The 227,392-nt window shown below is 63.6% G+C and carries 205 protein-coding genes, 1 tRNA gene, 1 other RNA gene and 2 pseudogenes (1 of these 209 cut by a window edge); 122 read left to right on the top strand and 87 right to left on the bottom strand.

Annotation, left to right across the window (positions count from 1 at the left end; translation table 11 throughout):
• Positions 1-219 carry the beginning of a helix-turn-helix domain-containing protein gene (locus CAG00_RS13080; RefSeq protein WP_075046302.1) on the bottom strand. Its footprint begins 657 nt before the window's first position, so the window shows 219 of its 876 coding nt (coding positions 1-219); it begins with the start codon at positions 217-219; its stop codon lies off the left edge, out of view.
• Positions 220-483: 264 nt separating this feature from the next.
• On the opposite strand from CAG00_RS13080, the gene CAG00_RS13075 reads away from it, so the two are divergent.
• The gene (locus CAG00_RS13075; protein ID WP_025340600.1) at positions 484-1,386 is read left to right on the top strand and encodes a DMT family transporter; all 903 of its coding nucleotides are present in this window, start codon (positions 484-486) and stop codon (positions 1,384-1,386) included.
• 134 nt (positions 1,387-1,520) lie between these two features.
• Here the strand turns inward: CAG00_RS13075 and CAG00_RS13070 are convergent, their stop codons facing one another.
• Both CAG00_RS13070 and CAG00_RS13065 read right to left on the bottom strand, forming a co-directional pair.
• Positions 1,521-2,495: a D-glycerate dehydrogenase gene (locus CAG00_RS13070; protein WP_085664426.1), complete on the bottom strand. Its 975-nt coding sequence runs from the start codon at positions 2,493-2,495 to the stop codon at positions 1,521-1,523.
• Positions 2,496-2,674: 179 nt separating this feature from the next.
• Positions 2,675-3,622: a LysR family transcriptional regulator gene (locus CAG00_RS13065; RefSeq protein ID WP_013974172.1), complete on the bottom strand. Its 948-nt coding sequence runs from the start codon at positions 3,620-3,622 to the stop codon at positions 2,675-2,677.
• 191 nt (positions 3,623-3,813) lie between these two features.
• Between CAG00_RS13065 and CAG00_RS13060 the strand changes: the two genes are divergently transcribed.
• Genes CAG00_RS13060 through CAG00_RS13045 form a run of 4 tightly spaced genes read left to right on the top strand, consistent with a single transcriptional unit; the run spans position 3,814 to position 8,593 of the window.
• A complete protein-coding gene (locus CAG00_RS13060; RefSeq protein WP_085664425.1) occupies positions 3,814-5,343 on the top strand; it encodes an efflux transporter outer membrane subunit in 1,530 nt (509 codons plus the stop codon).
• Positions 5,340-7,517: an FUSC family protein gene (locus tag CAG00_RS13055; protein ID WP_025340597.1), complete on the top strand. Its 2,178-nt coding sequence runs from the start codon at positions 5,340-5,342 to the stop codon at positions 7,515-7,517. The genes CAG00_RS13060 and CAG00_RS13055 overlap by 4 nt, the downstream gene beginning before the upstream one ends.
• Positions 7,518-7,521: 4 nt before the next feature.
• Positions 7,522-7,722, top strand: coding sequence for a DUF1656 domain-containing protein (locus tag CAG00_RS13050; RefSeq protein WP_008097766.1), 201 nt, complete (start codon positions 7,522-7,524; stop codon positions 7,720-7,722).
• Between the two features lie 10 nt (positions 7,723-7,732).
• Complete coding sequence (locus tag CAG00_RS13045) at positions 7,733-8,593, top strand: HlyD family secretion protein (RefSeq protein WP_025340596.1); 861 nt, start codon at positions 7,733-7,735, stop codon at positions 8,591-8,593.
• Between the two features lie 105 nt (positions 8,594-8,698).
• Here CAG00_RS13045 and CAG00_RS13040 read toward each other — a convergent pair whose 3' ends face one another.
• Complete coding sequence (locus CAG00_RS13040; RefSeq protein WP_085664424.1) at positions 8,699-9,148, bottom strand: universal stress protein; 450 nt, start codon at positions 9,146-9,148, stop codon at positions 8,699-8,701.
• A 271-nt stretch (positions 9,149-9,419) separates the two neighbouring features.
• On the opposite strand from CAG00_RS13040, the gene CAG00_RS13035 reads away from it, so the two are divergent.
• The 5 genes from CAG00_RS13035 to CAG00_RS13015 all read left to right on the top strand — a co-directional run bounded on the left by CAG00_RS13035 (position 9,420) and on the right by CAG00_RS13015 (position 15,569).
• A complete protein-coding gene (locus CAG00_RS13035; RefSeq protein ID WP_015271755.1) occupies positions 9,420-10,328 on the top strand; it encodes a LysR family transcriptional regulator in 909 nt (302 codons plus the stop codon).
• A gap of 227 nt (positions 10,329-10,555) precedes the next feature.
• Positions 10,556-12,097, top strand: coding sequence for an MFS transporter (locus tag CAG00_RS13030; protein ID WP_085664423.1), 1,542 nt, complete (start codon positions 10,556-10,558; stop codon positions 12,095-12,097).
• Between the two features lie 28 nt (positions 12,098-12,125).
• Complete coding sequence (locus CAG00_RS13025) at positions 12,126-13,187, top strand: HlyD family secretion protein (protein ID WP_075046296.1); 1,062 nt, start codon at positions 12,126-12,128, stop codon at positions 13,185-13,187.
• A complete protein-coding gene (locus CAG00_RS13020) occupies positions 13,184-14,635 on the top strand; it encodes an efflux transporter outer membrane subunit (protein WP_085664422.1) in 1,452 nt (483 codons plus the stop codon). The genes CAG00_RS13025 and CAG00_RS13020 overlap by 4 nt, the downstream gene beginning before the upstream one ends.
• 139 nt (positions 14,636-14,774) lie before the next feature.
• Complete coding sequence (locus CAG00_RS13015) at positions 14,775-15,569, top strand: SDR family NAD(P)-dependent oxidoreductase (RefSeq protein ID WP_031692690.1); 795 nt, start codon at positions 14,775-14,777, stop codon at positions 15,567-15,569.
• Between the two features lie 131 nt (positions 15,570-15,700).
• Here the strand turns inward: CAG00_RS13015 and CAG00_RS13010 are convergent, their stop codons facing one another.
• The 15 genes from CAG00_RS13010 to yaaA all read right to left on the bottom strand — a co-directional run bounded on the left by CAG00_RS13010 (position 15,701) and on the right by yaaA (position 35,130).
• Positions 15,701-16,513, bottom strand: a complete 813-nt coding sequence (locus CAG00_RS13010) for an SDR family oxidoreductase (RefSeq protein WP_061552458.1) — start codon at positions 16,511-16,513, stop codon at positions 15,701-15,703.
• A 151-nt stretch (positions 16,514-16,664) separates the two neighbouring features.
• On the bottom strand, positions 16,665-17,129 hold the full coding sequence (locus CAG00_RS13005; protein WP_085664421.1) for a multidrug transporter: 465 nt from the start codon (positions 17,127-17,129) through the stop codon (positions 16,665-16,667).
• A 98-nt stretch (positions 17,130-17,227) separates the two neighbouring features.
• Entirely contained in the window at positions 17,228-18,682 is a 1,455-nt protein-coding gene (locus tag CAG00_RS13000; RefSeq protein WP_025340588.1) for a mannose-1-phosphate guanylyltransferase/mannose-6-phosphate isomerase, read from the bottom strand.
• Between the two features lie 35 nt (positions 18,683-18,717).
• Complete coding sequence (locus CAG00_RS12995) at positions 18,718-19,365, bottom strand: alginate O-acetyltransferase AlgF (protein ID WP_075046290.1); 648 nt, start codon at positions 19,363-19,365, stop codon at positions 18,718-18,720.
• Positions 19,366-19,381: 16 nt separating this feature from the next.
• Complete coding sequence (locus tag CAG00_RS12990) at positions 19,382-20,539, bottom strand: alginate O-acetyltransferase (protein WP_025340586.1); 1,158 nt, start codon at positions 20,537-20,539, stop codon at positions 19,382-19,384.
• 10 nt (positions 20,540-20,549) lie between these two features.
• Positions 20,550-22,007 (bottom strand): MBOAT family protein, encoded by a 1,458-nt coding sequence (locus CAG00_RS12985; RefSeq protein ID WP_013974157.1) that lies wholly within the window; start codon positions 22,005-22,007, stop codon positions 20,550-20,552.
• A gap of 195 nt (positions 22,008-22,202) precedes the next feature.
• The gene (locus CAG00_RS12975) at positions 22,203-23,306 is read right to left on the bottom strand and encodes a mannuronate-specific alginate lyase (RefSeq protein ID WP_075046288.1); all 1,104 of its coding nucleotides are present in this window, start codon (positions 23,304-23,306) and stop codon (positions 22,203-22,205) included.
• Between the two features lie 7 nt (positions 23,307-23,313).
• Entirely contained in the window at positions 23,314-24,756 is a 1,443-nt protein-coding gene (locus CAG00_RS12970; protein WP_025340584.1) for an alginate O-acetyltransferase, read from the bottom strand.
• 13 nt (positions 24,757-24,769) lie between these two features.
• Entirely contained in the window at positions 24,770-26,329 is a 1,560-nt protein-coding gene (gene algG, locus CAG00_RS12965; RefSeq protein ID WP_085614309.1) for a mannuronan 5-epimerase AlgG, read from the bottom strand.
• 22 nt (positions 26,330-26,351) lie between these two features.
• Complete coding sequence (locus tag CAG00_RS12960; protein WP_075046286.1) at positions 26,352-27,830, bottom strand: alginate export family protein; 1,479 nt, start codon at positions 27,828-27,830, stop codon at positions 26,352-26,354.
• A complete protein-coding gene (gene algK, locus CAG00_RS12955) occupies positions 27,827-29,206 on the bottom strand; it encodes an alginate biosynthesis TPR repeat lipoprotein AlgK (RefSeq protein ID WP_085664419.1) in 1,380 nt (459 codons plus the stop codon). The genes CAG00_RS12960 and algK overlap by 4 nt, the downstream gene beginning before the upstream one ends.
• Before the next feature lie 165 nt (positions 29,207-29,371).
• Complete coding sequence (locus CAG00_RS12950; RefSeq protein WP_025340581.1) at positions 29,372-30,538, bottom strand: alginate biosynthesis protein Alg44; 1,167 nt, start codon at positions 30,536-30,538, stop codon at positions 29,372-29,374.
• A gap of 36 nt (positions 30,539-30,574) precedes the next feature.
• Positions 30,575-32,056, bottom strand: coding sequence for a glycosyltransferase family 2 protein (locus CAG00_RS12945; RefSeq protein WP_003257137.1), 1,482 nt, complete (start codon positions 32,054-32,056; stop codon positions 30,575-30,577).
• 73 nt (positions 32,057-32,129) lie between these two features.
• Positions 32,130-33,446 carry a nucleotide sugar dehydrogenase gene (locus CAG00_RS12940; RefSeq protein ID WP_085592165.1) on the bottom strand — a complete coding sequence of 439 codons (1,317 nt, stop codon included), beginning with the start codon at positions 33,444-33,446 and terminating at the stop codon, positions 32,130-32,132.
• A 904-nt stretch (positions 33,447-34,350) separates the two neighbouring features.
• The gene (gene yaaA, locus CAG00_RS12930; RefSeq protein WP_039613015.1) at positions 34,351-35,130 is read right to left on the bottom strand and encodes a peroxide stress protein YaaA; all 780 of its coding nucleotides are present in this window, start codon (positions 35,128-35,130) and stop codon (positions 34,351-34,353) included.
• A gap of 137 nt (positions 35,131-35,267) precedes the next feature.
• Between yaaA and CAG00_RS12925 the strand changes: the two genes are divergently transcribed.
• The 5 genes from CAG00_RS12925 to moaE all read left to right on the top strand — a co-directional run bounded on the left by CAG00_RS12925 (position 35,268) and on the right by moaE (position 39,462).
• Positions 35,268-36,395 (top strand): polysaccharide deacetylase family protein, encoded by a 1,128-nt coding sequence (locus CAG00_RS12925; RefSeq protein WP_085664417.1) that lies wholly within the window; start codon positions 35,268-35,270, stop codon positions 36,393-36,395.
• Between the two features lie 391 nt (positions 36,396-36,786).
• Positions 36,787-38,181, top strand: a complete 1,395-nt coding sequence (locus CAG00_RS12920) for a PhoH family protein (RefSeq protein WP_013974146.1) — start codon at positions 36,787-36,789, stop codon at positions 38,179-38,181.
• 116 nt (positions 38,182-38,297) lie between these two features.
• A complete protein-coding gene (gene moaC, locus CAG00_RS12915) occupies positions 38,298-38,768 on the top strand; it encodes a cyclic pyranopterin monophosphate synthase MoaC (protein ID WP_003251775.1) in 471 nt (156 codons plus the stop codon).
• Entirely contained in the window at positions 38,768-39,013 is a 246-nt protein-coding gene (locus CAG00_RS12910; RefSeq protein ID WP_085664416.1) for a MoaD/ThiS family protein, read from the top strand. The genes moaC and CAG00_RS12910 overlap by 1 nt, the downstream gene beginning before the upstream one ends.
• A 2-nt stretch (positions 39,014-39,015) precedes the next feature.
• Positions 39,016-39,462 carry a molybdopterin synthase catalytic subunit MoaE gene (gene moaE / locus CAG00_RS12905; protein WP_025340575.1) on the top strand — a complete coding sequence of 149 codons (447 nt, stop codon included), beginning with the start codon at positions 39,016-39,018 and terminating at the stop codon, positions 39,460-39,462.
• A gap of 128 nt (positions 39,463-39,590) precedes the next feature.
• On the opposite strand, the gene rhlB is transcribed toward moaE, so the two are convergent.
• Both rhlB and CAG00_RS12895 read right to left on the bottom strand, forming a co-directional pair.
• Positions 39,591-41,054, bottom strand: coding sequence for an ATP-dependent RNA helicase RhlB (gene rhlB / locus CAG00_RS12900; protein ID WP_025340574.1), 1,464 nt, complete (start codon positions 41,052-41,054; stop codon positions 39,591-39,593).
• A 101-nt stretch (positions 41,055-41,155) separates the two neighbouring features.
• On the bottom strand, positions 41,156-41,812 hold the full coding sequence (locus tag CAG00_RS12895; RefSeq protein WP_025340573.1) for an alpha/beta hydrolase: 657 nt from the start codon (positions 41,810-41,812) through the stop codon (positions 41,156-41,158).
• Between the two features lie 331 nt (positions 41,813-42,143).
• Here CAG00_RS12895 and CAG00_RS12890 point away from each other — a divergent pair, with 331 nt between their 5' ends.
• From CAG00_RS12890 to CAG00_RS12875, 4 genes are all read left to right on the top strand, one after another.
• Positions 42,144-43,172 (top strand): amino acid ABC transporter substrate-binding protein, encoded by a 1,029-nt coding sequence (locus tag CAG00_RS12890; protein ID WP_085614304.1) that lies wholly within the window; start codon positions 42,144-42,146, stop codon positions 43,170-43,172.
• 67 nt (positions 43,173-43,239) lie between these two features.
• Positions 43,240-44,418, top strand: coding sequence for an amino acid ABC transporter permease (locus tag CAG00_RS12885; RefSeq protein ID WP_025340572.1), 1,179 nt, complete (start codon positions 43,240-43,242; stop codon positions 44,416-44,418).
• 10 nt (positions 44,419-44,428) lie between these two features.
• Entirely contained in the window at positions 44,429-45,526 is a 1,098-nt protein-coding gene (locus CAG00_RS12880; RefSeq protein ID WP_025340571.1) for an amino acid ABC transporter permease, read from the top strand.
• A 10-nt stretch (positions 45,527-45,536) separates the two neighbouring features.
• Positions 45,537-46,301 (top strand): amino acid ABC transporter ATP-binding protein, encoded by a 765-nt coding sequence (locus CAG00_RS12875; RefSeq protein WP_003251792.1) that lies wholly within the window; start codon positions 45,537-45,539, stop codon positions 46,299-46,301.
• Positions 46,302-46,421: 120 nt separating this feature from the next.
• Here the strand turns inward: CAG00_RS12875 and algW are convergent, their stop codons facing one another.
• Complete coding sequence (algW, locus tag CAG00_RS12870; protein ID WP_025340570.1) at positions 46,422-47,582, bottom strand: Do family serine endopeptidase AlgW; 1,161 nt, start codon at positions 47,580-47,582, stop codon at positions 46,422-46,424.
• 169 nt (positions 47,583-47,751) lie between these two features.
• On the opposite strand from algW, the gene CAG00_RS12865 reads away from it, so the two are divergent.
• The 3 genes from CAG00_RS12865 to cysN all read left to right on the top strand — a co-directional run bounded on the left by CAG00_RS12865 (position 47,752) and on the right by cysN (position 51,584).
• The gene (locus CAG00_RS12865; RefSeq protein WP_075046277.1) at positions 47,752-48,510 is read left to right on the top strand and encodes a Nif3-like dinuclear metal center hexameric protein; all 759 of its coding nucleotides are present in this window, start codon (positions 47,752-47,754) and stop codon (positions 48,508-48,510) included.
• 239 nt (positions 48,511-48,749) lie between these two features.
• Positions 48,750-49,667, top strand: coding sequence for a sulfate adenylyltransferase subunit CysD (cysD, locus tag CAG00_RS12860; protein WP_013974136.1), 918 nt, complete (start codon positions 48,750-48,752; stop codon positions 49,665-49,667).
• A 15-nt stretch (positions 49,668-49,682) separates the two neighbouring features.
• Positions 49,683-51,584: a sulfate adenylyltransferase subunit CysN gene (gene cysN / locus CAG00_RS12855; protein WP_025340568.1), complete on the top strand. Its 1,902-nt coding sequence runs from the start codon at positions 49,683-49,685 to the stop codon at positions 51,582-51,584.
• A 256-nt stretch (positions 51,585-51,840) separates the two neighbouring features.
• Here the strand turns inward: cysN and CAG00_RS12850 are convergent, their stop codons facing one another.
• A complete protein-coding gene (locus tag CAG00_RS12850) occupies positions 51,841-52,320 on the bottom strand; it encodes an Lrp/AsnC family transcriptional regulator (RefSeq protein ID WP_016498026.1) in 480 nt (159 codons plus the stop codon).
• Positions 52,321-52,447: 127 nt separating this feature from the next.
• Here CAG00_RS12850 and CAG00_RS12845 point away from each other — a divergent pair, with 127 nt between their 5' ends.
• The gene (locus CAG00_RS12845; RefSeq protein ID WP_085664415.1) at positions 52,448-53,641 is read left to right on the top strand and encodes a methionine gamma-lyase; all 1,194 of its coding nucleotides are present in this window, start codon (positions 52,448-52,450) and stop codon (positions 53,639-53,641) included.
• Positions 53,642-53,825: 184 nt separating this feature from the next.
• Here CAG00_RS12845 and CAG00_RS12840 read toward each other — a convergent pair whose 3' ends face one another.
• Entirely contained in the window at positions 53,826-54,263 is a 438-nt protein-coding gene (locus CAG00_RS12840) for a YhcB family protein (RefSeq protein ID WP_025340565.1), read from the bottom strand.
• Between the two features lie 135 nt (positions 54,264-54,398).
• On the opposite strand from CAG00_RS12840, the gene CAG00_RS12835 reads away from it, so the two are divergent.
• From CAG00_RS12835 to zapE, 3 genes are all read left to right on the top strand, one after another.
• Positions 54,399-55,034: an alpha/beta hydrolase gene (locus CAG00_RS12835; protein ID WP_085664414.1), complete on the top strand. Its 636-nt coding sequence runs from the start codon at positions 54,399-54,401 to the stop codon at positions 55,032-55,034.
• 25 nt (positions 55,035-55,059) lie between these two features.
• Positions 55,060-56,409, top strand: a complete 1,350-nt coding sequence (locus CAG00_RS12830) for a tryptophan--tRNA ligase (protein ID WP_025340563.1) — start codon at positions 55,060-55,062, stop codon at positions 56,407-56,409.
• 164 nt (positions 56,410-56,573) lie between these two features.
• Positions 56,574-57,668: a cell division protein ZapE gene (zapE, locus tag CAG00_RS12825; RefSeq protein WP_025340562.1), complete on the top strand. Its 1,095-nt coding sequence runs from the start codon at positions 56,574-56,576 to the stop codon at positions 57,666-57,668.
• A gap of 116 nt (positions 57,669-57,784) precedes the next feature.
• On the opposite strand, the gene CAG00_RS12820 is transcribed toward zapE, so the two are convergent.
• Together CAG00_RS12820 and CAG00_RS12815 are read right to left on the bottom strand one after the other, a co-directional pair.
• A complete protein-coding gene (locus CAG00_RS12820; RefSeq protein WP_176240883.1) occupies positions 57,785-58,705 on the bottom strand; it encodes a GlxA family transcriptional regulator in 921 nt (306 codons plus the stop codon).
• 274 nt (positions 58,706-58,979) lie between these two features.
• Positions 58,980-60,020, bottom strand: coding sequence for an NADP(H)-dependent aldo-keto reductase (locus CAG00_RS12815; protein WP_023662822.1), 1,041 nt, complete (start codon positions 60,018-60,020; stop codon positions 58,980-58,982).
• 257 nt (positions 60,021-60,277) lie between these two features.
• Between CAG00_RS12815 and rplM the strand changes: the two genes are divergently transcribed.
• The 7 genes from rplM to CAG00_RS12780 all read left to right on the top strand — a co-directional run bounded on the left by rplM (position 60,278) and on the right by CAG00_RS12780 (position 65,143).
• Positions 60,278-60,706, top strand: coding sequence for a 50S ribosomal protein L13 (gene rplM, locus CAG00_RS12810; protein WP_003260798.1), 429 nt, complete (start codon positions 60,278-60,280; stop codon positions 60,704-60,706).
• A 14-nt stretch (positions 60,707-60,720) separates the two neighbouring features.
• Positions 60,721-61,113 carry a 30S ribosomal protein S9 gene (rpsI, locus tag CAG00_RS12805; protein ID WP_003260797.1) on the top strand — a complete coding sequence of 131 codons (393 nt, stop codon included), beginning with the start codon at positions 60,721-60,723 and terminating at the stop codon, positions 61,111-61,113.
• Between the two features lie 263 nt (positions 61,114-61,376).
• On the top strand, positions 61,377-61,970 hold the full coding sequence (gene petA, locus CAG00_RS12800) for a ubiquinol-cytochrome c reductase iron-sulfur subunit (protein WP_015271723.1): 594 nt from the start codon (positions 61,377-61,379) through the stop codon (positions 61,968-61,970).
• On the top strand, positions 61,970-63,181 hold the full coding sequence (locus tag CAG00_RS12795) for a cytochrome bc complex cytochrome b subunit (RefSeq protein ID WP_025340560.1): 1,212 nt from the start codon (positions 61,970-61,972) through the stop codon (positions 63,179-63,181). Before petA ends, CAG00_RS12795 begins: the two co-directional genes overlap by 1 nt.
• Complete coding sequence (locus CAG00_RS12790; RefSeq protein ID WP_085614300.1) at positions 63,181-63,960, top strand: cytochrome c1; 780 nt, start codon at positions 63,181-63,183, stop codon at positions 63,958-63,960. The genes CAG00_RS12795 and CAG00_RS12790 overlap by 1 nt, the downstream gene beginning before the upstream one ends.
• 117 nt (positions 63,961-64,077) lie before the next feature.
• A complete protein-coding gene (locus CAG00_RS12785) occupies positions 64,078-64,701 on the top strand; it encodes a glutathione S-transferase N-terminal domain-containing protein (RefSeq protein WP_085664413.1) in 624 nt (207 codons plus the stop codon).
• Positions 64,702-64,711: 10 nt separating this feature from the next.
• Positions 64,712-65,143, top strand: a complete 432-nt coding sequence (locus tag CAG00_RS12780; protein WP_025340557.1) for a ClpXP protease specificity-enhancing factor — start codon at positions 64,712-64,714, stop codon at positions 65,141-65,143.
• A gap of 48 nt (positions 65,144-65,191) precedes the next feature.
• Here the strand turns inward: CAG00_RS12780 and CAG00_RS12775 are convergent, their stop codons facing one another.
• From CAG00_RS12775 to CAG00_RS12755, 5 genes are all read right to left on the bottom strand, one after another.
• Positions 65,192-65,410 (bottom strand): YgdI/YgdR family lipoprotein, encoded by a 219-nt coding sequence (locus CAG00_RS12775; protein WP_085664412.1) that lies wholly within the window; start codon positions 65,408-65,410, stop codon positions 65,192-65,194.
• A 163-nt stretch (positions 65,411-65,573) separates the two neighbouring features.
• Positions 65,574-66,152: a BON domain-containing protein gene (locus CAG00_RS12770; RefSeq protein WP_015271720.1), complete on the bottom strand. Its 579-nt coding sequence runs from the start codon at positions 66,150-66,152 to the stop codon at positions 65,574-65,576.
• Positions 66,149-66,742, bottom strand: a complete 594-nt coding sequence (locus CAG00_RS12765; RefSeq protein WP_012274070.1) for a phosphoheptose isomerase — start codon at positions 66,740-66,742, stop codon at positions 66,149-66,151. The genes CAG00_RS12770 and CAG00_RS12765 overlap by 4 nt, the downstream gene beginning before the upstream one ends.
• A gap of 86 nt (positions 66,743-66,828) precedes the next feature.
• Positions 66,829-67,200, bottom strand: a complete 372-nt coding sequence (locus tag CAG00_RS12760) for a YraN family protein (protein ID WP_085664411.1) — start codon at positions 67,198-67,200, stop codon at positions 66,829-66,831.
• A complete protein-coding gene (locus CAG00_RS12755; RefSeq protein ID WP_025340555.1) occupies positions 67,200-69,017 on the bottom strand; it encodes a penicillin-binding protein activator in 1,818 nt (605 codons plus the stop codon). Before CAG00_RS12755 ends, CAG00_RS12760 begins: the two co-directional genes overlap by 1 nt.
• Before the next feature lie 186 nt (positions 69,018-69,203).
• On the opposite strand from CAG00_RS12755, the gene rsmI reads away from it, so the two are divergent.
• The 18 genes from rsmI to lpxC all read left to right on the top strand — a co-directional run bounded on the left by rsmI (position 69,204) and on the right by lpxC (position 88,624).
• Positions 69,204-70,079, top strand: a complete 876-nt coding sequence (rsmI, locus tag CAG00_RS12750; protein ID WP_043935900.1) for a 16S rRNA (cytidine(1402)-2'-O)-methyltransferase — start codon at positions 69,204-69,206, stop codon at positions 70,077-70,079.
• Positions 70,080-70,146: 67 nt separating this feature from the next.
• Positions 70,147-70,506, top strand: an RNA gene (rnpB, locus tag CAG00_RS12745) — RNase P RNA component class A.
• A 308-nt stretch (positions 70,507-70,814) separates the two neighbouring features.
• Entirely contained in the window at positions 70,815-71,270 is a 456-nt protein-coding gene (gene mraZ / locus CAG00_RS12740; RefSeq protein WP_004575120.1) for a division/cell wall cluster transcriptional repressor MraZ, read from the top strand.
• Positions 71,267-72,214 (top strand): 16S rRNA (cytosine(1402)-N(4))-methyltransferase RsmH, encoded by a 948-nt coding sequence (gene rsmH / locus CAG00_RS12735; RefSeq protein WP_025340553.1) that lies wholly within the window; start codon positions 71,267-71,269, stop codon positions 72,212-72,214. Before mraZ ends, rsmH begins: the two co-directional genes overlap by 4 nt.
• On the top strand, positions 72,211-72,504 hold the full coding sequence (gene ftsL / locus CAG00_RS12730) for a cell division protein FtsL (protein ID WP_025340552.1): 294 nt from the start codon (positions 72,211-72,213) through the stop codon (positions 72,502-72,504). The genes rsmH and ftsL overlap by 4 nt, the downstream gene beginning before the upstream one ends.
• Positions 72,504-74,246: a penicillin-binding protein 2 gene (locus CAG00_RS12725; protein ID WP_162276789.1), complete on the top strand. Its 1,743-nt coding sequence runs from the start codon at positions 72,504-72,506 to the stop codon at positions 74,244-74,246. The genes ftsL and CAG00_RS12725 overlap by 1 nt, the downstream gene beginning before the upstream one ends.
• Positions 74,246-75,733, top strand: coding sequence for a UDP-N-acetylmuramoyl-L-alanyl-D-glutamate--2,6-diaminopimelate ligase (locus CAG00_RS12720; protein WP_085664495.1), 1,488 nt, complete (start codon positions 74,246-74,248; stop codon positions 75,731-75,733). The genes CAG00_RS12725 and CAG00_RS12720 overlap by 1 nt, the downstream gene beginning before the upstream one ends.
• Positions 75,726-77,093 (top strand): UDP-N-acetylmuramoyl-tripeptide--D-alanyl-D-alanine ligase, encoded by a 1,368-nt coding sequence (murF, locus tag CAG00_RS12715; protein WP_075046265.1) that lies wholly within the window; start codon positions 75,726-75,728, stop codon positions 77,091-77,093. Before CAG00_RS12720 ends, murF begins: the two co-directional genes overlap by 8 nt.
• The gene (gene mraY, locus CAG00_RS12710; RefSeq protein ID WP_025340548.1) at positions 77,093-78,175 is read left to right on the top strand and encodes a phospho-N-acetylmuramoyl-pentapeptide-transferase; all 1,083 of its coding nucleotides are present in this window, start codon (positions 77,093-77,095) and stop codon (positions 78,173-78,175) included. The genes murF and mraY overlap by 1 nt, the downstream gene beginning before the upstream one ends.
• Positions 78,176-78,181: 6 nt before the next feature.
• Positions 78,182-79,528: a UDP-N-acetylmuramoyl-L-alanine--D-glutamate ligase gene (gene murD, locus CAG00_RS12705; protein WP_085664494.1), complete on the top strand. Its 1,347-nt coding sequence runs from the start codon at positions 78,182-78,184 to the stop codon at positions 79,526-79,528.
• On the top strand, positions 79,525-80,739 hold the full coding sequence (ftsW, locus tag CAG00_RS12700; RefSeq protein ID WP_075046263.1) for a putative lipid II flippase FtsW: 1,215 nt from the start codon (positions 79,525-79,527) through the stop codon (positions 80,737-80,739). Before murD ends, ftsW begins: the two co-directional genes overlap by 4 nt.
• A complete protein-coding gene (gene murG / locus CAG00_RS12695) occupies positions 80,729-81,808 on the top strand; it encodes an undecaprenyldiphospho-muramoylpentapeptide beta-N-acetylglucosaminyltransferase (protein ID WP_085664410.1) in 1,080 nt (359 codons plus the stop codon). Before ftsW ends, murG begins: the two co-directional genes overlap by 11 nt.
• A complete protein-coding gene (gene murC, locus CAG00_RS12690) occupies positions 81,801-83,249 on the top strand; it encodes a UDP-N-acetylmuramate--L-alanine ligase (protein ID WP_013974110.1) in 1,449 nt (482 codons plus the stop codon). The genes murG and murC overlap by 8 nt, the downstream gene beginning before the upstream one ends.
• Complete coding sequence (locus CAG00_RS12685; RefSeq protein ID WP_015271707.1) at positions 83,246-84,202, top strand: D-alanine--D-alanine ligase; 957 nt, start codon at positions 83,246-83,248, stop codon at positions 84,200-84,202. The genes murC and CAG00_RS12685 overlap by 4 nt, the downstream gene beginning before the upstream one ends.
• A 5-nt stretch (positions 84,203-84,207) precedes the next feature.
• Entirely contained in the window at positions 84,208-85,077 is an 870-nt protein-coding gene (locus CAG00_RS12680; RefSeq protein WP_025340544.1) for a cell division protein FtsQ/DivIB, read from the top strand.
• Positions 85,078-85,091: 14 nt separating this feature from the next.
• Positions 85,092-86,348, top strand: coding sequence for a cell division protein FtsA (gene ftsA, locus CAG00_RS12675; RefSeq protein ID WP_015271706.1), 1,257 nt, complete (start codon positions 85,092-85,094; stop codon positions 86,346-86,348).
• Between the two features lie 55 nt (positions 86,349-86,403).
• Positions 86,404-87,600 carry a cell division protein FtsZ gene (gene ftsZ / locus CAG00_RS12670; protein ID WP_003260772.1) on the top strand — a complete coding sequence of 399 codons (1,197 nt, stop codon included), beginning with the start codon at positions 86,404-86,406 and terminating at the stop codon, positions 87,598-87,600.
• Between the two features lie 112 nt (positions 87,601-87,712).
• Positions 87,713-88,624 (top strand): UDP-3-O-acyl-N-acetylglucosamine deacetylase, encoded by a 912-nt coding sequence (gene lpxC / locus CAG00_RS12665; protein ID WP_003260771.1) that lies wholly within the window; start codon positions 87,713-87,715, stop codon positions 88,622-88,624.
• Positions 88,625-88,813: 189 nt separating this feature from the next.
• On the opposite strand, the gene CAG00_RS12660 is transcribed toward lpxC, so the two are convergent.
• Positions 88,814-89,269, bottom strand: coding sequence for a DUF721 domain-containing protein (locus CAG00_RS12660; protein WP_085614293.1), 456 nt, complete (start codon positions 89,267-89,269; stop codon positions 88,814-88,816).
• Positions 89,270-89,659: 390 nt separating this feature from the next.
• Here CAG00_RS12660 and secA point away from each other — a divergent pair, with 390 nt between their 5' ends.
• The 4 genes from secA (at position 89,660) to CAG00_RS12635 (ending at position 95,480) form a co-directional block, all read left to right on the top strand.
• Positions 89,660-92,395: a preprotein translocase subunit SecA gene (gene secA, locus CAG00_RS12650; RefSeq protein ID WP_025340542.1), complete on the top strand. Its 2,736-nt coding sequence runs from the start codon at positions 89,660-89,662 to the stop codon at positions 92,393-92,395.
• 154 nt (positions 92,396-92,549) lie between these two features.
• On the top strand, positions 92,550-93,767 hold the full coding sequence (gene argJ, locus CAG00_RS12645; RefSeq protein WP_023662147.1) for a bifunctional glutamate N-acetyltransferase/amino-acid acetyltransferase ArgJ: 1,218 nt from the start codon (positions 92,550-92,552) through the stop codon (positions 93,765-93,767).
• Between the two features lie 139 nt (positions 93,768-93,906).
• The gene (locus CAG00_RS12640) at positions 93,907-94,539 is read left to right on the top strand and encodes a glutathione S-transferase family protein (protein ID WP_075046257.1); all 633 of its coding nucleotides are present in this window, start codon (positions 93,907-93,909) and stop codon (positions 94,537-94,539) included.
• Positions 94,536-95,480: a Nudix family hydrolase gene (locus tag CAG00_RS12635; RefSeq protein ID WP_085664409.1), complete on the top strand. Its 945-nt coding sequence runs from the start codon at positions 94,536-94,538 to the stop codon at positions 95,478-95,480. The genes CAG00_RS12640 and CAG00_RS12635 overlap by 4 nt, the downstream gene beginning before the upstream one ends.
• A gap of 143 nt (positions 95,481-95,623) precedes the next feature.
• On the opposite strand, the gene CAG00_RS12630 is transcribed toward CAG00_RS12635, so the two are convergent.
• From CAG00_RS12630 to CAG00_RS12620, 3 genes are read right to left on the bottom strand one after another with little or no spacing between them, the layout of a single operon-like run.
• A complete protein-coding gene (locus tag CAG00_RS12630) occupies positions 95,624-96,190 on the bottom strand; it encodes a cob(I)yrinic acid a,c-diamide adenosyltransferase (RefSeq protein ID WP_085626524.1) in 567 nt (188 codons plus the stop codon).
• 1 nt (position 96,191) lies between these two features.
• A complete protein-coding gene (locus tag CAG00_RS12625; protein ID WP_085592119.1) occupies positions 96,192-98,222 on the bottom strand; it encodes an ATP-binding protein in 2,031 nt (676 codons plus the stop codon).
• Between the two features lie 38 nt (positions 98,223-98,260).
• Positions 98,261-99,178 (bottom strand): putative 2-dehydropantoate 2-reductase, encoded by a 918-nt coding sequence (locus CAG00_RS12620; protein ID WP_085664408.1) that lies wholly within the window; start codon positions 99,176-99,178, stop codon positions 98,261-98,263.
• A gap of 100 nt (positions 99,179-99,278) precedes the next feature.
• Here CAG00_RS12620 and CAG00_RS12615 point away from each other — a divergent pair, with 100 nt between their 5' ends.
• The 3 genes from CAG00_RS12615 (at position 99,279) to CAG00_RS12605 (ending at position 102,170) form a co-directional block, all read left to right on the top strand.
• Positions 99,279-99,764: a YajQ family cyclic di-GMP-binding protein gene (locus tag CAG00_RS12615; protein WP_016713577.1), complete on the top strand. Its 486-nt coding sequence runs from the start codon at positions 99,279-99,281 to the stop codon at positions 99,762-99,764.
• 114 nt (positions 99,765-99,878) lie between these two features.
• Complete coding sequence (locus tag CAG00_RS12610) at positions 99,879-100,721, top strand: mechanosensitive ion channel family protein (protein WP_025340536.1); 843 nt, start codon at positions 99,879-99,881, stop codon at positions 100,719-100,721.
• Between the two features lie 204 nt (positions 100,722-100,925).
• Complete coding sequence (locus tag CAG00_RS12605; protein WP_025340535.1) at positions 100,926-102,170, top strand: MFS transporter; 1,245 nt, start codon at positions 100,926-100,928, stop codon at positions 102,168-102,170.
• A gap of 132 nt (positions 102,171-102,302) precedes the next feature.
• On the opposite strand, the gene CAG00_RS12595 is transcribed toward CAG00_RS12605, so the two are convergent.
• Complete coding sequence (locus CAG00_RS12595; protein WP_025340534.1) at positions 102,303-103,850, bottom strand: AmpG family muropeptide MFS transporter; 1,548 nt, start codon at positions 103,848-103,850, stop codon at positions 102,303-102,305.
• 43 nt (positions 103,851-103,893) lie between these two features.
• A complete protein-coding gene (locus CAG00_RS12590; protein WP_085592113.1) occupies positions 103,894-104,247 on the bottom strand; it encodes an MGMT family protein in 354 nt (117 codons plus the stop codon).
• Positions 104,248-104,413: 166 nt separating this feature from the next.
• On the opposite strand from CAG00_RS12590, the gene CAG00_RS12585 reads away from it, so the two are divergent.
• The 5 genes from CAG00_RS12585 (at position 104,414) to groL (ending at position 109,140) form a co-directional block, all read left to right on the top strand.
• Positions 104,414-105,424 (top strand): DUF481 domain-containing protein, encoded by a 1,011-nt coding sequence (locus CAG00_RS12585; protein WP_085664406.1) that lies wholly within the window; start codon positions 104,414-104,416, stop codon positions 105,422-105,424.
• A 149-nt stretch (positions 105,425-105,573) separates the two neighbouring features.
• Complete coding sequence (locus CAG00_RS12580; protein WP_075046249.1) at positions 105,574-106,305, top strand: HugZ family protein; 732 nt, start codon at positions 105,574-105,576, stop codon at positions 106,303-106,305.
• Positions 106,306-106,372: 67 nt separating this feature from the next.
• Complete coding sequence (locus CAG00_RS12575; protein ID WP_025340530.1) at positions 106,373-106,834, top strand: FxsA family protein; 462 nt, start codon at positions 106,373-106,375, stop codon at positions 106,832-106,834.
• Positions 106,835-107,157: 323 nt separating this feature from the next.
• Entirely contained in the window at positions 107,158-107,451 is a 294-nt protein-coding gene (locus tag CAG00_RS12570) for a co-chaperone GroES (RefSeq protein ID WP_003260750.1), read from the top strand.
• A 48-nt stretch (positions 107,452-107,499) separates the two neighbouring features.
• Positions 107,500-109,140 carry a chaperonin GroEL gene (groL, locus tag CAG00_RS12565; protein WP_085592107.1) on the top strand — a complete coding sequence of 547 codons (1,641 nt, stop codon included), beginning with the start codon at positions 107,500-107,502 and terminating at the stop codon, positions 109,138-109,140.
• 199 nt (positions 109,141-109,339) lie between these two features.
• Here groL and CAG00_RS12560 read toward each other — a convergent pair whose 3' ends face one another.
• Positions 109,340-110,068, bottom strand: a complete 729-nt coding sequence (locus CAG00_RS12560; RefSeq protein ID WP_085664405.1) for a phosphatase PAP2 family protein — start codon at positions 110,066-110,068, stop codon at positions 109,340-109,342.
• A gap of 183 nt (positions 110,069-110,251) precedes the next feature.
• Here CAG00_RS12560 and colR point away from each other — a divergent pair, with 183 nt between their 5' ends.
• From colR to CAG00_RS12535, 5 genes are all read left to right on the top strand, one after another.
• Entirely contained in the window at positions 110,252-110,935 is a 684-nt protein-coding gene (gene colR / locus CAG00_RS12555) for a two-component system response regulator ColR (protein WP_003255215.1), read from the top strand.
• Positions 110,925-112,235 (top strand): HAMP domain-containing sensor histidine kinase, encoded by a 1,311-nt coding sequence (locus tag CAG00_RS12550; RefSeq protein ID WP_025340528.1) that lies wholly within the window; start codon positions 110,925-110,927, stop codon positions 112,233-112,235. The genes colR and CAG00_RS12550 overlap by 11 nt, the downstream gene beginning before the upstream one ends.
• A 107-nt stretch (positions 112,236-112,342) precedes the next feature.
• Positions 112,343-113,026: a class I SAM-dependent methyltransferase gene (locus CAG00_RS12545; RefSeq protein ID WP_025340527.1), complete on the top strand. Its 684-nt coding sequence runs from the start codon at positions 112,343-112,345 to the stop codon at positions 113,024-113,026.
• Positions 113,027-113,032: 6 nt separating this feature from the next.
• Positions 113,033-113,734 (top strand): lipopolysaccharide kinase InaA family protein, encoded by a 702-nt coding sequence (locus tag CAG00_RS12540; RefSeq protein ID WP_025340526.1) that lies wholly within the window; start codon positions 113,033-113,035, stop codon positions 113,732-113,734.
• Positions 113,731-113,964, top strand: a complete 234-nt coding sequence (locus CAG00_RS12535) for a hypothetical protein (protein WP_025340525.1) — start codon at positions 113,731-113,733, stop codon at positions 113,962-113,964. Before CAG00_RS12540 ends, CAG00_RS12535 begins: the two co-directional genes overlap by 4 nt.
• A 169-nt stretch (positions 113,965-114,133) precedes the next feature.
• On the opposite strand, the gene CAG00_RS12530 is transcribed toward CAG00_RS12535, so the two are convergent.
• From CAG00_RS12530 to CAG00_RS12490, 9 genes are all read right to left on the bottom strand, one after another.
• Positions 114,134-117,178: a multidrug efflux RND transporter permease subunit gene (locus CAG00_RS12530; RefSeq protein ID WP_075046246.1), complete on the bottom strand. Its 3,045-nt coding sequence runs from the start codon at positions 117,176-117,178 to the stop codon at positions 114,134-114,136.
• A 12-nt stretch (positions 117,179-117,190) separates the two neighbouring features.
• Complete coding sequence (locus CAG00_RS12525) at positions 117,191-118,339, bottom strand: efflux RND transporter periplasmic adaptor subunit (RefSeq protein WP_075046245.1); 1,149 nt, start codon at positions 118,337-118,339, stop codon at positions 117,191-117,193.
• A 232-nt stretch (positions 118,340-118,571) separates the two neighbouring features.
• Complete coding sequence (locus CAG00_RS12520; protein ID WP_075046244.1) at positions 118,572-119,669, bottom strand: DUF1513 domain-containing protein; 1,098 nt, start codon at positions 119,667-119,669, stop codon at positions 118,572-118,574.
• Between the two features lie 2 nt (positions 119,670-119,671).
• Positions 119,672-120,736, bottom strand: a complete 1,065-nt coding sequence (locus CAG00_RS12515) for an imelysin family protein (protein WP_025340522.1) — start codon at positions 120,734-120,736, stop codon at positions 119,672-119,674.
• Positions 120,737-120,756: 20 nt separating this feature from the next.
• Entirely contained in the window at positions 120,757-122,184 is a 1,428-nt protein-coding gene (locus tag CAG00_RS12510; RefSeq protein WP_085664404.1) for a di-heme oxidoredictase family protein, read from the bottom strand.
• A gap of 317 nt (positions 122,185-122,501) precedes the next feature.
• Positions 122,502-123,839 (bottom strand): imelysin family protein, encoded by a 1,338-nt coding sequence (locus CAG00_RS12505; RefSeq protein WP_025340520.1) that lies wholly within the window; start codon positions 123,837-123,839, stop codon positions 122,502-122,504.
• A 158-nt stretch (positions 123,840-123,997) separates the two neighbouring features.
• On the bottom strand, positions 123,998-126,052 hold the full coding sequence (locus CAG00_RS12500; protein ID WP_085592090.1) for a bifunctional diguanylate cyclase/phosphodiesterase: 2,055 nt from the start codon (positions 126,050-126,052) through the stop codon (positions 123,998-124,000).
• Positions 126,053-126,381: 329 nt separating this feature from the next.
• Entirely contained in the window at positions 126,382-126,978 is a 597-nt protein-coding gene (locus CAG00_RS12495) for a superoxide dismutase (protein WP_085664403.1), read from the bottom strand.
• Between the two features lie 281 nt (positions 126,979-127,259).
• Positions 127,260-127,859: a LysE/ArgO family amino acid transporter gene (locus CAG00_RS12490; protein WP_003258234.1), complete on the bottom strand. Its 600-nt coding sequence runs from the start codon at positions 127,857-127,859 to the stop codon at positions 127,260-127,262.
• 97 nt (positions 127,860-127,956) lie between these two features.
• Between CAG00_RS12490 and CAG00_RS12485 the strand changes: the two genes are divergently transcribed.
• The 3 genes from CAG00_RS12485 (at position 127,957) to CAG00_RS12475 (ending at position 130,849) form a co-directional block, all read left to right on the top strand.
• Positions 127,957-128,847 (top strand): LysR family transcriptional regulator ArgP, encoded by an 891-nt coding sequence (locus CAG00_RS12485; RefSeq protein ID WP_054573319.1) that lies wholly within the window; start codon positions 127,957-127,959, stop codon positions 128,845-128,847.
• 49 nt (positions 128,848-128,896) lie between these two features.
• Complete coding sequence (locus CAG00_RS12480) at positions 128,897-129,892, top strand: NAD(P)-dependent oxidoreductase (protein WP_085664402.1); 996 nt, start codon at positions 128,897-128,899, stop codon at positions 129,890-129,892.
• Positions 129,893-129,979: 87 nt separating this feature from the next.
• A complete protein-coding gene (locus CAG00_RS12475) occupies positions 129,980-130,849 on the top strand; it encodes an ATPase (protein WP_085664401.1) in 870 nt (289 codons plus the stop codon).
• Between the two features lie 123 nt (positions 130,850-130,972).
• Here CAG00_RS12475 and CAG00_RS12470 read toward each other — a convergent pair whose 3' ends face one another.
• Both CAG00_RS12470 and CAG00_RS12465 read right to left on the bottom strand, forming a co-directional pair.
• Complete coding sequence (locus CAG00_RS12470) at positions 130,973-132,022, bottom strand: alkene reductase (protein ID WP_013974072.1); 1,050 nt, start codon at positions 132,020-132,022, stop codon at positions 130,973-130,975.
• 17 nt (positions 132,023-132,039) lie between these two features.
• Entirely contained in the window at positions 132,040-132,342 is a 303-nt protein-coding gene (locus tag CAG00_RS12465; RefSeq protein WP_003258229.1) for a helix-turn-helix transcriptional regulator, read from the bottom strand.
• A 150-nt stretch (positions 132,343-132,492) separates the two neighbouring features.
• On the opposite strand from CAG00_RS12465, the gene CAG00_RS12460 reads away from it, so the two are divergent.
• Positions 132,493-133,077, top strand: coding sequence for an ACP phosphodiesterase (locus CAG00_RS12460; protein WP_085664400.1), 585 nt, complete (start codon positions 132,493-132,495; stop codon positions 133,075-133,077).
• A 323-nt stretch (positions 133,078-133,400) separates the two neighbouring features.
• On the opposite strand, the gene CAG00_RS12455 is transcribed toward CAG00_RS12460, so the two are convergent.
• Both CAG00_RS12455 and olsB read right to left on the bottom strand, forming a co-directional pair.
• Entirely contained in the window at positions 133,401-134,189 is a 789-nt protein-coding gene (locus CAG00_RS12455; protein ID WP_025340514.1) for a lysophospholipid acyltransferase family protein, read from the bottom strand.
• Entirely contained in the window at positions 134,189-134,944 is a 756-nt protein-coding gene (gene olsB, locus CAG00_RS12450) for an L-ornithine N(alpha)-acyltransferase (RefSeq protein ID WP_015271672.1), read from the bottom strand. Before olsB ends, CAG00_RS12455 begins: the two co-directional genes overlap by 1 nt.
• A 160-nt stretch (positions 134,945-135,104) precedes the next feature.
• On the opposite strand from olsB, the gene CAG00_RS12445 reads away from it, so the two are divergent.
• From CAG00_RS12445 to CAG00_RS12420, 6 genes are all read left to right on the top strand, one after another.
• The gene (locus CAG00_RS12445; protein WP_085664399.1) at positions 135,105-135,992 is read left to right on the top strand and encodes an acyl-CoA dehydrogenase; all 888 of its coding nucleotides are present in this window, start codon (positions 135,105-135,107) and stop codon (positions 135,990-135,992) included.
• Between the two features lie 172 nt (positions 135,993-136,164).
• On the top strand, positions 136,165-137,244 hold the full coding sequence (locus tag CAG00_RS12440; protein WP_085664398.1) for a serine hydrolase: 1,080 nt from the start codon (positions 136,165-136,167) through the stop codon (positions 137,242-137,244).
• Positions 137,241-137,537 (top strand): amidase, encoded by a 297-nt coding sequence (locus tag CAG00_RS12435; RefSeq protein WP_085664397.1) that lies wholly within the window; start codon positions 137,241-137,243, stop codon positions 137,535-137,537. Before CAG00_RS12440 ends, CAG00_RS12435 begins: the two co-directional genes overlap by 4 nt.
• A gap of 44 nt (positions 137,538-137,581) precedes the next feature.
• The gene (locus tag CAG00_RS12430) at positions 137,582-138,163 is read left to right on the top strand and encodes a YceI family protein (RefSeq protein ID WP_025340510.1); all 582 of its coding nucleotides are present in this window, start codon (positions 137,582-137,584) and stop codon (positions 138,161-138,163) included.
• Between the two features lies 1 nt (position 138,164).
• Positions 138,165-139,322: a phosphatidylserine/phosphatidylglycerophosphate/cardiolipin synthase family protein gene (locus tag CAG00_RS12425; protein ID WP_085664396.1), complete on the top strand. Its 1,158-nt coding sequence runs from the start codon at positions 138,165-138,167 to the stop codon at positions 139,320-139,322.
• 51 nt (positions 139,323-139,373) lie between these two features.
• Positions 139,374-139,952, top strand: a complete 579-nt coding sequence (locus tag CAG00_RS12420) for a DJ-1/PfpI family protein (RefSeq protein ID WP_085601223.1) — start codon at positions 139,374-139,376, stop codon at positions 139,950-139,952.
• A gap of 118 nt (positions 139,953-140,070) precedes the next feature.
• On the opposite strand, the gene CAG00_RS12415 is transcribed toward CAG00_RS12420, so the two are convergent.
• Positions 140,071-140,469 (bottom strand): nuclear transport factor 2 family protein, encoded by a 399-nt coding sequence (locus tag CAG00_RS12415; RefSeq protein ID WP_025340507.1) that lies wholly within the window; start codon positions 140,467-140,469, stop codon positions 140,071-140,073.
• Between the two features lie 115 nt (positions 140,470-140,584).
• On the opposite strand from CAG00_RS12415, the gene CAG00_RS12410 reads away from it, so the two are divergent.
• Positions 140,585-141,175: a GNAT family N-acetyltransferase gene (locus CAG00_RS12410; protein WP_085664395.1), complete on the top strand. Its 591-nt coding sequence runs from the start codon at positions 140,585-140,587 to the stop codon at positions 141,173-141,175.
• The gene (locus CAG00_RS12405; protein ID WP_085664394.1) at positions 141,172-142,044 is read left to right on the top strand and encodes a carbon-nitrogen hydrolase family protein; all 873 of its coding nucleotides are present in this window, start codon (positions 141,172-141,174) and stop codon (positions 142,042-142,044) included. Before CAG00_RS12410 ends, CAG00_RS12405 begins: the two co-directional genes overlap by 4 nt.
• Positions 142,045-142,163: 119 nt before the next feature.
• Here CAG00_RS12405 and CAG00_RS12400 read toward each other — a convergent pair whose 3' ends face one another.
• The gene (locus CAG00_RS12400) at positions 142,164-143,687 is read right to left on the bottom strand and encodes a fumarate hydratase (RefSeq protein ID WP_025340505.1); all 1,524 of its coding nucleotides are present in this window, start codon (positions 143,685-143,687) and stop codon (positions 142,164-142,166) included.
• 369 nt (positions 143,688-144,056) lie between these two features.
• Here CAG00_RS12400 and CAG00_RS12395 point away from each other — a divergent pair, with 369 nt between their 5' ends.
• The gene (locus tag CAG00_RS12395) at positions 144,057-144,977 is read left to right on the top strand and encodes an iron-sulfur-binding ferredoxin reductase (RefSeq protein WP_085664393.1); all 921 of its coding nucleotides are present in this window, start codon (positions 144,057-144,059) and stop codon (positions 144,975-144,977) included.
• Between the two features lie 125 nt (positions 144,978-145,102).
• On the opposite strand, the gene pyk is transcribed toward CAG00_RS12395, so the two are convergent.
• Entirely contained in the window at positions 145,103-146,557 is a 1,455-nt protein-coding gene (gene pyk, locus CAG00_RS12390) for a pyruvate kinase (protein ID WP_013974057.1), read from the bottom strand.
• 179 nt (positions 146,558-146,736) lie between these two features.
• Between pyk and CAG00_RS12385 the strand changes: the two genes are divergently transcribed.
• From CAG00_RS12385 to sbcB, 3 genes are all read left to right on the top strand, one after another.
• Entirely contained in the window at positions 146,737-147,123 is a 387-nt protein-coding gene (locus CAG00_RS12385) for a hypothetical protein (RefSeq protein WP_084785259.1), read from the top strand.
• A 123-nt stretch (positions 147,124-147,246) separates the two neighbouring features.
• Positions 147,247-147,606, top strand: coding sequence for a PilZ domain-containing protein (locus CAG00_RS12380; RefSeq protein WP_025340502.1), 360 nt, complete (start codon positions 147,247-147,249; stop codon positions 147,604-147,606).
• A gap of 75 nt (positions 147,607-147,681) precedes the next feature.
• The gene (sbcB, locus tag CAG00_RS12375) at positions 147,682-149,115 is read left to right on the top strand and encodes an exodeoxyribonuclease I (protein WP_085664392.1); all 1,434 of its coding nucleotides are present in this window, start codon (positions 147,682-147,684) and stop codon (positions 149,113-149,115) included.
• Between the two features lie 85 nt (positions 149,116-149,200).
• On the opposite strand, the gene mvaT is transcribed toward sbcB, so the two are convergent.
• Complete coding sequence (gene mvaT, locus CAG00_RS12370) at positions 149,201-149,578, bottom strand: histone-like nucleoid-structuring protein MvaT (RefSeq protein ID WP_003259590.1); 378 nt, start codon at positions 149,576-149,578, stop codon at positions 149,201-149,203.
• Positions 149,579-149,862: 284 nt separating this feature from the next.
• Between mvaT and purU the strand changes: the two genes are divergently transcribed.
• Complete coding sequence (gene purU / locus CAG00_RS12365; RefSeq protein WP_023662871.1) at positions 149,863-150,714, top strand: formyltetrahydrofolate deformylase; 852 nt, start codon at positions 149,863-149,865, stop codon at positions 150,712-150,714.
• Between the two features lie 308 nt (positions 150,715-151,022).
• Here the strand turns inward: purU and CAG00_RS12355 are convergent, their stop codons facing one another.
• The 5 genes and pseudogenes from CAG00_RS12355 to CAG00_RS29275 all read right to left on the bottom strand — a co-directional run.
• Complete coding sequence (locus tag CAG00_RS12355; protein ID WP_085592062.1) at positions 151,023-152,015, bottom strand: lysylphosphatidylglycerol synthase transmembrane domain-containing protein; 993 nt, start codon at positions 152,013-152,015, stop codon at positions 151,023-151,025.
• Complete coding sequence (locus tag CAG00_RS12350; RefSeq protein WP_085664390.1) at positions 152,012-152,776, bottom strand: DUF2334 domain-containing protein; 765 nt, start codon at positions 152,774-152,776, stop codon at positions 152,012-152,014. The genes CAG00_RS12355 and CAG00_RS12350 overlap by 4 nt, the downstream gene beginning before the upstream one ends.
• Entirely contained in the window at positions 152,769-153,890 is a 1,122-nt protein-coding gene (locus CAG00_RS12345; protein ID WP_025340498.1) for a glycosyltransferase family 1 protein, read from the bottom strand. Before CAG00_RS12345 ends, CAG00_RS12350 begins: the two co-directional genes overlap by 8 nt.
• Positions 153,891-154,123: 233 nt before the next feature.
• Positions 154,124-154,720 (bottom strand): annotated as a pseudogene (locus tag CAG00_RS29280) (methyl-accepting chemotaxis protein); the annotation flags it as partial.
• A 261-nt stretch (positions 154,721-154,981) separates the two neighbouring features.
• Positions 154,982-155,998: pseudogene (locus tag CAG00_RS29275) on the bottom strand (cache domain-containing protein); the annotation flags it as partial.
• A gap of 169 nt (positions 155,999-156,167) precedes the next feature.
• On the opposite strand from CAG00_RS29275, the gene CAG00_RS12335 reads away from it, so the two are divergent.
• Positions 156,168-157,643: a helicase HerA-like domain-containing protein gene (locus tag CAG00_RS12335; protein WP_085664388.1), complete on the top strand. Its 1,476-nt coding sequence runs from the start codon at positions 156,168-156,170 to the stop codon at positions 157,641-157,643.
• A gap of 224 nt (positions 157,644-157,867) precedes the next feature.
• On the opposite strand, the gene CAG00_RS12330 is transcribed toward CAG00_RS12335, so the two are convergent.
• Positions 157,868-159,340, bottom strand: coding sequence for an inorganic phosphate transporter (locus tag CAG00_RS12330; RefSeq protein WP_085590382.1), 1,473 nt, complete (start codon positions 159,338-159,340; stop codon positions 157,868-157,870).
• Positions 159,341-159,653: 313 nt separating this feature from the next.
• A complete protein-coding gene (locus CAG00_RS28800) occupies positions 159,654-159,854 on the bottom strand; it encodes a hypothetical protein (RefSeq protein ID WP_003259583.1) in 201 nt (66 codons plus the stop codon).
• A 489-nt stretch (positions 159,855-160,343) separates the two neighbouring features.
• On the opposite strand from CAG00_RS28800, the gene pcaR reads away from it, so the two are divergent.
• The 9 genes from pcaR (at position 160,344) to pcaC (ending at position 170,113) form a co-directional block, all read left to right on the top strand.
• Positions 160,344-161,234, top strand: coding sequence for a pca regulon transcriptional regulator PcaR (pcaR, locus tag CAG00_RS12320; protein ID WP_025340494.1), 891 nt, complete (start codon positions 160,344-160,346; stop codon positions 161,232-161,234).
• 411 nt (positions 161,235-161,645) lie between these two features.
• Positions 161,646-162,992: an MFS transporter gene (locus CAG00_RS12315; protein WP_085664387.1), complete on the top strand. Its 1,347-nt coding sequence runs from the start codon at positions 161,646-161,648 to the stop codon at positions 162,990-162,992.
• A 238-nt stretch (positions 162,993-163,230) separates the two neighbouring features.
• On the top strand, positions 163,231-164,091 hold the full coding sequence (locus CAG00_RS12310; protein ID WP_015271654.1) for a CoA transferase subunit A: 861 nt from the start codon (positions 163,231-163,233) through the stop codon (positions 164,089-164,091).
• Positions 164,088-164,867, top strand: a complete 780-nt coding sequence (locus tag CAG00_RS12305; protein ID WP_085664386.1) for a CoA-transferase subunit beta — start codon at positions 164,088-164,090, stop codon at positions 164,865-164,867. The genes CAG00_RS12310 and CAG00_RS12305 overlap by 4 nt, the downstream gene beginning before the upstream one ends.
• The gene (gene pcaF / locus CAG00_RS12300; RefSeq protein WP_176240882.1) at positions 164,864-166,069 is read left to right on the top strand and encodes a 3-oxoadipyl-CoA thiolase; all 1,206 of its coding nucleotides are present in this window, start codon (positions 164,864-164,866) and stop codon (positions 166,067-166,069) included. The genes CAG00_RS12305 and pcaF overlap by 4 nt, the downstream gene beginning before the upstream one ends.
• Positions 166,070-166,254: 185 nt before the next feature.
• The gene (locus CAG00_RS12295) at positions 166,255-167,544 is read left to right on the top strand and encodes an MFS family transporter (protein ID WP_085664384.1); all 1,290 of its coding nucleotides are present in this window, start codon (positions 166,255-166,257) and stop codon (positions 167,542-167,544) included.
• 9 nt (positions 167,545-167,553) lie between these two features.
• A complete protein-coding gene (locus CAG00_RS12290; RefSeq protein ID WP_025340490.1) occupies positions 167,554-168,906 on the top strand; it encodes a 3-carboxy-cis,cis-muconate cycloisomerase in 1,353 nt (450 codons plus the stop codon).
• An 11-nt stretch (positions 168,907-168,917) separates the two neighbouring features.
• Complete coding sequence (gene pcaD, locus CAG00_RS12285) at positions 168,918-169,709, top strand: 3-oxoadipate enol-lactonase (protein ID WP_085664383.1); 792 nt, start codon at positions 168,918-168,920, stop codon at positions 169,707-169,709.
• Between the two features lie 11 nt (positions 169,710-169,720).
• A complete protein-coding gene (pcaC, locus tag CAG00_RS12280) occupies positions 169,721-170,113 on the top strand; it encodes a 4-carboxymuconolactone decarboxylase (RefSeq protein ID WP_013974040.1) in 393 nt (130 codons plus the stop codon).
• Positions 170,114-170,240: 127 nt separating this feature from the next.
• On the opposite strand, the gene CAG00_RS12275 is transcribed toward pcaC, so the two are convergent.
• From CAG00_RS12275 to ttgA, 6 genes are all read right to left on the bottom strand, one after another.
• Entirely contained in the window at positions 170,241-170,753 is a 513-nt protein-coding gene (locus CAG00_RS12275; RefSeq protein WP_025340488.1) for a DUF962 domain-containing protein, read from the bottom strand.
• Positions 170,754-170,947: 194 nt separating this feature from the next.
• Positions 170,948-171,871 carry a LysR family transcriptional regulator gene (locus CAG00_RS12270; RefSeq protein WP_025340487.1) on the bottom strand — a complete coding sequence of 308 codons (924 nt, stop codon included), beginning with the start codon at positions 171,869-171,871 and terminating at the stop codon, positions 170,948-170,950.
• Between the two features lie 181 nt (positions 171,872-172,052).
• On the bottom strand, positions 172,053-173,309 hold the full coding sequence (locus tag CAG00_RS12265; RefSeq protein ID WP_075046220.1) for an OprD family porin: 1,257 nt from the start codon (positions 173,307-173,309) through the stop codon (positions 172,053-172,055).
• A 339-nt stretch (positions 173,310-173,648) separates the two neighbouring features.
• Entirely contained in the window at positions 173,649-175,106 is a 1,458-nt protein-coding gene (locus CAG00_RS12260; protein WP_025340485.1) for an AdeC/AdeK/OprM family multidrug efflux complex outer membrane factor, read from the bottom strand.
• The gene (gene ttgB, locus CAG00_RS12255; protein WP_075046219.1) at positions 175,103-178,255 is read right to left on the bottom strand and encodes a multidrug efflux RND transporter permease subunit TtgB; all 3,153 of its coding nucleotides are present in this window, start codon (positions 178,253-178,255) and stop codon (positions 175,103-175,105) included. Before ttgB ends, CAG00_RS12260 begins: the two co-directional genes overlap by 4 nt.
• Positions 178,256-178,258: 3 nt before the next feature.
• A complete protein-coding gene (gene ttgA / locus CAG00_RS12250; RefSeq protein WP_025340483.1) occupies positions 178,259-179,413 on the bottom strand; it encodes a toluene efflux RND transporter periplasmic adaptor subunit TtgA in 1,155 nt (384 codons plus the stop codon).
• Between the two features lie 258 nt (positions 179,414-179,671).
• On the opposite strand from ttgA, the gene ttgR reads away from it, so the two are divergent.
• A complete protein-coding gene (gene ttgR / locus CAG00_RS12245) occupies positions 179,672-180,304 on the top strand; it encodes an efflux transport transcriptional regulator TtgR (RefSeq protein ID WP_025340482.1) in 633 nt (210 codons plus the stop codon).
• Positions 180,305-180,524: 220 nt separating this feature from the next.
• Here the strand turns inward: ttgR and CAG00_RS12240 are convergent, their stop codons facing one another.
• Positions 180,525-181,976, bottom strand: a complete 1,452-nt coding sequence (locus CAG00_RS12240; protein ID WP_085614266.1) for an MDR family MFS transporter — start codon at positions 181,974-181,976, stop codon at positions 180,525-180,527.
• A gap of 452 nt (positions 181,977-182,428) precedes the next feature.
• On the opposite strand from CAG00_RS12240, the gene CAG00_RS12235 reads away from it, so the two are divergent.
• The gene (locus CAG00_RS12235; RefSeq protein ID WP_025340480.1) at positions 182,429-183,298 is read left to right on the top strand and encodes an oxaloacetate decarboxylase; all 870 of its coding nucleotides are present in this window, start codon (positions 182,429-182,431) and stop codon (positions 183,296-183,298) included.
• Between the two features lie 133 nt (positions 183,299-183,431).
• Here the strand turns inward: CAG00_RS12235 and CAG00_RS12230 are convergent, their stop codons facing one another.
• Positions 183,432-184,337, bottom strand: coding sequence for a LysR family transcriptional regulator (locus tag CAG00_RS12230; RefSeq protein WP_085664382.1), 906 nt, complete (start codon positions 184,335-184,337; stop codon positions 183,432-183,434).
• Positions 184,338-184,440: 103 nt separating this feature from the next.
• Here CAG00_RS12230 and CAG00_RS12225 point away from each other — a divergent pair, with 103 nt between their 5' ends.
• Complete coding sequence (locus CAG00_RS12225; protein WP_085664381.1) at positions 184,441-185,316, top strand: MBL fold metallo-hydrolase; 876 nt, start codon at positions 184,441-184,443, stop codon at positions 185,314-185,316.
• A 27-nt stretch (positions 185,317-185,343) separates the two neighbouring features.
• Positions 185,344-185,958, top strand: a complete 615-nt coding sequence (locus CAG00_RS12220) for an NAD(P)-dependent oxidoreductase (RefSeq protein ID WP_085664380.1) — start codon at positions 185,344-185,346, stop codon at positions 185,956-185,958.
• 200 nt (positions 185,959-186,158) lie between these two features.
• Here the strand turns inward: CAG00_RS12220 and CAG00_RS12215 are convergent, their stop codons facing one another.
• Entirely contained in the window at positions 186,159-187,034 is an 876-nt protein-coding gene (locus CAG00_RS12215; protein ID WP_085664379.1) for a LysR substrate-binding domain-containing protein, read from the bottom strand.
• Positions 187,035-187,148: 114 nt separating this feature from the next.
• Here CAG00_RS12215 and CAG00_RS12210 point away from each other — a divergent pair, with 114 nt between their 5' ends.
• Positions 187,149-188,786 carry a 5-guanidino-2-oxopentanoate decarboxylase gene (locus CAG00_RS12210; protein ID WP_085664378.1) on the top strand — a complete coding sequence of 546 codons (1,638 nt, stop codon included), beginning with the start codon at positions 187,149-187,151 and terminating at the stop codon, positions 188,784-188,786.
• A gap of 134 nt (positions 188,787-188,920) precedes the next feature.
• On the opposite strand, the gene CAG00_RS12205 is transcribed toward CAG00_RS12210, so the two are convergent.
• Positions 188,921-189,841, bottom strand: coding sequence for an AraC family transcriptional regulator (locus tag CAG00_RS12205; protein WP_025340474.1), 921 nt, complete (start codon positions 189,839-189,841; stop codon positions 188,921-188,923).
• 202 nt (positions 189,842-190,043) lie between these two features.
• Between CAG00_RS12205 and CAG00_RS12200 the strand changes: the two genes are divergently transcribed.
• Both CAG00_RS12200 and CAG00_RS12195 read left to right on the top strand, forming a co-directional pair.
• Entirely contained in the window at positions 190,044-190,337 is a 294-nt protein-coding gene (locus CAG00_RS12200) for a putative quinol monooxygenase (RefSeq protein WP_085664377.1), read from the top strand.
• A 130-nt stretch (positions 190,338-190,467) separates the two neighbouring features.
• The gene (locus tag CAG00_RS12195; RefSeq protein WP_085664376.1) at positions 190,468-190,734 is read left to right on the top strand and encodes a hypothetical protein; all 267 of its coding nucleotides are present in this window, start codon (positions 190,468-190,470) and stop codon (positions 190,732-190,734) included.
• Here CAG00_RS12195 and CAG00_RS12190 read toward each other — a convergent pair whose 3' ends face one another.
• Entirely contained in the window at positions 190,735-191,340 is a 606-nt protein-coding gene (locus CAG00_RS12190; RefSeq protein WP_085664375.1) for a flavin reductase family protein, read from the bottom strand.
• Positions 191,341-191,458: 118 nt separating this feature from the next.
• Positions 191,459-191,785, bottom strand: coding sequence for a hypothetical protein (locus CAG00_RS12185; RefSeq protein WP_075046208.1), 327 nt, complete (start codon positions 191,783-191,785; stop codon positions 191,459-191,461).
• A gap of 344 nt (positions 191,786-192,129) precedes the next feature.
• On the opposite strand from CAG00_RS12185, the gene CAG00_RS12180 reads away from it, so the two are divergent.
• Positions 192,130-192,882, top strand: coding sequence for a membrane protein (locus tag CAG00_RS12180; RefSeq protein ID WP_025340470.1), 753 nt, complete (start codon positions 192,130-192,132; stop codon positions 192,880-192,882).
• Here CAG00_RS12180 and CAG00_RS12175 read toward each other — a convergent pair.
• From CAG00_RS12175 to bglX, 5 genes are all read right to left on the bottom strand, one after another.
• Positions 192,861-194,000, bottom strand: a complete 1,140-nt coding sequence (locus CAG00_RS12175; protein WP_085664374.1) for a Fic family protein — start codon at positions 193,998-194,000, stop codon at positions 192,861-192,863. The two genes, CAG00_RS12180 and CAG00_RS12175, sit on opposite strands and share 22 nt — an antisense overlap.
• Before the next feature lie 182 nt (positions 194,001-194,182).
• Positions 194,183-195,502 carry an MFS transporter gene (locus CAG00_RS12170; RefSeq protein ID WP_075046206.1) on the bottom strand — a complete coding sequence of 440 codons (1,320 nt, stop codon included), beginning with the start codon at positions 195,500-195,502 and terminating at the stop codon, positions 194,183-194,185.
• 279 nt (positions 195,503-195,781) lie between these two features.
• Entirely contained in the window at positions 195,782-197,116 is a 1,335-nt protein-coding gene (locus tag CAG00_RS12165) for a sigma-54 dependent transcriptional regulator (protein ID WP_085664373.1), read from the bottom strand.
• Positions 197,110-198,867, bottom strand: a complete 1,758-nt coding sequence (locus CAG00_RS12160; protein WP_085664372.1) for an ATP-binding protein — start codon at positions 198,865-198,867, stop codon at positions 197,110-197,112. Before CAG00_RS12160 ends, CAG00_RS12165 begins: the two co-directional genes overlap by 7 nt.
• 146 nt (positions 198,868-199,013) lie before the next feature.
• Positions 199,014-201,305 carry a beta-glucosidase BglX gene (gene bglX / locus CAG00_RS12155; RefSeq protein WP_085664371.1) on the bottom strand — a complete coding sequence of 764 codons (2,292 nt, stop codon included), beginning with the start codon at positions 201,303-201,305 and terminating at the stop codon, positions 199,014-199,016.
• A gap of 186 nt (positions 201,306-201,491) precedes the next feature.
• Here bglX and CAG00_RS12150 point away from each other — a divergent pair, with 186 nt between their 5' ends.
• Together CAG00_RS12150 and CAG00_RS12145 are read left to right on the top strand one after the other, a co-directional pair.
• Complete coding sequence (locus tag CAG00_RS12150) at positions 201,492-202,109, top strand: TPM domain-containing protein (RefSeq protein ID WP_075046203.1); 618 nt, start codon at positions 201,492-201,494, stop codon at positions 202,107-202,109.
• A gap of 294 nt (positions 202,110-202,403) precedes the next feature.
• Entirely contained in the window at positions 202,404-203,627 is a 1,224-nt protein-coding gene (locus CAG00_RS12145) for an SAM-dependent methyltransferase (RefSeq protein ID WP_085664370.1), read from the top strand.
• 4 nt (positions 203,628-203,631) lie between these two features.
• Here CAG00_RS12145 and CAG00_RS12140 read toward each other — a convergent pair whose 3' ends face one another.
• Entirely contained in the window at positions 203,632-204,510 is an 879-nt protein-coding gene (locus tag CAG00_RS12140) for a DNA-binding response regulator (protein WP_085664369.1), read from the bottom strand.
• Between the two features lie 448 nt (positions 204,511-204,958).
• Here CAG00_RS12140 and CAG00_RS12135 point away from each other — a divergent pair, with 448 nt between their 5' ends.
• The 14 genes from CAG00_RS12135 (at position 204,959) to CAG00_RS12070 (ending at position 217,757) form a co-directional block, all read left to right on the top strand.
• Positions 204,959-205,150: a Flp family type IVb pilin gene (locus CAG00_RS12135; protein WP_085664368.1), complete on the top strand. Its 192-nt coding sequence runs from the start codon at positions 204,959-204,961 to the stop codon at positions 205,148-205,150.
• A gap of 29 nt (positions 205,151-205,179) precedes the next feature.
• Complete coding sequence (locus tag CAG00_RS12130) at positions 205,180-205,698, top strand: prepilin peptidase (RefSeq protein WP_085664367.1); 519 nt, start codon at positions 205,180-205,182, stop codon at positions 205,696-205,698.
• A gap of 15 nt (positions 205,699-205,713) precedes the next feature.
• On the top strand, positions 205,714-207,048 hold the full coding sequence (locus CAG00_RS12125; protein WP_085664366.1) for an AAA family ATPase: 1,335 nt from the start codon (positions 205,714-205,716) through the stop codon (positions 207,046-207,048).
• Between the two features lie 12 nt (positions 207,049-207,060).
• Positions 207,061-207,867 (top strand): Flp pilus assembly protein CpaB, encoded by an 807-nt coding sequence (cpaB, locus tag CAG00_RS12120; RefSeq protein ID WP_085664365.1) that lies wholly within the window; start codon positions 207,061-207,063, stop codon positions 207,865-207,867.
• An 87-nt stretch (positions 207,868-207,954) separates the two neighbouring features.
• Positions 207,955-209,442 (top strand): type II and III secretion system protein family protein, encoded by a 1,488-nt coding sequence (locus CAG00_RS12115; protein ID WP_085664364.1) that lies wholly within the window; start codon positions 207,955-207,957, stop codon positions 209,440-209,442.
• A gap of 15 nt (positions 209,443-209,457) precedes the next feature.
• Positions 209,458-209,739: a hypothetical protein gene (locus CAG00_RS12110; protein WP_085664363.1), complete on the top strand. Its 282-nt coding sequence runs from the start codon at positions 209,458-209,460 to the stop codon at positions 209,737-209,739.
• Positions 209,740-209,750: 11 nt separating this feature from the next.
• Entirely contained in the window at positions 209,751-211,094 is a 1,344-nt protein-coding gene (locus CAG00_RS12105; protein ID WP_085664493.1) for a TadE/TadG family type IV pilus assembly protein, read from the top strand.
• A 9-nt stretch (positions 211,095-211,103) separates the two neighbouring features.
• Complete coding sequence (locus CAG00_RS12100) at positions 211,104-211,574, top strand: TadE/TadG family type IV pilus assembly protein (RefSeq protein WP_085664362.1); 471 nt, start codon at positions 211,104-211,106, stop codon at positions 211,572-211,574.
• Positions 211,574-212,077, top strand: a complete 504-nt coding sequence (locus tag CAG00_RS12095; RefSeq protein ID WP_085664361.1) for a TadE/TadG family type IV pilus assembly protein — start codon at positions 211,574-211,576, stop codon at positions 212,075-212,077. Before CAG00_RS12100 ends, CAG00_RS12095 begins: the two co-directional genes overlap by 1 nt.
• Positions 212,071-213,288, top strand: a complete 1,218-nt coding sequence (locus CAG00_RS12090; RefSeq protein WP_085664360.1) for an AAA family ATPase — start codon at positions 212,071-212,073, stop codon at positions 213,286-213,288. The genes CAG00_RS12095 and CAG00_RS12090 overlap by 7 nt, the downstream gene beginning before the upstream one ends.
• A 3-nt stretch (positions 213,289-213,291) precedes the next feature.
• Entirely contained in the window at positions 213,292-214,734 is a 1,443-nt protein-coding gene (locus tag CAG00_RS12085) for a CpaF family protein (RefSeq protein ID WP_085664359.1), read from the top strand.
• Positions 214,731-215,717, top strand: a complete 987-nt coding sequence (locus CAG00_RS12080; protein ID WP_085664358.1) for a type II secretion system F family protein — start codon at positions 214,731-214,733, stop codon at positions 215,715-215,717. Before CAG00_RS12085 ends, CAG00_RS12080 begins: the two co-directional genes overlap by 4 nt.
• Before the next feature lie 26 nt (positions 215,718-215,743).
• Positions 215,744-216,712 carry a type II secretion system F family protein gene (locus tag CAG00_RS12075; protein ID WP_085664492.1) on the top strand — a complete coding sequence of 323 codons (969 nt, stop codon included), beginning with the start codon at positions 215,744-215,746 and terminating at the stop codon, positions 216,710-216,712.
• A gap of 1 nt (position 216,713) precedes the next feature.
• Positions 216,714-217,757 (top strand): lipopolysaccharide assembly protein LapB, encoded by a 1,044-nt coding sequence (locus CAG00_RS12070; RefSeq protein WP_085664357.1) that lies wholly within the window; start codon positions 216,714-216,716, stop codon positions 217,755-217,757.
• Between the two features lie 151 nt (positions 217,758-217,908).
• Here CAG00_RS12070 and CAG00_RS12065 read toward each other — a convergent pair whose 3' ends face one another.
• Positions 217,909-218,919 carry a DUF4917 family protein gene (locus CAG00_RS12065; protein ID WP_085664356.1) on the bottom strand — a complete coding sequence of 337 codons (1,011 nt, stop codon included), beginning with the start codon at positions 218,917-218,919 and terminating at the stop codon, positions 217,909-217,911.
• A gap of 239 nt (positions 218,920-219,158) precedes the next feature.
• On the opposite strand from CAG00_RS12065, the gene CAG00_RS12060 reads away from it, so the two are divergent.
• Positions 219,159-220,226, top strand: coding sequence for a glycerophosphodiester phosphodiesterase family protein (locus CAG00_RS12060; RefSeq protein WP_085664355.1), 1,068 nt, complete (start codon positions 219,159-219,161; stop codon positions 220,224-220,226).
• A 31-nt stretch (positions 220,227-220,257) separates the two neighbouring features.
• On the opposite strand, the gene CAG00_RS12055 is transcribed toward CAG00_RS12060, so the two are convergent.
• The 5 genes from CAG00_RS12055 to CAG00_RS12035 form a co-directional block, all read right to left on the bottom strand.
• Positions 220,258-221,988: a SulP family inorganic anion transporter gene (locus CAG00_RS12055; RefSeq protein ID WP_025340444.1), complete on the bottom strand. Its 1,731-nt coding sequence runs from the start codon at positions 221,986-221,988 to the stop codon at positions 220,258-220,260.
• 164 nt (positions 221,989-222,152) lie between these two features.
• Positions 222,153-222,226: transfer RNA gene (locus CAG00_RS12050), tRNA-Gly, on the bottom strand.
• 111 nt (positions 222,227-222,337) lie between these two features.
• The gene (phaG, locus tag CAG00_RS12045; protein WP_085614241.1) at positions 222,338-223,225 is read right to left on the bottom strand and encodes a (R)-3-hydroxydecanoyl-ACP:CoA transacylase; all 888 of its coding nucleotides are present in this window, start codon (positions 223,223-223,225) and stop codon (positions 222,338-222,340) included.
• 449 nt (positions 223,226-223,674) lie between these two features.
• Entirely contained in the window at positions 223,675-224,367 is a 693-nt protein-coding gene (locus CAG00_RS12040; RefSeq protein WP_085664354.1) for a pseudouridine synthase, read from the bottom strand.
• Positions 224,368-224,376: 9 nt separating this feature from the next.
• Positions 224,377-224,589 carry a cysteine-rich CWC family protein gene (locus tag CAG00_RS12035; protein ID WP_085664353.1) on the bottom strand — a complete coding sequence of 71 codons (213 nt, stop codon included), beginning with the start codon at positions 224,587-224,589 and terminating at the stop codon, positions 224,377-224,379.
• A 143-nt stretch (positions 224,590-224,732) separates the two neighbouring features.
• On the opposite strand from CAG00_RS12035, the gene CAG00_RS12030 reads away from it, so the two are divergent.
• Positions 224,733-225,185: a hypothetical protein gene (locus tag CAG00_RS12030; RefSeq protein ID WP_025340441.1), complete on the top strand. Its 453-nt coding sequence runs from the start codon at positions 224,733-224,735 to the stop codon at positions 225,183-225,185.
• A gap of 130 nt (positions 225,186-225,315) precedes the next feature.
• Here the strand turns inward: CAG00_RS12030 and CAG00_RS12025 are convergent, their stop codons facing one another.
• Positions 225,316-226,422, bottom strand: coding sequence for an enoyl-CoA hydratase/isomerase family protein (locus CAG00_RS12025; RefSeq protein WP_085614238.1), 1,107 nt, complete (start codon positions 226,420-226,422; stop codon positions 225,316-225,318).
• A 126-nt stretch (positions 226,423-226,548) separates the two neighbouring features.
• Here CAG00_RS12025 and ung point away from each other — a divergent pair, with 126 nt between their 5' ends.
• Positions 226,549-227,241 carry a uracil-DNA glycosylase gene (gene ung, locus CAG00_RS12020; protein ID WP_025340439.1) on the top strand — a complete coding sequence of 231 codons (693 nt, stop codon included), beginning with the start codon at positions 226,549-226,551 and terminating at the stop codon, positions 227,239-227,241.
• Positions 227,242-227,392: the final 151 nt, after the last annotated feature.

The raw sequence follows: 227,392 nt of genomic DNA, 5'->3' as shown, positions 1-227,392 counted from the left end.
CCCTTTGTCGCCGGGGCGCTGGCGGCGAAAGGTGCCGGTGCCGTCGGCGATGTAGCACGACAGGGTGTGATGGCTCGGTGCCTGGTAGTCGCGGGCATCGTCGCGGTTGCTCCACAACGCCGCAGCCAGCCCGTCGCCCAGGTGCGCGCTCAGCTCCAGCCGGGCGTGGGGCGAAGCGTGCATGGCGTTGAACACTTGCAGCTGGGTGAGTGGCGTCATGGGCGGTTCCTCTTGCCAGCCATCCTACTGCGCCTTGGCCAGGCTTACAGCTACCAGCGGGACAAATGCGCAAGTTTGTGCAAGCGCGTGGGTGTTCGACAGGAGAACACTGAAATGCCTCGGCGAGGGCTGCGCCCTCGATTCGCGGGTGAACCCGCTCCCACAGGGACCGCGCCAGCCTCGAGAGCAGCGCGGTCCTTGTGGGAGCGGCTTTAGCCGCGAAGCGCCGGGCACCGATCCTGAAAGGCCCAAGGAACCGCCGCCATGAACCTGTCACTCTACCTGCTAACCGTCCTGATCTGGGGCACCACCTGGATCGCCCTTAAACTCCAGCTGGGTGTGGTCGCCATTCCGGTCTCGATCGTCTACCGCTTCGCCCTGGCCGGGCTGATCCTGTTCGCCTTCCTGCTGCTCACCCGCCGCCTGCAGCCAATGAACCGGCGTGGCCACCAGATCTGTTTGGCCCAGGGCCTGTGCCTGTTCTGCGTCAACTTCATCTGCTTCCTCAGCGCCAGCCAGTGGATTGCCAGCGGCCTGATCGCCGTGGTGTTCTCCACCGCCACCCTGTGGAATGCACTCAACGCGCGGATCTTCTTCGGCCAGAAGATCGCCAGCAACGTGCTCGGCGGCGGCGCCTTGGGGCTACTTGGCCTGGGGCTGCTGTTCTGGCCCGAGCTGTCCCACCACTCGGCCAGCCGCGAAACCCTGTACGGCCTTGGCCTGGCGCTGCTCGGCACGCTGTGCTTCTCGGCCGGCAACATGCTGTCGAGCATGCAGCAGAAGGCCGGGCTCAAACCCATGACCACCAATGCCTGGGGCATGGTCTACGGGGCGGTGATGCTGGCGGTGTTCTGCGTGGTCAGCGGCGTGCCATTCAGCATGGAGTGGAACGTGCGGTACATCGGCTCGTTGCTGTACCTGGTGGTGCCGGGCTCGGTGATTGCCTTTACCGCCTACCTGACCCTGGTCGGGCGCATGGGGCCGGAGCGGGCAGCGTACTGCACGGTGCTGTTCCCGTTGGTGGCGCTGAATGTGTCAGCGGTGGCCGAGGGGTATCAGTGGACAGCGCCGGCCTTGTTGGGGCTGGTGGCGGTGATGGCGGGGAATGTGCTGGTGTTTCGCAAGCCCAAGGCCAGGGTGGCTGAGGGTGTTGTGGTGGCCAAATAGGTAATGGGTTGCCTGCGCCGGCCTCTTCGCGGGTAAACCCGCTCCCACAGGTACCCCACAGCCCTCAGAGCCTTTGCAATACCTGTGGGAGCGGGTTTACCCGCGAAAGGGCCGGTGCAGGCAGTAGAGGGCTATCAGCCCTTCCACACCTGCGGGTTCACCAAGTCTCGCGGCCGCTCACCCAGCAGCGCCGCGCGCAGGTTGTCGATTGCCCGGTTGGCCATGGCCTCGCGGGTTTCGGCAGTGGCCGAGCCAACGTGCGGCAAGGTCAGGGCATTGGGCAGCTTGAACAGCGGCGAATCGCTCAGCGGCTCTTTCTCGTACACGTCCAGGCCCGCACCGCGAATGGTGCCGTTCTGCAGTGCCTCGATCAGCGCCGCCTCGTCCACCACCGGCCCGCGGGCGATGTTGATCAGGAACGCGCTCGGCTTCATCAGTTGCAACTCACGCGCACCGATCAGCTTGCGGGTGGCATCGGACAACGGCACCACGATGCAGACAAAGTCGGCTTCGGCCAGCAGTTGTTCCAGGCTGCGGAACTGCGCGCCCAGCTCTTGCTCCAGCGCGCTCTTGCGGCTGTTGCCGGAATAGATGACCGGCATGTTGAAACCGAACCGGCCGCGACGGGCAATGGCGGCACCGATGTTGCCCATGCCGACGATACCCAGGGTCTTGCCGTGCACATCGCTACCGAAGTGGGCCGGGCCTACGGTGGCCTGCCAGTTGCCGGCCTTGGTCCAGGCATCCAGCTCGGCGGTGCGGCGGGCGCAGCCCATGATCAGCGAGAAGCCCAGGTCGGCGGTGCTTTCGGTCAGCACGTCGGGGGTGTTGGTCAGGGCGATGCCGCGTTCGTTGAAGTAGTCCAGGTCGTAGTTGTCGTAGCCGACCGACACGCTGGATACCACCTCCAGCCTGGCCGCCCCTTCGAGTTGCGCCCGGCCGAGCTTGCGGCCAACGCCGATCAGGCCATGGGCCTCGGGCAGGGCTTCATTGAACTGGGCATTGATGTCGCCGAGCTTGGGGTTCGGCACGATCACGTTGAAGTCTTGCTGCAGGCGTTCGGCCATGGCCGGGGTGATACGGCTGAAGGCCAGGACGGTCTTTTTCATCGGGCAACTTCTCTGCAAGGCGGTGGGGCGGTGGTGGTTTCTTCGCGGGTGAACACGCTCCCACAGGTATTGCACAGGCCTGGAAGGCAGTGGTGTGCCTGTGGGAGCGGGTTTACCCGCGAAGAGGCCGGCGATGGTTAGCAACCTACCATTGTCCGCCCCCGCAATGCAGCAGCTTTTTAGTTGGCGATCATCACCTGATGGGTTTTCAGGTCCGCCTCATGGGCTGCCAGAATCTCCGGCAGCGAGTTGCGCAGGTACTCCACCCAGGTCTTGATCTTGGCATCCAGGTACTGCCGCGACGGGTAGATGGCGTACAGGTTCAGCTCCTGCAGCCGGTACTCGGGCAGCACCCGTACCAGGCTGCCATCGCGCAGGCCGTCGATGGCCGAATAGATCGGCAGCACGCCCACGCCCATGCCGCTGCGGATGGCGGTCTTCATGGCATCGGCAGTATTGACCATGAACGGCGAGCTGGTGATGTTGACCATCTCCTGGCCTTCCGGCCCGTCGAACAGCCATTTCTCCAACGGGATCACCGGGCTGACCATGCGCAGGCAGGCGTGCTTGAGCAGGTCGGCAGGCTTGTGCGCAACGCCGTGGCGGGCGATGTAGGCGGGCGAGGCGCAGACGATGCTGTAGGTGATGCCCAGGCGCTGGGACACGAACCCCGAGTCGGGCAGTTCGGTGGCCAGCACGATGGACACGTCATAGCCCTCGTCGAGCAGGTCGGGCACGCGGTTGGCCATGGTCAGGTCGAAGGTCACATCCGGGTGCGATTCGCGGTAGCGGGCGATGGCGTCGACCACGAAGTGCTGACCGACCCCGGTCATCGAGTGCACCTTCAACTGCCCGGCCGGGCGGGCATGGGCGTCGCTGGCCTCGGCCTCGGCTTCTTCGACATAGGTAAGAATCTGTTCGCAACGCATCAGGTAGCGCTTGCCGGCTTCGGTCAGCGCAATGCGGCGGGTGGTGCGATTGAGCAGCCTTGTTTGCAGATGGGCTTCCAGGTTGGAGACCGCCCGCGACACGTTCGCGGTGGTCGTATCCAGTTGCCCGGCGGCAGCGGTAAAGCTGCCGAGTTGGGCTACGCAACTGAAAGCACGCATGTTTTGCAGGGTGTCCATGGGTCACTCTCGATGTAGAGGACAAAATTGTGTCACGAAGTAACGTAAAAGAGATGAAAAGTTGCCTTCGACCAAAGGCGGATTATCGCTGTTTTGGTAACAAAGATTCGCAGGAATCCACGCTTATCGCCAGTGCTGCCGCCCCCTAGAATTGCCCGGCCCCTTCACCTCTTCCTCGGGAAATCGCAGCTGTGCCGCGTCGCATCATCAGAACGCTCTGTGCGTTCAGTGCCTGTGCCCTTGCCCTCACCTTGAGCGGCTGTATCGGAACCTGGGGCATTGCCCCGCAAAGCAAGACGCTGCAAGCCAACACCCTGACCACCGACGCGGCCATACGCGAAGCCGCGACCGACGCCCACTGGCCCGACCAGCAGTGGTGGCACGCCTATGGCGACCCACAGCTGGACCGCTGGGTTGCCCTGGCCGTGGCCGGCAGCCCGAGCCTGGCCATGGCTGCGGCGCGGGTACGCGAAGCCAAGGCCATGGCTGGCGTGGTCGAGTCGGCGGAAAAACTCCAGGCCAACGGCCAGGCCACGCTCAAGCGCCACAACTGGCCTGAAGACCAGTTCTACGGCCCGGGCGCGCTGTCCGGCGCCAATACCTGGGACAACAACGCCGCCATTGGCTTCAGCTATGCACTCGACCTGTGGGGCCGCGAACGCAACGCCAGCGAGCAGGCCGTGGACCAGGCGCACATGAGCGTGGCCGAAGCCCGCCAGGCGCAACTGGAGCTGCAGAACAACGTGGTGCGCGCCTACATCCAGCTGAGCCTGCACTTCGCCCAGCGCGATATCGTCAAGGCCGAGCTGGAACAGCAGGAGCAGATCCTGGCCCTGGCCAAGCGCCGCCTGGATGCCGGCATCGGCACTCACTTCGAAGTCAGCCAGGCCGAAGCGCCGTTGCCGGAAACCCACCGCCAGCTCGACAGCCTGGACGAAGAAATTGCCCTGGCCCGCAACCAGCTGGCCGCCCTGGCCGGCAAGGGCCCGGGGGAGGGCGCGCAGTTGCAGCGCCCGAGCCTGGCCCTGGCCGCGCCGCTGAAGCTGCCGTCGAACCTGCCGGCCGAACTGGTCGGCCAGCGCCCCGACGTGGTCGCCAGCCGTTGGCAGGTGGCCGCCCAGGCGCGGGGCATCGATGTCGCCCATGCCGGCTTCTTCCCCAACGTCGACCTGGTCGGCAGCCTTGGCTTCATGGCAACCGGTGGTGGCCCGCTGGAATTCCTCACCGGGCGCAAGTTCAACTACAACGTCGGCCCGGCCATCAGCCTGCCGATCTTCGACGGTGGCCGCCTGCGCTCGCAGCTGGGCGTGGCCTCGGCGGGCTATGACGTGGCCGTGGCGCGCTACAACCAGACCGTGGTCGGTGCGCTGAAGAACATCTCCGACCAGCTGATCCGCCGTGAGTCGATGAAGGAGCAGTCGCACTTCGCCGCCGAGTCGGTAGCGGCCGCGCAGAAAACCTACGACATCGCCATGGTCGCCTTCCAGCGTGGCCTTACCGACTACCTCAACGTGCTCAACGCCCAAACCTTGCTGTTCCGCCAGCAGCAGGTGCAACAGCAGGTGCAGGCTGCCCGCCTGATTGCCCATGCCGAGCTGGTCACTGCCCTGGGCGGCGGCTTGCAGGCTGGCCAGGACGTGCCGAAAGAGGAGCGCCAGGCCGCACCGAAAACCCCGGCCACCCTGGCCATTTTCGACAAGAAGCCGGATAACGCCGAATGAGCACTTCCAGTTTGCCCGTGCGCTGGCTGCAGAGCCTGGAATGGCGCCGGGGCTTCTTTGCCTGGGCGCGCACCGACGGGGTGACCTGGGTGTATATCTTCAAGGTGCTGGCCGCTGCGTTCATCACCCTGTGGCTGGCCATGCGCCTGGAGTTGCCGCAACCGCGCACGGCGATGATCACCGTGTTCATCGTCATGCAGCCGCAAAGCGGGCATGTGTTCGCCAAGAGCTTCTACCGGGTGCTCGGCACCCTGGCCGGCTCGGCGATGATGGTGGCGCTGATCGCCATATTCCCGCAGAACACCGAGCTGTTCCTGCCCAGCCTGGCCCTGTGGGTAGGCCTGTGCTCGGCCGGTGCCATGCGCTACCGCACCTTCCGCGCCTATGGCTTCGTGCTGGCCGGCTACACCGCGGCGATGATCGGCCTGCCGGTGCTGGAGCACCCTGACCAGGCGTTCATGGCGGCGGTATGGCGGGTGCTGGAAATCGCCCTGGGCATTCTGGTGTCGACCTTCGTCAGCGCCGCGATCCTGCCGCAGTCGGCCAGTGCCGCCATGCGCAACGCCCTGTATCAGCGCTTTGGCGTGTTCGCCGGGGTGGTGGTCGAGGCCCTGCGCGGCGAAAGCCAGCGGGACCGCTTCGAGAGCAGCAACGTGCGCTTCGTCGCTGAAGCAGTGGGGCTCGAGAGCCTGCGCAACGTCACCGCCTTCGAAGACCCGCACATGCGCCGGCGCTCTGGTCGCCTGGTGCGCATGAACAGCGAGTTCATGGCCATCACCACGCGCTTCAATGCCCTGCACCGGTTGCTGGAGCGCCTGCGCGCCCGCGGCCCGCTGCAGATCGTCGGCGCCATCGAGCCGGGCCTGAACACCCTGGTGGAGCTGTTGCAGCCCTACGTGGGCCGGGCGCTGACCGACGCCGATGCGCTGCGCCTGACCCTGGAGCTGGCCGCCTACAAGGAAGGCTTGCAGGCACAGGTGCGCGGCCTGCGCGCCGAGTACCTGGCAACCGAGCCGAGCGAGTCCGACCTGCTCGACTTCCACACCGCCTTCGAGCTGCTCTACCGCTTCGTCGACGAGATGTACGGCTACGCCGAAACCCACGCCTCGCTGGCCGCGCACCGGCACGAACGCGAGCAGTGGGACGAGCCCTACGTGGCGCAGACCAGCTGGCTGGTATCGTTGGCCGCCGGTGTGCGCGCCTCGGCGGTGCTGTTGCTGCTGGGCAGCTACTGGCTGTTCAGCGACTGGCCCAGCGGCGCCATGATGACCCTGATCGCCACCGTCACCGTGGGCCTGTCGGCAGCCTCGCCGAACCCCAAGCGCATGTCGTTCCAGATGGCCTGCGGCACGGCGATTGGTGCCTTCGTCGGCTTCTTCGAAACCTTCTTCGTGTTCCCCTGGATCGACGGTTTCCCGCTGCTGTGCATGGTCCTGGCACCAGTGTTCGTGCTGGGCGCGTTCCTTTCGTCACGGCCGGCCTATGCCGGCTACGGCATCGGCCTGCTGGTGTTCTTCGCCATCGGCTCGGTGCCGAACAACCTCACCGTGTATGACCCATACACCTTCATCAACGACTACATCGGCATGGTCATCGGCATGTTCGTCTGTGCCGCTGCCGGGGCGATCATCCTGCCGCCCAACAGCCGCTGGCTGTGGAGCCGCCTGGAGCAGGAACTGCGCGAGCAGGTGCTGTTCGCCATCAGCGGCCGCCTGCGCGGCATCGGCACCGCCTTCGAGAGCCGCACCCGTGACCTGCTGCACCAGGCCTATGGCCTGGCAGCCGGCAAGCCGCAGGTACAGAGCCAGTTGATGGGCTGGATGTTCACCGTGCTGGAAATCGGCCACGCCATCATCGAGCTGCGCAAGGAACAGGCCCGTGCGCCGGTGCACCCGGCCTACGCCGAGTCGCAGCCCTGGCGCCAGGCGATCCGCGTGATGGGCCGTGCCCTGGCCCGGCTGTTCCTGCAGCCCAGCGCCAGCAACCACGAACGCGCGCTGGTGGCGGTGGACCATGCCATCGCCCGCGTGCAGGCCACCGACGAGCCCTTCGCCCGCCACTTCGACACCTCGGTGCTGCGCCGCGCGCAAAGCTACCTGCACTTCATCCGTTCTTCCCTGCTCGACCCACAGTCGCCGTTGGCACCGGCGAAAGGACTGCACGATGCTCCGTGAAACCATGCCCCGTGAAATCGCTTTCCATGGCGTGTACATGCCCACCATGACCTTGATGTTCCTGTTCGCCCTGGGCCTGGCCTGGGGCCTGGACCGGTTCATTGCCAGCCATGATGGCTACCGCTTCTTCTGGCACCCGGCGCTGCTGCGCCTGAGCCTGTTCGTCTGCCTGTTCGGCGCTTTGGCGCTGTCGCTCTACTGGTGAGAATCCTTCGATGAAAAAGTTCTTCAGCCTGATCGCCACCCTGTTGGTGCTTGCCGCTGCCGTGGTGATCGGTCGCCAGTTGTGGCTGCACTACATGACCACGCCATGGACCCGCGACGGCCGTGTGCGTGCCGACATCATCAACGTCGCTGCCGACGTGCCTGGCTATGTGGTGGACGTGCCGGTCAAGGACAACCAGCGGGTGAAGAAGGGCGACCTGCTGATCCAGATCGACCCCGAGCACTACCAACTGGCGGTCGACCAGGCCAAGGCGCTGGTCGCTTCGCGCAAGGCCACCTGGGAGATGCGCAAGGTCAACGCCAAGCGCCGTGCCGACATGGACAACCTGGTGATCTCCAAGGAAAACCGCGACGACGCCAGCAACATCGCCAACTCCGCCCAGGCGGACTACCAGCAGGCCCTTGCCGAACTGGCCGCCGCCGAACTGAACCTCAAGCGCACGCATATCGTGGCCACGGTGGACGGCTACGTGACCAACCTGAATATCCACAAGGGTGACTATGCACGTACCGGTGAAGCGGTGATGGCGGTGGTCGACGAGAACTCGTTCTGGGTATACGGGTTCTTCGAGGAGACCAAGCTGCCGCACGTGAAGGTGGGTGACCAGGCCGAGCTGCAGATGATGAGCGGCGAGCGCATCAAGGGCCATGTGGAGAGCATCGCCCGCGGCATCTACGACCGCGACAACCCACAGAGCCGCGAGTTGATCGCCGATGTGAACCCGACTTTCAACTGGGTGCGGCTGGCGCAGCGGGTGCCAGTGCGCATTCATATCGATGAAGTGCCGGACGGGTTTTTGCTGGCGGCGGGGACGACTTGTACGGTGGTGGTGAAGCCGAGCGAGGGCTGAGCCGGGGTGAGGTAGTGCAGCTACTGGCCTCTTCGCGGGCTTGCCCGCTCCCACAAGTGATGCGCTGCTCTTGGGGCTGGCGCAAATCCTGTGGGAGCGGTGCAGTTAGCTCGCTGCCCCTACCAACACTGGCACCTTCACTCGATCAATCACCTTCGCGCTGATCGACGGGTCCAGCATCCGCCCCAGCCGCGACAGGTGGCGGTGGCCCATGATGATCAGTTCACAATTCAGTTCCTGCGCCTTGGCCACGATCGCCTCGACCGGCTGCCCGGCCACCATGCAGCCCCGGCTGGCGAAGCCGGCTTGCTGCAACTCGCGCACCGCCTCGGCCACGGCCTGGTCGGCCTGGTGCTGCTCTTCGCAGGCGGCGGGGTATTCTTCCAGTTCTTCTGCGGTGTAAGGCGCGGGTTGGTCGTGGACGGCGAAGGTAGAGTCGATGGCCAGCAGCACGTGCAGTTCGTGGTCGCCGGGGCGGCAGTAGCGGCGGGCGAGGGTGAGCAGGGCGGTGGATGCAGGGGAGGCGTCGATGGCGATCAGGACGGGGCTGGGCATGTGGAATCCTTGTTTCAGGCTGGCTAAGGGGTTGTCTGTTCTGGCCTCTTCGCGGGTAAACCCGCTCCCACAGGTGCGCCACAGTATTCAAAGCCTGTGCAGTCACTGTGGGAGCGGGTTTACCCGCGAAGAGGCCGAACCTGCCATTCCTCATTCTTGGCTCAATCCACCCTCAGGATAAATGCCCCACCACGCACGAGCGCATTGCGTCTGGTGCAATCCAGCAACCTGCTACCATCGCCGTTCCCCACAGCTGTAACGGAAAACGGCCATGCAACTCCCGGACATGAACCTGCTCGTCGCCCTCGATGCCCTGCTCGACGAGGGCAGCGTGGTCGGCGCGGCGCAGCGCATGAACCTCAGCCCGGCGGCGATGAGCCGGACCCTGGGGCGTATCCGCGATGCGTTGGGTGACCCGATCCTGGTGCGCGCCGGTCGCGGCCTGGTGCCGACACCGCGGGCGCTGGCCCTGCGCGAGCAGGTGGCGGCGTTGGTGGAGCAGGCCGGCGAGGTGTTCCGCAGTGGCGACGAGGTCGACCTGCCCAAGCTTGACCGGGCCTTCAACATCCGCACCAACGACCTGTTCATCGCCCTGTACGGTGCCCAGCTGCTGCGGCGCATGCACGAACAGGCACCGCGCACGGTGCTGCGCTTCGTGCCGGAAAGCCCCGGCGGCGATGATGACAGCGTGCTGCGCGACGGGCGTACCGACCTGATCATCAGCTCGACCGTGGACCTGGGGCCGGAGATCAAGGTGCAGAGCCTGTTCCAGACCTACTACGTGGGCCTGGCACGGCGCGACCACCCGATTTTCGAGCAGCCGATCACGGCGCACAGTTTTGCCAGTTATCCACAGATCAGCGTGTCCCGCCGTGGGCGAGCCAATGGGCCGATCGATGTGGAACTGGCCAACTTCAAGGTGCAGCGGCGGGTGGCGCTGATTACCCCGAGTTTTCACTCGGCGCTGTTCTCGCTGCCGGATTCCGACCTGATCCTGCCGATGCCGGCCAACATCCTCAACAGCGTGCACAAGCTCGGGCTGCCGCTGCGCTCGTTCGAGATCCCGGTGCCGCTGGAGCGAGTGACCGTGCTGCAGGCATGGCACCCACGGTTTCACAATGACCCGGCACATCGGTGGTTGCGGCAGACTTTGAAGGCGTGTTGCAGTGTCGACCCTTGATTACCTGTGAGGGCCTCATCGCCGGCAAGCCAGCTCCCACAGAATTTGTGCACATTTCGAAACCTGCGCAGTACCTGTGGGAGCTGGCTTGCCGGCGATAGGGCCAGACCTGCAAAAGGTGGATTGCGTCCAGCGCAACATAAACCTACCGATAAGTCAGTTTTCGTCAGCATTCGACCTTCTTAGACTTGCTCCAGTCGCAAATTTGTTGCTGGAGATGTCTGCCCATGAGTTCCCTGTCCGCCCCGTCTGCCGCGATTGCCGCCGCCCCCGCGCCGGCCGCGCCAGCGCAGACTGCGTTCGGCCTGCAGGTAGTGGTCGGGCTGTTCGGTGTGCTGCTGGCCGTGTTGTGCGCGGGCCTCAACGAGTCGGTGACCAAGATCTCCCTGGCCGATATCCGTGGGGCCATGGGCATCGGTGCCGACGAAGGCGCCTGGCTGCTGGCGGTCTACAGCGCCGCCTCGGTCTCGGCCATGGCCTTCGCGCCATGGCTGGCCACCACGTTCTCGCTGCGGCGCTTCACCATGAGCGCCATCGGCCTGTTCGCCGTGCTCGGCCTGCTGCAACCGTTCGCCCCCAACCTGCACAGCCTGATGCTGCTGCGTGTGCTCCAGGGCTTCGCCTCTGGCGCCTTGCCGCCGATGTTGATGAGCGTGGCCCTGCGCTTCCTGCCACCGGGCATCAAGGTCTATGGCCTGGCCTGCTATGCCCTCACCGCCACCTTCGGCCCCAACCTCGGCACGCCGCTGGCAGGGCTGTGGACCGAATATGTCGGTTGGCAGTGGGCGTTCTGGCAGATCATCCTGCCCTCGCTGCTGGCCATGTTCTGCGTCGGTTGGGGCCTGCCGCAGGACCCGCTGCGCCTGGAGCGCTTCAAGCAGTTCGACTGGCGCGGCGTGCTGCTCGGCCTGCCCGCCATCAGCTGCATCGTGCTGGGCCTGTCGCTGGGTGACCGCTGGGGCTGGTTCGATTCGCCGCTGATCTGCTGGCTGCTCGGCGGTGGCCTGCTGTTGCTGGTGCTGTTCATGTACAACGAATGGTCCGAGCCGCTGCCGTTCTTCCAGTTGCGCATGCTGTCACGGCGCAACCTGAGTTTCGCCCTGGTGACCCTGGCCGGTGTGCTGATCGTGCTCTCGGGCGTTGGCAGCATTCCGTCGGCCTACCTGGCGCAGATCCAGGGCTACCGCCCGGCGCAGACCAGCCCGCTGATGATGCTGGTGGCCATGCCGCAGTTGATCGCCCTGCCGCTGACGGCGGCGCTGTGCAACATCCGCGCGGTGGATTGCCGTTGGGTGCTTGGCATCGGCCTGGCGATGCTGGCGGTGTCCTGTGTCGGCAGCAGCCTGCTGACCAGCGAGTGGATCCGTGGCGACTTCTACCCGTTCTACCTGCTGCAGGTGTTCGGCCAGCCAATGGCAGTGCTGCCGCTGCTGATGCTGTCCACCAACGGCATGACCCCGCAGGAAGGCCCGTTCGCCTCCAGCTGGTTCAACACCGTCAAGGGCCTGGCCGCGGTGATCGCCGGTGGCCTGCTGGACGCCCTTGGCACCCTGCGTCGGCACTTCCATTCCAACCACCTGGTGGACAGCCTGGGCAACGCCCCGCTGGTCGACGGTAACGCAGCCGGCCTGGCCAGGCGCATCCACGACCAGGCGCTGGTGCTGACCTCGGCCGACCTCTACCTGGTCATGGCCTGCATTGCCGTGGCCCTGATCTGCCTGATTCCTTTCGTGCCTACCCGGGTCTATCCGCCGCGCGCGGTGGCCTGAACCCTGGATGAATTCGAGAACCACTGAAATGACCAACAACCGCAAAACCCTGTTCATCGGCTCGGTGCTTGCCGTGGCCGTCCTGGCCGGCATCGCTGGCCCCTGGATGTTCGGCAGTGACCACCGCCAGAGCACCAATGACGCCTATGTGATCGCCGACTACACCGTGGTCGCGCCCAAGATCGCCGGCTTCATCAAGGAGGTGCTGGTGGAGGACAACCAGCAGGTCAAGGCCGGCCAGTTGCTGGCGACCATCGATGCCCGTGACTACCAGGCCGCGCTGGATGCCGCGCAGGCGCAGTTGCTGGTGGCCCAGGCGCAAAGCGCCGATGCCCGTGCCACCCTCGAGCGCCAGGCGTCGCTGATTGCCCAGGCCGAGGCCGCAGTGAAAGCGGCCCAGGCCGAAGCTGCGTTCGCCGACCATGAGGTCAACCGCTACAGCCGCCTGGCCGAGCAGGGTGCCGGCACCGTGCAGAACGCCCAGCAGGCGCGCAGCGGTGTCGACCAGGCCCGCGCACGCCTGGCCAATGCCCAGGCGGCGCTGGTAGCGGCGCGCAAGCAGGTGGATATCCTTACCGCTCAGGTAGCCAGTGCCGACGGCCAACTGAAGCGGGCCGAGGCAGGGCTGGAAAAGGCCCAGCTCGATCTGTCCTACACCCGCATCACCGCGCCGGTGGACGGCATGGTCGGCGAGCGCGCCTTGCGTGTAGGTGCCTACGTCAACCCGGGCGCCCGCCTGCTGTCGGTGGTGCCGTTGCAGCAGGCCTACGTGGTCGGCAACTTCCAGGAAACCCAGCTGACCCACGTACAGCCTGGCCAGGCCGTGAGCATCAGCGTCGACACCTTTGCCGGTGAGAAGCTGCAAGGCCATGTGGAAAGCATCGCCCCGGCCACCGGCGTGACCTTCGCCGCGGTCAAGCCGGACAACGCTACCGGCAACTTCACCAAGGTGGTGCAGCGCATCCCGGTGAAGATCGTTTTCGATGACGGCCAGCCGCTGCTTGCCCGCCTGCGCGTGGGCATGTCGGTGGAAGCGACCATCGACACCCGTGGCGACAAGCTGGACGGCAAAGAGGTAAGCGCACGATGAAACCGGCATTACGCTTGAGCCCGTTGCTGCTGGCCGTATTGATGGCTGGCTGCACCCTGGGGCCGGACTTCCAGCGCCCTGACAGCCAGGCACCGCAACAGTGGGCGCCGCTGCAAGGTGAGGCGGCGGCCAGCCAGCCGCAGGCCGAACCGCTGGAACTGCGCTGGTGGGAGAGCTTCCACGATGCCCGCCTGAGTGCCTTGATCCAGCGTGTTGCCGAGCGCAACCTCGACCTGCAGATGGCCAGTGCCCGCCTGCTGCAAAGCCGCGCCCTGCGCAGCACCGTGGCTGCCGACGAAGTACCGTCGGTGGACGTGAACGCTGGCTACAGCCGCTCGCGCAACAGTGCCGAAGGCCTGAGTGACCCGTCCGGCAAGGCGGGCAAGGAAGCCTTCAACCTCTGGCAGGGCGACCTGGTGGCCGGTTGGGAGCTGGACCTGTGGGGCCGTGTGCGGCGCCAGGTCGAGGCTGCCGATGCCACGGTCGAAGTGGCCGAGAACGACCGCCGCGGCGTGCTGCTGGCATTGCTTTCGGAAACCGCCGGCAACTACATCCAGCTGCGTGCCGTGCAGCACACCATCGATGTGACCCGCGACAACCTCAAGGTCGCCCAGCACAGTCTGAAGTTGTCCGAAAACCGCCAGGCCGAAGGTGTCGCCACGCGCCTGGACGTGGCCCAGGCCAGTGCCCAGGTCGCCTCGATCGAGTCGCGCCTGCCAAGCCTGGAAGCGCGGCGCGACGACCTGATCAACGCTCTCAGCCTGCTTGCCGCCGAACCACCGCGCAGCCTGCAGGCCGAGTTGCTGCAGGGCGGCGAACTGCCAGCGCCGCAGCAGAAGTTCGCCATTGGCCTGCCGTCCGAACTGGCCGAACGCCGCCCGGACATTCGCCAGGCCGAGGCCCGCCTGCATGCCGCCACTGCCAGCATTGGCGTGGCCAAGGCCGACTTCTACCCCAGCATCCGGCTGTCGGGCAGTGTCGGGTTCCAGGCCATGCAGCTGTCCGATTTCGGCGCCTGGGATTCGCGCCGGTTCGCCTTCGGGCCGCAGCTGTCGCTGCCGATCTTCGAGGGTGGCCGGCTCAAGGGCACCCTGGAACTGCGCGAGGCGCAGCAGCAGGAAGCGGCGCTGAACTACCGCAAGGTGGTGCTGGGTGCCTGGCATGAAATCGACGATGTGCTACGCCTGTACAACGCCAGCCAGCTGCGCCGCGACCACCTGGCCGAGGCGGTGCGGCAGAACCGCATCGCCCTGGAAACTGCCCAGCGCCAGTATGTGGAAGGGGCGGTGGACTTTCTCAATGTGCTGACTGTGCAGGGTGCCCTGCTGGCCAGCGAGGAACAGTGGATCGACAGTTCGGCGGCGGTGTCGCAGGCGTTGGTGGGGCTGTACAAGGCCCTGGGTGGTGGCTGGCAGGCGTTTGATGAGCAGCCTGTGAAGAAAGTGTGATTTTTTGGGGCCGCTTTGCGGCCCATCGCGACACAAGGCCGCTCCTACAGGAGATCGCGTCCGCATGTAGGAGCGGCCTTGTGTCGCGATGGGCTGCAAAGCAGCCCCGGCAATTGTCCTGATTACCGAGGAGGCACAGATGCACATTTCCCTGAACGGCAAGCGCGCCATCGTCAGCGGCTCCACCGCGGGCATCGGCCTGGCCATCGCCATTGGCCTGGCCGAGGCGGGGGCCGAAGTGGTCCTCAACGGTCGCACCCAGGCTCGGGTCGACGAAGCCCTCAAAGTTGTGCGCGAACGCCTGCCGCAGGCGCGCATCATCGGCATCGCTGCCGACCTGGGCACCCAGGCCGGTGCGCAGAAGTTGTTCAACCAGGTGCCGCACACCGACATCCTGGTCAACAACCTGGGCATCTTCGAGCCCAAGCCGTTCTTCGAGATCGCGGATGAGGACTGGCAGCGTTTCTTCGACGTCAATGTGCTCAGCGCCGTTCGCCTGTCGCGCCACTATGCCCAAGGCATGGCCGAGCGCAAATGGGGGCGGGTGGTGTTTCTGTCCAGTGAGTCGGCGCTGCAGATCCCGACCGAGATGATTCATTACGGCATGACCAAGACTGCGTTGCTGGCGGTGTCGCGCGGGCTGGCCGAGACCCTGGCCGGCACCGGGGTGACGGTGAATTCGGTGCTGCCTGGGCCTACGCGTTCGGAAGGTGTGGGCGACTTCTTTGCCAAGCTGGCCGAGGAGCAGGGGGTATCGACTGAAGAGCTGGAAGCCAACTTCCTGGCTGAGCACCGGCCGACCTCGCTGATCAAGCGGCTGGCGACGGTGGAGGAGGTGGCGAACATGGTGGTGTACCTGGCATCGATGCAGGCCAGTGCCACTACTGGGGCTGCCTTGCGAGTGGATGGCGGGGTGCTGCGTTCCATTGCCTGATTCGTTACTGCCTGTACCGGCCTCTTCGCGGGTAAACCCGCTCCCACAGGGATCGCACAGGACTCAAATTCTGTGGGGTACCTGTGGGAGCGGGTTTACCCGCGAAGAGGCCAGCACAGACAACCAATCAATCAGAGCGGGCGCAGCAGGCCAAACCGCTTGCGCAACGCCCAATCCAGCACCCGCCGCGGCAGTAACCGGGCCATCAACGGCAACGCCGTACTGCCGTTCCCCAACCGCACCACCGCTGGCACCGGCGACTTCCCGACCGCTGCCAACACGCCCTGGGCAAACACCGCCGCCGAGGTCGGCTTGTCCTGCGAAGCTCGCGCCCGTGCCTGCACATGCTCGCGCAACGGCCACCACGCCGAATCCGTCGCCAGTACCTGCTCGGCCTGGCGCTGGGCATTGCTGGCGAACTGCGAGGCAATCGCTCCTGGCTGCACTTCCATCACCTGCACACCAAACGGCGCCAGTTCCAGGCGCAAGGCATCGCTCAGGGCATGCACGGCTGCTTTCGAGGCGCAGTAGGCGCCGGCGAACGGCGTGACCAGCACGCCTGATACGCTGCCGATGTTCACCACCAGGCCCCGTGAGCGGCGTAGCTGTGGGAACAATGCGCGGGTAACGCCGACCACGGCGAATACGTTGGTTTCGAACTGCTGGCGCAGGGCATCCACACCGCCATCGAGCAGCGGGCCCATGGCGCCGTAGCCGGCGTTGTTGATCAGGATATCGAGGTTTACCAGTTCCTCGGCCAGGCGGGCCAGCGCCTCGCTGTCGTTCACATCAAGTTGCCGGGCGGTGAAGCCGGCGGCGTTCAGTTGCTCGACATCCTCAGGTTTGCGGGCGGTGGCCCAGACGTGGTGGCCGGCATCGCGGAAGGCATCGGCCAGGGCGCGGCCGATGCCGCTGGAACAACCGGTGATCAGGACGGTGGGCATGGTTGGGGCCTGTTGTCAGGGAGGATTGGTTTTTCCTGTGCCGGCCTCTTCGCGGGTAAACCCGCTCCCACAGGTACCCCACAGAATTTGAGACCTGTGTAGTCCCTGTGGGAGCGGGTTTACCCGCGAAGAGGCCGGCACAGGCGATACATTAGTTGGCAAACGTACCTTGCAGATGCTCTGCCCGAAACTCCAGGGTCTGCGGCCTGTACCCGGAACGCAGTGGCGGCAGTGGCAGGCAGTCTTTCCACTCGACCCCTGGCTGCAGCTCACCCGGCCCACGGTAGCGCGGGGCGTTGTAGGTGTTCTCCGCCAGGTTCACGGTATCGCCCGGAGCGTAAGCCGCCACTCGCCAGCGCAGCTCGGTCAGCGGCACGTCGTTGCCGTTCTTCATGCGCACCTGCAGGGCGCGGTCGGCGGGGCAGTGTTCGGGGGCGTAGGTCAGGCGCAGGTCCAGGCGGGCCAGTTGCGAGGTTTCGCGGGTGTCCTGCCACACGACGAACAGGGCCACCAGGCCCAGGCCACAAACGGCAGCCAGCGAGATCGGCAGGGCCTTGGCCGGGTAGCGCAACAGCAGCACCAGCCAGGTGAGGATGAGAAAGGCACCGATGATCATGGGGCGGGCAGACCTTGATTGCGCGGGGTCTGACCATCGTAGCCCGAAATGGGGAGTGGCTCAAAAAGCGGGGCCGCAAAGCGGCCCCAGGGGTTGCATTACTGCGCGATGGTCTTCACCGAAACACCACGCTCGATCGGTGTAGAGGTACGCCCATACACATCCTCGAAGCGCTCGATGTCATCCTCGCCCAGGTAGCTGCCGGACTGCACTTCGATGATCTCCAGCGGGATCTTGCCCGGGTTGCGCAGGCGGTGCACCGAGGCGATCGGGATGTAGGTGGACTGGTTCTCGGTCAGCAGGAACACGTTCTCGTCACAGGTCACCTCGGCGGTGCCGGACACCACGATCCAGTGCTCGGCACGGTGGTGGTGCATCTGCAGCGACAGGCTGGCGCCCGGCTTGACGGTGATGTGCTTGACCTGGAAGCGGCCACCCATGTCCACCGAGTCGTACGAGCCCCACGGGCGATACACTTCCAGGTGGTTCTGGGTTTCGCTGCGGCCCTGCTCGTCGAGGGTCTTGACCATCTGCTTGACGCCCTGGACCTTGTCCTTGTGGGCAATCATCATGGCGTCCTTGGTCTCGACCACCACGATGTTCTCCAGGCCGATCACCGACACCAGCTTGCCGTTGCCGTGGATCATGCAGTTGTGGCTGTCCTGCACCACCACGTCGCCCTTGGTGACGTTGCCGTTGTCGTCCTTCTCGTGCACTTCCCACAGCGACGACCAGCAGCCCACGTCGCTCCAGCCGGCCGACATCGGCACCACGCAGGCGCGCTGGGTCTTTTCCATCACCGCGTAGTCAATGGAGTTGTCCGGGCAGCAGGCGAAGGTGGCTTCGTCGATGCTCAGCACATCACCGTCTTCCTGGCTACGCTCCAGGGCCAGCACGCAGGTGTCGTAGATGTCGCCGTCGTGCTTTTTCAGTTCTTCGAGGAAGCGGCTGGCACGGAACAGGAACATGCCGCTGTTCCAGAAGTAACCGCCGGCCTGGACGAACTCGGCGGCGCGTTTTTCGTCGGGCTTCTCGACGAACTGCGCCACGCGCGCCACGCCTTCAGGCAGCAGGGCGTCCTGGCTGGAGCGGATATAGCCGTAGCCGGTTTCCGGCTTGGTCGCCGGCACGCCGAACAGCACCATCTCGCCACGCTCGGCAGCCACGGTGGCCAGGGCCAGGGCGCGTTGCAGGGCCTTCTGGTCCTCGATCACGTGGTCGGCGGGCAGCACCAGCATCAGCTCGTCGCGGCCTTCGTTGACCAGTTTCATGGCAGCCATGGCCACGGCCGGCGCGGTGTTGCGGCCGAACGGTTCCATCAGGATGCCTTGGGTTTCCAGCTTCAGCGCGGCCAGTTGCTCCTGGACGATGAACTTGTGGTCCTTGTTGCAGACCACGATCGGTGTGTCCATGCCTTCGAACACCAGGCGCTCGAGGGTTTGCTGGAACAGGGTGTGTTCACTGGTCAGGGCCAGGAACTGCTTGGGGAACTGCTTGCGCGACAGAGGCCACAGACGGGAACCGCTACCACCAGAAAGAATTACCGGGATCATCATGTTTCTCCAATAGTCGTTGAGAGGCAGGGGAATCAGTTGCTAGCCACGGGGCGAGTTACCCACACCGGCGACAAGGCGTTGCCGGAACCCGTTACGTACAGCACTGCGGCTTCGCCGCGCTCCAGGGCGACGGGTTTGACGTCACCCACTTTCTTGTCTCCTTGGTACAGCGCCAGGTTGACCTTGACCGGGTTGATTTCGCGTTCGCCACGGCCGTTGGCGGCCACCGGCTTGACCACTTCGGTCTTGCCGTCGGCGGTCTTCAGGGTCAGTTGCTGGTCACTCAGGTTCTGCACGCGAACCAGGGCTTTCTGCTTGTTCTTGAACGGCGGCTCTTCGATCAGCTGCGGGTTGCCGCTGGCGCTGTTGACCAGGGTGTAGTACTTGTCCGCAGCCAGCTTGACCGGCACGCTCTTGCCGCCGACCTGGGCGGTGTAGTCACCCCCTGGCAGGAAGCTGAAGTCGCTGCTGGCCTGGGCGCCAACCTGCTTGATCTGGGTGTTGCCGACCGAGGCTGCAGCCGGTGCGCCGGAGGCGTTGTACAGGCGTACGAAGGTCGAGCCTTTCGGTGCGCTCGGGCCATACAGCGCGGCGTCGGCACCGGCGAAGGCCTGCATGGAGGCCAGGGACAGGCCGGCTGCGAGGGTGAGGGCTTTGGCAATGGAAGTCTTGGTAGTCATATGCATGTTCCTCTGATTAGTGGTTAGTCCGGGTGGACGACAAAGCCAGGTTTTCTTCGGATTTACGGGTGTTCTTCAGCTGGGCGATCCACTGTGGATCGAAGCTGCTGAGGTCGTTCTTCATTGGCAGATAACGTTCTGGGAATTCCCACACCACCACCTGGGGTGCGGCGTTCTTGAAGGCATCGCTTTGCAGGTACTTGAGCATCGGCAGTAGCGGGCCATGGCCGTCTTCGGCGTAGTTGGCCACGTCGCTGCGCAGGGCCTGCTGCAGCGCACCGAGGAAGTTCCAGTGCGGGTTGGCGCTGTAGCTGGTACCCACCAGCGCAACCGGGATCTGCGTGTCGGCGAACAGTGCGTCACCGGCTTCACCTTCGGCCTCGACCGGGCGAGTGGTGCGTTGCTGCAGGTTGTCCGGGGCCGGCAGCAGGTTGCTGAACAGCGGGTCCAGTGGCAGGAAGTTGGTCAGGTCGCCCTTGTATGGCGCGGTGCTGCCGGCTTCGGTGATGAACGCCTGCGGGTCGCCGTTGAGCAGGCTCTGGCGGTTTACCGCTTCGGCCAGTGCCTGCGCCGCCACTTCGGCGCCCATCGGCGTCCAGTGGGTGTCGGTGCGCAGGAACACCTGGCCGCGGGCCTTGGCCTGCTCCATGGGTGCCATCAGGTCCGGGGCGAACACGTTGGCCTGGCGTGCCTGGGCATGGAACTGGTTGTACAGGTCGTCATGCAGGCTGGTCGGCAGTTCCTTGCCCAGGTACTCGGCATACACCCGCGCCTTGGCCGGCACGATCGCCAGCACCAGCTGGCTGCCGTGCTGCTGCAGGGTGTCGCGCACGCCACGGATCAGCGCCAGGTTTTCCTGCATCAGCTGCTCGGCACCGGCGGTGGGCTTGAACTCTTCGTCACTGAACAGCCACTGGTCGCGGCCCAGCACCACGCCGGGGCGGCCTTCGTTGAACAGCTTGAAGTCCATTGCCGCCCATAGGTTGGTACCCAGGCGCTTGATCGGGAACTGCTCGTCGTAGTGGGTCTCGGCGGCCTTGGCCAGCTTGCCGTTGAGCAGGGTCATCTGCTCGGTACGCTGGAAGCTTTGCAGGCCGCCGGTGGACCAGACGCCCATGCCCACCAGCAGGCCGAGGAACGACAGCGAATAGGTAATGCGTAATGTCCGGGTCATGTCATCAACCTCAGAACTGGAAGTAAAGGAACGGCGAGTAGCTCTGCGCCGAAAGCTTGAGGATCGAGGCCACGAACAGCAGCAGCACCAGGGCGCGGGTCATCACCCGGGTCCAGTCCAGGCCGATCGAACCGTCGCTGTTGACCTCCACCGGGGTGGCCTTGGGCGTTGGCCTGGCGTTGCGGTAGAAGTCGCGCAGGCCGAAGAACGCCAGGGTGATGTAGGCGACCACCAGGGTGGCTACCTGCAGGCCGGTGAGCTGGGCACGGTTGAGTTCCGACAGCTGCCAGTCGCCGAAGCTGAACATGGCGCCGTACATGCGACCGGCCACCTCCAGGTTCTCGGCACGGAAGATCACCCAGCCGACCACCACCAGCAGGAAGGTGAATGCCCACTTCACCGGGTTGAAACGCTGCGGGTTGGTGTCGATGCCCAGCGCGCGCTCGATGGCCAGCCACATGCCGTGCCAGGCACCCCAGATGATGTAGGTGAAGTTGGCGCCATGCCACAGGCCGCCCAGCAGCATGGTCAGGAACAGGTTGCGGTAGGTGTTGAAGGTGCCTTTGCGGTTACCGCCCAGGGTGATGTACAGGTAGTCGCGCAGCCAGGTCGACAGGCTGATGTGCCAGCGCCGCCAGAACTCGGTGATCGACTGGCTGATGTACGGCTGCTTGAAGTTCTCCATGAAGCGGAAGCCCATCATCAGGCCCAGGCCGATGGCCATGTCGCTGTAGCCGCTGAAGTCGAAGTACAGCTGCGCGGTGTAGGCCAGGGCGCCGAGCCAGGCATCGCCGGTGGTCGGGTTCTGCAGGGCGAAGCAGTGGTCGGCCACTACCGCCAGGGTATCGGCGATGAACACTTTCTTGATGAAGCCCTGCATGAAGCGGGTGCAGCCTTCGGAGAACTTGTCCAGGGTGTGGGTGCGGTTGTTGAACTGGTCGACCAGGTCCTTGAAGCGCAGCACGGGGCCGGCGATCAGGTGCGGGAAGATCGCCACGAACGCCGCGAAGTCGATCAGGTTGCGGGTGGCCGGGGTGTCGCCGCGGTACACGTCGATGATGTAGCTGATCGACTCGAAGATGTAGAACGAGATACCGATCGGCAGCAGCACGTGGGTGAGGATGAACGGCTCCAGGCCGAACGAGGAGATGATCGCGTTGAGGCTGTCGACGCCGAAGTTGGCGTACTTGAAGTAGCCGAGGATCGCCAGGTCGACACCGACGCCGAGCAGCAGCCAGCGCTGCGCGGGCTTGGTGCGCACACCGGCGGCGCCGACTTTCAGGCCGATCCAGTAGTTCCACAGGGTGACCCCGGCGAACAGGGCCAGGAAGTCCACCCGCCACCAGGCGTAGAAGATGTAGCTGGCGACCAGCAGCAGCAGGTTGCGATAACGTTGCCCGCTCAAGTAGTACAGGCCGAGGAAGATCGGCAAGAACAGGAACAGGAACACGTTGGACGAGAAGACCATCCCGGTTCTCCTTTTTGTTCACAGCATCCGGGGCAAAGCGCCCCCCAAACCCCCCACTCAAAAAGTGGGGGAAGCCTTGGTACCTGTGGGAGCGGGCATGCCCGCGAACAAGGGCGAAGCCCTTGCCATGCACCGCGGTGCCTTCTTCGCGGGCATGCCCGCTCCCACAGGTTCCGACCCCAAAAGGGGTTCAACTCATTTCTTGCTCTCTGCGCTCGGGTCGTAGACCCGGGTCAGGTCGCCGCCCAGCCGGAAGCTGTTGAACGGCTGCATACCGCGCTTGCGTTGCAGGGTGTCGCCACTGCACGCATACAGGCTGCAGTAGGGCTCCATCCATGAGTACTTGCTGTCGATCTTCAGGTCTTTCATGTCCTGTTTCTCGCCATTGCGGGCCTTGAACTCGCTGGGGTCCTTCGACCCGTTCAGCACCCGCTGCGCCAGGCGCTGCAGGGCGTTGTTGTTCTCGCCGCGCACATCCACGCCATTGACCTGGGCGAAGCTGGCGATCATCGCCAGCGGCGGCAGGGCGTAGTTGTGGTAAGCCAGGGCGCGTTGCTTGCGCTTCAGTTCGTTGGGCAGGAAGCCCTGCTCGTCGACCTGGTTGGCGCCAACCCGGTATTCCTTCACGGCCCAGTCGAACAGGTCGCGACGGTCGGTGGCCACGGCGCTGGCCATTACCGCCCAGGCTGCCCAGTAGCTGTGGTTGTTGATCTTCTCCAGTGGCAGGTCGCTCCAGTCGCGCACGGTCTGCTCAGCCAGGCGGGCGAACCATTTTTCGATCAGCTCGGCCTCGGCCTGGTGCGCGGCCAGCGGCTGCGAATTGGAGAACTTCAGGCGCAGCCACGAACCACTCATGCTGCCCAGCGCCCATTTGCGCATCGACTTGCCGGTGTGGTTGTAGTCGGTGGACATCAGCGCATCGGCGCGGGCCCATTCGCCCAGCCAGGCCAAGGTGCAGTCGAGCTGCGCCGGGCGGCCGTCACGCATGTACTGGCCGATCATCTTGCTCACGCCTTTCTCAAGGGTGGTGATGTCTTCGGTGGACTTGCGAAAGGCCTTTTCCGAGTCGGCATTGAGCGTTGCCCGCGCCTTGTCCGAGCCTTCGTACTTGCTGCGGAACTGCAGGGCACCGGTGTATGGCTTGGGGGCAGCCTCGCAGCGGAAGTTGCCGTCGCCGGTCTTGAGCTTTTCGATCCCCTCGTAGTAACCCTGGGGCGGTACCAGCGCGGCGTGCGCGGCACCGCCGCACAACGCCAGGGCAAGCAGGGCGGGGCGGGAAATTCGCTTGAACGGGATCATGGTCGCCTCACTGGCCGGCCTGCGCGGTCTGCGCGGGCACGGCGAAGTTGTTGCGTTTGCAGAGCTTGGCTTCGACCTTCTGGGTACCGCTTTCCGGCCCCTGCACCTCGAACGCCAGCAGGCTCTGGCTGGCCCAGTCCTCGTCTTCGCGCATCTGGAAGACGAAGCGGCCGTCGGTGTCGGAGGTTTCCGGTTTTTCCAGCTTGATGTCCTCGTGGCGGCCGTTGAGGTACCAGAGGGTGGCCTGCAGCACCTTCACCGACGGGTCTTCGAACTTGACGTCCATCTGCATGTTGCGGTTGATCAGGTCTTTGATCACGCCGCCCTTGCCGTTGACCATCAGCTCGTTCTTGCCGGGCTTGAGGGTGGCGCTGGCGCTCATCAGTGCCGGGCGGTCATCGCAGCCGTCGTCGAGCAGGCCAAGGATTTGCCGCCAGATGGTTTCCTGGTCCAGGCGATACAGCGGGGAGAATTCCCAGATCAGGATCTTCGGCGGGTTCTTCTGGAATTCCTCGCTACCCAGGTACTGGATCATCGAACCTTCCAGGCCACCGCCAGGGAAGGCCACGTTGAGCACGTCGGCGCCGATGTACTGCTCGAGGAAGCCGGAGAAGTTGTAGTTCTTGCCACTGTGGCTGGTGCCGACCAGGGTGATCTGCGCGTTGCCGCCGTCACCGAACAGGTCGTCGCCGCCGCCGGTGGAGCCTTTCGGCTCGGTGGCGAACTGGTCCATGTACTGGACGGCGTAGCTGGTGCCGCACAGCTGGCCGGCCACGTTATGCAGGGTGCCGGTCTTGCCCATGCGCCCGGACTTTTTCGTTTCGAATTCCTTGCGCGGGATGCCTTCGAAGGCCGGCATCTTGTGCACGGTATCGGCCACGATCTTGGCCGCGCGCTCGGCGCCGTAAGGCGTCCAGTGCTGGTCGCCGCGGAAGTAGAAGTCCTTGCCCTGGTCGGCAGCGGCCAGCTGTTCGTTGGTCAGCGGCGACAGGTCGGGCACGTTGTAGCCCATGCTGGCAAAGCGCTTGAGCATGGCCTGGTAGTTGCCCAGGGCCTTCTGGTAGTCGAAGGCAGCCTTTTCCGCCGGGTTGAGCATGTTGCGGTTCACCAGGCCACGGGTCGGTTGGTACACCACCACCAGTTCCACGCCGCGCTTCTTGAACGCGTCGTGCACTTGCTGCAGGCGCTTGTAGCCGGCCGGGGTGGTATTGAACTCGGTGCGCAGGTCTTCGCGGGTACGGAACAGCCAGTCGCCCTGGGCCTGCACCAGCGTGGTGAAGTTCTGCTGGTAACGGGTGGTGTAGCGGCTGGCGTCATGCGCTTCAGGGCACAGCTGGCAGCAAGGCTCGGCGCTGAAGGTGGGGGCCTTGACGTCTTCGGCGCGCACGCCCTGGCTGATCGCCAGGAGGGCGGCGGACAGGCCCAGCAGTTTCATCAGATGTGGAGTCATGGTCTGGGCTTCCTTAATCGATCATTTCGGTCTGGCGTTCGACCGGGTCGATCAGCACAGCCTTTTGCTGGCGTACCAGCAGGTCGAGGATTTCGTCCTGGCGTTCGCCCAGTACGCCGTTGAGGCTGATGCCGCTGGCCTTGCGCGGGGCGAGCATGGACACCTTGTACAGCTCGACCGACAGCGGCGAGTCGATCGACAGTGGCCCGGAGCCGTTGGCCGCCAGTTCGCCACCGACCAGGATCAGCGACACCTTGGTGTCGAACGGGTCGAGGGCGATGTCGCGGTCGGTGTTGGACAGGTCCTTGATGTGGCCGTATACGCCAACCAGGCCGTTGGCCATGGCGACGTTTTCGTACAGGCGGATGTTCACGCTGTTACGCACGCGGATGCCGTGGCGGCGGTTGTTGATCAGCTTGTTGCCCCAGATCAGGTTGTCGCCGCTTTCGTACAGGGTGATGCCGTCGGTGTGGTTGCGGTAGATCTCGTTGTAGGCAATCAGGTTGTTGACGCTGTTACGGTCGATCACCACGCCCGAGAGCTTGTTGTCGAAGCTCTTGTTGTTGATGATCCAGCTGTCGTTTACCTCACGCGAAACGATGATGCCGTGCTTCTTCTTGGTGCCGTACACCGTGTTGCCGGCGATGATCAGCCGGTGCGAGCGGTCGTGCGGGTCGATGCCGTAGACGATGTTGTCGCGGTAGGTGCTGTCCTTGACCACGAAGTCCTGGGTCTCGTAGCAGTAGAAGCCGTACCACATGTCGCTGAACTCAGAGCCGATGATCCAGCCGGTGGGTTCCGGGCGGCCCATGCGCTTGGCCATGTTCGGCGTGTACTGCGAGATGCTCACGCCGTACGACTTGGACTTGGCGTAGCCGAAGCTGGCCATTTTCGTATTGACGATGTAGGTCTCGGTGCCGCCCCACGACAGCAGGAACGGGCGGAATTCCTTGGGCGAGCGGAAGGTCGCCGGGCCGTTTTCCTTTTCCCGCCAGCCGGTCACCTGGGTGTCGGTGACGAACAGCTTGCCGTCGTTGACCAGGAACGAACCGCCTTCCTGGGACAGGCGCAGCTGCTTGACCTTGCCGTCGATCTCGAGGATGCCCTTCTGCCCGACCACGATCGGCAGGCGCGCCAGGTACACACCCGGCTCGACTTCGCTGAGGTACTGCTTGGGTACCTTCTTGCTCAGCTCGACCAGGTCGACATGGCCGTCATCGACGAAGATCGCCTGCGGAATGCCATGCTGGCGCTGGACCCACTCGGCCGCCTTGTTGTCGCCGCCGACGAATTCCTTGAGGGTATCCTCCTGGAACATGCGGCGCAGGCTGACCTTGCCCTTGTGGCGGCGGTCGATTTTCTTCTGCACCGCTTCGGCGGTGTAGCCGGTCAGGTCGGGCAGCTTCGGCGGGTCCATGTGCAGCGGCTCGATCGGCGCGCTGGAGACCGTGTAGGTCTTGGCCTGCTGCAGTTCCTTGGCGATCACCTGGGGCTCTGCGGCAGCCACCAGGCCGCTGGCCAGCAGCAAGGCGCTGGCCAACAGGCTGTGACGTAAGTGCGGGTGAAGGTTCATAACGGTAAGTCCTCTACCGGCCTCAGAAGCGCCAGATCACATCGACGAAGGCGCGGTGCATGTACGAGTCCGCTTCCTTGCCGTAGGCATCGCCCGGCTTGAACACGCCGGCACGCAGGCGCACCAGGGCAGATGGCTCGTCGATTGCCTGGCTCATCGAAGCCGGCAGCAGGCCTTGCTTGAAGTACTTGGTCACGACCACGTCCATTTCCTGGCCAAGGTCTTTTTCGCCATCGACCAGCGGGCGGTTCACACCGTTGTCGTTGACCACCGCGTTGATGCCGCTGGAACCGATGTTCTGGTTGCCATCGACACGCCAGAACTTGTGGTAGATGAAGCTGGCGTCGTAGTCGTCGCGCAGCTGCCAGGAGGCGAACAGGGTGGCCGCCTGCAGGTTGCCCAGCTCGCCACGGAAGGCTTCACCGAAGCGGTGCACGCGCGAACGGGTACCGGTGTAGTTGGAGCGGTTGCTCTCGAGGCCGGTCTGCTCGTAGTTGCTCGAACCGTCGTCGCCACCACCGCCGCTGCCACGGGCGTAGGCCGCACCGACCTGCCATTGCGGGTCGAGGCGCAGGCGGATGCCGAGGTCGGTGGCCCAGGCGTTGACATCACCGCTCTGCTTGCCGGTGGCCACGGTGTCGTCGCCGACCACCTGGCTGCTGAGGGTGTCGCGATCACCGGTCAGCCAGGTGACGCTGCCCCAGTAGTTGACGGTGTGGTCGTTGCGCCAGTTGTAGGCGTCGCTGTTGGCTTCCAGGCCCAGCCAGGTGAGGTCGCCGGTGCGGGTCTTGTCCAGCGCATCGACGGTTTCGCCCGGGTTCTTCAGGCTGCCGCCGTCGTGGGTGTGGTGGGCGCGTACGCCGACCCAGTGGCCAGGGGTCCACTGCGTGGCGACGTTGCCGTAGAGGTGCGTGCGGTCCTTGTCTTCCGGGGCCAGCTCGGTGAGGTCGGTGCGGTATTCGCTGAAGCGCTGGGCCACGCCCAGGTCGGCCTTGAGCAGGGTGGTGTCGAAGGTCCAGTTCAGCGCTTCGATGTTGGTGTCACGCCACATGCCATCGTCGCTGCGCAGGCGCTGGCGACCGAAACGCAGCTGTTCGCCAGGGTAGGCGGTGAGGCCGCTGTAGCCGACCCAGAATTCGCGCATGGCCAGGTAGCTCTTGTCCTGTTCACGGCCGTCGGCAGCGGTGTCGGTGCTGGTGCCGTCGTCGTTCTGGCGCAGGGTGTCGGTTTCGATGGTGTCGGTCGCGGTGACGGCCTGGCCCATGGCATAGGCGCTCCAGTTGCCACGCTCTCCATATACCCAAGGGCGCAGATCAAGACCGAGGCCGTTGACGTCGCCGCCGGAGCGGGTGCCCAGGTCACGGTCGTCTTCCGACTGGCCGGTGATTTTCACATCCAGGCCGAAGTTCTTTTCAGCGGTCATTTCCGCCAGGGTCGGGCAGGACCACAGCAGGGCGAAGCTCAGGCCGATGCCAGCTTTCACGAAGGGATTGAGCGTCATAGCGAGTCCTCACCGGTTACTTCTTTTTCGTCGTCTTGCAGGGCTTCGATGGCCAGGGTGCTGTTGGCACCTTGCGCCATGCTGCCGCGCGCCTGCTTTTCTTGTGCCAGCAGTTGCTGGGCCTGGCTGCGCTGGTCAGGCGTAAGTTGCTGGTCGAGTTGCTGCAGCAATTCCGCGGACTGCGGCGACGGGTTGGCCTGGGCCAGCTGGGCGAATACCCAGGCGTTGCCCGGTTGCGGGCGAATGCCGTGGCCTTCGCTGAACAGCTGGGCCAGGGCATAGTCGGCGCTGTTCTGCCCACCACGGGCGGCGGCCAGCAGGTGGTCGACGGCCTTTTGTGGCTCGACGTTGCCCAGGTAGCCGCGGCGGTACAGCTGGCCCAGGTAGTAATGAGCGCTGACTTCGCCGGCGTCGGCGGCAGCCTGCAGGTGTTGTTCGGCTTTGGCCGCGTCCGCAGGCACGGTCTTGCCTTCGTAGTACAGGCGGCCCAGCAACAGTTCGGCGCGTGGCTGTTCGGCTTCGCGGCCCTTGTCGATGTAGGCCATCAGCTGGTCGGTATCGCCCAGCTCGGGGAAGTCGTACATCAGTTGCGCCAGGCTGACCCAGGACGCCGGGTTGGCCGGGGCTACCTGCTCGAGCAGGTCCTTGGCGGTTTTCTCGTCGGTCTGGCCGAGGCTGCGGTCAGCCAGGACCCGGGCAACGCTGTCGAGCCGGGTGGCCGGTACTGCGCCGCGGGCGTAGGCAGCCTTGAGCTGGCCGAGCAGGGCAGCCTGCTGGTCCGCCTGGCCGCGCTTCTGGTACACGGTGGCCAGTTCGACGTAGCAGATGTCGGTGGTGTTCAGCGCGGCCTTGCAGATTTTCTCCACTTCGCCCAGGTGCTGGTCGTAGGTGCCCTGGGTGCGGTACAGCAGCACCTGGGCCAGGCCCGCTTCCGGGTTGCCGGCGGCGCGCCACTGGTCGATCTGCTGCTGGGCGTTGACCTTGGGGAAGCTCTGCGGGTAGCTCAGGTAGAGCATCGCCAGCGGGATCAGGGTGTTGCTTTCGCCCTGCTTGGCGGCTTGCTTGAGCAGGGTTTCGGCTTCTTCGCGCTCGGCCTGGGTGCTGTCGGGCTTGGCCACCAGCAGGCGACCAAGGCGTGCCTGGGCACGCGGCGAGATGGCGGCCGCGGCACGGTAGGTGGCCTCGGCTTCCTTGATTTTCGCCGGATCGCGGGTGGCGACCTTGATGTCGGCCAGGCCCACTTGCGCTTCGCTGTAGCCCAGGTCGGCCAGCGCCTTGTAGTTGCGCTCGGCCAGTGCCGTGTCACCGCGCTTCATGGCTTCGTTGGCCAGGCGCTGGTCGGGCAGGCCCGCACAGCCGGCCAGGGCGATGGCCATGGCCAGGCCACACAGACCAAGGTTCACACGCACCCTGTGGGAGCTGGCTTGCCGGCGATTGGCCAGTGCAGGCGATACATCTGCTGGGCGAGTGCTGCGCACTCGATCGCCGGCAAGCCAGCTCCCACAGGTATCGGGTTGTCTGCTAGTCATAGGCTTGTCCTCTTACAGCCCACGGGCCATGGCTTTGTCGATCAGCCAGTTCAGCGATGGGCCACGGTCGCTGTTGACCGAAGCCGGGCGACCGGCGAGTTCGGCGGGCAGGGCGCTGTCGGGCTTGATCTGCACGCGGATGTCGGCGGCCAGGTCTTCGCTATTGAGGCTGGCGCTGCTGACGATCTGGCCGGTGCGTACTTCGTCTTCGCCGGCTACCTGGAAGTTGACCCGGGTACCTGGCTTGACCTCGTCGAACTGGCGGTAGGTGAAGCGCGCCTCGATCATCGGGTTGGTGGTGCGCGGGATCAGCTGGAAGATCGGCTGGCCCTTGGCGGCGTACTGGCCGTTGTCCACGAGCTGGCGGGCAACCACGCAATCACACGGGCTGGTGAGGGTGCCGGACAGTTGCTTGCCGAACAGTTCCTCGATCTTCGCCGGCTCCAGCTGCGCGTCTTCCAGGTTGCCCTTGAGCATGTCCAGCATGCTGGTGGTGAAGCTGGCCAGTGGTGCGCCCTTGGCGATCTGCCCACCGCTTTCGACCAGGCTGTTCACGGTGCCGTCGCGCGGCATGGTGACGTTGGTGGTGGGTACCGCGACCACGCCGGCTTCGGCATGGCTGACGAAGTACATGCCGTACAGCGACTTGGCGATGAAACCGAAGGCGGCGACACCGACCACGAACACGCCGAGGGTGACGGTAACCGCCTTGAGGCGGCCGAAGGCGCTCAGGCCGGCACCGCCGTCCTTCTGCTTGCGCGCCTTGGTGAAGTTGTCGCGCTGCAAGGTGCTGAGCACATCGCCGGCAGTGATCAGCTCACCCGACAGGTGCGAGGTGATGATGTGGCGCAGCGTGGCGATATCGCGGGGCTCGAGGTTCTGGAACTGGGCGCCGGTACGGCCACTGCCCGGGTTGTAGGAGCGCACCTGGAACTCGATGTCCATCGACAGGCCGAGGTTGTCGACCGTGAACTGCAGCCGCCCGCGGAGCACGTCGCCAACCGACAGTGGTTGCTTGGTGTGGAAGCTCAGGCCACCGGCGGAGAGGTCGTCGACCTTCACATCGTGGGCCTGGCGCTGAGGGTCGAGGAACCGCAGCTTGGCGGGGATGCGTACCCGGGCATGCTGGCGCTGGGCTTCGGACTCATGCACGACGTTGACGTTCACGGCGGTATTCATGTGGTTTGTTCCTGTTAGTTCCGATCCGGGTTGGGCTCACACGACCATGAACAGCACAGCAACGAAGATGCTGGCAGCCGAGAAGGTCATGGTCCGCGAGGACCAGGTGTTGAACCATTGTTGAAAGCTGGCGAGGTCACGCTTGAGAGCAGTGGGCTGACGCGTCCAGGACTGCTTGTCGAGGCGGAAGAACACGTAGATCTTCATCAGCGCGCCGATGATCTGGTTGTAATAGAGAATCAGCGGGTAGGCCGGGCCTACGTTGTGGCCGGAGCACAGCAGCATGATGGTGAGGATCAGGCGGGTGATGCCGATCCACAGCAGGTACACCAGCAGGAAGCCCAGGCCGAACTTGAGGCTGGCGATCACCGCCACGGTCAGGCCCAGCAGGCTGGTCCACATCGACACGCGCTGGTCGAACAGCACGATGCTGGTGAACAGCCCCAGGCGGCGCAGGCCCAGGCCAAGTGCGCGGGAGTTCTGCCGCAGGTTGTTGCCGTACCAGCGGTACATCAGCTTGCGGCTGGCCTTGAGGAAACTCTTCTCCGGCGGGTGCTCGACCGTGTTGATGGCTGCGTCCGGCACGTAGAAGGTGTCGTAGCCCAGGCGCATCAGGCTGAACCAGCTGGACTTGTCGTCACCGGTGAGGAACTTGAAGCGGCCCAGGCGCCAGTGCATCAGCGAGTCGCTTTCGACGTCGGCGATGAACTCGGGGTTGGTCACCACGCTGGCGCGGAACATCGACATGCGCCCGGTCATGGTCAGCACGCGTTTGGACAGGGCCATCGAGCACATGTTGATGTGGCGCTGGGCAAAGCGCAGCTTGTGCCACTCGCTCATGATGTAGCCGCCACGCACTTCGCAGAACTCGTTGGTGGTCAGGCCGCCGACGTTGGGGAACAGCTTGAACCACGGCACGGTCTTGCGTACCACGCCATCGCCCAGCACGGTGTCGCCGTCGATCACCGCCACCACGGCGTTCTCGTCCGGCAGCATGCGCGAGATCGCACGGAAACCGTAGGCCAGGCCGTCACGCTTGCCGGTACCGGCGATGCGCACGATGTCCAGCTTCACGTGGGCTGGCGGGTTGTATTTGGCCCACAGGCTTTTCACCAGCAGTTCGTCCGACATCTCCACCAGCGAGCAGACCACGGTGGTGGGGAAGCCACAGTTGATCGCCTCGCGGATCACCGAGCTGTACACCTGGGCGGTGGTGAGTGCTTCGATGCGGAAGCTGGTCACCATCAGGTACACGTGGGACGGGTCGGCGTCCTTGCCCATCTTCTGCACCTTGCGGCGCAGGTACGGGTACACGCCGTAGAGGAAGATCATGCCGCGGATGAAATGGGTGGCGCCCATGGAATAGCGCCAGATGCCGACTGCGCCGACCAGGAAGATGAAGTGCTTCGATTGCGAGTCGAAGATATCGGCTGGCAGGGCCAGGGCGATCAGCATGAGCAGACTCATGTAGAGCAGCCAACCGGCGCACTGCAACAGCACTGTCTGGATCCTTTGCATGTTCAGCATCCGTCGAGAATTCGGGAAAAGGTGGGCAGCGGGGGTGGGGAGGCCCCCGCTGCCCGGCCAGCACTTACCAGCAGATGCCTTCGGTACGGCTGGTGGCGCAGGTCGGTTTGCTCATGAAGCCGACCAGGTCGATCACGTGCTTGCCGGCCGGCGCTTGCTGGGCCAGTGCACGGAACTGCTCGTCACGGTTGCCCAGGACGATGATGTCGGCGTTGTCGATCACCTTCTGGAAGTCGGCGTTGAGCAGCGACGACACGTGCGGGATCTTCGACTCGATGTAGTCCTTGTTGGCGCCGTGGACGCGGGCGTACTGGACGTTCTCGTCGTAGATGTCCAGCTGGTAGCCCTTGCCGATCAGGCGTTCGGCCAGTTCCACCAGCGGGCTTTCACGCAGGTCGTCGGTGCCGGCCTTGAAGCTCAGGCCGAGCAGGGCGACCTTGCGCTTGTCGTGGGCTTCGATCAGTTCGAAGGCGTTCTGCACCTGCGATTCGTTGCTGCGCATCAGCGAGTCGAGCAGCGGTGCGCGTACATCGAGGCTGGCGGCGCGATAGGTGAGGGCGCGTACGTCCTTGGGCAGGCACGAGCCGCCGAAGGCGAAGCCAGGGCGCATGTAGTACTGGGACAGGTTCAGCACTTTGTCCTGGCAGACCACGTCCATCACGTCACGGCCATCCACGCCTACGGCCTTGGCAATGTTGCCGATCTCGTTGGCGAAGGTGACCTTGGTGGCGTGCCACACGTTGCAGGTGTACTTGATCATCTCGGCCACTTCGATCGGCTTGCGGATGATCGGTGCGTCGAGCTCTTCGTACAGGGCCTGCAGGATGTCGCCGCTGGCGGTGTCCAGTTCGCCGATGACGGTCATCGGTGGCTGGTCGTAGTCCTTGATCGCGGTGCTTTCACGCAGGAATTCCGGGTTGACCGCAACGCCGAAGTCGACGCCGGCTTTCTTGCCCGAGCAGTCTTCGAGGATCGGGATCACCACGTTCTTCACGGTACCCGGCAGCACGGTGCTGCGTACCACGATGGTGTGGCGGCGCTCGCTGTCACGCAGCACGTAGCCGATTTCGCGGCACACCGACTCGATGTACTCGAGGCCCAGGTCGCCGTTCTTCTTGCTTGGGGTACCCACGCAGATCATCGATACGTCGCTGGCACGGATGGCTTCGGCGAAATCGGTAGTACCGCGCAGGCGGCCGTTGGCGATGCCCTGTTGCAGCAGTGCTTCCAGGCCAGGTTCGACGATGGGCGACTTGCCCTGATTGATCAGGTCGATCTTGGTGCTGGACACGTCCACACCGATCACTTCATGGCCTCGCGCCGTCAGGCAGCCTGCACAGACTGCACCCACATAACCCAAACCAAAGATGCTGATACGCATCGCTATCACCTCATGTGTTTATCACGCCGGCGCCTCCGGAGAGAGCCGGACTGGGTTGATTAACAACAGTTTTCGGGCGCACGGATCCATGGCGAAATGCACACTTCGCCGAGCGCAGGCAAAATAAATCCGGAGCGCAAAAAGTTATGCACTCAAATGTGGCAGTAAAAAGCCATTAATTAAAAAACGTGCCCTGGAATGCAGCCGTCTTTACTGCAAGGCGCTACATGGCGCTTTGCTGTGCTTGTTTTTTCAAGTGGAAAAATCCTTTGAAATCAACCACTAGGACGAATTGAAAGGGACGCGTCTCTCCTGCATGGACAGGGTCTTCGGGGGTTGCCCGTCATACCTGTCGAAGTTGTTGGGGCTGGTAGTGGATACCTGCCGTTGTCATCTGTAAGTCATCTCTCACAGCCCGGGGGCAGGAAAATCGTTACGGCACTATGAGCGATTCGTCGTAGCAGAAGTTCCGGGGTGGGTTCGGCGTGGATGAAAGATTTCTAAATATTTTTTCAGTGGCAGACAATTTCAATCTGATAGCACACGGGTGTTTTGTCCCTATATATAAAGGGCGAAACTGTTGCGAGATATTTTTATGCCAGCATCGAAAAATATTTTGAAAAATTCGTCAAAAAAGCTACGAACGGTCTTATGGCGTTTGGCTATAAGTTGCGCTGTGTCGATTTTTTGGCGTCGGATTTGTGGCGTGATGGCGCTTTGCGTCGTGCCCTGTTGCGGGGCGGAGGGGGTAAGTAGGGGGCGCTTTTTGTAGGAGCGGCCTTGTGTCGCGAAAGGGCCGCGCAGCGGCCCCAGGATTTCAGCATCAAAGCAGAAATTGCCGGGGCCGCTATGCGGCCCTTTCGCGACACAAGGCCGCTCCTACAGGGGATTGTGTATTGCCTGACTATTCGGAAGGATGATCCCGCAGGAACACCAGATGGTCCGGCTTCGACTGTTCGGCACTGTAGTAGTACCCCTGCACATCGAACTGCTTGAGCTGCTCCGGGTCGCTGATGCGCTGCTGGATGACGAAGCGGCTCATCATGCCGCGGGCTTTCTTGGCGTAGAAGCTGATGATCTTGTACTGGCCGTTCTTCAGGTCCTTGAAGTCGACGTTGATCACCCGGGCCTTCAGCGCGCTGCGTTTCACCGCGCTGAAATACTCGTTGCTGGCCAGGTTCAGCAGCACGTCATCGCCCTGTTCGGCCAGGGCCTGGTTCAGCCATTCGCTGATGCGCGTGCCCCAGAAGGCGTACAGGTCCTTGCCGCGGGCGTTGGCCAGCTTGGTGCCCATTTCCAGGCGGTAGGGTTGCATCAGGTCGAGCGGGCGCAGCAGGCCATACAGGCCCGAAAGCATGCGCAAGTGCTGCTGGGCGTAGCTGAAATCGTCCTCGCCCAGGCTTTCGGCGTCGAGGCCGGTATACACGTCACCCTTGAACGCCAGCAGCGCCTGCTTGGCATTGGCCGGGGTGAAGTCCGGGGTCCAGCTGCCGAAGCGCGCGGCATTCAGGCCGGCGAGCTTGTCGGACAGGTGCATCAGTTCGCTGATCTGCGCCGGCGACAGGTCGCGCAGCTGCCGGATCAGCTCCTGGGAGTCGTCCAGGTACTGGGGCAGGGTGAAACGCTCGGTCACCGGCGGGGTGTCGTAGTCGAGGGTCTTGGCGGGGGAAATCACCGTCAGCATCGGGTCGGCTCCTGGCATCGTTGGCCGGGAATTCTACGGGCTGGACGGTGCAAGTCCAAACTATGGCGACGATAGTCACAGACCATGGCCGGTGCAGAGGCTATAGTGCGCGTTTCGCCGTTGCGGAGCCTTCAACCGTGCGTATTGCCTCTGCCTTGCTGGCCGCTCTGCTGAGCCTGGCCGTGCAAGCCGCCCCTTCACCCCAGGTGAGCCTGGACCGCAGCCTGTGGCCCGAAAAGCTGGACAGCCCGGCGTTGTTCGATGTGGCCTCGCGGGCCGAGATCCTCTCGTTCGCCCAGGTGCTGCACGAAAGCGAACTGCTAGACGACGCGGCGCTGGCGGCACGCTTGGGGCTACGGCAGGTCAACCTGCAGAAGGTGCGCCTGGTGCGGGCGCGCATGTGGCAGCGGTTGTGGGAAGGTTATCAACAGGCACAGCGCAGTTGCGAGCAGGATGCGTCGTTCTGCTACCCGGTGACGTCGATGGCGGAGTTGCGTACGCAAGCGGCGACGTTCGCTACCGATGTCGGCACTTTCTACACCGATTGGATCGAGCCGAGCCACCAGTTCCATGTGCGTTACCTGGACGAACAACTGCGCAAGGCGGCGTTGCTGCCGCAGACCAGCAGCGAGGTGGAGCGGCTGTCCTCACGCGAGCGCAATGGGGATGAACTGAACGACCGCATGTTCCTGCTGACCTTCGTCGGCGGGCCCGGGCCGGATGGCGGCAGTACCGACCTGCTGGCTGATTACCTGCGCCGGCAAAAGCTTGAAGGCACGTTCTTCGTGCTCGGCAACCGCCTGCAGCAACGGCGCGACGCCGGGGCGGCAGATGCCTTGCGCCAGCTCTATGGCGGGCAGTGCGTGGGGATCCAGGGGTGGGAGTACCGCTCCCATGCGCAGTGGACAGGCTGGCAGGACTCGCTGCGGCGTAGCCAGGCGCGGGTGCAGGCCGACCTGCCGGAGCAGTATGTGCCGTTGTTCCGGCCGCCTTACGGGCAGCGTCGGGCCGATGGCGAGGCGTTCATGGCCAGCCAGCAGTTGCAGGTATCGTTGTGGGACATCGATGCCCAGGATGATGGCGCACTGAGCGCCGAGGCCTCTGCCCAGCGGGTGCTGACCTTGATGCTGCTATGGCGCAAGGGGGTGATCCAGTTCCATGACAGCCTGCCCAAGGCGCAGCCGGCGGTGGAGTGGTTGTTGCGCAATACGGCGCAGAGCGGGATTGGTTGGGAAGATTGCCAAGCTTATGGCTTGAGGGGGTAGGGGGCCGCTTTGCGGCCCATCGCGACGCAAGGCCGCTCCTACAAGGTCACGCGATGCCTGTAGGAGCGGCCTTGTGTCGCGATCGGGGTGCGAAGCGCCCCTCAGCAATGCCAGCCTGATTTTTGACTGTAGTCCTCACGCGCCCCCTCGCCAACCCCTGTTCGTCATTTGGAAAAATAAACTTCACCTGCACGTAAAAAGACTTTTTTTAGTCATCATTTTTGCGGTATGAAGAAACCAGACAGCCGATACCTGCAGCACAGGTGGCGTCATCCAGGCCCACCTAGCCAGGTTCGCTTCCCGCCCGTAACAACGCGGATACGGGGACAGCGGCAGTCACTCTGCGGCGTAACAGACCACGCCGTGTGGCTTCGACATAAGGTGACCGAGTATGGATGACCAAGGACGCAACCCTTCCTCCAGCAAGCCTATCCTGTATGTGCTCGATACCAACGTCCTGATTCACGACCCCAACGCGTTACTGAACTTCGAGGAGCACCATGTCGCCATCCCGATGACGGTGCTGGAGGAACTCGACAAGCTCAAGACCGGCAAACAGACCATCGCCGCCGAATGCCGCCAGGCCATTCGGCTGATCGACCAGACCCTTGGTGACGCCTCGCCCAGCGATGTCGAGCAGGGCGTGCCGATCCAGCGTGGCAAGAGCGGGCCCAAGGGCTTCCTGTCCATCCTGATGACTCCGCGCAACGAGCCGAACAAGCTGCTGCCGGAAAACCTCAACGACAACATCATCATCAACCAGTTGCTCGAAGTACGGGCCCGGCGCACCGACCTGGACGTTGTGCTGGTCACCAAAGACATCAACATGCGCCTGAAGGCGCGTGCCTGTGGCATCGCGGCCGAGGACTACAGCACCGACCAGCTGGTCGATGACGTGTCCTTGCTGTCCAAGGGCTACCATTCGGTCACCGGCTCGTTCTGGGACCGGGTGAGCAAGGTCGATACCCGCCAGGAGCGTGGCCGCACCTGGCACCGCGTGCAATTGATCGACAATCTGCCGGCGGTTCACGTCAACGAGTTCATCATCGATGAACAGGGCTTCGTCGGCTGGATCAAGGGTATCCGCAACGATGAGCTGCTGTTGCTCGACCTGCACCAGGAACCGCTGCTGCACCAGGAAGCCTGGGGCCTGAAGCCGCGTGACATCCACCAGAGCCTGGCGCTGTTCGCCCTGCTCGACCCGGATATCCACCTGGTCAACCTGACCGGCGCCGCCGGTTCCGGCAAGACCATCCTGGCCCTGGCCGCGGCCATCGAACAGACCATGGTCAGCAAGCGCTACCGGCGCATCATCGCCACCCGCAGCGTGCAGGGGCTGGACCAGGAGATCGGCTTCCTGCCGGGTACCGAGGCCGAGAAGATGGAACCCTGGCTGGGCGCCATCACCGACAACCTCGAAGCCTTGCACATGGATGACGAGAGCACCCATGGCAGCGTCGAGTACATCCTCGAGCGCGTGCCGCTGCAGTTCAAGTCGCTGAACTACATCCGTGGCCGTAGCTTCCAGCAGAGCCTGATCCTGATCGACGAGTGCCAGAACCTGACGCCGCACCAGATGAAAACCATCATCACCCGTGCCGGCTCCGGGTCCAAGGTGGTCTGCCTGGGCAACCTGGCGCAGATCGACACCCCCTACCTGTCCGCGACCAGCTCGGGCCTGACCTACCTGACCGAGCGCTTCAAGGACTTCCCCCATGGCGTGCACATCACCCTGCAGGGCGTGCCACGCTCGGTGCTGGCCGAGTACGCCGAGTCGCATCTGTAACCCTCTTTGCCGGGCGGTTCGCCGCCCGGCCTTTTCGCGGGCACGGTTGACGCACCCCTCTGCTCAAACCTGACTCACAGGTTTACACTGCAAGTTCCCTTCACAGGAGCAGAGCAGTGCTGACACATCTTGATTCCCAGGGGCGGGCCAACATGGTCGACGTCACTGAAAAGGCCGTGACCGAGCGCGAGGCCACCGCCGAGGCGCGGGTGCGCATGTTGCCGCAGACCTTGCAGATGATCGTCGACGGTGAACACCCCAAGGGCGACGTGTTCGCCGTGGCGCGCATTGCCGGGATCCAGGCGGCGAAGAAGACCAGCGACCTGATCCCGCTGTGCCACCCGTTGATGCTGACCAGCGTCAAGGTCGAGCTCAGCGCCGAGGGGCAGGACGCCGTGCGTATCGTCGCCCGCTGCAAGCTGGCCGGGCAGACCGGCGTGGAGATGGAGGCGCTGACCGCCGCCAGCGTTGCCGCGCTGACGATCTATGACATGTGCAAGGCTGTGGATAAAGGTATGGTCATCGAGCAGGTGCGCCTGCTGGAAAAACTCGGCGGCAAGAGCGGCCACTACAAGGTGGAGGCGTGATGAAGGTCAAGGTGATGTACTTCGCCCGTTACCGCGAACTGCTGGGCGTGGATGTCGAGCGGGTGGAGGGTGCGTTCAAGGTGCTCGACGATGTGCGCCAGGCCTTGGTGGCCAAGGGCGGGCAGTACGAAGTGCTGGCCGAGCAGAACCTGATGTGTGCGCGCAACGAAGAACTGTGCAAGCTTGATGAGCCGCTGGAAGAGGGCGATGAAGTGGCGTTCTTCCCGCCGGTGACCGGAGGCTGAACATGGCTGTGCGAGTACAGGAGGGCGCGTTCGACCCGGGGGCCGAGACCAATGCCATGCACGCGGCGAATGTCGGCGTGGGCGCGGTGGTCGGTTTTGTCGGCTACGTGCGGGATTTCAACGACGGCCGCGAAGTGGCGGGGATGTTCCTCGAGCACTATCCGGGCATGACCGAAAAGGCCCTGGCCAAGATCGTGGTCGAGGCCGAGCAGCGCTGGCCGTTGCTCAAGGTGGAGGTGCTGCACCGCATCGGTGCGCTGGAACCGGGCGAGCCGATCGTGTTCGTCGGTGTGGCCAGTGCCCATCGGCAGGCGGCGTTCGATGCCTGCAACTTCATCATGGACTACCTGAAGACCCGGGCGCCGTTCTGGAAGAAGGAAAATACCCAGGAAGGGGCACGGTGGGTGGAAGGGAAGCAGAGTGACCAGGATGCCGCTGGGCGCTGGTAGATCCTTGTTTGATGGCCGGGGCGGAGCCCCGGTTCGCGGGTGAACCCGCTCCCACAGGTACTGCACAGGTTTCGGAAGTTGTGCAGTACCTGTGGGAGCGGGTTTACCCGCGAAGAGGCCGGCATAGGTCAATGGTGCTTGCGCGGCACCGGCTTCAGCAGCTCATCCGGTGGCATTTCACACTTGATCTTGCGCCCCAGCAGCTCTTCGATCGCGGGCAGCTGGTACGAGTCATCCTCACCGGCAAAGCTGATCGACACGCCACTGGTGCCCGCACGGCCTGTCCGGCCAATGCGGTGCACGTAGTCGTCCGGGTCTTCCGGCAGGGTGAAGTTGATCACGTGGCTGATGCCATCGATGTGAATGCCACGCCCCGCCACGTCGGTGGCCACCAGCACGGTGATGCGCCCTTCGCGGAAATTCTCCAGGGTACGGATACGCTTGTGCTGCGGCACGTCGCCCGACAACTGCGCGGCATTGATGCCGTCGCGCACGAGTTTTTCCTCGATGCGCCGCACTTCGTCCTTGCGGTTGGCGAACACCATCACCCGTTCCCACTTGTTCTGGGTCACCAGGTTGTACAGCAGCTTGTACTTGTCGCTGCCGGCCACCGCATAGACGTGCTGCTCCACCGTTTCGCTGGCAACGTTCTCCGGCTCGATCTCGACGATGGCCGGGTTGGTGGTCCATTGCTTGGCCAGGTTCATCACGTCGTCGGTGAAGGTGGCGGAGAACAGCAGGGTCTGGCGCTCGCTTTTCGGCGGCGTCTGGCGAATGATCTGGCGCACCTGGGGGATGAAACCCATGTCGAGCATGCGGTCGGCTTCGTCCAGCACCATCACCTCGACCATGTCCAGGTGCACCTCACCGCGCTGGTTGAAGTCCAGCAGGCGGCCCGGAGTGGCCACCAGGATGTCGCAATGGCGCGCTTCCAGGGCCTTGAGCTGCTTGTCGAAGTCCATGCCGCCGACGAAGCTCATCACGTTCAGGCCGGTGTACTTGGTCAGGGCGATGGCATCCTTGGCGATCTGCACCACCAGCTCGCGGGTGGGCGCGATGATCAGCGCGCGTGGCTCGCCCATGTAGCGTTCCTTCGGCGGCGGCGTCTGCTGCAGCTGGGAAATGATCGAGATCAGGAACGCCGCAGTCTTGCCGGTACCGGTCTGGGCCCGGCCGATGGCGTCCTGGCCACGCAGGGTGTAACCCAGCACCTGTGCCTGGATCGGCGTGCAGTACGGGAAGCCCAGGTCGTGGATGGCGTGCATCACCTCGTTGGACAGCTTGAAGTCGTGAAAGCGGGTCTTGCCTTCCTGCGGCTCGACCACGAAGTCTTCCGGTTTCCACAGGCTGGCCTGCGGCTTGGGCTTGCGCTCGCGACGCGGTTTGTCCTTGGCCGGCTTGTCGGCGGCTGGCGTAACGGCGGCAGGCTGTTCGGCCTGTGGTGCTGGAGTGGCGCGTGGGGCGGCCGGTTTTGCCGCAGGCTGGGCCTCGCTGGCGGGTGCGGGCGCAGGCAGCGTCACGCTGGCAGCAGGAGCGACGGCCTGTGGCGCGGCGTCTCCCTTGCCGAAAATTTTCTTGAGTGCCTTGAGCACGATCGTCTCGTCAACTGGTTAAGGAATGTACGCCGGGCAGTGTAAAGCAAGATTCAGGCGCGGCGTAGTGGAATAGCCTTACAACTACAGGCGGCCCTGGCTTATTGCAATTGCTTGCTCAGCCAGTCGTGGATGTCGCTCAACTCTTCCACCACCACTTCATGTTCCATCGGGTATTCGTGCCAGCGGGCGGCGACGCCCCAGGTATTCAGGTACTCGAAGGCGGTGCGGCCCATGGAAGGGATCACCACCGGGTCGTGCACGCCGTGCAGGCACAGGGCCGGGGTGCGTTGCTGGCAGGCGCTCAACTGATGCTGGTCGTTGAAGGTGGGGGCGTAGGTGGACAGCGCGATCACGCCACCCAGCGCTTCTTGCCACTTTATATAGGCAGTGTGCAGCACCACCGCGCCGCCCTGGGAGAAACCGGCCAGGAAGATCCGCGACAGGCTGATGCCTTTGGCCTGCTCGGCCTTGATCAGGGCAATGAGCTGCTCGGCCGATTCTTCCAGCTGCGCCTCGTCGATGGCACGGGCCGGGGTCATGGCCTTGATGTCGTACCAGCTGGGCATGGCGTAGCCGCCGTTGATGGTTACCGGGCGGGTTGGAGCCTGGGGCATGACGAAACGGGTGCTGAGCAGGCGCTCCTGCATGAATTCGGCCACTGGTAGGAAGTCGTAACGGTCGGCACCCAGGCCGTGCAACCAGATCACACAGGCATCTGCGGTTTTCTGCGGTTCGAGAATCAGCGGGTTGGTCATGACTGCTCCGAAAGTGTGCGGGTCTTGTTATGGCGTGCGTGAAAAGAAGGCGCTGGAAATGATTGTCGGAAAAAGAATGTCGCAACGATACAACTTTCCCTACTTGACGAGCGCTTAATCGCTACAGCCGTAAATTCTGGTACGCGCTTTGCAATTCAACCAATGATGCAAAGGGCAGGCCGTGACGGTAACACCCTTTGCACGCGAAGGCTGTCACAGAACAGTCCATTGCGCCATTGACCCAATAACAAGCCAATACGGGTCGGATACGCCTCAAAAGGGTGCGGTGCAATTCCGGCTCGATACAACAAGAGCGATTTGGAGGTTGTGAATGAAGATGTTGAAAACCACCCTGGCAGTCCTGACCGCTGCCGCCGCGCTGGGCGCCGTGAGCAACGCCCAGGCCGGCGCCACCCTCGATGCGGTAAAGAAGAAGGGCTTCGTCCAGTGTGGCGTGAGCGACGGTCTTCCAGGCTTCTCGGTACCTGATGCGCAGGGCAAGATCGTTGGTATCGACGCCGATGTGTGCCGTGCCGTGGCCGCCGCCGTGTTCGGCGACGCCAGCAAGGTCAAGTTCAGCCAGCTCAACGCCAAGGAACGCTTCACCGCCCTGCAGTCGGGCGAAGTCGATGTGCTGTCGCGCAACACCACCTGGACCAGCTCGCGTGATGCTGGCATGGGCTTGGTATTCGCCGGTGTTACCTACTATGACGGCGTCGGCTTCCTGGTCAACAAGAAGCTGGGTGTTTCCAGCGCCAAGGAGCTCGATGGCGCGACCATCTGCATCCAGGCGGGTACCACCACCGAGCTGAACGTGTCGGACTTCTTCCGCGCCAATGGCCTGAAATATACCCCGATCACCTTCGACACCTCCGACGAAAGCGCCAAGTCGCTGGAGTCCGGTCGTTGCGACGTGCTGACCTCGGACAAGTCGCAGCTGTTCGCCCAGCGCTCCAAGCTGGCCGCGCCGACCGACTACGTGGTACTGCCGGAAACCATCTCCAAGGAACCGCTGGGCCCGGTGGTGCGCAAAGGCGACGAGGAGTGGTTCAGCATCGTCAAGTGGACCCTGTTCGCCATGCTCAACGCCGAAGAGGCGGGCATCACCTCGAAGAACGTCGAGGCCGAGGCCAAAGGCACCAAGAACCCGGACGTCGCCCGCCTGCTGGGTGCGGACGGCGAGTACGGCAAGGACCTCAAGCTGCCCAAGGACTGGGTAGTGCAGATCGTCAAGCAAGTCGGCAACTATGGCGAAGTGTTCGAGAAGAACCTGGGCCAGGGCACCGACCTGAAGATCGACCGTGGCATGAACGCCCTGTGGAACAACGGCGGCATCCAGTACGCGCCACCTGTGCGCTGATGGCTGCACCCTGCGGCGGCATCCCGCCGCCGCAGGCTGTTCGAATCCCTACTGTCCGGGGCACTTCATGCAAAATCAAATCGGCGCACCCAAGGGCTTGTCCCTTAACGATCCGCGTGTGCGCGCGTGGCTGTTCCAGATTCTCACGATAGTCTTCGTGGTCGGTCTGGGCTGGTATCTGTTCCACAACACGCAAACCAACCTGCAACACCGGGGCATCACCTCGGGCTTCGACTTCCTCGACCGCAGTGCCGGCTTCGGCATCGCCCAGCATCTGATCCCCTACGTGGAATCCGACAGCTATGCGCGAGTGTTCGTCATCGGCCTGCTCAACACCCTGCTGGTGACCTTCATCGGCGTGGTGCTGGCGACCATCCTCGGCTTCATCATCGGTGTGGCGCGGTTGTCGCCGAACTGGATGATCAACAAGCTGGCGACCGTGTATGTGGAAACCTTCCGCAACATCCCGCCGTTGTTGCAGATCCTGTTCTGGTACTTTGCCGTGTTCCTGACCCTGCCGGGACCGCGGGGCAGCATCAATATCGATGACACCTTCTTCATCAGCAACCGTGGCCTGAACATGCCCGGCGCGTCCATGGCCGAAGGCTTCTGGCCGTTTGTCGTGGCCCTGGTCCTGGCGCTGCTGGCCATCGTGGCGATGGTGCGCTTTGCCAACAAGCGCTTCGACGAGACCGGCGTGCCGTTCCACAAGTTCTGGGTGGGGCTGGCGCTGTTCATCGCCATTCCGGGTGTTTGTGCACTGCTGTTCGGCAGCCCGGTGCACTGGGAAGTGCCGCAATTGAAAGGATTCAACTTCGTCGGTGGCTGGGTACTGATCCCCGAGCTGCTGGCGCTGACCCTGGCGTTGACCATCTACACCGCTGCGTTCATCGCCGAGATAGTGCGCTCCGGTATCCGTTCGGTCAGCCATGGCCAGACCGAGGCCGCGCGCTCGCTGGGCCTGCGCGAGGGGCCGACCCTGCGCAAGGTGATCATCCCCCAGGCACTGCGGGTGATCATTCCGCCGCTGACCAGCCAGTACCTGAACCTGGCGAAGAACTCGTCGCTGGCGGCCGGTATCGGCTACCCGGAGATGGTCTCGCTGTTCGCCGGTACCGTGCTCAACCAGACCGGCCAGGCCATCGAGGTGATCGCCATCACCATGAGTGTCTATCTCGCCATCAGCATCAGCATTTCGCTGCTGATGAACTGGTACAACAAGCGCATTGCGCTGATCGAGCGGTGAGGATACGCCCGTGAATGCCCATGTTTTCAAACCCGACATGCCGCCACCGGTGAAAACCGTAGGCGTGCTCGCATGGATGCGTGCCAATCTGTTCTCCAGCTGGCTCAACACGCTACTGACCCTGTTCGCCATCTACCTGGTGTGGCTGATCGTGCCACCGTTGCTGCAGTGGGCGTTGCTTGACGCCAACTGGGTCGGCACCACCCGCGCCGACTGCACCAAGGAGGGCGCCTGCTGGGTGTTCGTGCAGCAGCGCTTCGGCCAGTTCATGTATGGCTACTACCCGGCCGAGTTGCGCTGGCGCGTGGACCTGACCGTGTGGCTTGCCGTGCTTGGCGCCGCGCCGCTGTTCATCAAGCGTTTCCCGCGCAAGGCCTTCTACGGCCTGGGCTTCCTGGTGCTGTACCCGCTGCTGGCCTACGCCCTGCTGCACGGGGGCGTGCTGGGCCTGGAAAACGTACCGACCAGCCAGTGGGGCGGGCTGATGCTGACCCTGGTGATCGCCACCGTGGGCATTGTCGGCGCATTGCCGCTGGGCATCCTGCTGGCCCTGGGGCGGCGCTCGAAGATGCCGGCGGTGAAGGTGGTGTGCGTGACCTTCATCGAGTTCTGGCGCGGCGTGCCACTGATCACCGTGCTGTTCATGTCATCGGTGATGCTGCCGTTGTTCCTGCCTGAGGGCATGAGCTTCGACAAGCTGCTACGGGCGATGATCGGCGTGATCCTGTTCCAGTCGGCGTACATCGCCGAGGTGGTGCGTGGTGGCCTGCAGGCCATCCCCAAGGGCCAGTACGAAGCTGCCGCTGCCATGGGCCTGGGCTACTGGCGGGCGATGGGCCTGGTGATTCTGCCGCAGGCGCTCAAGCTGGTGATCCCCGGCATCGTCAACACCTTCATTGCCCTGTTCAAGGACACCAGCCTGGTGATCATCATCGGCCTGTTCGACCTGCTGAACAGCGTCAAGCAAGCCGCCGCCGACCCGGCCTGGCTGGGCATGGCTACCGAGGGCTACGTGTTCGCCGCCCTGGTGTTCTGGATTTTCTGTTTCGGTATGTCCCGCTACTCCATGCACCTGGAGCGCAAGCTGGACACTGGCCACAAGCGTTAGGAGTTTCGAAATGAGTGAAGCGATCAAGCAGCCTGCGGGACCCGAAGGCATCATCCAGATGCAGGGCGTGAACAAGTGGTACGGCCAGTTCCATGTGCTCAAGGACATCAACCTGAACGTGCGCCAGGGCGAGCGCATCGTACTGTGCGGGCCGTCCGGCTCGGGCAAGTCCACTACCATCCGTTGCCTAAACCGCCTGGAGGAGCACCAGCAGGGGCGCATCGTGGTCGATGGTGTGGAGCTGACCAACGACCTCAAGCAGATCGAGGCCATCCGCCGCGAAGTGGGCATGGTGTTCCAGCACTTCAACCTGTTCCCGCACCTGAGCATTCTGGAAAACTGCACCCTGGCGCCGATGTGGGTGCGCAAGATGCCGCGGCGCAAGGCCGAGGAAATCGCCATGCACTACCTGGAGCGGGTGCGTATTCCGGAGCAGGCGCACAAGTACCCGGGGCAGTTGTCCGGTGGCCAGCAGCAGCGTGTGGCGATTGCCCGCGCGTTGTGCATGAAGCCGAAGATCATGCTGTTCGACGAACCGACCTCGGCGCTGGATCCGGAAATGGTCAAGGAAGTGCTCGATACCATGGTGGGCCTGGCCGAGGATGGCATGACCATGCTCTGCGTGACCCACGAGATGGGCTTTGCCCGGACCGTGGCGAACCGGGTGATCTTCATGGACAAGGGCGAGATCGTCGAGCAGGCGGCGCCGGATGACTTCTTCGACCGGCCACGCAGTGACCGGACCAAGTTGTTCCTGAGCCAGATCCTGCATTGATGCTGTAGGGGCCCCTTCGCGGGCACGCCCGCTCCCACAGGTACTGCACAGGGCTTGAGGCCGGTGTTATCACTGTGGGAGCGGGCGTGCCCGCGAAGGGCCGCAAAGCGGCCCCGTTTTTTACTTCTCTTCCTTGGCGACTGCCGGCGCCGGTGGCGGCCGCAGCCCCACCTCGGCGATCAGCTTCAGCTGCTGCCCATTGCGCATCACCTCGATGGTGATCTTCTCGTTGGGCTTGATCCGCGCCACCTGGTTCATCGATTTGCGCCCGTCACCGGCCGGCTCGCCGTTGATGCTCAGGATCACGTCACCCAGCTGCAACCCGGCCTTTGCCGCCGGCCCTTCGCGGAAGATACCCGCCACCACGATGCCCGGGCGGTCCTTCATGCCGTACGATTCGGCCAGTTCCTGGCTCAGAGGCTGTACTTCGATACCCAGCCAGCCACGGATCACCTGGCCGTGCTCGATGATCGACTTCATCACCTCCAGCGCCAGTTTCACCGGGATGGCGAAGCCGATGCCCTGCGAACCGCCGGATTTGGAGAAGATCGCCGTGTTGATGCCGATCAGGTTGCCGTTGGCATCCACCAGCGCACCGCCGGAGTTGCCCGGGTTGATCGCGGCGTCGGTCTGGATGAAGTCTTCGTAGTTGTTCAGGCCCAGCTGGTTGCGGCCAGTGGCGCTGATGATGCCCATGGTCACGGTCTGGCCGACCCCGAACGGGTTACCGATGGCCAGCGACACGTCGCCGATGTGAATGTTGTCGGAGCGGCCGATGGTGATCGCCGGCAGGCTCTTCAGGTCGATCTTCAGCACCGCCAGGTCGGTTTCCGGGTCGCTGCCGATGACCCGGGCCAGGGTCTCGCGGCCATCCTTCAGGGCCACGACGATCTGGTCGGCACCGCTGGTGACGTGGTTGTTGGTCAGCAGGTAGCCCTCGGGGCTCATGATCACCGCCGAGCCCAGGCTCGACTCCCAGCGGCGCTGCTTGGGCAGGTTGTCGCCGAAGAAACGGCGGAACTGCGGGTCTTCGAACAACGGGTGGGCGCTCTTGTTCACCACCTTGGTGGTGTACAGGTTGACCACCGTCGGGGCGGCCAGGGTCACGGCGTCGGCGTAGGAAACCGGGCCCTGCATGATCCGCGAGGTCTGCGGCGCCTGTTGCAGGTTGACGTCCTGACTGGGCAGGCCGACCCATTCCGGGAAGCGCTGGATGATCAGCATGGCGATCAGTACGCCGGTAAGCAGGGGCCAGCCAAAATAACGCAAAGCCTTGAACATGAATGAATCCTGGAAAGAGCCGGGGGACGGTGACCGTGCGGTGGGGCATGAGCGCGCGCGATCATACACCGGTTCCCCCAGTGCCGGCGACGGCCCATAATGGCCGGCATTATACGGGCGTTGCATGGGCGTTGTGCCCGAGAAAAACGCAGATTTCGAGGAGATTTTCATGGCCGTCGCTCTGAACACCCTGGTCGAGGAAGCCGAGCGTTACCTGGGCAGCGCGAAGATCCAGGATTATTGCCCCAACGGCCTGCAGGTCGAAGGCCGGCCGCAGGTCAGCCGCATCGTCAGCGGCGTTACCGCCAGCCAGGCGCTGCTGGATGCGGCGGTCGAGGCCGAGGCCGACCTGGTGCTGGTGCACCATGGCTACTTCTGGAAGGGTGAGAACCCGTGCGTCACCGGTATCCGGCAGCGCCGGCTGAAGACCTTGTTGAACAACGACATCAGCCTGCTGGCGTTCCACCTGCCGCTGGATGTGCACCCGGACGTGGGCAACAACGTGCAACTGGCGCGGCAGCTGGACATTACTGTCGAAGGGCCGCTGGACCCTGAGAACCCCAAGGTAGTCGGCATGGTCGGCTCGCTGGCCGAGCCGATGACCGCCCGCGACTTCGCCCGGCGGGTGCGGGAGGTGCTGGGGCGTGAGCCTTTGCTGGTCGAAGGTGAGCAGATGATCCGCCGGGTCGGCTGGTGCACCGGGGGCGGGCAGGGCTACATCGACACGGCGATCGCGGCCGGGGTGGATCTGTACCTGACCGGCGAGGCGTCGGAGCAGACCTACCATAGTGCCCGCGAGAATGGCGTCAGCTTCATTGCCGCCGGGCACCATGCCACCGAGCGGTATGGGGTACAGGCGCTGGGTGATTACCTGGCGCGGCGCTTTGCCGTGGAGCACCTGTTCATCGATTGCCCGAACCCGATCTGATATCGGCGTCGCCTTCTTCGCGGGCGCGCCCGCTCCCACAAGGACTCCGCTGCACCTGTGGGAGCGGGCGTGCCCGCGAAGGGCCGCAGAGCGGCCCCAATTCCAGCCCAAACCCCCAGTCATATCGTTAGACTTTTTCGATCTAGCCAGCCTCCTAAATAGAAGCAGCCGCTGTGATAAAGTGGCTCGCTCGAACACGGCCCGCAGGCCGTCCATAAGATCGTTTTTCGTGAGTAGCCATGGTCGACAAACTGACGCACTTGAAACAGCTGGAGGCGGAGAGCATCCACATCATCCGCGAGGTGGCCGCCGAGTTCGACAACCCGGTGATGCTGTACTCGATCGGCAAGGATTCCGCCGTGATGCTGCACCTGGCGCGCAAGGCCTTCTTCCCGGGCAAGCTGCCGTTCCCGGTGATGCACGTCGACACCCAGTGGAAATTCCAGGAGATGTACAGCTTCCGCGACAAGATGGTCGAGGAAATGGGCCTGGAGCTGATCACCCACGTCAACCCCGAGGGTGTGGCGCAGGGCATCAACCCGTTCACCCATGGCAGCTCCAAGCACACCGACATCATGAAGACCCAGGGCCTGAAGCAGGCGCTGGACAAGCATGGTTTCGACGCCGCCTTCGGTGGTGCGCGCCGCGACGAAGAGAAATCGCGGGCCAAAGAGCGAGTGTACTCGTTCCGTGACAGCAAGCACCGCTGGGACCCGAAGAACCAGCGCCCGGAACTGTGGAACGTGTACAACGGCAAGGTCAACAAGGGCGAGTCGATCCGCGTCTTCCCGCTGTCGAACTGGACCGAGCTGGACATCTGGCAGTACATCTACCTCGAAGGCATCCCGATCGTGCCGCTGTACTTCGCCGCCGAGCGTGAAGTCATCGAGAAGAACGGCACCCTGATCATGATCGACGACGAACGCATCCTCGAACATCTCACCGATGAAGAGAAAGCGCGCATCGTCAAGAAGAAGGTGCGTTTCCGTACCCTCGGCTGCTACCCGTTGACGGGTGCTGTCGAGTCGGAAGCCGAGACCCTGACGGACATCATCCAGGAAATGCTCCTGACCCGTACGTCCGAACGCCAGGGCCGTGTCATCGACCACGATGGCGCCGGTTCCATGGAAGACAAGAAACGCCAAGGCTACTTCTAATTTCAGGGTTACTCCATGTCGCACCAATCTGATCTGATCAGCGAGGACATCCTCGCCTACCTGGCCCAGCACGAGCGCAAGGAACTGCTGCGCTTTCTGACCTGCGGCAACGTCGACGACGGCAAGAGCACCCTGATCGGGCGCCTGCTGCACGACTCGAAGATGATCTACGAGGACCACCTCGAGGCCATCACCCGTGATTCGAAGAAAGTCGGCACCACCGGCGAGGAAGTCGACCTGGCACTGCTGGTCGACGGCCTGCAGGCCGAGCGCGAGCAGGGCATCACCATCGATGTCGCCTACCGCTACTTCTCCACCGCCAAGCGCAAGTTCATCATTGCCGACACCCCGGGCCACGAGCAGTACACCCGCAACATGGCTACCGGCGCGTCCACCTGCGACCTGGCGATCATCCTGGTCGACGCCCGCTACGGCGTGCAGACCCAGACCCGCCGCCACAGCTACATTGCCTCGTTGCTGGGCATCAAGCACATCGTCGTCGCGGTCAACAAGATGGACCTCAAGGGCTTCGATCAGGGCGTCTTCGAGTCGATCAAGGCCGACTACCTGAAGTTCGCCGAAGCCATCAACCTGACCCCGAGCAGCCTGCACTTCGTGCCGATGTCGGCGCTCAAGGGCGACAACGTGGTCAACCACAGCGAGCGTTCGCCGTGGTACGCCGGCCCGACGCTGATGGAAATCCTCGAAACCGTCGAAGTGTCGGCCGACCGCAACTTCACCGACCTGCGCTTCCCGGTGCAGTACGTCAACCGTCCGAACCTGAACTTCCGTGGCTTCGCCGGCACCATCGCCAGCGGCGTGGTGCACAAGGGCGACGAAATCGTCGTGCTGCCGTCGGGCAAGAGCAGCCGCGTCAAGTCCATCGTCACCTACGAAGGCGAGCTGGAAAACGCAGGCCCTGGCCAGGCCGTGACCCTGACCATGGAAGACGAGATCGACATCTCCCGTGGCGACCTGCTGGTGCATGCCGACAACGTCCCGCCGGTCACCGACCAGTTCGACGCCATGCTGGTGTGGATGGCCGAGGAGCCGATGCTCCCGGGCAAGAAATACGACATCAAGCGCGCCACGAGCTACGTGCCGGGCTCGATTGCCAGCATCACCCACAAGGTCGATGTGAACACCTTGGAGCAGGGCGCTGCCAGCGCGCTGCAGCTGAACGAGATCGGCCGCGTCAAGGTGTCCCTGGACGCTTCGATCGCCCTGGACGGTTACGACAGCAACCGCACCACCGGTGCGTTCATCGTCATCGACCGCCTGACCAACGGCACCGTCGGCGCCGGCATGATCATCGCCCCGCCAGTCCTGCCGCACGGCAGCACCGGTCATCATGGCAAGCTGTGCCATGTGGCCACCGAAGAGCGCGCCCTGCGCTTCGGCCAGCAGCCTGCGACCGTGCTGTTCAGCGGCCTGTCCGGCGCTGGCAAGAGCACCCTGGCCTACGCCGTGGAGCGCAAGCTGTTCGACATGGGCCGTGCGGTGTACGTGCTCGACGGCCAGAACCTGCGCCACGACCTGAACAAGGGCCTGCCACAGGACCGCGCTGGCCGTACCGAAAACTGGCGCCGCGCCGCCCACGTGGCGCGCCAGTTCAACGAAGCCGGCCTGCTGACCCTGGCTGCGTTCGTGGCCCCGGATGCCGAAGGCCGCGAACAGGCCAAGGCGTTGATCGGCAAGGAGCGCCTGGTGACCGTTTACGTCCAGGCCTCGCCGCTGGCCTGCCGTGAGCGTGACCCGCAAGGCTTGTACGCTGCTGGCGGCGACAACATCCCGGGCGAAAGCTTCCCGTACGATGTGCCGCTGGACGCCGACCTTGTGATCGACACCCAGGCCACCAGCGTGGACGAGGGTGTGAAACAGGTGCTGGACGTGCTGCGTCAGCGTGGCGCGATCTAAGCGCCAGGCTGCAAGAAAAACCCCGCTTCGGCGGGGTTTTTTGTTTCTATGCCCGGCATACATGCGCGGGTCTCCTGTGGGAGCGGCCTTGTGTCGCGAAAGGGCTGCACAGCAGCCCCCGGGTCTCAGCACTGATGCACAAATTGCTGGGGCTGCTGCGCAGCCCTTTCGCGACACAAGGCCGCTCCCACAAAGGATTGCGTGAGCTTTGGATTTTGAGCAAGGCAGTTGTTCCCGCATGGGCAGTGCATGTCGTTCAGATGTGTTTTTCCGACACCGGTATCACCCGCCGCTCCTTCACTGCCTTGTAGGAAAAACTCGAGTAAATCTCCTTCACCCCCGGCAACCGCTGCAGCACTTCCCGGGTGAACTCGCCAAACGACTCCAGATCCCGCGCCAGAATCTCCAGCAAGAAGTCGTAGCGCCCGGAGATGTTGTGGCAGGCGACAATCTCGGGAATTTCCATCAGCCGCTGCTCGAACGCCAGCGCCATGTCCTTGGTGTGCGAGTCCATCATGATGCTGACGAACGCGGTCACGCCAAACCCCAGCGACTTGGGCGAGAGGATGGCCTGGTAACCGGTGATGTAGCCGTTGTCCTCCAGCAACTTGACCCGCCGCCAGCACGGCGAAGTGGTCAGGGCTACCTGGTCGGCAAGTTCGGCAACGGTGAGGCGGGCGTTGTCCTGCAGGGCAGCGAGCAGGGCGCGGTCGGTGCGGTCGAGGCTTGAAGGCATGTTTTGCCCTCCTGGTCCGGTAATTATTGTTTTTGTTCCAGCAAGCACTTGGATGCGTGGGCTATTTTGGAAAAAATCGGGCAGCTCGGTGGCATAAGCTTATAGCAAACCACAAGAGGCTGTTGCCATGCGCGACTCCCATAACAACACCGGTTTTTCCACGCGGGCCATTCACCATGGCTACGACCCGCTTTCCCACGGTGGCGCCCTGGTGCCGCCGGTGTACCAGACCGCTACCTATGCCTTCCCCACCGTGGAATACGGCGCTGCCTGCTTCGCCGGGGAGGAGCCGGGGCATTTCTACAGCCGCATCTCCAACCCTACCCTGGCCCTGTTGGAACAGCGCATGGCCTCGCTGGAGGGCGGCGAGGCGGGGTTGGCATTGGCGTCGGGCATGGGGGCCATCACCTCGACGATCTGGACCCTGCTGCGCCCCGGCGATGAGCTGATCGTCGGGCGTACTTTGTACGGCTGCACCTTTGCTTTCCTGCACCATGGCATTGGCGAATTCGGGGTGAAGATCCGCCATGTCGACCTGAACGACGCCAAGGCCCTGAAAGCGGCGATCAACAGCAAAACGCGGATGATCTACTTCGAAACGCCGGCCAACCCCAACATGCAGCTGGTGGATATCGCCGCGGTGGCCGAGGCGGTGCGCGGGCATGATGTGCATGTGGTGGTCGACAACACCTACTGCACGCCCTACCTGCAGCGGCCGCTGGAGCTGGGGGCGGACCTGGTGGTGCATTCGGCGACCAAGTACCTCAGTGGCCACGGTGATATCACTGCCGGGCTGGTGGTGGGGCGCAAGGCGCTCGTCGACCGCATTCGCCTGGAAGGTCTGAAGGACATGACCGGGGCGGTGCTGTCGCCCCACGATGCGGCGCTGCTGATGCGCGGGATCAAGACCCTCGCCCTGCGCATGGACCGCCATTGCGCCAATGCCCTGCAGGTGGCGGAGTTTCTGGCCCGGCAGACGCAGGTGGAGTTGATTCATTACCCGGGGTTGCCGTCGTTTGCCCAGTACGAGCTGGCGCAGCGGCAGATGCGTTTGCCGGGCGGGATGATCGCCTTCGAGCTCAAGGGTGGTATCGAGGCCGGGCGCAGGTTCATGAATGCCCTGCAACTGTTTGCCCGTGCGGTGAGCCTGGGCGATGCCGAGTCGCTGGCGCAGCATCCGGCGAGCATGACGCACTCCAGCTATACCGCGAAGGAACGGGCACATCACGGGATATCGGAGGGGCTGGTGCGCCTGTCGGTGGGGCTGGAGGATGTGGAGGACCTGCTGGCGGATGTCGAGCAGGCATTGGGGCACCTGTAGGAGCGGCCTTGTGTCGCGAAAGGGGCGCGTAGCGGCCCCAGGATTTCAGCCAGCTTGCAAGATCGCCGGGGCTGCTGCGCAGCCCTTTCGCGACACAAGGCCGCTCCTACAAGGGATCGCGCCCAGGCAGGAAGACATGCCCACAAAAAAGGCCTCTTGCGAGGCCTTTTTCATGTTCGTCAGATCAGCGCTTGAGCCCGTAGCTTTCGTCGAGCATGCCCGGCGAGTTCGGCGCTTTCGGCGCGTAGTCGCGCGGTACTTCGGCAGTGTCCTTCGGTGGGGTCAGGCGGTCACGTGGGCCCTGGCTGCCTTCGGAATGCAGGGCGGCCAGCAGGCGCTGACGGGTCACATCGTCGAGGGCCAGGGTATTGGCGCCGTCGGCCAGGTGATCCTGGACGTCCTGATAGCTCTGGGTCAGTTTCTTGACCAGCACGGCGGTGCTGTTGAAGTGGGTGACCACTTCGTTCTGGTAGCTGTCGAAACGCTTCTGGATGTCATCCAGCTGACGCTGGGTGCTGCTCGGCGCGGCATTGGGCAGCAGGCGAGCGACGACGAAACCAACCACCACGCCGATGACCAGGGCCAGGGTCGGCAACAACCAAACAAGGAGCGAGAGTTCCACGAGTCCTTCCTCTATAAACGGCTTTGCTTTACGTTAACGGCTCAGACCTGCGCTGTATACCGCGAGCGATCGCAAATCAGAACAGAATTCCTCACCTAGACGAATCGACCCCTCCCGAGGTCACGGAGTAGTGCCTTGCTTGTCCGCGAAACCCCCTTGTTCATCGATGGCCCCAGCGGCCAGCTGGAAGCCTTGTATCTGGACGTGGCCAATGCACGTGGCGCGGTGCTGATCTGCCACCCCAACCCGGTCCAGGGTGGCACCATGCTCAACAAGGTGGTCTCGACCCTGCAACGCACCGCCCGTGATGCCGGTTACGTTACCTTGCGGTTCAACTACCGTGGCGTCGGGCAGAGCGCCGGCACCCATGACATGGGCGCTGGCGAGGTGGCCGATGCCGAGGCCGTTGCGGCCTGGCTGCGCGAGAAGCATCTGGGCCTGCCGCTGGTGCTGATGGGCTTCTCGTTCGGCGGTTTCGTCGCCACCAGCCTGGCCGGCCGCCTGGAGGCCACTGGAGTAGAGCTGCAGCAGCTGTTCATGATCGCCCCGGCGGTCATGCGCCTGACGGCGGATTTCCCGCTGCCGCAGCGCTGCCCGATCACCGTGGTGCAGCCGGACGCCGACGAAGTCGTCGCCCCGCAGCTGGTTTACGAATGGTCCGACAGCCTGTCGCGCCCCCATGAGCTGCTGAAAGTGGCAGAATGCGGACACTTCTTCCATGGCAAGCTGACCGATCTGAAGGATCTGCTGCTGCCGCGCCTTTCGAACTGAGCCAAGCCTGAATAAGCGAACACCCATGACCACGCGCATTCTTACCGGTATCACCACCACCGGCACTCCGCACCTGGGCAACTACGCCGGCGCCATCCGCCCGGCGATCCGTGCCAGCCAGCAGCCCGGTGTCGACTCGTTCTATTTCCTGGCCGACTACCACGCCCTGATCAAGTGCGACGACCCGCTGCGCATCCAGCGTTCGCGCCTGGAAATCGCCGCCACCTGGCTGGCCGGTGGTCTCGATCCGGACAAGGTGACCTTCTACCGCCAGTCCGATATCCCGGAAATCCCCGAGCTGACCTGGCTGCTGACCTGCGTCAGCGCCAAGGGCCTGCTCAATCGCGCGCACGCCTACAAGGCCTCGGTGGACAAGAACCTGGAAAACGGCGAAGACCCGGATGCCGGCGTGACCATGGGCCTGTACAGCTACCCGGTGCTGATGGCCGCGGACATCCTGATGTTCAACGCCAACAAGGTGCCGGTCGGCCGTGACCAGATCCAGCACGTGGAAATGGCCCGCGATATCGGCCAACGCTTCAACCACCTGTTCGGCCAGGGGAAGGACTTCTTCGCCCTGCCGGAAGCGGTGATCGAAGAGAGCGTGGCGACCCTGCCGGGCCTGGACGGGCGCAAGATGTCCAAGAGCTACGACAACACCATCCCGCTGTTCACCAGCGCCAAGGAGATGAAAGACGCCATCTCGCGCATCGTCACCGACTCGCGTGCGCCTGGCGAAGCGAAAGACCCGGACAACGCTCACCTGTTCACCCTGTTCCAGGCCTTCTCGACGCCGGCGCAGTGCGCCGAGTTCCGCGAAGAACTGCTGCAGGGCCTGGGCTGGGGCGAGGCCAAGCAGCGCCTGTTCCAGCTGCTGGACGGCCAGTTGGCCGAGAAGCGCGAGTACTACCACCAGCTGATCGCCCGCCCGGCGGACCTGGAAGACATCCTGTTGGCCGGTGCCGCCAAGGCTCGCAAGATTGCCACGCCATTCCTCGAGCAACTGCGCGAGGCCGTTGGCCTGCGTTCGTTCCGCAGCAGCGTGCAGGCCAGCACCGAAGTGAAGAAGAAGGCCGCCAAGAGCGCGCGTTTCGTCAGCTTCCGCGATGAAGACGGCAGCTTCCGCTTCCGCCTGCTGGCCGCTGACGGCGAACAACTGCTGCTGTCGCGCAGCTTTGCCGACGGCAAGAGCGCCGGCGCCGTGAGCAAGCAGCTGCAGCAAGGTGGCGAGGCGGATGTGCGCGTCGAAGGCCTGGGCTTCGGCCTGTGGCTGAACGGCGAACAGGTTGCCGACGGGCCGCAGTTCGACAGCGCCGAAGCCCGTGATTCGGCCATTGAAAGCCTGCGTGCAGCGCTTGCTCCTCAACCGGACTGAGGCATTTCGCCTGTAGGAGCGGGTTTACCCGCGAACACCGGCAAAGCCGGTGCCATCCAGCACTTAGTTGGTCTGGATGAGGCATATTGACGCAAGTCGCATTGCCATTAAGCGGGCCTGTCGCTACAGTGACGGCCCGTTTTTTGTTGCCTCGCTAACGAATCATGACGCCCCTAGAACGATATCAAGCAGATCTGAAACGTCCCGACTTCTTCCATGACGCGGCGCAGGAAACTGCGGTGCGTCACCTGCAGCGCCTGTACGACGACCTGGTGCACGCGCAGAACAACAAGCCGGGCGTGTTCGGCAAGCTGTTCGGCAAGAAGGAGCAGACCCCGGTCAAGGGCCTGTACTTCTGGGGTGGGGTAGGGCGCGGCAAGACCTACCTGGTCGATACCTTCTTCGAGGCGCTGCCGTTCAAGCAGAAGATGCGCACGCACTTCCACCGCTTCATGAAGCGTGTGCACGAGGAAATGAAAACCCTCAAGGGCGAGAAGAACCCGCTGACCATCATTGCCAAGCGCTTCAGCGAAGAAGCCAAGGTCATCTGTTTCGACGAGTTCTTCGTATCGGACATTACCGACGCGATGATCCTCGGCACCCTGATGGAAGAGTTGTTCAAGAACGGCGTATCGCTGGTGGCTACTTCCAACATCGTGCCGGACGGCCTGTACAAGGACGGCCTGCAGCGCGCGCGCTTCCTGCCCGCCATCGCCATGATCAAGCAGTACACCGAGGTGGTGAACGTCGACAGCGGGGTCGACTACCGCCTGCGTCACCTGGAGCAGGCCGAGCTGTACCACTACCCGCTCGATGAGGCGGCGCACCAGAGCCTGCGCGCCAGCTTCAAGGCGCTGACCCCTGAATGCACCCAGGCGGTCGAGAACGACGTGCTGATGATCGAGAATCGCCCGATCAATGCCCTGCTTACCTGTGACGACGTGGCCTGGTTCGACTTCCGCGCCCTGTGCGACGGCCCCCGCAGCCAGAACGACTACATCGAACTGGGCAAGATCTTCCATGCCGTGCTGTTGAGCAACGTGGAGCAGATGGGTGTCACCACCGACGACATCGCCCGCCGCTTCATCAACATGGTGGATGAGTTCTACGACCGCAACGTCAAGCTGATCATCTCGGCCGAGGTGGAGCTGAAGGACTTGTATACCGGTGGGCGCTTGGCCTTCGAATTCCAGCGTACCCTGAGCCGCTTGCTGGAGATGCAGTCGCACGAGTTTCTGGCGCGGGCGCACAAGCCCTGAGAATCCGGGGCCGCTTTGCGGCCCTTTCGCGACACAAGGCCGCTCCTACAGGATTACGCGATTCCCTGTAGGAGCGGCCTTGTGTCGCGATGGGCTGCAAGGCAGCCCCATTGGCCTCAAGCCTCCTGCATGAACTGTTGCCGATACTGGTTCGGCGACAACTCGGTGTGCTGACGGAACAGCCGCGCAAAGAAACTGGCATCGTCATATCCGACCTCATAGCTGATGGTCTTGATGCTCTTGCGCGTACTCGACAACAACCCCTTGGCCGTCTCGATCCGTAGCCGTTGCAGGTAGTGCAGCGGCTTGTCACCCGTCGCGCCCTGGAAGCGGCGCATGAAATTGCGAATGCTCATGCCGTGGTTGCGGGCCACGTCCTCGAAGCGGAACTTGTCGGCGAAGTGTTCTTCCAGCCAGTGCTGGATCTGCAGGATGATCAGGTCCTGGTGCAGCTTCTGCCCGCCAAAGCCCATGCGCCCGGGGGTGTAGTTGCGCTGCACTTCGTAGAGGATGTCGCGGGACACGGCGCGGGCCACGTTGGCGCCACAGAAGCGTTCGATCAGGTAGATGTACAGGTCGCAGGCCGAGGTGGTGCCGCCGGCGCAGTACAGGTTGTCGGCGTCGGTCAGGTGCTTGTCCTGGTTCAGCCGGATGTTCGGGAAGCGTTCGGCAAAGCTGTTGAAGAAGCGCCAGTAGGTGGTCGCTTCCTTGCCGTCGAGCAGGCCGGACTCGGCCAGCCAGAACACGCCACTGGCCTCGGCGCACAGCACCGCGCCACGGGCATGCTGTTCACGCAGCCACGGCAGCACCTGTGGATAACGTTGCAGCAGGTTGTCGAAGTCGTCCCAGAAGGCCGGGAGGATGATCACATCGGCGTCGTCCAGGCCGCCTTCGACCGGCAGCTGCACATTGCTGAAGCTGTCCACGGGCTGGCCGTCCGGGCTCACCAGGCGGATCTCGAACATGGGCTGAAGGCCCAGGCCCAGCTGCTTGCTGTAGCGCAAGCTGGCGAGGTGGAAGAAATCCTTGGCCTGCATCAAGGTCGAAGCGAACACCTTGTCAATGGCCAGGATGCTGACGCGCCGCAGCGACGCGGAGGGTTGGGTAAACATCATTGTCATTGTTCTTATAGGGTAGAGTGGTCAATCACCGGCTGGATCGTCTTATTTTTTGGCGATTGTGTCTAGCCTGCTACACCGTGCTGGTTTCTTCGCGGGCTTGCCCGCTCCCACAGGTACCCCGCAGGCCTGAGGGGCAGTGAGGTCCTGTGGGAGCGGGCGAGCCCGCGAAGAACACAGCACAGGGTCCGGCTCAAGGCGCCGGGTTCGGTTGCTCCTGGTGAATCGCCTCGATCGCCGCCAGCAGTTCATCACTCAGGCTCAGCTCGAGGCTGGCAAGGTTGCTGTCCAGTTGCTCGAGGCTGGTCGCGCCAATGATGTTGCTGGTCACGAACGGCTGCCGGGTGACGAATGCCAGGGCCATCTGCGCCGGGTCCAGGCCGTGCTCGCGGGCCAGCTGCACATAGCGGCTGCAGGCCGCCACGGTCTGTGGGTTGGAGTAGCGGGCAAAGCGGCTGAACAGGGTCAGGCGTGCGTTTTCCGGGCGTGCGCCGTTCTCGTATTTGCCGGAAAGCATGCCGAACGCCAGCGGCGAATAGGCCAGCAGGCCGCACTGCTCGCGGATGGCCACTTCCGCCAGGCCCACCTCGAAGCTGCGGTTGAGCAGGTTGTACGGGTTCTGGATCGACACCGCTCGCGGCCAGCCGCGGCTTTCGGCCAGTTGCAGGAACTTCATGGTGCCCCACGGCGTTTCGTTGGACAGGCCGACGTGGCGGATCTTGCCCGCGCGCACCTGCTCGTCGAGCACTTCGAGGGTTTCTTCCAGCGGGGTGAAGTGGTCCTGTGGCAGGTGCTGGTAGCCCAGCTTGCCGAAGAAGTTGGTGCTGCGCTCGGGCCAGTGCAGCTGGTACAGGTCGATGCGGTCGGTCTGCAGGCGCTTGAGGCTCTCGTCCAGCGCGGCGACGATGTGCTGGCGGTTGTGCTTGAGCTGGCCGTCGCGGATGTGGCTGATGCCGTTGCCGGGGCCGGCGACCTTGCTGGCCAGCACCCAGTCGTCGCGATCGCCATTGGCGCGGAACCAGTTGCCGATGATGCGCTCGGTGGCGGCGTAGGTTTCGGGGCGGGGCGGCACCGGGTACATCTCGGCGGTGTCGATGAAGTTGACCCCGGCGGCCTTGGCCCGGGCAATCTGCTCGAAGGCCTCGGCCTGGACGTTCTGCTCGCCCCAGGTCATGGTGCCCAGGCACAGGGCGCTGACATTGAGGTCGGTACGGCCGAGCTGGCGGTATTCCATCGGGTAGACACTCCTTGACAAAGAAGCCCATCAAAGCAGGTTGAAATTTTTCGCGCAATCTGGATAATTCGGCCCCTCTCCGTGTGGCGGAAGTGATGCACCACCACGCAGGAAGAACCCCGTCGAACATTGGCGTGCCTGACCCGAGCCCCCAAAAGCGTCAGCGTTCGGCTGCGCGCTTGCCCTTGGCAAGCTGTGCACTATCCAGTAAGATTCGCCGTCTATTTTTCGCTGGGCGGCCTCTGAGGCTTTAGAGAATGAAAACTTTTACTGCTAAACCGGAAACAGTAAAGCGCGAGTGGTTCGTAGTCGACGCCGCTGGCCAGACCCTGGGTCGTCTGGCTACCGAAATCGCTAGCCGTCTGCGTGGCAAACACAAACCAGAATACACCCCTCACGTTGACACCGGCGACTACATCGTCGTCATCAACGCCGAGCAGGTTCGTGTGACTGGTGCCAAGTCTTCCGACAAGATGTACTACTCCCACTCCGGTTTCCCGGGCGGTATCAAGGAAATCAACTTCGAGAAGTTGATCGCCAAGGCCCCTGAGCGTGTTATCGAAACTGCGGTCAAAGGCATGCTGCCGAAGAACCCGCTGGGTCGCGACATGTACCGCAAGCTGAAAGTGTACGCGGGTGCTGCTCACCCACACACTGCTCAGCAGCCTCAAGAACTGAAGATCTAACGGGATAGTTCATTATGTCGGCGACTCAAAACTACGGCACTGGCCGTCGCAAGACCGCAACCGCTCGCGTATTCCTGCGTCCGGGTACTGGTAACATTTCCATCAACAACCGTTCTCTGGACGTGTTCTTCGGTCGCGAAACCGCTCGCATGGTTGTTCGTCAGCCGCTCGAGCTGACCGAAACCGTCGAGAAGTTCGACATCTACGTCACCGTTTCCGGTGGTGGTGTCAGCGGTCAAGCCGGTGCGATCCGTCACGGTATCACCCGCGCTCTGATGGAATACGACGAAACCCTGCGTGGCGCTCTGCGTCGTGCTGGCTACGTCACCCGCGACGCTCGTGAAGTTGAGCGTAAGAAAGTGGGTCTGCGTAAAGCGCGTAAGCGTCCTCAGTACTCCAAGCGTTAATACCGCTTCGGCAGTCGAAAAAAGCCTGGTTCCTTGGAACCGGGCTTTTTTTATGTCTTGAACTAACCTGTCAGCATGTCGGTGACGACTTGCCGCATAGACGCAGATCAAGCAAAGCGAGGGTTGTAGCCCGTTCCCCGGGTAATCACCTTGTCAGTGTGTGGATTTGTTTCTTACCATGGCGGCCAATTTTTAGTGCCACAGACATTACCTAAGTACAGGCCAGGTCCAACTGGCCAAGCAAGCTGATGGGAGAGGACTGAATGAGCAATGACGGCGTCAACGCAGGCCGGCGCCGCTTCCTCGTAGCCGCGACATCTGTAGTCGGGGCAGCGGGGGCAGTGGGGGCTGCGGTACCGTTCGTGGGGTCATGGTTTCCCAGTGCCAAGGCGAAAGCCGCGGGTGCACCGGTGAAGGTCAATATCGCCAAGGTCGAGGCCGGGCAGCAAATGGTGGCCGAGTGGCGTGGCCAGCCGGTGTTCATCGTGCGGCGAACGGACGAGATCCTCGGTAACCTGAAAAAGGTCGTCGGTGACCTGGCTGACCCCGAGTCCAAGGCCTCGGTACAGCCCACCTACGTCGACCCGCAGGTTCGTTCGATCAAGCCGGAAATCCTCATCCTTGTCGGCCTGTGCACACACCTGGGCTGCTCGCCCACCTTCCGTCCGGAAGTCGCACCCGCCGACCTTGGCCCGAAATGGGTCGGTGGCTATTTCTGCCCGTGCCACGGCTCCCACTACGACCTGGCCGGGCGTGTCTACAAGTCGCAGCCGGCACCTCTCAACCTGCCCGTGCCACCGCACTCTTACGAGTCGGACGAGATCGTCGTCATCGGCGTTGACCAGGAGAACGCATGATGAGCAAGTTCATGGACTGGATTGATGCTCGCTTCCCCGCCACCAAGATGTGGGAAGACCACCTGAGCAAGTATTACGCGCCCAAGAACTTCAACTTCCTGTACTTCTTCGGCTCCCTGGCGCTGCTGGTGCTGGTCAACCAGATCGTCACCGGTGTGTGGCTGACCATGAGCTTCACGCCCTCGGCGGAAGAGGCGTTCGCCTCGGTCGAGTACATCATGCGTGACGTGGAATACGGCTGGATCCTGCGCTACCTGCACTCCACCGGTGCATCGGCGTTCTTCATCGTGGTCTACCTGCACATGTTCCGCGGCCTGCTCTACGGCTCCTACCAGAAGCCGCGTGAACTGGTTTGGCTGTTCGGCATGCTGATCTACCTGGCGCTGATGGCCGAAGCCTTCATGGGCTACCTGCTGCCTTGGGGTCAGATGTCGTACTGGGGTGCCCAGGTGATCATCTCGCTGTTCGGTGCCATTCCGGTGATCGGTGGCGACCTCACCCAGTGGATCCGCGGTGACTACCTGATCTCGGGTATCACCCTGAACCGCTTCTTCGCCCTGCACGTGGTCGCCCTGCCGATCGTGATTCTCGGCCTGGTGGTGCTGCACATCCTCGCCCTTCACGAAGTGGGTTCGAACAACCCCGATGGCGTCGACATCAAGAAGAAAAAGGACGAGAACGGTATCCCGCTGGATGGTATCCCGTTCCACCCGTACTACACCGTCAAGGACATTGTTGGCGTGGTGGTGTTCCTGTTCGTGTTCTGCGCCGTGGTGTTCTTCTTCCCGGAAATGGGCGGTTACTTCCTGGAGAAACCTAACTTCGAGCAGGCGAACGCTTTCAAGACCCCCGAGCACATTGCGCCTGTGTGGTACTTCACGCCGTTCTACGCGATCCTGCGTGCGGTGCCTGACAAACTGATGGGCGTCATCGCCATGGGTGCGGCCATTGCCGTGCTGTTCGTGCTGCCCTGGCTCGACCGCAGCCCGGTGCGCTCCATGCGCTACAAGGGCTGGATCAGCAAGCTCTTCCTGCTGGTGTTCTGCGTGGCCTTCGTCATCCTCGGCGTGCTGGGCGTACTGGCGCCGACACCTGGGCGTACCTTGCTGTCGCAGGTGTGCACGGTGTTGTACTTCGCCTACTTCCTGCTGATGCCGTTCTACACAAGGCTCGAGAAGACCAAACCGGTTCCGGAAAGGGTGACTGGCTGATGAAAAAGTTGATTGCAGTATTTTTGCTGGCAGTGATGCCTGCCTTTTCCTTCGCGGCCGAAACGGGCCTGGAGCTGGACAAGGTCGACATCGACCTGGGCGACAAGGCCGCCATGCAGGACGGTGCGCGTACCTTTGCCAACTATTGCATGGGTTGCCACAGTGCCAAGTTCCAGCGTTACGAGCGGGTGGCCGATGACCTTGGCATCCCCCACGAGCTGATGCTCGAGAAGCTGGTGTTCACCGGTGCCAAGATCGGTGACCACATGCAGATCGGCATGAAGCCCAGTGACGCCAAGACCTGGTTCGGCGCCGCACCGCCAGACCTGACCCTGGTGGCGCGGGTGCGTGGCACCGACTGGCTGTACACCTACCTGCGCAGCTTCTATGAAGACCCGTCGCGGCCTTATGGGGTGAACAACAAGGTGTTCCCGAACGTCGGCATGCCAAACGTGCTGGTTGGCCTGCAGGGCAACCAGTACGTCGGCTGCAAACAGGTGCAGACCGTGACCGATGGCAAGAAGCAATTCGACCCGTTGACCGGCGCCCCGATCACCCATGAAGCCTGCGACCAGCTGACCATTACGCCGAATTCCGGTACCCTGACGACCGAGCAGTTCGACGAGAAGGTCAAGAACCTGGTGACCTTCCTGGCCTATTCGGCCAACCCGGTCAAACTGGAAAGCCAGCGCATCGGTACCTACGTGTTGCTGTACCTGGCTTTCTTCTTCGTATTCGCCTACTTGCTCAAGCGTGAATACTGGAAGGACGTGCACTGATCACGCAGTAGTTTCTGGTTGTTGAGCGCGCCCGTGGTGGCCTGGCAGATCTGCCAGGTCACCACGGGCGCGTTTTCATTTACAGTTTCACAAGCATCCCGTGCGAGGAGGCGCTACATGGGCGCAACCAACAGGTTAGCCTGCTATTCCGACCCCGCTGATCACTATTCTCATCGGGTACGCCTCGTGCTGGCCGAGAAGGGTATCAGCGTGCAGGTCATCGATGTCGATCCCGGCCGCCTGCCGCCCAAGCTGGCCGAGGTAAACCCTTACGGCAGCGTGCCGACCCTGGTCGACCGTGACCTGGCGCTGTATGAATCGACCGTGGTGATGGAATACCTCGAGGAGCGTTATCCGCATCCGCCGCTGATGCCGGTGTACCCGGTTGCGCGGGGCAACAGCCGCTTGCTGATGCATCGCATCCAGCGCGACTGGTGCTCCCTGGCCGATACCGTGCTCGACTCGCGCAGCAGCGAGGCTGCCCGAGCCGAAGCGCGCAAGGCGTTGCGTGAGAGCCTGACCGGAGTCTCGCCGTTGTTCGGCGAGTTCGCCTGCTTCATGAGTGAGGAGCAAAGCCTGGTCGATTGTTGTCTACTGCCCATACTCTGGCGTCTGCCGGTGTTGGGTATCGAGTTGCCGCGGCAAGCCAAGCCGCTGCTGGATTACATGGAGCGGCAGTTCGCCCGCGAGCCTTTCCAGGCGAGCCTGTCCTCTGTAGAACGTGAAATGCGCAAGCTTTAAGGAGCCGTTGATGAACTCCAGTCGCCCCTATCTGGTTCGAGCACTGTACGAGTGGATCGTCGACAACGATTGCACGCCCCATATGCTGGTCAATGCCGAATTTCCGAAGGTCCAGGTGCCGGATGGTTTCGCCAGTGATGGCCAGATCGTGTTGAACATCTCGCCAAGTGCCGTGCGCAGCCTGCACATGGACAACGACGCGGTCAGCTTCGAGGGCCGCTTTGGTGGCGTGGCTCACTCGCTGTACGTGCCGGTTGGCGCCATCCTGGGTATCTATGCCCGCGAAAATGGCCAGGGTATGGTCTTCGAGCTGGAGCCGCCCGTGATGGATGACGATGAGCCGGAAGATGATGATGTACAGCCGGATGACAATGGCCCACCAGAAGGTGGTGGCCAGCCGCCACGCCCGACTGGCCGGCCAAGCCTGAAAGTGGTCAAGTAACAAAAAAGGCGATCCAACCGGATCGCCTTTTTCTTTACCAGCCCTGGCTTACATGTCGCTGATGGTGCGTACCTGGTCCTTGTTGATGCGGGTACGCTTGCCGTCGAGTTGCTGGAACTCGTAGAAGCCGGCGTCGCGGTCGAATTCCGGTACGTCGACGGCCTGGATTTCACGACCATCGTTGAGGGTGATCAGGCTTGGTGTGGAGCAGCCGGCCAGGGTGGCGAAAGTGCCGAACAGCAGGGCAGGCAGCAGAAGCTTTTTCATGCGGTGTTTCCTGGATTTCTGAAAGGTAGGGCAGTGTTGTCGCCTGTGCTGGCCTTTTCGCGGGTAAACCCGCTCCCACAGGAATACAACAAGCCTCGAAAGCTGTGAGATCCCTGTGGGAGCGGGTTTACCCGCGAAGAGGCCGGTGCAGGCAATCAGTGAATCAGTCGATGTACTCGAACAGTTTGACGATCTTCTGCACACCCGAAACGCCCTGTACCACGGCAGTGGCCGAGTTGGCCTCCTGCTGGGTCACCAGGCCGAGCAGGTAGACGATGCCGTTCTCGGTAATCACCTTGATGCGCGAGCTGGGCACGGCATTGTCGGTCAGCATCTGGGTCTTGATCTTGGTGGTCAGCCAGGCGTCGTTGTTGCGCGCCAGGATGGAGGAGGGCTGCATCACCTGCAGCTCGTTGTGCACTTTCTTGACCCGCTGTACCTGGCTGGCAGTCTGCTCGGCAAGGCTCTTGAGGTCGGCGCGCGGGGTCTGGCCGGCCAGCAGGACGATGCCGTTGTAGCTGCTGACAACGATGTGCGAACCTTTGTCCAGGTCAGGGCTGGCCTTGGCGATGTTGACCGAGGCCTTGGTTTCGATCAGCGAATCGTCGATCTTGCTGCCGATGGTGCGCGTGCCGCGATCGTCCTCGATCGGCGAATTGCGGGTAGAGGTCAGTACCGAGCTGCAACCAGTAACGCTCAGGCACAGGGTCAGGGCCATAAGGCCGAGGCGCATAGGGGTCATTCTTCACTCCCGAACAGTTGGCTGTCGATCAGATCACACAGGCAGTGGATCGCCAGCAGGTGGACTTCCTGGATGCGCGCGGTAACCGTCGAAGGTACGCGGATTTCCACGTCTTCGGGCAGCAGCAACGAAGCCATGCCGCCGCCATCGCGACCCGTCAATGCTACGACAATCATTTCGCGGTCATGTGCGGCCTGGATCGCCTGGATCACGTTGGCCGAGTTGCCGCTGGTGGAGATCGCCAGCAGAACGTCACCGGGCTGGCCCAGCGCGCGGATCTGCTTGGAAAAGACTTCGTTGTAGCTGTAGTCGTTGGCGATCGAGGTCAGGGTCGAGCTGTCGGTGGTCAGCGCGATGGCCGGCAGGCTCGGGCGTTCGCGCTCGAAGCGGTTGAGCAGCTCCGAGGAAAAGTGCTGGGCATCGCCGGCCGAGCCGCCGTTGCCGCAGGCGAGCATCTTGCCCTCGTTGAGCAGTGCATTGACCATGACCAGGCTGGCCTGCTCGATGTGCGGTGCCAGGATGTCCATTGCCTGTTGCTTGGTATCGATGCTGGCCTGGAACAGCCGGCGAATTCGGGATTGCATGTCCATCTGGTGACCTTAAGTGGGGCGGTGGCCTTTGCTACGCGCAACAACGACCAGCCCGCGAAACATAGAGCAAAAAAATCGGAGTGGGTTCAGCATTCGAAGGCGTTTTTCAGCCATTGAAGCGGTCTGCCTGCATGGTGGCTGCCCTGCAGGGCGACTACGTCGAAGCGGCAGGGGTGGTTGCCCCAGTGGGGCTCCTTCTGCAGGAACAGGCTGGCGGCGAGCACCAACCGTTTCTGCTTGCGCCCGTCGATACTGCCGAGGGCGCCACCGAAGCCCGCGTGCAACCGGTAGCGGACTTCGACGAATACTACTGTATCGGCGTCGAGCATGACCAGATCAAGCTCACCGCCTTTGCATCGCCAGTTGCGCGCCAGCAGGTGCAGGCCCTGCCCTTGAAGGTATTCAAGGGCTTGGGTTTCCGCTGCCTGCCCGGCGCTGGTGGGCGACGCTGCTGCCATCAGCGGGCGGTGTCAGGCAGGCGCTGGACCTGGCCGCCGACGAACTCGGCCCAAGGCAGCTGGCGCTCGACACGCTGGTTGGCGTTCATGCTCAGGCTGCCCGAAAGGCCCAGTACGCGGTTGTCCGGCAGCGCTTTCAGCTGGCCCAGGCGCGGCGCCAGGCTGTAGGCGTCGACGCCCATGGCATACAGGCGGCCCAGGCTGCCGGCGGCTTGCGGCCATTGCTGCACGACCTGCTGGCGCAGGCTGTTGCTGGTATCGAGCAGCCACGGGGTTTCGCAGAAGCGGATGCCGTTCATGTCGTTGTACTGGTTGACGTCACCACTGGCGCTGTACAGGTTCGAGGTGGCGTAGACCGGTACGTCACCGGCGTACTGGAAGTTCAGGGTCGGCTTGATCTGCTGGGCCTGTTGCGGGGTCGAGGCGAGGAAGATGAAGTCGATGTCCTGGCGGCGCGACGGCTGCGCGGCGATGCTGCCACCTACCGTGCTCTGCAGGCTCTTGGCGCGGCCTTCGCTCTGGCGCAGCTGGAACAGGTCGGCAATCTGCTGGGCCAGTGCGACCGGCTGGGCGATGCGCTCGGCGGCGAGCAGGGTGCCACCGTTGCCTTCCCAGTCCTGGCGGAAGGCGGCGAGCACGCGGTCGCCCCATTCGCCGCTCGGCACCAGGGCCACGGCGCGGACCATTCCATCGGCGCGGGCGCGGCGGGCCACTTCACGGGCTTCGTCTTCGGCAGCCAGGCCGAACTGGAACAGCTGCGGCGGCGCCTTCTGGCCGGCGTCGGCGTAGTTCAGGGCCAGGGTGGTGATCGGCAGTTGTGGCTTGGCAGCCAGTTGCTTGACCAGCGGTTTTTCCAGTGGGCCGATGACCAGCTGTACGCCTGCGGCCTGGGCCTGGCGATAGAAGTCGTCGAGCGAACCGATGCGCGAGCTGTCGAATACCTGCACGGCTGGCGCCTGCTGGCCGGCTTGCTGGGCCTGGAAGTGCGCAGCCATGAAGCCGTCACGCAGGGCGCGGGCAACACCGGCCAGCGGACCTTCCTGAGGCAGCAGCAGGGCAATCTTGGTCAGCGGCTGGCTGGCCAGCTCCTTGAGCTTGGTCAGTGCCAGCGGCAGTTGCTGGGCGGCCGGGTGGTCCGGGTGCTGCTTGACCCAGGCGTCGATAGCCGCTTGCTGCTGTTCCAGGGTGCCGGCGCTTTTTACCGCGAAGGCCAGGCTGGTCCAGCCGGCCAGTGTCTGGTCGTTGCCAGGCTGCTGCAGTTGCTCTGCCGGCAGCGAGGCGACCAGTGCCCAGATGGCGTCATTGTTGGCGCTGGCGGCCTGGCCGCTGAGCAGCGGGGCCAGCAGCACGCGCTGTTGCGCGGCGGCGAGGGCCTGGCCATCGGCTTCGAGGGCGGCCGCGTGCACGCTGTAGGTGCGCGCTTGCTGTTCTTCCGGCAGTTCGGCGACGCGCTGCAGGCTCGGGTGGGCCAGGGCGGTCAGGGCAGCCTTGGGCTGGTTGCGGCTCATGGCCAGCTCGGCACCGAGGGTGCTGGCGAACACTTGCTGGGCCGGCTTGAGGGTGTCCAGCGGCACCTGCTCGAGGATGCGTGCGGCGCGTGGGAAATCCTTCTGCTTGTAGGCCAGGTCGGCTGCGCTCAGGCGCAGCAGGGCGGCGTCTTCCGCGGACTTGCTGGAAGCAGCCTTCTCGAGCAGTTGCTCGATGCTGGCGTCCGGGGTGCGTGGCAGTTCGCCCAGGCTGGATGAGGGCGAGCTGGCGCAGGCTGCCAGCAAGGCAGCAAGGCAGAGGGCTGTGAACAGCCGCAGGCAAGCGATCATGTAAAGGTCCTGTTACTCGATCAAGGTGGCCGGCAATTGTACCCAAGCGCTGGCCGGGGCGCGATGTTGCCGTGTCGATCCTTCACTATAGGAGGCCTGCCATCGGTCGTCGGCGAAGTTCTTTGCGCCCTGTTGCAGGCGCTCGGGCTACAATGGCGCCTTTGATCCGAACGACAGGTGTGCGCAGTGACTGATGTGGCAGGGGCTTCGAAATCCACCGTGGGGACGCTGTATGTGGTCGCAACCCCCATCGGCAACCTCGACGACATGAGCGCCCGGGCGCTGAAGGTGCTGGCGGACGTGGCCCTGATCGCGGCGGAAGATACCCGTCATTCGATCCGCCTGCTGCAGCACTTCGGCATCGACACGCCGCTGGCGGCCTGCCATGAGCACAACGAGCGTGACGAGGGCGGGCGTTTTCTCACCAAGCTGCTGGCGGGTGAGAATGTGGCGTTGGTCTCCGATGCCGGCACGCCGCTGATTTCCGACCCGGGGTACCACCTGGTGCGCCAGGCGCGGGCTGCGGGTGTGAACGTGGTGCCGGTGCCGGGCGCCTGCGCTCTGATCGCCGCGCTGTCGGCGGCCGGCCTGCCTTCGGACCGCTTCATCTTCGAAGGCTTCCTGCCGGCCAAGGCAGCGGGGCGCCGGGCGCGCCTGGAGCAGGTAAAGGAAGAGCCGCGAACGCTGATCTTCTATGAGGCCCCGCACCGTATCCTGGAATGCCTAGAGGACATGGAGGCGGTGTTCGGTGGCGAGCGCCCGGCGCTTTTGGCGCGCGAACTGACCAAGACCTTCGAGACCCTCAAGGGCCTGCCCCTGGCCGAGCTGCGCGCGTTCGTTGCCGGCGACAGCAACCAGCAGCGCGGTGAGTGCGTGGTGCTGGTCGGTGGCTGGAGTGCGCCGGAGGGCGAGCAGGCGATCAGTGCCGAGGCGCAGCGGGTGCTCGACCTGCTGCTGGCCGAGTTGCCACTCAAGCGGGCGGCGGCACTGGCCGCGGAAATTACCGGGGTGCGCAAGAACCTGCTGTACCAACTGGCCCTGGAAAAGCAGAAAGCCGAGTAGTGGCAAATTGATATAGATGTCGGTATTGCTTGTTCTCGGGCGCGCGTGCCGTTAATCTTGGCGGCGGAGAGTCGATCGGACAGTCGCTGCCTGCTTTTGTTCCGCAACAGCAGGGGGAGGAAAGTCCGGGCTCCATAGGGCAGAGTGCCAGGTAACGCCTGGGAGGCGCGAGCCTACGGAAAGTGCCACAGAAAATAACCGCCTAAGCACTTCGGTGCCGGTAAGGGTGAAAAGGTGCGGTAAGAGCGCACCGCACGGCTGGCAACAGTTCGTGGCTAGGTAAACCCCACTCGGAGCAAGACCAAATAGGGTTCCATCAGGCGTGGCCCGCGTCGGAACCGGGTAGGTTGCTAGAGGCGTCCAGCGATGGCCGTCGTAGAGGAATGACTGTCCTCGACAAAACCCGGCTTACAGATCGACTCTCCACCTTTCCCTCCCTGCTTTATTCGATAGCAGATGTCCTCTGGTAATACCGAAAAAATCTTACTCTTAATAAATCACTTTAACTTCGAACTCCATTCGCCTGCGTGGGTTTGATTTTTCTCGTGTTTTTTTCTCCTCGGTAGTCCTTCCGCATTCCTTTATTGCGCTAAATCTCGGTCCTGTAAGGCTTTTCCTTCCGAACGTGCCTTGACGGTGCTGCGGGCGGATTCCTATAGTGTGCGCAAGTGGCAGAAAGTGGGATGAAGTGGGTTTTCTGGCACAAAAAAGCTAACATTGTGGGGAATCGCAGCCGTGTTCCGCGGAGCCAACGCCGTCAGCCTCGATGCCAAGGGCCGTCTCGCCATGCCGAGCCGGTACCGTGACGAGCTCGATTCGCGTTGCAATGGTCAGCTGATCGTGACCATCGACGCCGTTGACCCCTGCTTGTGTGTTTATCCCCTCGATGAGTGGGAACAGATAGAAGCCAAGTTGCGTGCCTTGCCATCGTTGCGTGAGGAAAACCGCCGCCTGCAGCGTTTGCTGATCGGTAATGCGGTTGACCTGGAGCTCGATGGCAGCGGGCGTTTCCTGGTGCCGCCCCGTCTGCGTGAGTACGCCAAGCTCGACAAGAAGGCGATGCTGGTGGGGCAACTGAACAAATTCCAGCTGTGGGATGAAGATGCCTGGAACGCGGTTTCGGCAGCCGACCTTGCAGCTATTCAACAACCGGGCGCCATGCCCGACGAATTGCGTGACCTGATCCTGTGACCATAGATAGCGGCTTCAACCACATTACCGTCCTGCTCGACGAAGCTGTCGAGGCATTGGCCCTGCGCGCCGACGGTTGCTATCTGGACGGCACTTTCGGCCGTGGCGGGCACAGCCGGCTGATTCTCAGCAAGCTCGGGCCGCAAGGGCGGCTGCTGGGTTTCGACAAAGATCCACAGGCGATTGCCACGGGGCAAGCGCTGGCGGCCGAAGACGGCCGCTTTGTCATTGTGCAGCGCAGCTTTGCCGAGCTGGGCGCGGAAGTGGCCGAGCGCGGCCTGGATGGCAAGGTCAGTGGCGTATTGCTGGACCTGGGCGTTTCCTCGCCGCAGCTGGATGACCCCGAGCGTGGCTTCAGCTTCCTCAATGATGGCCCGCTGGACATGCGCATGAACCCGGACCAGGGCATCAGCGCCGCCGAGTTCATCGCCACTGCGCCGGTGGAAGAGATCGCCCGCGTATTCAAGGAATACGGCGAGGAGCGCTTTGCCGGGCGCATGGCGCGTGCTGTGGTGGAGCGTCGCGAAAAGCAGCCGTTCACCCGTACCGCCGACCTGGCGGAAGTGCTCAAGGTGGCCAACCCGGCTTGGGAAAAGGGCAAGAACCCGGCTACCCGTGCCTTCCAGGGCCTGCGCATCCATGTCAACAACGAACTGGGCGACCTTGAGACCGGTCTTGAGGCAGCGCTCGAAGCGCTGGAAGTTGGCGGGCGCCTGGCAGTCATCAGTTTCCACTCGCTGGAAGACCGTATCGTCAAGCTGTTCATGCGCAAGCTGGTCAAGGGCGAGGCCGACAACCTGCCACGCAACCTGCCGGTTCAGCACAAGGCCTTCGAGCCGAAAATCAAGCTCATCGGCAAGGCCCAGTTCGCCTCCGAAGCCGAGCTCAAGGCCAACCCGCGGGCGCGCAGCGCCGTGATGCGGGTGGCGGAGAAGCTGCGGTGAGCAGGCTGTTTGCCAAACCCTTGCCAGGCGGAAGCTTCCTGATGCTTCTGCTGTTCGTTGCCGTGCTGATTTCGGCCATCGCCGTGTCCTACAGCGCGCACTGGAACCGTCAGTTGCTCAACACCCTGTACGGCGAGTTGAACGAACGCGACAAGGCCCAGGCCGAGTGGGGCCGGCTGATCCTCGAGCAAAGCACCTGGACCGCCGCCAGCCGCATCGAAAACCTGGCTTCCGAGCAACTGAAGATGCGCGTACCTTCGGCTGACGAAGTACGGATGGTGGCGCCATGATGAAGCTCGAAGGCGCACTCTACCCATGGCGCTTCCGCGTGGTGATCGGCTTGCTGGCGCTGATGGTCGGTGCCATCTGCTGGCGCATCATCGACCTGCAGGTGGTCGACCGTGACTTCCTCAAGGGCCAGGGCGATGCGCGCAGCCTGCGTCACATCCCTATCCCGGCTCACCGCGGCCTGATCACCGACCGTAACGGTGAACCGCTGGCGGTCAGTACCCCGGTCACCACCCTGTGGGCCAACCCCAAGGAAATGCAGGCCTCCAAGGACCGCTGGCCACAGCTGGCGGCAGCGCTGGGGCAGAATCCGCAGCAACTGACCGAGCGCCTGACCCAGCAGGCCAGCAAAGAGTTCATCTATCTGGTCCGCGGCCTTACCCCGGAGCAGGGCCAGCATGTACTCGACCTGAAAGTGCCGGGCGTGTACGGCCTGGAAGAATTCCGCCGCTTCTACCCGGCCGGTGATGTCACCGCGCACATGGTCGGCTTCACCGACCTCGACGACCACGGTCGCGAAGGGGTGGAACTGGCCTATGACGAGTGGCTGGCCGGCGTACCCGGCAAGCGGCAGGTGATCAAGGACCGGCGCGGCCGGCTGATCAAGGACATCCAGGTAACCAAGAACGCCAAGGCCGGGAAGACCTTGGCGTTGTCGATAGACCTGCGCCTGCAGTACCTGGCTACCCGCGAGCTGCGCAACGCCATTGCCGAACAGGACGCCAAGGCCGGCAGCCTGGTGATCATGGACGTCAAGACCGGTGAGGTCCTGGCCATGGTCAACCAGCCGACCTACAACCCCAACAACCGCCGCAGCATGTTCCCGGCCGCCATGCGTAACCGCGCGATCATCGACGTGTTCGAGCCGGGCTCCACGGTCAAGCCGATCTCCATGAGCGCGGCGCTGGAAAGTGGCCGCTGGAAGCCGACCGACAAGGTCGAGGTGTACCCGGGCAGCCTGCAGATCGGCCGCTACACCATCAAGGACGTGTCCAGGAGCGAGGGCCCGATCCTCGACCTGACCGGCATCCTGATCAACTCCAGTAACGTCGGCATGAGCAAGATCGCCTTCGACATCGGCGGCGAGGCCATCTATCGGGTCATGTCCCAGGTCGGCCTGGGCCAGTACACCGGCCTTGGCTTCCCCGGCGAGCGCGTCGGCAACCTGCCCAACCACCGCGAGTGGCGCAAGGCAGAGACCGCGACCCTGTCCTATGGCTATGGCGTGTCGGTCACCGCTCTGCAACTGGTGCATGCCTACGCGGCGCTGGCCAACGACGGCAAGATGGTGCCGCTGTCGATCCTCAAGGTCGACAAGGCCCCGGAAGCCGTGCAGGCCATTCCGAAGGAAACCGCCGAAACCGTCCAGGGCATGCTGCAGCAGGTGATCGAAGCACCGCGCGGCGTGTTCCGCGCCCAGGTGCCGTTCTACCACGTGGCCGGCAAGTCCGGTACCGCGCGTAAAGCCACCGTGGGCTCCAAGGGCTACACCGAAAACGCCTACCGCTCGCTGTTCGCCGGCTTCGGGCCGATGAGCGACCCGCGCTACGCCATCGTCGTGGTCATCGACGAACCAGGCAAGGGCGGCTACTTCGGCGGCCTGGTTTCGGCGCCGGTGTTCAGCAAGGTCATGTCCGGCACCCTGCGCCTGATGAACGTGCCGCCAGACAACCTGCCGCCGCCAGCACCCGTCGAACAATCGCAAGTCAATGCAGCAGCAACCGCCAAGGGAGGGCGTGGATGATGACAATGCCATTGAGCAAGCTTTTCGCTCACGCCAGCCGTGACCCGCTGATCCGTGAACTGACCCTGGACAGCCGCAATGTGCGCCCGGGCGATCTGTTCCTGGCCGTGCCGGGCGCCAAGGTCGATGGCCGCGCGCATATCGCCGATGCCCTGGCGCGTGGCGCTGCTGCCGTTGCCTATGAAGAACAGGGCACGAGCGTTCTGCCACTGACCGACGCGCCGCTCATCCCGGTCAAGGGCCTGATCGCCCAGCTTTCGGATATCGCAGGGCGCTTCTACGGCGAACCGAGCCGCCAGCTGAACCTGGTGGGTGTGACCGGTACCAACGGCAAGACCAGCGTCACCCAGCTGGTGGCCCAGGCGCTGGACTTGCTTGGCCAGCGTTGCGGCCTGATCGGCACCCTGGGTACCGGCTTCTATGGTGAGCTGCAGAGTGGCCGCCTGACCACGCCCGACCCGATCGCCGTGCAGTCGACCCTCAACGATCTCAAGAAAGGTGGCGCCAAGGCCGTGGCCATGGAGGTTTCCTCCCACGCCCTGGAGCAGGGCCGGGTCGCCGCGCTGGAATTCGACATCGCGGTCATGACCAACCTGTCCCGCGACCACCTGGACTACCACGGCAGCATGGAGGCCTACGAGGCCGCCAAGGCCAAGCTGTTCGCCTGGCCGAGCCTGCGCTGCCAGGTGGTCAACCTGGATGACGACTTCGGCCGTCGCCTGGCCGCCGATTTTGCCCGCCGCCCGAGTGTCGACCATATCGAGACCCGGTTGCTCAGCTACAGCCTGGAGAACCCGGAGGCCTCGCTGTTCTGCCGCGAAGCCGTGTTCAATGACGATGGCGTGCGCGCCACACTGGTCACTGCCCAGGGCGAACGTACCCTGCGCAGCCAGTTGCTGGGGCGCTTCAACCTGAGCAACATGCTCGCCGCCGTGGCGACCCTGTTGGCGCTGGACTATGCGCTGGACGAAATCCTCGAGGTCACCCCGCAGTTGCAGGGGCCGATCGGCCGCATGCAGCGCTTGGGTGGGGGCGACAAGCCGCTGGTGGTGGTCGACTACGCACACACCCCGGACGCCCTGGAGAAAGTGCTCGAAGCCCTGCGCCCGCACGCGCACGGCAAGCTGCTGTGCCTGTTCGGCTGCGGCGGCGACCGAGACCGCGGCAAGCGTCCGCTGATGGCCGAAGTGGCCGAACGCCTGGCAGACCGCGTGCTGGTCACCGACGACAACCCGCGTACTGAAGACCCGCTGCGCATTTTCGATGACATTCGTCCCGGTTTCGCCAGTCCTGCCGAGGTCGAGTTCGTTGCCGGTCGTGGCGAAGCCATCGCACACCTGATCGCCACTGCCGCTGCCGACGATGTGATCGTGCTGGCCGGCAAGGGGCACGAGGATTACCAGGAGATCAATGGCGAGCGCCATGATTTCTCCGATTTGACCGAGGCCGAAAAGGCACTTGCAGCCTGGGAGGCTCCACATGCTTAAGCCGATGTCACTCAGCCAGCTGACCACAGCACTGAGTGGTCAACAAATCGGTGCCGACGCCACCTTCACCGGCGTCAGCATCGACAGCCGCAGTGTTGGCGCCGGGCAACTGTTCGTCGCCCTGGCCGGCCCGCGCTTCGATGGCCACGACTACCTGGCCGATGTGAAGGCCAAGGGCGCTGTCGCGGCCCTGGTCGAGCGTGAAGTAGCCGATGTCGATCTGCCGCAGCTGCTGGTCGCCGATTGCCGCCTGGCCCTCGGCCAGCTTGGCGCGCTGAACCGTGCTGCCTTCGACAAGCCGGTGGTGGCCATCACCGGTTCCAGCGGCAAGACCACGGTCAAGGAGATGCTCGCCAGCATCCTGCGCACCCGTGGCCTGGTGCACGCCACCCGCGGCAACCTGAACAACGACCTCGGCGCGCCGCTGACCCTGCTGGAGATCGCTCCCGAGCACAGTGCCGCGGTGATCGAACTGGGCGCCTCGCGCATTGGCGAGATCCGCTACACCGTCGGCCTGACCCAGCCCCAGGTGGTCATCATCAACAACGCCGGTACCGCCCACGTTGGCGAGTTCGGCGGCCCGGAAAAGATCGTCGAAGCCAAGGGCGAGATCCTCGAAGGCCTGGGCGAGGGCGGTATCGCCATCCTCAACCTGGATGACAAGGCCTTTGATATCTGGAAGGCACGCGCCGGCGCGCACAAGGTCTTCAGCTTCGCCCGCAGCAATGCAAAGGCCGATTTCCATGCCACGGACATCGGTCGTGATGCCCGTGGTTGCCCGTCGTTCAAGCTGCACGGCGCTGGTGACGTGGTAGACGTGCAACTCAATGTGCTTGGTGAGCACAACGTCAGCAACGCCCTGGCCGCCGCCGCCGCTGCCCATGCCGTTGGTCTGAGCCTGAGCGGCATCGCCGCCGGCCTGGCTGCCGTGCAGCCGGTCAAGGGCCGTACCGTGGCGCAGATCGCGCCGAACGGCGTGCGCGTGATCGACGACAGTTACAACGCAAATCCCACCTCCATGTGCGCGGCCATTGATATACTCGCCGGCTTTTCCGGACGCACCGTCCTGGTGCTTGGAGATATCGGCGAACTGGGGCAATGGGCGGAAGAAGGCCACCGTCAGGTGGGTGACTACGCGCGTGGCAAGGTCGACGCCCTGTACGCAGTGGGTTCCAACATGACACACGCGGTCAAGGCGTTCGGCGCCAATGGCCGCCATTTCGCTACTCAAGCTGAGCTGATCGACGCGGTTGGCGCCGAGAATGCCAGCGACACCACTATCTTGATCAAGGGCTCGCGCAGCGCTGCGATGGAAAACGTCGTGGCGGCATTGTGCGGTGCCAGCGGGGAGAAACATTAATGCTGCTGCTGTTGGCCGAGTATCTGCAACAGTTCCACAAAGGCTTCGCGGTCTTCCAGTACCTGTCCCTGCGCGGGATTCTGGGTGTGCTGACCGCGTTGTCCCTGGCGCTGTGGCTGGGGCCGTGGATGATCCGTACCCTGCAAATCCGCCAGATCGGCCAGGCCGTGCGTAACGACGGCCCGCAATCGCACCTGTCCAAGTCCGGCACCCCGACCATGGGTGGGGCGCTGATCCTGTCCGCCATCGCCGTCAGCACCCTGCTGTGGGCCGACCTGACCAACCGCTACGTGTGGGTGGTGCTGATCGTTACCCTGGCATTCGGTGCCATCGGCTGGGTCGACGACTACCGCAAGGTGATCGAAAAGAACTCGCGTGGCCTGCCAAGCCGCTGGAAGTACTTCTGGCAGTCGGTGTTCGGCCTGGCTGCCGCCATCTTCCTGTACAAGACCGCGCCGACCAGCGTCGAAACCACGCTGATCCTGCCGTTCATCAAGGATGTCACCATTCCGCTGGGCATCGGCTTCGTCGTGCTGACCTACTTCGTCATTGTCGGTTCGAGCAACGCGGTCAACCTCACCGACGGCCTCGACGGCCTGGCGATCATGCCGACGGTGATGGTCGGCGGTGCCCTGGGCATCTTCTGCTACCTGTCGGGCAACGTGAAGTTCGCCGAATACCTGCTGATCCCCTATGTGCCGGGCTCGGGCGAGCTGATCGTGTTCTGCGGCGCGCTGATCGGTGCCGGCCTGGGGTTCCTGTGGTTCAACACCTACCCGGCGCAGGTATTCATGGGTGACGTCGGCGCGCTGGCGCTGGGCGCCGCGCTGGGCACCATCGCCGTGATCGTCCGCCAGGAAATCGTGCTGTTCATCATGGGCGGCGTGTTCGTCATGGAAACCCTGTCGGTGGTGATCCAGGTTGCCTCCTTCAAGCTGACCGGCAAGCGCGTGTTCCGCATGGCGCCGATACACCACCACTTTGAACTCAAGGGCTGGCCAGAGCCACGGGTGATCGTCCGCTTCTGGATCATCACCGTGATCCTGGTGCTGGTCGGCCTTGCAACCCTGAAACTGAGGTAGATGAGCGTGTCCCTGATCGCTTCCGACCAATTCCGCATCGTTGTCGGCCTCGGCAAGAGCGGCATGTCCCTGGTTCGCTTCCTGGCGAGCCGGGGCATTGCCTTTGCTGTCGCCGACACCCGCGAGCAACCGCCGGAACTGGACACCCTGCGCCGTGATTACCCGCAGGTGGAAGTGCGCTGTGGTGAACTGGACGTGGACTTCCTGTGCCGCGCCAACGAGCTGTACGTCAGCCCCGGCCTGGCCCTGGCCACCCCGGCCCTGCAGCAGGCGGCCGCGCGTGGCGTGAAGCTGTCCGGTGACATCGAACTGTTCGCCCGCCACGCCAAGGCCCCGATCATTGCCATCAGCGGCTCCAACGCCAAGAGCACCGTCACCACCCTGGTCGGCGAAATGGCCGCCAAGGCGGGCAAGCGCGTGGCGGTGGGCGGCAACCTCGGTACCCCGGCGCTGGACCTGCTGGCCGATGACGTCGAGCTGTACGTGCTGGAACTGTCCAGCTTCCAGCTGGAAACCACCGACCAGCTCAACGCCGAAGTGGCCACCGTGCTGAACATCAGCGAAGACCACATGGACCGCTACAGCGGCCTGCCGGCCTACCACCTGGCCAAGCACCGGATCTTCCGTGGTGCCCGCCAGGTCGTGGTCAACCGCCAGGACGCCCTGAGCCGGCCGCTGCCGGTGGAAGGCCGCCCATGCTGGACCTTCGGCCTGAACCAGCCGGACTTCAAGGCCTTCGGCCTGCGCGAAGTGGACGGCGAGAAATACCTGGCGTTCGAGTTCCAGGCGCTGATGCCGGCGCGTGAGCTGAAGATTCGTGGCGCCCACAACCAGAGCAACGCCCTGGCGGCACTGGCCCTGGGGCATGCTGCCGGCCTGCCGTTCGAACCGATGCTCGAGGCACTGCGCGAGTTCGGCGGCCTGGCCCACCGTTGCCAGTGGGTGCGCGAGCGTAACGGCGTTAACTGGTACGACGATTCCAAGGCCACCAACGTCGGTGCTGCCCTGGCCGCCATCGAAGGCCTGGGTGCCGACATCGAAGGCAAGCTGGTGCTGATCGCCGGTGGCGATGGCAAGGGCGCCGACTTCGCCGCGCTGCGCGAGCCGGTCAAGCGCTTCTGCCGTGCCGTGGTACTGCTTGGCCGTGATGCCGAGCGCCTGGCCGAAGCTCTGGGCGATGGCGTGCAACTGGTCCGCGTGAAGGCCCTCGACGACGCCGTGCAGCAATGCGCCGAACTGGCCCAGGCGGGTGACGCCGTGCTGCTGTCGCCGGCGTGCGCCAGCCTCGACATGTTCAAGAACTTCGAAGAACGCGGGCGCCTGTTCGCCCTGGCAGCGGGAGGCCTTGCATGATCTTCGGCATCCTCAAGCCCTATCCGTCGCCGCTGATCAGCGGCCGTGGCATCGACCTGGACTTCGCGATGCTCGCCGGCTGCCTGGCATTGCTGGGCCTGGGCCTGGTGATGATCACCTCGGCGTCCTCGGAAGTGGCTGCGGTGCAGTCGGGCAACCCGCTTTACCACATGTTCCGCCACCTGGTGTACGTGTTCCTTGGCCTGGTCGCCTGTGGCGCCACCATGCTGGTACCGATCGCCACCTGGCAGCGCATGGGCTTCCTGATGCTGCTGGGTGCCTTCGGCCTGCTGGTACTGGTGCTGGTGCCGGGTATCGGCCGCGAAGTGAACGGCTCCATGCGCTGGATCGGCTTCAGCTTCTTCAACGTGCAGCCTTCGGAAATTGCCAAGGTGTTCGTGGTCGTCTACCTGGCCGGCTACCTGGTGCGTCGGCAGACCGAGGTACGCGAAACCTGGATGGGCTTCTTCAAGCCGTTCATCGTGCTGCTGCCCATGGCTGCCCTGCTGCTGATGGAGCCGGACTTCGGCGCCACCGTGGTGATGATGGGCGCCGCGGCGGCCATGCTGTTCCTCGGCGGGGTGGGGCTGTTCCGCTTCAGCCTGATGGTGGTGTTGGCGGTGGTCGCGGTGTTTGTCCTGGTACAGGCGCAGCCTTACCGGATGGCGCGCCTGATTACCTTTACCGACCCGTGGTCCGACCAGTTCGGCTCGGGCTACCAGTTGACCCAGGCGCTGATTGCCTTCGGCCGTGGCGAGTGGTTGGGCGTTGGCCTGGGCAACAGCGTGCAGAAGCAGTTCTACCTGCCTGAAGCGCACACCGACTTCGTGTTCTCGGTACTGGCCGAAGAACTCGGCGTGGTCGGCTCGCTGCTGACTATCGCGCTGTTCGTATTCGTGACTGTACGTGCCCTGTATATCGGCCTGTGGGCGGAAAAAGCCAAGCAGTTCTTTGCCGCTTATGTTGCCTTCGGCCTGGCCTTCCTGTGGATCGGCCAGTTCCTGATCAACATCGGTGTGAACGTCGGCCTGCTGCCGACCAAGGGCCTGACCCTGCCGTTCCTCAGCTACGGGGGCAGTTCGCTGGTGATCTGCTGTGCCTGTGTGGGCCTGTTGCTGCGTATCGAGTGGGAAAGCCGCACGCACCTGGGCAGTGAGGAACACGAATTCAGCGAAAGCGATTTTGCCGAGGAGACCAATCATGGCCGCTGACGGCAAGAACGTACTGATCATGGCGGGCGGCACCGGGGGGCACGTGTTCCCGGCCCTGGCCTGCGCCCGTGAATTCCAGGCGCGCGGTTACAGCGTGCACTGGCTGGGCACCCCGCGCGGTATCGAGAACGAACTGGTGCCCCAGGCCGGCCTGCCGCTGCACCTGATCCAGGTCAGTGGCCTGCGCGGCAAGAGCAAGCTGTCGTTGCTCAAGGCTCCGTTCACCCTGGTCAAGGCCGTGCTGCAGGCGCGGCGTATCGTGCGTGAGCTCAAGCCGGTATGCGTGGTCGGCTTCGGTGGTTATGTGACCGGCCCCGGCGGCGTGGCCGCACGCCTGTGCGGCGTACCGCTGGTGATCCACGAGCAGAACGCCCGCGCCGGTACCACCAACCGCCTGCTGCTGCCGCTGGCTGCGCGTGTTTGCGAAGCCTTCCCGGCCACCTTCGCCGCCAGCGACAAACTGCGCACCACCGGCAACCCGGTGCGCCCGGAACTGTTCATGGACGCCCTGCGCGCGCCCCTGGCCGAGCGCCGTGCGCGCCTGCTGGTGATGGGCGGCAGCCTGGGTGCGGAACCATTGAACAAATTGTTGCCTAAGGCCCTGTCCGAAGTACCCCCTGCGCTGCGGCCAGAGGTATTCCACCAGGCCGGCAAGCAACACGCGCCGATCACCGCCGAGCGTTATCACGAAGCGGGCGTCGAGGCTCAGGTAGAGCCCTTCATCAAGGACATGGCCCAAGCCTATGGCTGGGCCGACATTGTGGTGTGCCGGGCCGGCGCCCTGACCGTCAGCGAGCTGGCGGCAGCGGGCCTGCCTTCGATGCTGGTGCCATTGCCCCACGCGATCGACGACCACCAGACCCACAACGCCCAATATCTGGCCCGGGAAGGCGCAGCCTTCCTGATGCCACAAGCGACAACTGGCGCAGCGCAGCTCGCTGAACGCCTGAACGAGGTGCTGATGCAACCCGAGAAACTCAACGTCATGGCAGGCACCGCACGGCGCCTGGCCAAACCTGCCGCAACCAGCACCGTGGTCGATATCTGCCTGGAGGTGGCCCATGGTTGAGAGCCAGAAAGCCATGCCCCAGCCGAAGATGGGCCGTATCCGCCGTATCCACTTCGTCGGTATCGGCGGCGTGGGCATGTGCGGCATTGCCGAAGTGTTGCTGAACCTGGGCTATGAAGTGTCCGGTTCCGACCTGAAGGCCTCGCCGGTTACCGAACGCCTGGAATCGTTCGGCGCCGAGATCTTCGTCGGTCACCGCGCCGAGAACGCCGCCACCGCCGATGTGCTGGTGGTGTCCAGCGCCATCAACCCGGCCAACCCGGAAGTCGCCACCGCCCTCGAGCGGCGCATCCCGGTGGTGCCGCGTGCCGAGATGCTCGCCGAGCTGATGCGCTATCGCCATGGCGTGGCCGTTGCCGGCACCCACGGCAAGACCACCACTACCAGCTTGCTGGCCTCGGTGTTCGCCGCTGGCGGCCTGGACCCGACCTTCGTCATCGGTGGCCGCCTGACCGCGGCCGGCACCAATGCCCAGCTGGGTACCAGCCGCTACCTGATTGCCGAAGCTGACGAGAGCGATGCCAGCTTCCTGCACCTGCAGCCGATGGTAGCCGTGGTCACCAACATCGACGCCGACCACATGGCGACCTACGAAGGTGACTTCAACAAACTGAAGAAAACCTTCGTCGAGTTCCTGCACAACCTGCCGTTCTACGGCTTGGCCGTGATGTGCCTGGACGACCCGGTAGTGCGCGAGATCCTGCCACAGGTCAAGCGCCCGACCGTGACCTATGGCTTCAGCGACGAGGCCGACATCCGCGCCATCAACGTGCGCCAGATGGGCATGCAGACCCACTTCACCGTGCTGCGCCGTGACCGCGAGCCGCTGGAGGTGTCGGTGAACATGCCCGGCAACCACAACGTGCTCAACGCCTTGGCCACCATCGCCATCGCCACCGACGAAGGCATCACCGACGAAGCCATCGTCCAGGGCCTGTCCGGCTTCCAGGGCGTCGGCCGCCGCTTCCAGGTGTACGGCGAACTGCCGGTCGAAGGCGGCAGCGTGATGCTGGTCGACGACTACGGCCACCACCCGACCGAAGTGGCTGCGGTGATCCAGGCCGTGCGCGGCGGTTGGCCAAGCCGTCGCCTGGTGATCGTCTACCAGCCGCACCGCTACAGCCGTACCCGCGACCTGTACGACGATTTTGTCCAGGTGCTGGGCGATGCCAACGTGCTGCTGCTGATGGAGGTCTACCCGGCCGGCGAAGAGCCGATCCCCGGCGCTGACAGCCGCCAGCTGTGCCACAGCATCCGCCAGCGCGGCAAGCTGGACCCGATCTACATCGAGCGTGGCGTCGACCTGGCGCCGCTGGTCAAGCCACTGCTGCGCGCTGGCGACATCCTGATCTGCCAGGGTGCCGGTGATGTCGGCGGCCTGGCCCCTCAATTGATGAAAAGCCCGCTGTTCGCTGGCGCCAAGCAGGAGAAGTCGAAATGACCAGCGCCTACGACAAGCTGCACTCGACCCTGGACGTCAAGGCGTTCGGCCGCGTCGCGGTGCTGTACGGTGGCAAGAGCGCCGAGCGCGAAGTGTCGCTCAAGTCCGGTGCCGCAGTGATCGACGCGCTGACCACTGCCGGTGTCGACGTGGTCGCCATCGACGTGGGTGACGACCTGCTCGACCGCCTGCAAAGCGAGAAGATCGACCGCGCCTTCATCATCCTCCACGGTCGTGGCGGTGAAGACGGCAGCATGCAAGGCCTGCTCGAGTGCCTGGGCATCCCCTACACCGGTAGTGGCATCCTTGCCTCGGCACTGGCGATGGACAAGCTGCGCACCAAGCAGGTGTGGCAGAGCCTGGGTATTCCGACCCCGCGCCATGCGGTGCTGGCGAGCGAAAGCGATTGTTTGCAGGCCAGCACGGAACTGGGCTTCCCGCTTATCGTCAAACCCGCCCATGAAGGTTCCAGCATCGGCATGGCCAAGGTGAACAGCGCCCAGGAACTGGTCGCCGCCTGGCAGGATGCCGCCCGATACGATTCCCAGGTACTGGTGGAGCAGTGGATCCACGGGCCGGAGTTCACCGTCGCGGTATTGCGCGGCCAGGTGCTGCCGCCGATCGCCCTGGGTACGCCGCACGTGTTCTACGACTACGACGCCAAGTACATCGCCAACGATACCCAGTACCGCATTCCGTGCGGCCTGGACAGCGTCAAGGAACAGGAACTGATCGACCTGACCGCACGTGCCTGCGATGCCATCGGCATCGAAGGCTGGGGGCGGCTGGACGTGATGCAGGACGAGCAGGGCCGGTTCTGGCTGCTCGAAGTCAACACCGCACCCGGCATGACCGACCATAGCCTGGTGCCCATGGCGGCCCGCGCGGCCGGCCTGGACTTCCAGCAACTGGTGCTGGCGATCCTGGCCGAAAGCGTGGCGACGCGAGGTTAACAACCATGCAAGGCGCGATGATACGTCAGCAGCAACCCGTTACCGGCCGTAGCAAGCCGGTGCCGCGTGGTGCCAGCCGGCTGGTGGCCGACGAGCCCGTATCGGCGCGCCTGCCGCGGCCAAGCCTGGGTGGTCTCAAGCGCCTGCTGTGGCCGGTGCTGCTGGTGGCGGCCGGGTTTGGCGCCTACGAGGGCGCCATTCGCCTGATGCCGTACGCCGACCGGCCGATCACCAAGATCGACGTGCAGGGCGACCTCAGCTACATCAGCCAGCAGTCGGTGCAGCAGCGTATCGCGCCCTACGTGGCAGCGAGCTTCTTCAGTGTCGACCTGCCGGCGATGCGCGCAGAGCTCGAGCAGATGCCGTGGATCGCCCACGCCGAAGTACGCCGGGTGTGGCCCGACGAGGTGGTGATCCGCCTGGAAGAACAGTTGCCGGTGGCGCGCTGGGGTGACGAAGCCTTGCTCAACAACCAGGGCCAGGCCTTCACCCCGCGCGAACTGGCCAACTACGAGCACCTGCCGCAGCTGGCCGGGCCGCAGCGTGCTCAGCAACAAGTGATGCAGCAGTATCAGGTATTGAGCCAGATGCTGCGCCCCCTGGGCTTTTCCATCGCTCGCCTGGAGCTGCGCGAGCGAGGCAGCTGGTTCCTGACCACGGGCGCGAGCAGCGCCGGGCCGGGCATCGAGCTGCTGCTGGGGCGCGACCATCTGGTGGAGAAGATGCGCCGTTTCATTGCCATTTACGACAAGACACTCAAAGACCAGATCAGCACTATCGCCCGCATTGATCTGCGTTACTCCAACGGACTTGCCGTTGGTTGGCGGGAACCGATTGCACCGACGACGGCCCAACCCGCCGTTGCGAAGAATTAGAGAGAGGCAGGACCATGGCAAACGCGCATAGCGGCAAAATGATCGTCGGGCTGGACATCGGCACCTCCAAGGTGGTGGCGCTGGTGGGTGAAGTGGGCGAGGACGGCACCCTGGAAATCGTCGGGATCGGTACCCATCCGTCCCGCGGCCTGAAAAAAGGCGTGGTGGTGAACATCGAGTCCACCGTGCAGTCGATCCAGCGCGCCGTGGAAGAAGCGCAGCTGATGGCCGGCTGCCGCATCCACTCGGCCTTCGTCGGCGTGGCCGGCAACCACATCCGCAGCCTGAACTCCCACGGCATCGTCGCCATCCGCGACCGCGAGGTCAGCCTGGCCGACCTGGAGCGCGTACTCGACGCCGCCCAGGCCGTTGCCATCCCGGCTGACCAGCGCGTGCTGCACACCCTGCCGCAGGACTACGTGATCGACAACCAGGAAGGCGTGCGCGAGCCGCTGGGCATGTCTGGCGTACGTCTGGAAGCCAAGGTCCACGTGGTCACCTGCGCGGTCAACGCGGCGCAGAACATCGAAAAATGCGTACGCCGCTGCGGCCTGGAAATCGACGACATCATCCTCGAGCAGTTGGCCTCGGCCTACTCGGTGCTGACCGACGATGAAAAAGAGCTGGGCGTGTGCCTGGTGGACATCGGTGGTGGCACCACCGACATCGCCATCTTCACCGAGGGCGCGATCCGTCACACTGCGGTGATCCCGATTGCCGGCGACCAGGTGACCAACGACATCGCCATGGCCCTGCGTACCCCGACCCAGTACGCCGAAGAAATCAAGATCCGCTACGCCTGCGCCCTGGCCAAACTGGCTGGCGCTGGCGAGACCATCAAGGTGCCAAGCGTGGGTGATCGCCCACCGCGCGAGCTGTCGCGCCAGGCCCTGGCCGAGGTGGTGGAGCCACGTTACGACGAGCTCTTCACCCTGATCCAGGCCGAACTGCGCCGCAGCGGCTACGAGGACCTGGTGCCGGCCGGCATCGTACTCACCGGCGGCACCGCGAAGATGGAAGGCGCCGTGGAACTGGCCGAGGAAATCTTCCACATGCCGGTACGCCTGGGCGTGCCGCACAGCGTTCGGGGGCTCAGCGACGTGGTTCGCAACCCGATCTATTCCACCGGCGTGGGCTTGCTCACCTACGGCCTGCAGAAGCAGACCGAAGACCTGCCCCTGACCGGTAACAGCAGCAACAACAGCTATGGCGATGAACCGAAGGCTCCAGTGCTTGAACGCTTCAAACGCTGGGTCCAGGGCAATTTCTAAGTTTCAAAGCAGTAGTGGTAGGCGCGACAACTAGAGAACTGTAAGGAGAGGGAAAATGTTCGAGCTCGTAGACAACGTCCCGCAAAGCCCGGTCATCAAAGTGATCGGTGTTGGCGGTGGTGGCGGCAACGCCGTCAACCACATGGTCAAGAGCAGCATCGAAGGCGTGGAATTCATCTGCGCCAACACCGATGCTCAGGCGCTGAAGAACATCGGCGCGCGCACCATCCTGCAATTGGGCACTGGCGTGACCAAGGGCCTGGGTGCCGGTGCCAATCCGGAAGTCGGCCGCCAGGCCGCGCTGGAAGACCGTGAGCGCATCGCTGAAGTGCTGCAGGGCACCAACATGGTGTTCATCACCACTGGCATGGGCGGCGGTACCGGTACCGGTGCAGCGCCGATCATCGCCGAAGTGGCCAAGGAAATGGGCATTCTCACCGTTGCCGTGGTGACCCGTCCGTTCCCGTTCGAAGGCCGCAAGCGCATGCAGATCGCCGATGAAGGCATCCGCATGCTGGCCGAAAGCGTCGACTCGTTGATCACCATCCCCAACGAGAAGCTGCTGACCATCCTGGGCAAGGATGCCAGCCTGCTGTCCGCCTTCGCCAAGGCCGACGACGTACTGGCCGGTGCCGTGCGCGGTATCTCCGATATCATCAAGCGCCCGGGCATGATCAACGTCGACTTCGCCGACGTGCGTACCGTGATGGGTGAAATGGGCATGGCCATGATGGGTACTGGCTGCGCCAGCGGCCCGAACCGTGCGCGTGAAGCCACCGAGGCAGCGATCCGCAACCCGCTGCTGGAAGACGTCAACCTGCAGGGCGCCCGCGGCATCCTGGTGAACATCACCGCAGGCCCTGACCTGTCGCTGGGCGAGTACTCCGACGTGGGTAGCATCATCGAAGCCTTCGCCTCCGACCACGCCATGGTCAAGGTCGGCACCGTGATCGACCCGGACATGCGTGACGAGCTGCACGTGACCGTAGTGGCCACCGGCCTGGGCGCGCGCATCGAGAAGCCTGTGAAGGTGGTCGACAACACCCTGCAGACTGCCCAGCAGGTGTACGAGGCTTCCAACCCGGCGCCGGTTCGCCAGGAGCAGCCTGCGGTCAACTACCGTGACCTGGAGCGCCCGACCGTAATGCGCAACCAGGCCCATGCAGGTGCTGCTGCAGCCGCTAAACTGAACCCTCAGGATGACCTGGACTACCTCGATATCCCGGCATTCCTGCGTCGTCAGGCTGATTAATGGAATTTATCAGGGGTATAAAGGTGATTGGTATTCATCAAAGGTTGGGTCTGTTATCATCCCCAGCCTTTGTTGATACCTGTTCGCAATTTGCGCTGAAGCGGCCAATGCCATGATTAAACAACGCACCCTGAAGAATACCATCCGTGCCACAGGTGTCGGTCTGCACTCCGGGGAGAAGGTTTACCTGACCCTCAAGCCTGCACCTGTTGACACCGGCATCGTCTTCCGCCGCGCCGACCTCGACCCTGTGGTCGAAATCCCGGCGCGCGCGGCCAACGTCGGCGAGACAACCATGTCGACGACGCTGGTCAACGGTGACGTCAAGGTCGATACGGTCGAGCACCTGCTCTCCGCCATGGCGGGCCTGGGCATCGATAACGCCTACGTCGAGCTCTCCGCCTCGGAAGTGCCGATCATGGATGGCAGCGCCGGACCCTTTGTATTTCTGATTCAGTCTGCCGGCCTGGAAGAACAGGACGCAGCCAAGAAGTTCATCCGCATCCTGCGTGAGGTAACCGTGGAAGAGGGCGACAAGCGCGCCACTTTCCTGCCTTTCGACGGTTTCAAGGTGAGCTTCGAGATCGACTTCGATCATCCGGTCCTCAAGGGCCAGACCCAGAGTGCGGTCGTCGACTTCTCCAGCACCTCGTTCGTGAAGGAAGTCAGCCGCGCCCGTACCTTCGGTTTCATGCGTGACATCGAGTACCTGCGCAAGCACAACCTTGCGCTGGGTGGCAGTGTCGAGAACGCCATCGTGGTCGACGAGACCGGTGTGCTCAACGAAGACGGCCTTCGTTCCGATGACGAATTCGTCAAGCACAAGATCCTCGACGCCATTGGCGACCTTTATCTGCTGGGCAACAGCCTGATCGGCGAGTTCAAGGGCTACAAGTCCGGCCACGCGCTGAACAACCAGCTGTTGCGCAAGCTGATTGCCGAAACCGATGCCTGGGAAGTGGTCACCTTCGAAGATGCCAGCACGGCACCGATCTCGTACATGCGCCCTGTTGCGGCCGTGTAAGTTCGAACACTCTCTAGTTCATTAAGGCCACCTTCGGGTGGCTTTTTTATGGCTGACGCATTTTGCCCGGCAGGTCCGGCCATTCGCGGGCACGCCCGCTCCCACTAGGTGCTCACTGCCTCTGGAGCGGCGCAGTACCTGTGGGAGCGGGCGTGCCCGCGAATGGATTGCGCAGCAGTCCCGAAGGTGTCAGCGCTTGTCCTGGGCGTGAGCTGCCAGCCTTTCCAGTGCTGCGCGCAGCTTGGGGTCAGTGATGCCCTCGGCGGTATCGCGCAGGCTCTCGGCTGCGTTATTGGACAGTTCCGCAGCATGGCCACCACGCTTGGCTGGCACCAGCGGGGGCTGGACCTTGTACAGGATGCGCCTGAGATTGGCGAATGCCTCCATGGCTTGTAATGCCGACATCAGGCGTTTCTGCTGATAGCGCAGGCGGGTTGCCCAGTGGCCGTCGGTTACCACCAGCAACAATGTGCCGTCGCGCCACGACGCCACATGGCAGTGCTCGCGGGCGGCTGGTTGCAGCTGGCTTTCCAGCAGGCGCTGCAGGTGCTCCAGGCGTTCGGCCTGGTTCAGCAGCAGGCGCAGCGGGCGGACCTGGCGGAGCAGGGCCGAGGGCGGCTGGGCGGGGGAGGGTTTGTAGGCCATGGGGGTACGCATGAGGTTACATGGTCCGCAGTCTAACATCTCTATAGCCTGCACTGGCCTCTTCGCGGGTGAACCCGCTCCCACAGGTACGGCACTGACCTTGATATGTAGGTGATCCTGTGGGAGCGGGTTTACCCGCGAAGAGGCCGGCACAGATAACAAAAGACAAGACTCATTCTCGATACGTTTCATCTTCCCGAACCTTGAACTCAGGGAAAATGCCCCTATCTAAAACAAGCCCCCGCCAAAACGCTGTACAAGCATCGTGGAAATCCACCACTTTCCTCACCATCGTTTCCGGGTAGAATGCTCGTTCGCATGCGGCCTCAGGGCTGCACGGGCGACTCATGGGGCCGCCCTCCATCCCTACGTGTGGAAGATCCTGCCGATATGTTTGCGCCTTTGTTAAAGAAACTTTTTGGAAGCAAGAACGAGCGTGAAGTCAAACGCATGCTCAAGACGGTGAACATCGTCAATGCTCTCGAAGAGAAGATGGTGGCCCTCTCCGACGAGCAACTGCGGGGCAAGACCGCAGAGTTCAAGGAGCGCCTGGCCAAAGGCGAGACACTGGACCAGTTGCTGCCTGAAGCCTTCGCCGTGGCCCGTGAGGCCGGCAAGCGCGTGATGGGCATGCGCCACTTCGACGTGCAGCTGATCGGTGGCATGACCCTGCACGAGGGCATGATCGCAGAAATGCGTACCGGTGAAGGCAAGACCTTGGTCGGTACCCTGGCCGTGTACCTCAACGCATTGTCCGGCAAGGGCGTGCACGTGGTCACCGTCAACGACTACCTGGCCCGCCGCGACGCCAACTGGATGCGCCCGCTGTACGAGTTCCTCGGCCTGTCGGTCGGCATCGTCTCGGCCTTCCAGCCGCCGGAAGAAAAGCGCGCCGCCTACGCGTCCGACATCACCTACGGCACCAACAACGAATTCGGTTTCGACTACCTGCGCGACAACATGGCGTTCAGCCAGGACGAGAAGTTCCAGCGTGAACTGAACTTCGCCGTGATCGACGAAGTCGACTCCATCCTCATCGACGAAGCGCGTACCCCGCTGATCATCTCCGGTCAGGCCGAGGACAGCTCCAAGCTGTACATCGAGATCAACCGTCTGATCCCGCGCCTTACCCAGCACATCGAAGAGGTCGAGGGCCAGGTCACCCAGGAAGGCCACTTCACCATCGACGAGAAGAGCCGTCAGGTCGAGCTGAACGAAGCCGGTCACCAGTTCATCGAAGAGATGCTCACCCAGTCCGGCCTGCTGGCCGAGGGCGAGAGCCTGTACTCGGCGCATAACCTGAGCCTGCTGACCCACGTCTACGCCGGCCTGCGCGCGCACAAGCTGTTCCACCGCAACATCGAATACATCGTCCAGGACGGCCAGGTCCTGCTGATCGACGAGCACACCGGCCGTACCATGCCGGGCCGTCGTCTGTCCGAAGGCCTGCACCAGGCCATCGAAGCCAAAGAGAACCTGAACATCCAGGCCGAGAGCCAGACCCTGGCTTCGACCACCTTCCAGAACTACTTCCGCCTCTACACCAAGCTGTCCGGCATGACCGGTACCGCCGACACCGAAGCGTTCGAGTTCCAGTCGATCTACGGGCTCAACGTGATGGTCATTCCGCCGAACAAGCCGTTGGCGCGTAAAGACTTCAACGACCTGGTGTACCTGACCGCCGACGAGAAATACGCCGCGATCATCGCCGACATCAAGGAAAGCATGAAGCAGGGCCGCCCGGTGCTGGTGGGTACTGCGACCATCGAAACCTCCGAGCACATGTCCAACCTCCTGAAGAAGGAAGGTATCGACCACAAGGTGCTCAACGCCAAGTACCACGAGAAGGAAGCCGAGATCATCGCGCAAGCAGGTGCGCCAGGTGCCCTGACCATCGCCACCAACATGGCCGGCCGTGGTACCGACATCCTGCTGGGCGGTAACTGGGAAGCCGAAGTGGCTGCCCTGGAAAACCCGACCGCCGAGCAGATCGCCCAGATCAAGGCCGACTGGCAGAAGCGTCACCAGCAGGTGATCGAGACGGGTGGCCTGCACGTGATCGCTTCCGAGCGCCACGAATCGCGCCGTATCGACAACCAGCTGCGTGGCCGTTCCGGCCGTCAGGGCGACCCGGGCTCCAGCCGCTTCTACCTGTCGCTGGAAGACAGCCTGATGCGTATCTTCGCCTCTGACCGGGTGAAGAACTTCATGAAGGCGCTGGGCATGCAGTCCGGCGAGGCCATCGAGCACCGCATGGTCACCAACGCCATCGAGAAGGCCCAGCGCAAGGTCGAAGGCCGCAACTTCGACATCCGCAAGCAGTTGCTGGAATACGACGACGTGGCCAACGAGCAGCGCAAGGTGATCTACCACATGCGCAACAGCCTGCTGGCCGCCGAGAACATTGGCGACACCATCGTCGAATTCCGCAAGGAAGTACTGGACGCTACCATCAGCCAGCACATTCCGCCGCAGTCGCTGCCAGAGCAGTGGGACGTGGCCGGTCTGGAAGCTTCGCTTGCCAGCGATTTCGCCATGAAGCTGCCGATCCAGCAGTGGCTCGACGAGGACGATCACCTCTACGAAGAGACCCTGCGCGAGAAGCTGCTGAACGAAATCACCACCGCGTACACCGAGAAGGAAGACCAGGCCGGTATGGAAGCCCTGCGTACCTTCGAGAAGCAGATCCTGCTGCGCGTGCTGGATGACCTGTGGAAAGACCACCTGTCGACCATGGACCACCTGCGTCACGGTATCCACCTGCGTGGTTATGCGCAGAAGAACCCGAAGCAGGAGTACAAGCGCGAATCCTTCAGCCTGTTCCAGGAGCTGCTCGAGTCGATCAAGCGCGACACCATCCGTGTGCTGTCGCACGTTCAGGTACGCCGCGAAGACCCGGTCGAAGAGGAAGCCCGCCTGCGCCGCGAGGCCGAGGAACTGGCCAGCCGCATGCAGTTCCAGCATGCCGCTGCCCCGGGCCTGGAAAGCGAGCAACTGAACGAGGAGGGCGCCGAAGTGGCCGTTGCCTCGGCACCGGTGCGCAACGAGCAGAAGCTGGGCCGCAACGAGCCGTGCTGGTGTGGTTCGGGCAAGAAGTTCAAGCATTGCCACGGGCAGATCGAGTGATCTGACCTGAATGGGGCCGCTTTGCGGCCCTGTCGCGACACAAGGCCGCTCCTACAGGAATCGCAGTACTCTTGTAGGAGCGGCCTTGTGTCGCGATGGGGCGCGAAGCGGCCCCGCTTTTTGCAATTCAACCGTATTTTCTAGGAGCGCTCTAATGGCTGTTGGTCTTGGTCCTTTGCCCACCCTGCACCCGGTTCCGGGTTTTGAACTCGGCATCGCTTCTGCCGGCATCAAGCGCCCGGGGCGCAAGGATGTGGTGGTCATGCGCTGCGCCGAAGGCTCCAGCGTGGCTGGCGTGTTCACCCTCAATGCCTTCTGCGCAGCGCCGGTGATCCTGTCCAAGCAGCGTGTGCAGGGCACCGTGCGCTACCTGCTGACCAACACCGGTAACGCCAACGCCGGCACCGGCGCGCCAGGCCTGGCCGCCGCCGAGCGCACCTGCGCCAAGCTGGCCGAACTGGCCGGCGTACCGGCCGAGTCGGTACTGCCGTTCTCCACTGGCGTAATCGGCGAGCCGCTGCCGGTCGAGAAGATCGAAGGCGCGCTGCAGGCCGCCCTCGACAACCTGTCGGAAAACCACTGGGCCGAAGCCGCCACCGGCATCATGACCACCGACACCCTGCCCAAGGGTGCCAGCCGCCAGTTCCAGCACGATGGCGTGACCGTTACCGTCACCGGCATCAGTAAGGGTGCAGGCATGATTCGCCCGAACATGGCCACCATGCTCGGCTACATCGCCACCGACGCCAAGGTTGCCCCGGCGGTACTCAAGGACCTGATGCTGGACGGCGCCAACAAGTCGTTCAACCGCATCACCATCGATGGCGACACCTCGACCAACGACTGCTGCATGCTGATCGCCACCGGCAAGGCCAACCTGCCGGAAGTCACCGAAGCCAGCGGCGCATTGTTCGAAGCGCTGAAGAAGGCGGTGTTCGAAGTGTGCATGGAAGTGGCCCAGGCCATCGTCCGTGACGGCGAAGGCGCCACCAAGTTCGTTACCGTGCAGGTCAACGGCGGTGGTAACCACCAGGAGTGCCTGGACGTCGGCTACGCCGTGGCCCACTCGCCGCTGATCAAGACTGCGCTGTTCGCTTCCGACCCCAACTGGGGCCGTATCCTCGCCGCCGTTGGCCGTGCCGGTGTACCGGAGCTGGATGTGAGCCTGATCGATGTGTACCTGGACAGCGTGTGCATTGCCAGCAAAGGCGGCCGCAGCCCGAGCTACACCGAAGACCAGGGCGCCAAGGTAATGGCCCAGGAAGAGATCACCATCCGCATCGAGCTGGGCCGTGGCCAGTGCAGCGAAACCATCTGGACCACCGACCTGTCCCACGAGTACGTGAAGATCAACGCCGAGTACCGTACCTGATGTAATTGGGGCCGCGTTGCGGCCCATCGCGACACAAGGCCGCTCCTACAAGGGGTCCATGCTGTACCTGTAGGAGCGGCCTTGTGTCGCGATGGGCTGCAAGGCAGCCCCAAAAAATCCAAAACGATGGAGCCGAACCATGAGCTATCACCTGATCATCGGCGACAAGCTGTATTCCTCCTGGTCGCTGCGTGGCGCCCTGGCCCTCGAGCTGGCTGGCGTGCCTTACGAAGAAACACTGATCAAACTCAACCAGCCTGACACCCGTCAGCGCATCCTCGCCTTCTCTGCCACCGGCAAGGTACCGCTGCTCAAGACCGAGCACGGTGTCATCGCCGACTCGCTGGCCATTGCCGAATACCTCAACGAACGCCACCCCGACGCCCAGCTGTGGCCTGCCGACGTGGCGGCCCGGGCCCAGGCCCGTTCGGCCTGCGCGCAGATGCACAGCGGCTTCTTCGCCCTGCGCGGTGCCATGCCGTTCGACCTGTCGCGCGACCAGGCGCTGGACAGCGTGCCGCTGGAGGTTCAAATCGATATCGACCGTATCGTTGCACTGTGGTCCGAATGCCGCCTGGTGGCCAAGGACAGCGGCCCGTTCCTGTTCGGCAAGCCGAGCCTGGCCGATGCCTTCTTCGCCCCGGTGGCCGTACGCCTGCGCACCTACCGCGTGGAAGTGCCTGCGGAGGCGGCGGCCTATATCGAAACCATTTACCAGTGGCCGGCCTTCCAGGCCTGGCAGCAGGCTGGCCTGGCGGAGCGTGAAGGGTGAAACGGATTCATGTTGTAGCCGCTGTCATTCGTGGTACTGACGGCCGCATTCTGATCGCACGGCGTGCCGATACCCAGCACCAGGGCGGCCTGTGGGAATTCCCGGGCGGCAAGGTGGAAGAGGGTGAGGGCGTCGAGGCGGCGCTGGCCCGCGAGCTGCGCGAGGAGCTGGGCATCGAGGTAAGCCGTTCGCGCGCACTGATCAAGGTCAGCCACGACTACCCGGACAAACAGGTGCTGCTGGACGTGCGCGAAGTCGAGGCGTTCACCGGCGAGCCGCATGGCGCCGAGGGTCAGCCGCTGGAATGGGTTGCCCCACGTGATTTGCCCCAGTACGAATTCCCCGAGGCCAATAAACCGATCGTTGCAGCCGCGCGCCTGCCGGACCAGTACCTGATCACCCCCGATGGCCTGGAAGTGCCGCAGATGCTCAAGGGCATCCAGAAGGCGGTGGCCAGCGGCATTCGCCTGATCCAGTTGCGTGCCCCGGACATGTACGACCCCAAGTACCGCGATGTGGCGGTGGATGCGGTCGGCCTGTGCGCGGGCAAGGCGCAGTTGATGCTCAAGGGGCCGCTGGAGTGGCTGGGTGACTTCCCAGCCGCAGGTTGGCACCTGACGGCTGCACAGCTGCGCAAGTATGCCGCCAACGGCCGGCCGTTCCCCAAGGAGCGCTGGCTGGCGGCGTCCTGCCACAGCGCCGAAGAGCTGGCGCTTGCGGAGCAGATGGGCGTGGACTTCGTCACCTTGTCGCCGGTGCAGGCAACCCTGACACACCCTGAGGCGGTGCCGCTGGGGTGGGACGAGGCACAGCGGTTGATTGCCGGGTTCAACAGGCCGGTCTACCTGCTGGGTGGGGTAGGGCCGGGTGAGCGCGAGCAGGCCTGGGAAGCGGGGGCACAGGGTGTGGCCGGGATCCGGGCGTTCTGGCCTGAGATCTGAGTCGCCTGTAATTGGGGCCGCTTTGCGGCCCATCGCGACACAAGGCCGCTCCTACAAAGGAATCGCGTAATCCTGAATGAATCGCGAACCCCCTGTAGGAGCGGCCTTGTGTCGCGACGGGCTGCAAAGCAGCCCCAGAAATATCAGCCTTTTGGTTTCTCAGCAGGCTGCCACAAAACCTCAGCCACCCCCTGCCGCCGCCCAATGATCCGCGCCGCCACGAACAGCAGATCCGAAAGCCGGTTGATATACGCCAACCCAACCCCCGCCAACGGCTCCAGCGCATTCAGCTGCTGGCACCGCCGCTCCGCACTGCGCGCCAGGCTCCTGCACACATGCGCCTGTGCCACCAGCGCCGAGCCACTGGGCAAGATGAAGTTCTTCAACGGCCCCAGCTCTTCATTCCACACATCGATCGCCGCCTCCAGCCGTTCCACTTCCGCCAGGTTCAACGCCTGATAACTGGGCATCGCCAACTCACCGCCCAGGTCGAACAGGCGGTGCTGACACGGCGCCAACACCGCGCTCACTTCATCCAACCCTTGTTCGGCCAGCCCCGCCAGCAGCAAACCCAGTTGGCTGTTCAGGCTGTCCACCTCGCCAATCGCTTCGATCCGTGGGTGGTCCTTGGGCACCCGGCGTCCGTCGCCCAGGCCGGTTTCGCCTTTGTCGCCGGTGCGGGTGTAGATCTTCGACAGGCGGTAGCCCATGTCATTTCTCCGTTTTGGCCGGCGCCACCGCTGCCGGCTGGCCGAGGGGCAGGCGCAGGGTGAAGCAGGTACCCTGGCCGGGCGTGGATTGCACTTCCATCTGCCCCTTGTGGTTGTTGGTGATGATGAAGTACGAGACCGACAGGCCCAGCCCGGTGCCCTGGCCGATTTCCTTGGTGGTGAAGAACGGCTCGAAGGTGCGTTTGCGCACCCCCTCGGGCATGCCGACGCCGTTGTCCTCGACCTGGATTTCCGCCCATGGCGGGCTCAAGCGGGTGCGCAGGGTGATGCGCCCGGGCTCGCTCGGCTGCGGCCGTTGGTGGATGGCCTGGGCGGCGTTTTTCAGCAGGTTCAGCAGCACCTGTTCCAATTCGTTGGCCGTGCACGGCACCTGCCCCAGTTCGGGGTCGAACTGGCGCACGATGGCCTGGCCCTTGAAGTCGAAGCCGATGGCCAGGTCGAAGTCGTTGCCGGCAATCTCCACCGCCTGATCGATCAGCGCCGGCAGGTCGCACGGCGCCAACTGGCGGTTGCTGCGGCGGCTGAAACTGAGCATGTGGGTGACGATCTTCGCCGCCCGCGCACCGGCCTGCTGGATGCCGTCGAGCAATAGCGGCACTTCGCGGCTCTCCAGGTAACGGTTGACCGTGGGCAGGTCGATGCCCAGTTCCTCGGCCTGCTCCTGGTTGCGCGGCAACTCGGGTGACAGGCGCCGGCGGATGTTCTGCACGTTATGCAGGATCGCGCCTAGCGGGTTGTTGATCTCGTGGGCCATGCCGGCGGCCAGGCCGCCGACCGAAAGCATCTTCTCCGATTGCACCATCATTTCCTCCAGCGACAGGCGCTGGGTGATGTCGTCGATACGGATGACCACGCCACGGCCGCCGCCACCGGTCAGCGGGTAGAAGGTCAGGGCGTAGTGGCGCAGGTCGTCGCCCTTGGGCCAGGTGACCCGCTCGATCTTCGCCACCCGGTGCTTTTCCACGGTTTCCTTCAGCTGTGGCAGGAACGGCTTGAGCGGTTCGAAGGCGATGAAGATCGGCTGGTTCAGCGCTTCGTCCAGTGGCGTGCCGGAAAGCACCGTGGCTTCGTGATTCCACTGGGTCACGTAGAGCTGTTCGTCGAGGGCGATCAGCGCCGAAGGCATCGAGTCGATGATGCTGTTGAGGTAGTTCTGGAAACCGGTGAGCTTCTTCTCGATCTTGCTGCGCACCTGGACTTCCAGTTCCAGCTTGCGGTTGGTATGGCGGGTTTCCTCGGCCAGCCCCTGGGCCTGGTCATAGGCCTCCTGGAACTCGTCGCGGGTGCGCTTGAGCTGCTGTTCGCGGGCCTCGATGCGCGAAAGCATGGTGTTGAATGCTTCGGCCAGGCTGCCGATTTCGTCGTCGTTGCCGCGATGCGCACGCAGGGCATAGCTTTCTTCGCGGGTGACCTGGCGGCTGAGTTCTTCGAGCTGGTTGATCGGCTGGGTGATCAGGCGCTTGATCTGCCGGGCGATGACGATCCACAGCAGGATGCTGAACACCAGGATGCCCAGGCTGGCGCTGAGGGTGCCGGTGTAGAAAGCCGTGGGCAGTTCGCTGCTGGCCACCAGCAGCAGGTGCGCGGGCGGGTTGGCGTCGCGTGGCATGCGGATCAGCTGGGTGCTGCGAAACTCCATCAGGCGCCAGCCGTCGATGTCGCGAAAACGCCTGGGCAACGCCAGCGGCTCGCCGTGCTGCAGTTGCGCCAGTATGCGGCCATCGCCACCGTAGACAGCGGCGGCGCGCAGCGGCGTGTAGCTGTCCAGTTCCTTGAGCAGGGCGCTGGCGGTGTCCGGGCTGTCGCCGGCGCGGGCCGCCAGTTGCGGGTTGGCCACCAGCCGGCCGATGGTGTGCAGCGCCTGTGGCGCCATGCTTTCCTGGGTGATCCAGTAGGCGGCGCTGATGAAGGTGAGGTTGGCCACCAGCAGGATGGTCACCAGCAACACCAGCAGGGCCGCCAGCAGCTTCTGCCCGACCGGGAGGTTTTCCAGGCGTTGGCGCAAGGTCATGGGCTAGGCAATGTCCATATCCGGTTGAAAGGGGCGCGTCAGTCGCAGGGCAAACCACGCACGCGCAAATTATCGACCAGGCGCTGCCGCAGGTGTTCCAGCTGTGGCAGCTGCAGGCCATGACGGCCAGCGACGCGGCAGGCGTGGCCAAGCAGGTAGTGCACCTCGGTGCGCCGGCCAGCGCGTACATCCTGGTACATGGAAGAGTAGTTGGCTGCGGTGGCGAGGATCACCCGCTGTACTTCTTCGTCCAGCCCGTTTGCCGCTTCTGGCTGACCACAGTGGCGCAGCAGCTGGGCCAGCTCGATGCACAGGGCGTCCACTTCGCCCAGGTGCCCCAGCAGCCCGCCGTTCTGGCAGTCGTGCAGCACGGTCAGCGGGTTGATGGCGCAATTGAGCGCCAGCTTGCGCCACAGGCGGGTGAGGATATCCACCGTCCACTCGGCGGGGATGCCGGCCTCGTGCAGGTCATCGAACCAGGTCGGGATCGTCGGGTTGCGTGGGTCGCCCAGCCAGTTGAAGCCGTGGCCGGCAAAGCGTACCTGCCAGTCACCCTCGCGGAACGCCCCTTCGGTACTGGAGGCGAAGATGCAGCGCGCGTGGGCCACCAGGTCGGCGACTTCGTCCTGGCTGCCCAGGCCGTTCTGCAGCAGCACCACTTCGGCGCCCTCGGCCAGGCGCGCTGCCACGCCGGCCATGGCCGGGGCAGCGTCGTAGGCCTTGCAGGCCACCAGCAGACGGTGGATCGGGCCGTGTGCCTGCGCGGTTTCGGCGGGGATGGCGTAGTGGCGGGGCTGGTCCTGTTCGACCAGGATAAGGCCGCCGGCCTGCTGGTAGGCCTGCAGCCGTTGCCCGTCACGCAGGATCAGGCGTACTGCCTTGCCCGCGCGCGCCAGGCGGCAAGCCCACAGGCTGCCCAGGCTACCGGCGCCGAGAATATGCCAGGTGCTGCTCATATGCGTTTCGCAACCCGTTATAATGAGCCCGCATTTTAACCGTCAAACCCAGCGCGCTCCATCTTCAGCCTGAGCGCGCTTTTATTTTGGGAGAACAACCATGCCTTCGTTCGACGTGGTATCGGAACTGGACAAGCACGAAGTGCAGAACGCGGTCGACAACGCCATCAAGGACCTGGACCGCCGCTACGACCTCAAGGGCAAGGGTACCTTCGAGTTCAAGGACAAAGAGCAGACCGTGATGCTCACCGCCGAGGAAGAGTTCCAGCTCGAAGCGATGCTGGAAATCCTGCGCCTGGCGCTGGTCAAGCGCAAGATCGACGTGAAGTGCCTGGAAACCAAGGACCCGTACGCCTCGGGCAAGGAAAAGAAACAGGAAGCCAAGTTCCGCGAAGGCATCGACAAGGACCTGGCGAAGAAGATCGTCGCCACCATCAAGGATGGCAAGCTGAAAGTGCAGGCCGCCATCCAGGGCGAACAGGTACGCGTTACCGGTAAAAAGCGTGACGACCTGCAGGAAGCCATTGCCCTGCTGCGTACCAAGGAATTCGACATGCCGTTGCAGTTCAACAACTTCCGCGACTGATGTGGGCACCACCCGGAACCCAGATGGCGAAATGATGTCCATGGGGGCCGGGGCTGCGCAATCGCGCGCGGCCTGTTCTACCGTGTACTTGCCGCTCGGCATCAGGAGATGAATATGGATTTGAACGCTGAAGTCGATCAGCTGGTCCGCCAATCCCAGACCTGGATTCCCTTGATCATGGAATACGGCAGCCGTGTGCTGCTGGCGCTGCTGACCCTGGCGGTCGGCTGGTGGATCATCAACAAGGTCAGCGCCCGCCTGGGCAGGCTGGTTGGCCTGCGCAACGCCGACCTGGCGCTGCAGGGCTTCATCAGCACCCTGTCGAATATCGTGCTGAAGGTGCTGCTGTTCGTCAGCGTGGCATCGATGATCGGTATCGAGACCACCTCGTTCGTTGCCGCCATCGGTGCCGCGGGCCTGGCCATCGGCCTGGCCTTGCAGGGCAGCCTGGCGAACTTCGCCGGCGGTGTGCTGATCCTGATGTTCCGCCCGTTCCGCATCGGTGACTGGATCGAGGCGCAAGGCGTGGCTGGCACCGTCGACAGCATCCAGATCTTCCACACCGTGCTGCGCACCGGTGACAACAAGACTGTGATCATGCCCAACGGCAGCCTGTCCAACGGCATCATCACCAACACCAACCGCCAGCCGACGCGCAAGGTGGTGTTCGATGTGGGCGTGGACTACGACGCCGACCTGCAGAAGGCCCGCAACGTGCTGCTGGAGCTGGCGCAGGACCCGCGTGTGCTGCCCGACCCGGCGCCGCAGGCGGTGGTCGCGACCCTGGGCGACAGCTCGATCACCGTGTCGTTGCGCTTGTGGACCAAGACTGCCGATTACTGGGATGTGATGTTCATGCTCAACGAGCATGCGCGCGACCGGTTGAAGGCTGAAGGGATCGACATTCCGTTCCCGCAGCGGGTGATTCGCGTGGTGCAGGAGACTGCAGCGCAGTAATACCGCGTTGTCATCGGTTGGGGCCGCTTCGCGCCCCTTCGCGACACAAGGCCGCTCCTACAGGGAATCGCGTAACCCTCGTAGGAGCGGCCTTGTGTCGCGATGGGGCGCGAAGCGGCCCCGGCTTTTTACACTTGTTCACAGCAATACCCCGCCATTTCTGGCATATAGCCTGACCCCACCTGCCACACCCGATACGCCATCATGAAACCACTGCTGTACATCACCCCCCTGCGCGCCTTGCTGTTCGGCCTGACCCTGGCGCTGTTCGAGCTGCTCACCTACCTGGCCAGCGACGCCGTCATGCCGGCCATGCCGGTGGTGGTCGGCGACCTGAACGCCAGCCCCGAATACATTCCCCACGCCCTCAACCTGTACCTGCTGGGTGGCGTGGTGCTGCAATGGCTGATCGGCCCGCTGGCCGACCGCTATGGCCGGCGCCCGTTGCTGCTGATTGGCTGCGCGTTCTTCGGCCTGGCCTGCCTGGCCACCTTCTGGGTCCACGACATCGGCCTGTTCAACTTGCTGCGCCTGCTGCAGGGCATCGGCCTGGGCTTTGTGGTCACGGTCAGCTACCCGGCCCTGAACGAAGCCTTCAGCGAAGCGGACGCCGTGCGCATGATGGCCCTGCTGGCCAACATCGCCTTGCTCTCGCCACTGCTCGGGCCGCTGGTGGGTACCTTGCTGCTGCAGTGGCTGGACTGGCGCTGGCTGTTCGTGGCCTTTGCCATCGGCGCGGTTCTGGCCTGGCTGCTGCTGCACCGGCTGATGCCGGAAACCCTTGGCGTGGAACGCCGTGATGGCTCGCGCCTGGCATTCACGCCGATCCACCTGCTGCCGCTGCTGGCCGGTTACGGCCAGTTGCTGGCCAACCGCCGCTTTGTCGCAGGTAGCGCGGCCCTGGGCCTGGTCGGTCTGCCGCTGATTGGCTGGATCGGCCTGTCGCCGGTGCTGCTGATCCACGACGAGGGGCTGAGCACCATGGAGTACGCCTTGTGGCAGTTGCCGGTGTTTGGCGGGCTGATCCTGGGCAACCTGATCATCAACCGCATCGCCGATCGCTATCCGCTGCCGGCGCTGGTGCGGGGTGCGTTGTGGCCATACCTGGCCGGCCTGTGCCTGATGGTGCTGGCGACCTGGTACTGGCCGAGCGTGACCAGCGTGGTGGCGGGCATGTCGCTGTACGCACTGGGGTTGGGCGTGGCCAACGCGGTGCTGTATCGCATGACGCTGTTCGCCAGCGAGCAGAGCAAGGGCCTGGTCTCGGCCATGCTGGGGATGATCACCATCGCCTTGCTGGGGTTGGGTGGGGCGGTGCTGGCGATGATTGGCGCCGGGGCCAGCTTGCTGCACTTTGCCCTGGCGGCGGGTGTGGCGGGGGCCTTGGCGCTGTGGCCGCTGTGGTTTGTGGTGGGTGGAAGGCCTGGTGAGGGGGCTGTTGCTCAGTAAACTTTATTGCCTGTACCGGCCTCTTCGCGGATAAACCCGCTCCCACAGGTACAGCACTGCCCTCGAGAGCTGTGCAGTCCCTGTGGGAGCGGGTTTACCCGCGAAGAGGCCAGTACAGGCAATACAAACCTGTCAGGGCCGCTCGGCCGCCGAACCTTCCTCTGCCACCGGTTTGCCCGGCCCGGCCTCCTGGCGCCACTGCAGGGCAATCAGGATCAAGGTCGGCACGCCTAGCAGGGCAGTGATCAGGAAGAAGTCGTGGTAACCGAACTTCTCCACCATCACCCCCGAATAACCCCCGATCAGCCTTGGCAACAGCAGCATGATCGAACTGAGCAACGCGTACTGGGTAGCAGAGAACTTCAGGTTGGTCAGGCTCGACAGGTAGGCGACGAAGGCCGAGGTGGCCATGCCGGAGCTGAAGTTGTCCAGCGAGATGGTCACCACCAGCATCTGCAGGTTCGGGCCCATGTCGGCCAGCATCAGGAACAGGATGTTGGTGCCCGCCGAGGCCACACCGCCGATGAACAGGATCGGCATGATGCCGAAGCGCACGATCAGCAGGCCACCAACCCCGGCGCCGACCAGGGTCATGATCAGGCCGAAGATCTTGCTGACGCTGGCGATCTGGTCCTTGGTGAAGCCCATGTCGATGTAGAACACGTTGGCCATCACGCCCATCACCGTGTCCGACATGCGATAGGTGGCGATCAGGCCGAGCAGCAGCAGGGCCTGCCAGCGGTAGCGGGCGATGAAGTCGTTGACCGGGGTCAGCACCGGGGCCAGGCCGCGACGACCCAGGCTCGACAGGCACGCCCAGGTCAGCAGCACGTAGAGGATCAGGCGCAGGAAGGCGCGGTCTTCCAGCAGCAGGTCCAGTGGCGTGGCATCACCGGAGATGACGCTGGACCAGCCGGTATTGAACATCTGGGTGAAGCTCGCCGGTACCGAAACCAGCAGGATGATCAATACGAACACCGAGGCCAGCTGGTGCACCAGCCCATAGCGCGCTGCCGACAGCTGGGTACGCATGGGTACGGGCGGTTCGCGCATGATCAGGGTGGTGAACACGGCGGGCAGCATCATCACCGCGAACATGACGTAGGTGCCGGCCCAGGCCTTGTGCAGGTAGCTGAAACCGGTGGAGCCGAACCACTCGGCGAAGAACAGTGCGCCAGCCGTGGCCAGCAGGGCCGCCACGCGGTAGCCGGCCATGTAGCTGGCAGCGAGCGCAGCCTGGCGCTGGTCGTCGGCGATTTCCAGGCGGTAGGCATCGACGGCGATGTCCTGGGTAGCGGAGGCGAAGGCCACCAGCACCGCCAGGGCGATCAGCCATGAAAGGTGCTGCTGCGGATCGCACAGGCTCATGCCGACCAGCCCGACCACCACCAGCGCCTGCGACAGCAGCAGCCACGAACGCCGACGCCCCAGGCTGCCGAGCAGTGGCAGGCGCCATTGGTCGAGCAGCGGCGACCACACCCACTTGAAGGCGTAGGCCAGGCCGATCAGGCTGGCGTAGCCAATGGTCTCGCGGGCCACGCCGGCTTCGCGCAACCACACCGAAAGGGTGGAGAACACCAGCATGTAAGGCAGACCGGCAGCGAAGCCGAGCAGCAAAAGTACCAAGGTTGACGGGCTGGCATAGGCAGCAAGCGCAGCGCGCCAGGTTTTACGGGGCATGGGCCAACATCTGCCTCAAGTTTGCGAAAACAAAGCGCGCACTCTAACCGCTGTGCTCCATCGGGCGCCAGCCATGGCGCGTCATATCCACACGATTGTTGGTTACATTCACACCCTCCGCACGCAGTCGCGCCCGTTGTTCATCCCCAGACGGGGTACCCAGTGCCAGGCTCAGCCGGCCACCTGCGCCAAGCACCCGGTGCCAGGGCAGGCGAGTGTCCGCGGGCAGTTGCCCGAGGGTACGCCCGACCCAGCGTGCCGCCCGCCCAAGCCCCGCCAGTTCGGCCAACTGGCCATAGCTGACCACCTTGCCGGCCGGCACTTGGCCGAGTACCGAATACAGCGCCGTTCGTCGGCCCTCGGCGGAGTCCAGGGCGTGCTCATATCCGTCAGACATCAGGCCCCCACTGGGCTGCAGATGAAACCGGACCGGCGGTCTGGCAAATGAGAGTTGAACTCAACGGCATGCTCCCGGTCTTTCCTTGCTCTGGTCGTGGTTATCTGGATAATGCCCGGCTTTTTTCGTCAAATCGAACCCGTAGTCCGCAAATCATAGCCCGCTTATGTATTCTAGATCCTTGTTGTGCCTGCTTGCTGCTTCCCTGTGCGCCTCCCCGGTGTTCGCCGACACCGTGTGGATGAAGAACGGCGACCGGCTCAGCGGCAAGATCAAAGTCTTCGACGGCGGCAAGCTGCTGCTGGAAACCCCCTATGGCGGTTCCATCGCCCTGGACTGGAAAGAAGTCCAGACCCTGGAGAGCGACCAGGAGATGCTGGTCAAGCAGGATGCCTACAGCGGTGAGCGCGCCAAGTCGCTGAAGGCCGCCGAGCCCGGCAAGGTGACCTTGGCCAATGGCGAGGCGCCAAAGACCGTGGAGCTGGCCAGCATCGAGCAGATCATGAAGCCCAAGCCGCTGGTCGAGGACTTCGTGTGGAAGGGCAACGTCGACGTGGCGCTGGACTACAAGCGCGCCGAGAACGACACCGACGACTACGACATCGGCTTCAAGACCAGCGCCCGCCATGGCCGCTGGCGGCACAACGCCGAAGGCGAATACAACCGCGAGACCAAGGACGACGTCACCACCACCGACAACTGGAGTGCCGAGTACGCCCTGGACCGCTTCCTTACCGAGAAGTGGTTCTGGCAGGGGCGCGCAGAGTACAAGCGCGACCGCATCGAAGACCTCGCCCGCCAGCGCACCGTGGGTACCGGCCCGGGTTACCAGTTCTGGGACGACGAACTGGGCGCATTCTCGCTGGGTTCGCTGATCAACCGTACCGACTTCGAATACCAGGATGGCGCCAAGGACAACTTCTATTCCGCGGCGGTGAAGTGGGACTACACCCGCTACCTGATTGGCAAGAACGTGCAGCTGTTCACCAACGGCGAGTTCGCCAAGCCGCTGGGTGGCGTGGCCGACTACGCGCTGGATGCCGAGATTGGCCTGCGCTACAAGGTCACCGAGTGGGCCTCGCTCAACCTCAAGGCGGAGAAGGACGTCATCACCGGTACGCGTGACAGTGACCTGGACAAGACCCGCTATACCGCAGGCTTCGGCGTTACCTGGTAAATCTTTGCGGCCCATCGCGACACAGGATGTACGCGATCCCTTGTAGGAGCGGCCTTGTGTCGCGATGGGCTGCAAAGCAGCCCCATTGGCACTGGATCTGATAATGCTTATCTTGTCCCATCCAGCCCGATATCAGGAGCCGCCCCCAAGTGAGTACCAATGCCATCCGCCCCGCCCGGGAGCTGCTGCTCAAGGAATACCGCGGCGTGCTCTCGACCCATTCCAAGTCGATGCCCGGCTACCCGTTCGGCTCGGTCGTGCCGTACTGCCTGGACGCCCAGGGCAACCCGCTGATCCTCATCAGCCGCATCGCCCAGCACACCCACAACCTGCAGAAAGACCCCAAGTGCTCGCTGCTGGTGGGCGAACGCGAAGCCGAGGACGTGCAGGCCGTGGGGCGCCTGACGGTGATGGCCGAGGCGCACAAGCTGGTGGAGGAGGCCGCCATCGAGGCCGCCGCCGAGCGCTACTACCGTTATTTCCCGGACGCGGCCAACTACCACAAGGCCCACGACTTCGACTTCTGGGTGCTGCAGCCGGTGCGCCACCGCTACATCGGCGGCTTCGGCGCGATCCACTGGCTTGACCAGGTAACCCTGGCCAACCCGTTCGCCGGTAAAGCCGAGGCAAGCATGGTCGAGCACATGAACAACGACCACGCCAACGCCATCGCCCACTATGTGCAACTGACCGAGCTGCCAAACCATGCGCCAGCGCAGATGGTCGGGGTAGACAGCGAAGGCATGCACCTGCGTATCGGCCAGGCGGTGCACTGGTTGCCTTTCCCAAGTACTTGCAACACGCCGACACAAGTCCGCGAAGCCCTGGTTTTGCTGGCACGCGCCGACCAGTGGCCGGTTGCGACGGAAGTCGAGGGTTGAAAAGCCGAGCGCCCGCATCCATTTGTTGGTCTTACAGGAAGGGTCTCTTCCGACGAGGAATGCTTTGATGCGTGCTTTTCTACTGTTGTTTCTACTGTTTCCCGTGCTGGAGCTGTTCGTCTTCGTGAAGGTCAGTGCCGCCATCGGTTTCTTCCCGGCGCTGCTGCTGATCATCGCCGGCTCCGCCCTGGGTGTGCTGGTGATGCGCGTGGCCGGTCTGGCCACCGCACTGCGCGCCCGTGAAAGCCTGCAGCGTGGCGAACTGCCCGCCGAGGACATGTTCCAGGGCATGATGCTGGCCGTTGGTGGTGGCCTGCTGTTGCTGCCAGGTTTCATCAGCGACGTGCTGGGCTTGCTCTGCCTGCTGCCATTCACCCGTCACCTGGCCGCGCGCAAGATGCGCGAGCGTGCCGAGGCCCAGGCCATGCGCCAGCGCGCCTTCCAGGACGACCCGTTCCAGGCCCGGCCGCAGGATGGCGGGCATCGGCCGAATGTGATCGAAGGCGAGTACGAGCGCCGCGACAAGTAATAGCCGGGGGCCGCTTCGCGGCCCTTTCGCGACACAAGGCCGCTCCTACAGAGTACGCGAACCCCTGTAGGAGCGGCCTTGTGTCGCGATAGGGCTGCGAAGCGGCCCCAAGCTTTTCAGGCTAATGAAAAATTTTCTGAAACAAGCCTTGTAATTGAATATGGCGGCCTCATGTATGTGGTCACCGCAAGGTTTCTGGTGGCGACACCAGACATTACACAGGTGCTTCGCCCATTGCGGATCACCCCCGGCAACGCCGGACTGCATCAAACCGCCGGTGTCGACACCGGCCGATGAAAACCACTATTTGGGAGAGATCGACAATGAAGCTTCGTCCTCTGCATGACCGCGTCGTTATCCGTCGCAGCGAAGAAGAATCGAAAACCGCTGGCGGTATCGTCCTGCCGGGTTCGGCCGCTGAAAAACCAAACCGCGGCGAAGTCGTCGCCGTCGGCACCGGTCGCATCCTGGACAACGGCGAAGTTCGCGCGCTGGCCGTGAAAGTGGGTGACAAAGTGGTTTTCGGCCCTTACTCGGGCAGCAACACCGTGAAAGTCGATGGCGAAGACCTGCTGGTCATGGCCGAGAACGAAATCCTCGCCGTTATCGAAGGCTGATTTCCCCGACTTCCCGTTACTCCAAAGAATTCCAAGGATTAAACGATCATGGCTGCTAAAGACGTAAAATTCGGCGACTCCGCTCGTAAGAAAATGCTGGTTGGTGTCAACGTTCTGGCTGACGCGGTAAAAGCGACCCTGGGCCCGAAAGGCCGTAACGTGGTGCTGGCCAAGAGCTTCGGCGCGCCGACCATCACCAAGGACGGCGTTTCCGTCGCCAAAGAAATCGAGCTGAAAGACGCCTTCGAGAACATGGGCGCCCAGCTGGTCAAGGAAGTTGCTTCCAAGGCCAACGACGCTGCCGGTGACGGCACCACCACCGCTACCGTCCTGGCTCAGGCCATCGTCAACGAAGGCTTGAAAGCCGTCGCTGCCGGCATGAACCCGATGGACCTGAAGCGCGGCATCGACAAGGCCACCGCTGCCGTCGTCGCCGAGCTGAAGAACCTGTCCAAGCCATGCGCCGACTCCAAGGCCATCGCTCAGGTAGGTACCATCTCCGCCAACTCCGACAACTCCATCGGTGAAATCATCGCCGAAGCCATGGAAAAAGTCGGTAAAGAAGGCGTGATCACCGTTGAAGAAGGCTCGGGCCTGGAAAACGAACTGTCTGTCGTGGAAGGCATGCAGTTCGACCGTGGCTACCTGTCGCCGTACTTCGTCAACAAGCCGGACACCATGGTTGCCGAGCTGGAAGGCCCGCTGCTGCTGCTGGTCGACAAGAAGATCTCCAACATCCGTGAGCTGCTGCCAGTTCTGGAAGCCGTTGCCAAGGCCGGCCGCCCACTGCTGATCGTTGCCGAAGACGTTGAAGGCGAAGCCCTGGCTACCCTGGTAGTCAACAACATGCGCGGCATCGTCAAGGTTGCTGCGGTCAAGGCTCCGGGCTTCGGCGACCGCCGCAAGGCCATGCTGCAGGACATCGCCGTCCTGACTGGCGGCCAGGTCATCTCCGAAGAAATCGGCCTGTCCCTGGAAACCGCTACCCTGGAGCACCTGGGTAACGCCAAGCGCGTCATCCTGTCCAAGGAAAACACCACCATCATCGACGGCGCTGGCGCCGACACCGAGATCGAAGCACGCGTCAAGCAGATCCGTGCCCAGATCGAAGAGACTTCCTCGGACTACGACCGTGAGAAGCTGCAAGAGCGTCTGGCCAAGCTGGCTGGCGGTGTTGCCGTGATCAAGGTCGGTGCCGGCACCGAAGTTGAAATGAAAGAGAAGAAAGCCCGCGTTGAAGACGCCCTGCACGCTACCCGTGCAGCCGTTGAAGAAGGCGTGGTGCCTGGCGGTGGTGTGGCCCTGGTTCGCTCCCTGGCTGCCATTGCCGACCTCAAAGGCGACAACGAAGACCAGAACGTCGGTATCGCCCTGCTGCGTCGCGCCGTTGAAGCGCCGCTGCGCCAGATCACTGCCAACGCCGGCGACGAGCCAAGCGTTGTCGCTGACAAGGTCAAGCAAGGTTCGGGTAACTTCGGTTACAACGCTGCTACTGGCGAATACGGCGACATGATCGAGATGGGCATCCTGGACCCAGCCAAGGTCACCCGTTCGGCGCTGCAAGCTGCTGCTTCGATCGGCGGTCTGATGATCACCACCGAAGCCATGGTTGCCGACCTGCCAGAAGACAAGCCAGCTGCTGGCATGCCTGACATGGGCGGCATGGGTGGCATGGGCGGCATGATGTAAGCCAGTCTTACCCCCTGCACCATCAGAAAGCCCCGGTTCGCGAGAGTCGGGGCTTTTTTGTTTTCCTGTGAGGGCCATTGGGGCTGCTTTGCAGCCCATCGCGACACAAGGCCGCTCCTACAGGATTGCGCCAACACTGGGACTTGCGCTGTACCTGGAGCTGGCTTGCCGGCGAAAGGGCCGCAAAGCGGCCCCTGGGTCAGGCGACGCTACGCTCAGCGGCGGGTACCTCAGCCATTCCCCGACGATACAGAACCAGGTAATAGGACCCCAAGCCGATCAACCAGCAGAACACCGCCGTCCACACGTTGTGCGACAGGAAGTGCGCCCCCTGCATCATCCGCCCCAGCGACAGCACCGCCCCGGCGACGAAGGCCACCGCCAACGCGACCCGCGCCAGCCTCGGCTTGCGATCACGCAACATGAAGAACAGCCCGAACAGGCAGAACCCGGTGGCGGCATGCCCGCCCGGCCAGCACAGCCCGGGCTTGTCGGTCGCCGGCCGCGGCTCCAGCAGCTTGCTGTAGGTTTCCTTGCCGCCAAACTGGGTCAGGCTCCACGGGCATTGCACCTGAGTCACTTTCTTCAGCGGTGTGACAAACGCCGTGGACAGGCCCAGTGCCAGTACCAGGCAGCCCAGCTCACGGCGCCAGCCGAACAGGCGCTTCCAGAAGAAGCTGGCAGCAAAGGTCACCAGCGACATCACGCCCAGCAGGATCACCCCCTGTTTGACCCGGTCATGCAGGATGTTCTCCAGCAAATAGCTGTGGCGGCCGATGAATTGCCCGGCAGCAGGGTCGAAGAACAGGTTGGCAATGTCCATGTCGACCGAGGTCAGTTCCAGCAGGATCAGGCCAAGCGCGGTCGCCAGGGGTAGCCCAAGGTACAGCCAGAAATTGATCGGGCGAGGGCGGGTTGGTTGCTGCATGACGGCTCCAGGGCGCGAAAAAGATCGGGCATTGTCGGCCGCCCGCTATCCTGTGTCCGTGAAGGATCAGTGAAAAAACCGTCAAGTGCGCTGAATTTTCCCTGGGGCTGGCACCCTGCAGGCATAGGCCTTAAGCTGCGCCTGCCGCGCACCACAGCGAGAAGCGCCGCACAGGAGAAACCGATGCGCATTCTTTTGGTTGAAGACAACCGCGATATCCTGGCCAACCTGGCCGATTACCTGGGCATGAAGGGCTACACCGTCGACTGCGCCCAGGATGGCCTGTCCGGCCTGCACCTGGCAGCCACCGAGCACTACGACCTGATCGTGCTCGACATCATGTTGCCGGGCATCGACGGCTACACCCTGTGCAAGCGCCTGCGCGAAGACGCCCGCCGCGATACTCCGGTGATCATGCTCACCGCCCGCGACCAACTGGACGATCGCCTGCAAGGCTTCCGCTCCGGTGCCGACGATTACCTGCTCAAGCCCTTCGCCCTGTCGGAGCTGGCCGCTCGCATAGAGGCGGTGCTGCGCCGGGCCCAGGGTGGCGGGCGCCGCACCTTGCAGGTGGCCGACCTCAGCTATGACCTCGACACCCTCGAAGTCACCCGCCAGGGCCGCTTGCTCAAGCTCAACCCGGTCGGCCTCAAGCTGCTGGCGGTGCTGATGCAGAAGAGCCCGCACGTATTGCGTCGCGAAGTGCTGGAAGAAGCCCTGTGGGGCGATGACTGCCCTGACAGCGACAGCCTGCGCAGCCACGTGCACCAGCTGCGCCAGGTGATCGACAAGCCGTTTGAAAAACCGCTGCTGCATACCGTCCATGGCGTCGGCTATCGCCTCGCCGAGGGCCGTGATGGAGTTTAAGCAAAGCCTTGCCCAGCGCATCATCATCGCCTTTGCCCTGATGAGCGCGCTGGTGGCCGGGGCCTTCGCCTTCGGCATCGTCGGCACCGTGCACCTGGTCGAAGAGCGGCTGATTTCCTCGGTGCTGGGCGGTGACCTGCAACGCCTGCTGCGCATGGACAGCGTCAGCGACTGGAGCCACCGGCCACGTCCCGACCAGCTGTTCTACTTCAGCGGCGGGCGTGACGACTTCGAGCTGCCCAAGGACCTGCGCCACCTCGACCGCGGCTTCCACGAGGTATTCCGCGATCAGCTGTCGTACCACGCCATGGTCGAGATCGTCGATGGCCGCCGCTATGTGCTGCTGCAGGACCAGAGCGACTTCGAGGAACGCGAGCGCGTGCTGTTCGCGGTGGTGGTGGTGGGCTTCCTGCTCAGCCTGGTGCTGGCGGTCATCCTCGGCTGGCTGGTGGCGCGCCGAGTGATGGCGCCGGTGATCCGCCTGGCGCGCCAGGTACGCCACCGTGACCAGTTGCTGGGCCTGGCCCCGCCGCTGGCGCCGGACTATGCCGCGGACGAAGTCGGCCAGCTGGCGGTAGCCTTCGACGATACCCTGGGCCGCCTGCGCGATGCGCTGACCCGCGAACGGTTGTTCACCAGCGACGTCAGCCATGAACTGCGCACGCCCTTGATGGTGCTGGCCACCTCGTGCGAACTGCTGATGGAAAACCCGACGCTGGACGCCCGCTCGCGCAGCCAGGTGGAGCGCGTGGCGCGGGCCACGGAAGAAATGCGCGAACTGGTCAAGACCTTCCTGATGCTGGCCCGGGCACAGCGCGACGAGGGCGCCGTGGCTTCGCGGGCCACCCTGCGGGAAGTGGCGGACGAACTGGTCGGGGTCTGGCGCGACACCATCGAGCAAAAGGGCCTGGCCCTGTATTTCGATGGTCGCGTCAGTGCCAGCCCGGTGCTGTACAACGCCACCTTCCTGCAGTCGGTGATGGGCAACCTGCTGCGCAATGCCGCGCACTACACCGATAGCGGCTATATCCGGCTTAGCCTGGAAGCCAACGGCTTCAGCGTGGAGGACAGCGGCGTAGGTATCCCGGAGGAGCAGCGCGAGGCGATGTTCCGGCCGTTCGTGCGCGGCGACGAGCGGCGCGGCGAGGGCCTGGGCCTGGGCCTGTCGTTGGTACAGCGGATCTGCGACGACCAGGGCTGGCATGTCACCCTGACCTCGACCTTGCCGCACGGCTGCCGTTTCATGGTGGACCTGAGCAATACCGCGGCCAAGGGCGACCCGGAGGCTTTGGTCGAGTAATCTGTTGTAACAGGTCATTCGGCGCTCAACATATTTTTCACATCGGCATGACCTGATTCCTACGCTTGCTTACCTAATGTGGGTGGAATGGAGTCAGGAGATGCCCAATGCGTAGCCCCATCAAGCTTGAATTTTCCGAGAAGTACGACAAAGAACATGCGCGCGAGTACTTTCTCAAGCACCAGGATGGCCTGGCGCGACGCCTTTCCCACAAGCGTGATGAGCAACTGGCGCGTCGCGCCTTGGCATTGGCTGGTGAGCCTGGGCTAGTCCTCGACCTGCCATGCGGTGCCGGCCGCTTCTGGCCGTTGCTGGCAGAAAAGCCGAACCGAGTGATCATCGGCGCCGACAACTCCGAAGCGATGATCGAGACAGCCTGTACCGCGCAAGCGCCAGAGGTGGTGGCACGGGTACGGCCTTTGCAGACTTCGGCATTTGCCATCGACTTGCCGGACAACTCGGTGGACAGCATTTTCTGCATGCGTTTGTTCCACCACATTGGCGAAGCGGCGCACAGAAAGACCATTCTTTCGGAATTTCAACGGGTTAGCCGTGATAGTGTGATCCTGTCATTGTGGGTGGATGGTAACTTCAAGGCCTGGCGCCGGAAAAAACTGGAACAGCGTCGCAGCGCCAGGAAGGGCGACCAGGACAATTACCAGAACCGTTTTGTGTTACCGGCCGACACGGTCGAAGAAGAATTCCGAGCCGCCGGCTTCAGAATCCAGGAACGCCTCGACTTCCTGCCGTTCTATGCCATGTGGCGGGTATATGTATTGCGTAAGGGGTAGTGTTTGATGGCTGTAGCCCAGAGAGGGGAGTCGCGGTTCGATTTTTACTGGCGCCAGCAGGGCGAGTGGGTCGAGGAGCCTAACCAGCGCCGTGGTGGCGAGAGTGGTGTGCAACGCCTCGACGATGGCAATGGCAAGCTGCTGTATGCCAAGCGCCAGGTCGGGCATATCTACCGTAGCCTGCTGCACCCTTTCGGCCGGCCGACCGTATTGCGTGAACTCGATGCGTTGAACAGCTTCGAGCAACTGGGCGTGCGTGTACCGCGCATCGTCTTCTGTGGCGCCGAGCGGGGTGCCGACCAGCAGTGGCGTGCGCTGCTGGTGAGCGAAGCACTCGACGGCTTCGTCGAACTCGACACCTGGCATGCCGAAGGTGCCCGCGAGCGTTACCCGCAGGTGGTGCATGAGCGCATGCTCAAGGACCTGGCGGACAACCTGGCGCGCATGCACCTGGGGCACTGGCAGCACGGCTGCCTGTATGGCAAGCACGTGTTCATCAAGGTGATTGGCGAGGGCGAGCAGGCCCGGGTCGAGGTCGCCCTGCTGGACCTGGAAAAATGCCGGCGGCGCATCAGCTGCCAGCGCGCGGCGGGCAATGACCTGCGCCAGCTGCGCCGCCATTCGTCGATCAATGACGCGGAATGGCAAACACTGCTCTACTTTTACCAGATGGCGTTTGGCAGCGCTGTCAAAGGGTTAGGGCAATGAAACTAGAAATAGCTCGAGCTTTGTTCCTGGTAGCTGGCCTGGCGGTGACCACCGTGGCGGTGGCTGCGTGGGAAGAGCCGAGGCCGACAGTGTTCAGCAAGGCCGAACTGGCCGACCAGTGCGCGTTGCCGCGGGATGTGAAACCGCAGCAACAGGCCGAGGCCGCGCCGGATCAGGACCTGTTGCTGTTCCTGTTCGGCATGCGCCAGGGGTTGCGGCCGTTCGGTTGAACCCGGTGGTAGATGGAAATGCCAGAGGCCTCGCGATTGCGGGGCCTCTGGCATTTTTGCATCTGCCTTGCCGGCCTCTTCGCGGGTGAACCCGCTCCCACAGGTACTGCACCCATTCCGGATCCGGTGCCGTACCTGTGGGAGCGGGTTTACCCGCGAAGAGGCCGGTTCAGGCAACCGATGTCGCTCTGGCCACCTCTTTGTGCGCCAGCAACGTGTAGATACAAGGCAACACAAACAGGGTAAACAGCGTGCCGATCGACATCCCGGTGGCAATCACCGTACCGATGTCGAAGCGGCTGACCGCCCCCGCCCCGGTCGCCAGGATCAGCGGCACCATGCCGAACACCATCGCCGCCGTGGTCATCAGCACCGGCCGCAGGCGAATCGCCGCGGCCTCCTCGATCGCCTCGCGCACGCTCAGGCCGCGCTCCTCACGCAACTGGTTGGCAAACTCGACAATGAGGATGCCGTGCTTGCTGATCAGCCCGATCAGCGTCACCAGCCCGACCTGGGTGTAGATGTTCATGCTCGATACGCCCAGGAACAGCGGCAGCAGCGCGCCACAGATCGACAACGGTACCGTCACCAGAATCACCAGCGGGTCGCGGAAGCTTTCGAACTGCGCCGCCAGCACCAGGAAGATGATCGCCAACGCCAGGCCGAAGGTCACCCACAGCGCGCTGCCTTCCTGTACGTACTGCCGCGCCACGCCGGCATAGTCGAAGGCGAAGCCTTCCGGAGCCTCTTCGCGGGCGATGCCCTGCACGGTCTGCAGCGCTTCGCCCAGGCTGACCATGGGCACGCCCTGGATGATCGCCGAGTTCAGCTGCTGGAACTGGTTGAGCTGGCGCGGGCGGGCGCGGTCGGTGAGGGTGATCAGGGTGGATAGTGGCAGCAGCTGGCCCTGGTCGTTCTTCACGTAGTAGTTGTTCAGCCAGCCGGGGTTGTCGCGGTACGGCCGCTCGACCTGGGCAATCACCTTGTAGCTGCGGCCTTCGAGGGTGAAGCGGTTGATTTCCGCCTCGCCCAGCAAGGTCGCCAGGGTGCTGCCCAAGGTGTCCATCGACACCCCCATCTGCGCCGCCTTGGCCCGGTCGATATCCACCACCACCTCGGGCTTGTCGAAGGCCAGGTCGATGTCGAGGAAGGCGAATTTTCCGGATTCCTGGGCGCGGGCCTTGATGCGCTGGGCCACATCCAGCAGTGCCGGGTAGTCGCCAGCGCTGTTGATGACGAACTGGAATGGCAGGCCCTCGCCGGTGCCGGGCAGTGACGGCAGGTTGAAGCCGAAAATCTGCAGGCCACTGATTTCCTCGAGCTTGCTCTGCACCAGCGGCAGCAGCTCCATCTGTGTGCGCTCGCGCTCGTTCCAGGGCTTGAGCAGGAAGCCGCCGATGCCGGTCTGCACGCCATTGAAACCGTTGATCTGGAACGATGAGTAGTACTCGGGGAAAGCCTTGAACAGCGGGGTGAATTCGTCGGTATAGGCGTTGAGGTAATCAAGGTTGGCCGGCTGCGGCGAACTGCTCATCATGAAGATCACCCCCTGGTCCTCGTTGGGCGCCAGTTCGTTCTGGGTGAACTTCAGCAGTACCGGAATCAGGCACAGGATGATCACGGCAAACACCAGCACGACAGGCCGGCTGTCGAGGGTGGTGTGCAGCAGGCGCTGGTAGCGCACCTTCAGGCGTTCGAACAGCATGTCCAGGCGGTGGGCCAGGCCGCTGGGGTTCTGTTCCTGGCGCAGCAGCAGGGCGCACATCATCGGTGACAGGGTGAGGGCAACGATGCCGGAGATGATCACCGCACCGGCCAGGGTCAGGGCAAACTCCTTGAACAGCGCGCCGGTGAGCCCGGTAAGGAAGCCGATCGGTGCATACACCGCCGCCAGGGTGATGGTCATCGACACCACCGGCATGGCGATTTCGCGGGCGCCCTCGAGGGCGGCGTCGAACGGCGACTTGCCTTCTTCCATGTGCCGGTGGATGTTCTCCACTACGACAATTGCATCGTCCACCACCAGGCCGATGGCCAGCACCATGGCCAGCAGGGTCAGCAGGTTGAGCGAATAGCCCATCATCTGCATGAAGAACAGCACACCGATCATCGACAGCGGAATGGTTACCACCGGGATCAGCACCGAACGCAGGGCACCGAGGAACAGGAACACCACCACGATGACGATCAGTACCGCTTCGCCGAGGGTCTTGATCACTTCATCGATGGAGGCCTGGATGAACAGCGTGGCATCGTAGGCGATCGATACCTTCAGCGCCGAGGGTAGCTGGCTTTCCAGCTCGGGCATGATGCGCCGCACTTCCTTGATGACGTCCAGCGGGTTGGCGGCCGGTGTGGCCTTGATGCCGATGTACACCGATGGGGTGCCGTCGAACGAGCTGACCGTGTCGTAGTTTTCCGCCCCCATCTCGACCCGTGCCACATCGCCCAGCAGCACGCGGCTATCGCCACTGGTCTTGACCGGCAGGGCGGCGAACGCCTCGGCCGACTTCAGCTCGGTGCTGGCGTTGATGCTGGTGACCACGTATTCGCCCTTCACCTCGCCGGCCGCGGAAAGGAAGTTGTAGCGACGCACGGCATTGGTCACGTCGGTGGCCGACAGGCCATAGCCTGCCAGTTTCACCGGGTCGATCCAGATGCGCATGGCGAACACCTGGTTGCCGAGGATTTCCGCTTCGGCCATGCCCGGCAGGGTCGCCAGCTTGGGCTGGATCACCCGTGACAGATAGTCGGTGATTTGCGGGTTGCTCATCTCCTTGCTGTAGAAACTGATGTACATCAGCGCCGAGGCATCGGCGGCTTCCTTGCTCAGTACCGGGTCTTCCGAGTCCTGGGGCAGCTTGTTGCGCACTTCGTTGGCCTTGGCCAGCAGTTCGGTGAACAACCGGTCGCTGTCGGCGCCGATGCGGGCGTAGATGGAAATGATCGAGAAGTTCTGCCGGCTCACCGAGGTCATGTAGTCGATGCCTTCGGCGCTGGCCAGGCTTTGCTGCAGCGGCTGGGTGATATAGCCCTGGATGGTCTCGGCGTTGGCGCCGGGGTAGGCGGTGGTCACCGTGATCAGGGCGTTTTCCATTTGCGGGTACTGGCGGATCTGCAGCTTGTTCCAGGCCTGGAAGCCCAGCAGCAGGATCAGCAGGCTGACCACGCTGGCCAGCACCGGGCGGCGGATGAACGGGTCGGTGAACGCCATGCCAGCCTCCTGTCAGTCCTTGCCCGGCGCGCCTTGGGCGGGCTTGAGGGCTTTGTCCTGGCCGATGCGGATCGCGGCGCCGGGGGTGAGCTTCAGTTGGCCGGCGGTGACCACCTGTTCCCCGGCCTGCAGGCCCTTGCTGACCACCACCACGCCGTCACGGCGCTCGCCGGTCTGCACCGTGCGCTGCTCGGCGGTGAGCTGCGGCTGGCCCTTGTCGTCGTTTTCCGGCTTGCCGTCCTTGTCCTTTTTCGGCGTGGCGACGTACACCGAGTTGCCATACAGGGTGTAGGTGATGGCGCTTTCCGGTACTACCACTTGTGGCTGCGGGTTGGGTAGCAGGATCAGCAGGCTGGCGAACATGCCCGGCAGCAGCTTGCCATCCGGGTTGGCCATGGTCGCGCGCACCAGCAGGTTGCGCGTGGTTTCCTCGACCTTGGGGTTGATGGCGCTGAGGCTGGCGGGGAAGGTCTGGCCCGGGTAGGCGGCCACCTGCACCAGCACCTGCTGGCCCAGGCTGAGGTGCGGCAGGGCCTGTTCCGGTACGTTGAAGTCGACGTAGAGGCTGGATGTGTCCTGCAGGGTGGCGATCACCGTGCCGGCGGCCAGGTAGTCGCCGACGTCCACCTGGCGAATGCCGATGGTGCCGCTGAACGGGGCGCTGATGCTCTTCTTGGTCTTCGATGCCTTGAGCTGGTCGACCACCGCCTGGTTGCGCCGGTACTGGGCGGTGAGGCGGTCGAACTCGCCGCGGGAGATGGCCGAGTCGCCGACCAGCTGGCTGCCACGACCGAAATCTACCTTGGCCAGGCCCAGGTCGGCCTGGGCGGTGCCGAGCAGGGCGGTTTCCTGATCGTCGTTGAGTTGCAGCAACAGTTGCCCGGCCTTGACCTGCTGGCCCGAGTCGAAATGCAGGGCCTTGACGATACCTTCCACCTCCAGGCTCAGCTCCACGCCCTGTAGCGCCTTGAGGCTGCCGACGGCGGGCAGGCGCTCTTGCCACGGGCGCTGTTCGGCCAAGGCGGCCGCCACGGTGATGGGCGGCTTGGGGGCAGTGAACATCTGGATCTGCTGGTAGATCGAAAAGGCTTTGTAGCCCCCCAGGGCCAGCACGATCAGCAGAACCACGGCCAACATGATGAGCATGCGGCGGCGCAGCATAGTCCGGTTCCTTGGATGCGGTTGTTATTCGCTTAGACACGACAACGGGCGATCCTGCCCACGTGTGGATGGGGGAAGTATTGACTGTTTTTGGGGGGAAGGGGAGTGGAATGCCTGTGCCGGCCCCTTCGCGGCTGAAGCCGCTCCCACAGGGACCGCGCAGTCAGCGGGTTGCGCTATTCCTGTGGGAGCGGCTTTAGCCGCGAAGGGGCCAGTACAGCCAACCCGAAAATCAGACGAGATGCAGGTGGTTGTCCCAGAAACCGGACGGCAGGTTCATCGGTTGCCCGACCAGCTCGGCCTTGCGGCAATCATAGAACCGGCAACGGCCCTGCCCGGAGGTGACGACAAAGCCGTCCTGTACCGCGCCTACCCCCGCGCAATCGGGCATTGGCGCATCCAGCCGCACCGCGCCGCTGTCCAGGTCCCAGACGAACAGGCGGTTGGCCCGTGGCGCGGTCAGCGCGACCAGCCGAAGCTCGCTGTGGATAGCCACGCTGGCGGTGTACTGGGCCATGGCCTGCAACTGCCGCTCCGGCACCGGGAAGGCCTTGAACGGCTCGCCCGGGCGCTTGATCGCCAGCAGCTCTGCGGTTTCATCGGCATCGCCCATGAACTGTTGGCAGGCGGCGATAGTGCCATCGCTGCCTACCGCCAGGTGGCGCACGCTGTTCATCTGCTGGGCCAGGGTTTCCTTGCTCAGCAGGGTACCGTCGCGCTGCATCAGCACCAGGCTCGGTTCCATGGCGTCGAGGTTCATCTCCACCCGGCTTTCGGCTTCGGTGCGGATACCGCCGTTGGCCACGATCAGCGTTTCGCCGTCCGGCAGCCAGGCCACTTCGTGCGGGCCGATACCGTGGGTCGGAATCTCCCCGCTGTGCACCAGGCGCTCGCCTTCGAAACGGTACACACCGAGTACGCCACGCCCCGGGTCGGTGGTGTCGTTCTCGGTGGCATACAGCCATTCGCCACTTTTGTGGATGACCGCGTGGCCGTAGAAGTGCCGGTTCGGCTGCGAGGTGACGGTCTGCAGCAGGCGCCCGTCGCGCAGGTCGACCAGGTAGCTTTCGGTGCCGGGACGGCGGGCGACGAACAGGGCGATCGGCAGGTCCGGGTGATGGATGATGGCATGGCAACGTTGGGCGACCTGGGTGCTGAACACCTGGGTGCCGTCCAGGCGGAACCCGACCGCATAGTGCTTGCCGTCGCCGTCGTCACGCGCCGACAGCAGCAGGGGCTCGCTGCCTTTGTTGCGGAACAGGCTCCAGCCGCCCAGGGTGAGGGCGCTGAGCAATACGCTACCGAGTTTGAGGGCCTGGCGTCGCAGCATGATCAGTCACCGTCGTTGGCATTGAAGCCCAGCTGGATGTTCAACGCCTTGGCCAGCTCGCCTTCGTGCAGGCGGTGGACGGCGTTGAGGCTGTCGTAGATCTGGTTCAGGGTTTGCTGGCCGGCGTCGTCGGCCAGCAGCTCGCCCAGGGTCTTCTGGTTGGCGGCCAGCAGTTTGAGCGAGGCAGCGTAGGCGGCGTCGATCTTGTCCGCCAAGGCTTTCTGATCGCTGGACAGCAAGCCGCGCAGGCCTTGGTTGTCGACCCCGACCCAGACCGCTTCGGCGGCCTTGAGGCTGGCCTCCAGGCTCTTGAGCGAGCTGTGGCTGCGCCAGGCTTCGGCCTGCAGTGGCTGCGGGATACCCTTGCTCTGGCGGCCCATCGGCGCACCGAGCTTTTTCTTCAGGCTGTCCAGGGCGGTGACCTGGGCGCGCAGCAGGTCGGCGATGGCCTCGTGGGAGTCGGCGTAGCGCTGGTTGGGGAACTTGGTCATCTGCGAGAGCATGCCGTCGGTGCTGTTCCAGCCCTTGAGGATCTCTTCGGCCAGGGCCTTCTGGTGTTCACCAATGGCGACCAGCAACGGGCAGTAGCGGGCTTTCTGCTCGGCTGTGGCGATGTCCGGCTTGCTGTCGAACAGGATGTACTCGTAGGCCGACAGGCCACGTACCACCACGCTGGCCTTGCCCAGGGCCGCGGCATCGACCGGCTGGTCGGCGTTGACCAGCTGCTCGACCTGGCGGCCGACCAGGTTCTTCTTGTCGGGCCAGAACTGTACCTGCCAGGCGCGGTTGCCTTCGGCCAGCGGGCCGACCAGCAGCGGTTGCAGTTCGGCCCAGGCCTTTTGCGCGTTGAGGAAGTCGGCACGGGCCTTGTCCAGGGTTTCCTTGCCTTCGCAGTAGGCCAGGGCGCTGGCGGCCAGCGTGCGGTCGGCTTCGACCCAGCGGCTGTAGGTGGGCAGGATCACCTGCTTGGCGATGGCAGCGGAGGTCACGGCTTGCGGGTCCTGCGGCGAGCAGGCGCCGAGGGCGAGTGCGGCGAGGCTGGTGAACAACAGTTTGGGTCGGAACATGCCCGGCTCCTTTGCGCTTTTTAAAGTGAGTTCAGGAAAGCCAGCAACGCGGCACGCTGCTCGGCATTGAAAGTGAGTACGAAATTGCGTGCCGCCTCGGCCTCGCCACCGTGCCAGAGCACGGCTTCGAGCAGGTTGCGGGCGCGGCCGTCGTGCAGGAACTGGCTGTGGCCACTGACCGTTTCGCTCAGGCCGATGCCCCACAGTGGCGGGGTGCGCCAGTCCTGGCCGTTGGCGGCAAATTCGGTGCGCTCGTCGGCCAGGCCCGGGCCCATGTCATGCAGCAGCAGGTCGCTGTAGGGACGGATCAGCTGGTTGGCCAGCTCCGGCTCGGCGGCATTGGCGGCGGTGGTGAACTGCGGTGTATGGCAGCCCTGGCAGCCGGCCTGGTAGAACAGGTTCTTGCCCGCCAGCACCTGCGGCGAGCCCACATCGCGGCGGGCCGGCACGGCCAGGTTGCGGGTGTAGAAGGTGACCAGGCGCAGGATGTTGTCGCTGACTTCCTTCTCGCCATTGGCGCCGTCGCCGTTGGGCGCGGCCAGGCAGTCGGCCTGCGCCGGGGTACAGTCGTCGTTGGGCAGCAGGGTGGTGGTCAGGCCCATGTCGCCGGCAAAGGCGTGCACGTTCTGCTGGTTGACGTTGGGCTGCCCGGCCTTCCAGCCGAAGCGGCCGACCACGGTCTTGCCCTGGGCGTCGTCCCACACCCGGTTGGCCCGGCCGCGGATGCCGTCGCGGTTGCGGTCATCCGGGTCTTCGTTGGCCAGCAGGTCGGCTTCGGGGATGGCTTCGAGCAGGCCCAGGCCGATCATTGGCGGCGCCACCCGCGCCGAAAAGCGCGTGTCGGGGTGCATCACGCCATAGCCGAGCTGGGTGATCTGCAGGGCCGGCTTGCGCAGCTCGACCTGGTGGCCGTCCTCGAACGACACCGTTTCGCTGGTGTAGCTCACCCGCACCTTGCCTTCCGGCGTCACGCCGGGGATGGCCATGTCCTGCAGCTGGGTGCCATAGACCGGCTCCGGCACCACGCCGAGGCGTTCGACCACCTTGGCCAGGTAGGGCTGGTCGGGGATCGACAGGCGTACCAGCATCGATACGGCGTTGCTGTCGCCCGGCTCTGGCGGGTGGCCGCGGCCGTCGCGCACGTGGCAGTTCTGGCAGGCATTGGTGTTGAACAGCGGGCCCAGGCCGTCACGGGCGGTGGTGGTGGACGGGGCGATCACCCAGGGGTTGCGGAAGAAGCTGTTGCCTACGGCGAAGTCCAGGCGCCGCTCGGGCGAGAGGTTGGCCGAGGGCAGGGAATAGGCATTGCGGTCAGTGCGCTGCACGGTGGCTTTGCCGCCCGACAACGCTTCGCCGGGCTCGGCCTGGGTGAAACGCGGGGCGTCGTCACAGGCGGCGAGGGCAAAGGCCAGCAGCAGGGGGGAGAGTCGGGACAGCGACAAGGACATCGAGAATCCTGGGCGTGAGCGAAAAACCGGCGTGCAAGCTTAGCAGGGTGAGGGAGTTTGAATAAGAGCAATTTGCAATTGCTGGATGAAATCGGTGTCAGTTGGCCATGTCGGCAGCATTGGTGCGGGCTCTTGTAGGAGCGGCCTTGTGTCGCGAAGGGCCGCAAAGCGGCCCCAGGACCATAGCGTCAACGTCCAGATAGCTGGGGCTGCTTTGCAGCCCTTCGCGACACAAGGCCGCTCCTACAGGGGACCGTGCAGCTTGCAAAGAAAAAGGCGACCCGAAGGCCGCCTCTTTCAGAACCGCTACAGCAGGATCAGAACTCGTGATCCGCGGTATCCGGGTTCAGGTTGGCAATGCCCAGCTTGCCCGCGGCCTGCTCGATCGCACCGGTCTGCTTGACCAGGGAGGCGATGGCGTCACGCACGATCTGGTTGCCGGCTGCGTTGTCTGCAGCGATCAGCTGGTCGTAATGCTCGCCCTTGAGGGCGTGGTCGACGATCACCTGGATCTTGGCTTCGGTGGCTTCCAGGTCGGCCTTGAGGGTGGCGTCGGCGGCCGGGTCTACCTTGGCCACCAGCGATGACAGGCTCGGGCCGGTCACCTTGCTGCCGTCCGGGCGGGTGTACTCGCCCAGGTAGACGTTGCGGATGCCCTTGGCGTCGTAGAAGTGCGAGTAGTGGGTGTTGTCGCTGAAGCAGTCGTGCTCGTCTTCCGGCGAGTTGGCTTCCAGCGAAACCTTCATGCGTTCGCCAGCCAGTTCGCCCAGCGACAGGCTGCCCATGCCGAACAGCATCTTGCGCAGGCCGTCGTTGACCGACTCGGCTTCCAGCTTGGCGCGGTAGTTGTCGGCGACGTTCGGTGCCCAGTTGCCGACCATCTCTTCGAGGTCCTTGACCAGCAGGTCGGTGACCGCTTTCAGGTAGGCACGGCGGCGGTCGTTGTGGCCACCGGTGGCGCCCTTGCCTTCGAGGTAGTCCGACGCCGGACGGTTGCCCGCGCCCGGGCCGGTGCCGTTCAGGTCCTGGCCCCAGAGCAGGAACTCGATGGCGTGGTAGCCGGTGGCGACGTTGGCCTCGGAGCCGCCCAGTTCGTTCAGGCTGGCAAGCTTCTCGGGGGTGATGTCCTTGACGTCGATCTTCTCTTCGCCCACCTGGATCTCGGTGTTGGCGATGATGTTGGCGTTGGCCGCCGGGTTGCCCAGGGCGTGCTCATAGCTCTTGTCGACGTAGTCGATCAGGCCTTCGTCCAGCGGCCAGGCGTTCACCTGGCCTTCCCAGTCGTCGATGATGGTGTTGCCGAAGCGGAAGGCTTCGCTCTGCAGGTACGGTACGCGCGAGGCGACCCAGGCTTCTTTGGCTGCCTTCAGGGTTTCGTCGTTGGGCTTGGCCAGGAACGCGTCGACTGCGGTCTGCAGGGTCTTGGCGGTGCTCAGCGAGTCGCTGTACACGGCGTAGACCAGCTCGGCGTAATGCTTGACCACGGCTTTGCCGGCGGCTTCGTCGACAGCCCCGGGCGCCGCAGCGGTGGTGCTGGCGGCAGCAGGTGCCTGGGCTTGCGGCGCGGCGGCCTTGTCGTCCTTGCCTTCACCGCAACCGGCGAGAGCGATGGCAATGGCCAGCAGACTGGCGGAGGCCAGAGGCATTCGAATCATTATTGGTTTTCCTGCGTCGTGTGGTTGGACCAAGGGGTGGACCGTGCGCCGTGGCACGCGAAACCGCAACATCATGCGAAAGATTTGCATTTGCTGTAAAGGGGGCGGGCATGCAATTCGTGTAAATGCCGGTCACGGCCTGTAACCGGGCAGGCGACTCAGAACATCGAAACCTGGTTTCGCTGCGCCTGCTTGAGGAAGTTGGTCAGCTCACGGGCCGACAGCGGCTTGCTGTAGTGGTAGCCCTGGCCCTCGTGGCAGCCCTGGGCGACGATGTAGGTTTCCTGTTCGGCGGTTTCCACGCCTTCGGCGATCACCTGCATCCCCAGGCTCTTGCCGAGCTGGATGATGGCGCGAACGATGGTGGCGTCGTCATCGTCGTCCAGCAGGTCCTGGACGAAGCTCTTGTCGATCTTGATCTTGTCCAGCGGCAGCGATTTCAGGTAGCTGAGCGACGAGTAGCCGGTGCCGAAGTCGTCGATGGCAATCAGTGCTCCGGAGCGGCGCAGGCTCAGCAGGTGCTGGGCGGCGGTGCTGATGTCTTCCATCAGGCCGGTCTCGGTGACTTCCAGCTCCAGGCTGCGCGGCGGCAGGCGATAGGCCTGCAGCAGGTTGTTGACCACCCGCGGCAGTTCGTTGTGGTGCAGCTGCACGGTGGACAGGTTGACCGCCATGCGCAGCTCGCTGAAGCCCATGTCGTGCCATTCGCGCAATTGCCGGCAGGCCTGGTCGAGTACCCATTCGCCGATGCTGATGATGCTGCCGTTCTGTTCGGCCAGGGGGATGAACTGGTCTGGCGGCACCATGCCCAGCTCCGGGTGCTGCCAGCGCAGCAATGCCTCGACACCGACCACGCGGTGGTCGCGGTAGCTGATCTGTGGCTGGTACACCAGGTACAGCTGGTTGCGCGGCAGGGCTTCGCGCAGGTCCTTTTCCAGCTCGCGACGGCGGCGCATCTCGCTGTCGACGCTGGCGATGTAGAACTGGTAGCGGTTGCGCGAGCGGGCCTTGGCCAGGGTCATGGTCTGTTCGGCTTTCTGCAGCAGCTTCTCGGTGCTGTCGCCGTCTTCCGGGAACAGGGTGATGCCGATGGTGGCGCGCAGGCGGATCTGCTGGTGGTGGTCGAGGTCGAACGGCACTTCCAGGTCGTCGAGGATACTCTGCGCCAGTTCGGCCGCCTCGTAAGGCTGCTCGATATTGGCCTGCACCAGGGCGAACTGGTCACCACCCAGGCGTGCCAGGGCGCCCAGGCGGCCACTGTGGGCGCGCAGGCGGTCGGCCAGGGCCAGCAGCAGCTGGTCGCCGACCTGGTAGCTGAACTGCTCGTTGATGCCCTTGAAGTCGTCCAGGCCTACGCACAGTACCGCCACGCGGTGTTGCAGGCGGCCGCCGTCGACGAGGATCTTGTCCAGTTGCTGCTGCAGCTGCTGGCGGTTAGGCAGGCCGGTGAGGAAGTCGTACTGGGCCATGCGTTGCAGGCTGTTTTCCGCCTCGTGGCGCAGATGGGTGTTGCGCTCGATCGAGGCCAGCAGCTGGTTGGCGGTATTCACCCACAGGCCCAGCTCGTTCTTCTCGTGGCCCTTGAGCAGCGGCAGCTGGTGCTGGCTTGGGCGGTCGGGGTTGATCTGGGTGAGGTGCTCGATGATCTTCGACAGCGGTTTGGTCAGCAGCCAGTGGTAGACCAGGTACAGCACCAGGCCCATGGCCAGGGCCCGCAGCACACCGGAGATGAAGATGATCACGGCGTTGATCAGGAAGTCTTCGCCATAGGACGAGGTGTCCAGGGTGATGCTCAGGTCGCCGTAGTATTCGCTGTAGGGGCCGCGGCCGACCAGTTGCGTGGTGTAGGTACGTTCCTGGCCGAGGATCAGGTCGGTCAGCCAGCGCATGGACATGTCCTGCAACGGGCGGGACTTTTCCGCCAGCATGGTTTCGTTGGGGTGGCCGATGGAGGCCATGCGTACCGATTCGTCCTGGAACAGGCCTTCCATCACCTGCATGCCCATTTCGCGGTCGAGGCTGTATACCGCCTGGGTGGAGGGGTCGCGGAACATGTCGAGGATGCGCTGGGCATCGTTGTTCACGGCCTGGCGGGTCTTGTAGGTGTCGTAGACGATTTGCGCACAGCTGAGCACGACACCGACCGCTAGCGCCGACAGCAGCACGACCCTGAGCAACTTGACCGACAAGCTGTTCCGCAATTCCAGCTTCAATGGGGTTTCCTTAATCCATGCGCATGGCATCATTTTGCCATCAACGATGACGATACACTATCGGCCGACCATCAATAGTGTATCGGTTGCCTGACCCCGCAACTTGAATGCGCCGTAACAATCTTCCAGAGGTTTGATGTTAGCGTGCTATGCGGGCTGAGCAAGCAAAACCGTGCTGGCTTTTTCGCGGGTAAACCCGCTCCCACAGGGATAGCATCAAGTCCACAAGCTGCGCCGTACCTGTGGGAGCGGGTTCACCCGCGAAGAGGCCGGTACAGGCATAAAAAAACCCGGCACCGGGCCGGGTTTTTCGTTCAGGGCTGAATGACTCAGGCCTTGAAGGTCTTGCCTTCGAACTGATCGGCAACGAAGGCCCAGTTGACCAGGTTCCAGAACGCCTCGACGTACTTCGGACGCAGGTTGCGGTAGTCGATGTAGTAGGCGTGTTCCCAGACGTCGCAGGTCAGCAGCGGGGTGTCGCCGCTGGTCAGCGGGCAGCCGGCGCCGATGGTGCTGGCCAGGGCCAGGGAACCGTCAGCCTTCTTCACCAGCCAGCCCCAGCCGGAACCGAAGGTGCCAACCGAAGTCTTGGTGAACTCTTCCTTGAACTTGTCGAAGGAACCGAAAGCGGCGTTGATGGCGTCAGCCAGGGCACCGGTCGGCTGGCCACCGGCGTTTGGTGCCAGGCAGTTCCAGTAGAAGGTGTGGTTCCAGACTTGAGCGGCGTTGTTGAAGATGCCGCCCGAAGAGCTCTTGACGATCTCTTCCAGGGTCTTGCCTTCGAATTCGGTGCCTGGGACCAGGTTGTTCAGGTTCACGACATAGGTGTTGTGGTGCTTGTCGTGGTGATACTCCAGGGTTTCCTTGGAGATGTGCGGCTGCAGGGCATCGTGGGCGTACGGCAGCGGCGGCAATTCAAAAGCCATGGTGGATCTCCTGATTCAGGTCTGTTTGCGGTTTGCGCAAGGCCGATCACGGGCGGCCCGATGAGCGTCGGCGAGTTTGTACTCTTTGCGACGCAAGGGCTGGATCATAGCACCGGGCCCGGCGCATAACCACGCAACAAAGATAGGGAATAGAGGTTCCAGAGCGGTTGGGGCGTGCCGACCGGTGGTGTTCGGCTTATCCCTTGTGGCGCCTGGCAGATCGAGCGCCACGCGGGCGGCGCTCGATCTCACAGGCGCTAAAATGTTGTGACTAGCCCAGCTCAGTTGAAGATCAACTGCGCCGCCACCGCGAACATCATCACCGCCACCATCAGGTCGAGCATGCGCCAGGTCGCCGGCCTGGCCAGCCACGGTGCCAGCCAGGCGGCACCGATCGCCAGTGTCGAGAACCACAGCAGCGAGGCGCTGGCAGCGCCGGCCACGTAGGCGCCAGGCGCAGCCTGCTGGGCGCCCAGCGAGCCGATCAGCAGCACCGTGTCGAGGTACACGTGCGGGTTCAGCAGGGTCACCGCCAGGGCGCTGAGCAGTACCGCGCGGCGTGAGCGCGCACCCTGGCCTTGCTGGTGTTGCAGGCTCTGCCTGGAGCAGGCGCTGCGCAAAGCCTTGGCGCCGTACCAGATCAGGAACACCGCACCGCCCCAGCGGGCGATCGCCAGCAACGTCGGGTTGTGCGCCAGCACGGTGGCCAGGCCGAACACTCCGGCCGCCACCAGGATGGCGTCACAGACGATACACAGTGCCGCCACCGGCAAATGATGCTCGCGGCGCAAGCTCTGCGCGAGGACGAAGGCGTTCTGTGCACCGATGGCCATGATCAGGCCGAAGGCCACGAGCATGCCGTTGAGATAGCTTTGCCACATGGCGTGCTCTCCAAAGAGTCCAAAAGATGCTGGTCATTGTGATGAACCACGCTGTATAAGAAAAACAAATAGAGCTGATCCGTCATTAGGAAAATCGATGTTCGACTACAAGCTGCTGGCCGCCCTTGCCGCGGTGATCGAGCAGGGCGGTTTCGAACGCGCGGCGCAGGTGCTGGGCTTGTCGCAGTCGGCCATCTCCCAGCGCATCAAGCTGCTCGAGGCGCGGGTCGGCCAGCCGGTGCTGGTGCGTGCCACACCGCCAAGCCCGACCGAAGTCGGCCGCCAGTTGCTCAACCATGTGCAGCAGGTGCGCCTGCTCGAACGCGACCTGCAGCGCCAGGTGCCGGCGCTGGACGAGGAGGGCATGCCGGAGCGCCTGCGCATCGCCCTCAACGCCGACAGCCTGGCTACCTGGTGGGCCGGCGCAGTGGGCAACTTCTGCGCACAGCAGAACGTGCTGACCGACCTGGTGGTGGAAGACCAGGAAGTGGGCCTGAAACGCATGCGTGCGGGCGAAGTGGCGGCCTGCCTGTGTGGTAGCGAGCGGCCGGTGGCCGGCGCGCGCAGCCTGCCGCTGGGCGCCATGCGCTACCGGGCGCTGGCCAGCCCCGGATTCATGGCGCGGCATTTTCCGCAGGGCTTCGCTGCCAGCCGCCTGGCCCGTACCCCGGCGATCGTGTACGGCCCGGACGACTTCCTGCAACACCGCTACCTGGCATCGCTGGGCATCGAGGATGGCTTCCTGCACCACTTGTGCCCGTCGTCCGAAGGCTTCCTGCGCATGACCGAAGCCGGCCTGGGCTGGGGCCTGGTGCCGGAACTGCAGGCTCGCGAGCAACTGGCCAGCGGCCAGTTGGTGGAAATCTGCAGCGATACCCCCATCGATGTGCCGCTGTACTGGCATCATTGGCGCAATGGCGGGCAACTGCTCGCGCAACTGACCGACCACCTGCGGCACACCGCACGGCAATGGCTGGTGCCCTTGTAGCCACGGCTGGCGTCAGTTGCATCTGAAATCTGGCAAGACGGAGTCTTACATGCGAATTCTGGTCACCGGCGCGAGTGGCTTCATTGGCGGGCGCTTTGCGCGCTTTGCCCTGGAGCAGGGCCTGGACGTGCGGGTCAGCGGCCGTCGAGCCGAAGGGGTCGAGCACCTGGTCAAGCGCGGCGCCCAGTTCATCCCCGGCGACCTGGGTGATGCCGAGCTGGCACGCCGCCTTTGCCAGGGCGTCGAGGCGGTGGTGCACTGCGCCGGCGCAGTGGGCAACTGGGGGCGCTACCAGGACTTCTATCAAGGCAATGTGGTGGTCACCGAAAACGTGGTCGAGGGCTGCTTGAAGGAGCACGTACGGCGGCTGGTACACCTGTCGTCGCCGTCGATCTACTTCAATGGCCGCTCGCGCCTGGACATCCGGGAAGACCAGGTGCCGCGCCGCTTCCATGACCACTACGGGCAGACCAAGCACATGGCCGAGCAGAAAGTGTTCGGTGCCCAGGAGTTCGGCCTCGAGGTGCTGGCGCTGCGCCCGCGCTTCGTCACCGGCGCCGGCGATGCCAGTATCTTCCCGCGGCTGATGCAGATGCAGCGCAAGGGGCGTGTGGCGATCATCGGCAACGGCCTGAACAAAGTCGATTTCACCAGCGTGCACAACCTCAACGAAGCGCTGCTCAGTGCCCTGTTCGCTGACGACCGGGCGCTGGGCCAGGCCTATAACATCAGCAACGGCCAGCCGCTGCCGCTGTGGGACGTGGTCAACTACGTGATGCGCCAGATGCAGTTGCCGCAGGTTACCCGGTACCGCTCCTACGGCCTGGCCTACAGCCTGGCCGCGCTGAACGAGGCGGCCTGCATGTTGTGGCCGGGGCGCCCGCAACCGACCCTTTCGCGTCTGGGGATGCAGGTGATGAGCCGCGATTTCACCCTGGATATCAGCCGCGCCCGGCAGCACCTGGACTACCAGCCCAAGGTCAGCCTGTGGACGGCGCTGGATGAATTCTGTGCCTGGTGGAAGCACCAGCCGCCGGGGCAGTGAAACCGTCGGGCCGACAATGGACATCAACGCGCCGCGCTGGCGGTTTATACTCGTGCCTCTTTGCGACTACCGCGGTTGAATGTATCCATGCGTAACCATGCTCACGATGACTACGATGACGTGCCTAGCCTGCGGGCCGGCACCCATGACGATGACGAACTGATGCCGGCGCACGTGGTGCGCAGCCGCCAGAAAGCCGCTCGTGGTGCCAGCACGGCGCCGCTATGGGCATTGCTCGGGGCCTCGTTCATCGCCTTGGCGGGCCTTGGCTGGTGGAGCTTCCAGCAGATCTCGCTGATGGAGCAGCAACTGGTGGCGACCCAGGAAAGCTTCGCCCGCATCAGCGAAGAGGCTGCCGGGCGCCTGCAGGCGATCAGCGGCAAGGTGGCGGCCAGCGAATCCGGCGCCACTACCAACAGCGAGGCGTTGAAGCTGCAGCTGCGCCAGTTGCAGAAGGGTGTGGCCGGGCAGACCGGCGATCTGGGCAAGCGCCTGGAGCAGGTACTGGCCGATACCCGTGAACAGCAGAAGGTCGTGACCCAGCTGCAAACCCAGTTGCAGGCGCAGCTGAAGGCGGTGAATGGTGAGCTGGCCGCGTTGCGCTCGGGGCAGGTCGATGGTGGCAAGCTGGATACGCAGTTCAAGGGCCTGAACGAACAGGTTGCTGCGCTGAAGGCCGCGCAGGCTGATGGCGCCAAGCTGGACGGGCAGCTCAAGAGCCTGGGCAACGAGGTGGCAGCGCTGAAAAAGCAGGGTAACCCGAGCGCGGCCATCCAGGACCTGGAGCAGGACATCCTGGTGCTCAAGAGCCAGATCGACAACCGCCCGGCCGCGGCGGCGTCCAGTGGTGCTTCGGTGCAGGAATTCGACGCCTTCCGGGCGCAGACGACCCGCAACCTGAATACCTTGCAGAGCCAGATCCAGAACCTGCAGCAGCAGATCAATGCCCGGCCGTGACATTGTAGGGGAGGGCTTTGCCCTCCTATCGCGACACAAGGCCGCTCCTACAGGAAATCGCGTTCCCCTGTAGGAGCGGCCTTGTGTCGCGAAAGGGCCGCAAAGCGGCCCCGGCGATTTCAGTTACAACCGCGGATAATCGATGTACCCCACCGGCCCCTTGCCATAGAAAGTCTCCGGCCGCGCCTCGTTCAACGGCGCATCCGCCGCCAGCCGCGCCGGCAGGTCAGGGTTGGCAATGAACGGCACGCCAAACGCCACGGCGTCGGCCTTGCCATTGGCCAGGGCTGCATTGGCACTGGCCTTGTCAAACCGCTCATTGACGATGTACGGGCCACCGAACGCCTCTTTGATCAGCGGGCCGATACTGTCATCGGCCTCCTTTTCCCGCGAGCAGATGAAGGCAATACCCCGCTTGCCCAGCTCACGGGCCACGTAGGTAAAGGTTTCGGCACGGTCGGCATCGCCCATGTCATGGGCATCGGCACGCGGCGCCAGGTGCACGCCCACGCGGTTTGCGCCCCACACCTCGATGGCCGCATCGGTCACTTCCAGCAGCAGCCGCGCACGGTTTTCCAGCGAGCCGCCGTAGCGGTCGGTGCGCTGGTTGGTGCTGCTCTGCAGGAACTGGTCGAGCAGGTAGCCGTTGGCACCGTGGATCTCCACGCCATCGAAACCGGCAGCCTTGGCATTCTCGGCACCGCTGCGGTAGGCCTCGACGATGTCGATGATTTCTTCGGTTTCCAGCGCGCGTGGGGTGGGGTAGTCACTGAGCGGGCGCACCAGGCTTACATGGCCCTTGGGCTGGATCGCGCTGGGGGCTACCGGCAGCTCGCCGTTCAGGTAGCTGGGGTGGGAGATGCGGCCAACGTGCCACAGCTGCAGGAAGATGCGCCCGCCAGCGGCATGCACGGCCTTGGTCACATTGTTCCAGCCACGCACTTGCTCGTCGTTCCAGATACCAGGGGTATCCGGGTAGCCGACGCCCATGGCACTGACCGAGGTCGCCTCGCTGAGGATCAGCCCGGCGCTGGCGCGCTGCACGTAGTACTCGGCCATCAGCGCATTGGGCACGCGGCCTTCGTCGGCCCGGCAGCGGGTGAGCGGGGCCATGATGATGCGGTTGGGCAGTTGCAGGTCGCCCAGGGTGATCGGATCGAAAAGCGTGGTCATGACGGTTACCTGCCTGTTCAGAGTGCTTGGCGCAGTTGTTCGAGAAACGCCTGGATAGTGGCTTCGTTGCGTTTGAAGAAGTGCCATTGGCCGATCTTCTGGCTGCTGATCAGCCCGGCGCGCTGCAGGGTGGCCAGGTGGGCGGAGACGGTCGACTGCGACAGGCCGCAGCGTTGGTCGATCTGCCCGGCACACACACCGTTCTCGGTGCTGTGGTACTGGTCGGGGAATTGCGTTGCCGGGTCCTTCAGCCAGCTGAGGATTTCTCGCCTGACCGGGTGGGCCAGCGCTTTTATGATTTCGTCGAGATCGAGAGGCATGGGTTGAGGCTCGTTGTAGCGGTATATCGCGATAGGGCGAAATGTAAATCGTGGATTCCCGATATACAAATATGAAGAGGTTCTGAGCTGAGCACGAATCGCTATATCGCGTTATAACGATATAGGCGGCGGCGGTGCTAGACTGCGCTCATGAACTACCTCGCACACCTGCACCTTGGCGGCCCGGCGCCGCAACAACTGCTTGGCAGCCTGTATGGCGACTTCGTCAAAGGCTCGCTGGAAGGGCGCTTCCCGCCTGCGCTGGAGGCGGCCATCCGGCTGCACCGGCATATCGACAGCTATACCGACCAGCACCCGTTGGTGCTGGCGGCACTGGCGCGCTTTCCGCGGGAGCGGCGGCGCTTTGCCGGCATTGTTCTGGATGTGTTTTTCGACCATTGCCTGGCCCGGCATTGGCGGGATTATGCCGAGCAGCCGCTGGCGCAGTTCACCGGGGACTTTTATCGGGTGTTGCTGGCGGAGCCCGAGTTGCCGGGGCGGCTGGCGGGGATTGCGCCGTTCATGGCGGCGGATGACTGGCTGGGGGCGTATGGCGACTTTGCCACGCTGGAGCAGGTGTTCAACGGTATTGCCCGGCGCTTGTCGCGGCCGGAGGGGATGGTTGGGGTGATGGGGGAGCTGGAGCGGCTGTATGAGCCATTGCTGGCGGACTTCAGGGAGTTTTATCCACAGTTGCAGGCGTTTGCAGCAGCGGGGCGGATGTCTGACAGTTAGTGCTGGGTTGGCGTTGCCGGCCTCTTCGCGGGTAAACCCGCTCCCACAGGTACACCACAGAACCCAGGATAAGTGCCATCCCTGTGGCTCCCACAGGTACACCACAGAACTCAGGATGAGTGCCATCCCTGTGGCTCCCCACAGGTACACCACAGAACCCAGGATGAGTGCCATCCCTGTGGCTCCCACAGGTACACCACAGAACTTAGGATGAGTGCGGTCCCTGTGGCTCCCCACAGGTACACCACAGAACTCAGAATGAGTGCGGTCCCTGTGGGAGCGGGTTCACCCGCGAAGGGGCCAGAACAGGCAGTGCATAAAACTCAGGCAGCCCGCGCCTGCCGCCGTGGCGCCAGCTCAACTTCTTCAACCCCGAACAACGCCAGGTGAATCGCCTGCTGCGCCTGCAACGCCAGCACCGCTCGCTCCTTGCCCACGCTGCCGATCGGCTGCAGCAGGTGAATGCATACCTCGCCCCGCGGCAGGGCAAACAGGCGCATCAGGTGCGACACCAGGTCATCGTCACCAATGAACGGTGCAATCGGGTCGATCTGGCCATCGCGCAGGTACTGGATGGCGACCGGCTGCACCGCCACGCCACGGTCGATGGCGCCTGCCAGCAGGCGACCATGGAAGGTGCGCAGGGTACGGCCGCTGGTGGTGGTGCCTTCCGGGAAGATCAGCAGCGGCCGGGCCAGGCCCAGCTGCCCGGCGATCTGTTCACGCAGGCGCTGGCTGTCGCCCCCGCCACGGCGGATGAACAGGGTGCCGGCCTTTTCCGCGAGCCAGCCGGCCACCGGCCAGTGGCGCACTTCGGCCTTGGACAGGAACGACAGCGGCAGCAGCATGCCGAGCAGGGGGATATCGGTCCAGGACACGTGGTTGCTGACCCACAGCATCGGCCGCTGCGGCAACTCGCCGACCACCCGCACATCGAAGGGCAGGGCCGCGACCAGGCGCTTCATGAACAGGCAGGTCCAGCGCTGGCGGCGCTCGATGGGCGCCTTGAACCCCAGGCGTTCGCCCAGGGCGATCACGCTGGCCATCAGCATGCCCAGCAGCAGTACCAGCAGCAGTCGAGTCAGGCGGGCCATTACCCGCAGCTTCGGCATCAGACCGCTGCCTTGAAGTGGCGGGCGTAGCGTGGGCACAGTTCGTCGCGCTTGAGCAGGATGAACACGTCGGCCACCTGGAAGTCTTCGTCCCAGCACGGCTCGCCGCAGATCTTCGCGCCCAGGCGCATGTACGCCTTGAGCAGCGGTGGCATTTCGGCAATGACGTTGTTCGGCAGGGCCAGGTTGGGCAACGGGTTCTTCGGCTCGGCGCGCAGGTGTTCGGTGCACAGGTAGCGGTCACGCAGGCGCTGCATTACCGCGTGGGCCTGCACCCCGCCATCCTGCATGGGGATGCTGGCGCAGCCCATCAGGTAGCTGTAGCGGCCTTCGTTGAGCACTTCGGCCAGTTCGCCCCAGAGCACGGCGATGGTGCCGCCGTTGCGGTAATCGGGGGCTACGCAGGTACGGCCCAGCTCCAGGATCGGGCCCTGCAGCTGCAACAGGCCGTGCAGGCTGAATTCCTCTTCGCTATAGAAGCGGCCCAGGCTGCTGGCGGCCTGATGGTCGAGCAGGCGGGTGGTGGCAACCAGCTCGCCAGTGCTCAGGTCGCGTACGCCAATGTGGCGGCAGTGCACGTCGTAGTCGTCCATGTCCAGGCCTTGCTCGGCTCCTTTGAGCTTGGCCTTGAATTCGGCGCTGAACACTTTGTAGCGCAGGGCCTGGGCTTCCTGCAGGGCCGCGGCGCCAACCAGGCGTTCGGCTTGCAGACGGCGTTCGGTGCTGTTGTCGCCAGCGTGAGCGATCCGAGTCATTACGAGTCTCCATAAGCCAGCCATGAAGGGTTGCGGCCGGTCGGCTTTGTTGTGCAAAGTCAGCCTAGGTAGATGGGGTGTCACCCCTGTGAATCTTTGGTGATGCTTGCGTGACACCCCCTGAGCCTCAACTGAAAGCCCTTCAGCAAGGAGCCGACCGATGGCCTGGTTGCAACGACTCAACGACCCGCTTCGCCAAGCGCTGGCGGGCACCCTGGGCGAAACCTATGCCGCGCTGCTCGAGCGCCTTGGCCCGGTTGCCCCGTTCGAACTGGCGGTGCTCGGCGGGCGCGCGATGGCCACCCCGGGCCTGGCCTTCCTGGTCGGCTACCAGGCCGCCTTGCGCGTGCTGTGGCCCAGTGCTCCACCGAGCCTCGGTGCCCTGTGCGCCACCGAGCGGCGCAGCGTGCGGCCGGCGGAGATGCGCACGCGCCTGGACGGCTTGCGGCTGACCGGCAGCAAGGACTTCGTCACTGCCGGCCTGGAGGCGGAATGGCTGCTGGTGGCGGCGCGCTGCGAGGCGACGGGCGCGGCGCCGCAGTTGAACCTGGCGGTGGTCTACCCCGGGGAGCCTGGTGTGACGCTGGAAGCGCTGCCGACCCTGCCGCTGATGCCGGAGGTGGGCCATGGGCGACTGGTGCTGGACCAGGCGGCGTGCGAGTTGCTGGCCGGTGATGGTTGGGATGCCTATGTGAAGCCGTTCCGTTCGCTGGAGGACTTGTATGTGCTTACGGCGTTGACGGCCTGGCTGTATGGCGTGGGGCAGGAGTGCGCCTGGCCGCAGGCCCTGCGCCTGCAGTTGCTTGGGCTGCTGGCCGGGTGTGCCGAAGGTAGCCGGCAGTGCGCCGATAGCGTTGGCTGCCATTTGTTGCTGGGGGGATTGTTTGCACAGTTCCAGGCGCTGCGAGGGGAGATCGATGCTGCGTTGGCGGCGGGGCCGGCGCAGTGGGCGCAGATCTGGCAGCGTGACCAGGGGGTGATGGCGCTGGCGGCGGCGGCGCGGGAGAAGCGGCTGAACAAGGCTTGGGCTGCTGCGGGATTGTCATGAATGCCTGATAGGCTTGTGTGATCCGATGAATCCTGGGGCCGCTTTGCGGCCCTTTCGCGACACAAGGCCGCTCCTACAGGTACAGCGTCAGCCTGAACTTGACGCGTTCCTCTGTAGGAGCGGCCTTGTGTCGCGATAGGGCTGCGCAGCGGCCCCAATAATGGCGATCACGATGAAGGTACTGTTGATCATCCTGATATTGCTTGCGGGTTGTGCCCGGGCCGAAGACTGGCCTGAACCCGACTGGCCAATCGACAACACCCCCCTCGACTGGCAAGCCGTCGACGCCTACGCCTTCCCCGCACACACCACCCCCGAACGCAGCGGCATCCGCACCGACGCCTTGCTGATCATCCGCGACGGCCGCATCCTCCACGAACGCTACGCCGCCCCCAGCACCGCCGCCACCGCCCACCTGACCTGGTCGATCAGCAAGAGCGTACTCGCCACGCTATTGGGCGTAGCCCAGGGCGAAGGCCGCTTCCAGCTGCAGGACCCGGTCACCCGCTTCTACCCGGCCATGCACGCCCATCCCGGCGTGCGCATGGCCGATCTGCTGCATTGGGCCAGCGGCCTGGACTGGCAGGAAGACTACGAATACGCCCCGCTCAAGTCCTCGGTGGTGGCCATGCTGTATACCCGTGGCCGCGAGGACATGGCGGCCTATGCGGCGGCGCGGGAAGCGGTGGCCAGCCCGGGCCAGCGGTTTCTCTATTCCAGTGGCGACAGCAACCTGCTGGCCGCCGCGTTGCGCGGCATGCTCGATGCCGGTCAGTACCCCGACTACCCCTGGCATGCGCTGTTCACTCCGTTGGGGATCGACAGCGCGGTATGGGAGCGTGACCGCGCAGGTACCTATGTGGGTTCGTCCTACCTGTACCTCAGCGCTCGCGACCTGGCGCGCATCGGCCTGCTGATGCAGCGCGACGGGCGCTGGCAGGATCGGCAATTGCTGCCCAAGCCCTGGGTGGCTTTCAACCGCACGCCGTTTGCCGAGGCCGAAGCGCTGCCCGGCGAGGCCAACCCCGGTGGCCACTGGTGGCTCAACCAGCCGCTGGCCGGCGCTGCACGGCCTTGGCCGAGTGCACCCGCAGACACCTACGCAGCCCTTGGCCACTGGGGCCAGGCGCTGTACGTGCTACCCGCGCAAAAGCTGGTGATCGTGCGTTACGCCGATGACCGCGACGGCAGCTACCAGCACGACGAACTGCTCAAGCGGATACTCGCGGCGCTGGCTGGGGAGGGGGCATGAAGCGGGGGCTGCTGGTGGTGTTGCTGGGGCTGGTGTACTGGGCCTGGCACGAGCGCCAGGCCTTGGCGGACTTCCCCGGTATCCTTTCGGCCTACTCGGCCAAGGAATATTGCTCGTGCCGCTTCGTCATGGGGTTCGAGCCGGCGCATTGCCAAGGCTACGTGAAGCAATGGCTGCCGCTGAGCCTGCTGGAGGAAGACAGCCAACAGCGGCAGATCACCGCTGAAGGCCTGGGCCGTCGCAATCAGGCCGCCTGGCAAGGCCCGCGCGAGGGCTGCCGCTTGCTGCCGTGAAGGCGGGCGGGTAAGGTTGGCGGCCTGGTTTCACGAGATCTGTCATGTTCAAGCTGCCCCGCCTGCTGCCCGCCTTGTTGCTGGCTTTTTGCCTGCCCGCCCATGCCAACTGGCACCTCGATGGCGAGTCTTCGCGCCTTTCGTTCATTACCGGCAAGAACGGTAACACCGCCGAAGTGCACCGCTTCCTGGTGCTGCATGGCACGGTCGACCGCAAGGGTGTGGCCGGGTTGAGCATCGAGATGGACTCGGTGAGCAGCGGTATTCCGCTGCGTGATGAACGCATGCGCGAGGACCTGTTCGAGGTCGAGCGCTTTGCCGAAGCCAAGGTGCAGGCGCAACTGGACCTGCGGCCGATCAACGACCTGGCCAACGGTGCCCAGATCGAATTGCGCCTGCCATTGACGGTGACCCTGCATGGCCAGTCGCACAGCTACAACGCCCTGCTGCTGGCCACCCGCCTGGACGAGCGACGCTTCCAGGTGGTGACCCTTGAGCCCCTGGTGCTGCGCGCCGAGGATTTCGGCCTGCTGCCGGGGCTGCAACGCCTGCGCAAGCTCGCCGGGCTCAAGTCCATCAACCCGTCGGTGCCGGTTAGCGCGGTGCTGATCTTCACCGCCCGCTGACATGCCGGGGCCGGTCTTTCCCTGGCGGGATGGCAATCAGTTCGAACTGCTGATCGACGGCCCCGAGTTTTTTCCGCGCATGCTCCTGGCGATCATGCGCGCCGAGTTCCAGGTCGACCTGGAGCTGTACCTGGTCGAAGCCGGTGACTGCGCGGATGCGGTGGTCGAAGCGCTGGAGCAGGCTGCCCGACGTGGCGTGCGGGTGCGCTGCCTGTTCGACGACTATGGCTCGCTGGCTTTCAACAGCCAGTTGCGTCAGCGCCTGCTGGACGCAGGTGTGTACCTGCGCTGGTACAACCGCCTGCGCTGGAAGCGTGGCCTGCGCAACCTGTACCGCGATCACCGCAAGTTGCTGCTGGTGGACGAGCGCTGGGCAGTGGTGGGCGGCACGGGCGTCACCGACGAGTTCTGGACACCGGGCGAGGCGACCAGTGAATGGCACGAGGTGATGGTGCAGATGCAGGGGCCGGTGGTAAGCGACTGGCAGTTGCTGTTCGACCGCCAGTGGCACGCCAACAACCGTCGCACTGCCTGGCGCCCCGCCGAGGGCTTTGGCCTGCCGCGCCTGCCCAAGGTGCCTGCGCAGGGGCAGGGCATGGGCCGGGTGGCCTATGCCGACGCCCGCCAGCACCAGGACATCCTGCATTCGCTGGTGCGGGCGATCAACAGCGGCAAGCAGCGAGTGTGGCTGGCCACGCCTTACTTCCTGCCGACCTGGAGCGTGCGCCGGTCGCTGCGCCGGGCTGCCGGCAAGGGGGTCGATGTGCGGCTGCTGCTGACCGGGCCGCGCACCGATCACCCCTCGGTACGTTACGCCGGGCACCGCTATTACCCGCGTCTGCTGCGCGCCGGGGTGCGCATCTACGAGTACCAGCCGTGTTTCCTGCACCTGAAGATGGTGCTGATCGACGACTGGGTCAGTATCGGCTCATGCAACTTCGATCACTGGAACCTGCGCTTCAACCTCGAGGCCAATATCGAGGCACTCGACCCGCCGCTGACGGCTGCCGTGCAAGCCAGTTTCGAGCGTGATTTCGCCTTGAGCGAGGTGGTCGACCTGGGCCACTGGAATGCCCGGCCGCTGTGGCGCCGGCTCAAGCAGCGGTTGTGGGGTTGGCTGGACCGGTTGGTGGTCAACTTGCTCGACCGTCGCGACTGAGACCGGCTATCGTGCAGTGACTGTCTCAAGGCAATCGAAGGAGTGGGTGCGATGACGGCGAAGAAAATTCTCATGTTGGTCGGCGACTACGTCGAAGATTACGAAGTCATGGTGCCGTTCCAGGCGCTGAGCATGGTCGGGCACACGGTGCATGCGGTATGCCCGGAAAAGGTCGCGGGGCAGACCGTGCGTACCGCGATTCATGATTTCGAGGGCGAACAGACCTACAGCGAAAAACCGGGGCACAACTTTGCCCTGAACTACGATTTCGTGCGGGTGCGTGCCGAGGGTTACGACGCGTTGCTGATCCCGGGTGGACGTGCACCGGAGTACCTGCGCCTGGATGAGCGGGTGCTGGAGCTGGTGCGGGCGTTCGACCAGGCCGGCAAGCCGATCGCGGCGGTATGCCATGGTGCCCAGTTGCTGGCGGCGGCCGGCGTGCTGGAAGGGCGCGAATGCAGTGCGTACCCGGCGTGCGCCCCGGAAGTGCGCTTGGCGGGCGGGACATTCATCGATATCGCGGTGGACCAGGCGCATGTGGACGGCAACCTGGTGACGGCACCGGCATGGCCGGCGCATCCGGCGTGGCTGGCGGCATTCCTCAAGGTGCTTGGTACCCGTATTGCCTGACAGGGCCTCTTCGCGGGCATGCCCGCTCCCACATGTACCTCACTGCTCTCAAGTCGTGTGGGATCCCTGTGGGAGCGGGCGTGCCCGCGAAGAGGCCAGTACAGGCAATACACTCTAATCAGGCCACCTGCTCAACCCAGTCATTGAGGTTGTAGTAGTTGGTCACCCGGGCAATCTTCCCGCAATGGATATAGAAAAACGCCCCCGCCGGCAGTACATAGGTCTGCCCGTTGGCCGCCGGCAACCCTTCGTCATCGGCCAGATATTCCCCATGCACGGTGAACTCCGCCGCCGCGCGGCTGCCGTCGGCGTTCTGCATCACCACGATATCGGCCAGGCGCTCGCGGTAGCAGCGGTTCATCTTGTCCATGAACGCTGCAAACCGGGCCTTGCCCATCTGCCGCTCGCCCTGGTTGATGTCGTGGATCACATCCTCGCTGAGCAGGGCGAGAAAGGCCGGCATGTCGCCAGCATTGAAGGCGGCGTAGTAAGCATTTACCAGTTCGGTAGCGGTCATGGAACAATACCTGTCGTGGAGGGAAAAGGCGGGTCGTTGCTCCGGATGATAGGGTTTCCCCTCAAGCCCGGCTTAGCCGAGCGCGTCATCCACATCGACAAAACGACCGCCAAGCATGGAAATACGCCTGTTGCACGGCGCCGCTATCGCGCCTTACATCGATGACCTCGCTCGCCTGCGCCTTACCGTGTTCCGCGAGTTTCCCTACCTTTACGACGGCACCCCGGAGTACGAGGCCGACTACCTGGCCACCTATGCCCGCTCCGGGCGCAGCCTGGTGGTGCTGGCACTGGACGACGGCAAGGTCGTTGGCGCCTCCACCGGCCTGCCGCTGGTGGATGTCGCCCCCGAGTTCCAGCAGCCGTTCCTGGCCCAGGGGCGCGACCCGGCCAGCGTGTACTACTTCGGTGAATCGGTGGTACTGCGCGACTACCGTGGCCAGGGCCTGGGGGTGCGCTTTTTCATCGAGCGCGAGTCCTACGCACACAAGCTGGCCGAGTTCGACTACTGCGCGTTCTGTGCGGTCGAGCGGCCAGGCGTGCATCCACGGCGGCCAGCGGACTACAAGCCATTGCATGGCTTCTGGCGTAACCGCGGCTTCCTGCACGACCCGTCGCTGCGCACCAGCTACGCCTGGCGCGACCTGGACGAGCAGGAAAGCTCCGACAAGCTGATGTCGTTCTGGCTCAAGGAACTGCCGATATGATCCGTCTGGCGGCCTGCCAGTACGCCATCGAGCTGCATGAAACCTGGGAGGCCTACGCCGACCACCTGCAAGGCCTGTGTGCCGAAGCGGTGGAGGCGGGGGCCCGCCTGCTGCTGTTGCCGGAGTACGCCGGGCTGGTGCTCAGCGGGCAGCTGAGTGCCGAGCAGCGGGGTGACCTGAAGGCCTCCATCGTCGGCATCCAGCCGCTGATCGAGCCCTGGAAGGCCTTGTGCGAGAGCCTTGCCCGGCGCTGGGGAATCTACCTGCAACCGGGTAGCATACCGGTGCTGGACCGCGATGGGCGCTACCGCAACCGTGCCTGGTTGTTCGGCCCCAAGGGCGTGCTGGGTTATCAGGACAAGCTGATGATGACCCGTTTCGAACGGGAGCAATGGGATATAGCCGCAGGCCAGGGGTTGCAGGTGTTCGACACCGAACTGGGGCGCCTGGGCATCCTGATCTGCTACGACAACGAATTCCCGATGCTGGCACGGCGTCTGGCCGAGGGTGGTGCCGACCTGATCCTGGCGCCGAGCTGTAACGACACCGAGGCGGGTTACCACCGGGTGCGTATCGGTGCCCAGGCGCGGGCGCTGGAGAACCAGATTGCGGTGTTGCAGAGCCCTACGGTCGGGCTGGCGCCCTGGTCGCCGGCGCTGGACGAGAATATCGGCCGGGCAGGGCTGTTCGTGCCGCCGGATCATGGGATGCCGGGGGATGGGGTGGTGGCCTTGAGTGAAGAATCGAGCCCTGCAACCAGTCAGTGGCTGGTCTGTGAGGTGGACCTTGAGGAAGTACGGCGGGTGAGGCGGGAAGGGCAGGTGTTTACCCGCAGGGACTGGCCGGAGCAGTTCGAAAGAATTGTGTAGAACAGGGGCGGCCTCTTCGCGGGTGAACCCGCTCCCACAGGTAGCGCGTAGCCCCAGGCTTGCGCTGTCCCTGTGGGAGCGGGTTTACCCGCGAAGAAGGCGACACTGTTACATCAGGCTTACTTCACTTCGACTGCCAGGCTCTGGGCAATCTTGCTCTGCCACAGGGCAGGGCCAGTGATGTGTACCGACTCACCGTTGCTGTCCACGGCGACGGTCACCGGCATGTCCTTGACCTCGAACTCGTAGATCGCTTCCATGCCCAGCTCGGCGAAGGCCAGGACCTTCGACTTGCGGATGGCCTGGGCCACCAGGTAGGCAGCGCCGCCGACGGCCATCAGGTACACGGCCTTGTTGTCCTTGATCGCTTCGATGGCGGCAGGGCCGCGCTCGGACTTGCCGATCATGCCCAGCAGGCCGGTCTGCTCGAGGATCTGGCGGGTGAACTTGTCCATGCGGGTGGCGGTGGTCGGGCCGGCTGGGCCTACCACTTCGTCACCGACCGGGTCGACCGGGCCAACGTAGTAGATGAAGCGGCCTTTCAGGTCCACCGGCAGCTCTTCGCCACGGTTGAGCATTTCGACCATGCGCTTGTGCGCGGCATCGCGGCCGGTCAGCATCTTGCCGTTGAGCAGGATGGTTTCGCCCGGCTTCCAGCTGGCGACTTCTTCCGGGGTGATGGCGTCGAGGTTGACGCGACGGGCGCTCGGGCCGGCTTCCCAGACGATTTCCGGGTAGGCGTCCAGCGACGGCGCTTCCAGCTCGGCCGGGCCGGAGCCATCGAGCACGAAGTGGGCGTGGCGGGTGGCGGCGCAGTTGGGGATCATGCACACCGGCAGCGAAGCGGCGTGAGTCGGGTAGTCCATGATCTTGACGTCGAGCACGGTGGTCAGGCCACCCAGGCCCTGGGCGCCAATGCCCAGCTGGTTGACCTTCTCGAACAGCTCCAGGCGGATTTCTTCCAGGCGGTTCTGCGGGCCACGGGCTTTCAGTTCGTGGATGTCGATGGACTCCATCAACACTTCCTTGGCCATCACGGCGGCCTTCTCGGCGGTACCGCCGATACCGATGCCGAGCATGCCAGGCGGGCACCAGCCAGCGCCCATGGTCGGGACGGTCTTCAGTACCCAGTCGACGATCGAGTCGGACGGGTTGAGCATGGCCATCTTCGACTTGTTCTCCGAGCCGCCGCCCTTGGCTGCGACATCGACCTCGACCTTGTCGCCGGGGACGATGGAGTAGTGGATCACTGCCGGGGTGTTGTCCTTGGTGTTCTTGCGGGCACCGGCCGGGTCGGCCAGGATCGAAGCGCGCAGGACGTTTTCTGGCAGGTTGTAGGCGCGACGCACACCTTCGTTGATCATGTCGTCGACGCTCAGGGTGGCGCCGTCCCAGCGCACGTCCATGCCCACGCGCACGAACACGGTGACGATACCGGTGTCCTGGCAGATCGGGCGATGGCCGGTGGCGCACATGCGCGAGTTGATGAGGATCTGGGCGATGGAATCGCGCGCAGCAGGCGACTCTTCACGCAGATAGGCCTCGTGCATGGCCTGGATGAAATCGACGGGGTGGTAGTACGAGATGAATTGCAGGGCGTCGGCGACGCTCTGAATCAGGTCGTCTTGCTTGATCACGGTCATGCAGCGCGCTCCTCTTAAAGACGGGAACATTCATTACGGCGCTCGACGGTGCCGACCAGCGTGTCGAAGCGCCTTGCAAGGCGCCGGCAGGTCAGGCCGACGGAAAAAGGCGCGGCAGTATAGCGCGCATCCGTGCCGGGCACACCTGCGGCCGGTCTGGACCATGGTCGGCAGGTGGCAGGCATTCTTTTTGCTGCTGGGTTGCGCGGCTGGCCGTAAAATCGATTGGGGCTGCTGCGCAGCCCTTTCGCGACACAAGGCCGCTCCCACATGGGCCGGTGTACGCCGTGCCTTTGTGGGAGCGGCCTTGCGTCGCGAAAGGGGCGCAAAGCGTCCCCAGCAATCCAAAGCGGGAAGAGAAACCAGAACATGCCCGAACTTTGCGTGGGCGAGCGCCGCTGGGCGGTGCCGACCGGCAGCAACCTGCTCGATGCCCTGAACGAGGCCGGGCTGAATGTGCCCTACAGTTGCCGCGCCGGCAGTTGCCATGCCTGCCTGGTGCACTGCCTGGGCGGGCAACCGCTGGATGCCATGCCCGAGGCCCTGGCGCAGGACAAGCATGCCCAGGGCTGGCGCCTGGCCTGCCAGTGCCGGGTAGTCGAGGACCTGCGCGTGGCGCTGTTCGACCCGCAGCAGGATGGCGTGCCGGCGCAGGTCTGTGCCCTGGACTGGTTCGGCGATGTGCTGCGCGTGCGGCTGCGGCCCGAACGGGCAATGCGTTACCAGGCGGGGCAGCATGTGGTGCTGTGGAATGGCGCGGTGGCGCGGCCTTACTCCTTGGCCAGCCTGCCGGGCGAAGATGATTTCCTCGAGTTTCATATCGACTGCCAGCACCCCGGCGCCTTTTGTGACAAGGCCCGTGGCTTGCAGCTGGGTGATGTGCTGCGCCTGGGCGAGCTAAGGGGTGGGGCCTTGCATTACGACCCGGACTGGCAGCAGCGGCCGCTGTGGTTGCTGGCGGCGGGGACCGGGCTGGCGCCGTTGTGGAGCATCTTGCGCGAGGCTCTGCGGCAGGGGCACCAAGGGGAAATCAGGGTCATGCATGTGGCGCGCGAGGGCGTTGGGCATTATCTGGCCGAGCCGTTGCGGGAAATGGCGGATGTGAATGTCGAGTTGGTACTGGCAGAGCAGCTGGATGAAGCGTTGGCCGGGTTGCGGCCGTCATCGCGGCAGACGGTGGCGCTGGTGTGTGGGGCGCCGGGGAGTGTCGAGCGGTTTGCCCGGCGGCTGTTCATTGCCGGGGTGCCGCGGGGGCAGGTGTTTGCCGATGTGTTTGTCGAGCATGCCTGAGTGAGCAGGGGAGGGCTTTGCCCTCCTTTCGCGACACAAGGCCGCTCCTACAGGGGAATGCGTATCCCTTGTAGGAGCGGCCTTGCGTCGCGAAGGGCCGCAAAGCGGCCCCCTTTCAAGCAGGATCAACCGACCAGCGGATCACCGACATGCAGGATCTTCATGCCATTGGTGCCACCGATGGTGTGGTAGCTGTCACCCTTGGTCAGGATTACCCAGTCACCTTGCTCCACCAGGCCACGCTTGAGCAGTTCGTCGACCGCTGCCTGGCTCACCTTGTCGGCCGGCAGCGAGGCCGGGTCGAAGGCGATCGGGTACACGCCGCGGAACATGTTGGCACGGGCCTGGGTAGCGCGGTGCGGCGACAGGGCGAAGATCGGCACGTGCGAACGCAGGCGCGACATGATCAGCGGGGTGTAGCCACTCTCGGTCAGGGCGATGATCGCCTTCACGCCCGGGAAGTGGTTGGCGGTGTACATGGCCGCCAGCGCGATGCTCTCGTCGCAGCGCTCGAAGGTGGTGTGCAGGCGGTGGCTGGACTTCTGGCTGGTCGGGTGCTTTTCGGCACCCAGGCAGATGCGGGCCATGGCCTGGACGGCTTCGATCGGGTAGGCACCGGCGGCACTCTCGGCCGACAGCATCACCGCGTCGGTGTTGTCCAGCACGGCGTTGGCCACGTCGGACACTTCGGCACGGGTCGGCATCGGGTTCTGGATCATCGACTCCATCATCTGGGTCGCCACGATCACCGCCTTGTTGTTGCGGCGGGCGTGCTGGATGATCTTCTTCTGGATGGCGATCAGCTCGGCGTCGCCGATTTCCACGCCCAGGTCGCCACGGGCGACCATGACGGCGTCGGAGGCGAGGATCAGCTTGTCGAGGGTTTCGTCGTCGGCCACCGCTTCGGCGCGTTCGATCTTGGCCACCAGCCAGGCGCTGCCGCCGGCTTCGTCACGCAGCTTGCGTGCGTACTCCATGTCGCTGGCGTCACGCGGGAAGGACACGGCCAGGTAGTCCAGGTCCATTTCCGCGGCCAGCTTGATGTCGGCCTTGTCTTTCTCGGTCAGGGCCGGTGCGGTCAGGCCGCCACCTTTACGGTTGATGCCTTTGTGGTCCGACAGCGGGCCACCGATGATCACCACGCAGTGCAGGGCATCTGCGGTGGCGGTCTCGACGCGCATCACCACGCGGCCATCGTCGAGCAGCAACTCGTCACCAACGCCGCAGTCCTTGACCAGGTCGGGGTAGTCGATACCGACGATGTCCTGGTTGCCTTCGGTCAGCGGGTGGGCGGTGGAGAAGGTGAACTTGTCACCGATCTTCAATTCGATGCGCTTGTTGGCGAACTTGGCGATGCGGATCTTCGGACCCTGCAGGTCGCCCAGCAGTGCAACATGGCGGCCGTTCTTGGCGGCGATGTCACGGATCAGGCGCGCGCGGGCCTTGTGCTCGTCCGGAGTGCCGTGGGAGAAGTTCAGGCGTGCCACGTCCAGGCCGGCGAGGATCAGCTGTTCGATCACTTCCGGCGAGTTGCTGGCGGGGCCAAGGGTGGCGACGATTTTGGTACGGCGGATGCTCATGCACAGACTCCTATAGTGAAGCGCAGCGAAAGGCTACTCCTGAATCTCGCTGTAGTCATTGTTCCGTTGCACTACCTGCGACCAAGGCAGGGTGGCATTTGAACGGGCAGGGTATCCTTGCAAAAGGGTGTGAAGATTTGCCGGCAAAGGCCGATACACTGGCATCAAAGGAGACCCCCATGCGAGCCCTGATCGTTTTAGCCCTGGCGGCCAGCGCCGTCGGCTGCACCCGCTGGTCCATGGACCACCACCTGAACAATGCCTACCGCGCCTACGACCGTGGCGATTGCGCACGGGTCATGCTCGAGCTGTCGCAGGTCGACCGCACCAGCCGTGCGCGACCGTTCATCCACCCCGAGGTGTCGCTGCTGCGCGGCCAGTGCCTGGAGCGCCAGGCCTTGTACGTGGATGCGGCGCAGACCTACCAGTACCTGATCCAGCAGTACCCGGGCAATGAATACGCCTATCGTGCCCAGGCACGCCTGCAGACCCTGGAGAAACTCGGCCATTTGCGCGGCGCCGAAGCCGCCGTGGCAAACCCGGTGAGCGCCGCACCTTGGCGTTAACACCAAGGTGTGATTTATTTCACGGGATTTGCCGCGCGTGCTGCGCTAATCTGTAACTCAGCTGTTACAACAACCGCCAGTTCCACGTATTCCTGGCATCGGATACGGACTGCACTTGCGATCATGTTCAACAAGCGCCACATCGAACGCCATCAGCTGCCTTGTGTTCTCAAGGTGTTCAACCGCATTACCGGCCAGGCCATCGGCCAGCTGGGCAACGCCTCCGAAGACGGGCTGATGCTGATAAGCCAGCTACCTGTGCTGGTCGGGCCCGACTACGATCTGCAATTACGCCTGCCGCTGGTTGGTGGCGGGCATCAGTTCGTCAACCTTACCGCCAGCTGCCTGTGGTGCCGTGAAGACCAGACGCCGGGGCACTACGATTCGGGCTTCATGCTGCTGCAGGCGCCCCGCGAGTACGACGAATTCGTCCGCTCGTTGCGCGACTATTTCAGTTTCCGCCCCGCCAACGCCTCTGCCTGAGCCTCGGGCCCAGGCTCGCTGGAGTCGCGCCAGAATCGCGCTAGAATCGGGTCGACCTCGATACAGGACGACCCCGTGACCTCCAGCATTTTCTGGCACGACTACGAAACCACCGGCATCAACCCGCGCTGCGACCGGCCGCTGCAGGTGGCCGGCGTGCGCACCGACTTCGACCTCAACGAAATCGACGAGCCGATCAGCCTTTATTGCCGGCCCTCCGACGATATCCTGCCGCACCCGGCCGCCTGCCTGGTGACCGGCATCACTCCACAACTGCTGGCCGAACAGGGCCTGTGCGAAGCCGAGTTCATGACCCGGGTGCATGCGCAGCTGGCGCACCCTGGTACCTGTGGCGCCGGCTACAACACCCTGCGCTTCGACGACGAAGTGACCCGCTACAGCCTGTACCGCAACTTTTTCGACCCTTATGCCCGAGAGTGGCAGGGTGGCAACAGCCGCTGGGACCTGATCGACATCGTACGCACGGCCTATGCATTGCGCCCGGACGGCATCGAGTGGCCGCAGCAGGATGGGCGCACCAGCCTGCGCCTGGAGCTGCTGAGCAAGGCCAATGGCATCGACCATGGGCATGCCCACGAAGCGCTTTCCGATGTGCGGGCAACCATCGCCCTGGCCCGCCTGATCCGGCAGAAACAGCCCAAGTTGTATGACTGGCTGTTCCAGTTGCGCAGCAAGCATAAAGTGATGGAGCAGATCCATTTGTTGCAGCCACTGGTGCATATATCCGGGCGCTTCTCGGCGGCACGCAATTACCTTGGTGTCGTATTGCCACTGGCCTGGCACCCGCGTAATCGCAATGCACTGATTGTGTGCGACCTGCATCAGGAAACCCTACCGTTACTACGGGAAAGTGCTGAAGTTCTACGCCAGCGTTTGTATACCCGCCATGAAGAACTGGCCGAAGGCGAATTACCCGTGCCGCTCAAATTGGTGCAGATCAATCGCTGCCCGGTACTGGCGCCACTTTCGGTATTGCGCCCGGCTGATCAACAACGGTTGGGTCTGGACTTGACGTTGTTACAATTGCGCGGCGAAGAATTGGCCAAGCAACAGGCGCAATGGCAAGACAAGCTGGAACACATCTACGGCAAGGAAGACTTCGCCCCGAGTGAAGACCCGGAACAACAGTTGTATGACGGTTTTCTGGGGGACCGTGACCGCCGCTTATGTGAGCAAGTTCGTGCACTGGAACCGGCGCAGTTGGGCCGTGGGCAGTGGATGTTCGATGACCCGCGCCTGCCTGAACTGTTGTTCCGCTATCGGGCGCGCAACTTCCCCGAGACCCTGACCGGCGAAGAGCGGCAACGCTGGTTCAGCTTCTGCCAGCAGCGCCTGAGCGACCCGCATTGGGGTGCGCCGAATACGCTGGGCGACTTCGAACAGGCGCGGCAGCAGGCCTGGGAGGGCGCCGACGAGGCGGGGCGGCGCGTGCTGGACGCGTGGCAGGTACATGCCCGGCAATTGCAGGCACAGTTTGCAATTGGCTGAGCGCTGACACAAAACGCGGACAAACAAAAACGCCGGCAATATGCCGGCGTTCTTGTTGCGATAAGCAGCAGGCGTGTGCGGACAATCAGTCCAGCAGGGTCGCCCAGCTTTCAACCACATCGCCACCCCACTTGGCTTTCCATTCTTTCAGGGTCTTGTGGTTGCCGCCTTTGGTTTCGATCACTTCATTGTTGTGCGGGTTCTTGTATTGCTTGACCTTGCGTGCACGCTTGGTGGCGGTAGTCTTGACCGCACCACGAGGTGCCTTGCTCAGTTTCGACTCTGGGTCGAGCAGGGCAATCACGTCGCGCAGCGACTTGGAGTACTCGCCCATCAGTGTGCGCAGTTTGCCTTCGAACTCCAGTTCTTTCTTCAGCTTGTCATCCTGCGACAGGTTGGCCAGGCGGGCCTGAAGTTCCTTGATGGCTTCTTCGGTAGCGCGGTACTCGTTGATCAGGGACATGGAGTGTTCCTTAATGCGTGTTCAGAAATGTGTGGGGCAATAATAGACAGGCAATACTCGCAAGTAAACATATTGTTGGGCAATTAACTGTTAACTAAGCTGTGACAACCAATTCTCTACGTGAACAAAAATTTACAATTAACCCTGCATTTCGTCATGTCTGTCAGAGAATGCCGGCAGTGCATCTCGTCAGGAACACAGGCCACGGCCGCTGCGATCAATACTGCGTTTTTCCTGGCGGGCCGCTAGAATGAGCGCCTTTGCGAAGTTCTGGAGTCTCATTCATGCGCACCTATCGTCTGGTGATCGCCTGCCCCGACCGTGTTGGCATCGTGGCGAAAGTCAGTAATTTCCTGGCCTTGTACAATGGCTGGATCAACGAAGCCAGCCACCACTCCGATGAGCAGAGCGGTTGGTTCTTCATGCGCCATGAAATCCGCGCCGAATCGCTGCCATTCGGTATCGAAGCCTTCCGCGAGGCGTTTGCGCCGATCGCCGAAGAGTTCTCCATGACCTGGCGCATTACCGACTCGGCGCAGAAAAAGCGCGTGGTGCTGATGGCCAGCCGCGAGTCGCACTGCCTGGCCGACCTGCTGCACCGCTGGCACACCGATGAGCTGGACTGCGAGATCCCTTGCGTGATCTCCAACCACAACGACCTGCGCAGCATGGTCGAGTGGCACGGTATTCCGTTCTTCCATGTACCGGTCGACCCCAAGGACAAGGCCCCGGCCTTTGCCGAAGTTTCGCGTCTGGTGCAGGAGCACGCCGCCGACGTGGTGGTGCTGGCCCGCTACATGCAGATCCTGCCGCCGCAACTGTGCCAGGACTATGCTGAAAAAGTGATCAACATCCACCACAGCTTCCTGCCGTCGTTCGTCGGCGCCAAGCCGTATCACCAGGCCGCCCTGCGTGGTGTGAAGCTGATCGGCGCGACTTGCCACTACGTCACCGAAGAGCTGGACGCCGGCCCGATCATCGAGCAGGACGTGGTGCGTGTCAGCCATGCCGACAGCATCGATGACATGGTCCGCTTTGGCCGTGATGTGGAGAAGATGGTGCTGGCCCGTGGCCTGCGTTATCACCTGGAAGACCGGGTGCTGGTGCATGGCAACAAGACTGTGGTGTTTGACTGATACAGACTGGTTGCCTGTGAGGTTCTGGGGCTGCTTTGCAGCCCATCGCGACACAAGGCCGCTCCTACAAGGGATCGCGTACCGGCACTGCGTCGCGTAACTCCTGTAGGAGCGGCCTTGTGTCGCGAAAGGGGCGCGAAGCGCCCCCAGCAATCTGAGGGATAAGCCGATGGCCAAGCAGCGCAACCAACCCACCGCCTCACCCCCACCCACCCTCGGTGAAGGCTGCCTGGCCCGCTACGACCCCGAAGCCCTGGCCGACACCGATGGCACCGATTTCCCCGGCGCCGCCGAACTTTGGCAGCAGCTCAACCCGCCTGACGCCGCCAACGCTCCAGCAGCGGGCGCGCCAGCAGGCACACAAACACCGGCCCACCCGCCAGCAGATAAAAGTAGTAAGTGACCGCCCGCCATATCAGGATCGCCGCAGCCGCGGTCGAACTGCCCACCAGTGGCGTCAGCAGGCTGGCCGAAGTCAGCTCGGCGGCACCGGCACCGCCAGGCAGCAGGCTGAACTGGCCGGCACTGAGCGAGAGCATCTGCACCAAAAAGCTGGGGATCCACGCCAGGTCTACCCCCAACCCCCTCAATACCAGATACAACACGCTGTAGCGCAGGCCCCAGTGGGCGCAGGTCAGGGTGAACACCAGGGTCAGCGTGCGCTTGGGCAGGCGCCAGGTCTGCGCCAGTGCGTCGATGAAGCGCAGCAGCTTGCGCGCCCAGCGCCACTTGCGCTGGCGGCTCATGCCCAGGCGGCGCAGCAACCTGCCGTTCACACGCATCACCGTGCGCCGGTAGCGCAGCAGGCCAATCACCCCGGCCAGTGCCGTGCACAACAGCAACGCGCTGCCCAGCAACATGCTTTCCTGGCTGCGGCCCAGGCTGTGGAACAGTGCATAGCCGGCAATCGCCAGCATCGCGCAGAAAAAGAACACCAGGTCGTTCAGCTGGTCCATGGCAAACACCGCGCCGCTGCGCGCCGGGCCGATCCGGTCGCGTGCCAGCAGGGCCATCAGGGTCAAGGGGCCGCCGCTGCCGCCGGGGGTGGTACAGATGGCGAACTCGGTAGCCATCACCACACCCAGGCTACGCAGGCGCCCAAGCCTTGCTCCTTGCTGGCCGAGCAACAGGCGCAAGCGGATGGCGTTGATGACCCAGCACAGCAGGATCATGCCCAGCAGGGTCAGCATCAGGCTGGGGGCGAAGCGCTGCAACCTCGGTAGCAGCTCGCTGCCACCGAGCAGGGCTGGCACCAGCACGGCACCGAGCAGTGCCAGGGCCAGCCAGGCCAAGCGGTTCATGCGCTGGCCTGGCGGTCGAGCCAGGTGGACTTGGTCAGGGGCTCGCGGCCCTGTGCCAGTAGCGTGTGCAAGGTGTTCAGCCAATAGTCGCGGGAGGCGCGATGGCGCATGTCCACCGGGTGCAGGCCCAGGCGCAGGGTCTGGGCGTCGTGCCAGCGCCGGCATTGCCAGTCGCACAGCACCCGTGACAGGCCGCGACGCCAGGCGCTGCGGGCACTCCAGACCAGCCCCGGGGCCTTGATCGCGGTGAAGTCTGGTAAACGGTACAAGTGCTGTGGCGTGCTGGTGTAGCGCAGCGGCAGGCGGCGCAGTGCCTGGCGGGTGCCTTCGCTCATCAGCCAGGCAGGCGCGACGAAGCCGGCCACCGGCCAGCCCTGCTGGGCGAACAGGGCCAGGCCGTGCTCCAGACGTTGCAGGGCCTGCTGCTGGTCCAGGGCGTAGAACTCGCCTTCATGGGTATAGATGCGGCGCATGAAGTATTCGCCTGGCGTGCGTGGTGGCGGGCCGTTGTCGGCATGGTAGAAGCCGTGCAGGGCAAGCTCGTCGCCCTGGGCCAGGCGCCGGTCGAGCAAGCGGCAGAAGGTGGGCGAGCGCTGCAGGGGGTTGCGGTGGTGAAAGTCCGGCACCACCAGCCAGGTCATGGGGATGCCGCCGATGGCGTCGACGGCCTGGACGAAGGGTTGATAGTCGGGCCAGGTCTCGGGCGCGACATCGTGCAGCACCAGCATCAGGCTGCGCGTTGGCGGCAGTGGCTCAGCCATGGGCACGGACCTGCGGCTGGTGGCCAAGCACGGCCTGGTAGTGCTGCAGCAGGCCGGCGACCACGTGGTCCCACGAATACTGCTGCTCGGCATGGCGACGGGCCTGAGCCCCGAGCTTGCGCACGCCGGCCTCGAACGCCTCCTGCACGGCCGTCGCCATGGCTTTGCTATCGTTGGGGCGGCACAGGCGCCCGCACTGTTCGTTGACGATTTCGCCGAAAGCACCGGCGCGCACGGCCACCACCGGCGTGGCGCTGGCCATCGCTTCGAGAATGACCAGGCCGAAGGTTTCCTGGTCGCCGGCGTGCACCAGCAGGTCGGCGCTGGCCATCAGCCGGGCGACTTCCGGAGCCGGGCAGAAGTGATCGATCACACTGACGTTCTGCGGCACGTTGGCCGGCATGTTCGAACCCACCAGCAGCAAGTGGTAGGGGTGGCCCAGGTGCTGCATGCACTCGAGCAGCACCGGCAGGTTCTTTTCCCGCGAGCCACGGCCGGCGTAGATCAGCAGGCGACTGGTGTCGGCAATGCCCAGTTCGGCACGCAACTGCGGGTCGCGCTGGCTGGGGTGGAAGGTGGCCAGGTCGACGCCCAGGCGCTGCACGTGCACATCGCGCACCCCCAGGCGGCGCAACTTGTCGGCCATGACCTGGCTGGGGGCCAGGACCCGGTCGAAATTGCCGTACAGCTTGCTGACATAGGCCTCTACATTGGGGGTGAACCAGTTGCCCATGCGGTTGCTGACCAGTAGCGGCAGGTCGGAATGGTAGAAGCCGATCACCGGCACATCGAGCTTGCGCCGCGCTTCCAGCGCAGCCCAGGCGGTCAGGTAGGGGTCGCCGACTTCGATCAGGTCGGGCTTGAGCCTGCGCAGCACATTGCACCAGGGGGCCAGGCGTACCGGGAAGCGGTAGCCATTGCCGAACGGCAGCGGCGGTGCGGGCACCTGGTAGATGCCATCGGCGTGCTGGGCGCTGGCACCGGGTATCAGCAAGCTGTGGCGGACGCCTTGGATGGCGTCGAGGCGGTGGTGTTTGGCATCAAGATAGGTACGTACGCCGCCGCTGGCGGGGGCGTAGAACATGGTGATGTCGGCGATGTGCACGATCAGCATCCCTCCGGGATCGTCTTCGGGTCTGTCATCCGGCGCTAACGGGCCGGCGATGACGCGCCTAAAGGTTGACCTATCAGAAGGATAGTTTGTTCGATCGGGGTTGGGCGGGGCGGGGGATCGGTGTGGGCTTCTTCGCGGGCTTGCCTGCTCCCACAGGGATCACCACGCATTCAAGAGCGGCGGAGATCCTGTGGGAGCGGGTTTACCCGCGAAGCAGGCGACGCGGTTTGCGATCAGATACGGAAGCTGCCCACCAGGTGCTTCAGGCGGCCGGCCTGCTGCTCCAGGTCGGAGCAGGCGCGCAGGGTGGCCTGCAGGTTTTCCACGCCTTCCTGGTTGAGCATGTTGATCTCGTTGATGTCCATGTTGATCGCCTCGACCACGGCGGTCTGCTCTTCGGTGGCGGTGGCCACCGACTGGTTCATGCCGTCGATCTCGCCGATGCGCACGGTAACGCTGTCCAGCCGCTCACCGGCCTGGTTGGCGATCTGCATGCTGTCCTGGCTGTGGCGCTGGCTCTGGTCCATGGTCTCGACCGATTCGCGCGCGCCGACCTGCAGTTCTTCGATCATGGTCTGCACCTGTTGCGCCGACTCCTGGGTGCGGTGCGCCAGGTTGCGTACTTCATCGGCTACAACCGCAAAACCACGCCCGGCTTCACCGGCGCGGGCCGCTTCGATGGCCGCGTTCAGCGCCAGCAGGTTGGTCTGCTGGGAAATGCTGGTGATCACTTCGAGGATCTGGCCGATGTTGACGGTCTTGCTGTTCAGCGTCTCGATGTGCGCGCTGGAAGTGACGATCAGGTCGGACAGGCGGTTCATTGCCGCAATGTTGCGTTCCACCACCTGCTGCCCTTCTTCGGCCAGCAACCGCGCCGAACTGGCGTGCTGCGAAGCCTGGGCGGCGTTGCCGGCAATTTCCTGGGCGGCGGCGCCCAGTTCGTTGATGGCGGCGGCCACGCTGTTGGTGCGGTTGGACTGTTCGTCGGAGTTGGTCATCGACGAGTTCGAGGCACTGATGACCCGCAGGGCTACTTCGTTGACCTGCTCGGTGGCCGAGGACACTTCGCGGATCGAGCTGTGAATACGCTCGACGAAACGGTTGAAGGCGCTGCCCAGGATGCCGAATTCGTCGTGGTTGTGAATACGCAGGCGCTTGGTCAGGTCGCCTTCACCTTCGGCGATGTCTTCCATGGCGCGGGTCATGGTGTGCAGCGGCTGCATCAGCACACGGATCAGCAGGCCGAGCAGGCCGATGATGATCACCACCGCCACCAGCGTGGCGATCACCGCCGAGGTGCGGAAGGTGCTGAGCATCGAGAAGGCCTTGTCCTTGTCCACCGACAGGCCGATGTACCAGTTGGCCGAAGGCAGGCCGGTGATCGGGGTGAAGGTCAGCAGGCGGGCCTGGCCTTCGCTCTGCACTTCGGTCAGCTCACCGGTCAGTTTCGGCGTGTGCTGCGGGAACAGGTCCGACAGCGACTTCATCACCAGGTCTTTGTCCGGGTGCACCAGGATCTTGCCCTGGTCGTTGACCAGGAAGGCGTAGCCCATGCCGCCGAAGTTCAGCGAGTTGATGATCTGCACCAGGCCGTCCAGGGCCAGGTCGCCACCGACCACGCCGACACTGGCGGAAACCTTGCTGAGGATGCCGATGACCATCTTGTTGGTGGTCATGTCGATGTACGGCTCGGTCAGGGTCGCGCCAGCGGCATTCATGCCGTCCTTGTACCAGGGGCGGGTGCGCGGGTCGTAGCCGTCGGGCATTTTCGAATCAGGGCGCACGCTGAAGCCACCGTCGACCTTGCCCAGGTAGACGGTGAGGAAGCTGGAAACCAGCGCATTCTGGCCCATCAGGGTTTCGGCGTTGGTCGGGGCCTGGGCTATGTTCTGTGCCAGGTTTTCCACCAGCTTGATACGGCCTTCGAACAGGTTGCGAATATTGGTCGAAGTGGAAGCGCCCATTTCAGCCAGATAGTTTTCGAGGTCCTCGCGGATCGCATTACGCTGGAGGTAATCGTTGTAGAGCGTGAAAAGGCTGAAGGCGAGTATCACGATCAGTGACGCTGCCAAAAGAATCTTGTGGCTGAAACGAAGGCTTTTGTTCATGGCGTAATCGGTTCCGCTAAGGTTTCATATCAGGCGTTTGCACGCGTGGAGTCGCAAAGCAGTGCAACATCCCGAAAAGTCCCTTTTCGGTTGTTCCTCTCTATTAAGGCGAATATCACCCACAGGTATCGGCCGAATTACGGTAAAGCTTGAGCAGAGGATTAAAGAGATGTCGGAAATTTCGACCATCGTTGTAGGCGCTGGCCCGGATGGCCAGCCGGTTGGGCAAGCCATGAGGCTGGCCAACCGCCATGGCCTGGTAGCGGGTGCAACGGGTACTGGCAAGACCGTCACCCTGCAGCATCTGGCGGAAGCGTTCAGTGACGCGGGGGTTGCGGTGTTCGCCGCCGATGTCAAAGGTGATCTTTGCGGCCTGGGCGCTACTGGTGCACCGCAGGGCAAGGTGGCCGAACGCATCGCCGGCATGCCCTGGCTGGGGCACAGGCCCCAGGCTTACCCGGTGAGCCTGTGGGACATTGCCGGGCAGTCCGGCCACCCGCTGCGCACCACCCTCAGTGAAATGGGGCCGCTGCTGCTGGGCAACCTGCTGGAACTGACCGACAGCCAACAGGCGGCGCTGTATGCGGCGTTCAAGGTGGCCGACCGTGAAGGCCTGCTGCTGCTCGACCTCAAGGACCTCAAGGCGCTGCTCGCGCACCTGAAGGACAACCCGCAACTGCTGGGTGAGGACAGCGCGCTGATGACCACGGCCTCCACCCAGGCGCTGTTGCGCCGGTTGGCGACCCTGGAGCAGCAGGGCGCCGAGGCGTTGTTCGGTGAACCGGGGCTGCAGCTCGAGGACCTCCTGCGGCCAGACCCGGATGGCCGTGGGCGTATCCACCTGCTGGACGCCAGCCGGTTGGTTCACGATGCACCGAAGGTGTACGCGACCTTCCTGTTGTGGCTGCTGGCCGAGTTGTTCGAGCAACTGCCTGAGCGCGGTGATGCCGACAAGCCGGTGCTTGCGTTGTTCTTCGATGAAGCGCACTTGTTGTTCAACGATACGCCCAAGGCATTGCAGGATCGCCTGGAGCAGGTGGTGCGGCTGATTCGTTCCAAGGGTGTGGGTGTGTACTTCGTTACCCAGTCGCCGGGGGATTTGCCGGATGCGGTGCTGGCCCAGTTGGGCTTGCGCATTCAGCATGGCTTGCGGGCGTTTACCGCCAAAGAGCAGAAGTCGCTGCGCGCCGTGGCCGATGGCTTCCGCCCCAACCCGGCGTTCGACACCCTGGCGGTGCTGACCGAACTGGGCATTGGCGAGGCGCTGGTGGGGACGCTGGAAGAGAAGGGCACGCCAGCGATGGTGCAACGGGTGCTGATTGCACCGCCGCAGTCGCGTATCGGGCCGTTGAGTGCGGCTGAGCGCAGTGCGCTGATTGCCGATTCGCCGCTGGCGGGGCGTTACGACAAGCCGGTGGACCGTGAGTCGGCGTATGAGATGCTGACCCAGCGCAAGGGTGAGCCGGTGGAGCCCGCGCCGCAACCCAAGGCAGATGAAGAGAGCTTTGCCGACAAGGCTGGTGAGTTCTTGCAGAGTGCGGCAGGGCAGGCAATCAAGTCGGCGGTGCGCCAGGCGGCCAACCAGTTGGGGCGGCAGTTGGTGCGTGGGTTGATGGGGTCGTTGCTGGGGGGCAAGAAAAGGTAGTTTGCCTTTACCGGCCCCCATCCACAGGCCTGCGCTGTACCTGTAGGAGCGGCCTTGTGTCGCGAAAGGGCTGCGAAGCAGCCCCGGGATTTCAGCGCAGATGCACAAATTGCTGGGGCTGCTCTGCAGCCCTTTCGCGACACAAGGCCGCTCCTACAAGAGGCGTGTGTGTTTGCGGATACGAAAAAGGCGCCGGAGGGCGCCTTTTTCTATTGCGGTATCACTCAGCCAATGGCTTTGGACGCCAGCCAGAACAGGCCGGCCGCCAGGCCCATCGACGCAGGCAGGGTCAGAACCCAGGCCAGCAGGATGGTCTTCACGGTGCCGCCTTGCAGGCCGCTCTTGTTGGCGACCATGGTGCCGGCCACACCGGACGACAACACGTGGGTGGTCGATACCGGCAGGGCGAAGATGTTGGCCATGCCGATGGCGCAAGCCGCGGTGATCTGCGCCGACATGCCCTGGGCATAGGTCATGCCCTGCTTGCCGATCTTCTCGCCAACGGTCAGTACCACGCGCTTCCAGCCGACCATGGTACCCAGGCCCAGGGCCAGAGCGACGGCCACGATCACCCAGAACGGGGCGTATTCGGTGGTGGCGGTCAGGTCTTTGCGCAGTTTTTCCAGGTCGGCCTTTTCACGGGCTTCCAGGCCTGGCAGCTTACCGACCTTCTTCGCCGTGTCGTCCAGGCACAGCAGGTAGCGGCGCACTTCGACACGCTTGTCGGCACTCAGGCTGTGGTAGTCGGTCACGCCCTGCAGCGAGGACTGCAGCGCGGCAATGGTCGGCTCGGTCTGCTGCGGGTTGCAGCTGAACTGCTCCGGCAGGTCGCTGGACTTGGCCTTGCCCAGTGCCAGGAACTCGCCCAGGGTGGCGGCGTTGCGCTGGTAGAACTGGCTCATGTGCAGGGTGGCGTCGCGGGTACGCTCGATCTGGTAGGTGGTGCTGTTCAGGTCGAGGACGAACTTGGCCGGGACGATACCGATCAGCACCAGCATGATCAGGCCGATGCCTTTCTGGCCGTCGTTGGAGCCGTGCACGAAGCTCACGCCCATGGCCGAAACCACCAGTACCAGGCGGTTCCAGAACGGCGGGTGCTTCTTGTCGTCGAGCTTGCGGCGCTGCTCGGGGGTCTTGTGCATCTTCGACAGCGGGCGCCACCACTTCAGGCCGATCAGTACCAGGGCGGCAACGGCGAAGCCGGCCATCGGCGAGACCACCAGCGACATGGCGATGTCGATCGCCTTCTGCCAGTTGACGCCGTCGCCCAGCGGGATGTCGTTGATCAGGGCATTGGCCAGGCCGACGCCGAGGATGGAGCCGATCAGCGTGTGCGAGCTGGAGGCGGGGATACCGAAGTACCAGGTGCCCAGGTTCCAGGTGATGGCCGCAGCCAGCAGCGAGAAGACCATGGCCAGGCCGTGTCCGGTGTTCACATTGATCAGCAGCTCTACCGGCAGCAGGTGCACGATGGCATAGGCCACCCCGACACCGCCGAGCAGAACGCCAAGGAAGTTGAACACGCCGGAGAAGAACACGGCGAGGTGCGGCGGCATGGCTTTGGTATAGATGACGGTAGCTACCGCGTTGGCGGTGTCATGAAAGCCATTGATGAACTCGAAGGCGAGCACGAAGGTCAAGGCGAGCAGCAGGCTCACCAACACCCAGGCATCCAGTCCGCTGAATAATTCGATCATGAAGGTTGTCTGGCGGTCTTAGGGGGGCGGGATTATGCCAGAAAACCTTGGCAATCGATGCATCTGCGACAGACCGATGGCAATCTTCCTGTCGGGAGCGTGATGTGCACGGCGTGACGTGGAGGCAGGGAAATGTCCGCTAAAACGCGCAAAACCTGGCGAAAACCGGCAAAAAGCTGGAGAAAAAGCCGCTTCGCTTCTGTTCAAACGGCCGTATGAAATTTGTGTAATTCCATTTCACCTTCGGCCGGACAGTAAAGATCGACCGCGCCCGGGCAGGCCGGGCGACGACGCGCTGGCGTGGTCCCGGGGGTCAGGGAGTGTCGCTGCGCAGTTCCTTTTCCATACGTTCCAGTTCCTGGCTGAAGGCCTGGTCGCGCACGCTGGCGCGCTTGCGCCAAGGTTTGCGTTCCGGATCCGGTTGTGCGGCGTAAGTGGTGACTTCGCCACCGTAAACATCCTTGTAACGTTCAGCCTGGCGCTCGAGTTCCGCGCGCAGTTCATCTTTCGTCACAGTAGTACCTGAATTAAGTTTGATGAGTGTTGTTATGCGCTGTGCAGCGTGCACATGCCTTGCTGGCCGCAACGGCTTGATACAGCGGAAGGTTCCATTGCCACGGCATCGTCGAGGCCTGCGCAATCGATTATAGCAACCGATATTTCGCCGAACATCGTTATTTACCCAACCCTGACATCACCAGACGCAAGTAACGGAATGCATCCGACAACAGTTTGGGCCTTTCGTACAAGTTTGAAAGGCAAGACGGACAAAAGTTCGTTGCAGTGCAGCAGCGGGACCGTCGAGCGGGAGGGTAATGAAAAACGGCCTCGCCAAAAGGCGAGGCCGTTGCCTGGGGACTTCTACGGTGGGTACCTGACCAGTCTCTCCAAAGAAGCCACAAGTGGCATGAGAAAGGTATAAGTAAAAGTGTCAGCGGTCAATTGCGATTATCGGCCGTTTGTTCGATAATCGCACGAGTGGGCGTTTTTTTTGAGGTGTGCGATGAGTGACGAAACCCTGGCCAACGATTCCGTCAATCCAGAGTCGGGCAACCCGGAGCAGGGGCGATCTGCCTCGGCAGCCCTGGCACCGCCGATCGTGGCTTCCCCGGCAAAGCGCATCCAGGCCTTTACTGGCGACCCGGACTTCATGACCTCCTTGGCCCGAGGCCTGGCAGTCATCCAGGCCTTTCAGGAACGCAAGCGTCACCTGACCATCGCCCAGATCAGCCACCGCACCGAAATCCCCCGTGCGGCGGTACGCCGTTGCCTGCACACGTTGATCAAGCTGGGTTACGCCACCACCGACGGGCGCACCTATTCGCTGTTGCCCAAAGTGCTGACGCTGGGGCATGCGTACCTGTCGTCGACGCCGCTGGCGATTTCCGCCCAGCCTTACCTTGACCGCATCAGCGACCAGCTGCACGAGGCGGCCAACATGGCCACGCTCGAAGGTGACGACATTCTTTATATAGCCCGTTCGGCCACCGTGGAGCGGCTGATTTCGGTCGACCTGTCGGTGGGCGGGCGCCTGCCGGCCTATTGCACATCGATGGGGCGCATTCTGTTGGCGGCCATGGATGACACCAGCCTGCGGGAATACCTGGAGCGTGCCGACCTGAAGGCGCGTACCAGCCGTACCTTGCATGACCCTGAGTCGCTGTTCGCCTGTATCCAGCAGGTGCGCGCCCAGGGCTGGTGCGTGGTAGACCAGGAGCTGGAGCAGGGGCTGCGTTCGATTGCGGTGCCGGTGTATGACGCCTCGGGGCAGGTGTTGGCGGCGTTGAATGTGAGTACCCATGTCGGGCGGGTGACGCGCAGTGAGCTGGAGCAGCGGTTCTTGCCGATCCTGCTGGCGGCCAGCCGGGACCTTTGCCATCAGTTGTTTGGCTGAAGTGTCCCGGGGGCGCGTTGCACCCCTTTCGCGACACAAGGCCGCTCCTACAGGTAGATCGCGTAACCCTGTAGGAGCGGCCTTGTGTCGCGATGGGCCGCAAAGCGGCCCCAAAATAAAACAGTAATAACCGTTTCCTGTGCGATAAACGCACAGTGTCGTTCGCGGTCAATTGCGCCACCACCGCCCGCTGATTAATGTCTCTCGCAACGGTCGGCTGTGCCGACCGAACAAGAAAAACATAATAAGAGGCACTTACATGAATACTGTCCCCTCGCTGCCGCGGCCGCACCCGCGCGCAGTACCGTTATATCCAGGCTGACGCCGGCCGCATTCCCTCAAACTATCGTCCTCTGTACCGGTTTATCGCGTGCAGTGGCCTGGCTGTGCCCCTCATTCTGGATAACAACAATGAACCAAGCGCAAACCAACGTCGGCAAAAGCCTTGACGTCCAGTCGTTCATCAATCAGCAGCCGCTGTCCCGCTACCAATGGCGGGTGGTGTTGCTGTGCTTCCTGATCGTCTTCCTCGATGGCCTGGACACCGCCGCCATGGGCTTCATCGCCCCGGCCCTGTCGCAGGAGTGGGGGATTGACCGCGCCAGCCTCGGCCCAGTCATGAGTGCTGCATTGATCGGCATGGTTTTCGGTGCCCTCGGCTCCGGCCCGCTGGCGGACCGGTTTGGCCGCAAGGGCGTGCTGGTGGGGGCGGTGCTGGTATTTGGCGGCTTCAGCCTGGCCTCGGCCTATGCCACCAACGTCGACCAGTTGCTGGTGTTGCGCTTCCTGACCGGCCTGGGCCTTGGCGCAGGCATGCCCAACGCCACCACGCTGTTGTCTGAATACACCCCCGAGCGCCTCAAGTCGCTGCTGGTGACCAGCATGTTCTGCGGCTTCAACCTGGGCATGGCCGGTGGTGGTTTCATTTCCGCCAAGATGATCCCGGCTTACGGCTGGCACAGCCTGCTGGTGATCGGTGGCGTGCTGCCGTTGCTGCTGGCACTGGTGCTGATGGTATGGCTGCCGGAGTCGGCGCGGTTCCTGGTGGTGCGCAATCGGGGCACCGACAAGGTGCGCCAGACCTTGTCGCCCATCGCGCCAGGGGTGGTGGCCGAGGCGGGCAGCTTCAGCGTGCCGGAACAGAAGGCGGTGGCCGCGCGCAACGTGTTCGCGCTGATCTTCTCCGGTACCTACGGCATGGGCACCATGCTGTTGTGGCTGACCTACTTCATGGGCCTGGTGATCGTCTATCTGCTGACCAGCTGGCTGCCAACCTTGATGCGCGACAGCGGCGCGAGCATGGAGCAGGCTGCCTTCATCGGCGCGCTGTTCCAGTTCGGTGGCGTGCTGAGTGCCGTCGGCGTGGGCTGGGCCATGGACCGCTTCAATCCGCACAAGGTGATCGGCATTTTCTACCTGCTGGCCGGGGTGTTCGCCTACGCCGTGGGGCAGAGCCTGGGCAACATCACCGTATTGGCCACCCTGGTGCTGGTTGCCGGCATGTGCGTGAACGGCGCCCAGTCGGCGATGCCTTCGCTGGCGGCGCGCTTCTATCCGACACAGGGCCGCGCCACAGGGGTATCGTGGATGCTGGGTATCGGCCGCTTCGGGGCGATTCTCGGGGCCTGGAGTGGCGCGACGCTGCTGGGGCTGGGCTGGAACTTCGAACAGGTGCTGACGGCGTTGCTGGTGCCGGCGGGGCTGGCGACCGTGGGTGTGATCGTGAAAGGGCTGGTGAGCCACGCTGACGCGACCTGAAGCCCGGGGGCCGCTTTGCGGCCCTTCGCAGCACAAGGCTGCTCCTACAGGGAAACGCGATTCCCTGTAGGAGCGGCCTTGTGGCGCGAAAGGGCTGCGCAGCAGCCCCAGAATCAAGATGAGTAGCAGGACAACAAATGGTTCGATAATCGCACAAATAGTCGATTATCGGATTGTAAGCCACCCACCAGTCTCCTTAATCTGAGCTCACCGAAGCACCCTGACCAGGAGTCTCCAAATGGCTGCAATTCTCCCGCTTCACGAAGCCGTGAAGCAGTTCATCCAGGATGGCGATACCGTCGCCCTCGAAGGTTTCACCCACCTGATCCCGACTGCCGCCGGCCACGAGATCATCCGTCAGGGCAAGCGCGACCTGACTCTGGTGCGCATGACTCCGGACCTGATCTACGACCAGCTGATCGGCGCCGGTTGCGCCAGCAAGCTGATCTTCTCCTGGGGTGGTAACCCGGGTGTCGGTTCGCTGCACCGCCTGCGTGATGCCGTCGAGAAGCAATGGCCACACGCCATCGAAATCGAAGAACACAGCCACGCCGACCTGGCCAACGCCTATGTCGCCGGTGCTTCCGGCCTGCCGTTCGCCGTGCTGCGTGCCTACGCCGGCTCCGACCTGCCGAAGGTCAACCCGCTGATCAAGAGCGTCACCTGCCCGTTCACCGGTGAAGTGCTGGCAGCCGTGCCGTCGGTGCGCCCGGACGTGACCGTGATCCACGCGCAAAAGGCCGACCGCAAGGGCAACGTGCTGCTGTGGGGCATCCTCGGTGTGCAGAAGGAAGCCGCCTTGGCCGCCAAGCGCTGCATCGTCACCGTCGAGGAAATCGTCGACGACCTGCAGGCCCCGATGAACGCCTGCGTGCTGCCGACCTGGGCGCTGAGCGCGGTGTGCCTGGTACCTGGTGGTGCGCACCCGTCCTATGCCCACGGCTACTACGAGCGTGACAACCGCTTCTACCAGGCCTGGGACCCGATCGCGCGTAGCCGCGAATCGTTCACCGCCTGGATCGACACCTACATCCGTGGCACTGCCGATTTCAACGAATTCAAGGCCAAGCTGGCCAGCACTGCGGAGGCCGCACAATGAGCTACTCCACTTCCGAAATGATGACCGTCGCCGCAGCCCGTCGCCTGCGCAACGGTGCTGTGTGCTTCGTCGGCATCGGCCTGCCATCCAAGGCTGCCAACCTGGCGCGCCTGACCTCGTCGCCAGATGTGGTGCTGATCTACGAATCCGGCCCGATCGGCGCCAAGCCAAGCGTGCTGCCGCTGTCGATCGGCGACGGCGAGCTGGCCGAAACCGCTGACACCGTGGTGCCGACCGGCGAGATCTTCCGCTACTGGCTGCAAGGTGGGCACATCGACGTCGGCTTCCTTGGCGCCGCCCAGGTCGACCGCTTCGGCAACATCAACACGACTGTGGTCGGTGACTACCACGCCCCGAAAACCCGCCTGCCGGGTGCCGGTGGCGCACCGGAAATCGCCGGTTCCGCCAAGCAGGTGCTGATCATCCTCAAGCAGTCGCCGCGTGCCTTCGTCGACAAGCTGGACTTCATCACCTCGGTTGGCCACGGTGAAGGCGGCGACTCGCGCAAACGCCTTGGCCTGCCAGGCGACGGCCCGGTCGGCATCATCACCGACCTGTGCATCATGGAGCCGGAAGCCGGCACCCACGAATTCGTCGTCACCGCGATCCACCCGGGTGTGACCCGCGAGCAGATCATCGCCGCCACTGGCTGGGCGATCCGCTTTGCCGACGATGTGCAGACCACTGCCGAACCTACCGAAGTCGAGCTGTCCGCCCTGCGTGACCTCGAAGCCCGTACCGCCGCGGCCCATGGCCAGGTGGCAGGAGAAGCCTGATGCGCGACGTATTCATCTGTGACGCCATCCGTACCCCGATCGGCCGCTTCGGCGGCGCCCTGGCCGGCGTGCGGGCCGACGACCTGGCCGCCGTGCCGCTGAAGGCGCTGATCGAGCGCAACCCGAGCGTGCAGTGGGATCAGGTTGACGAAGTGTTCTTCGGCTGCGCCAACCAGGCCGGTGAAGACAACCGCAACGTGGCGCGCATGGCGCTGCTGCTGGCCGGCCTGCCGCAGAGCATCCCGGGCGTTACCCTGAACCGCCTGTGCGCGTCGGGCATGGATGCCATCGGCACTGCCTTCCGCGCCATTGCCAGCGGCGAAATGGAGCTGGCGATTGCCGGCGGCGTCGAGTCGATGTCGCGTGCCCCGTTCGTCATGGGCAAGGCCGAAAGCGGCTATTCGCGCAACATGAAGCTCGAAGACACGACCATCGGCTGGCGTTTCATCAACCCACTGATGAAGAGCCAGTACGGTGTGGATTCCATGCCGGAAACCGCCGACAACGTGGCCGACGATTACCAGGTTTCGCGTGCTGACCAGGATGCTTTCGCCCTGCGCAGCCAGCAGAAGGCAGCTGCCGCCCAGGCCGCCGGTTTCTTCGCCGAAGAAATCGTGCCGGTGCGTATCGCGCACAAGAAGGGCGAGACCGTCGTCGAGCATGACGAGCACCTGCGCCCGGAAACCACACTGGAAGCCCTGACCAAGCTCAAACCGGTCAACGGCCCGGACAAGACCGTCACCGCCGGCAACGCCTCGGGCGTGAACGACGGTGCCGCGGCGTTGATCCTGGCCTCGGCCGAGGCGGTGAAGAAACACGGCCTGACCCCACGTGCCCGGGTACTGGGCATGGCCAGTGCCGGTGTTGCACCGCGGGTGATGGGCATTGGCCCGGTGCCGGCAGTGCGCAAGCTGACCGAGCGCCTGGGTGTGGCGGTGAATGATTTCGATGTGATCGAGCTCAACGAAGCCTTTGCCAGCCAAGGTTTGGCGGTGCTGCGTGAGCTGGGTGTGACCGACGATGCACCGCAGGTGAACCCCAACGGCGGTGCCATCGCCCTGGGCCACCCGCTGGGCATGAGCGGTGCGCGCCTGGTGCTGACTGCGCTTCACCAGCTGGAGAAGAGCGGTGGGCGTAAAGGGCTGGCGACCATGTGTGTGGGCGTTGGCCAAGGTTTGGCGCTGGCCATCGAGCGGGTTTGACCTGTACCGGCCTCTTCGCGGGTAAACCCGCTCCCACAGGGAACCACGCATCCCCTGTGGGAGCGGGTTTACCCGCGAAGAGGCCGGCACATGCGACTCAAGGCTAATTGCCAGCCAGATAGCGGAACGAGTGTGTTACCAGGTGTGTCTAGAATTACCTGCGACCCTCCAGGAGTAAACTCACCATGACCTCAGCCTATTACACCGGCGAAGAACGCAGTAAACGCATCTTCGCTATCGTTGGTGCCTCTTCAGGCAACCTGGTGGAATGGTTCGACTTCTACGTCTATGCCTTCTGCGCGATCTACTTTGCCCCGGCTTTCTTCCCCTCCGACGACCCCACCGTGCAGTTGTTGAACACGGCAGGCGTGTTCGCCGCGGGCTTTCTGATGCGCCCCATCGGTGGCTGGATCTTCGGCCGCCTCGCTGACCGCCATGGTCGCAAGAATTCCCTGATGATCTCGGTGCTGATGATGTGCTTCGGCTCCCTGATGATCGCCTGCCTGCCCACCTATGCCAGCATCGGCACCTGGGCCCCGGCGCTGTTGTTGCTGGCCCGGCTGATCCAGGGCCTGTCGGTAGGCGGCGAATACGGCACCACTGCCACCTACATGAGTGAAGTGGCCCTGCGCGGCCAGCGCGGCTTCTTCGCCTCGTTCCAGTACGTGACCCTGATCGGCGGCCAGTTGCTGGCGGTGCTGGTGGTGGTGATCCTGCAGCAGCTGCTCACTGAAGAAGAACTGCGCGCCTGGGGCTGGCGCATTCCGTTCGTGGTCGGCGCCATTGCCGCGCTGATCTCGCTGATGCTGCGCCGCTCGCTGCATGAGACCAGCAGCGCCGAAACCCGCCAGGACAAGGATGCCGGCACCATCAAGGGCCTGTTCCGCAACCATGCGGCGGCTTTCATCACCGTGCTCGGCTATACCGCGGGCGGTTCGCTGATCTTCTACACCTTCACCACTTACATGCAGAAGTACCTGGTCAACACCACCGGCATGACCGCAAAAAACGCCAGCTACGTGATGACTGGCGCGCTATTCCTGTTCATGGTGCTGCAGCCGTTCTTCGGCATGCTCTCCGACCGCATCGGCCGGCGTAATTCGATGATGCTGTTCGGCGCCCTGGGTACGCTGTTCACCGTACCGTTGCTGATGGCGCTGAAAACCGTGAGCAGCCCGTTCATGGCCTTCGTGCTGATTACCCTGGCGTTGTGTATCGTCAGTTTCTACACCTCGATCAGCGGGCTGGTGAAGGCCGAGATGTTCCCGCCGCAGGTGCGCGCACTGGGTGTGGGCCTGGCCTATGCGGTGGCCAACGCGGCGTTCGGCGGTTCGGCCGAGTACGTGGCCCTGGGCCTGAAGACCTTGGGCATGGAAAACACTTTCTACTGGTACGTGACGGCGATGATGGCGATTGCCTTCCTGTTCAGCCTGCGCTTGCCGAAGCAGGCCGCGTACCTGCACCACGATGATTAAGGACGTGGCATGACCAACCAACTGTTCGACGCCTACTTCACCGCACCGGCCATGCGCGAGATCTTCTCCGACCGTGGCCGCCTGCAGGGCATGCTCGATTTCGAAGCGGCGCTGGCGCGGGCCGAGGCGGCTGCCGGGCTGGTCCCGCATAGCGCGGTAGCGGCCATCGAGGCGGCGTGCCACGCCGAGCGCTATGACGTTGGCGCGCTGGCCAATGCCATCGCCACTGCTGGCAACTCGGCGATCCCGCTGGTGAAGGCGTTGGGCAAGGTGATTGCCAGTGGCGTGCCCGAAGCCGAGCGCTATGTGCACCTGGGCGCCACCAGCCAGGACGCGATGGACACCGGGCTGGTCCTGCAGCTGCGTGCTGCCCTCGACCTGATCGAAGCCGACCTCGGCAAGCTGGCCGATACCTTGTCGCGCCAGGCCTTGCAGCACGCCGACACGCCGTTGGTGGGGCGCACCTGGCTGCAGCATGCCACCCCGGTGACCCTGGGCATGAAACTGGCCGGTGTGCTGGGCGCCTTGACCCGTCACCGCCAGCGCCTGCAGGAGCTGCGCCCACGCTTGCTGGTGCTGCAGTTCGGCGGTGCCTCGGGCAGCCTGGCGGCTTTGGGCAGCAAGGCGATGCCGGTGGCCGAAGCCCTGGCCGAGCAGCTCAAGCTGACCCTGCCCGAGCAGCCCTGGCACACCCAGCGCGACCGCCTGGTGGAATTTGCCTCGGTGCTGGGCCTGGTCGCAGGTAGCCTGGGCAAGTTCGGCCGTGATGTCAGTCTGCTGATGCAGACCGAGGCGGGGGAACTGTTCGAGCCTTCCGCGCCGGGCAAGGGTGGGTCTTCGACCATGCCGCACAAGCGCAACCCTGTGGGCGCCGCGGTGCTGATCGGCGCCGCGACCCGCGTGCCGGGGCTGGTTTCGACGCTGTTCGCCGCCATGCCCCAGGAGCATGAGCGCAGCCTCGGCCTGTGGCATGCCGAATGGGAAACCCTGCCGGACATCTGCTGCCTGGTATCTGGTGCGCTGCGCCAGGCCCAGGTGATTGCCGAGGGCATGGAAGTGGATGCCGCGCGCATGCGCCGTAACCTCGACCTGACCCAGGGCCTGGTGCTGGCCGAAGCGGTGAGCATCGTCCTCGCCCAGCGCCTGGGCCGTGACCACGCCCACCACCTGCTGGAGCAGTGCTGCCAGCGCGCGGTGGCCGAGCAGCGCCACCTGCGCACCGTGCTGGGTGAAGAGCCGCAGGTCAGCGCCGAACTGTCCGCCGAAGAACTCGATCGCTTGCTCGACCCTGCCCATTACCTGGGCCAGGCCCGCGTCTGGGTGGCGCGCGCCGTGTCCGAACATCAACGTTTCACTGCCTGAAGGAGACCGCTGTGGCGCACTTGCAACTGGCCGATGGCGTTTTGAATTACCAGATCGATGGCCCGGAAAACGCCCCGGTGCTGGTCCTGTCCAACTCGCTCGGTACCGACCTGGGCATGTGGGACACGCAGATTCCACTGTGGAGCGAGCACTTGCGCGTGTTGCGCTACGACACCCGTGGCCACGGTGGGTCGCTGGTCACTGAAGGCCCTTACAGCATCGAACAGCTGGGCCGTGACGTGCTGGCCCTGCTCGATGGGCTGGATATTGCCAAGGCGCACTTCGTCGGCCTGTCGATGGGTGGCCTGATCGGCCAGTGGCTGGGCATCAATGCCGGCGAGCGCCTGCACAGCCTGACCCTGTGCAATACCGCCGCCAAGATCGCCAACGACGAGGTGTGGAACACCCGTATCGACACCGTGCTCAAGGGCGGCCAGCAGGCCATGGTCGACCTGCGCGATGCCTCCATCGCCCGCTGGTTCACCCCGGGCTTCGCCCAGGCCCAGCCAGCGCAGGCCCAGCGCATCTGCCAGATGCTGGCGCAAACCAGTCCGCAGGGTTATGCCGGCAACTGCGCGGCGGTGCGTGATGCCGATTACCGCGAGCAACTGGGCCGTATCCAGGTGCCGGCGCTGATCGTTGCCGGTACCGAGGACGTGGTGACCACTCCGGAGCACGGCCGCTTCATGCAGGCCGGTATCGCGGGTGCCGAGTACGTCGACTTCCCGGCGGCGCACCTGTCCAACGTCGAGATCGGCGAGGCGTTCAGCCGCCGCGTGCTCGACTTCCTGCTGGCTCACTGAGGGATACCACCATGGACGAGAAACAACGTTACGACGCCGGCATGCAGGTACGCCGCGCAGTGCTTGGCGATGCCCACGTGGACCGCAGCCTGGAGAAGCTCAACGACTTCAACGGCGAGTTCCAGGAGATGATCACCCGCCACGCCTGGGGTGACATCTGGACTCGCCCGGGCCTGCCGCGCCATACCCGTAGCCTGATCACCATCGCCATGCTGATTGGCATGAACCGCAACGACGAGCTGAAGCTGCACCTGCGCGCGGCGGCCAACAACGGCGTGACCCGCGACGAGATCAAGGAAGTGCTGATGCAGAGCGCGATCTATTGCGGCATTCCGGCGGCCAATGCCACCTTCCACATGGCTGAGTCGGTGTGGGATGAGCTGGGCGTGGAGTCGCGTACCTGACCACTACGCGGTCCCTTGTAGGAGCGGCCTTGCGTCGCGATGGGCCGCAAAGCGGCCCCGGCAATATTGGCTGCGAAGCTGAAACCCTGGGGCCGCTTCGCAGCCCTATCGCGACACAAGGCCGCTCCTACATAGAGCGCGCCACCACGGGCCCGGCGTTGGCCTCGACGGCGCGTTTCAGGGCCGGGCACAGGCCGAGCATGAATGCCGCTTCTGCCACCACGAACAACGGCCCGATGATCAACCCACTGACATCGTCGACAAACGCCGGCTTGCGGCCTTCGTAGTAATGGCCGACGAACTGGATGATCCAGCCCACCACGAACGCCCCCAGCCCGGCACCGAGCCACAGCGCTGTCGTCTGCATCGCCAGCACCTGGCCGACCCACAGGCATAGCCCAAGCAACAACCCCATCACCAGGCCGAAGCGCAGGTCCAGGCGCAGGTAGAACCAGACCGAGGCTGCCGCCGCCGGCAGGGCAGGGGACAGCCACATGCCGGCTACCTCCCAGCCAGGGCGCGACAGCAGGATGGTGACCGCCAGCACGATCATCGGGATGCCGACGAAATGGGTGGCGATGTTGCGTGGGTCGCGGTGGTAGCTGGCGTATTGGCTCAGGTGGTCGACGAGGGTTTTCATTGTTGTGCCTCCCTGGTTGCCTGATCGAGGTGTATTGCCTGTTCTGGCCTCTTCGCGGGTAAACCCGCTCCCACAGGGGGCACCACAACTCCTGAGGGCTGCGCTGTACCTGTGGGAGCGGGTTTACCCGCGAAAGGGCCGGTACAGGCGACCGATATAGCTCAGGATAGCCCGCCCCTGCCACCATCATCAGCTCAGCGAATGGCAGCAGCCCGCACTGGCATATCCAGCCCCACCAGCGTCTCGATCATCGCTCGCGCCGCCGGCGACAGCCGGTAACCGCTGCGGCTGACCACGCCACAGCGCACGCTCAGCACTTCCAGCGCCGGTGGCAGGTTGCGCCAGTGCAGGCGCACCAGGCGGCCGCTGGCCAGGTCTTCGGCCACGGCTTCCTCGCTGGCGGTGCCGATGGCATCGCTGGCCTCCACCACGCTGCGCAGCACGGCCAGGTGCTCGGTTTGCAGGTGCGGGGTGAAATCGCTGCGCCCGCTCAGGTTGGCCAGGCGCTTGCGCACGCCGGGGGCGAGCAGGGCGCTGGCCAGCGGGTAGCTGAACAGATCGTTGGTCGACAGGCTGTCCTTGGCCAGCAATGGGTGCCCCGGGCGGCAGAAGAACAGGCCGGGGCGCGGTGAAAGGGGCTCGGTGTGGAAGTTGGGGTCGGCTTCGAACGGGCGGATATCGTCGACGAAAAACTCGATCTGCTCGCGGCGCAGGGCCTGGCCGAGGCGTTCGGCGTTGTCCACCAGCAGCGAGGTGCGGATGCCCGGGTGGCGTTCGAGAAAGTGACGCAGGGCATCGGGCACCAGGCGCACGGCCAGCGCCGGGCCGCTGCCGAAATGCAGCTCGCCGGCGTCGAGCTTGGTCATCTGCAGCACTTCGTTGCTCAGCTGCGCGGCACCTTGTACCAGGCGCCGGGCATGTTGCAGCACCACCAGGCCTTCGGGGGTGGGCGGCAGGGCTTTGCTGGCGCGGTCGACCAGTGGGCAGCCGAAGCTGTGTTCCAGGCTCTGGATGGCACGGCTGAAGGCGGGTTGGGTGATGCCCATGGCCTCGGCGGCACGGACGAAGCTGCGGTATTCGGTGAGGGCGATGAAGTAGCGCAGCTGACGGAGGTCCATGTCACGGCTCTGGGGCGGGGATCAGGGGCCTATTCAAGCGGTTGCTGCATATGTCGTCAAAGAAGGTTTATTGATTTGTTTATAGCTTATGGTTATTTGCTGTGGCTTCTGGCCTCTTCGCGGGTAAACCCGCTCCCACAGGTTCACCACAGATTCTGAAGCTGTGGTGAACCTGAAGAATTCAGAGGAGATTCAGCGGGTAACTCACGATCAACCGGTTCTCATCGAACGAGTTGGTGCTGAAGTCCCGGCGCATGGTGGAGTTGCGCCACTTCACCGACAGGTCCTTGAAGCTGCCCGACTGCACCACATAGGCCAATTCGGTTTCCCGCGCCCATTCCTTGCCATCGTCCACGCCGCCTGCGGTGACGTTGTCACCCTTGATGTAGCGGTTCATCAGGGTCAGGCCTGGCACGCCGACGGTGGCGAAGTTGAAGTCATGACGCACCTGCCAGGAGCGCTCCTTGGCGTTGTCGAAGCTGGAGTTGTAGCTGTCGTTTGCCAGGGTGCCGCCGCTGGTGCCGTTGACCCGCATCCAGGCGTCGTCGCCGCTGACTTTCTGCAGGCCGACGTAGAAGGTGTGGCCCTGATAGCGCGCCGAGAGCATGGCCGAGGCGGTGCGGTTGTCCAGTTCGCCAGCGCGTTCGGCGCCGTCTTCCTTGCCGATGAAGTAGCCCAGGTTGGCGCCCAGGGTCCAGTCGCCCAGGGGTTGGCTGTGCACCAGGTTGAGGTACTGCTGGCGGTAGATGTCCTTGAGCTGGGCATCCCACAGGCCGATCATGGTGCGCTTGTCGTTGAAGGTGTACTCGCCGCCGCCAAAGTTGAAACGGTCGGAGGTGAATGCGGCCTTACCGTTCAGCGACATGTCTTCCATGCTGGCGTCGTTGCGCGGGCTGTTGCCGCGGAACTGGCCGGCGTACAGGGTCAAACCGGCGATTTCCTTCGAGGTCAGCTGGCCACCGCGGAAGGTCTGCGGCAGCGAGCGGCCATCGTCCGAGCGCAGGATCGGCAGTACCGGCATCCATTCACCCACTTTCAGCTCGGTTTCGGACAGCTTGGCTTTCAGTGCCACGCCCAGGCGGCCGAAGTCATCGGCCGGGCGGCCGTCGTCGTGCACCGGCAGCAGGTGAGTGTTGGTGGTGCCTTTGCCGCCATCGAGCTTGACCGAGTACAGGCCCAGTACGTCCACGCCGAAACCGACGGTGCCTTGGGTAAAGCCGGAGCGGGCGTCGAGGATGAAGCTCTGCGTCCACTCCTCGGCCTTGGCCTGCGGGTGTGCCGGGTCGACGAAGTTGCGGTTGATGTAGAAGTTGCGCAGGTTGAGGGTGGCCTTGGCGTCCTCCAGGAAACCACCTTGGTCGGCGGCGAACACGGGGAGTGCGCAGGACATGGCCAACAGGCCGGGCAGCAGCTGGCGTGCGGGTTGCAAAGTGCTCATCTGTCGTGGATCTCTTGTTTTTATGGGCGAGCCGGTACGCTGCAGGATGCGGCCTGCAGGTGCGGGTCTTTTGGGATGAACCGGGGCAACGTTGCGTGGGAGGATGGTGCGGGGTAGGGCTGGGGTGAGGCAATTCGCCACAAACGGAAGCGGGCGATAATCGAACAGAATGTTCTGGTTGGTTAATTGTTCTCCTGCACTGGCCTCTTCGCGGGCTCGCCCGCTCCCACAGGATCATCACAGCCTGTGGGAGCGGGCGAGCCCGCGAAGAGGCCGGTTCAGGCAACACAAAACAAAAAGCCCACCGCGAGGGTGGGCTTGATGCTTTGACAGCTTCAATCAGCTCTTCGGTGCTTCCACCGCTGCCTGCTGGTTGTTGGCCTGCCCGGTCTGCTCGTACCAGCCACCGCCAAGCGCCTTGTACAGGTTGACTTCGCTGGTCAGCTGCGACAAGCGGTCGCCGATCAGTGCCTGCTGGGCGCTGAACAGGTTGCGCTGGGCGTCGAGGAAGGTCAGGTTGCTGTCGATACCGATGCGATAGCGGCGTTCGGCCAGGCGGTAGTAGTCCTGGTTCGCCTGCACCAGGTCGCGTTGCGCCTGCAACTGCTCTTCGAAGGTCTTGCGCGCCGCCAGGCCATCGGAGACTTCCTGGAAGGCGGTCTGGATGGTCTTTTCGTACTTGGCGACGTTGATGTCCTTCTGGATCTTCGAGTAGTCCAGGCTGGCCTTCAGGCTGCCGGCGTTGAAGATCGGCAGGTTGATCTGCGGCTGGAACAGCCAGGTGCCCTGGCCGCCCGAGAACAGGTGGCCCATGTCGGGGCTCAGGCTGCCGGCATTGGCGGTCAGGCTGATGCTCGGGAAGAACGCTGCGCGGGCCGCGCCAATGTTGGCATTGGCGGCCTTGAGCAGGTGCTCGGCTTCCTGGATGTCCGGGCGACGCTGGAGGATGTCCGACGGCAGGCCGGCCGGTACTTCGGCCAGTTGATCGGCATTGAGCTCCAGCGGCTTGGCCAGGTCGGCGGGAATGCCGGTGCCCAGCAGCACGGTCAGGCTGTTGACGTCCTGGGCGACCAGGCGCTGGTACTGCGAGTACTTGACCCGGGCGCCTTCCACGGCGGTACGCGCCTGGCTGACGTCGAGTGCCGAGGCTACGCCGACTTCGTTGCTGCGACGGGTGAGGTTGTAGCTTTCCTCGTAGGTCTTCAGCGTTTCTTCGGTCAGCTTGAACAGCGCCTGGTCGGCCTGCCAGGTGTAGTAGGCGTTGGCCACGCTGGCCACCAGGCTGATCTGCGTGGAGCGACGCGCCTGCTCGCTGGACAGGTAGGTTTCCAGGGCCTGCTCGGTCAGGCTGCGCACGCGGCCGAACAGGTCCAGCTCATAGGCGCTGACGCCCAGGGTGGCCGAGTACTGGCTGGTGATGCCCGCTTCGCCCGTCTGCGACATGTTCGCCGGTACGCGCTGGCGGCTGCCGCTGCCGGTGGCCGAAACCGCCGGGAACAGGTCGGCACGCTGGATGCGATACTGCGCACGGTAGGCGTCGATGTTCAACGCGGCAACGCGCAGGTCGCGGTTGTTGACCAGCGAAGTCTGGATCAGCTGCTGCAGTGCCGGGTCGTGGAAGAACTGGCGCCAGCCCTGCTCGGCGGCGGCAACTTCCGCCGATTGCGTCGGCGAGTACGCAGGGCCTTGCGGCCACTGCGCAGCCACCGGCGATTCCGGGGTCTGGTAGTCAGGGATCAGCGAGCAGCCGCCAAGAATGAAAGCGGTTACTGCCAGGGACAACAAAGACTTGGTCATTGCCCAGCCTCATAACGTGGAGTTTCAGGGGTGACGTCTTTTTCCGGCTCTTTGCTGCCGAACAGTGACGACACTGCGACGAAGAACAGTGGTACCCAGAAGATAGCCAGCACGGTCGCACTGATCATGCCGCCGATCACGCCAGTACCGATGGCGTGCTGGCTGCCGGCGCCGGCGCCGCTGGCGATAGTCAACGGTACCACGCCGAGGATGAACGCCAGCGAGGTCATGATGATCGGGCGCAGACGCATGCGGCACGCCTCGATCGCCGCGTCGTACAGGCTGCGGCCTTGCTCGTGCAGTTCCTTGGCGAATTCGACGATCAGAATGGCGTTTTTCGCCGCCAGGCCGATGGTGGTCAACAGGCCGACCAGGAAGTACACGTCGTTGGACAACCCGCGCAGGCTGGTGGCGATCAGGGCACCGATGATACCCAGCGGTACTACCAGTACCACGGCGATCGGGATCGACCAGCTTTCGTACAGGGCTGCCAGGCACAGGAACACGAACAGTACCGAGAGGGCGAACAGTGCCGGCATCTGCGAACCGGAGAGTTTTTCCTCGTAGGACATGCCGGTCCAGGAGAAGCCGATGCCGCTTGGCAGTTCGCCAGCAATGCGCTCGACCTCGGCCATGGCTTCACCGGTACTGTAGCCCGGGGCCGGAGCACCGAGGATTTCCATTGCCTCGACGCCGTTGTAACGCGACAGCTTCGGCGAACCGTAGGTCCATTCGCCCTTGGCGAAGGAGGAGAACGGCACCATTTCGCCGGCGCCATTGCGCACGTACCACTTCTGCAGGTCTTCCGGGCTCATCCGCGCGTTCGGCTCGCCCTGGATGTACACCTTCTTGACCCGGCCACGGTCGATGAAGTCGTTGACGTAGCTGGCACCCAGGGCAATCGACAGGGTGTTGTTGATGTCGGCGATGGTCACGCCCAGGGCGCTGGCACGTTCGTCATCGATGGTCAGCTGGTACTGCGGCTCGTCGTTCAGGCCGTTCGGGCGCACGGCGCTGAGGATCTTGCTCTGCGCGGCCTTGGCCAGGAACTGGTTGCGCGCTTCCATCAGCTTGGCATGGCCGACACCGCCGCGGTCCTGCAGGAACACGTCGAAGCCGGTGGCGTTACCCAGTTCGAGCACCGCAGGCGGGGCAAAGGCGAACACCATCGCATCGCGGAAGGTGAAGAAGTGCTGCTGAGCGCGCTGGGCAAGGGCGAACACGCTGTTTTCCTTGGAGCGCTCATCCCACGGCTTGAGCATGATGAACGCCATACCCGAGCTCTGGCCACGGCCGGCGAAGTTGAAGCCGTTGACGGTGAACACCGAAGCCACGGTGTCGGCCTCTTCGCTGAGCAGGTACTCACGCATCTGGTCGACCACCACCTGGGTGCGCTCGGCACTGGAGCCGGCCGGGGTCTGTACCTGGGCGAACAATACGCCCTGGTCTTCTTCCGGCAGGAACGCGGTAGGGATGCGGGCGAACAGCCAGATCATGCCGACCACGATCAGCGCGTAGGCCAGCAGGAACGGTACCTTGTTGCGCAGGATGGTACCCACGCTGCGCTCGTAGCCGGTTACGCTGCGGTCGAAGTTGCGGTTGAACCAGCCAAAGAAGCCACGCTTGGCCACATGGTGCTCGCCCTTCTTCAGCGGCTTGAGCATGGTGGCGCACAGGGCCGGGGTGAAGATGAGCGCCACCAGCACCGACAGGCCCATGGCCGAGACGATGGTGATGGAGAACTGCCGGTAGATCACACCCGTGGAGCCGCCGAAGAACGCCATGGGCAGCAGTACCGCCGACAGCACCAGGGCGATACCCACCAGGGCACCCTGGATCTGCTCCATCGAGCGCTTGGTCGCTTCCTTGGGCGGCAAGCCTTCCTCGGACATCACCCGCTCGACGTTCTCCACCACGACGATGGCGTCGTCCACCAGCAGGCCGATGGCCAGGACCATGGCGAACATGGTCAGGGTGTTGATGCTGAAGCCGGCAGCGGCAAGGATGCCGAAGGTACCCAGCAACACAACCGGTACGGTCATGGTGGTGATGATGGTGGCGCGGAAGTTCTGCAGGAACAGGTACATCACCAGGAACACCAGGACCACGGCTTCGATCAGGGTGTGGATAACGCCACTGATCGATTCGGTGACCACCGGGGTGGTGTCATACGGGAATACCGCTTTCACCCCAGGCGGGAAGAATGGTTCCAGGTCGGCGATGGTCTGGCGCAGGGCCTTGGCGGTGTCCAGGGCGTTGGCACCGGTAGCCAGTTTAACTGCCAGGCCGGAGGCCGGCTTGCCGTTGAACTGGGCGCTGACGGCATAGTTTTCACCACCCAGGCCAACCTGGGCGACATCACCCAGACGCACCTGCGAACCGTCGCTGTTGACCTTGAGCAGGATCTTCTCGAACTGCTCGGCAGTCTGCAGGCGGGTCTTGCCGATGATGGTGGCGTTCAGCTGGGTACCCGGCATGGCCGGCAGGCCGCCGAGCTGGCCGGAGGACACCTGCACGTTCTGCGCGGCCACGGCGGTCTTGACGTCGACCGGGGTCAGCTGGAACTTGTTCAGCTTGGCCGGATCGAGCCAGATACGCATGGCGTACTGCGCACCGAACACCTGGAAGTCACCCACACCCGCGGTACGCGAGATCGGGTCCTGCATGTTGGAGACGATGTAGTTGGCCAGGTCGTCCTTGGTCATGCTGCCGTCTTCGGACACCAGGCCGATCACCAGCAGGAAGTTCTTCACTGCCTTGGTGACGCGGATACCTTGCTGCTGCACTTCCTGCGGCAGCAGCGGGGTGGCCAGGTTCAGCTTGTTCTGCACCTGCACCTGTGCGGTGTCTGGGTTGGTGCCCTGCTCGAAGGTGGCGGTAATGGTCATGCTGCCGTCGGAGTTACTTTCCGACGACACATAACGCAGGTTGTCGATACCGTTGAGCTGCTGCTCGATCACCTGTACCACGGTGTCCTGCACGGTTTGCGCCGAGGCGCCCGGGTAGGTCACGGCGATGGCGATGGCCGGCGGCGCGATGCTGGGGTACTGGTTGATCGGCAGCTTCAGGATCGACAAGGCGCCGACCAGCATGATCACCAAGGCGATCACCCAGGCGAAGATCGGGCGATCGATAAAGAACTTCGACATGGTTTACTCCGCTTTGGCGTCTGCTTTCGCCGCGTTGGCCTGAACAGGGCTGGCCGGCTTCTTGACGTTGGTGGCTTCGCTGACCTTGACCTCGACGCCCGGGCGCACGTACTGCAGCCCTTCGGTGATCAGGCGGTCGCCCGGGTTCAGGCCTTCCTCGATCAGCCAGTCGCTGCCCAGGGTACGGTTGGCCTTGAGCTGGCGCAGTTCGACCTTGTTCTCCTGGTTGACCACCAGCGCCGTCGGCGCGCCTTTCAGGTCGCGGGTCACGCCCTGTTGCGGGGCCAGGATGGCGTTGGCGTTGACCCCGGCCTTGAGCCGCGCATGCACGAACATGCCTGGCAGCAGGGTGTGATCGGGGTTGGGGAACAGGGCGCGCAGGGTGACCGAGCCGGTGGTCTCGTCGACCGCGACTTCGGAGAACTCCAGGCGGCCCTCCTGCTTGAACAGGCTGCCGTCTTCCAGCACCAGCTGCACCGAGGCGGCGTTGTCGCCGGCCTTTTGCAACTGGCCGCTTTCCAGGTCACGGCGCAGCTTGAGCAGCTCGGCAGTGGACTGGGTGACGTCGACGTAGATCGGGTCGAGTTGCTGGATGGTGGCCATGGCGTTGGCCTGGCCATTGCTCACCAGTGCACCTTCGGTGAACGAAGAACGGCCGATACGGCCGCTGATCGGTGCCAGGACCTTGGTGTAGCGCAGGTCGATCTGCGCGCTTTTGAGCGAAGCCTCGGCCTGCAATCGTTTGGCATTGGCGTCGTCGTATTCCTGCTTGGAAACAGCCTGTTCGTCGATCAGCTGCTTGTAGCGCTCGGCCAGCGAGCGGGTGGCCTGCAGGTTGGCCTGGGCATTGGCCAGGGTGGCTTCGTACACGGCAGGGTCGATCTGGTACAGCTGCTGGCCTTCCTTGACCTCACTGCCTTCCTTGAACAGGCGCTTGAGGATGATGCCGTTGACCTGCGGGCGCACTTCGGCGACGCGGTAGGCACTGGTACGCCCCGGCAATTCCGAGGTCAGGGTGAAGGCTTGGGGCTGGATGGTCACGACGCCGACCTGAGGAGCCTGCGCCGCTGGCGCTGCTTCTTCTTTCTTACAGCCACTGAGCAGGGTTGCCAGGGCGACGGCGGAAACCAGAGCGGTAACGGCTGGCTTGAATTGCATGAGGATCCTCGGGTCGCTGGAGCTGGGAGACGCTCAAGAGTAATGGAAGAGTCTTGATCTGGAAAAGTTGCTATCCGGTGGATAAATAGCTTGCTAAGGAATATACTTACATTCATGGTTGTTTGTAAATACCGCTGGGTTGTACTCGGGTACTGCCACAGCCCTTGATTAGCTCCTCCGCGAGGCACCCTGCAGAGGTGCCCCCGGAGTGTTCCCCGCACGCGCCGCGCGTTCGGGGCAGATGAGGTTTGTACTGCCATGGTCCGTCGAACCAAAGAAGAAGCCCAGGAAACCCGCGCCCAGATCATCGAGGCGGCGGAAAAGGCCTTCTACAAGCGCGGGGTTGCGCGAACCACCCTGGCCGACATCGCCGAACTGGCGGGTGTGACGCGGGGGGCGATCTACTGGCACTTCAACAACAAGGCCGAGTTGGTGCAGGCGCTGCTCGACAGCCTGCATGAAACCCATGACCACCTGGCGCGGGCGAGCGAAAGCGAGGACGAAGTGGACCCGCTTGGCTGCATGCGCAAGCTGTTGCTGCAAGTGTTCAACGAGCTGGTGCTCGATGCCCGAACCCGGCGTATCAATGAAATCCTGCATCACAAGTGCGAGTTCACCGATGACATGTGTGAAATTCGCCAGCAGCGCCAGGGTGCGGTGCTGGATTGCCACAAGGGCATCACCCTGGCGTTGGCCAATGCCGTGCGCCGGGGCCAGTTGCCAGGCGAGCTGGATGTCGAGCGCGCGGCGGTGGCCATGTTTGCCTATGTCGATGGCCTGATCGGGCGCTGGCTGTTGCTGCCTGACAGTGTCGATCTGTTGAAGGATGTCGAAAAGTGGGTCGACACCGGGCTGGATATGCTGCGCTTGAGCCCGGCTCTGCGCAAATGACACTTTGTTAAGGATTGTGAGGGAGTGTTACCCCTTTGTGTTAAGGGGGGATTAATGCTTTCGGGTGACTGGCATAAGGTGCAAATCCTGTAGGAGCGGCCTTGTGTCGCGATAGGGCTGCAGAGCAGCCCCAGGATTCCAGCATCAATGCATGAATTGCTGGGGCTGCTCTGCAGCCCTATCGCGACACAAGGCCGCTCCTACAAAAATCGCGCAGCTCTTAGCGTCCGCGCAGTTGCCGATCCGGCAATGCCACCGCCGCCAGTAGCCCGAGCAGTGCAACCAGCGCACTCCCCATCAACAGTTGCTGGAACGTCTCGAGCAACCGCCCCTGTGTCACCAGGTCTACTTCACCGGCCTTCAGGCTCCCCAGCAACGGATTACCCAGCGACTCGAACCCGCCCTGGTGCAGCAGCGCCAGCAGCAGGCTGGACATGCACGCCACCCCCATGGCCCCGCCCAGCGAGCGGAACAGGTTGGTGGTGCTGGTGGCCACGCCGATGTCCTTGCTGTCCACCGCGCTTTGCGTGCCTACCAGCGAGGTCGGGAACTGCAGCCCACACGCGATGCCCGTCAGCAGCATGAACAGCGCACTGAGCAAGGCCGACTGCGGCGGGGTCAGCGCCATGGCGAAAATGGCCAGCGGCATCAGCAGTGCACCGGCGAGGATCTGCGGCTTGTAGCGCCCGGTCAGGCTGGTCATGCGCCCGCCGGTGAAGGCACCCATGGGCAGCCCCATCACCAGCGGCAGGAGGTGCAAGGCCGCGCTGTCGGCACCGGCGCCGGTGATGCCCTGGTAGCGCAACGGCATGAGCATGGTCAGGGAGATCGACTGGAAACTGGCGAAGAAGATCACGCCCCAGCACAGCACCGCCACGCGGTTGCCGAACAGGCCGAGTGGCAGCAGTGGCTCCGGGCAGCGGCGCTCATGGGCGATGAACAGCACCAGGCCCAGCGCGGCGCAGGCGAACAGGGCCAGCACGGCCGGGTCGGCCCAGGCGTGGCCCTGGCCGACCAGGGTAATGCCCAGCAACAGGCTACCCAGGCCGAGAATCAGCAGCACGGCGCCAAGGTAGTCCACCTGCGCCTCGCGGCGCTGCGCCGGCATGCCGCCGAGGGCGCGGCGGATCGCCCACAGTGCAACCAGCCCCAGCGGCAGGTTGATCCAGAACACCCAGCGCCATGACAGGTATTCGGTCAGCCAGCCGCCCAGCACCGGCCCGGCGACGCTGGCCACCGCGTACATGCTGCTGAAATAGCCCTGGTAGCGGCCGCGCTCTCGCGGGGGCACGAAGTCGCCGATGATCGCCTGGCTCACCGAGACCATGCCACCGGCGCCAATGCCCTGCAGTACCCGGGCCAGCACCAGTTGCTGCATGTCCTGGGCCAGGGCGCAGGCGATCGAGGCCAGGGTGAACAGGCTGATGCCGGTGAGGATCATCCTGCGCCGCCCGTACAGGTCGCCCAGCTTGCCGTAGATCGGCACGGCCACGGTCATCGCCACCATGTAGCCGGAGATGACCCAGGCCAGCAGGCCGACATCGTTGAACTGCGCCGAGATCGCCGGCAGCGAGACGGCAACGATGGTCTGGTCCAGGGCGCCGAGGAAGATCGCCAGCATCAGGGCGGTGAGCACGTTGCGCAGGGTGGTGGGGGGCAGGGCGGCGGTCACGGGGATACCTTGTATGACGGTGGCGGCCTTCTTCGCGGGTAAACCCGCTCCCACAGGTCCGGTGTCGCTCCTGAGGACGGCGCGGTCCCTGTGGGAGCGGGCTTACCCGCGAAGAGGCCAGCATGAAGTCCCCGGATTGTAACCTGAGTTAGGTAGCTTCCTATGTACTATCTGCATCCCCTATGCAAGATCGGCATTGGCGCATTCATCCAGTGCTGCATAGCTGCGTGATATCGTTGGTATGCCACAGAGGCTGAAAACCGGGGGCTTGCACCAGCTTGGTGCAACATTATGCCGCAGGTTTTCGCGCCGCTGTCTCCCACACCTTTTATTCCTCTGCCTGCATGTCGAGCATGACCGCCCAGATGGCGACGGTTGGAACAGGCCAGGTAGACCCGATTACAGGGGTCGGTAGTTACCGTTCGAATTTCAACTTATTTTGCGGAGTGATCATGCCCAAGGCTTCCCATCAAGATCTGCGTTTTGCCTTCCGCGAGCTGCTCGCTTCAGGTTCCTGTTATCACACCGCATCGGTGTTCGACCCGATGTCGGCACGCATTGCCGCAGACCTGGGCTTCGAGGTCGGCATCCTCGGTGGTTCGGTCGCTTCGTTGCAGGTACTGGCTGCACCGGACTTCGCCCTGATCACCCTCAGCGAGTTCGTCGAGCAGGCCACCCGTATTGGTCGCGTGGCGCAACTGCCGGTGCTGGCTGATGCCGACCACGGCTATGGCAACGCGCTGAATGTCATGCGCACGGTCATCGAACTGGAGCGCGCCGGCGTGGCTGCGCTGACCATCGAGGACACCCTGCTGCCTGCCCAGTTCGGGCGCAAGTCCACCGACCTGATCCCGGTTGAAGAGGGCGTCGGCAAGATCCGTGCGGCGCTGGAGGCGCGGGTCGATTCGTCGTTGTCGATCATTGCCAGGACCAACGCTGGCGTGCTCACCACCGAAGAAATCATCGTGCGTACCCAGAGCTACCAGAAGGCCGGAGCCGACGGTATCTGCATGGTTGGGGTGAAGGACTTCGAGCAACTCGAGCAGATTGCCGAGCACCTGACGGTGCCGCTGATGCTGGTGACCTACGGCAACCCGAGCCTGCGCGACGACGAGCGCCTGGCACGCCTGGGCGTGCGCATCGTGGTCGATGGTCACGCCGCCTACTTTGCCGCGATCAAGGCCACCTACGATTGCCTGCGGCTGCAGCGCGGCCAGCAGAACAAGTCGGAAAACCTCAGCGCCACCGAACTCTCGCATACCTACACCCAGCCCGAGGACTACATCCGCTGGGCCAAGGAATACATGAGCGTCGAGGAGTGACAGCGCCCCCCCTGTAGGAGCGGCCTTGTGTCGCGAAAGGGCTGCGTAGCAGCCCCGACAATATTTGATGTGGCCAAGATCCCGGGACCGCTGCGCGGTCCTTTCGCGACGCAAGGCCGCTCCCACATGGGCCTTACAAGTCCTGATCCCACTCCGGTTCGTCCTTGAACCGCTGCACCAGAAAATCCAGCATGCTGCGCAAGGTCGCCGGCATGTGCTTGCGCGAGGTGTACACCGCATTCAGGTTCAGCTCGCGTGGGCTGGCTTCGGGCAGCAGGCGCACCAGTTCACCCCGGCGCAGGGCGTCCGCGGCCTGGTAGGTCGGCAGCATGGCGATACCTGCGCCGGCCAGCGCCGCCTTCTGCAGTGTCATCGCCTCGTTGGCACTGATGTTCCCCGCCACTGGCACGGCGACTTGCTGGCCGGCCACCTCGAAATGCCACAGGCTGTGGCCGAAGTAGGCATGGGTCAGGCAGTTGTGTCGGCTCAGCTCCTCGACCCGTTGCGGCGTGCCGTGCTCGCGCAGGTAGGCCGGTGCCGCACACACTGCCGAGCGGCACACGCTCAGGCGCCGGGCGATCAGGTTGGGGTCCAGGTCATTGCTGGTGCGGATGGCCAGGTCGATGCGCTCGTCCACCAGGTTGACCGTGCGATCGAGCATCTGCAGTTCCACCTTCACTCCGGGGTAGCGCCGGACGTAGGCGGCCACTGCATCCACCAGCTGGGCCTGGCCGAACGAGGTGCTGACGCTGATGCGCAGTGCGCCCTTGGGCGCGTCATCCGGCTGCTGCACCGCGGCCTGCAGGTCGCCGGCCAGTTCCAGCAGTTGCCGGCAGCGGGGCAGGGTTTCCTGGCCGGCGGCGGTGAGGCTGAGCTTGCGTGTGGTGCGCTGCATCAGCCGTGCGCCAACCCAGTCTTCCAGCTCTGCCAGGTAGCGCGACACCACCGGCCGCGACAGTTGCAGATGATCCGCCGCCGCCGACTGGCTGCCGAGGTCGACGACGGTGACGAAAACGCGCATGGCGTTGAGACGGTCCATGATTTGCCCGGTTTCAGAAACAAACTATGTTCGAGCATCGCATTTTTTGTCACGGATTGGGCAACTAAGCTGTTGGGCATTGTTCATCTGACGGGCGTTTGCGATGTCTCTTTTCACTCCTCTGCGTGGCCTGCTGCTGGCCTGTGTGACCCTGGCCGGCCCGGCGCTGGCTGCCGACCCCTTGCGGCTGGAGGTTTACAACCCCGGGCATGAGGCGATCTTCCCGGTCAGTTCGGTGATCGTCAGCGGCAAGCACGACGCCATCCTCGTCGATGCCCAGTTCGGCAAGGCCCAGGCCGAGCAGCTGGTGCAGCGCCTGCGGGCGGGCGGCAAGCAGCTGACCAGCATCTACATCAGCCATGGCGACCCGGACTTCTACTTCGGCCTGGATACCCTGACCCAGGCCTTCCCCGAGGCCAAGGTGCTGGCGTCGGCCGCCACGGTTGCCCATATCCGCCAGACCATGGATGCCAAGCTGGCCTACTGGGGCCCGCAGATGGGCGCGGACAAGCCGGCGCGGCTGGTGCTGCCGCAGGTGCTCGAAGGCAACCGCCTGACGCTGGAAGGGCAGGCCCTCGAAGTGGTCGGCCTGGACGGCCCGCAACCTGACCGCAGTTTTGTGTGGATCCCGTCGATCAAGGCGGTGGTCGGTGGCGTGGTGGTGTCGGAGAACATTCATGTATGGATGGCCGACACGCAAACGGCCAAGTCCCACGCCGACTGGCTCGGCACCCTGGCGCACATCGAAGCGCTGGCGCCGCGCACGGTCATCCCCGGGCATTACCTGGAAGACAGCAGCCGATCGCTGCAGGCCGTGCGTTTCACGGCGAACTACATTCGTGATTTCGATGCCGAGACCGCCAAGGCGAAAGACGCCGGTGCATTGATCGCGGCGATGAAGCAACGTTACCCGGGGCTGGCCGATGAAAGCTCGCTGGAGCTGGGGGCCAAGGTCGCCAAGGGCGAGATGAAGTGGTAATTCCGTTCAACTGATGGAGAGTATCCCATGAGCAAGATTGCAATCATCGGTGCCACTGGCCGCGCTGGCAGCCAGTTGCTGGAAGAGGCCCTGCGCCGTGGCCACAGTGTGCTGGCCATCGCCCGCGACCCGTCGCGGTTGCAGGGGCGGGACGGGGTGACCGTCAAGGCGCTGGATGCCAAGGACAGCGCGGCCCTGCAAGCGGCGGTCGCGGGTGTGGATGCGGTGCTGAGTGCGGCGCATTTCTCGACCATCGAGCCACACGCCATCATCGAGCCGGTCAAGCGGGCCGGGGTCAGGCGCCTGCTGGTGGTAGGTGGGGCCGGTAGCCTGTTGCTGCCGTCAGGGCATCGGGTGATCGACAGCCCGGACTTCCCCGAGGCATACAAGGCCGAGGCCACTGCCGGGGTGCGTTTTCTGGAAGCGTTGCAACGGGAGCCGAACCTGGACTGGACCTTCCTGTCGCCGTCGGCGGAGTTCGTTGAAGGTGAGCGCAGCGGGCATTACAAGCTGGGCAAGGATCATCTGTTGATCGGCGCGGATGGCAAGAGCTGGATCACCTTTGCCGATTACGCGATTGCCATGCTCGACGAACTGGAAAAGCCGGCGCATTCGCGGCAGCGGTTCACTGTCGGCTATTGAGTCGCCTGCTTCGTTTGCATGAATGTATCTGGTGCAGGCAGCTCGCCTGTAGGAGCGGCCTTGTGTCGCGAAAGGGTCGCGCAGCGGCCCCAGGATATCCGTCAAGGTGCAATATCGCCGGGGCTGCTGCGCAGCCCTTTCGCGACACAAGGCCGCTCCTACAAGGGCTTGTGCACATCGGCAAATAGGGAAAACGGGCCTTAGAAGCTGGCCTGTTCCTCCAGCCAATCCAACAACTCCACCAGCCCCGGCGGCAAGCTCTTGCTCTGGCTCACCAGGTAATACCCCTTGCCGGTCATCACCTTCAGCGCAAACGGCATGCACAACCGCCCCCCGCGCAAGTCATCGCCGATCAGCGACCAGTCGCCAATGGCCACGCCGGTGCCCTGCGAGGCCATGGCCATCGCCATGTCCAGTGTCTCGAAATGCTGCTTCGGCCCTTGAGTGCCCAGCGTCACCCCGGCTGCCTGCAGCCATAACCGCCAGTCATGCTCATCCCGCGACGGGTGCAGCAGCATGTGTAGCGCCAGGTCCTCGACCTGCTGCAACGGTACCGGCCCTTGGCGCAATGACGGCGCGCACACCGGCGTCAGCTGCTCATCGAACAGCTTGCGCACACGCAGCCCATGGTTCGGCGCCTCACCATAGACCACCGCCGCATCGAAACCCTCGCGGCGAAAGTCCACCCCATGTTGCACCGTGGTGGTCAGCTCTACAGGTACATCCGGGCGTAGCGCCTGCCATTCCATCAGGCGTGGCAGCAGCCAGCGCATCACGCAGGTCGGTGCCTTGAGCTGCAAGGTAGCGCTGCGCCCACCCACCTCGCGCACCCCTTGTTCGATCAGCGCGAACACCTGCTGCACCCTTGGCAGCCAATCCTGGCCTTCACGGGTCAGGCTCAGCCCACGGGCCTGGCGCTGGAACAAGGCATAACCCAGATGCTCTTCGAGGGCCGCGATCTGTCGGCTGACGGCGCCCTGGGTGATATGCAACTGCTGCCCGGCACGGGTGAAATTGCAGTGCTGGGCGGTTACCAGGAAGGTATGCAGGGCGGGCAGGGGCGGGAGGCGTTTCATTGTGCTGAGCCATGAGTGCAGGACATGGCTAGTATGTGTTTTTTTGCATTGTGGCGATAGCCGTGGCTGGGTCCAATAAGGGCATAACCCAACCAAGATTCATGGTGAAACCCGATGGCAACCTGCGGCGAAGTACTGGTAAAACTCCTTGAAGGCTATGGCGTTGACCATGTCTTCGGCATTCCTGGTGTACATACCGTGGAGCTCTACCGCGGCCTGGCGGGCTCGTCCATCCGCCATGTCACCCCGCGCCACGAGCAGGGGGCCGGGTTCATGGCCGACGGCTATGCGCGGACCCGCGGCAAGCCCGGGGTGTGCTTCATCATCACCGGCCCGGGCATGACCAACATCACCACCGCCATGGGCCAGGCCTATGCCGACTCGATCCCGATGCTGGTGATTTCCAGCGTGCAGGCCCGCGACCAGCTGGGCGGTGGTCGCGGCAAGCTGCACGAGTTGCCCAACCAGGCAGCGCTGGTGTCGGGTGTGGCGGCGTTTTCCCACACCCTGATGAGTGCCGATGACCTGCCGCAGGTGCTGGCCCGGGCATTCGCCGTGTTCGAAGGCGCCCGGCCGCGCCCGGTGCATATCGAGATCCCGCTCGACGTGCTGGTCGAACCGGCCGATCACCTGCTGCCGGGGCGCGTGGTGCGCAGCAGCCGAGCGGGGGCAGCGCCGCAGGCCGTGGCGCAGATGGCCGAGCGCCTGGCCAATGCACGACGGCCATTGATCCTGGCCGGGGGCGGCGCGTTGGCCGCGGGCGCTGCGCTGGCGCGCCTGGCCGAACACCTGCAGGCGCCGGTGGCGCTGACCATCAATGCCAAGGGGCTGCTGCCGGCCAGCCACCCGCTGCAGATTGGCTCGACCCAGTCACTGCCAGCCACGCGGGCGCTGGTGGCCGAGGCCGATGTGGTGCTGGCGATCGGCACCGAACTGGCCGAAACCGACTATGACGTCACCTTCAAAGGTGGTTTCGAGATCCCGGGCAGCCTGTTGCGCATCGACATCGACCCGGACCAGACCGTGCGCAATTACCTGCCGGAGTTGTCGCTGGTGGCCGATGCCGAACTGGCCGCCGAGGCGCTGCTTGGCGCCTTGCAAGCATTGCCGCAACCCGTGCGTGAAAGTACGTGGGGCGCGGCCCGGGTGGCCAAGCTGCGCCAGGCACTGGCGGCGGGTTGGGACCAGCCGACTCTGAGCCAGACACGTTTGCTGAATGCAATTATCGAGCGCCTGCCCAATGCCATTCTGGTGGGCGATTCGACCCAACCGGTGTACACCGGCAACCTGACCCTGGACATGGACCAGCCACGCCGTTGGTTCAATGCCTCGACCGGCTACGGCACCTTGGGTTATGCATTGCCGGCGGCCATGGGCGCCTGGCTGGGCAGCGCGGAGCAGGTCGGTGAGCGTGCGCCTGCGGTGTGCCTGATTGGTGATGGCGGTTTGCAGTTCACCTTGCCGGAGCTGGCCAGCGCGGTGGAAGCGCAGGTGCCGCTGATCGTGCTGCTGTGGAACAACCAGGGGTACGAGGAAATCAAGAAGTACATGGTCAACCGGGCCATCGAGCCAGTCGGGGTGGATATCCATACGCCGGACTTCATCGGTGTGGCGCGGGCCCTGGGCGCGGCGGCGGAGCAGGTGGCAGATGTGGCGCAGTTGCAGGTGGCGTTGGGGCAGGCAGTGGAGCGCAAGGGGCCGACCTTGATCCAGGTTGACCAGAATCAGTGGCAGGGGGCTGTGTTGGGTTGAAGTGAAGCTATTGCCTGTACCGGCCCTTTCGCGGGTGAACCCGCTCCCACAGGTACTGCACAGTTTTCAGTATCTGTGCAAAACCTGTGGGAGCGGGTTTACCCGCGAAAGGGCCGGCACAGGCAAAGCCAAACTCAGCCAGCAGTCGCCCGCAACCTCGCCACATCACGAATCGGCGGCGCGCCATACAGCCGGCTGTATTCACGGCTGAACTGTGACGGGCTTTCATACCCCACCCGGTAGGCAGCCACCGCTGCCTCGAGCCCGTCATTCAGCATCAAGCGCCGCGCCTCCTGCAGGCGCAGTTGCTTCTGATACTGCAACGGGCTCATCGACGTCACGGCCTTGAACCGGTGGTGCAAGGTCGAGGTGCTGAGGTTGACCTCGCGCGCCAGGTCCTCGATGCGCAAAGGCAGCTGGTAGTTCTGGTTGAGCCAGGTGATGGCCTGGCAAACCCGGTGGGTCTGGCTGTTGGCCAAGGCAATTTCGTACAACCGATAGCCCTGCGGCCCGCGCAGCAGGCGGTACAGAATTTCCCGGCGGAACAGCGGCGCGAGCATCGCGATATCGCGAGGGGTGTCCAGCAGGCGTATCAGCCGCAGCAAGGCGTCGAGCAACGCGGCATCGGTTCTTTCCACATACAAGCCACGACCGGAAGGCCGGTTGGGCACCAGCATCGGCCCGCTTTCGGCGATCAGCTGGCTGATTTCGGCCGGGTCCAGGTCCATGCGCAGGCCAAGGCTCGGGTGCTCGGGGCTGGCGTCGAGCTTTACGCCGCTAAGCGGCAAGGTTACCGAGACCACCATGTAGTGCAGCGGGTCGTAGGCGTACTGCTCGTCACCCAGGAACAGGCTTTTGCTGCCCTGGGCGAGGATGCACAGCGCGGGTTGCGCCAGGGTCGGTACCGAGCGCACGTTTTCGGTGTAGCGCACCAGGTACAGGTCATCGATGGCCGATGCCGGGCCGTGGGGCTCCCCGGCGTGGCGGCGGATCAGCTCGGCCAGCTCCTGGCGTTGCAGTTCCAGGCTCGGGTCGATGGACGTGGCGGTGGTCATGATGGCTTTCCTCTGCTGACCGACGCAGCATAGGTTTGGGCAATGGCGGGCGCTAGTCAAAAGCTGCACGCCGATTGCCTGATCCTGCCGCGCTGCAGGATCAGGCAATCGGCGAGCAGTAATGGCCTAACGCGTCGCGCGGGTGAGGCCCTAACCTTGGCAGCCTGGCTTTTCCGTCCGCCTGCTTCAAGGAGATTGTGCAATGACCCCGAGACAACCGGTCACCCACCTTGCTTTCATCCGTGCCAGCAGCGGGCGCTCGGCGGAGCTGGGCGCGCGCCTGCGTGACCTGCTCGAGCCCTCGTTGCGGGCACCGGGCTGCCTGAGTTTCACGGTGCAGCGTTCGCAGGCTGATGCCGATTTATGGTTGCTCAGTGGCAGCTGGCAAGACCAGCAGGCGATGACTGGCTACTTTGCTTCGCCAACGCTGGAAGTGTTTGGTGAGTTGGTGCAGGAACAGGTGGTCAGCAGTCTGGATCTGCATACCTTTGATTGAGGTATTGCCTGTTCTGGCCTCATCGCCGGCAAGCCAGCTCCCACAGGGTCATCACAGGTCTTGAGGGCGGTGCAGTACCTGTGGGAGCTGGCTTGCCGGCGATAGGGCCGGTACAGGTGAATGGGGTAAGATGCTGCCCTTGATCAACCAGGTAGATAGCAACATGGCACGTAGGGAATTCCCGCATTTCGAAGCGGTTTCGGCGATGGTCCCGGTGGAAGGTGGCGGCTACAACGCGGCCATCGCGGTCAAGGCCCTGGGCATGGGCGGCGCGCCGCGCTTTCACAAGATTCTCGACGGCCAGATGTTCAAGGGCGCCGTGGCCGCCGATGAAGCGGCCACTGCCGAGCTGCAACGCCTGCAGGGCGTCAGCGAAGAGGGTGAGCTGATCTGGTGATCAGGCCGGCGGGCGGGCCATCTTGAACAGGTTGCCCAGCTCGAAATAGTCTGCCGGGCCACCCCCACGCAGGATCGGCTCGGCGGCAGCGGTATCGTAGATACCGTTCTTCAACAGGTGCTCGGCAATGTGCACCGCCACCACTTCACCCAGGATCAGCCAGCTGGGCACCAGTTTCTGGTCGGCCCGCTTGAGCTGGACAATCTGGCTGACCTTGCACTCGAAGGCCACCGGGGTTTCGCCGACACGCGGCACGTTGACGATGCTCGACGGCTTGGCGGTGAGGCCGCTCAATTCAAATTCGTTTATCTCGGCGGCAACCGGTGCGCAGCTCTGGTTCATCTGCTCGGCCAACGGGCGGGTTGCCAGGTTCCAGACGAATTCGCCGGTCTGCTCGATGTTGTTCAGGCTGTCTTTGCGCCCGACGCTGCAGAAACCGATGATCGGCGGGATGTAGTTGAAGGCATTGAAGAAGCTGTAGGGCGCCAGGTTCAGGCGGCCTTCGCGGTCCTGTGAGGAGATCCAGCCGATAGGGCGGGGGCCGACGATGGCGTTGAACGGGTCGTGGGGCAGGCCGTGGCCTTTTGCGGGTTCGTAGTAATACATCTGTGCTGGGCTTGCTGGCCCTACCTCCTGGTGGACAAGACGCCTAGTGTGCCAAGCCTGTGCCCGCCTGCAAATGATCAAGCCCGGCCGAAGCCGGGCTGGGTGCTCGCATCAGGGATCAGCTGATGCGGTGGGCGTTGGTGCGATCGAAGCCATCTTCGGCGAAACGTTGGCCGCCAGTGCGGTCGAAGCCGTCTTCGGCGAAGCGCTGGCCACCGGTGCGGTCGAAGCCGTCTTCGGCGAAGCGCTGGCCACCGGTGCGGTCGAAGCCGTCTTCGGCGAAACGCTGGCCGCCAGTGCGGTCGAAGCCATCTTCAGCGTAGGCAGCGGATTGGCTCTGGGTCGCTGCGAAGGTGTGGGCGTTGGTGCGGTTGAAGCCATCTTCGGCGAAGGCGCCAGCAGCGAAAACCGAGAGGGCCAGGGTGAGGATCAGTTTGTTTTTCATGGTCGTTGCTCCAGGGGTTCTTGAGGTTGTTTTGTTTCTATGGGTTTAATCCTACGCCGATTAACTTGATTAAAAAGCGCAAATAATAGCGTTTAAAAATCGAATAATTAGATATATATTGGCGCGCATCTTGGGGCTCTGGCAGCGGTTCTGGCTCAGGATGTGTCTGCCCATGCGCTGACGTTCTGCCAGCCATTGCAGCTTGAAGGGGTGGAATTAACGGGGCGTTAAGGATGAAAAATCTGTCATTGAAGGCTTCTCAACGCATTTTTCATACATCACCAACCGATTTTTCAAATGCTGCTCAGCACCATCGCCGCACCTCAAACCGGAGCGGCACAACAATGAACAAACTTCCGCAAATCACCTTGGCCTTCTGGGTCATGAAGATCTGCGCTACCACCCTTGGCGAAACGGCGGGTGATTTGCTGTCGATGACCCTGAACATCGGCTATGCCCTCAGCTCGCTGCTGCTGATCAGCGTGTTCCTGCTGACCTTGCTCGGCCAGCTGTACTCGCGCCGCTACCACCCGATGCTGTACTGGCTGGTGATCCTCTCCACCAGCACCGCCGGCACCACCATGTCCGACTTCATGGACCGCACCCTGGGCCTGGGCTACGCCGCGGGTTCGGCCATCCTCATCGGCATCCTGCTGCTGACCTTCCTGGTATGGCGCCTGAGCGGCAACCCGCTGGATGTCACCCGCATCAAGAACCGCACGGGCGAATTGTTCTATTGGGTGGCGATCCTGTTTTCCAACACCCTCGGCACGGCGCTGGGCGATTACCTGGCCGATGACTCGGGGCTCGGTTTTGCCGGTGGCGCACTGTTGATCGGCAGTGCCATCGCCTTGGTAGTGGTGGCCCGCTACTGGACACGCATTCCTGGCGTGGTGTTGTTCTGGGTTGCGTTCGTGCTTACCCGCCCGTTCGGCGCCACCTTGGGCGACTTCCTCACCAAGCCCCACGAGAAGGGCGGCCTGGACTTCGGCACGGTCGGCTCTTCGGCAGTGCTGGGCGGGGTGTTGCTGGTACTGGTGCTGATGGCCACCTGGTACCAGCGCCGTGAGCCGCGTCAGGCGTTGGAGATGTCCTGAGTGTTGATGCGGTAGCGGGTACTGCGGCCCCCGCCAGGCAGGCGAACCAGGCAGGCCTTGTCGAGCAGATCGGACAGGTGGCGGGTCGCAGTGGCCTTTGATACCTTCGCCACCGCCTGGTATTGCGCTGCGTTGATGCCTTCCTCGAATCCTCGGGGGCCGCCATCGAGCAACCTGTTGAGCACCTTTACCTGTTCGGGCAGCAAACCATCTGAGCGATGTGCTTGCCAGAACCTGGCCTTGGCCAGTATCCGGTCGATATTGGTCAGGGCCTGTTCCAGGCTGCGCAGCAGGGTAGAAAGAAACCAGGATAGCCAGCGGGTGATATCCAGGTCGCCTTTCTGGCTGTTCTCCAGCACTTGGTAATAGCCGGCCCTGTCTTCGAGGATGCTGGCAGACATGGCATAGAAACGAATGGCCTGTCGCTCACCTTGCGCCAGCGCCAGGTCGGTGATTGCCCGAGTCAGACGGCCATTGCCATCGTCGAACGGATGCAGGGTGACGAACCAGAAGTGGGCGATTCCGGCACGTAGCAGTGGGTCCAGGCTGGTGGAATCGCGACTGTTGGCAAACCAGTCGAGAAACTCGTTGAGTCGGGCTTCCAGGCCATCGCGCGGTGGTGCTTCGAAATGCACGGTAGGCTTGTCGAGCCGGCCGGAGATCACCTGCATGGGCATTTCATCACGCAACTGGCCGACCAGTATCGCTTTGCTCAAGGCGCCTTGTGCCAGTGGGAACAGCCACTGGTGCCAGGTGTACAGGCGTTGCAGGGTCAGCGGTCGGTCATACCCTTGCGTTGCATCCAGCATCAGCTCCGCCAGCCCTTCACTGCGGGCATTGGTAGGTCCTTGCTCCTCGATGCCCAGCCGGCGAGCGAGGGAGGAGCGGACAGAACCCACGTTCAACTGCTCACCTTCGATTGCCGAAGAGGTGACGATGTTTTGCAGCAGCGTATCGAGGATGTTCTGGCACTCGCTGAGTGCATCGACGCTGCCGATCTTGCCCAGCAGGCGTCCTTGCATGTCGATGCAATTGCGTAGCATTGGGGCGATGGCTTCGTTTTGCCAGGTGAAGCGTGGCCAGGCAGGTTGCTGCCAGATCCATAAAGGGCTATTCATGATCCGTCCCATGAGCCGAATAAGCCGGCTATTCGGCTCATCTTGTGAGCCGAATAATAGCGCTATTCGGCTCATTCTGTGAGCCGAATAAGGCCGTCAATCGGCTCACAGGCTGCCGCGTATCACAAAAAAGGGGCGCCCCATGCACTGGAGCGCCCCTTTTCAGTACTGCCAGGCCAGCATCACTCAGTGGTAATCCGCGAGTGCTGCTTGGTGTCCTTCATGGTCGCGTAAACCAGCAGCGAGCAGGCGATGCAGGCGGTGACGTACCAGTAGAAGCCACTCTCCATGCCGGCGCTCTTGAACCACAGGGCCACGTACTCGGCGGTGCCGCCGAAGATCGACACGGTCAGGGCGTACGGCAGGCCCACGCCCAGGGCGCGGATTTCGGTGGGGAACAGCTCGGCTTTGACCACGGCGTTGATCGAGGTGTAGCCGCTGACGATGATCAGCGCCGCCATGATCAGGAAGAACGCGCCCCACCAGGTCTGGATGGTGTGCAGGGTGCTGAGGATCGGTACGGTGAACAGTGTGCCGAGTACACCGAAGGCGATCAGGATCGGGCGTCGACCGATCTTGTCGGACAGGCCACCGATCACCGGCTGCAGGCACATGAACAGGAACAGCGTGGCGGCCGAGATGGTGGTCGAGTCGCTGATGCTCATGCCCACGGTGTTGACCAGGTACTTCTGCATGTAGGTGGTGTAGGTGTAGAAGGCCAGGGTGCCGCCCATGGTCAGGCCGACCACGGTCATCAGCTCCTTGGGGTGGCGCAGCAGGGTGCGCATCAGGCTTTCCTTGGCCTTTTCCTTCTTGGTGAAGGAAGCGGTTTCTTCCATGCCGCGACGCAGGTACAGGGCCACCACGGCGCACAGCGCACCGATCACGAACGGTACGCGCCAGCCCCAGGCATACAGCTGCTCGGTGGTCAGGGTCTGTTGCAGGACGATCAGTACCGCCAGGGCGATGAGCTGGCCGGAGATCAGGGTCACGTACTGGAAGCTGGAGAAGAAGCCACGGCGGTCCTTGCTGGCCATTTCGCTGAGGTAGGTGGCCGAGGTGCCGTATTCACCACCCACCGACAAGCCCTGCAGCAGGCGTGCGATGACCAGCAGGATTGGCGCGGCGACGCCGATGGTTTCGTAGCCCGGGGTCAGGGCGATGACCAGCGAGCCTGCACACATCAGCAGCACCGAGGCCATCAATGCGGCCTTGCGGCCTTTGCGGTCGGCGTACAGGCCCATCAGCCAGCCACCGATCGGGCGCATGAGGAAGCCCACGGCGAAGATCGCGGCGGTATTGAGCAATTGTGCGGTGGAATCGCCGGCTGGGAAGAAGGCCTTGGCGAAGTACAGCGAGAATGCGGCGTAGACGTACCAGTCGTACCATTCGACCATGTTGCCGATGGACCCGCTGAAGATCGACTTCAGGCGGCTGGCGGTGGTTTTTTCTGTGGCAGGCGCGGTGGCCGCCCCGGCTGGCAGGGAGGTGGCATTATCCATCAGGGATACCTTCTCGTTGTTTTTGTGGAGCGCGCCGTGGCGCAGCTTGCCAAGGCAATTGCAGAAGGTGTGCCAAATGGGTGCATTGGGCTTCAAATGGGGGCGCTGCGCGACCCTTCGCGGGCACGCCCGCTCCCACAGGGACCGCGTGACGTCTGACTCTTCGCGTTTCCCTGTGGGAGCGGGCGTGCCCGCGAAGGGCTGCAAGGCAGCCCCAAAAGAATCCTGTTAATGAGCGGTTATTTGCTTAGTGACCGAGCGCGATAGGCGGATTTCCGCTCATTCTCGGCCAACAAAATCCTCGCGCACCAACCCATGCCGCTGCATTTTCTCGTTCAGCGTGCGCCGCGGCAGCTGCAACGTTTCCATCACAGCATTGATCGCGCCCCCGTGCTGGCGCAGCGCCGCGCGCAGGCATTGCGCCTCGAACGCTTCCATCTGCTCGCTCAGCGACTGCCCGGCAGGCGCCACCTCGATGTTCGGCGAGCCCAGCCCCAATGCATGGCGTTCCGCCGCGTTGGCCAGTTCACGTACGTTGCCCGGCCAGTCGTGCGACAGCAGCTGCGCCAGTTGCGCGCCCGACAGTGGCGGGGCCGCGCGGCCAAGCTTTTCGCCGGCGGCACGGGCAAAGTGCTCGAACAGCAGTAGAATGTCCTCACGCCGTTCACGCAATGGCGCCAGGCGCAGCTCGGCCACGTTCAGGCGATAGGCAAGGTCTTCGCGGAAGCGCCCGGCGCGGGCTTCTTCGAGCAGGTCGGGCTTGGTCGCGGCAATGATGCGCAGGTCGACGCTGATGCTCTGGTTGGCCCCCAGGCGCTCCAGCTTCTGTTCCTGGATCACCCGCAGCAGCTTGGCCTGTTGGGCCAGTGGCATGCTTTCGATTTCGTCGAGGAACACCGTGCCACCGTTGGCGTACTCCAGCTTGCCGATGCGCTTGCCTTGGGCACCGGTAAAAGCGCCGCTTTCATGGCCGAACAGCTCGGCCTCGAACAGCGACTCGGGGATGGCTGCACAGTTGAGGGCGACGAACGGCTTGTCGGCGCGCGGGCCAAAATCGTGCAGGCACCGGGCCACGCGCTCCTTGCCACTGCCGGTTTCGCCGCGGATCAGCACATTGACCGGCAGGCTGGCCAGGTCCAGCACTTGCCGGCGCAGCTGTTGCAGGCCTTGGGACATGCCAAGCAGCGTGCCTTCCAGGCGTGACTTGAGGTCGGCCTGCTCGTGCAGCCGGCGGTTTTCCAGGACCAGCTGGCGCTTTTCCAGGGCCCGACGCAGGCTGCCCAGCAGGTGCTGCGGGGTAAAGGGTTTTTCCAGGAAGTCGTAGGCCCCGCTGCGCATGGCTTCCACTGCCATGGGCACATCGCCGTGGCCGGTCAGCAGGATCACCGGCAAGTCGGGGTCGTCCGCCTGCAGGCGTTCGAGCAACTGCAGGCCATCCATGCCCGGCATGCGTACATCGCTGATGATTACTCCGGGAAAGTGCTGTGGCAGGTGTGCCAGGCATTCTTCGGCGCGGGCGAACAGTTGCACGCTGAAGCCGGACAGGCTCAGCCATTGCTCGACCGCGGTGCGGATACTGGCTTCATCATCGACGACGATCACTGAATTCAACATACAGGCTCCAGGTCACGGGGCAGGGTAAGGCTCAGGCGCGCGCCGCCAGGCAGGTTTTCGGCCTGCAGCTGGCCACCGGCCTCGTGGACGATACCGTAGGAAATGGCCAGGCCCAGCCCTAGGCCTTCGCCCACCGGCTTGGTGGTGAAGAACGGGTCGAAGACCTTGGCCAGGTCGGCCTCGGCAATGCCGCCACCCGAATCCAGCACGCTCAGGCGCCACAGCTCGCCGTCGGGCTCGATGCGGATCTCCAGGCGTTTGTAGCGCTTGTCGGCCATGGCGTCGAGGGCATTGCGCAGCAGGTTGATCAGCACCTGCTCCAGGCGAATGGCATCGCCGCGCACCCAGGCCGGGCGCGCCAGGTACAGGGCTACTTCCACTTCTTCGCTGCGAATGCGTGCTTCCAGCAGGTGCAGGGCCTGGTCGACCACCGTGGCCAGGTCGAGGCGCTCGCGCAGGCCGACCGGGCTGTTGCGGGCGAAGGTTTTCAGGTGGCTGGTGAGCGCGGCCATGCGTGTGAGCATCTGCTCCAGCGGCTCCAGTGCCTGGCGTGCTTCGTCATGTCGGCCATGGTCGAGCAGCAGGCGCAGGGTTTCCAGCTGCATGCGCTGGGTGGTCAGCGGCTGGTTGATTTCATGGGCCATGGCTGCCGACATCTGCCCCAGCGCCGCCAGCTTGGCCGATTGCACCAGCCCCTCCTGGGCGGTGCGCAGCTCACGGGTGCGCTCCTCGACCTGGCGCTTGAGCTCCTCCCGGCTGCGCTGGCGCAGGCGGGCCAGGCGCAGGCGCTGGCTGACGAACAGCGCAGCGAACACCAGGCTCAGCCAAACGGCGGCGGCGCCGAGGGCGGCATTGCGACCGTCGGCGGCTACCTGCGGCTTGCGCAGCAGGTGCAAGGTCCAGTTTTCACCCTCCAGTGGCAGGCTTTCCCACAGGTACTCGGCGCTGCCCTCAGGGCCTTGCACGCGGCTGAGGGTGCTGTTGTCGGCAAAGCGGGTCAGCACCTGGTGCTGCAGCGGCACCAGCGGTTGCTTGTCGTACTGACGGGTTTCGGCCAGTTCGGCACGGTCGGCACCACTGAGCGGCTGCAGTTCGCGGTAGCGCCAGCCGTCCTGGTTGGCGATGAAGGTGATGCCGCGCGCATCGCTGACCAGCAGGATGTCGCTGCCCTGGCGCCACTCGCGTTCCAGCTCGGGGAACTCCAGCTTCACCACCATGGCGCCGAGGAAGCGGCCATGCTCGTCGTTCACCGCGCTGGCGAGGAAGTAGCCCGGCACGCCACTGGTCACGCCCACGGCGTAGAAGCGACCACTGCCCTGGCTGCGAGTCTGCTTGAAATAGGGGCGAAAACCGTAGTTGGAGCCCACGTAGCTGCTGGGCAACCGCCAGTTGCTGGCGGCGATGGCCAGGCCGGTGCGGTCGAGCAGTTCGAGGGTGGAGGAGTTGGCGGCGCCATTGATGCGTTCGAGCTTGCGGTTCAGGGCGTCCTGCACCGGTTCGCTGACCGGGCCGCGCAGGGCGGCGATCAGCTCCGGGTCCAGCGCCAGCACGGCGGGCAGGGCGCGGTAGCGGTCGATCAGCGTGTGCAAGGCATTGGCATACAAGCCCAACTGCTGGCTGGCACGCTGGGCGTCGGCTTCCATGGCCTGGCGCTTGGCCTGGTGCATGGCCCAGCCGGCGCTGAAGGCGGTGCCCAGCACGATCAGCAGGGTGATCAGCCCCAGACGCAGGGCGCGAACGGAAAAGGGCATGGGGCGGATCCGGATGAATGGGATATCAGGGCGGGCCTCTTCGCGGGTGAACCCGCTCCCACAGGTATCGCGCAGGCCATCTGCTTGCGGAGTACCTGTGGGAGCGGGTTTACCCGCGAAGGGGCCGGTACAGGCAAACCGGTCAGTTACAGCAGTTCAAAGCTCTGCTGCTGCACCGCCTGGGAATCCAGCCCGACCTGGACATTGAATTCCCCAGGCTCGGCAACCCGCTGCAGTTGGCCATTGTAGAACTTCAGGTCTTCTTCGCTGATGCGGAAGCTCAACGTGCGCGATTCGCCAGGCTTGAGCATCAGCTTCTGGAAGTTCTTCAGTTCCTTCACCGGGCGGCTCATCGATGCCGATACATCCTGCAGGTACAGCTGCACCACGGTCTCGCCTGCCACCTTACCGGTGTTCTTCACTGTCACCTTGGCTTCCAGCGTGTCGCCACGCTTGAGGTCCTTGTTCGACAGCTTCAGCCCCGACAGCTCGAAGCTGCTGTAGCTCAGGCCATAGCCGAACGGGTACAGCGGGCCATTGGGCTCCTCGAAGTACTGCGAGGTATAGTTGCCCGGCTTGCCCGGCGTGAAGGGCCGGCCAATACGGGTGTGGTTGTAGTACATCGGGATCTGCCCGACCGAACGCGGGAAGGTGATGGCCAGCTTGCCGGACGGGTTGTAATCGCCGAACAGCACGTCGGCGATCGCGTTGCCGCCTTCGGTACCGGCGAACCAGGTTTCCAGAATGGCGTCGGCCTGATCGCGCTCCCAGGCAATCGACAGTGGGCGGCCGTTCATCAGCACCAGCACCAGCGGCTTGCCGGTGGCCTTCAGGGCCTTGATCAGCTCCCGCTGGCTGGCTGGGATTTCCAGGGTGGTACGGCTCGACGACTCGTGGGACATACCGCGGGATTCACCGACCACTGCCACCACCACATCGGACTGCTTCGCCGCCTTCACCGCCTCGTCGATCAGCACCGCAGGCGGGCGCGGGTCGTCGACGATTTCCGGGGCATCGAAGTTGAGGAAGTTCAGGTAATCGAACATCGCCTTGTCGCCGGTGACGTTGGAACCTTTGGCGTAGACCAGCTTGGCCTTGCCCTCCACGGCGCGGCGCAAGCCTTCGCGCACGGTCACCGAGTGCACTGGTTTGCCGTCGGCAGCCCAGCTGCCCATCATGTCGATCGGGGCATCGGCCAGCGGGCCGACCAGGGCGATGGTGCCGGCCTTTTTCAGCGGCAGGGTCTGGTTGCGGTTTTCCAGCAGCACCAGGCTGCGGCGCGCCACGTCACGCGCGGCGTCGCGGTGCAGGCGGTCGTTGCCGTAGTAGTCCTTCAGGTCGGTTTCGGCCTTGCCTATGCGCACGTACGGGTCCTTGAACAGGCCCATGTCGTACTTGGCACCCAGCACTTCGCGCACCGCCTGGTCCAGCTCGCCCTGGGTCACTTCGCCGGACTTCAGCAGGCCTGGCAGCTCTTCGCCGTACAGGGTGTCGTTCATGCTCATGTCGATGCCGGCCTTGATCGCCAGCTTGGCGGCTTCGCGGCCATCGCGGGCGACGCCATGGCGGATCAGCTCCTGGATGGCGCCGTGGTCGCTGATGGTCACGCCCTTGAAGCCCCACTCCTTGCGCAGCAGGTCGTTCATCAGCCAGGTGTTGGAGGTGGCAGGCACGCCGTTGATCGAGTTCAGCGCCACCATCACCCCGCCGGCACCAGCGTCAAGCGCGGCGCGGTAGGGCGGCAGGTAGTCGTTGTACATTTTCGGCAGGCTCATATCGACCGTGTTGTAGTCGCGCCCGCCTTCCACCGCGCCATACAGGGCGAAGTGCTTGACGATGGCCATGATGCTGTCGGGGTTGGCCGGGCTGCTGCCCTGGAACGAACGGACCATCACCTGGCCGATCTTCGAGGTCAGGTAGGTGTCTTCGCCAAAGCCTTCACTGGTGCGGCCCCAACGCGGATCGCGGGCGATGTCGACCATCGGTGCGAAGGTCATGTCCAGGGCGTCGGCCGCGGCTTCGATGGCGGCGGTGCGGCCGACCTTGGCGACGGCGTCCATGTCCCAGGTCGCGGCCATGCCCAGGCCGATCGGGAAAATGGTGCGCTCGCCGTGGACGGTATCGTAGGCGAAGAACATCGGGATCTTCAGGCGGCTGCGCATGGCAGCGTCCTGCATCGGCCGGTTCTCGGGCGCGGTACGCGAGTTGAAGGTGCCACCGATGCGGCCGGCGGCGATTTCCTCGCGAATCTTGTCGTGGGGCATTTCCGGGCCGATGCTGATCAGGCGCAGCTGGCCGATCTTCTCGGCTTCGGTCATCTGGCTGATCAGATGGTCGATGAACGCCTGCTTGTCCTGCAGGGGCGGGGCGGAGGGGGCGGCGAGGGCCGCCTGACTGGCAAGGCCCATGGCCAGGCCCAGCAAAGACAGTTTCATCATCAATTCCGTTGTGGGGCCTCTGCCGTATCCACGGTGATACGCGCGCGGCCGAAGTTTTCAGGCGGCTATTGTTGTACGATTTGCAGGCATTTCTTCCAGCGGCGGATTATGCCTGAATATGTCGCCTGCGGACGAAGCCCCGAATGCCGGGACAACAACTATAAGAACGCTCAAGAGACCGACGGCATGACCCCCCTCGACGAATACCATCAGCGCCAGATCGCCGAAGCCATTGCCCGTGCCGAACGGCGCACCGATGCCGAACTGGTGACGGTGCTGGCCCGCCGGGCCGATGACTACGCCTACTGGCCGTTGTTCTGGGCCGCCGTGCTGGCGCTGGCCGTGCCGGCCCTGTTGCACTGGCTGCTGGGTTGGCCCGGAGTGCGTGGCTTGCTGGTGGCCAATGTGCTGTTGTTCGTCGGCTTGTGCCTGCTGCTGCGCAGCCCACGCCTGGCCGGCTGGCTGATCCCCCGGGCCCTGCGCCGCTGGCGCGCCTCGCGCCTGGCCCGCCAGCAGTTTCGCGAACAGAACCTGCAGCGCACTGCTGGTGCCACGGGCGTACTGATCTTCGTCAGCGAGGCGGAGCGGCATGTGGAGATCCTGGTTGACCGCGGCATCGAGCACCACCTGGATGCCACCGCCCGCGCGGCCATCGTCGCTCGCTTTGCCGAACAGGTACGCCAGGGCCGCACCTTGCAGGGTTTTGTCGAGTGCATCGAGGCGTGCGGCGAACTGCTCAGCGAGCATGTGCCGCCTACCCATGCACGTAACGAGTTGCCCAACCGGTTGGTGATTCTCGATTGAGCCGAACCCCGATGGCTTGACGCGCCCATAGAACTGCACATAACTCATTGAATTAGCAGGGACTCTTTGGGAGCGGCTTTAGCCGCGAACACCGGCGCAGCCGGTGCCATGCACCGCGTTGGATTCTTCGCGGCTAAAGCCGCTCCCACAGGGTACGCGTGCCGCTTGCGAATTCAGTTCTCTACGCGACAGCGCAGCCCAAAGGACTGGGCGATCTCCCACAGGAAGTTAGCCACCCTGTAGAATGCGTGCATTGCGCCATGCGCTCCCCGCTACCCGAGGCACCGTTTTTCCATGTCCGCCAGTTCTTCTGCCCCATCCGCGCCGGATGCGCGCACCCAGTTTCTCGACCTGCTGAACGCCGCCCTGCATGGCAATACCTTGGTCAAACTGGTATTGGCGCGCCATGTCGGTGCCGACCAGACCTTGCAACGGATCATTGCCAAGCCGTTGCAGGTCAAGGGCCAGCGGTGCCTGTCGCTGGTCTATCGCCACCAGACCCGCGACATCACCCGCAACCTGGCGCTGGACCAGGCCCAGGCGCTGGTCGCCGAGTTGCTGCCGGACAGCTTCCGCAATGCGCACCTGTTCGACGCCGACGGTGAAGTGCAGTTGACCTTCAGCAAGAAGGGCAAGCCCATGCTCCAGCGCCACGGCGCACAAGCACCGCGCGAGGCTGCCAGCAGCAGCGGCCATGACCGCGAGAAGAAGCGCTATCTGGAGCTGTCGCGGCCATTCCTGCGTGACCTCGGCGTGACTGACGCACAAGGCGCGCTGATCCCGTCCATGTCGCGCAAGTGGAAGCAGATCAACAAGTTCATCGAAGTCTTCGACCACGCCCTGGCCAGCGCCCCGGTGCCGGCGGAGCAGGCGCTGCGGGTAGCCGACTTCGGCTCTGGCAAGGGCTACCTGACCTTTGCCATGCACGACTACCTGCGCAACAGCCTGGGCCGCGAAGCGCAGGTAACCGGCGTCGAGCTGCGCCAGGACATGGTCGACTTGTGCAACGCCGCCGCCTTGCGCCTGGAGCACCCGGGCCTGGAGTTCCAGTGTGGTGACGTGCGTAGCGTGGTGCCCGAGGCCATCGAAGTGATGATTGCCCTGCATGCCTGCGACATCGCCACCGACTACGCCATCCACACCGGCATCCGCTGCAACGCCGCGATCATCATGTGCTCGCCGTGCTGCCACAAGCAGATCCGCCCGCAACTGCACAGCCCGGGGTTGTTGCAACCGATGCTTCAGTACGGCCTGCACCTGGGCCAGCAGGCCGAGATGCTGACCGACAGCCTGCGCGCGCTGTACCTGGAAGCCTGCGGGTACGAGACCAAGGTGTTCGAGTTCATCTCGCTGGAGCACACCAACAAGAACAAGATGATTCTTGCGGTGAAGCGGCGCCAGGCAGGGGACAACAGCGCGTTGCTGGAGAAGATCGGGCAGCTCAAGGCGTTTTACGGGGTGCAGGAGCATTGCCTGGAGACGTTGTTGCGAGGGGATGGGTTGCTGCCTGGCGTGTGATTCTTCAGCGGCTCTTGTGAAGCGCCGCACTCGGTAACACGTTATCCAGTAGTGGCGCATTCGTACGTTTCAAGGGCTCGGTTTCGCTAGCCGTCGCTTCGAGCTGGCGGGCCTGGCGGTATTCGCTGGGCGTGCAGTTGCTGACCTGCTTGAAGGTTCGGGCGAAATAGGACGGGTCCTTGAAGCCGGCCTCATAGCCGATGCTGGTAATCGGCATCTGGCTGTTGACGAGCAGGTCCATGGCCAGGTTCATGCGCTTGCTCAGGATGTAATCCAGAAACCCAACGCCGTTGACTTCCTTGAACAGGCGGCTGAAGCGGGCTGTGGTCATGCCGCAGCGCTGCGCGAGGTCCTTTTGATCGACACATTCGCGAAAGTGCTGGTCGATGTACGGCATGACCTTGCTGAGCGCCTGGTGCTTGTGGTGTTCGCCGGTCAGGCGAATGCTGTCCGGCAGGGAGGGAAGGTGATCGATGCGCTGCGCATTGGCTGAGGTCTTGCTGGCGCGGCGTATGTCGCAAAGCTGCTTGAGGACATCGATGTAGCGGCTTTTTTCACCGCTTGTCAGCGGCAATACCAGATACTCCCAGACCCGCGAACGCATGGCCCAGACGGCCAACTCTTCGGAGTGCTGCACGGTGAACATGGTGACCGGGATGGATGGTGAGTTGCGTTTCACTTCCAGCAGCAGGTTGAGGTTGAGGGTGTCGGGGCGATCGAAATGCATGCAGATCATGTCTGCCTGCTGGCGTTCGGAATGCGCCACGGCCTTCGCCAGTTTGCAATCGCAGACATGACTGAACTGTGCCATCAGCGCGTCGGTGGAATGATCGCGTGTCAGATCGAACCACAACAACAGCGGCTTTGTGCCCGGGTTAGACATCGTGACTTAACCTTATGCTGGGGAGTTTCCCTACGAGCAGCAGTATTGTCAAAACACTATTAAGTCGCCGAGCAATTTGGTTATTACCTTAGATCGTTTTTGCTTAAGGGGTTCTATGCGTTTTGTAGAACCCTGATGTTAGACAGGTTCCGCATTTGGTCTGGCCTCTGCTCATGACGACCGCTTGTCGGCTTTGAACAAACGTGCCAGAACCTTTCCCTGAGCCGGCTGCAAATGCGTACGAAAGTGCTTCTCATATTCGGGTTTCCTGCCTGTTTTACTAGTGGGCTTGCCCACTTTTTCGATGATGGCCAATGGCCGCAAAAAAGTCCTAGCGATTCGCAAAAATCTCCTAACGACTATGGTCCCCCCCTGACTAGGATTCCCAACAGGTAGTGCACACGCCACTGCCCGGGAAGAAAAAAATATCCTTAGCGAGGTGAGCGAAATGACTCTGCAAACAATCAAGGCTTCGGTTATGAAGTTCGTCAAAGATGAGGATGGTCTGACCATCGTGGAATATGCCGTGGCAGGTGGCTTGGTAACTCTGGCTGTTGCCGCCTCGTTCGATACTTTGGCGGCCGCCATAACCTCTGCTCTCGGCAGGTTGTCGACTTGCATGGCCGGTGGCACCTGCTAACAAGCCTGACGCAATTGGGGGATGGGGCGATGTCCATTGAGCAGATGTCTACTTCAATCATGTTGCTAGTGCTGCTCGGTATTGCGGTGGTGAGCGACCTTCGTTGCCACCGCATTCCCAATCTACTGATTGTTGTTGGACTGGCTTTGGGCCTGATGAGCCAGGCCTATGCAAGTGGGGTCGACGGGCTTGGTAATGCGGCATTGGCCACCCTGATCGGCTTTGCGGTTTTGTTGCCCATGTACGCTCTGGGCGGGATGGCTGCCGGCGATGTCAAGTTAATGGCCATGGTCGGTAGTTTCCTGACCCCATTCAGCGCGTTGTGGGCTGTTTTTTTCAGCTTGATGGCCGGTGCGCTGTGCGGTGTGCTGATTGTCCTGTTTCGCGGCCAACTAAAGCAAACCTTGGCGCGCTATTGGCTGATAGCAAGTGCACGAGCTTACTTGGCACCGGCGGCAAATGAAGTAGCCGGCAAGCCGTTCCCTTACTCCGTGGCAATTTTGCTCGGAACCCTGGCCAGTGGCTATTGGCTTTATATCGGTCGGTAGCCCAGGAGGCTAGCCATGTATGCGATCAGCGACAGCAGTGCTTACTTCAATGATCGGGAAACGGTACAGCGCCTTGCACCACAGCCGCGGACTGTCCGTGAGACTGGACTGACTGAAAGCTTTCTTGGTGATTTGCTGTGCAAGCATCTGCACGACGCCGGTACGCTGGACCTGTCGCGGCTGGTTGAGCGCTTGGCGCTGACCGGTGCAGTGGTAGAGGAAGTGCTGGCCTTTCTGCGCAAGGATGGCCGCGTTGAAGTACTGGGCCAGGTTGGTGTGCAAACGGGGGGGCAGGTGCTGCGATACGGCCTGACCGATCGCGGCCGCGGTACCGCCCGGGATGCACTGGCGCGCAGCGGCTACATCGGCGCGGCGCCCTTTCCGGTAAGTGCCTACCGTGACCTGCTCAAGCTGCAGACCATCCACCATGGCCGCATCAGTACGCAGGACATGCATGCGGCGTTCGCTGGCGTAGTGCTCTCGGAGAGCATGCTCGATCAACTGGGCGTAGCGTTGAACTCCGGGCGCGCCATCATGATTTACGGCCCAGCAGGCACCGGCAAGACCTATGTCAGCAGCCGCCTGATCCGCCTGTTCGCCGAGGCCATCTGGGTACCCCATGCCATCGAGATCAACGAGTCGGTCATCGAGGTGTACGACCCTCAGGTGCATCAGCGCCTGGAGGAAGAAAGCCAACCTACCAGCCTGTTGCTCAACGAAGGCATCGACCGGCGGCTGGTGCGCTGCAAACGCCCGGTGGTGATTACTGGCGGCGAACTGGGCATGGAGCAACTGGATGTCCGTTTCGATCCCAGTACCCGCCAGTACCAGGCCTCCCTGCAACTCAAGGCCAGCAATGGCCTGTTCATCATCGACGACATGGGGCGCCAGCGCATGGCCCCGGCCGAACTGCTCAACCGCTGGATCGTGCCGATGGAAGAGAAGCGCGACTTCCTCAACCTGGGTGGCGGGCGCCATTGCGAGCTGCCGTTCGATCTGGTGCTGGTGTTCTCCACCAACCTGAACCCCCTGGAGCTGGCCGACGAAGCCTTCTTGCGGCGCATCGGCTACAAGCTGCAGTTCAGCTACCTGAAGGTCGATGAGTACGAGCGTATCTGGCGCCAGGAATGCGAACGCCTGGGCCTGGCTTACGACCCGTCTCTGTTGCGTCATGCACTACAGGCACTGTACGAGGTTGAAGGCGTGCCGCTAGTGCCCTGCCACCCTCGCGACCTGCTTAACATGGCGGTCGACCGCCAGCGTTACCTGGGCGGTGATGGTCCGCTGTCGCCGCAGGAGCTGGAATGGGCCTGGCGTAGCTACTTCGTCCAGATCGACTTCCTTGGATAAGGAGATGCAGACATGAGCGCCCGTACGCTTACCCTGATTGCCGTTTCCCTGACCCTGGGGCTTGGCGCCGCCTTGATGGCCAACAACTGGCTCAATGGTCGGCTCAACGCCGCCCCGGATGACAACATGAAGAATGTGGTGGTCGCCACGGTAGAGATCCCGTTCGGGCAGATGATCGAGGCCCAGCAGGTCGCCATCGTGCGCATGCCCAAGGATGCGGTACCTGACGATGCTTTCGACAGCAATGAAAAGGTGGTTGGAAAGATTGCGACTTTCGCCATGCTGCGCGGCGATGTGCTGCGCAGCGCACGCGTGGCTGAGCACATGGGTGGCAGTACCCTGGCTTCGTTGATAGCCCCTGACAAACGAGCCATTTCGGTGCGTGTGGATGACGTGGTCGGGGTGGGCGGGTTCCTGTTGCCGGGCAACCGGGTAGATGTACTGGCGACCAAGCGCAGCGATGGCAGCAGTAATGACTCCGAATCCAGGACCATCCTCCAGGACTTGCGGGTATTGGCTGTTGACCAGACGGCGGGGACGGACAAGACCCAACCGGTGGTGGTGCGTGCGGTGACCCTGGAAATGTCGGCCAAAGAGGCAGAGGTGCTGGTCAAGGCGCAATCGGAAGGGAAGTTGCAGTTAGCCCTGCGTAACCCGCTGGATGCCCAGAAGCAACCGCAAGCCGTTGCCGCTGTCGTGCCGACCCCGCCGTCTGTGGTCAAGCCGCAACCCAGGCCGGTGGCCAACCGCAGCAGTGGCGTTGGCTCGGTCACCATCATCCGCGGGACTGAAGTTGAAGTAGCGAAAGCAAGGTTTTAAGGCGGCTGGCGTCCGAATGGCTAACCTTCGGCAGGAACAAGAATACCTCGCAAGGAGTTGTGCATGAATACTTTGCAGAGACTAGGGATGTACCTGTTGTGCGGGCTGGGTACGCAGCTGCTGTTCGTCGGTGTGACGCAGGCTGCAGAACCGGGATCGGGATACAGCGCCATGCCGGCGGCCAACACCAATATGGTCCAGGTGCCCATCTACAAGTCGCGGACGATCAGCGCTCGTACGCCGGTGAGGAAAATCTCGGTCGGCAACCCGGATATCGCCGATATCCTGATCACCAGCCCGACCCAGCTCTACCTGCTCGGCCGTTCCCTGGGCACTACCAACGTGCTGTTGTGGGACAGCAACAACCGCTTGATCGAGACCCTGGATGTGGAGGTCGTGCATGACCTCACCGGGCTGAAGACCAAACTGCACCAGCTGCTGCCCGAGGAGAACATCGAGGTGTTCAGCGCCCAGGGCGCGTTGGTACTGCGTGGCCAGGTGCGTAGTGCCGCGGCCATGGACACAGCGATGAAAGTGGCCAAGACCTATGCCGCGCAAACCTCGAGTGTGGTCCAAGGCAAGGGTGAAGCTGCCGAGGTGGCACCGGCCCAGTCGCTGGAGGTGATCAACCTGCTCAGCGTCGGTGGCAGCCAGCAGGTGATGTTGGAAGTGAAAGTGGCCGAGATGCAGCGCAGCCTGATCAAGAACCTCAACGTGCGCTTCAATGCCCTTGGCTCATCCGGCAACTGGAGCGGTGGCGGGTTCAACAATGGTCAAGGACTGGGCCTGACTCCAGGCGGCGGGTCGATCCTTTCGCCAGGTTCGCTGATTGGAGGCGGCAAAGGCTTGTTCGCCCAGTTCCTGTCCGACGATTTCCTCTTCAACGTGGTGCTGGAGGCGTCCAAGGACAATGGTTCGGCCAAGGTGCTGGCCGAGCCCACCCTCACCACTCTTACCGGCCAGCAGGCGGAATTCATTTCTGGTGGCGAGTTCCCGATCCCGATCACCGAGGATGATGGCATCACCATCGAATACAAGGAATTCGGTGTCGGCGTGAAGTTCCTGCCGGTGGTGCTCGAATCCGGGCGCATCAACCTCAACCTGAATGTCTCGGTGAGCGAGCTTTCCAACGTCAACTCGCTGGTACTCGACACTGGCCTGAACAGCATTCTGGGCGATGGTGTTACCCAGGTCATCCCGTCGCTGACCAAGCGCAGCGCCGAGTCCACGGTCGAACTGGGCAATGGCCAGACCATCGCCATCGCCGGTCTGATCAGTGAAAACACCCGCGATTTCGTCAGCCGTTTCCCCGGGCTGGGGGACCTGCCGATACTCGGGCACCTGTTCCGCAGCCAGTCGTTCATCAACGGTGAAACCGAACTGGTGATCCTGGTGACGCCGCACCTCGCCAAGCCTGTGGATGCCAAGGCGGTGCGCCTGCCCACCGAGAAATTTGTCGAACCCAGTGACCTGGACTTCTACCTGCTTGGCAAGACCAAGAGCAGTGAGCCCGGGCGCTCGGTGCCCGTCAGCCTCGGCGTCAGCGGTGGCAACTTTGGCCATGATCTGAATTGATCGGAGAGAACCAGCATGAGAACCATGATCGTGTGTTGCGCGCTGCTGTCGGGGTTGTCCGGTTGCATGTCGTACGACGAGGGGCGCGTCGGCCCGCTGGGTTACAGCGTCTACCAGACAACCTACCAGCAGATTGCCGACAAACAGGTGGCCGCCAATCCAGGCACCGAACTGCCTGCCGTCGGCGCCGATGGGCCGTTGCTGGAGAAGGTGATGAATGGTTATCGGGGGGCGACTGGCGATGCGCAGCAGGTCGGCCAGCCGATCCAGATCCAAGTTACTGATTCAACTCGCTGATTGAGGGTGTGATCATGACTCCTCGAACTCAACGGATGTTCACTGCGCCACCAGGGCAACAGCGGGGGGTAGTGACTGTCATCATTGTGATCGCCCTGTTGGCGATACTGATGATGGCAGCGTTGGTGCTCGATGGCGGTCACATGTTGTTGAACAAGACCCGACTGCAGAATGCCGTGGACGCCGCCGCCCTCAGTGGCGCCAAGACCCTTAGCCAGGTGATGGGCGCTGGCAATGCTGCCAGTACCACGCGCGATGCCGCGCTCTCTACCTTGCAAAAAAACGCCAGTGCAACCGGCAATCAGGAACTGGCGACGGCAATCGGCGGTAATCCTGGCGGATTCGCGGTGGTGGAGCTGGCTGACAATGTCTATGGGCCTTTCTCCTACCCGGGGCCGGCCAATGCCTCCTATGTACGGGTCTCGGTAGCGAATTACTCACTGGCTGGCTTTTTCTGGAACTTTGCCCAGTCAATCACCGAGGGTTCCGCCGCCAAGAGTGTGACGGCAATTGCTACCGCCGGGCCGAGCCCGACTAGCCCCTGTGATCTTGCACCGCTGTTGGTCTGTGGCAACCCGGCTCAATACAACCCGGATACCGGCATGTTCTGGGGGTATCGTTTTGGTGACCTGGAGGTCTTGAAATCTGCTTCCAAGAACAGCGACCCGATTGGCCCGGGTAACTTCCAGTTGCTCGACTTTGGCTCTGGCGGCAAGACCATTGGCGACCTGATGGCCGGCGGCGGTTCGGTATGCCGCAATGTTGGTGACAACGTCGCCACCAAGCCTGGTAACACGGTTGGCCCTTCCGTCAAAGGTCTGAATACGCGATTCGGCGAGTACTCCGGGTCGTTGAAGAGTTCGGACTACCCGCCCGACCTGGTGACGACCTATAGCAATCCGGTGATGAAGTATAACGACAAAACAACGCCTCACCAGGTGGAGCACCAGGGCCAAGTCGTCACTTCGAGCAATGGCAACCTGTCTGCTGGCGGTACTCCGCTGTTCGACTACAACGACTATGCCGCGCAGACAGCTGCATGTGTCGGAGGTGGGGGAGCGGGGTGTCAGTCGAACGGAGTTTTCGAGCGGCGGATGCTGAAGATCGTGGTGGGCGACTGCTCTGGCAAGAACTCGGGGGCATCATCGATTCCGGTCATCGGTTTCGGTTGCTTCTACGTAGTGCAGCCGGCCGACAACTCGGGTGGGGATTCGCAGATCTTCGGCCAGTTCGTCAAGCAATGCGAGGGTGACGGCGTGCCTGGGCCTACGCCGCAGGACGATTCCGGTCCGCAGATCATCCAGCTGTACAAAACCTTTATCAGTGGCAGTGGCACACCGAGCACCGACTCCTAGGAGCGTGTCATGGAACTCTATCGGCTCAAGCGTGCGCAGCGTCAGCAAGGGGTGGCAATCGTCGAGTTCACCATCACCCTGCCACTGTTGCTCCTGACCTTGCTGGCTTTCGGCGAATTTGGCCGCATGCTTTACCAGTACAACAGCCTGCTGCAGGGCAGCCGGGATGCTGCGCGCTTTGTCGCCAGCCAGGCTTGGAACTCGACCCTTGGCAAGGTCGAGGTGAGCGCCGACCTCGAGTGCATGACCAAGTACGTGGCGGTGCACGGTGCGCCTTCCGCGCCGCCTTGCAGCCTGACCGGGATGCCGGCCAACACCACCGTGCAGGTGGCTACGGTGGCGGGCACCAACGACCACGTGCAGGTGACCATCAGCACGGTCTTTTCCCCGCTGATCGCCAACGGCATTCCGGCGTTCATTGGCAACGGCATGACGCTGAACTTCCCGTTGGTCGCCACCACCGTGATGAGGGCACTGTGATGAAGCGCAGGAGCATGCAGGGCGTTTACGTGGTGGAGTTCGCCATCATCAGCACATTGCTGTTCACGCTGTTGTTCGGGGTGTTGGAAATAGGCCGTCTGTACTACACCGTGAATATGTTGAATGAGTCCGTACGGCGTGGAGCGCGCCTGGCAGCGGTTTGTAACATCAGCGACCCGGTGGTACTGCGCCGGGCGATATTCAACAGCGCGGGCAACAGTGGCGCCAGCAGCCTGCTGTCCAACCTGGACACCTCGGACCTGACCCTGCGCTACCTGGACAAGAACGGTGCGCCGGTAGCCAACCCCGGGGATCTGGTGAGCGCCACCGGGTTTGCCGCTGTCCGCTATGTGCAGCTGACACTGCAGAACTTTCAATTCAGCCTGTTTATTCCAGGTTTTGGCGTGCCCATTACCTTGCCAGTATTCAAGGCGACCCTACCTCGCGAGAGCCTCGGGCGTCATACCGAGGCGGATGTCGTACCGGAGATCACGCCATGCTGAATCTTAGGGAATCTTCCGTATCCGCTACCTCCATCAGGCCCGGGATGCGTCTGTTGATCAGCAGCTCCGACGCCCTGGCCTTGCGCCAGTTGCAAGAAATCTGTCAGCGCATCTCTGGTCTGGAGGTAAATGTTCGCCAGGTGAGCAATGGGCATTGCGACCCGCTTTATGGGTTGGACCGGATGCCCGATTTCCTGCTGCTGCGCGTTGGTCAGCTGTGGCGTGAGGAACTGGCGGCCCTGTTGCAACGCCCGGCCCATGAGCGCCCGCCGCTTTTGGTGTGTGGCCTGCTGGACGATCGGGAAGGCATGCGCCTGGCGATGCAGGCAGGTGCGCGCGATTTTCTGCCAGAGCCTATCGTTGCCACGGAGCTTATCGCTGCCTTGAACCGTATGGTCATGGAAACCCAGACCAACAGCACGGCGACAGGGAAACTGATCGCGGTGATGAATGCCAAGGGTGGCTCCGGCGGCACTGTGCTGGCCTGCAACCTGGCGCATCAGCTCAGCCTCAAGGGCAACACCCTGTTGCTTGACCTGGACCTGCAGTTTGGCAGCGTGTCGCATCATCTGGATGTGGCGCAGTCGCACAGCCAACTGGACGTGTTGCAGCAGATAAAAGAAATGGATGGTGTTGCACTGCGCGGCTTCTGCAGCCATTTCAGCCCGTCCTTGCATGTGCTTGGCAGCCGCGCCAATGAGCTGTGCCTGCCGCAGGATGTCCATGCCGAACAGCTCGATGCGCTGCTGCAGCTGGCGCGCTCCAACTATGACTGGGTAGTGGCGGACTTGCCGCGGCAGATCGATCACATCACCGCTTCGGTGCTGGAGCAGGCCGACCGGGTGTACGTCGTGGTGCAGCAGAGCGTCAACCACCTGCGCGACGCCAGTTCCCTGGCGCGCATTCTGCGCGATGACCTAGGCGTACGCGGCAATCAGCTGGAGGTGGTGGTCAACCGCTACGACAAGGCGGCGCCGGTCAGCCTCAAGGATATCGGCGAGGCGCTGCGCTGCACCAATATCGTGAAACTGCCGAATGACTTCAGCGTTATCAACCAGAGCCAGAACACGGGTGTGCCATTAGGCCTGCAAGCACCTCGCTCCGCGATCACCCAGGCGCTGCGTGGGCTGGCCGAGGAATTGGTTGGCAAGCAGGTGGACACTGATACGGGACTGTTCAAACGCGCCTTCAAGCGTGTTTTTCGGGGGTGAACCATGCTTAGCGATTTCCGTAACCGTTTGCGCAAAACGGCAGTCACCTCCGAGGCATCGACGCAGTCGAAGCAGGGGGGCGGCGCGAAGGACCCGGCAGAGGCGCTGATGGCGTGGGAACATTCGGTACCGGATGTTCTGTTTGAAACGAAAAGCCAGGTCACATCGGTGGAAGCCGAGTGGCGGGAGAAGACCTATCAGCAACTGCTGAAGGTCATGGACCTGTCCTTGCTCGATTCGCTCGAGCAGGCCGAGGCCGTGCGGCAGATCCGCGATATCTGCCAGCGTCTGCTCGATGAGCATTCGGCGCCGGTGAGCTCTGCCAGCCGCCAGTTGATCATCAAGCAGATCACCGACGAAGTGCTTGGCCTTGGCCCGCTGGAGCCACTGCTGGCCGACCATACGGTGTCCGACATCCTGGTCAACGGGCATGACTCGGTATACGTCGAACGGTTCGGCAAGTTGCAGCGCACCGATGTGCGATTTCGCGATGATCAGCACCTGCTGAACATCATCGACCGCATCGTCTCCAGCCTCGGCCGGCGTATCGACGAGTCTTCGCCGTTGGTCGATGCACGGCTCAAGGACGGTTCACGGGTCAATGCGATCATCCCGCCGCTGGCCATCGACGGGCCGAGCATCTCCATCCGCCGCTTTGCGGTGGACCTGCTCAATACCGACAGCCTGATCCAGGCGGGGGCGCTGACGCCGGCCATCGCCTTGCTGCTCAAGGCGATCGTGCGGGGCCGGCTGAACGTGCTGATCTCCGGCGGCACCGGCTGCGGCAAGACCACCATGCTCAATGTGCTGTCCAGTTTCATTCCGCATAACGAGCGCATCGTCACCATCGAGGACTCGGCCGAACTGCAACTGCAGCAGCCGCATGTGGTGCGCCTGGAAACACGGCCGGCGAATATCGAGGGGCGCGGGGAGGTGGGCCAGCGTGAGCTGGTGCGCAACAGCCTGCGGATGCGCCCCGACCGTATCGTGATCGGCGAGGTGCGTGGTGCCGAGGCGCTGGACATGCTGACGGCGATGAACACTGGTCACGATGGTTCACTGACTACCATCCACGCCAACACCGCGCGCGATGCGTTGGGCCGGGTCGAGAACATGGTCTTGATGTCTGGCGCTACATTTCCGATCAAGGCCATGCGCCAGCAAATCGCATCGGCCATCGATGTGGTGATCCAGCTGGAGCGACAGGAAGACGGCAAGCGGCGGTTGGTCAGTGTGCAGGAGATCAACGGCATGGAGGGCGAAATCATCACCATGACCGAGATATTCTCGTTCGTCCGCAATGGCCTGGGCGAGCAGGGCCAGGTGCTTGGTGACTTCCGGCCAAGTGGCATGGTCCCGGCGTTTCGCGATTCTTTGGCCAAGCGCGGGATCGAGTTGCCGCTGACAATGTTCAGGCCGGAATGGATGGAGGGTCGTCAATCATGAGCCAGATACCCGCTGAATATATCCTGGCGTTTCTGGGCATGGTGTTCGTTGCCGTGTTTCTCCTCAGCCAAGGGTTGGTGGTGCCGGTATTCGGTGAGGCTGGCAAAGTACGCAAACGTATCCGCAGCCGACTGGTGATACTGGAGCGGGCAAGCCATCTGCCGAACATGCAGACCGTGCTGCGGCAGAAGTACCTGACACGCCTGTCGCCGCTGGAGGCGCGACTCGAGCAATTGCCCTTCATGGCGACGCTGACGCAACTGATCGAGCAGGCCGGGCATGATTATCGGGCCTATAGGGTACTGCTGCTGGGGTTCGTGCTGGCAGCGGCTGCCGGAATGCTGGCCTGGCTGTTCTTTCCATACTGGTGGTTGGCGCTGGCGGTAGCATTCGTGGCGTTCTGGCTACCGCTGCTGAAAATCTCCCATGACCGTGGCAGGCGCTTCGCCAAGTTCGAGGAGGGTTTGCCGGATGCGCTGGAAGCCATGTGTCGGGCATTGCGCGCCGGGCACCCCTTCAATGAAACCCTGCGTTTGGTGGCAGATGAACACAAGGGACCGGTGGCGCATGAATTCGGTCTGACTTTCGCCGATATCAACTACGGTAATGATGTGCGCAGGGCCATGCTTGGCCTTCTGGAGCGGATGCCAAGCATGACGGTGATGATGCTGGTGACCTCGATCCTCATTCACCGCGAGACCGGCGGTAACCTGACCGAAGTGCTGGAGCGTCTGAGCAACCTGATCCGCGGGCGTTTCCGCTTTCAGCGCAAAGTCAAGACAATGTCGGCCGAGGGGCGAATGTCAGCCTGGGTGCTGATAGCCATACCCTTCGTATTGGCGGCTGCGATCGTTGTCATGAACCCTGCGTACTTGACGTTGCTGGTCAAGGACCCCGTTGGGCAAAAGCTGATCATGGGGGCTTTTGGCTCGATGTTGGTGGGGATTTTCTGGATTCGTAAAATCATTCGTATCCAGGTTTAGGCAGTTCTCGCATGGGGGCGTCGGTCATGGACTATTTGCTCGGTTTGTTGAGTCAGGTCACGGACAATGAAGCACTGACTCGCCTGCTGGTCGTTGGTGCGATCGGGATGAGCACGGTCATTGCGGTGATCACTGTGACGTTACTGGTGCTGGGGCTGCAGAGCCCTCTGCAACGCCGTCTTGCATTGATCAAACGTGGTCACGCCAGCGTTGGAGTTGGTCGAGAGGCACCAGGCAATCTGCAGCTTTTACTGGAGCGGGTCGGACGGCGCCTTGGCCCGTCTGCGGAGGGGGAGGTGTCAACCACCCGAACCCTGCTGACCCACGCGGGTTACGGCTCGACGTCAGCGGTACAGGTGTATTGGGCGGTGCGTTTGCTGTTGCCGTTGATATTGGTTGGTGCCTCGCTGTTGACACTGCCACTGGTTCCCAACCTTTCTTCGACCAAGATCCTCGCTGTGGTGCTCATGGGGGCTGCCGTTGGATGGCTGCTGCCGGCAGTGTATGTCGAAAAGCGCAAAAAGGCTCGGCAGGAGCGGTTGCGTGCGGCCTTTCCTGATGCCCTGGACCTGATGGTGGTTTGCGTGGAGTCGGGCCTGGCGTTGCCCCAGGCGATCGAGCGGGTGGCCGAAGAAATGGCGGTCAGCCAGGCCGAGCTGGCCGAGGAGCTGGCCTTGGTCAATGCGCAGATCCGAGCCGGCATTTCCAGTACCGAGGCGCTCAGGCAATTGGCGGATCGCACCGGTCTGGAAGACATTCAAGGCTTGGTCAGCCTCTTGGCCCAGAGCATCCGCTTCGGTACCAGCGTAGCGGCCACCTTGCGCATCTATGCCGAGGAGTTTCGTGACCGACGTATGCAGGCCGCCGAGGAAATGGGCGCGAAAATCGGAACAAAGCTGGTTTTTCCGCTAATTTTCTGTCTGTGGCCAAGCTTTTTTCTGGTTGCCATCGGCCCGGTGATCATCGGGATACTTAGAATGTTCGGGAAGCTATGACATGAACAGGATCAGCTTGCTGTTGACCATGATAGCCGTGCTCTCGGGTTGCCAGAGCACGGGGCCAGACTTGAATGGGGTGCGTTCTGTCTACTCCGCTGGCAATTCGGTGCTCTATCAGGTGCAGTCGCAGAGCAACTCGCCCGACCAGGCGATGCAGATGGCTGCTATGGCTTACCAGGCCGGTGACCTGGACCAGGCGCTGTACCAGTACCTGCGCGTCCTCGAGCTGGCGCCCGAACGTTATGAGGCCCTGGTCTGGGTTGGTCGTATCCACCGCGAACGGGGCAATAACCAGCTTGCCGAGATGGCCTTCACCGAGGTACTGAGCAAGGCACCTGAAAACCCCGATGCCCTGACGGAAATGGGCCTGCTGAACCTGTCCATGCGTAAACATGAGCAAGCCAAGGTGATGCTTTTGAAGGCAGTTGCCGTGGATCAGAAACGCTTTGCCAAGGACCCAGCCAATACCCAGACAGGGGCGGCTGCGCTCAGGGTCGACAGCAAGTCACCACTCAAGGCCTACAACGGGCTGGGGGTGCTCGCGGATCTGGCCGACAACTTCGCCGAGGCGCAGACCTACTACCGCCTGGCCGAGCTCATCGACCCCCGTTCGGCGTTGGTGCAGAACAGCCTGGGGTATTCCTACTACATGGCCGGGCAATGGGCCGATGCCGAGCTCCGGTACAAGCGTGGTGTGAGCTACGACGGCACCTACAAACCGCTTTGGCGCAACTATGGGTTGCTGCTGGCTCGCATGGGGCGCTATGAGGAGGCGGTGTCTGCCTTCGAACAGGTCGAAAAGCGTGCCGAGGCCAGCAATGATGTCGGCTATGTCTGCCTGGTGGAAGGCAAGCTGGATGTGGCTGAGCAGTTCTTCCGCAGCGCGATCGACTTGTCGCCGGGGCACTATCCCGTCGCCTGGGAAAACCTGAACAGGGTCCAGCAGATTCGGCAGATCCGCCAGCTGGGCGGCGATGTCGCGATGCCCGAGCCGGTTGCAGTTGGCCCGGCCGTGCAGGTGACAACCGCGTCGGCGCCCTGATGCCTGACAGATAGCGTAAACGGGGCTGCTACGCAGCCCATCGCCGGCAAGCCAGCTCCCACAGGCACCGCGCAGAATCAGGAGTTGCGCGATCCCTGTGGGAGCTGGCTTGCCGGCGATGGGCCGCAAAGCGGCCCCCAATTGGTCCACTTCACCTGTGGGTGAGCGGTGCTTCAATAGCCAACGCTGCTTGCCCCAACGGATGCGTACTGGCATCGAAGAAATACAGCACGGTCCCGGGCATATCCCCGAACCTGTCGACAAAATGCTGCTTCTGGTTGATCACCGATGCCTCGCTCAACGGCCTTATGGCAATCGACAGATGCATCGGTCGGGCCTGTCGGATGGCTTCGAGCAGATGCTGGTCACTGCTGTCCAGGTGCAGCCCGAACAGGCATAGCCCCTGGCTTTCCCGCGCCAGTTGCCCCAGGCACCAGCCCAGGTAGTCAGAGTTGCGGATGGCGCGCAGTTTCTCGTCGCTGCGGTCTTCGTTGATGAACAGCGGCACTTCGCCCGGGATGTTCACGGCAAAACCATCGAGCAGTTCGGCGCTGTCGGCGCTGCGTTGGCGGGTGGTGCCGTCGGGCAGCTTGAGCAGGTGCAGGCCGCCATGCAGATGCAGCACCCGCGTGCCTTCGCCGTTGGTGCGGCGCACGTCGAAGAAGCCTTGCTCGTCGAACAGTTCGGCGAAGCCGTGCGGGGCGTGTTGCACGGCCCACGGTAGCAGCAGGTCGTAGTTGCTGGTGTAGACGCTGCGGTAGCCGCGCAGGGCCTGGTTGAGGGTTGCCAGGGTCGTGGCCGGCATGAGTGGCCACGGCAGGTGCACCGTGCGTACGGCGTGTATCAGCGCTTCCTTGATCGAGTAGTAGCGGTTCAGCGGCGCGGTGGAGTTGATGGCCAGCGCGGCGTTGGTGCGCACGGTGGTGTTGAGGGCGCTGAGCACCGGCTCGAACAGTTCCGTACCCAGCGACTTGAACAGTGCCTGGTCGCTCACGGCCAGGCCTTTCTTGCGGCCGGCACGTTGCGCTTCCTCGAACAGCGAGAAGTAGCCGAACGGCTTCCACAGCACGCGGCTGGCGCCGTTGCCCAGCAGCAGGGCGTCGCAAGGGTGGCGGGCGGCGAGTTCCGGCCAGGGGGTGAGGGTAGCGTCTAGTGCGGGCATGCTGGGGTCCGTTGGGTGGAGCGGGAACGGGGGCGACTTTAGCATGTCATGCAAGGTGTGCGAGGGTTGTATCCAGGCAAGGGCCTTGTGTCGGCAATGCCGGCCCCTTCGCGGGCACGCCCGCTCCCACAGGAATCACACTGCCCTTGAATTCAGTGCAGTACCTGTGGGAGCGGGCGTGCCCGAGAAGAGGCCAGAACAGGCAGCGCAAGGTTCACAGAACGATAAAGGACTTATCCATGCGCAATCCCATGTTCAGTTTCTTGGCTTTGACCGCTTTGCTCTCTGTATCGGCCGCTTCCGCCAGCAATGGCAAGGCCCTGGCCACCGCCCACGGCATTGCGCACCCGGCGGTGATCGCCCACCGCGGCGCCTCATACGATGCCCCGGAATCCACCACCCCAGCATACCTGCTGGCCCGCGACCAGGGCGCCGACTACCTGGAACTCGACCTGCAACGCAGCAGTGACGGCGTGCTGGTGGTGGTCCATGACGATGTGCTGTCGCGTACCAGCGATGTCGCCGAGCGCTTCCCGGAGCGAAAGGACAGCCCGGTCAGCGCCTTCACGCTCGCCGAACTGAAGTCGCTGGATGCTGGCAGCTGGTTCAACCAGGCCTACCCGGCGCGCGCCCGGGCTTCTTTCCGCAAACTGCCGATCCTCACCCTGGACGAGGTCATCGACATCGCTGAAGGCAACCCCGAGCGGCACCCCGGGTTGTACATCGAGACCAAGGTCCCCAAGCAGTTCCCGGGTATCGAGCAGGACCTGAAGGCGCGCCTCGCAGCCCGCGGCTGGCTCGACCGGCCAGGCCGTGTGGTGTTGCAGACCTTCGACCGCAACAGCCTGGCGTTGCTGCACGAGGCCATGCCGCAGGTGCCGAAGGTACTCCTGCTGTGGGTGGGGACAAAAACCATCGAGCCCGCTTCCGGGCAGGATTTCGCTGACTCGGGTGAAACCGACAAGGCCGCGTTCTATGCCCGTCAGCAGCCGAAGGACCAGGCAGAATTCCTGCGCTGGCTCGATCAGGCCAGGCAGGGCGGTGCGGTCGGTACGGGGCCTTCTGCCATGCGCACTCATCTGGGCGAACAGAGCTATGCCGACCTGATCCAGCCCTGGATGAACCAGGCCAGCCAGGCGCGGGATTTGCTGGTGCATGCGTACACCCTCGACGAACCGGTGGACTTCGACAAGGCGATGAAGGCGGGTGTCGACGGGATCTTTACCAACCGCACGGGGGCGTTGCTACGGTTCTATCAGCGTCCGGCGGAGCCTGAGGTGGTGATGCTGGAGAGGTTGGGATACTGATGAATGCATGCGTACTGGCACTAGGTTGCTCCTACAAAGGGACCTGCGTCGGATCCTGAACTTGTGCAGGTGTCCTCTCACTGCGACTCCTGTTACGCCAAACCCGATAGGCGCGAATGCCCGCCCGCACCGAGCCGAACAGCAGTTTGTCTTCCATCTCGCGGGCCATCCCCGAGCGCACCAGCATGCGCAGGAAGGTGCCGCGGGCGCGGGCGATGGCGAAGAAGATGCCCTGGGCGGCCAGGGTGTCGCGCACTTCGCGCAGGGCGGCGATACCGCTGACGTCGATGCTGGTTACCGCTTCGGCATCGAACAGCACGGCCTTGGGCTGGTCCTGGCTCTGCACCGCCTCGAGCAGGCGCATCTTGAAGTAGTCGGCGTTGAAGAACAGGATCGCGTCGTCGAAGCGGTACACCACCAGGCCTGGCACGGTGCGGGCATCCTTGTGTTTGCGGATGTCCACCTGGCCTTCGGTGCCCGGCAGCCAGCCCAGCACCGCATCGGTGGGCTGATAGATGCTGTACAGCAGGCGCAGGATCGCCAGGGTCACGGCAAACACGATACCGGGCAGTACGCCCAGGCTCAGCACGCCGACCGTGGTCAGCAGGCACAGCCAGAACTCGAAGCGGCTCAGGCGGCGAATGTGCCCCAGCGACTTGATGTCGATCAGCCCCCAGCCGGCCATCAGCAGCACGGCGCCCAGCGCGGCCTGCGGGATCCACGCCATCGGTGCGGTGAAGAACAGCAGGATCAGGGCGATGACCAGCGCGGCGATGATGCCCACCAGCTGGCTCTTGCCACCGACCATGTCGTTGACCGCCGTGCGCGAGTCTGCGCCGCTGATGGCAAAGCCCTGGGAAACACCGGCAGCCAGGTTGCTTACGCCCAGGGCGACGAATTCGTGGTTGGCGTTGATCGCGTAGCCGTGCCGGGCGGCAAAGCTGCGTGCGGTGAGCATGGCGCTGCAGAAGCTGACGGTGGCGATACCCAAGGCGTCGCGCAGCAGGCTTTTCATTTCTGCCAGGTTACTGTGTGGCCAGGCCAGCTGCGGGATGCCGGCAGGCACCGGGCCGAGAATGGCGACGCCGAAGCGGTCGAGGCCGAACAGGCCGACCAGCAGCATGAACAGCGCCACTACCGTCAGCGCCGCAGGCAGGCGGGGGTAGCGCCGTGGCAGCCAGATCAGCAGGCCCAGTGCGGCGAGGCCGATGAGCAGCGTCACCCAGTGGATTTCGCCCAGGCGCTGGAAGAAGTTGATCAGGCTGAGGATGAAGCCGTCACCCTCGATCTTGAACCCCACCACTTTGGACAACTGCCCGGCGATCAGGCTCAGGCCGATACCGTTGAGATAGCCGATCAGGATCGGCCGCGAGAAGAAGCTGGCGATGAACCCGGCCCGGGCCACCCCGGCCGCGATCAGCATTACCCCGACCAGCAAGGTGACGATCACCGACAGTTCGGCAATCCGGTGCGGCTCGCCCATGGCCAACGGCGCCACGGCGCCGGCGATCATCGCGCAGGTGGCGGCGTCAGGGCCTACCATCAGCTGGCGCGAGCTGCCGATCAGGGCGTAGACCATCATCGGCAGCACACAGGCGTACAGGCCGTACTGCGGCGGCAGGCCGACGATCTGCGCGTAGGCGATGGCAATGGGAATCTGGATCGCCGCCACCGAGAGGCCGGCCTGCAGGTCGGCGTGGAACCACTCGCGGCGGTAGTGCAGCAGGTTGGCAAGGCCCGGTAGCCAGCGGGAGAGAAACATGCGTCGTCCTTTCGAAATGCTTCACGAATCCATCCACGCATTGAAGCGGATCGGCAGGCAAATGGCCATGGGGCAGGTCAAAGGGAGGGGGAGAAACGAAAAAAGGAGCCTGGACTCCTTTTGACAGCGATGACGTTGCGGGAACGCCATGCGGGAATGCGATGTGGAGCGGGTAGAGGGAATCGAACCCTCAACTAAAGCTTGGGAAGCTTTCGTTTTGCCACTAAACTATACCCGCGTTTGCGCAGCACTTTTTACCAGAACCCTCAACGAATTAGAAGCCCAAGTTATAAAAAAGCTTGTCGGCGCCCCCTGGCTTGCGGGTCTCATCCACAGGGCGCCGAGCTGCTCAGATGGCCAATGCATGCTGCCCCTGTTTTACAGGCTGGTAACGGTGACGAGGTTCACGCATGGTTGGCTTCAGGAACCCCAGCATGACGCTGCGGGTGTTCTCGCAAGCGGTCTTGTTTTCCATGTCCAGGAAGTGGCCTGCATCGCGGATCACGCTGAAATGGCTGCGGCCCACGTGCTTGCTGAACTGCCGCGCATCTTCGACCGTGGTGTACTCGTCGCGGTCGCCGTTGATGAACAGCACCGGGATGTCGATATTGCGTGCACCATCCAGCGCCCGCTCCAGGTCATGTTGCAGCACCTCGTTGATGTGGAAGTGCATCTGCGCGTACTCGTGGCTGTCCAGGCTGCTGACGTGGCGGTAGTTGAAGCGCTTGAACAGTGACGGCAGGTGCTTGCCGATGGTGTCGTTGACCAGGTTACCGACCTGATAGCGGTCGCAGGCGGCCAGGTACTGGCAACCACGGTCCAGGTAGTCCCGCATCGGTTCGTTGATCACCGGCGAGAAAGAACTCACCACTGCCTTCTTCACGCCCCGCGGCTGGTGCGCCAGCGCCAGCAGCGTACTTGCGCCACCCCACGAGAACGACATCACGTGGTCTGCCTGGAAGTGCTCGATCAGCTCGAGGAGAATATGCGCTTCGGTCTCCTTGCTGATAAAGCGTTCCTGGCGATTGTGCGGCTTGGATTTGCCCGCGTATGGCTGGTCGAACAGTACTACGTTGAACTGCGGGTGCAGGTTACGTACCGTCTGGGCGAACGAGGCCGTGGTGGCCAGCGAGCCATTGATCAAAATGATCGTATTCTCGGCCGCATCCGCGCGATAGAACTCCGTGTAAACCCGATACTGACCTTGGATATCAAGTACAGCGATTTCTGGCCTCATGTCATCGACTCCTGGCGCAAAAAGGGTATTCGCGTCACCTAGGGTGCACGTTCTTTATGACAGGTAGGCATTTGCCTGAAGAGATACCGGGGGGGCCCTGTGTCGATCCTTGGCACTTGCGTCGACGGTATTGTTTTTGGCGGGCAATTTGCCGTGCCCCAAGGCATCGAGGCCCTGGGTGGCCGGCAAAAGGTGTCTTCGACTGCGGGTGTGACTTGGTAGTCACATGCAGACTGACGATTTGGATTCAAGCAGTGGGTCGGGGATCCCGCAAGTGCCGTTCGGGGGAAAATGTGACTTTTGTCGCTGAGCGGTCGTATGACGACCCTGATCTGTCTGTTCCGGCCTCTTCGCGGGCTCGCCCGCTCCCACAGGGGTAACTCCAGCCCGGAGGCCTGTGGTGTACCAGTGGGAGCGGGCGAGCCCGCGAAGAGGCCGGAACAGCCAACCTAGACCGTCGCTATTTCATCCGCCGTCAGCTCACGAAACGCCCCCGGCGCCAACCCCGGGTCCAGCCGGATCGCCCCCATGCTCTCCCGATGCAACCCCACCACCTTGTTGTCGAAATGGCCGAACATGCGCTTCACCTGGTGATAGCGCCCTTCGACGATTGCCAGCCGCGCCTGGCGCGGCCCGAGGATGTCCAGCTGGGCGGGCAGGGTGGTGAGATCTTCGAAGGCGAAGTAGAAGCCCTCCAGGAACTTGGCCACATAGTGCTCGCCAATCTCGTCCTCGGTTTCCACCAGGTAGTGCTTGGGCAGCTTGGTCGTGGGCTGGGTAAGCCGCCGTGACCATTGGCCATCGTTGGTCAGGATCATCAGGCCGGTGGTGTTGAAGTCCAGGCGCCCGGCAATGTGCAGGTCCTCACGCAACGCGGCGGGCAGCAGGTCGAGCACGGTGCGGTGTTGCGGGTCCTGGGTGGCGCTGACGCAGCCAGCGGGCTTGTGCAGCATCAGGTAGCGCGCCGGGCGGCCAGCCTGCAGCAGCTGGTTGTCCAGCTCCACCCGGCTGAATTCACGCACCTCGGCCAGCGGGTCGCTGACCACCTGGCCATCCACCCGCACGCGGCGTTGCGCCAGCATCAGGCGGACTTGCTGGCGGTTGTGGCTGGGCAGGTTGGCGAGGAAACGGTCGAGGCGCATGGCAAACGGTCAGTCGGAAGCGGGGGAGCGAAGTTGTTCTTCGACGGCGGCGCAGCGCGGGCACAGGCAGGCTTTGTCTCGCAGATCGGCGGGCAGGGCCTCGAGCACGGCAGGGTCGATGGTCACGCTGTAACACCAGCAGGCCTGGGTGGCCCGGAGCGGGTCGGCCAGGCTGCACTGGTTGAGGGCGCCACAAGCGGGGCAGTGCTGGTTGTCGGGCATGGCTGCCACTCACCTGTATCAAATTGTTGCAGAAATGGCACTGCACCTTGGCGGCACTGTCTTATTCAATGTCGATGATCGCATTTCGCATCGATGCTCGCCAGCGCCGCTGTTCGGGCACTCCAGCGGTCCAGGAGGCCGCCATGTCCTATCGAATCCTGTTGATCGCCCTGCTGGGGCTGATGACTTCCGCCTGCGTTCCGTACTACGAGAGCGGGGGCTATTACCGGTCGGACCACTACTACTCCGACCGTTATGTATCACCGGATTATTACCGCTATGACCGCTATTACGTAACGCCGCAACAGCGCTATTACTACCAGCCGGCGCCGCGCTACTACTACCGCTCGGCGCCAGCGCCTCACTACCGGTCTCATCCACAGCCGGGGATGAAGCAGTGGCATGGCAACCCACGCTATGACTATGGCAACCGCCAGCGGTATGACTATGGGCGCGACCGGGACCGTCATGATTATCGCGGTGGCAGCCAGCGCTACCAGCAGAATGACCGTTGGCACTCCAACGGGCGGGGGGATGGTGACCGGCGCGGGGACGGGCGGCGTGGGCATGGGCAAGGAGGGAACTGGCAGCGGTAGGTGAATTGAAAATCGGGGGCGCGTTGCGCCCCTTTCGCGACGCAAGGCCGCTCCTGCAGGGGACCGCGATCCGCTTGTAGGAGCGGCCTTGTGTCGCGATGGGCTGCAAGGCAGCCCCAACTTCTCGAAGCTACCCGAGATCCGCCAGCGGATGCCGCCCCTCCCACACCTTGGCAAAATGCGCCTCCACCACCGCCGCCGGCACTTGCGCCACATCGGGCCAGTGCCAGTGCGGCTGGTTGTCCTTGTCCAGCAAGCGCGCACGCACGCCTTCGCTGAATTCCGGGTGGCGGCAGCAGTTCAGGCTCATGCTGTACTCCATCTGAAACACCTGCGCCAACGACAGGTGCCGTGCCCGGCGGATCTGTTCCCACACCAGGTGTGCGGTCAGCGGGCAACCTTCATGCAACCGTTGGCCGGCATCTGCCAGCAGCGGGTCGTCGTGGTGCTTGAGCCCCTCCAGCGCACGCCAGGCGGCGGCTGCGTCGGCCACGTCGAGCAACTGATCGATTACCTGTCGCCGCGGCAGCCACTGGGCCTCGGGCAACTCGGCGCAGGCGCGGTGCTGTTCGGCCTTGAGCAGGCTGTTCAGTTGCAGGGCAGTCTGTTCCTGCCAGTTCAGTTGCAGCAGTTCTTCGATCAGCGCCTCTTGCTGGTACTCACCCAGAAAGCGGTCGGCCAGGCCCAGGTCCAAGGCGTCGTGGGCATTGATCGGCGCGCCTGTCAGGCCGAGGAACAACCCCAGCTTGCCCGGCAGGCGGGCAAGGAACCAGCTGGCGCCCACGTCCGGGTACAGGCCGATGCTGATTTCCGGCATGGCCAGCCGACTGCTGGGGGTGACGATACGTACATTGGCGCCCTGCAGCAGGCCCATGCCGCCGCCCAGCACATGCCCGTGCCCCCAGCACAGCAGCGGCTTGGGATAGATGTGCAGGGCAAAGTCCAGGCGATATTCTGCGGCGAAGAAGGTGGCGGCCAGCGGGGGTACGCTGCCGGGGTGGTCGCGGCAGGCTTGCACCAGCGCACGCACATCACCGCCGGCACAGAAGGCCTTGGCACCGTTGCCGCGCAGCAGCACGCAAACGATCCCTGGGTCGCGAGCCCAGGCGTGCAACTGTTCGCCCAATACCTCGATCATCGGCAGGTTCAGGGCATTGAGCGCCTTGGGCGCATCCAGGGTGGCGATGCCGATGCGGGCGCCATCGGCGCCGGTGAGTACCTCGCAGTGAATGGTCATGGACTACCTCGCGCAAGTCATCGGACAAGTATGGCTTGCCTGGCCGAACATGCCGGTCGTCGGTCGGATCGTTTGACAAGCGGGAAGGGCTTACCTAGTGTCGCGCCATTGTTTATGGAAGGCCCCATGACTGACGACGATCGCATCAAACTCGAACCCAGCTGGAAGGCCGCCTTGCGCGCCGAATTCGACCAGCCCTACATGCATCAGCTGCGCGAGTTCCTGCGCGGCGAGTACGCCGCCGGCAAAGAGATCTACCCGCCAGGGCCGCTGATCTTCAATGCGCTCAACTCGACGCCGCTGGACCAGGTGAAGGTGGTCATCCTCGGCCAGGACCCGTACCACGGGCCGGGCCAGGCGCATGGCCTGTGCTTCTCGGTGCAGCCGGGCGTGGCCACGCCACCGTCGCTGGTCAACATCTACAAGGAGCTGCAGCGCGACCTGAACATCCCGATTGCCAACCATGGCTACCTGCAGAGCTGGGCCGAGCAGGGCGTGCTGTTGCTCAACACGACCATGACCGTGGAGCGCGCCAATGCCGCGTCGCATGCCAAGAAGGGCTGGGAGTTCTTTACCGACCGGGTCATCCAGGTGGTCAGCGAGCAGTGCCCGAACGTGGTGTTCCTGCTGTGGGGCTCGCATGCGCAAAGCAAGCAGAAGCTGATCGACGGGACCAAGCACCTGGTGCTGAAATCGGTGCACCCATCGCCGTTGTCGGCTTACCGTGGGTTCCTGGGGTGCGGGCATTTCAGCCGGACCAACAGTTTCCTACAGCAGCGCGGGCTGGCGCCGATCAACTGGGCGTTGCCACCGTTGTGATCACCTGAAAGAACGCGTTGCCTGCTTCGCGGGTGAACCCGCTCCCACAGTTTGGACTGCCCCCAAGAAGTTGGACACCAATCCAACCCTTGGGGGATCTATGGGTAAATACACAGAGCAGTTCAAGCTCACGGCTATCACCGCTTACCTA

Source organism: Pseudomonas sp. B5(2017) (assembly GCF_002112825.1).
Taxonomy (GTDB): domain Bacteria; phylum Pseudomonadota; class Gammaproteobacteria; order Pseudomonadales; family Pseudomonadaceae; genus Aquipseudomonas; species Aquipseudomonas putida_Z.
Note: the sequence above shows the minus strand (reverse complement) of the source record. Positions and strands in the feature narration are given on the sequence as shown.

Bases quoted from the DNA above. Each gene is read 5' to 3' on its own strand.
- CAG00_RS13075 (WP_025340600.1), top strand. From the start codon at position 484: ATGAACCTGTCACTCTACCTGCTAACCGTCCTGATCTGGGGCACCACC.
- CAG00_RS13070 (WP_085664426.1), bottom strand. From the start codon at position 2,495: ATGAAAAAGACCGTCCTGGCCTTCAGCCGTATCACCCCGGCCATGGCC.
- CAG00_RS13065 (WP_013974172.1), bottom strand. From the start codon at position 3,622: ATGGACACCCTGCAAAACATGCGTGCTTTCAGTTGCGTAGCCCAACTC.
- CAG00_RS13055 (WP_025340597.1), top strand. From the start codon at position 5,340: ATGAGCACTTCCAGTTTGCCCGTGCGCTGGCTGCAGAGCCTGGAATGG.
- CAG00_RS13050 (WP_008097766.1), top strand. From the start codon at position 7,522: ATGCCCCGTGAAATCGCTTTCCATGGCGTGTACATGCCCACCATGACC.
- CAG00_RS13045 (WP_025340596.1), top strand. From the start codon at position 7,733: ATGAAAAAGTTCTTCAGCCTGATCGCCACCCTGTTGGTGCTTGCCGCT.
- CAG00_RS13040 (WP_085664424.1), bottom strand. From the start codon at position 9,148: ATGCCCAGCCCCGTCCTGATCGCCATCGACGCCTCCCCTGCATCCACC.
- CAG00_RS13035 (WP_015271755.1), top strand. From the start codon at position 9,420: ATGCAACTCCCGGACATGAACCTGCTCGTCGCCCTCGATGCCCTGCTC.
- CAG00_RS13030 (WP_085664423.1), top strand. From the start codon at position 10,556: ATGAGTTCCCTGTCCGCCCCGTCTGCCGCGATTGCCGCCGCCCCCGCG.
- CAG00_RS13025 (WP_075046296.1), top strand. From the start codon at position 12,126: ATGACCAACAACCGCAAAACCCTGTTCATCGGCTCGGTGCTTGCCGTG.
- CAG00_RS13020 (WP_085664422.1), top strand. From the start codon at position 13,184: ATGAAACCGGCATTACGCTTGAGCCCGTTGCTGCTGGCCGTATTGATG.
- CAG00_RS13015 (WP_031692690.1), top strand. From the start codon at position 14,775: ATGCACATTTCCCTGAACGGCAAGCGCGCCATCGTCAGCGGCTCCACC.
- CAG00_RS13010 (WP_061552458.1), bottom strand. From the start codon at position 16,513: ATGCCCACCGTCCTGATCACCGGTTGTTCCAGCGGCATCGGCCGCGCC.
- CAG00_RS13005 (WP_085664421.1), bottom strand. From the start codon at position 17,129: ATGATCATCGGTGCCTTTCTCATCCTCACCTGGCTGGTGCTGCTGTTG.
- CAG00_RS13000 (WP_025340588.1), bottom strand. From the start codon at position 18,682: ATGATCCCGGTAATTCTTTCTGGTGGTAGCGGTTCCCGTCTGTGGCCT.
- CAG00_RS12995 (WP_075046290.1), bottom strand. From the start codon at position 19,365: ATGACTACCAAGACTTCCATTGCCAAAGCCCTCACCCTCGCAGCCGGC.
- CAG00_RS12990 (WP_025340586.1), bottom strand. From the start codon at position 20,539: ATGACCCGGACATTACGCATTACCTATTCGCTGTCGTTCCTCGGCCTG.
- CAG00_RS12985 (WP_013974157.1), bottom strand. From the start codon at position 22,007: ATGGTCTTCTCGTCCAACGTGTTCCTGTTCCTGTTCTTGCCGATCTTC.
- CAG00_RS12975 (WP_075046288.1), bottom strand. From the start codon at position 23,306: ATGATCCCGTTCAAGCGAATTTCCCGCCCCGCCCTGCTTGCCCTGGCG.
- CAG00_RS12970 (WP_025340584.1), bottom strand. From the start codon at position 24,756: ATGACTCCACATCTGATGAAACTGCTGGGCCTGTCCGCCGCCCTCCTG.
- algG (WP_085614309.1), bottom strand. From the start codon at position 26,329: ATGAACCTTCACCCGCACTTACGTCACAGCCTGTTGGCCAGCGCCTTG.
- CAG00_RS12960 (WP_075046286.1), bottom strand. From the start codon at position 27,830: ATGACGCTCAATCCCTTCGTGAAAGCTGGCATCGGCCTGAGCTTCGCC.
- algK (WP_085664419.1), bottom strand. From the start codon at position 29,206: ATGGCCATCGCCCTGGCCGGCTGTGCGGGCCTGCCCGACCAGCGCCTG.
- CAG00_RS12950 (WP_025340581.1), bottom strand. From the start codon at position 30,538: ATGAATACCGCCGTGAACGTCAACGTCGTGCATGAGTCCGAAGCCCAG.
- CAG00_RS12945 (WP_003257137.1), bottom strand. From the start codon at position 32,056: ATGCAAAGGATCCAGACAGTGCTGTTGCAGTGCGCCGGTTGGCTGCTC.
- CAG00_RS12940 (WP_085592165.1), bottom strand. From the start codon at position 33,446: ATGCGTATCAGCATCTTTGGTTTGGGTTATGTGGGTGCAGTCTGTGCA.
- yaaA (WP_039613015.1), bottom strand. From the start codon at position 35,130: ATGCTGACGGTGATTTCCCCCGCCAAGACCCTCGACTACGACACCCCG.
- CAG00_RS12920 (WP_013974146.1), top strand. From the start codon at position 36,787: ATGGATGACCAAGGACGCAACCCTTCCTCCAGCAAGCCTATCCTGTAT.
- CAG00_RS12910 (WP_085664416.1), top strand. From the start codon at position 38,768: ATGAAGGTCAAGGTGATGTACTTCGCCCGTTACCGCGAACTGCTGGGC.
- moaE (WP_025340575.1), top strand. From the start codon at position 39,016: ATGGCTGTGCGAGTACAGGAGGGCGCGTTCGACCCGGGGGCCGAGACC.
- CAG00_RS12895 (WP_025340573.1), bottom strand. From the start codon at position 41,812: ATGACCAACCCGCTGATTCTCGAACCGCAGAAAACCGCAGATGCCTGT.
- CAG00_RS12890 (WP_085614304.1), top strand. From the start codon at position 42,144: ATGAAGATGTTGAAAACCACCCTGGCAGTCCTGACCGCTGCCGCCGCG.
- CAG00_RS12885 (WP_025340572.1), top strand. From the start codon at position 43,240: ATGCAAAATCAAATCGGCGCACCCAAGGGCTTGTCCCTTAACGATCCG.
- CAG00_RS12875 (WP_003251792.1), top strand. From the start codon at position 45,537: ATGAGTGAAGCGATCAAGCAGCCTGCGGGACCCGAAGGCATCATCCAG.
- algW (WP_025340570.1), bottom strand. From the start codon at position 47,582: ATGTTCAAGGCTTTGCGTTATTTTGGCTGGCCCCTGCTTACCGGCGTA.
- CAG00_RS12865 (WP_075046277.1), top strand. From the start codon at position 47,752: ATGGCCGTCGCTCTGAACACCCTGGTCGAGGAAGCCGAGCGTTACCTG.
- cysD (WP_013974136.1), top strand. From the start codon at position 48,750: ATGGTCGACAAACTGACGCACTTGAAACAGCTGGAGGCGGAGAGCATC.
- cysN (WP_025340568.1), top strand. From the start codon at position 49,683: ATGTCGCACCAATCTGATCTGATCAGCGAGGACATCCTCGCCTACCTG.
- CAG00_RS12850 (WP_016498026.1), bottom strand. From the start codon at position 52,320: ATGCCTTCAAGCCTCGACCGCACCGACCGCGCCCTGCTCGCTGCCCTG.
- CAG00_RS12845 (WP_085664415.1), top strand. From the start codon at position 52,448: ATGCGCGACTCCCATAACAACACCGGTTTTTCCACGCGGGCCATTCAC.
- CAG00_RS12830 (WP_025340563.1), top strand. From the start codon at position 55,060: ATGACCACGCGCATTCTTACCGGTATCACCACCACCGGCACTCCGCAC.
- zapE (WP_025340562.1), top strand. From the start codon at position 56,574: ATGACGCCCCTAGAACGATATCAAGCAGATCTGAAACGTCCCGACTTC.
- CAG00_RS12820 (WP_176240883.1), bottom strand. From the start codon at position 58,705: ATGCAGGCCAAGGATTTCTTCCACCTCGCCAGCTTGCGCTACAGCAAG.
- CAG00_RS12815 (WP_023662822.1), bottom strand. From the start codon at position 60,020: ATGGAATACCGCCAGCTCGGCCGTACCGACCTCAATGTCAGCGCCCTG.
- rplM (WP_003260798.1), top strand. From the start codon at position 60,278: ATGAAAACTTTTACTGCTAAACCGGAAACAGTAAAGCGCGAGTGGTTC.
- rpsI (WP_003260797.1), top strand. From the start codon at position 60,721: ATGTCGGCGACTCAAAACTACGGCACTGGCCGTCGCAAGACCGCAACC.
- petA (WP_015271723.1), top strand. From the start codon at position 61,377: ATGAGCAATGACGGCGTCAACGCAGGCCGGCGCCGCTTCCTCGTAGCC.
- CAG00_RS12795 (WP_025340560.1), top strand. From the start codon at position 61,970: ATGAGCAAGTTCATGGACTGGATTGATGCTCGCTTCCCCGCCACCAAG.
- CAG00_RS12790 (WP_085614300.1), top strand. From the start codon at position 63,181: ATGAAAAAGTTGATTGCAGTATTTTTGCTGGCAGTGATGCCTGCCTTT.
- CAG00_RS12785 (WP_085664413.1), top strand. From the start codon at position 64,078: ATGGGCGCAACCAACAGGTTAGCCTGCTATTCCGACCCCGCTGATCAC.
- CAG00_RS12780 (WP_025340557.1), top strand. From the start codon at position 64,712: ATGAACTCCAGTCGCCCCTATCTGGTTCGAGCACTGTACGAGTGGATC.
- CAG00_RS12775 (WP_085664412.1), bottom strand. From the start codon at position 65,410: ATGAAAAAGCTTCTGCTGCCTGCCCTGCTGTTCGGCACTTTCGCCACC.
- CAG00_RS12770 (WP_015271720.1), bottom strand. From the start codon at position 66,152: ATGACCCCTATGCGCCTCGGCCTTATGGCCCTGACCCTGTGCCTGAGC.
- CAG00_RS12765 (WP_012274070.1), bottom strand. From the start codon at position 66,742: ATGGACATGCAATCCCGAATTCGCCGGCTGTTCCAGGCCAGCATCGAT.
- CAG00_RS12760 (WP_085664411.1), bottom strand. From the start codon at position 67,200: ATGGCAGCAGCGTCGCCCACCAGCGCCGGGCAGGCAGCGGAAACCCAA.
- CAG00_RS12755 (WP_025340555.1), bottom strand. From the start codon at position 69,017: ATGATCGCTTGCCTGCGGCTGTTCACAGCCCTCTGCCTTGCTGCCTTG.
- CAG00_RS12725 (WP_162276789.1), top strand. From the start codon at position 72,504: ATGAAGCTCGAAGGCGCACTCTACCCATGGCGCTTCCGCGTGGTGATC.
- CAG00_RS12720 (WP_085664495.1), top strand. From the start codon at position 74,246: ATGACAATGCCATTGAGCAAGCTTTTCGCTCACGCCAGCCGTGACCCG.
- murF (WP_075046265.1), top strand. From the start codon at position 75,726: ATGCTTAAGCCGATGTCACTCAGCCAGCTGACCACAGCACTGAGTGGT.
- mraY (WP_025340548.1), top strand. From the start codon at position 77,093: ATGCTGCTGCTGTTGGCCGAGTATCTGCAACAGTTCCACAAAGGCTTC.
- ftsW (WP_075046263.1), top strand. From the start codon at position 79,525: ATGATCTTCGGCATCCTCAAGCCCTATCCGTCGCCGCTGATCAGCGGC.
- murG (WP_085664410.1), top strand. From the start codon at position 80,729: ATGGCCGCTGACGGCAAGAACGTACTGATCATGGCGGGCGGCACCGGG.
- murC (WP_013974110.1), top strand. From the start codon at position 81,801: ATGGTTGAGAGCCAGAAAGCCATGCCCCAGCCGAAGATGGGCCGTATC.
- CAG00_RS12685 (WP_015271707.1), top strand. From the start codon at position 83,246: ATGACCAGCGCCTACGACAAGCTGCACTCGACCCTGGACGTCAAGGCG.
- CAG00_RS12680 (WP_025340544.1), top strand. From the start codon at position 84,208: ATGCAAGGCGCGATGATACGTCAGCAGCAACCCGTTACCGGCCGTAGC.
- ftsA (WP_015271706.1), top strand. From the start codon at position 85,092: ATGGCAAACGCGCATAGCGGCAAAATGATCGTCGGGCTGGACATCGGC.
- ftsZ (WP_003260772.1), top strand. From the start codon at position 86,404: ATGTTCGAGCTCGTAGACAACGTCCCGCAAAGCCCGGTCATCAAAGTG.
- lpxC (WP_003260771.1), top strand. From the start codon at position 87,713: ATGATTAAACAACGCACCCTGAAGAATACCATCCGTGCCACAGGTGTC.
- CAG00_RS12660 (WP_085614293.1), bottom strand. From the start codon at position 89,269: ATGGCCTACAAACCCTCCCCCGCCCAGCCGCCCTCGGCCCTGCTCCGC.
- secA (WP_025340542.1), top strand. From the start codon at position 89,660: ATGTTTGCGCCTTTGTTAAAGAAACTTTTTGGAAGCAAGAACGAGCGT.
- argJ (WP_023662147.1), top strand. From the start codon at position 92,550: ATGGCTGTTGGTCTTGGTCCTTTGCCCACCCTGCACCCGGTTCCGGGT.
- CAG00_RS12640 (WP_075046257.1), top strand. From the start codon at position 93,907: ATGAGCTATCACCTGATCATCGGCGACAAGCTGTATTCCTCCTGGTCG.
- CAG00_RS12630 (WP_085626524.1), bottom strand. From the start codon at position 96,190: ATGGGCTACCGCCTGTCGAAGATCTACACCCGCACCGGCGACAAAGGC.
- CAG00_RS12625 (WP_085592119.1), bottom strand. From the start codon at position 98,222: ATGACCTTGCGCCAACGCCTGGAAAACCTCCCGGTCGGGCAGAAGCTG.
- CAG00_RS12620 (WP_085664408.1), bottom strand. From the start codon at position 99,178: ATGAGCAGCACCTGGCATATTCTCGGCGCCGGTAGCCTGGGCAGCCTG.
- CAG00_RS12615 (WP_016713577.1), top strand. From the start codon at position 99,279: ATGCCTTCGTTCGACGTGGTATCGGAACTGGACAAGCACGAAGTGCAG.
- CAG00_RS12610 (WP_025340536.1), top strand. From the start codon at position 99,879: ATGGATTTGAACGCTGAAGTCGATCAGCTGGTCCGCCAATCCCAGACC.
- CAG00_RS12605 (WP_025340535.1), top strand. From the start codon at position 100,926: ATGAAACCACTGCTGTACATCACCCCCCTGCGCGCCTTGCTGTTCGGC.
- CAG00_RS12595 (WP_025340534.1), bottom strand. From the start codon at position 103,850: ATGCCCCGTAAAACCTGGCGCGCTGCGCTTGCTGCCTATGCCAGCCCG.
- CAG00_RS12590 (WP_085592113.1), bottom strand. From the start codon at position 104,247: ATGTCTGACGGATATGAGCACGCCCTGGACTCCGCCGAGGGCCGACGA.
- CAG00_RS12585 (WP_085664406.1), top strand. From the start codon at position 104,414: ATGTATTCTAGATCCTTGTTGTGCCTGCTTGCTGCTTCCCTGTGCGCC.
- CAG00_RS12575 (WP_025340530.1), top strand. From the start codon at position 106,373: ATGCGTGCTTTTCTACTGTTGTTTCTACTGTTTCCCGTGCTGGAGCTG.
- CAG00_RS12570 (WP_003260750.1), top strand. From the start codon at position 107,158: ATGAAGCTTCGTCCTCTGCATGACCGCGTCGTTATCCGTCGCAGCGAA.
- groL (WP_085592107.1), top strand. From the start codon at position 107,500: ATGGCTGCTAAAGACGTAAAATTCGGCGACTCCGCTCGTAAGAAAATG.
- CAG00_RS12560 (WP_085664405.1), bottom strand. From the start codon at position 110,068: ATGCAGCAACCAACCCGCCCTCGCCCGATCAATTTCTGGCTGTACCTT.
- colR (WP_003255215.1), top strand. From the start codon at position 110,252: ATGCGCATTCTTTTGGTTGAAGACAACCGCGATATCCTGGCCAACCTG.
- CAG00_RS12550 (WP_025340528.1), top strand. From the start codon at position 110,925: ATGGAGTTTAAGCAAAGCCTTGCCCAGCGCATCATCATCGCCTTTGCC.
- CAG00_RS12545 (WP_025340527.1), top strand. From the start codon at position 112,343: ATGCGTAGCCCCATCAAGCTTGAATTTTCCGAGAAGTACGACAAAGAA.
- CAG00_RS12540 (WP_025340526.1), top strand. From the start codon at position 113,033: ATGGCTGTAGCCCAGAGAGGGGAGTCGCGGTTCGATTTTTACTGGCGC.
- CAG00_RS12535 (WP_025340525.1), top strand. From the start codon at position 113,731: ATGAAACTAGAAATAGCTCGAGCTTTGTTCCTGGTAGCTGGCCTGGCG.
- CAG00_RS12530 (WP_075046246.1), bottom strand. From the start codon at position 117,178: ATGGCGTTCACCGACCCGTTCATCCGCCGCCCGGTGCTGGCCAGCGTG.
- CAG00_RS12525 (WP_075046245.1), bottom strand. From the start codon at position 118,339: ATGCTGCGCCGCCGCATGCTCATCATGTTGGCCGTGGTTCTGCTGATC.
- CAG00_RS12520 (WP_075046244.1), bottom strand. From the start codon at position 119,669: ATGCTGCGACGCCAGGCCCTCAAACTCGGTAGCGTATTGCTCAGCGCC.
- CAG00_RS12515 (WP_025340522.1), bottom strand. From the start codon at position 120,736: ATGTTCCGACCCAAACTGTTGTTCACCAGCCTCGCCGCACTCGCCCTC.
- CAG00_RS12510 (WP_085664404.1), bottom strand. From the start codon at position 122,184: ATGTCCTTGTCGCTGTCCCGACTCTCCCCCCTGCTGCTGGCCTTTGCC.
- CAG00_RS12505 (WP_025340520.1), bottom strand. From the start codon at position 123,839: ATGATTCGAATGCCTCTGGCCTCCGCCAGTCTGCTGGCCATTGCCATC.
- CAG00_RS12495 (WP_085664403.1), bottom strand. From the start codon at position 126,978: ATGGCTTTTGAATTGCCGCCGCTGCCGTACGCCCACGATGCCCTGCAG.
- CAG00_RS12490 (WP_003258234.1), bottom strand. From the start codon at position 127,859: ATGTGGCAAAGCTATCTCAACGGCATGCTCGTGGCCTTCGGCCTGATC.
- CAG00_RS12485 (WP_054573319.1), top strand. From the start codon at position 127,957: ATGTTCGACTACAAGCTGCTGGCCGCCCTTGCCGCGGTGATCGAGCAG.
- CAG00_RS12480 (WP_085664402.1), top strand. From the start codon at position 128,897: ATGCGAATTCTGGTCACCGGCGCGAGTGGCTTCATTGGCGGGCGCTTT.
- CAG00_RS12475 (WP_085664401.1), top strand. From the start codon at position 129,980: ATGCGTAACCATGCTCACGATGACTACGATGACGTGCCTAGCCTGCGG.
- CAG00_RS12470 (WP_013974072.1), bottom strand. From the start codon at position 132,022: ATGACCACGCTTTTCGATCCGATCACCCTGGGCGACCTGCAACTGCCC.
- CAG00_RS12465 (WP_003258229.1), bottom strand. From the start codon at position 132,342: ATGCCTCTCGATCTCGACGAAATCATAAAAGCGCTGGCCCACCCGGTC.
- CAG00_RS12460 (WP_085664400.1), top strand. From the start codon at position 132,493: ATGAACTACCTCGCACACCTGCACCTTGGCGGCCCGGCGCCGCAACAA.
- CAG00_RS12455 (WP_025340514.1), bottom strand. From the start codon at position 134,189: ATGCCGAAGCTGCGGGTAATGGCCCGCCTGACTCGACTGCTGCTGGTA.
- olsB (WP_015271672.1), bottom strand. From the start codon at position 134,944: ATGACTCGGATCGCTCACGCTGGCGACAACAGCACCGAACGCCGTCTG.
- CAG00_RS12445 (WP_085664399.1), top strand. From the start codon at position 135,105: ATGGCCTGGTTGCAACGACTCAACGACCCGCTTCGCCAAGCGCTGGCG.
- CAG00_RS12440 (WP_085664398.1), top strand. From the start codon at position 136,165: ATGAAGGTACTGTTGATCATCCTGATATTGCTTGCGGGTTGTGCCCGG.
- CAG00_RS12435 (WP_085664397.1), top strand. From the start codon at position 137,241: ATGAAGCGGGGGCTGCTGGTGGTGTTGCTGGGGCTGGTGTACTGGGCC.
- CAG00_RS12430 (WP_025340510.1), top strand. From the start codon at position 137,582: ATGTTCAAGCTGCCCCGCCTGCTGCCCGCCTTGTTGCTGGCTTTTTGC.
- CAG00_RS12425 (WP_085664396.1), top strand. From the start codon at position 138,165: ATGCCGGGGCCGGTCTTTCCCTGGCGGGATGGCAATCAGTTCGAACTG.
- CAG00_RS12420 (WP_085601223.1), top strand. From the start codon at position 139,374: ATGACGGCGAAGAAAATTCTCATGTTGGTCGGCGACTACGTCGAAGAT.
- CAG00_RS12415 (WP_025340507.1), bottom strand. From the start codon at position 140,469: ATGACCGCTACCGAACTGGTAAATGCTTACTACGCCGCCTTCAATGCT.
- CAG00_RS12410 (WP_085664395.1), top strand. From the start codon at position 140,585: ATGGAAATACGCCTGTTGCACGGCGCCGCTATCGCGCCTTACATCGAT.
- CAG00_RS12405 (WP_085664394.1), top strand. From the start codon at position 141,172: ATGATCCGTCTGGCGGCCTGCCAGTACGCCATCGAGCTGCATGAAACC.
- CAG00_RS12400 (WP_025340505.1), bottom strand. From the start codon at position 143,687: ATGACCGTGATCAAGCAAGACGACCTGATTCAGAGCGTCGCCGACGCC.
- CAG00_RS12395 (WP_085664393.1), top strand. From the start codon at position 144,057: ATGCCCGAACTTTGCGTGGGCGAGCGCCGCTGGGCGGTGCCGACCGGC.
- pyk (WP_013974057.1), bottom strand. From the start codon at position 146,557: ATGAGCATCCGCCGTACCAAAATCGTCGCCACCCTTGGCCCCGCCAGC.
- CAG00_RS12385 (WP_084785259.1), top strand. From the start codon at position 146,737: ATGCGAGCCCTGATCGTTTTAGCCCTGGCGGCCAGCGCCGTCGGCTGC.
- CAG00_RS12380 (WP_025340502.1), top strand. From the start codon at position 147,247: ATGTTCAACAAGCGCCACATCGAACGCCATCAGCTGCCTTGTGTTCTC.
- mvaT (WP_003259590.1), bottom strand. From the start codon at position 149,578: ATGTCCCTGATCAACGAGTACCGCGCTACCGAAGAAGCCATCAAGGAA.
- purU (WP_023662871.1), top strand. From the start codon at position 149,863: ATGCGCACCTATCGTCTGGTGATCGCCTGCCCCGACCGTGTTGGCATC.
- CAG00_RS12355 (WP_085592062.1), bottom strand. From the start codon at position 152,015: ATGAACCGCTTGGCCTGGCTGGCCCTGGCACTGCTCGGTGCCGTGCTG.
- CAG00_RS12350 (WP_085664390.1), bottom strand. From the start codon at position 152,776: ATGGCTGAGCCACTGCCGCCAACGCGCAGCCTGATGCTGGTGCTGCAC.
- CAG00_RS12345 (WP_025340498.1), bottom strand. From the start codon at position 153,890: ATGCTGATCGTGCACATCGCCGACATCACCATGTTCTACGCCCCCGCC.
- CAG00_RS12335 (WP_085664388.1), top strand. From the start codon at position 156,168: ATGTCGGAAATTTCGACCATCGTTGTAGGCGCTGGCCCGGATGGCCAG.
- CAG00_RS12330 (WP_085590382.1), bottom strand. From the start codon at position 159,340: ATGATCGAATTATTCAGCGGACTGGATGCCTGGGTGTTGGTGAGCCTG.
- pcaR (WP_025340494.1), top strand. From the start codon at position 160,344: ATGAGTGACGAAACCCTGGCCAACGATTCCGTCAATCCAGAGTCGGGC.
- CAG00_RS12315 (WP_085664387.1), top strand. From the start codon at position 161,646: ATGAACCAAGCGCAAACCAACGTCGGCAAAAGCCTTGACGTCCAGTCG.
- CAG00_RS12310 (WP_015271654.1), top strand. From the start codon at position 163,231: ATGGCTGCAATTCTCCCGCTTCACGAAGCCGTGAAGCAGTTCATCCAG.
- CAG00_RS12305 (WP_085664386.1), top strand. From the start codon at position 164,088: ATGAGCTACTCCACTTCCGAAATGATGACCGTCGCCGCAGCCCGTCGC.
- CAG00_RS12295 (WP_085664384.1), top strand. From the start codon at position 166,255: ATGACCTCAGCCTATTACACCGGCGAAGAACGCAGTAAACGCATCTTC.
- CAG00_RS12290 (WP_025340490.1), top strand. From the start codon at position 167,554: ATGACCAACCAACTGTTCGACGCCTACTTCACCGCACCGGCCATGCGC.
- pcaC (WP_013974040.1), top strand. From the start codon at position 169,721: ATGGACGAGAAACAACGTTACGACGCCGGCATGCAGGTACGCCGCGCA.
- CAG00_RS12275 (WP_025340488.1), bottom strand. From the start codon at position 170,753: ATGAAAACCCTCGTCGACCACCTGAGCCAATACGCCAGCTACCACCGC.
- CAG00_RS12270 (WP_025340487.1), bottom strand. From the start codon at position 171,871: ATGGACCTCCGTCAGCTGCGCTACTTCATCGCCCTCACCGAATACCGC.
- CAG00_RS12265 (WP_075046220.1), bottom strand. From the start codon at position 173,309: ATGAGCACTTTGCAACCCGCACGCCAGCTGCTGCCCGGCCTGTTGGCC.
- CAG00_RS12260 (WP_025340485.1), bottom strand. From the start codon at position 175,106: ATGACCAAGTCTTTGTTGTCCCTGGCAGTAACCGCTTTCATTCTTGGC.
- ttgB (WP_075046219.1), bottom strand. From the start codon at position 178,255: ATGTCGAAGTTCTTTATCGATCGCCCGATCTTCGCCTGGGTGATCGCC.
- ttgA (WP_025340483.1), bottom strand. From the start codon at position 179,413: ATGCAATTCAAGCCAGCCGTTACCGCTCTGGTTTCCGCCGTCGCCCTG.
- ttgR (WP_025340482.1), top strand. From the start codon at position 179,672: ATGGTCCGTCGAACCAAAGAAGAAGCCCAGGAAACCCGCGCCCAGATC.
- CAG00_RS12235 (WP_025340480.1), top strand. From the start codon at position 182,429: ATGCCCAAGGCTTCCCATCAAGATCTGCGTTTTGCCTTCCGCGAGCTG.
- CAG00_RS12230 (WP_085664382.1), bottom strand. From the start codon at position 184,337: ATGGACCGTCTCAACGCCATGCGCGTTTTCGTCACCGTCGTCGACCTC.
- CAG00_RS12225 (WP_085664381.1), top strand. From the start codon at position 184,441: ATGTCTCTTTTCACTCCTCTGCGTGGCCTGCTGCTGGCCTGTGTGACC.
- CAG00_RS12220 (WP_085664380.1), top strand. From the start codon at position 185,344: ATGAGCAAGATTGCAATCATCGGTGCCACTGGCCGCGCTGGCAGCCAG.
- CAG00_RS12215 (WP_085664379.1), bottom strand. From the start codon at position 187,034: ATGAAACGCCTCCCGCCCCTGCCCGCCCTGCATACCTTCCTGGTAACC.
- CAG00_RS12210 (WP_085664378.1), top strand. From the start codon at position 187,149: ATGGCAACCTGCGGCGAAGTACTGGTAAAACTCCTTGAAGGCTATGGC.
- CAG00_RS12205 (WP_025340474.1), bottom strand. From the start codon at position 189,841: ATGACCACCGCCACGTCCATCGACCCGAGCCTGGAACTGCAACGCCAG.
- CAG00_RS12200 (WP_085664377.1), top strand. From the start codon at position 190,044: ATGACCCCGAGACAACCGGTCACCCACCTTGCTTTCATCCGTGCCAGC.
- CAG00_RS12195 (WP_085664376.1), top strand. From the start codon at position 190,468: ATGCTGCCCTTGATCAACCAGGTAGATAGCAACATGGCACGTAGGGAA.
- CAG00_RS12190 (WP_085664375.1), bottom strand. From the start codon at position 191,340: ATGTATTACTACGAACCCGCAAAAGGCCACGGCCTGCCCCACGACCCG.
- CAG00_RS12185 (WP_075046208.1), bottom strand. From the start codon at position 191,785: ATGAAAAACAAACTGATCCTCACCCTGGCCCTCTCGGTTTTCGCTGCT.
- CAG00_RS12180 (WP_025340470.1), top strand. From the start codon at position 192,130: ATGAACAAACTTCCGCAAATCACCTTGGCCTTCTGGGTCATGAAGATC.
- CAG00_RS12175 (WP_085664374.1), bottom strand. From the start codon at position 194,000: ATGAATAGCCCTTTATGGATCTGGCAGCAACCTGCCTGGCCACGCTTC.
- CAG00_RS12170 (WP_075046206.1), bottom strand. From the start codon at position 195,502: ATGGATAATGCCACCTCCCTGCCAGCCGGGGCGGCCACCGCGCCTGCC.
- CAG00_RS12165 (WP_085664373.1), bottom strand. From the start codon at position 197,116: ATGTTGAATTCAGTGATCGTCGTCGATGATGAAGCCAGTATCCGCACC.
- CAG00_RS12160 (WP_085664372.1), bottom strand. From the start codon at position 198,867: ATGCCCTTTTCCGTTCGCGCCCTGCGTCTGGGGCTGATCACCCTGCTG.
- bglX (WP_085664371.1), bottom strand. From the start codon at position 201,305: ATGATGAAACTGTCTTTGCTGGGCCTGGCCATGGGCCTTGCCAGTCAG.
- CAG00_RS12150 (WP_075046203.1), top strand. From the start codon at position 201,492: ATGACCCCCCTCGACGAATACCATCAGCGCCAGATCGCCGAAGCCATT.
- CAG00_RS12145 (WP_085664370.1), top strand. From the start codon at position 202,404: ATGTCCGCCAGTTCTTCTGCCCCATCCGCGCCGGATGCGCGCACCCAG.
- CAG00_RS12140 (WP_085664369.1), bottom strand. From the start codon at position 204,510: ATGTCTAACCCGGGCACAAAGCCGCTGTTGTTGTGGTTCGATCTGACA.
- CAG00_RS12135 (WP_085664368.1), top strand. From the start codon at position 204,959: ATGACTCTGCAAACAATCAAGGCTTCGGTTATGAAGTTCGTCAAAGAT.
- CAG00_RS12130 (WP_085664367.1), top strand. From the start codon at position 205,180: ATGTCCATTGAGCAGATGTCTACTTCAATCATGTTGCTAGTGCTGCTC.
- CAG00_RS12125 (WP_085664366.1), top strand. From the start codon at position 205,714: ATGTATGCGATCAGCGACAGCAGTGCTTACTTCAATGATCGGGAAACG.
- cpaB (WP_085664365.1), top strand. From the start codon at position 207,061: ATGAGCGCCCGTACGCTTACCCTGATTGCCGTTTCCCTGACCCTGGGG.
- CAG00_RS12115 (WP_085664364.1), top strand. From the start codon at position 207,955: ATGTACCTGTTGTGCGGGCTGGGTACGCAGCTGCTGTTCGTCGGTGTG.
- CAG00_RS12110 (WP_085664363.1), top strand. From the start codon at position 209,458: ATGAGAACCATGATCGTGTGTTGCGCGCTGCTGTCGGGGTTGTCCGGT.
- CAG00_RS12100 (WP_085664362.1), top strand. From the start codon at position 211,104: ATGGAACTCTATCGGCTCAAGCGTGCGCAGCGTCAGCAAGGGGTGGCA.
- CAG00_RS12095 (WP_085664361.1), top strand. From the start codon at position 211,574: ATGAAGCGCAGGAGCATGCAGGGCGTTTACGTGGTGGAGTTCGCCATC.
- CAG00_RS12090 (WP_085664360.1), top strand. From the start codon at position 212,071: ATGCTGAATCTTAGGGAATCTTCCGTATCCGCTACCTCCATCAGGCCC.
- CAG00_RS12085 (WP_085664359.1), top strand. From the start codon at position 213,292: ATGCTTAGCGATTTCCGTAACCGTTTGCGCAAAACGGCAGTCACCTCC.
- CAG00_RS12080 (WP_085664358.1), top strand. From the start codon at position 214,731: ATGAGCCAGATACCCGCTGAATATATCCTGGCGTTTCTGGGCATGGTG.
- CAG00_RS12075 (WP_085664492.1), top strand. From the start codon at position 215,744: ATGGACTATTTGCTCGGTTTGTTGAGTCAGGTCACGGACAATGAAGCA.
- CAG00_RS12070 (WP_085664357.1), top strand. From the start codon at position 216,714: ATGAACAGGATCAGCTTGCTGTTGACCATGATAGCCGTGCTCTCGGGT.
- CAG00_RS12065 (WP_085664356.1), bottom strand. From the start codon at position 218,919: ATGCCCGCACTAGACGCTACCCTCACCCCCTGGCCGGAACTCGCCGCC.
- CAG00_RS12060 (WP_085664355.1), top strand. From the start codon at position 219,159: ATGCGCAATCCCATGTTCAGTTTCTTGGCTTTGACCGCTTTGCTCTCT.
- CAG00_RS12055 (WP_025340444.1), bottom strand. From the start codon at position 221,988: ATGTTTCTCTCCCGCTGGCTACCGGGCCTTGCCAACCTGCTGCACTAC.
- phaG (WP_085614241.1), bottom strand. From the start codon at position 223,225: ATGAGGCCAGAAATCGCTGTACTTGATATCCAAGGTCAGTATCGGGTT.
- CAG00_RS12040 (WP_085664354.1), bottom strand. From the start codon at position 224,367: ATGCGCCTCGACCGTTTCCTCGCCAACCTGCCCAGCCACAACCGCCAG.
- CAG00_RS12035 (WP_085664353.1), bottom strand. From the start codon at position 224,589: ATGCCCGACAACCAGCACTGCCCCGCTTGTGGCGCCCTCAACCAGTGC.
- CAG00_RS12030 (WP_025340441.1), top strand. From the start codon at position 224,733: ATGTCCTATCGAATCCTGTTGATCGCCCTGCTGGGGCTGATGACTTCC.
- CAG00_RS12025 (WP_085614238.1), bottom strand. From the start codon at position 226,422: ATGACCATTCACTGCGAGGTACTCACCGGCGCCGATGGCGCCCGCATC.
- ung (WP_025340439.1), top strand. From the start codon at position 226,549: ATGACTGACGACGATCGCATCAAACTCGAACCCAGCTGGAAGGCCGCC.